170 protein-coding genes and 1 riboswitch are annotated in these 175,819 nt (G+C 48.7%); of the genes, 92 read left to right on the top strand and 78 right to left on the bottom strand.

The window, feature by feature from the left end:
• Positions 1–581 precede the first annotated feature (581 nt).
• Positions 582–983: a DUF6746 family protein gene (locus MHN31_RS08955; RefSeq protein WP_021032861.1), complete on the top strand. Its 402-nt coding sequence runs from the start codon at positions 582–584 to the stop codon at positions 981–983.
• Between the two features lie 268 nt (positions 984–1,251).
• A complete protein-coding gene (locus MHN31_RS08960; RefSeq protein WP_239444103.1) occupies positions 1,252–1,680 on the top strand; it encodes a BLUF domain-containing protein in 429 nt (142 codons plus the stop codon).
• 83 nt (positions 1,681–1,763) lie between these two features.
• Here MHN31_RS08960 and MHN31_RS08965 read toward each other — a convergent pair whose 3' ends face one another.
• The 5 genes from MHN31_RS08965 to MHN31_RS08985 form a co-directional block, all read right to left on the bottom strand.
• Positions 1,764–1,967, bottom strand: coding sequence for a hypothetical protein (locus tag MHN31_RS08965; protein WP_010383114.1), 204 nt, complete (start codon positions 1,965–1,967; stop codon positions 1,764–1,766).
• A 195-nt stretch (positions 1,968–2,162) separates the two neighbouring features.
• Positions 2,163–2,375, bottom strand: coding sequence for a cold-shock protein (locus MHN31_RS08970; RefSeq protein WP_125558174.1), 213 nt, complete (start codon positions 2,373–2,375; stop codon positions 2,163–2,165).
• A 268-nt stretch (positions 2,376–2,643) separates the two neighbouring features.
• Positions 2,644–3,888, bottom strand: a complete 1,245-nt coding sequence (locus MHN31_RS08975; RefSeq protein ID WP_239444104.1) for a uracil-xanthine permease family protein — start codon at positions 3,886–3,888, stop codon at positions 2,644–2,646.
• Between the two features lie 10 nt (positions 3,889–3,898).
• On the bottom strand, positions 3,899–4,528 hold the full coding sequence (upp, locus tag MHN31_RS08980; protein ID WP_010383109.1) for a uracil phosphoribosyltransferase: 630 nt from the start codon (positions 4,526–4,528) through the stop codon (positions 3,899–3,901).
• Between the two features lie 133 nt (positions 4,529–4,661).
• A complete protein-coding gene (locus MHN31_RS08985) occupies positions 4,662–5,522 on the bottom strand; it encodes a hypothetical protein (protein WP_239444105.1) in 861 nt (286 codons plus the stop codon).
• Between the two features lie 141 nt (positions 5,523–5,663).
• Here MHN31_RS08985 and MHN31_RS08990 point away from each other — a divergent pair, with 141 nt between their 5' ends.
• From MHN31_RS08990 to MHN31_RS09010, 5 genes are all read left to right on the top strand, one after another.
• Positions 5,664–6,056 (top strand): hypothetical protein, encoded by a 393-nt coding sequence (locus MHN31_RS08990; protein WP_239444106.1) that lies wholly within the window; start codon positions 5,664–5,666, stop codon positions 6,054–6,056.
• 154 nt (positions 6,057–6,210) lie between these two features.
• Complete coding sequence (locus MHN31_RS08995; protein WP_343224689.1) at positions 6,211–6,699, top strand: DUF411 domain-containing protein; 489 nt, start codon at positions 6,211–6,213, stop codon at positions 6,697–6,699.
• Positions 6,699–8,033 carry a TolC family protein gene (locus MHN31_RS09000; RefSeq protein WP_239444107.1) on the top strand — a complete coding sequence of 445 codons (1,335 nt, stop codon included), beginning with the start codon at positions 6,699–6,701 and terminating at the stop codon, positions 8,031–8,033. The genes MHN31_RS08995 and MHN31_RS09000 overlap by 1 nt, the downstream gene beginning before the upstream one ends.
• Positions 8,026–9,729, top strand: a complete 1,704-nt coding sequence (locus MHN31_RS09005) for an efflux RND transporter periplasmic adaptor subunit (protein WP_239444108.1) — start codon at positions 8,026–8,028, stop codon at positions 9,727–9,729. The genes MHN31_RS09000 and MHN31_RS09005 overlap by 8 nt, the downstream gene beginning before the upstream one ends.
• A 15-nt stretch (positions 9,730–9,744) precedes the next feature.
• Complete coding sequence (locus MHN31_RS09010; RefSeq protein WP_239444109.1) at positions 9,745–12,894, top strand: CusA/CzcA family heavy metal efflux RND transporter; 3,150 nt, start codon at positions 9,745–9,747, stop codon at positions 12,892–12,894.
• A 5-nt stretch (positions 12,895–12,899) separates the two neighbouring features.
• Here MHN31_RS09010 and MHN31_RS09015 read toward each other — a convergent pair whose 3' ends face one another.
• Positions 12,900–14,012: a TRAP transporter substrate-binding protein DctP gene (locus MHN31_RS09015; protein ID WP_239444110.1), complete on the bottom strand. Its 1,113-nt coding sequence runs from the start codon at positions 14,010–14,012 to the stop codon at positions 12,900–12,902.
• 249 nt (positions 14,013–14,261) lie between these two features.
• On the opposite strand from MHN31_RS09015, the gene MHN31_RS09020 reads away from it, so the two are divergent.
• Positions 14,262–16,073 (top strand): HAMP domain-containing sensor histidine kinase, encoded by a 1,812-nt coding sequence (locus tag MHN31_RS09020; RefSeq protein WP_239444111.1) that lies wholly within the window; start codon positions 14,262–14,264, stop codon positions 16,071–16,073.
• A gap of 17 nt (positions 16,074–16,090) precedes the next feature.
• Here MHN31_RS09020 and MHN31_RS09025 read toward each other — a convergent pair whose 3' ends face one another.
• The 7 genes from MHN31_RS09025 to MHN31_RS09055 all read right to left on the bottom strand — a co-directional run bounded on the left by MHN31_RS09025 (position 16,091) and on the right by MHN31_RS09055 (position 22,318).
• Positions 16,091–17,929 carry a DUF885 domain-containing protein gene (locus tag MHN31_RS09025; RefSeq protein ID WP_239444112.1) on the bottom strand — a complete coding sequence of 613 codons (1,839 nt, stop codon included), beginning with the start codon at positions 17,927–17,929 and terminating at the stop codon, positions 16,091–16,093.
• Positions 17,930–18,060: 131 nt separating this feature from the next.
• A complete protein-coding gene (gene hemW, locus MHN31_RS09030; protein ID WP_239444113.1) occupies positions 18,061–19,197 on the bottom strand; it encodes a radical SAM family heme chaperone HemW in 1,137 nt (378 codons plus the stop codon).
• The gene (gene rdgB / locus MHN31_RS09035; RefSeq protein WP_239444114.1) at positions 19,194–19,787 is read right to left on the bottom strand and encodes an RdgB/HAM1 family non-canonical purine NTP pyrophosphatase; all 594 of its coding nucleotides are present in this window, start codon (positions 19,785–19,787) and stop codon (positions 19,194–19,196) included. Before rdgB ends, hemW begins: the two co-directional genes overlap by 4 nt.
• A gap of 1 nt (position 19,788) precedes the next feature.
• Entirely contained in the window at positions 19,789–20,235 is a 447-nt protein-coding gene (locus tag MHN31_RS09040; protein WP_125558147.1) for a DUF4426 domain-containing protein, read from the bottom strand.
• A gap of 18 nt (positions 20,236–20,253) precedes the next feature.
• Positions 20,254–20,787: a YggT family protein gene (locus MHN31_RS09045; RefSeq protein WP_125558145.1), complete on the bottom strand. Its 534-nt coding sequence runs from the start codon at positions 20,785–20,787 to the stop codon at positions 20,254–20,256.
• A gap of 10 nt (positions 20,788–20,797) precedes the next feature.
• Complete coding sequence (gene proC / locus MHN31_RS09050) at positions 20,798–21,619, bottom strand: pyrroline-5-carboxylate reductase (protein ID WP_239444115.1); 822 nt, start codon at positions 21,617–21,619, stop codon at positions 20,798–20,800.
• A gap of 15 nt (positions 21,620–21,634) precedes the next feature.
• Positions 21,635–22,318: a YggS family pyridoxal phosphate-dependent enzyme gene (locus tag MHN31_RS09055; RefSeq protein ID WP_239444116.1), complete on the bottom strand. Its 684-nt coding sequence runs from the start codon at positions 22,316–22,318 to the stop codon at positions 21,635–21,637.
• Positions 22,319–22,347: 29 nt separating this feature from the next.
• Here MHN31_RS09055 and MHN31_RS09060 point away from each other — a divergent pair, with 29 nt between their 5' ends.
• Genes MHN31_RS09060 through MHN31_RS09070 form a run of 3 tightly spaced genes read left to right on the top strand, consistent with a single transcriptional unit; the run spans position 22,348 to position 25,450 of the window.
• Positions 22,348–23,394, top strand: a complete 1,047-nt coding sequence (locus MHN31_RS09060) for a type IV pilus twitching motility protein PilT (protein WP_010383085.1) — start codon at positions 22,348–22,350, stop codon at positions 23,392–23,394.
• Positions 23,395–23,409: 15 nt separating this feature from the next.
• Complete coding sequence (locus MHN31_RS09065; protein ID WP_239444117.1) at positions 23,410–24,534, top strand: PilT/PilU family type 4a pilus ATPase; 1,125 nt, start codon at positions 23,410–23,412, stop codon at positions 24,532–24,534.
• Positions 24,506–25,450, top strand: a complete 945-nt coding sequence (locus MHN31_RS09070; protein ID WP_239444118.1) for a hypothetical protein — start codon at positions 24,506–24,508, stop codon at positions 25,448–25,450. Before MHN31_RS09065 ends, MHN31_RS09070 begins: the two co-directional genes overlap by 29 nt.
• On the opposite strand, the gene ruvX is transcribed toward MHN31_RS09070, so the two are convergent.
• The 6 genes from ruvX to MHN31_RS09100 all read right to left on the bottom strand — a co-directional run bounded on the left by ruvX (position 25,413) and on the right by MHN31_RS09100 (position 29,732).
• On the bottom strand, positions 25,413–25,859 hold the full coding sequence (gene ruvX / locus MHN31_RS09075) for a Holliday junction resolvase RuvX (protein WP_010383082.1): 447 nt from the start codon (positions 25,857–25,859) through the stop codon (positions 25,413–25,415). The two genes, MHN31_RS09070 and ruvX, sit on opposite strands and share 38 nt — an antisense overlap.
• A gap of 75 nt (positions 25,860–25,934) precedes the next feature.
• Positions 25,935–26,492: a YqgE/AlgH family protein gene (locus tag MHN31_RS09080; protein WP_010383081.1), complete on the bottom strand. Its 558-nt coding sequence runs from the start codon at positions 26,490–26,492 to the stop codon at positions 25,935–25,937.
• A gap of 18 nt (positions 26,493–26,510) precedes the next feature.
• A complete protein-coding gene (gshB, locus tag MHN31_RS09085) occupies positions 26,511–27,470 on the bottom strand; it encodes a glutathione synthase (protein ID WP_239444119.1) in 960 nt (319 codons plus the stop codon).
• Positions 27,471–27,545: 75 nt separating this feature from the next.
• Positions 27,546–28,280, bottom strand: a complete 735-nt coding sequence (rsmE, locus tag MHN31_RS09090) for a 16S rRNA (uracil(1498)-N(3))-methyltransferase (protein WP_194866546.1) — start codon at positions 28,278–28,280, stop codon at positions 27,546–27,548.
• A 63-nt stretch (positions 28,281–28,343) separates the two neighbouring features.
• Positions 28,344–28,826 (bottom strand): hypothetical protein, encoded by a 483-nt coding sequence (locus MHN31_RS09095; protein ID WP_164517480.1) that lies wholly within the window; start codon positions 28,824–28,826, stop codon positions 28,344–28,346.
• 12 nt (positions 28,827–28,838) lie between these two features.
• Complete coding sequence (locus MHN31_RS09100) at positions 28,839–29,732, bottom strand: hypothetical protein (protein ID WP_010383075.1); 894 nt, start codon at positions 29,730–29,732, stop codon at positions 28,839–28,841.
• 71 nt (positions 29,733–29,803) lie between these two features.
• Here MHN31_RS09100 and glnE point away from each other — a divergent pair, with 71 nt between their 5' ends.
• Positions 29,804–32,599: a bifunctional [glutamate--ammonia ligase]-adenylyl-L-tyrosine phosphorylase/[glutamate--ammonia-ligase] adenylyltransferase gene (glnE, locus tag MHN31_RS09105; RefSeq protein ID WP_239444120.1), complete on the top strand. Its 2,796-nt coding sequence runs from the start codon at positions 29,804–29,806 to the stop codon at positions 32,597–32,599.
• Positions 32,600–32,637: 38 nt separating this feature from the next.
• On the opposite strand, the gene MHN31_RS09110 is transcribed toward glnE, so the two are convergent.
• The 3 genes from MHN31_RS09110 to tolC all read right to left on the bottom strand — a co-directional run bounded on the left by MHN31_RS09110 (position 32,638) and on the right by tolC (position 35,712).
• A complete protein-coding gene (locus tag MHN31_RS09110; protein ID WP_239444121.1) occupies positions 32,638–33,246 on the bottom strand; it encodes a TcpQ domain-containing protein in 609 nt (202 codons plus the stop codon).
• Between the two features lie 28 nt (positions 33,247–33,274).
• Positions 33,275–34,201: an LpxL/LpxP family Kdo(2)-lipid IV(A) lauroyl/palmitoleoyl acyltransferase gene (gene lpxL, locus MHN31_RS09115; protein ID WP_239444122.1), complete on the bottom strand. Its 927-nt coding sequence runs from the start codon at positions 34,199–34,201 to the stop codon at positions 33,275–33,277.
• 164 nt (positions 34,202–34,365) lie between these two features.
• Complete coding sequence (gene tolC / locus MHN31_RS09120) at positions 34,366–35,712, bottom strand: outer membrane channel protein TolC (protein WP_125558125.1); 1,347 nt, start codon at positions 35,710–35,712, stop codon at positions 34,366–34,368.
• A gap of 235 nt (positions 35,713–35,947) precedes the next feature.
• Here tolC and MHN31_RS09125 point away from each other — a divergent pair, with 235 nt between their 5' ends.
• From MHN31_RS09125 to MHN31_RS09155, 7 genes are all read left to right on the top strand, one after another.
• Positions 35,948–36,577 (top strand): NUDIX domain-containing protein, encoded by a 630-nt coding sequence (locus MHN31_RS09125; RefSeq protein ID WP_125558123.1) that lies wholly within the window; start codon positions 35,948–35,950, stop codon positions 36,575–36,577.
• A 24-nt stretch (positions 36,578–36,601) separates the two neighbouring features.
• Positions 36,602–37,042, top strand: a complete 441-nt coding sequence (locus MHN31_RS09130) for a DUF1249 domain-containing protein (RefSeq protein ID WP_138536176.1) — start codon at positions 36,602–36,604, stop codon at positions 37,040–37,042.
• The gene (locus tag MHN31_RS09135; RefSeq protein WP_239444123.1) at positions 37,029–37,802 is read left to right on the top strand and encodes a metallophosphoesterase; all 774 of its coding nucleotides are present in this window, start codon (positions 37,029–37,031) and stop codon (positions 37,800–37,802) included. The genes MHN31_RS09130 and MHN31_RS09135 overlap by 14 nt, the downstream gene beginning before the upstream one ends.
• A complete protein-coding gene (locus MHN31_RS09140) occupies positions 37,787–38,383 on the top strand; it encodes a YqiA/YcfP family alpha/beta fold hydrolase (RefSeq protein WP_239444124.1) in 597 nt (198 codons plus the stop codon). Before MHN31_RS09135 ends, MHN31_RS09140 begins: the two co-directional genes overlap by 16 nt.
• A complete protein-coding gene (parE, locus tag MHN31_RS09145; protein WP_010383065.1) occupies positions 38,380–40,269 on the top strand; it encodes a DNA topoisomerase IV subunit B in 1,890 nt (629 codons plus the stop codon). The genes MHN31_RS09140 and parE overlap by 4 nt, the downstream gene beginning before the upstream one ends.
• An 80-nt stretch (positions 40,270–40,349) precedes the next feature.
• Entirely contained in the window at positions 40,350–42,656 is a 2,307-nt protein-coding gene (parC, locus tag MHN31_RS09150) for a DNA topoisomerase IV subunit A (protein WP_239444125.1), read from the top strand.
• Positions 42,657–42,879: 223 nt separating this feature from the next.
• Complete coding sequence (locus tag MHN31_RS09155) at positions 42,880–43,455, top strand: hypothetical protein (RefSeq protein WP_239444126.1); 576 nt, start codon at positions 42,880–42,882, stop codon at positions 43,453–43,455.
• On the opposite strand, the gene MHN31_RS09160 is transcribed toward MHN31_RS09155, so the two are convergent.
• From MHN31_RS09160 to MHN31_RS09175, 4 genes are all read right to left on the bottom strand, one after another.
• Positions 43,436–44,674 carry a hypothetical protein gene (locus tag MHN31_RS09160; protein ID WP_239444127.1) on the bottom strand — a complete coding sequence of 413 codons (1,239 nt, stop codon included), beginning with the start codon at positions 44,672–44,674 and terminating at the stop codon, positions 43,436–43,438. The genes MHN31_RS09155 and MHN31_RS09160 overlap by 20 nt on opposite strands.
• On the bottom strand, positions 44,664–45,371 hold the full coding sequence (locus tag MHN31_RS09165) for a response regulator transcription factor (RefSeq protein ID WP_239444128.1): 708 nt from the start codon (positions 45,369–45,371) through the stop codon (positions 44,664–44,666). The genes MHN31_RS09160 and MHN31_RS09165 overlap by 11 nt, the downstream gene beginning before the upstream one ends.
• Positions 45,372–45,383: 12 nt before the next feature.
• Positions 45,384–46,697 (bottom strand): serine hydrolase domain-containing protein, encoded by a 1,314-nt coding sequence (locus MHN31_RS09170; protein ID WP_239444129.1) that lies wholly within the window; start codon positions 46,695–46,697, stop codon positions 45,384–45,386.
• A gap of 361 nt (positions 46,698–47,058) precedes the next feature.
• Positions 47,059–47,961: a LysR family transcriptional regulator gene (locus MHN31_RS09175; protein ID WP_239444130.1), complete on the bottom strand. Its 903-nt coding sequence runs from the start codon at positions 47,959–47,961 to the stop codon at positions 47,059–47,061.
• Between the two features lie 100 nt (positions 47,962–48,061).
• Between MHN31_RS09175 and MHN31_RS09180 the strand changes: the two genes are divergently transcribed.
• Entirely contained in the window at positions 48,062–49,174 is a 1,113-nt protein-coding gene (locus MHN31_RS09180; RefSeq protein ID WP_239444131.1) for an FAD-dependent monooxygenase, read from the top strand.
• A gap of 56 nt (positions 49,175–49,230) precedes the next feature.
• On the opposite strand, the gene MHN31_RS09185 is transcribed toward MHN31_RS09180, so the two are convergent.
• On the bottom strand, positions 49,231–49,488 hold the full coding sequence (locus MHN31_RS09185; protein WP_239444132.1) for a hypothetical protein: 258 nt from the start codon (positions 49,486–49,488) through the stop codon (positions 49,231–49,233).
• A 314-nt stretch (positions 49,489–49,802) separates the two neighbouring features.
• Between MHN31_RS09185 and MHN31_RS09190 the strand changes: the two genes are divergently transcribed.
• On the top strand, positions 49,803–51,299 hold the full coding sequence (locus MHN31_RS09190) for a Calx-beta domain-containing protein (RefSeq protein WP_239444133.1): 1,497 nt from the start codon (positions 49,803–49,805) through the stop codon (positions 51,297–51,299).
• A gap of 46 nt (positions 51,300–51,345) precedes the next feature.
• On the opposite strand, the gene MHN31_RS09195 is transcribed toward MHN31_RS09190, so the two are convergent.
• The 3 genes from MHN31_RS09195 to MHN31_RS09205 form a co-directional block, all read right to left on the bottom strand.
• On the bottom strand, positions 51,346–52,938 hold the full coding sequence (locus tag MHN31_RS09195; RefSeq protein ID WP_239444134.1) for a hypothetical protein: 1,593 nt from the start codon (positions 52,936–52,938) through the stop codon (positions 51,346–51,348).
• 49 nt (positions 52,939–52,987) lie between these two features.
• Positions 52,988–54,133, bottom strand: a complete 1,146-nt coding sequence (locus MHN31_RS09200; RefSeq protein ID WP_125558097.1) for a hypothetical protein — start codon at positions 54,131–54,133, stop codon at positions 52,988–52,990.
• Between the two features lie 260 nt (positions 54,134–54,393).
• A complete protein-coding gene (locus MHN31_RS09205; RefSeq protein WP_239444135.1) occupies positions 54,394–54,933 on the bottom strand; it encodes a DinB family protein in 540 nt (179 codons plus the stop codon).
• Positions 54,934–55,172: 239 nt separating this feature from the next.
• On the opposite strand from MHN31_RS09205, the gene MHN31_RS09210 reads away from it, so the two are divergent.
• Entirely contained in the window at positions 55,173–55,736 is a 564-nt protein-coding gene (locus MHN31_RS09210; protein WP_046003029.1) for a phosphoribosyltransferase family protein, read from the top strand.
• Positions 55,737–55,852: 116 nt separating this feature from the next.
• Complete coding sequence (gene glsB, locus MHN31_RS09215) at positions 55,853–56,782, top strand: glutaminase B (protein ID WP_239444136.1); 930 nt, start codon at positions 55,853–55,855, stop codon at positions 56,780–56,782.
• Between the two features lie 46 nt (positions 56,783–56,828).
• Here glsB and MHN31_RS09220 read toward each other — a convergent pair whose 3' ends face one another.
• A complete protein-coding gene (locus MHN31_RS09220) occupies positions 56,829–58,133 on the bottom strand; it encodes an inosine/guanosine kinase (protein WP_010383041.1) in 1,305 nt (434 codons plus the stop codon).
• Between the two features lie 170 nt (positions 58,134–58,303).
• Between MHN31_RS09220 and tadA the strand changes: the two genes are divergently transcribed.
• Positions 58,304–58,825 carry a tRNA adenosine(34) deaminase TadA gene (gene tadA / locus MHN31_RS09225; protein WP_125558092.1) on the top strand — a complete coding sequence of 174 codons (522 nt, stop codon included), beginning with the start codon at positions 58,304–58,306 and terminating at the stop codon, positions 58,823–58,825.
• Here the strand turns inward: tadA and MHN31_RS09230 are convergent.
• Both MHN31_RS09230 and mltF read right to left on the bottom strand, forming a co-directional pair.
• Positions 58,816–58,980 carry a hypothetical protein gene (locus tag MHN31_RS09230; protein WP_010383038.1) on the bottom strand — a complete coding sequence of 55 codons (165 nt, stop codon included), beginning with the start codon at positions 58,978–58,980 and terminating at the stop codon, positions 58,816–58,818. The two genes, tadA and MHN31_RS09230, sit on opposite strands and share 10 nt — an antisense overlap.
• A 118-nt stretch (positions 58,981–59,098) precedes the next feature.
• Positions 59,099–60,487: a membrane-bound lytic murein transglycosylase MltF gene (gene mltF / locus MHN31_RS09235; protein WP_239444137.1), complete on the bottom strand. Its 1,389-nt coding sequence runs from the start codon at positions 60,485–60,487 to the stop codon at positions 59,099–59,101.
• Between the two features lie 183 nt (positions 60,488–60,670).
• On the opposite strand from mltF, the gene purL reads away from it, so the two are divergent.
• From purL to MHN31_RS09260, 5 genes are all read left to right on the top strand, one after another.
• Positions 60,671–64,555, top strand: coding sequence for a phosphoribosylformylglycinamidine synthase (gene purL, locus MHN31_RS09240; protein WP_239444138.1), 3,885 nt, complete (start codon positions 60,671–60,673; stop codon positions 64,553–64,555).
• A 560-nt stretch (positions 64,556–65,115) separates the two neighbouring features.
• The gene (locus MHN31_RS09245) at positions 65,116–65,658 is read left to right on the top strand and encodes a hypothetical protein (RefSeq protein WP_239444139.1); all 543 of its coding nucleotides are present in this window, start codon (positions 65,116–65,118) and stop codon (positions 65,656–65,658) included.
• Between the two features lie 135 nt (positions 65,659–65,793).
• The gene (locus MHN31_RS09250) at positions 65,794–68,385 is read left to right on the top strand and encodes a YdbH domain-containing protein (protein ID WP_239444140.1); all 2,592 of its coding nucleotides are present in this window, start codon (positions 65,794–65,796) and stop codon (positions 68,383–68,385) included.
• 12 nt (positions 68,386–68,397) lie between these two features.
• Entirely contained in the window at positions 68,398–68,577 is a 180-nt protein-coding gene (locus tag MHN31_RS09255; protein ID WP_010383032.1) for a YnbE family lipoprotein, read from the top strand.
• An 11-nt stretch (positions 68,578–68,588) separates the two neighbouring features.
• Positions 68,589–68,909, top strand: coding sequence for a YdbL family protein (locus MHN31_RS09260; protein ID WP_010383031.1), 321 nt, complete (start codon positions 68,589–68,591; stop codon positions 68,907–68,909).
• Between the two features lie 30 nt (positions 68,910–68,939).
• Here MHN31_RS09260 and MHN31_RS09265 read toward each other — a convergent pair whose 3' ends face one another.
• The gene (locus tag MHN31_RS09265; protein WP_239444141.1) at positions 68,940–69,485 is read right to left on the bottom strand and encodes a DUF1415 domain-containing protein; all 546 of its coding nucleotides are present in this window, start codon (positions 69,483–69,485) and stop codon (positions 68,940–68,942) included.
• Positions 69,486–70,757 carry a lipid IV(A) 3-deoxy-D-manno-octulosonic acid transferase gene (waaA, locus tag MHN31_RS09270; protein WP_239444142.1) on the bottom strand — a complete coding sequence of 424 codons (1,272 nt, stop codon included), beginning with the start codon at positions 70,755–70,757 and terminating at the stop codon, positions 69,486–69,488.
• A 147-nt stretch (positions 70,758–70,904) separates the two neighbouring features.
• Here waaA and MHN31_RS09275 point away from each other — a divergent pair, with 147 nt between their 5' ends.
• From MHN31_RS09275 to hldE, 3 genes are all read left to right on the top strand, one after another.
• The gene (locus MHN31_RS09275; protein WP_239444143.1) at positions 70,905–72,353 is read left to right on the top strand and encodes a capsule assembly Wzi family protein; all 1,449 of its coding nucleotides are present in this window, start codon (positions 70,905–70,907) and stop codon (positions 72,351–72,353) included.
• An 89-nt stretch (positions 72,354–72,442) separates the two neighbouring features.
• Positions 72,443–73,036: an SIS domain-containing protein gene (locus tag MHN31_RS09280; RefSeq protein WP_125558078.1), complete on the top strand. Its 594-nt coding sequence runs from the start codon at positions 72,443–72,445 to the stop codon at positions 73,034–73,036.
• Complete coding sequence (gene hldE / locus MHN31_RS09285) at positions 73,033–74,475, top strand: bifunctional D-glycero-beta-D-manno-heptose-7-phosphate kinase/D-glycero-beta-D-manno-heptose 1-phosphate adenylyltransferase HldE (RefSeq protein WP_239444144.1); 1,443 nt, start codon at positions 73,033–73,035, stop codon at positions 74,473–74,475. Before MHN31_RS09280 ends, hldE begins: the two co-directional genes overlap by 4 nt.
• Before the next feature lie 30 nt (positions 74,476–74,505).
• On the opposite strand, the gene MHN31_RS09290 is transcribed toward hldE, so the two are convergent.
• Entirely contained in the window at positions 74,506–75,240 is a 735-nt protein-coding gene (locus MHN31_RS09290) for a 3-deoxy-D-manno-octulosonic acid kinase (protein ID WP_194866523.1), read from the bottom strand.
• Positions 75,241–75,374: 134 nt separating this feature from the next.
• On the opposite strand from MHN31_RS09290, the gene MHN31_RS09295 reads away from it, so the two are divergent.
• From MHN31_RS09295 to glpG, 6 genes are all read left to right on the top strand, one after another.
• Positions 75,375–76,418, top strand: coding sequence for a glycosyltransferase family 9 protein (locus MHN31_RS09295; RefSeq protein ID WP_239444145.1), 1,044 nt, complete (start codon positions 75,375–75,377; stop codon positions 76,416–76,418).
• Positions 76,415–76,972 carry a D-glycero-beta-D-manno-heptose 1,7-bisphosphate 7-phosphatase gene (gmhB, locus tag MHN31_RS09300; protein WP_239444146.1) on the top strand — a complete coding sequence of 186 codons (558 nt, stop codon included), beginning with the start codon at positions 76,415–76,417 and terminating at the stop codon, positions 76,970–76,972. The genes MHN31_RS09295 and gmhB overlap by 4 nt, the downstream gene beginning before the upstream one ends.
• 172 nt (positions 76,973–77,144) lie before the next feature.
• Positions 77,145–78,341 (top strand): glycine C-acetyltransferase, encoded by a 1,197-nt coding sequence (locus tag MHN31_RS09305; RefSeq protein ID WP_010383020.1) that lies wholly within the window; start codon positions 77,145–77,147, stop codon positions 78,339–78,341.
• A gap of 78 nt (positions 78,342–78,419) precedes the next feature.
• Positions 78,420–79,445 carry an L-threonine 3-dehydrogenase gene (gene tdh, locus MHN31_RS09310; protein ID WP_125558066.1) on the top strand — a complete coding sequence of 342 codons (1,026 nt, stop codon included), beginning with the start codon at positions 78,420–78,422 and terminating at the stop codon, positions 79,443–79,445.
• An 87-nt stretch (positions 79,446–79,532) separates the two neighbouring features.
• Complete coding sequence (gene glpE / locus MHN31_RS09315; RefSeq protein ID WP_010383018.1) at positions 79,533–79,850, top strand: thiosulfate sulfurtransferase GlpE; 318 nt, start codon at positions 79,533–79,535, stop codon at positions 79,848–79,850.
• The gene (gene glpG / locus MHN31_RS09320; RefSeq protein ID WP_194866522.1) at positions 79,847–80,668 is read left to right on the top strand and encodes a rhomboid family intramembrane serine protease GlpG; all 822 of its coding nucleotides are present in this window, start codon (positions 79,847–79,849) and stop codon (positions 80,666–80,668) included. The genes glpE and glpG overlap by 4 nt, the downstream gene beginning before the upstream one ends.
• Before the next feature lie 24 nt (positions 80,669–80,692).
• Here glpG and MHN31_RS09325 read toward each other — a convergent pair whose 3' ends face one another.
• Positions 80,693–81,088, bottom strand: a complete 396-nt coding sequence (locus MHN31_RS09325; protein ID WP_049863946.1) for a flagellar basal body-associated protein FliL — start codon at positions 81,086–81,088, stop codon at positions 80,693–80,695.
• A 155-nt stretch (positions 81,089–81,243) separates the two neighbouring features.
• Between MHN31_RS09325 and MHN31_RS09330 the strand changes: the two genes are divergently transcribed.
• Positions 81,244–81,771: a chorismate lyase gene (locus MHN31_RS09330; protein WP_239444147.1), complete on the top strand. Its 528-nt coding sequence runs from the start codon at positions 81,244–81,246 to the stop codon at positions 81,769–81,771.
• Positions 81,768–82,634 carry a 4-hydroxybenzoate octaprenyltransferase gene (gene ubiA / locus MHN31_RS09335; RefSeq protein WP_239444148.1) on the top strand — a complete coding sequence of 289 codons (867 nt, stop codon included), beginning with the start codon at positions 81,768–81,770 and terminating at the stop codon, positions 82,632–82,634. Before MHN31_RS09330 ends, ubiA begins: the two co-directional genes overlap by 4 nt.
• Positions 82,635–82,818: 184 nt before the next feature.
• Here the strand turns inward: ubiA and MHN31_RS09340 are convergent, their stop codons facing one another.
• From MHN31_RS09340 to MHN31_RS09350, 3 genes are all read right to left on the bottom strand, one after another.
• On the bottom strand, positions 82,819–83,724 hold the full coding sequence (locus MHN31_RS09340) for a LysR family transcriptional regulator (RefSeq protein ID WP_010383012.1): 906 nt from the start codon (positions 83,722–83,724) through the stop codon (positions 82,819–82,821).
• A gap of 109 nt (positions 83,725–83,833) precedes the next feature.
• Complete coding sequence (locus MHN31_RS09345) at positions 83,834–85,360, bottom strand: DUF3369 domain-containing protein (RefSeq protein ID WP_125558059.1); 1,527 nt, start codon at positions 85,358–85,360, stop codon at positions 83,834–83,836.
• A gap of 59 nt (positions 85,361–85,419) precedes the next feature.
• Positions 85,420–85,818 carry a DUF2721 domain-containing protein gene (locus tag MHN31_RS09350; RefSeq protein WP_010383007.1) on the bottom strand — a complete coding sequence of 133 codons (399 nt, stop codon included), beginning with the start codon at positions 85,816–85,818 and terminating at the stop codon, positions 85,420–85,422.
• A 63-nt stretch (positions 85,819–85,881) separates the two neighbouring features.
• On the opposite strand from MHN31_RS09350, the gene MHN31_RS09355 reads away from it, so the two are divergent.
• The 3 genes from MHN31_RS09355 to tsaD are packed head-to-tail and all read left to right on the top strand — an operon-like array spanning position 85,882 to position 87,845.
• A complete protein-coding gene (locus MHN31_RS09355) occupies positions 85,882–86,214 on the top strand; it encodes a DUF2007 domain-containing protein (RefSeq protein WP_125558057.1) in 333 nt (110 codons plus the stop codon).
• On the top strand, positions 86,198–86,794 hold the full coding sequence (locus MHN31_RS09360; protein ID WP_125558055.1) for a YjaG family protein: 597 nt from the start codon (positions 86,198–86,200) through the stop codon (positions 86,792–86,794). Before MHN31_RS09355 ends, MHN31_RS09360 begins: the two co-directional genes overlap by 17 nt.
• 37 nt (positions 86,795–86,831) lie before the next feature.
• The gene (tsaD, locus tag MHN31_RS09365) at positions 86,832–87,845 is read left to right on the top strand and encodes a tRNA (adenosine(37)-N6)-threonylcarbamoyltransferase complex transferase subunit TsaD (protein WP_010383001.1); all 1,014 of its coding nucleotides are present in this window, start codon (positions 86,832–86,834) and stop codon (positions 87,843–87,845) included.
• Between the two features lie 10 nt (positions 87,846–87,855).
• On the opposite strand, the gene plsY is transcribed toward tsaD, so the two are convergent.
• Positions 87,856–88,446 carry a glycerol-3-phosphate 1-O-acyltransferase PlsY gene (gene plsY / locus MHN31_RS09370; RefSeq protein WP_138536234.1) on the bottom strand — a complete coding sequence of 197 codons (591 nt, stop codon included), beginning with the start codon at positions 88,444–88,446 and terminating at the stop codon, positions 87,856–87,858.
• Between the two features lie 109 nt (positions 88,447–88,555).
• Here plsY and folB point away from each other — a divergent pair, with 109 nt between their 5' ends.
• From folB to MHN31_RS09385, 3 genes are read left to right on the top strand one after another with little or no spacing between them, the layout of a single operon-like run.
• Complete coding sequence (gene folB / locus MHN31_RS09375) at positions 88,556–88,906, top strand: dihydroneopterin aldolase (protein ID WP_010382997.1); 351 nt, start codon at positions 88,556–88,558, stop codon at positions 88,904–88,906.
• 1 nt (position 88,907) lies between these two features.
• Positions 88,908–89,396, top strand: a complete 489-nt coding sequence (gene folK, locus MHN31_RS09380; RefSeq protein WP_125558053.1) for a 2-amino-4-hydroxy-6-hydroxymethyldihydropteridine diphosphokinase — start codon at positions 88,908–88,910, stop codon at positions 89,394–89,396.
• Positions 89,393–90,196: an undecaprenyl-diphosphate phosphatase gene (locus tag MHN31_RS09385; RefSeq protein ID WP_239444149.1), complete on the top strand. Its 804-nt coding sequence runs from the start codon at positions 89,393–89,395 to the stop codon at positions 90,194–90,196. The genes folK and MHN31_RS09385 overlap by 4 nt, the downstream gene beginning before the upstream one ends.
• A 36-nt stretch (positions 90,197–90,232) precedes the next feature.
• Here the strand turns inward: MHN31_RS09385 and MHN31_RS09390 are convergent, their stop codons facing one another.
• A complete protein-coding gene (locus MHN31_RS09390) occupies positions 90,233–90,769 on the bottom strand; it encodes a GNAT family N-acetyltransferase (protein WP_239444150.1) in 537 nt (178 codons plus the stop codon).
• An 11-nt stretch (positions 90,770–90,780) separates the two neighbouring features.
• Positions 90,781–91,134 carry a hypothetical protein gene (locus MHN31_RS09395; RefSeq protein WP_239444151.1) on the bottom strand — a complete coding sequence of 118 codons (354 nt, stop codon included), beginning with the start codon at positions 91,132–91,134 and terminating at the stop codon, positions 90,781–90,783.
• 148 nt (positions 91,135–91,282) lie between these two features.
• Between MHN31_RS09395 and MHN31_RS09400 the strand changes: the two genes are divergently transcribed.
• The 5 genes from MHN31_RS09400 (at position 91,283) to MHN31_RS09420 (ending at position 97,584) form a co-directional block, all read left to right on the top strand.
• On the top strand, positions 91,283–91,951 hold the full coding sequence (locus MHN31_RS09400; protein WP_125558045.1) for a tRNA-uridine aminocarboxypropyltransferase: 669 nt from the start codon (positions 91,283–91,285) through the stop codon (positions 91,949–91,951).
• A 720-nt stretch (positions 91,952–92,671) separates the two neighbouring features.
• On the top strand, positions 92,672–93,676 hold the full coding sequence (locus MHN31_RS09405; protein ID WP_125558043.1) for a Fe(3+) ABC transporter substrate-binding protein: 1,005 nt from the start codon (positions 92,672–92,674) through the stop codon (positions 93,674–93,676).
• Positions 93,677–95,308 (top strand): iron ABC transporter permease, encoded by a 1,632-nt coding sequence (locus MHN31_RS09410; RefSeq protein ID WP_239444152.1) that lies wholly within the window; start codon positions 93,677–93,679, stop codon positions 95,306–95,308.
• Positions 95,308–96,339, top strand: a complete 1,032-nt coding sequence (locus MHN31_RS09415; protein ID WP_125558039.1) for an ABC transporter ATP-binding protein — start codon at positions 95,308–95,310, stop codon at positions 96,337–96,339. The genes MHN31_RS09410 and MHN31_RS09415 overlap by 1 nt, the downstream gene beginning before the upstream one ends.
• Positions 96,340–96,669: 330 nt before the next feature.
• A complete protein-coding gene (locus MHN31_RS09420) occupies positions 96,670–97,584 on the top strand; it encodes a Dyp-type peroxidase (RefSeq protein ID WP_239444153.1) in 915 nt (304 codons plus the stop codon).
• Positions 97,585–97,590: 6 nt separating this feature from the next.
• Here MHN31_RS09420 and argR read toward each other — a convergent pair whose 3' ends face one another.
• Complete coding sequence (argR, locus tag MHN31_RS09425) at positions 97,591–98,058, bottom strand: transcriptional regulator ArgR (protein WP_125558035.1); 468 nt, start codon at positions 98,056–98,058, stop codon at positions 97,591–97,593.
• Between the two features lie 272 nt (positions 98,059–98,330).
• Here argR and mdh point away from each other — a divergent pair, with 272 nt between their 5' ends.
• On the top strand, positions 98,331–99,263 hold the full coding sequence (gene mdh / locus MHN31_RS09430; protein ID WP_125558033.1) for a malate dehydrogenase: 933 nt from the start codon (positions 98,331–98,333) through the stop codon (positions 99,261–99,263).
• Positions 99,264–99,358: 95 nt separating this feature from the next.
• Here mdh and serA read toward each other — a convergent pair whose 3' ends face one another.
• The 5 genes from serA to MHN31_RS09455 all read right to left on the bottom strand — a co-directional run bounded on the left by serA (position 99,359) and on the right by MHN31_RS09455 (position 104,299).
• Positions 99,359–100,588: a phosphoglycerate dehydrogenase gene (gene serA / locus MHN31_RS09435; RefSeq protein ID WP_010382981.1), complete on the bottom strand. Its 1,230-nt coding sequence runs from the start codon at positions 100,586–100,588 to the stop codon at positions 99,359–99,361.
• A 12-nt stretch (positions 100,589–100,600) separates the two neighbouring features.
• Positions 100,601–101,254, bottom strand: coding sequence for a ribose-5-phosphate isomerase RpiA (gene rpiA / locus MHN31_RS09440; protein ID WP_138536247.1), 654 nt, complete (start codon positions 101,252–101,254; stop codon positions 100,601–100,603).
• 133 nt (positions 101,255–101,387) lie between these two features.
• Positions 101,388–101,984, bottom strand: coding sequence for a 5-formyltetrahydrofolate cyclo-ligase (locus MHN31_RS09445; RefSeq protein ID WP_239444183.1), 597 nt, complete (start codon positions 101,982–101,984; stop codon positions 101,388–101,390).
• Between the two features lie 29 nt (positions 101,985–102,013).
• The gene (locus MHN31_RS09450; RefSeq protein ID WP_239444154.1) at positions 102,014–102,550 is read right to left on the bottom strand and encodes a hypothetical protein; all 537 of its coding nucleotides are present in this window, start codon (positions 102,548–102,550) and stop codon (positions 102,014–102,016) included.
• 222 nt (positions 102,551–102,772) lie between these two features.
• Positions 102,773–104,299 (bottom strand): carboxypeptidase, encoded by a 1,527-nt coding sequence (locus MHN31_RS09455; protein WP_125558025.1) that lies wholly within the window; start codon positions 104,297–104,299, stop codon positions 102,773–102,775.
• A gap of 335 nt (positions 104,300–104,634) precedes the next feature.
• Between MHN31_RS09455 and MHN31_RS09460 the strand changes: the two genes are divergently transcribed.
• The 4 genes from MHN31_RS09460 to mrcB all read left to right on the top strand — a co-directional run bounded on the left by MHN31_RS09460 (position 104,635) and on the right by mrcB (position 110,091).
• Positions 104,635–105,870 carry a diguanylate cyclase gene (locus MHN31_RS09460; protein WP_125558023.1) on the top strand — a complete coding sequence of 412 codons (1,236 nt, stop codon included), beginning with the start codon at positions 104,635–104,637 and terminating at the stop codon, positions 105,868–105,870.
• A gap of 192 nt (positions 105,871–106,062) precedes the next feature.
• Positions 106,063–106,401, top strand: coding sequence for a P-II family nitrogen regulator (locus MHN31_RS09465; protein ID WP_010382970.1), 339 nt, complete (start codon positions 106,063–106,065; stop codon positions 106,399–106,401).
• 11 nt (positions 106,402–106,412) lie between these two features.
• Entirely contained in the window at positions 106,413–107,642 is a 1,230-nt protein-coding gene (locus MHN31_RS09470) for an ammonium transporter (protein ID WP_049863929.1), read from the top strand.
• Between the two features lie 106 nt (positions 107,643–107,748).
• Positions 107,749–110,091: a penicillin-binding protein 1B gene (gene mrcB / locus MHN31_RS09475; protein WP_138536255.1), complete on the top strand. Its 2,343-nt coding sequence runs from the start codon at positions 107,749–107,751 to the stop codon at positions 110,089–110,091.
• Between the two features lie 23 nt (positions 110,092–110,114).
• Here mrcB and MHN31_RS09480 read toward each other — a convergent pair whose 3' ends face one another.
• The 5 genes from MHN31_RS09480 to MHN31_RS09500 all read right to left on the bottom strand — a co-directional run bounded on the left by MHN31_RS09480 (position 110,115) and on the right by MHN31_RS09500 (position 116,789).
• Complete coding sequence (locus tag MHN31_RS09480) at positions 110,115–111,953, bottom strand: methyl-accepting chemotaxis protein (protein WP_125558018.1); 1,839 nt, start codon at positions 111,951–111,953, stop codon at positions 110,115–110,117.
• 139 nt (positions 111,954–112,092) lie between these two features.
• Positions 112,093–113,379: a glutamate-1-semialdehyde 2,1-aminomutase gene (gene hemL / locus MHN31_RS09485; protein ID WP_239444155.1), complete on the bottom strand. Its 1,287-nt coding sequence runs from the start codon at positions 113,377–113,379 to the stop codon at positions 112,093–112,095.
• A 76-nt stretch (positions 113,380–113,455) separates the two neighbouring features.
• On the bottom strand, positions 113,456–114,472 hold the full coding sequence (locus MHN31_RS09490; protein WP_138536259.1) for an aspartate carbamoyltransferase: 1,017 nt from the start codon (positions 114,470–114,472) through the stop codon (positions 113,456–113,458).
• Between the two features lie 171 nt (positions 114,473–114,643).
• Complete coding sequence (locus tag MHN31_RS09495; RefSeq protein WP_010382958.1) at positions 114,644–115,078, bottom strand: CopD family protein; 435 nt, start codon at positions 115,076–115,078, stop codon at positions 114,644–114,646.
• Positions 115,079–115,106: 28 nt separating this feature from the next.
• On the bottom strand, positions 115,107–116,789 hold the full coding sequence (locus MHN31_RS09500) for a chloride channel protein (RefSeq protein ID WP_125558014.1): 1,683 nt from the start codon (positions 116,787–116,789) through the stop codon (positions 115,107–115,109).
• 339 nt (positions 116,790–117,128) lie between these two features.
• Here MHN31_RS09500 and erpA point away from each other — a divergent pair, with 339 nt between their 5' ends.
• Positions 117,129–117,467, top strand: a complete 339-nt coding sequence (erpA, locus tag MHN31_RS09505; RefSeq protein WP_010382953.1) for an iron-sulfur cluster insertion protein ErpA — start codon at positions 117,129–117,131, stop codon at positions 117,465–117,467.
• A gap of 159 nt (positions 117,468–117,626) precedes the next feature.
• Here the strand turns inward: erpA and MHN31_RS09510 are convergent, their stop codons facing one another.
• Positions 117,627–117,803 carry a hypothetical protein gene (locus MHN31_RS09510; RefSeq protein ID WP_010382951.1) on the bottom strand — a complete coding sequence of 59 codons (177 nt, stop codon included), beginning with the start codon at positions 117,801–117,803 and terminating at the stop codon, positions 117,627–117,629.
• Positions 117,804–118,142: 339 nt separating this feature from the next.
• Between MHN31_RS09510 and MHN31_RS09515 the strand changes: the two genes are divergently transcribed.
• On the top strand, positions 118,143–118,388 hold the full coding sequence (locus MHN31_RS09515; protein ID WP_010382949.1) for a helix-turn-helix transcriptional regulator: 246 nt from the start codon (positions 118,143–118,145) through the stop codon (positions 118,386–118,388).
• A 91-nt stretch (positions 118,389–118,479) separates the two neighbouring features.
• Here the strand turns inward: MHN31_RS09515 and MHN31_RS09520 are convergent, their stop codons facing one another.
• From MHN31_RS09520 to MHN31_RS09535, 4 genes are read right to left on the bottom strand one after another with little or no spacing between them, the layout of a single operon-like run.
• Complete coding sequence (locus tag MHN31_RS09520) at positions 118,480–119,862, bottom strand: MFS transporter (protein WP_194866510.1); 1,383 nt, start codon at positions 119,860–119,862, stop codon at positions 118,480–118,482.
• 56 nt (positions 119,863–119,918) lie between these two features.
• Positions 119,919–120,545: a peptidylprolyl isomerase gene (locus tag MHN31_RS09525; protein WP_125558010.1), complete on the bottom strand. Its 627-nt coding sequence runs from the start codon at positions 120,543–120,545 to the stop codon at positions 119,919–119,921.
• Positions 120,546–120,556: 11 nt separating this feature from the next.
• Positions 120,557–121,120 (bottom strand): YajG family lipoprotein, encoded by a 564-nt coding sequence (locus MHN31_RS09530; protein WP_125558008.1) that lies wholly within the window; start codon positions 121,118–121,120, stop codon positions 120,557–120,559.
• Positions 121,121–121,122: 2 nt separating this feature from the next.
• Entirely contained in the window at positions 121,123–122,286 is a 1,164-nt protein-coding gene (locus MHN31_RS09535; RefSeq protein ID WP_239444184.1) for a methyltransferase, read from the bottom strand.
• A gap of 85 nt (positions 122,287–122,371) precedes the next feature.
• Between MHN31_RS09535 and MHN31_RS09540 the strand changes: the two genes are divergently transcribed.
• The 21 genes from MHN31_RS09540 (at position 122,372) to ung (ending at position 141,133) form a co-directional block, all read left to right on the top strand.
• Positions 122,372–122,974, top strand: coding sequence for an alpha-ketoglutarate-dependent dioxygenase AlkB (locus MHN31_RS09540; RefSeq protein ID WP_239444156.1), 603 nt, complete (start codon positions 122,372–122,374; stop codon positions 122,972–122,974).
• Positions 122,975–123,029: 55 nt separating this feature from the next.
• Positions 123,030–123,347, top strand: a complete 318-nt coding sequence (locus MHN31_RS09545) for a BolA/IbaG family iron-sulfur metabolism protein (protein WP_010382937.1) — start codon at positions 123,030–123,032, stop codon at positions 123,345–123,347.
• Between the two features lie 72 nt (positions 123,348–123,419).
• Entirely contained in the window at positions 123,420–124,610 is a 1,191-nt protein-coding gene (gene fabV, locus MHN31_RS09550; RefSeq protein WP_194866507.1) for an enoyl-ACP reductase FabV, read from the top strand.
• 381 nt (positions 124,611–124,991) lie between these two features.
• Positions 124,992–126,335: a Na(+)-translocating NADH-quinone reductase subunit A gene (locus MHN31_RS09555; protein ID WP_010382933.1), complete on the top strand. Its 1,344-nt coding sequence runs from the start codon at positions 124,992–124,994 to the stop codon at positions 126,333–126,335.
• Position 126,336: 1 nt separating this feature from the next.
• Complete coding sequence (locus MHN31_RS09560; protein ID WP_010382931.1) at positions 126,337–127,536, top strand: NADH:ubiquinone reductase (Na(+)-transporting) subunit B; 1,200 nt, start codon at positions 126,337–126,339, stop codon at positions 127,534–127,536.
• Positions 127,529–128,275, top strand: coding sequence for a Na(+)-translocating NADH-quinone reductase subunit C (locus MHN31_RS09565; RefSeq protein ID WP_010382929.1), 747 nt, complete (start codon positions 127,529–127,531; stop codon positions 128,273–128,275). The genes MHN31_RS09560 and MHN31_RS09565 overlap by 8 nt, the downstream gene beginning before the upstream one ends.
• The gene (locus MHN31_RS09570; protein ID WP_235411014.1) at positions 128,275–128,907 is read left to right on the top strand and encodes an NADH:ubiquinone reductase (Na(+)-transporting) subunit D; all 633 of its coding nucleotides are present in this window, start codon (positions 128,275–128,277) and stop codon (positions 128,905–128,907) included. The genes MHN31_RS09565 and MHN31_RS09570 overlap by 1 nt, the downstream gene beginning before the upstream one ends.
• 10 nt (positions 128,908–128,917) lie before the next feature.
• Entirely contained in the window at positions 128,918–129,526 is a 609-nt protein-coding gene (gene nqrE, locus MHN31_RS09575; RefSeq protein ID WP_010382927.1) for an NADH:ubiquinone reductase (Na(+)-transporting) subunit E, read from the top strand.
• 20 nt (positions 129,527–129,546) lie between these two features.
• Complete coding sequence (nqrF, locus tag MHN31_RS09580; RefSeq protein ID WP_125558002.1) at positions 129,547–130,773, top strand: NADH:ubiquinone reductase (Na(+)-transporting) subunit F; 1,227 nt, start codon at positions 129,547–129,549, stop codon at positions 130,771–130,773.
• Between the two features lie 305 nt (positions 130,774–131,078).
• The gene (locus MHN31_RS09585; protein WP_239444157.1) at positions 131,079–132,107 is read left to right on the top strand and encodes an FAD:protein FMN transferase; all 1,029 of its coding nucleotides are present in this window, start codon (positions 131,079–131,081) and stop codon (positions 132,105–132,107) included.
• Between the two features lie 109 nt (positions 132,108–132,216).
• Positions 132,217–132,429, top strand: coding sequence for a (Na+)-NQR maturation NqrM (gene nqrM, locus MHN31_RS09590; protein ID WP_010382924.1), 213 nt, complete (start codon positions 132,217–132,219; stop codon positions 132,427–132,429).
• 78 nt (positions 132,430–132,507) lie between these two features.
• Complete coding sequence (locus MHN31_RS09595) at positions 132,508–133,107, top strand: histidine phosphatase family protein (RefSeq protein ID WP_275446780.1); 600 nt, start codon at positions 132,508–132,510, stop codon at positions 133,105–133,107.
• Between the two features lie 29 nt (positions 133,108–133,136).
• Positions 133,137–133,256: riboswitch (cobalamin riboswitch) on the top strand.
• Positions 133,257–133,337: 81 nt separating this feature from the next.
• Positions 133,338–134,135, top strand: coding sequence for an ABC transporter ATP-binding protein (locus tag MHN31_RS09600; protein ID WP_239444159.1), 798 nt, complete (start codon positions 133,338–133,340; stop codon positions 134,133–134,135).
• Positions 134,132–135,124, top strand: a complete 993-nt coding sequence (locus MHN31_RS09605; RefSeq protein ID WP_239444160.1) for an iron ABC transporter permease — start codon at positions 134,132–134,134, stop codon at positions 135,122–135,124. Before MHN31_RS09600 ends, MHN31_RS09605 begins: the two co-directional genes overlap by 4 nt.
• A 16-nt stretch (positions 135,125–135,140) precedes the next feature.
• Positions 135,141–136,208: a nicotinate-nucleotide--dimethylbenzimidazole phosphoribosyltransferase gene (cobT, locus tag MHN31_RS09610; RefSeq protein ID WP_239444161.1), complete on the top strand. Its 1,068-nt coding sequence runs from the start codon at positions 135,141–135,143 to the stop codon at positions 136,206–136,208.
• On the top strand, positions 136,201–136,977 hold the full coding sequence (locus MHN31_RS09615; protein ID WP_239444162.1) for an adenosylcobinamide-GDP ribazoletransferase: 777 nt from the start codon (positions 136,201–136,203) through the stop codon (positions 136,975–136,977). The genes cobT and MHN31_RS09615 overlap by 8 nt, the downstream gene beginning before the upstream one ends.
• Positions 136,974–137,513: a bifunctional adenosylcobinamide kinase/adenosylcobinamide-phosphate guanylyltransferase gene (cobU, locus tag MHN31_RS09620; RefSeq protein ID WP_239444163.1), complete on the top strand. Its 540-nt coding sequence runs from the start codon at positions 136,974–136,976 to the stop codon at positions 137,511–137,513. Before MHN31_RS09615 ends, cobU begins: the two co-directional genes overlap by 4 nt.
• A 2-nt stretch (positions 137,514–137,515) precedes the next feature.
• Positions 137,516–138,997: a cobyric acid synthase gene (locus MHN31_RS09625; RefSeq protein WP_239444164.1), complete on the top strand. Its 1,482-nt coding sequence runs from the start codon at positions 137,516–137,518 to the stop codon at positions 138,995–138,997.
• Complete coding sequence (cobO, locus tag MHN31_RS09630) at positions 138,994–139,593, top strand: cob(I)yrinic acid a,c-diamide adenosyltransferase (RefSeq protein ID WP_239444165.1); 600 nt, start codon at positions 138,994–138,996, stop codon at positions 139,591–139,593. The genes MHN31_RS09625 and cobO overlap by 4 nt, the downstream gene beginning before the upstream one ends.
• Positions 139,593–140,471 carry a cobalamin-binding protein gene (locus MHN31_RS09635; RefSeq protein WP_239444166.1) on the top strand — a complete coding sequence of 293 codons (879 nt, stop codon included), beginning with the start codon at positions 139,593–139,595 and terminating at the stop codon, positions 140,469–140,471. The genes cobO and MHN31_RS09635 overlap by 1 nt, the downstream gene beginning before the upstream one ends.
• A gap of 2 nt (positions 140,472–140,473) precedes the next feature.
• Entirely contained in the window at positions 140,474–141,133 is a 660-nt protein-coding gene (gene ung / locus MHN31_RS09640) for a uracil-DNA glycosylase (RefSeq protein ID WP_239444167.1), read from the top strand.
• A 45-nt stretch (positions 141,134–141,178) separates the two neighbouring features.
• On the opposite strand, the gene MHN31_RS09645 is transcribed toward ung, so the two are convergent.
• Positions 141,179–141,370: a DUF3545 family protein gene (locus MHN31_RS09645; RefSeq protein ID WP_010382909.1), complete on the bottom strand. Its 192-nt coding sequence runs from the start codon at positions 141,368–141,370 to the stop codon at positions 141,179–141,181.
• A gap of 308 nt (positions 141,371–141,678) precedes the next feature.
• Complete coding sequence (tal, locus tag MHN31_RS09650; protein ID WP_239444168.1) at positions 141,679–142,629, bottom strand: transaldolase; 951 nt, start codon at positions 142,627–142,629, stop codon at positions 141,679–141,681.
• Between the two features lie 301 nt (positions 142,630–142,930).
• Here tal and yaaA point away from each other — a divergent pair, with 301 nt between their 5' ends.
• From yaaA to MHN31_RS09665, 3 genes are read left to right on the top strand one after another with little or no spacing between them, the layout of a single operon-like run.
• Positions 142,931–143,710, top strand: a complete 780-nt coding sequence (yaaA, locus tag MHN31_RS09655) for a peroxide stress protein YaaA (protein WP_138536289.1) — start codon at positions 142,931–142,933, stop codon at positions 143,708–143,710.
• A gap of 49 nt (positions 143,711–143,759) precedes the next feature.
• A complete protein-coding gene (locus MHN31_RS09660) occupies positions 143,760–143,996 on the top strand; it encodes a hypothetical protein (RefSeq protein WP_239444169.1) in 237 nt (78 codons plus the stop codon).
• 55 nt (positions 143,997–144,051) lie between these two features.
• Positions 144,052–145,227, top strand: coding sequence for an MFS transporter (locus MHN31_RS09665; protein WP_239444170.1), 1,176 nt, complete (start codon positions 144,052–144,054; stop codon positions 145,225–145,227).
• Positions 145,228–145,319: 92 nt separating this feature from the next.
• On the opposite strand, the gene MHN31_RS09670 is transcribed toward MHN31_RS09665, so the two are convergent.
• Both MHN31_RS09670 and srmB read right to left on the bottom strand, forming a co-directional pair.
• On the bottom strand, positions 145,320–146,114 hold the full coding sequence (locus tag MHN31_RS09670; protein ID WP_239444171.1) for a hypothetical protein: 795 nt from the start codon (positions 146,112–146,114) through the stop codon (positions 145,320–145,322).
• Between the two features lie 135 nt (positions 146,115–146,249).
• The gene (srmB, locus tag MHN31_RS09675) at positions 146,250–147,482 is read right to left on the bottom strand and encodes an ATP-dependent RNA helicase SrmB (RefSeq protein ID WP_010382902.1); all 1,233 of its coding nucleotides are present in this window, start codon (positions 147,480–147,482) and stop codon (positions 146,250–146,252) included.
• Between the two features lie 67 nt (positions 147,483–147,549).
• Between srmB and MHN31_RS09680 the strand changes: the two genes are divergently transcribed.
• Together MHN31_RS09680 and MHN31_RS09685 are read left to right on the top strand one after the other, a co-directional pair.
• Positions 147,550–148,248, top strand: coding sequence for a methyltransferase (locus tag MHN31_RS09680; protein ID WP_194866494.1), 699 nt, complete (start codon positions 147,550–147,552; stop codon positions 148,246–148,248).
• A 134-nt stretch (positions 148,249–148,382) separates the two neighbouring features.
• Positions 148,383–148,916 (top strand): hypothetical protein, encoded by a 534-nt coding sequence (locus tag MHN31_RS09685; RefSeq protein ID WP_239444172.1) that lies wholly within the window; start codon positions 148,383–148,385, stop codon positions 148,914–148,916.
• A 65-nt stretch (positions 148,917–148,981) separates the two neighbouring features.
• Here the strand turns inward: MHN31_RS09685 and MHN31_RS09690 are convergent, their stop codons facing one another.
• Entirely contained in the window at positions 148,982–149,215 is a 234-nt protein-coding gene (locus tag MHN31_RS09690) for a helix-turn-helix transcriptional regulator (RefSeq protein WP_010382895.1), read from the bottom strand.
• 198 nt (positions 149,216–149,413) lie between these two features.
• On the opposite strand from MHN31_RS09690, the gene MHN31_RS24220 reads away from it, so the two are divergent.
• On the top strand, positions 149,414–149,539 hold the full coding sequence (locus MHN31_RS24220; RefSeq protein ID WP_275446781.1) for a hypothetical protein: 126 nt from the start codon (positions 149,414–149,416) through the stop codon (positions 149,537–149,539).
• Between the two features lie 133 nt (positions 149,540–149,672).
• On the opposite strand, the gene MHN31_RS24225 is transcribed toward MHN31_RS24220, so the two are convergent.
• The 11 genes from MHN31_RS24225 to xseB form a co-directional block, all read right to left on the bottom strand.
• Positions 149,673–152,288 (bottom strand): fibrinogen-like YCDxxxxGGGW domain-containing protein, encoded by a 2,616-nt coding sequence (locus MHN31_RS24225; RefSeq protein ID WP_275446782.1) that lies wholly within the window; start codon positions 152,286–152,288, stop codon positions 149,673–149,675.
• A 252-nt stretch (positions 152,289–152,540) separates the two neighbouring features.
• Positions 152,541–153,125, bottom strand: coding sequence for a tail fiber protein (locus MHN31_RS09705; RefSeq protein WP_239444173.1), 585 nt, complete (start codon positions 153,123–153,125; stop codon positions 152,541–152,543).
• Between the two features lie 239 nt (positions 153,126–153,364).
• The gene (locus MHN31_RS09710) at positions 153,365–153,982 is read right to left on the bottom strand and encodes a tail fiber protein (protein ID WP_239444174.1); all 618 of its coding nucleotides are present in this window, start codon (positions 153,980–153,982) and stop codon (positions 153,365–153,367) included.
• 170 nt (positions 153,983–154,152) lie between these two features.
• The gene (locus tag MHN31_RS09715; RefSeq protein ID WP_239444175.1) at positions 154,153–154,773 is read right to left on the bottom strand and encodes a tail fiber protein; all 621 of its coding nucleotides are present in this window, start codon (positions 154,771–154,773) and stop codon (positions 154,153–154,155) included.
• A 120-nt stretch (positions 154,774–154,893) separates the two neighbouring features.
• Entirely contained in the window at positions 154,894–155,394 is a 501-nt protein-coding gene (locus MHN31_RS09720; protein ID WP_125557943.1) for a hypothetical protein, read from the bottom strand.
• Positions 155,395–155,614: 220 nt separating this feature from the next.
• Positions 155,615–155,869 carry a hypothetical protein gene (locus tag MHN31_RS09725; RefSeq protein ID WP_239444176.1) on the bottom strand — a complete coding sequence of 85 codons (255 nt, stop codon included), beginning with the start codon at positions 155,867–155,869 and terminating at the stop codon, positions 155,615–155,617.
• Positions 155,870–156,147: 278 nt separating this feature from the next.
• Positions 156,148–156,876, bottom strand: a complete 729-nt coding sequence (gene deoD, locus MHN31_RS09730; RefSeq protein ID WP_239444177.1) for a purine-nucleoside phosphorylase — start codon at positions 156,874–156,876, stop codon at positions 156,148–156,150.
• Positions 156,876–157,640 carry a deoxyribose-phosphate aldolase gene (gene deoC, locus MHN31_RS09735; protein WP_239444178.1) on the bottom strand — a complete coding sequence of 255 codons (765 nt, stop codon included), beginning with the start codon at positions 157,638–157,640 and terminating at the stop codon, positions 156,876–156,878. The genes deoD and deoC overlap by 1 nt, the downstream gene beginning before the upstream one ends.
• A gap of 326 nt (positions 157,641–157,966) precedes the next feature.
• Positions 157,967–159,826, bottom strand: coding sequence for a 1-deoxy-D-xylulose-5-phosphate synthase (gene dxs / locus MHN31_RS09740; protein ID WP_239444186.1), 1,860 nt, complete (start codon positions 159,824–159,826; stop codon positions 157,967–157,969).
• A gap of 180 nt (positions 159,827–160,006) precedes the next feature.
• On the bottom strand, positions 160,007–160,894 hold the full coding sequence (ispA, locus tag MHN31_RS09745) for a (2E,6E)-farnesyl diphosphate synthase (RefSeq protein WP_275446783.1): 888 nt from the start codon (positions 160,892–160,894) through the stop codon (positions 160,007–160,009).
• 3 nt (positions 160,895–160,897) lie between these two features.
• Positions 160,898–161,140, bottom strand: a complete 243-nt coding sequence (gene xseB, locus MHN31_RS09750; protein WP_125557933.1) for an exodeoxyribonuclease VII small subunit — start codon at positions 161,138–161,140, stop codon at positions 160,898–160,900.
• A 241-nt stretch (positions 161,141–161,381) separates the two neighbouring features.
• Between xseB and pomA the strand changes: the two genes are divergently transcribed.
• The 3 genes from pomA to MHN31_RS09765 all read left to right on the top strand — a co-directional run bounded on the left by pomA (position 161,382) and on the right by MHN31_RS09765 (position 163,781).
• Positions 161,382–162,149: a flagellar motor protein PomA gene (gene pomA, locus MHN31_RS09755; protein WP_049865534.1), complete on the top strand. Its 768-nt coding sequence runs from the start codon at positions 161,382–161,384 to the stop codon at positions 162,147–162,149.
• Positions 162,150–162,151: 2 nt separating this feature from the next.
• Positions 162,152–163,084: a flagellar motor protein MotB gene (locus MHN31_RS09760; RefSeq protein WP_125557931.1), complete on the top strand. Its 933-nt coding sequence runs from the start codon at positions 162,152–162,154 to the stop codon at positions 163,082–163,084.
• A gap of 169 nt (positions 163,085–163,253) precedes the next feature.
• Positions 163,254–163,781 carry a hypothetical protein gene (locus MHN31_RS09765; protein WP_323744707.1) on the top strand — a complete coding sequence of 176 codons (528 nt, stop codon included), beginning with the start codon at positions 163,254–163,256 and terminating at the stop codon, positions 163,779–163,781.
• A 36-nt stretch (positions 163,782–163,817) separates the two neighbouring features.
• Here MHN31_RS09765 and MHN31_RS09770 read toward each other — a convergent pair whose 3' ends face one another.
• The 3 genes from MHN31_RS09770 to putA form a co-directional block, all read right to left on the bottom strand.
• Positions 163,818–164,702 (bottom strand): hypothetical protein, encoded by an 885-nt coding sequence (locus tag MHN31_RS09770; protein ID WP_239444179.1) that lies wholly within the window; start codon positions 164,700–164,702, stop codon positions 163,818–163,820.
• A gap of 91 nt (positions 164,703–164,793) precedes the next feature.
• Complete coding sequence (locus MHN31_RS09775) at positions 164,794–165,993, bottom strand: aromatic amino acid transport family protein (protein ID WP_125557927.1); 1,200 nt, start codon at positions 165,991–165,993, stop codon at positions 164,794–164,796.
• A 188-nt stretch (positions 165,994–166,181) separates the two neighbouring features.
• Complete coding sequence (gene putA / locus MHN31_RS09780; protein ID WP_239444180.1) at positions 166,182–169,985, bottom strand: bifunctional proline dehydrogenase/L-glutamate gamma-semialdehyde dehydrogenase PutA; 3,804 nt, start codon at positions 169,983–169,985, stop codon at positions 166,182–166,184.
• A 368-nt stretch (positions 169,986–170,353) separates the two neighbouring features.
• Here putA and MHN31_RS09785 point away from each other — a divergent pair, with 368 nt between their 5' ends.
• The 4 genes from MHN31_RS09785 (at position 170,354) to MHN31_RS09800 (ending at position 175,497) form a co-directional block, all read left to right on the top strand.
• Positions 170,354–170,842, top strand: a complete 489-nt coding sequence (locus MHN31_RS09785) for a winged helix-turn-helix transcriptional regulator (protein WP_010382851.1) — start codon at positions 170,354–170,356, stop codon at positions 170,840–170,842.
• A gap of 132 nt (positions 170,843–170,974) precedes the next feature.
• Positions 170,975–174,199: a S41 family peptidase gene (locus MHN31_RS09790; RefSeq protein ID WP_206074176.1), complete on the top strand. Its 3,225-nt coding sequence runs from the start codon at positions 170,975–170,977 to the stop codon at positions 174,197–174,199.
• Between the two features lie 95 nt (positions 174,200–174,294).
• Positions 174,295–175,041 carry an SDR family oxidoreductase gene (locus MHN31_RS09795; RefSeq protein ID WP_239444181.1) on the top strand — a complete coding sequence of 249 codons (747 nt, stop codon included), beginning with the start codon at positions 174,295–174,297 and terminating at the stop codon, positions 175,039–175,041.
• 63 nt (positions 175,042–175,104) lie between these two features.
• The gene (locus MHN31_RS09800) at positions 175,105–175,497 is read left to right on the top strand and encodes a hypothetical protein (protein WP_125557919.1); all 393 of its coding nucleotides are present in this window, start codon (positions 175,105–175,107) and stop codon (positions 175,495–175,497) included.
• Positions 175,498–175,819 lie beyond the last annotated feature (322 nt).

Here is a 175,819-nt window from a genome sequence, read left to right on the forward strand (position 1 = left end):
GGTTTTTTTATGCCTGAATTTTAATGTTTAGCCGAGTGTGGTGTCGGACTTGAGCCCCACGCCGGGCGTGGCACTGATGCAAGTTAAGAGTCCGCCCACGGGACCCACTTTTTATAACCCAGCTTTTTAGCTGGGTTTTTTATAGCTGAGATTCAAAGAACCATGCTGAAGTTAGAAGCAGTGTTTGGACTTGAGCGCATGGTGGGTTAATTCAATCTCCTCTTTGCTCGCTGAACGTGTACCTTAGCCAGCAGTTACCAATGCTGTTTTCACTCAGATCATTATGTCAGTAAGGTGAGCTCAAACCTTTATCTGAGGCGGGCTCAAATCCAATAATCGGCGATTTTTGAGAAAATGATAAATTTTTTCCAGTATTGAACGTCTAGTAAGATCAGAGCAAAGCGGTTTTTGGCCTGTGACGTTTTAATATCGCAACGCGCGCTGGCTATCAGGTGCAATCCCGACAACTTTTAAAGAGGTTCAGGGATTGTTAAAATACACCTCCAGTTGCCGGTTTTATCAGTACCCAACAATTAAAAACCGCCCTATTGACCCTTATACTTCAACAATAGAGAGATAAAATGAGAACTTTAATTGTATTACTTATGGCTGCTGTTTTTTCAACAACGGTACAAGCGAGTGATGAATCGGGCGAAAAATCTATTCAACACCTTAAAGTGGCAGACGTGACTTCCATCGAAGATGCAAGAAAGATTTTCATTGAGAAAACCTCAGAAATTAGAAGCAAACGAGATCTGGACGAAGCTGAGTTACAGCAGATCCACGTGATCACGTATACGCTTGAGAAAAGCGTTGAATTTTTCACATTTAACCTTATCGGCGACAACAAAAAGCTCGCAGATGATCTTGCGGTTGTGGTAGAAAACATCCACCTGAATTCAGAAAGAAACCGTAAAGAGCAGACTAAAAAGCACCTTAATCAGTATTTTGTGTTAGCAGACAGACTGATTGCGAGTTTTTAATTTAGCACGCTGAGCACGCCTTTCTATACTGACGAGGCCGGGTGAACCTGGCCCCGTTGTCCTCCCCACAGCTCCATAACGTATATTTATCGCAAGCGCAAATTAAGCGATTGGGCCTATAGCGTCCTGGCAGCCGTGTCCGGCCAATTAGCGTTTACATTATTGATACGTATAAGGTGTTCAGGCCGGCCCTTTTGTTCCATTGATTGGTTTTGCGCAATAACTGTGTTCGACTATGCTTATCTTCAGGGTGAACAAGGGGGTTTCCATGGCCTTGATAGAGCTTATTTATGTCAGCACTGTAACTGCACCTCTGTCTGATGAGCAGTTGGTTGAGTTAAATCGTTTTTGCAAATCGACTAATCAGCTCAATGGCATTTCCGGCATGTTACTTTATGATGGACATCACTTCATGCAAGTGATTGAAGGTGAAAGAGATCATGTTGAGCGTTTGTATAAGAATATTCAACAAGATCCAAGGCATACCGAAGTGGTCGCGTTGATCATTAACGACCTGCCAAAGCGTAACTTTTCGCGTTGGTCCATGGGGGTGATTGATCTCTCCAAACATCCGAGTTATCGCAATGTAAAAACGACACGGCCACACCGGCGGCTACCGCTCAGTTATAAGTTGCTTAAGTCATTTCGTGATCAAGAAATGGAGTTTGAAGAGCGGGTCAGAAAATCCTTTGGCTAGTCAGTGGCAGGCTCAGAATGCTCTCCATTTTCATCTAAGCTCAAACTTCAGTGCGTAGTAAAGCCTAATCAAGAGCAAGTAAGTTAGCGATTTCGGCCAACAAAGCGCTCTACATTGGCAAAAAGCCGATTACACTTCTCAAGCTGACTTTGATATTCAGATGTCTCTGTACTTAATAATTCAAGGCTCTCTTTTTCCTGGCGGTATTCATTCACCATTCTTTCAAGTTTTTCTTCAAAACTTACTTTTCGTCCTTTACTCGCTGTCTTTTTTGATGATTTTCGCATGCTACTCTCAATTTGATAGATGGGGTTTATGAGAAATACGGGCCTGTCAAATTGATAATGCTGTAATAACGATTAACTTTGTATGCCGGTTTTCTATATGGGAGGTTCAGAAATAGGTAAAAACTTTTTGACTTATTTTTCTGGGGGTCAATAAAGAGATATGCGTTTTACACACCATATCTCTTTATTATTAGATTAAGCTGCGGTGACGTTGGCAGCTTGTGGGCCTTTGGCGCCCTGTTCTGAATTGAAAGCAACTTTTTGTCCTTCAACCAGAGTTTTAAAACCATCACCTTCAATTGCGCGGAAGTGTACAAAAACATCTGTGCCGCCATTGTCTGGTGTGATAAAGCCAAAGCCTTTAGATTCGTTAAACCATTTTACTGAACCAGTTGTTTTATTAGACATATATACCTCGATATAATCGAAAAAATTTAAATTGAAGCTACTAAATCTGTAATGAAGGAAAAGATATCGCAGGGTAAATATGACGAAGTAAATCGAAAAGAAACTGGGAAAGCTTGTACTAAATATTCATTAATAGCTCAGCTGTTTGAGCTGTCAATTACTATACAGCATATTGGGTGAATAGATAGCTATTTATTTTATTTCTCTATTTAAAAATGCTCAGCACTGTAGACTATTACAATATGCTGAGCATTTTTATCAACTTAAGTTAGGCTTCTTGTTTAGGGTTGGGTAGTAGCAAATTAAGCACAATGCCCAAAATGGCGCAAAGGCTCACCCCTTGCAGGCTAAATTCCGTGCTGCCCAGTTGCATTCCACCAATACCAAATACCAATATCAGTGCAATAATGCTGAGATTGCGGGGGGCACTGAGATCGGTTTCTGATTTCACTAAAGTGTTTAAACCGACGACCGCGATTGAGCCAAACAACAGGGTCATGATCCCACCCATTACAGGTGTTGGAATGGTTTGCAAGCCAGCGCCCATCTTACCGACAAATGCCAGCACGATGGCAATCACCGCTGTCCAGGTCATGACCTGAGGGTTGAAGTTGCGTGTCAGCATAACGGCGCCGGTTACTTCTGAGTAGGTGGTATTGGGTGGGCCACCAAACAAAGAAGCCGTTGAGGTTGCCAAGCCATCTCCCAGCAAAGTGCGGTGCAGGCCGGGTTTTTCGAGGTAATCTTTACCTGTGACGTTACTGATCGCCATCATATCGCCGATATGTTCAATGGCCGGGGCAATGGCCACAGGCACCATGAACAGAATGGCCGGCCAGTAAAACTCTGGCCAGACAAAGGCTGGGACGGCCAGCCAGCTGGCATTGTGCACCGCATCAAATTGTACGATGCCAAATGCCAGAGATAAGCCGTAACCTGTGATGATACCCGCCAGAATCGGGATAAGGCGGAAAATTCCTTTGGCTGTCACTGCCACGATTAAGGTGACTATCAGTGAGGACAATGAAATGAGCAATGCCTGATCGTAGGCAACCAGCTGAGCACTGCCGTCACCACTTTTACCCATGGCCATGTTCACCGCAACAGGCGCAAGGGCCAGTCCGATGACCATAATGACCGGGCCAACCACCACGGGGGGTAAGATCTTATGCAGAATATCGGCACCTTTAAAGCGTACCAGCAAGCTTAGCAGGATGTAAGCAAAGCCGGCTGTCATGAGCCCACCCATAGTGGCGGGGATCCCCCACACCTGCACGCTGGCAATGATCGGGGCGATAAACGCAAAGGAAGACGCCAGAAAGACCGGCACTTGTCCGCGGGTGACAAACTGAAACACCAAAGTACCAAGGCCTGCGGTAAACAGCGCGACATTGGGGTCCAAGCCGGTCAGTAGTGGCACCAGCACGAGTGCTCCAAAGGCAACAAACAGCATCTGAGCACCGCTCAGTATGGTCTTGAGCGATGTCAGAGAATTAAGGGGAGTGTTGGACATTCAGGGCGTCCTACACAGTGCCAAAAATTTTGTCACCGGCGTCGCCCAGTCCAGGCACTATGTAACCTTTCTCATTCAGGTGACTGTCCAACGAGGCGGTGAAGATCTCGACATCTGGGTGCGCTGCCAGGGTTTTTTCCACCCCTTCAGGCGCGGCGACCAGCACAATCACTTTGATCTCTTTACAGCCCGCTTTCTTCAGCATGTCGATTGTGGCAATCATTGAGCCACCGGTGGCCAACATAGGGTCAATCACCAGGCCCATGCGCTCTTCAATGTTACCAACGAGCTTTTCAAAGTAAGGCACAGGCTCAAGTGTTTCTTCGTTGCGTTGCAGCCCGACCACACTGACCTTAGCGCTTGGGATCAACTGCATCACGCCTTCCATCATACCCAATCCTGCGCGCAGGATAGGCACAACGGTGATTTTCTTGCCCTTGATGTGCTGTACGGTGAGGTCATCACCCTGCCAGCCTTTGATGGTAATATCTTCTAATGGGATGTCTTTGGTTGCCTCATAAGTCAGCAAAGTGCCCACTTCCTGACATAACTCGCGAAAGCTTTTTGTGCTGATCCCGTGCTCGCGCATCAGGCCAAGTTTATGCTGTACAAGTGGGTGTTTGATTACATGAATACTCATTGAAAAGATACTCCAAATAAAATTTAACGCTATTTTAGCTTAGCTATTCGAGAATTACCCTGAGATAACGCAAATAATTTATTCAATGAGTTAGGTGTAGTTTACAGCACTCAATCTTGGCGAGTTTAAAAGTTTAGTGTGCTGTCAGGGGCGGCTGTACGGCCTGATCAGCGGCGGGGAGTGCGAGGTGAATAATGCGTCGTTCCGACAACCGGTGGCGTTGTTGTAAGTAACCAAAATGTTTGCGCATCAGACGGGTTTGCAAACCATTCCTTTGCGCACGTTCCAGTGCTCGGGTGAGAATGGAAATGTGGGCTTTGTTTTGCGGGTGCAGATAAAAATGAAAATCCAGCGGGTAGCTGAGTACCAGATTGGGCTCGATGATCAAACCATTACTCAATGGGTAATCATCTATTTCATTGATGCCCCGTGAGAAGTAATCAAACCCCCGATTACCGCCTGTGAGCATACGCACTATCGTGCCGTGGTCGCTGGCACTTTCGATGTAAGGCAGCTGATTGGCCTGCCAGATCTGCGTGTCGTACCAGCCGGGCGCAAAGACCCCGACTAATTTACTGTCCCGAAAGGAGTCCAGTGATCGCACGGCATCAAAGCGTGACTGGGTACGCTGATGGATCAATAGCAGCCTTTTGCCAATCAAGCTTTGTGTCAGTGGCACATTAATTTTATGAAATGTGGCGTCGCGTTGCGGTGTTGCCAGCCGCATTATCATGGTGATTTGGCCACTGTTTAGCAATCGGGATTCACGTTTATACAAAGGGTTAGGGGTCATGGTGAGAGTCAGGTTATAACCAAGGTCTGCCAGCGAGACATGCAGCAGCTCACTGATGTACTTTTGCAGCTTAACCTGGCGGACAGGGAGGGTGATATGAAGCTCCGGGGGCGTCGCGTCTTTGCTGATTTGCTGTGCCCTGACGGGCGAGAAAAGCTGCGCAACGACAAGTAAAAAAAGAAGGCTTTGTATTATCCACACAAATTGACTACCCAACCACACAAACTGACTACCCAAAAACCACTGTCACAATTAGTATAGGCAATTTATCGCTATTATTATGCGATGCTTTTCTTTTTTTATTGTTTATGTGAGAATCTGGCCCGTTACCCTGAGGGCCTTATGAATAAATTCACCGCAACATTACTGATGATACTCGCTTTGTTTGCCTTTGTTGTGCAAGGCATGGCGAATGCTGTGGTGGCGTGTGAAGCACATATGCAGGGCCACGACATGCCTGGGACCATGATGACACATCAGCATGCGTCAATGGATAATCACCCTATGTCGCACAGTGAGTCAAATATGATGAGCCATTCGCAGCACGCAATGGATTGCTGCGACGATGACAGTGAGTGTGTATGTCTGACTCATGCTTGCGGTAGCGCCCAACTGTTGCCTGTGGCTGAATTCTCTTTGGCAGCAGACCTTAGCTATACGGCTGCTTTATGGCAGGAAAACCAACCCCCGGTTGCTGTCGCTCGATCTCTTTATCGTCCCCCCATTTTTGCCTGACCCAGGTGAAGTGCGTCTGAAATTCGGCATCTGAGCCTGTTTATCCACCTTCTTTTGATGATTTCACTGCATTTTGCAGTGTGATGTTTACATTGATTCTGACCCGGATATGCCATATTGAGCTGCTGTGGGCCAGAAGGAGACGGAGGCAAGTGTGTCTTTTATTACCAAAAAATATTTCCTATTTCTGAGTGCCTGTTTGTTTTGGTTGCTGAGCCCGAGTAGTGACGCTCAGATCAGCCCGAAGCAGGCTTTAACTGTGTATAAAACGCCAACCTGTGGCTGTTGTAAAAAATGGCTGTCGCACCTGCTTGAACAAGGTGTAAACGCACAAGGGCGGGAACTGACATCGCTCAGTGCAATTAAGTCACGGTATGGGATAGCTGCGCGTTATCGTTCATGCCACACCGCAGTCAGTCACGATGGCTGGGTATTTGAAGGGCATGTCCCGGCCAGGTTTATTCAACAATTTTTAGCCAATCCCCAGAAGGACGCTATCGGTCTTGCTGTGCCAGCGATGCCGCTGGGATCGCCGGGTATGGAGGTGGGCGGCCGCTTCATGCCCTATCAGGTTCTGCTTTTGATGAAAGACGGCAGTCACCAGATCTATGCGCAGGTGAATACCTATAAGGAGCAGTTTTGATGCAACCTCTTATTATCCAGGTAGCCAGTTTGGCACTGTTGAGTGCACTGACATTGAGTGTCACTGCCGTACAGGCGTCAGAACGACTGTCATTGCAAAAAGCAATTGAGCTGGCAACGAAACAGGATCCGATATTACAAAAGCAGCATTACCAGCAGCGCGCAACACAAGCGCAAAGCGTTGCTGCCGGTACCTTGCCGGACCCCAAAGTGGCTTTATCTATGATGAATCTGCCTGTAGATGGCTGGCAGCATGACCGTGAAGCAATGACGCAGCTCAAAGTGGGCGTGAGTCAGCAGTTTGGCCGGGGTGACGAGTTGGCACTGAAACGTCAGCAGCTGACGATTGCCAGTAGCGAATATGCCTTGCTGCGCGCCGACCGCACTGCGCAGATCCGCGCTCAGGTAAGTCAATTATGGCTCGATACGTACCTCGCAGAACGCACCATTGCTTTGATTGAGCAGGATAAAGCACTTTTTGAGCAACTGGTTGATGTGAGCAAGGCCAGCTATGCCAATGCCGTGGGGCGTACCCGTCAACAGGATGTGATCCGCGCTCAGCTGGAGCTGGTGCAGCTGGATGATCGTCTCAATGTCGAGTATCAAAAACGCGACGCAGCGCGTGCTCAGCTGATGTCCTGGCTACAAAGCGGCCAGACACAAACGGCCTGGTCGGATACCCGGTTAGCAGAGGGGCTTCCATCACTTCAGGTTGCGGTTCCAACGCTGTTTGTGCAAGGCAAACCGGATCCGCAGCGGTTGCTGAACCGGCTAACCAGTCACCCTGTGGTGTTGGCGCAGGACGTGCGTATTGAGGTCGCCGCTAAAGGTGTCGCGATTGCCCGTCAGCAATATAAACCGCAGTGGGGCGTGAACGCCAGTTATGGTCATCGCAGTGATATGCCCGATGGCAGCAGTCGGGCAGATTTCTTTTCAGTGGGGGTAAGCGTCGATGTGCCTTTGTTTACCGCTAATCGTCAGGATCAGTGGCTGAGTGCCTCACAGGCTGATCAGGAAGCGATCAAAACGGACAAGCTGTTGTTGCTCAGAGACTTGTCAGGTCAGGTTGAAAAAGAAGCAAGCCAGCTGAGGCGCCTGTCTGAGCGTCAGGTTTTGTATCGGGAGCAATTGTTACAGCAAACCTATGAACAGGCCGAAGCTGCACTGACTGCTTACACCAATGACAGCGGCGACTTTGCTGAAGTGGTACGTGCTCGGATCGCTCAGTTGAATGCCAGAGTGGCCGCAAAACAAATTGACGTAGATGCGCTGAAAGCCGTTGCTCGATTGAATTATTACCTCACGACTTACCAGCCAGGAGCTGCACATGAATAACACACTTAAACTCTTGCTGGCTGGACTATCTGGGGGCGCACTGAGCTATGTTGTGATGACGATGAGCACAGCTCCGTCTGACACGCCGCAAGGCGAAGATAACAGTAAGCAGCCACTCTACTGGGTCGCACCAATGGACAGTAATTACCGCCGTGATAAGCCCGGTAAATCGCCGATGGGCATGGATTTGGTGCCTGTCTATGCAGAGGGTGAGAAGCAAGAGGCCGGGGCGGTCACTATCTCACCTGAAGTGGTGAATAACCTGGGGGTGAGAACGGCTCTCGTGGAGACAGGTCCGCTGCATAGCATGATCTCGACAGTCGGTTACATACAATATGATGAAGATAAGCTGGTGCACATTCATCCACGCGTTGATGGTTGGGTAGAAACCTTATACATCAAAGCCGCCGGAGAGCCGGTGGAGCAGGGGCAGCCTCTGTACTCGCTCTATTCACCGCAGCTGGTAAATGCTCAGGAAGAGTTTCTGATCGCCCTGAAGCGCAACAATGCCGCGCTGATCAAAGCAGCACGGGAGCGTTTAATGGCATTGCAATTGTCGGCTGATTTTATTCGCCGTTTAGAAGCGCAGCGTCAGGTACGCCAGACCATTACTTTTTATGCCCGCCAGAGCGGTGTAGTCGCCGATCTGAAGATCCGTGAAGGTTTTTACGTCAATCCGGGCAATACCCTGATGAGCATTGCTCAGCTGGATCAGGTTTGGGTGGAAGCCGAAGTGTTCGAGCGGGATACTGCGCTGGTTAAGGCTGGCCAGCCGGTTGTGATGACACTGGATTATTTACCCGGTAAGCGTTGGCAGGGCAGCGTAGATTATGTTTACCCGACGTTGAATGAAACGACCCGGACGCTGCGGGTTCGGCTCAAGTTCGACAATGCTGCACGGGAGCTGAAACCCAATATGTTTGCTCAGGTGCAGATCCAGGCGGGCAGCAAAGCAGACACCATGCTGGTGCCGAGCGAGGCGGTGATCCGCACCGGTAAGCAGGACAGAGTGGTTGTTGCGCTGGGCGAGGGACGCTTTAAGTCGGTCGCAGTGACTTTAGGCCGGGTCGGCCTAGAACAGACTGAGATCCTGGAGGGGCTGCAACAGGATGATCGGGTCGTTACATCGGCTCAGTTTCTGATTGATTCAGAGTCCAGCAAAAGCTCCGACTTTAAGCGCATGAGTGCTGATGCAAAACCGACTCAGGTCTGGATGGCCGGTACGGTGAATCACTATGAGGCGCAGTCAAACTTGATCAATATTACCCATGATGCCGTGCCCGAGTGGGAATGGCCAGAAATGACCATGGACTTTCAGCTGGCTGATAAGCTCGATAGCAGTGCGCTTAAAACCGGACAGTCGCTTCATTTTGAGGTCACGAAAACGGATGCCGGGTATGAAATCACTACCATTCATATAATGGCTGAACAGACCCTACCAACGGCGACCGTGGGGGGCCACATCAAGGCAATAGACGCCGAGTCTCGCATCGCCACTATCCATCGCGGCGCCATTGAAAAATGGGGGCGTGACCCGGCCACGATGGACTTCGTCATAGCCGAGGATATCGACTTGAAGGCGTTTAACGTTGGTGATCAGATAATCTTTACCTTTGAGGTGGGGGATGACTTTGTTGTAACCGAGATGCAGCACGGTGAGCAAGCCCCGGCTATGTCTGATCATGCACACCATTAAGCCAGGAGGACAATCATGATAGCAGCAGTCATAACCTGGTCTTTGCACAATCGTGTGCTGGTCCTGCTGAGCACTTTGATGCTGGTGGCAGGCGGTTTATTTGCCGTTAAGCAAACGCCGGTTGATGCCATTCCGGATCTGTCGGATGTGCAGGTGATCGTAAAAACCAGTTATCCGGGTCAATCGCCACAGGTGGTCCAGGATCAGGTGACTTTCCCGCTCACCACCGCCATGTTGTCGGTGCCCGGCGCAACCACAGTGCGGGGTTACTCCTTTTATGGTGATTCCTATGTGTATGTGATTTTCGATGACGACACCGATCTCTACTGGGCGCGCAGCCGGGTACTGGAATACCTTAGTCAGGCAGCCAACTTATTGCCATCAACTGCCAAGCCACAACTTGGGCCGGACGCGACCGGCGTAGGCTGGGTGTATATTTATGCCCTGACCGACCGCTCGGGTCAGCATGACATCAGTCAGCTGCGCAGCCTCCAGGACTGGTTTTTGAAATACGAGTTACAAACGGTACCGGGGGTATCCGAAGTCGCGTCGGTGGGCGGCATGGTAAAGCAATATCAGGTACAAGTTGACCCGGATAAACTGCGTGCCTATGGGTTGCCTTTGAGCCATATTCAGCAGGCACTGCAACGGGGCAACCAGGAAACCGGGGCGTCTGTGATTGAAATGGCGGAAGCCGAATATATGGTCACGGCTACCGGATACATTCGCTCCGTGACTGATATTGCTCAGATCCCTCTTGGCCTCAATGCACAAGGGACCGCACTGACCATGGGAGATGTGGCACAGATCACGCTCGGCCCGCAAATGCGCCGGGGCATTGCCGAACTCAATGGCGAAGGCGAAGTAGTCGGTGGCGTCGTGGTGATGCGCTTTGGCGAAAATGCTCAGCAAACCATTGCTGGCGTGAAGGCCCGGCTCGCTGAGTTGCAAGCGTCCTTACCTGAGGGGGTTGAGGTCGTTACTGTGTATGATCGCAGTCAGCTGATTGAGCGGGCAGTGGATAATTTATGGCAGAAACTGCTTGAAGAGTTGCTGGTCGTAGCTGTGATTTGTGTGGCCTTCCTGTTCCATTTACGCTCTTCGCTGGTGGCCGTGATCACCTTACCGCTGGGGATATTGGTGGCCTTTATCGTGATGTACTTTCAGGGGATTAACGCCAACATCATGTCGCTTGGCGGCATTGCCATTGCCATTGGTGCGATGACGGATGGCGCCATTGTGATGATAGAAAACCTCCACAAGCACATGGAAAAGACCCCGTTAACCGATGACAATCGCTGGCAAATAGTGGCAAAAGCGGCGACTGAAGTCGGGCCTGCCTTGTTCTTCAGCTTGCTTATCATTACCGTATCGTTCTTACCGGTGTTTATTCTTGAGGCGCAGGAGGGGCGCATGTTTGCACCTTTGGCGTATACCAAAACCTATGCCATGGCAGCTGCGGCCGGACTGGCCATTACCTTGGTGCCGGTGCTGATGGGATATTTTATTCGGGGAAAAGTCACGCCTGAGCGCAAAAATCCGCTTAACCGTTTGCTGATTGCTGCGTATATGCCGTTGCTTCGTCAGGTCATGCGTTTTCCTAAAACCACGTTGTTAGCGGCAGTGACGCTGACCGTGGTAGGGTTTTACCCGCTGAATAAAATTGGCAGCGAGTTTATTCCGCCCCTGGATGAGGGCGACCTCATGTATATGCCAACCACGTATCCGGGGATTTCTATCGGTAAAGCGCGTGAGCTGTTACAGCAAACAGATAAGCTTATTGCCACGGTGCCGGAAGTGGAGAATGTATTTGGTAAAGTCGGGCGTGCTGAGTCGGCCACCGATCCGGCGCCATTGACTATGATTGAGACCTTTATTCAGCTTAAGCCACGTAGCGAATGGCGAGAGGGGATGACGACCGACAAGCTTAAAGCAGAGCTGGACCGCCTGGTAAAACTGCCAGGAGTTAGTAATGCCTGGGTGATGCCAATCAAAACCCGTATCGACATGCTGGCAACGGGGATCAAAACGCCGGTGGGGGTCAAGATTGCAGGTCCGGATCTGGCCGTGATTGAATCTCTGGGCCAGCGTCTTGAAAGCATTCTTAAAACAGTGCCTGGCACCGCTTCGGTGTATTCAGAGCGCGTTGCTGGTGGGCGCTATATCAAAGTGGATATTCGTCGCGAGCAGGCTAGCCGCTTTGGACTTAATATTGCTGACGTACAGCAGGTTGTGGCCACCGCAATTGGCGGCATGAATGTCACACAAATTGTGGAAGGACAGGAGCGATATCCGGTTAATCTGCGCTATCCACAGGATTACCGCAGCTCGCCTGAACAGCTGGCTCGTTTGCCTATCGTGACGCCCACAGGGCAGCGGATCGCCCTTGGTGATGTCGCGGATGTCTACGTAGAAAGCGGTGCGCCGGGGATCAAAAGTGAAAATGCCAGGATTAATGGCTGGACCTTTGTTGATATCGATGGGGTTGATTTGGGCAGTTATGTTGAACAGGCACGTAGTGTGGTCACCGAGGAACTGGATTTACCTGCCGGATACTCACTGAACTGGGCTGGCCAGTATGAGTATATGATCCGCGCACAGGAAAAGCTCAGCTACGTACTGCCGCTGACATTAGCGATCATCATGTTGCTCTTATATCTCAATTTCCGTCGATTTGGAGAGGTAGCGTTGATCCTGCTGACTTTGCCCATGGCTACCATCGGGGGCTTGTGGTTAATGTACTTGCAAGGCTTTAACTTCTCCGTTGCCGTTGGTGTCGGCTTTATTGCACTGGCCGGTGTCGCGGTTGAAATAGGGGTGATCATGCTGGTATATCTGGAACAAGCTTTTAAAGACTTACAAAGTGAGGCGCAATCACGCCAGGCGCCTGTCAGTGAGTCGCAGTATATCGAGGCTTTGTTGCACGGCGCTGCGCTGCGAGTTCGACCTGTGATGATGACAGTATCGACGATCATTATCGGCTTACTGCCCATCTTATATGGTACGGGCACGGGGTCTGAAATTATGAGCCGGATTGCCGCGCCTATGGTGGGTGGCATGTTGAGTGCGTTGGTGTTAGCGTTATTGGTATTGCCTGTGTGCTATAGCCTGATGAAAAAGCCGGCGTTGCGACAGTTCAACGCGCACATGCAACAGCATAATTAACTGCATTAAGTTGGGAAAGTCAGCCCATTGTTGACCTGAGTGGCTGCCACAAAGGCATCAAAGGCGCTGAGTTTCCCTAACAATGCCACCTTAGTCGCGTGCCATTCTCTGCGCTGATAACCGCCAATCTCTTGCCAGCTGGCCATCTCATCGGCGCTTGGATAATAAATCGTGGCACTATTTCTGAGCAGGCCGCGCTGGCAGTACAGTGCAGCCTGACGGGCCATAGGTAAATGCTGCACAAAGGTTTTTTCTGCCCCTTCCCAGACGGCAATACGCAGCTTGCGCGGTAAGGATTTAAGCCACCTTTGATTGATCACTGACACCCAGCCATCCTGAACTGAATTGATTAAAGAGACGGCCCCGATATGTTGATTCAGGCCATTGGGTCCATTGTATAACCCAGTCACAGATGGGTCGAGGGCATCAAAGCGTTTGTTGGCGGCCAGCATCGCCGCTTTGTGCCAGGCGACCTGGACGGGGGTGGTACCGCACAGCTGATAAAATTGTCTCAGCACCTGGCTGACGGGCACGCGAAAAACCACATCAATGATATCACTGGGTGTTTTCAGCAGTTTGCCATACTGACGGGTGGAGGTCAGTGTTCTGGCGCCTGGTAAATGATACAGCAGGATCGCGACATCGCCCTGGGCGCGGATCTGCTCGGTCACCTGCTGCTGCCACAAATCGGAAGTGATCAGATTCAGGTAAGCCTGAGATTCAGCGGCCCAAAATGGAATGTTCAAGATATCCAGTTTAGGCACTATGGGAGAGAGATTAGACACACTCAGCAGCGCCCCCTGGATCACGCCTCGTGAAACTTGTACCGCCAGGTCATGACCGACCCCCAGGCTGCCTTTATCGCGGATTTCGACACAAATCTTACCGTTAGAAAAGTCTTCAATGTTGTGTTTGAGTTGCTGATGCATATGAGGTGATGAGAGCCAGAGTTCGCTGTTATAGGGCGAAGCAAATATCAGTTTGTAGCGAGCGCCAGGACAGGTTTGAGGTTGTGCTATTACTGTTTGTGGCCACGCACTGACTAGCGGTAGTAGTGCGGTGCTTTGGCGTATAAAGGTACGTCGACCTGGGGATGGTGGACTTTCGGATTTACTCAAGTTGCTCATACCTTCACTTATGGTAACGACAGCCCAGACAACATCAGATTTGCATAAGCCACAGTCTTAAAGTCTAGACGGCATTGCAATAAATGGAAAACCGGGCTGTGGACAATAAGTTTGAGGTGTATATTAAGTGGGTACATATGAAACCAAAAAGGGGAATGAGGCAAAGTCGCTGGCTGGGCTCGCCGAACCCGCCGATGTTGTCTAAGCTTAGGAAGAACGGGGCAAGTCGGGAACTTATTTGTGCAGCTAAAACAGTCACTTTTGTTATTTAAAGTGGCCGCAGTTGGTGCGGCGGTGATCATTGCGACGGTGAGTTGGTTTCTTTATCGGGAGCTGGACCACAGCAAGCAGCTCAATGATCATCTGTTCAAATTACAAACCCAGATCCAGCGCTTGTTGGATCAGGAAGAGCGGTTTGTGATTGAAAGACAAAAAGCCTCACTGCTGTCCATTGATGATTATCGCTATGCATACCGCGATAGCTTTAACGAGTTAGTTGTGTTACTGGTCACCGATCATCAGCATCTTGAGCTGATGTTTAAACTGGATGAGCAGGTTAACCGATTTGCTGAGTTGTATGAACAGTTGGCCTCCATGCAGGCATTATTGGGTTACGACAAAGACGATGGCGTTTATGGTGAGTTTCGCAGTAAAGCGCATGCCCTGCAGGCACTGGCCAAAGAAGCACAAGATCCGCAATTAGAAATTCTGTTGCTGGAGTTGAGGCGGCGGGAAAAAGACTTTTTGCTGAGACTGGACAGAAGCTACCTCAATCAGCATGGTGATTTGATCCAGCAAGCCAAGAACCGCATCCGGGCGCAATTTCCGGCGCGTGCTGATGCCTATTTAATGACGCTTGAGCAATATCAGAACGGCTTCATCGTTTATACCAATGTGTTGCAAAAGCAGGGGCTGGACCACAATCAGGGAGTGCGTGGTGAGCTGGGCGAGTTGAAGTTGGCTATTCGCGGCCACTTTACCATAGTGGCCAAGCAACTCTTCAGCGCTTATCAGGAAGAGCAGCAACAGCTGATCCTGATCAGCTTATTGTCGATCGTGTTGAGCAGTGGTTTTAGCTTGTTACTGCTGTACTATCTCAATAGCCGGGTGTCTGAGCAGGTAATGGCGATCGGTCGGGTGCTGGTCAGAGTGGCTAAGCATGAAGACTTTTCTTTGCGGGTTAACCTGAACAGCGAAGACGAAATTGCCCAGATTGGTCACCACCTGGACGAGCTGCTGGACTTTATTGAGACACTGATGGCACGACTCAGCGCGGCTCAGCAGCGGCTGATCGAAGAGGCTAAAATGGCCAGTCTGAGTAACATGGTGAGTGGCTTTGCCCATGAGCTGAATACACCGCTGGGTATTGCCATTACCAGCCAGTCGCATCTCAAAGAACAGGTGGAGAGCATGCGCCGTGATCTGGACAGTGGGCAGCTGAAGAAACAGACCCTGACCAATCTGATCGGAGAAGCTGAATCGGCGTTGTTTTTGCTCGAAAATAACTTACATCGCACGGCATCTCTGATTGATGACTTCAAAAAAGTATCGGCGCAGCAGCATTATGATACGGAAATGGAGTTTGATCTGAAAACCCTGGTAGAAGGCGTGTTTGATTGCTATCGCAGTGATTTATCGGAGGATGAATACAAAATTGAGGTCGAAATACCGGATAACCTGATCCTCAGTAGTTACCCCAATGTGTTCAATCAGATTATCAGTTACAGTCTGAATAACAGTATTTTGCACGGCAAACACCCGGACAGACCGTTGACCATCATTGTGTCGGCGCACATAGTGAATGACTATGTGCATTTTTATTTTAAAGACGACGGGCAGGGCATAGACAAAGAACTGCTGCCTGTGATCTTTGAGCCCTTTGTGACGTCGAAACGACATTCGGGCGGGACCGGACTGGGTCTCAGTATTATTTATAACCTGGTGACGCAAAAGCTGGGCGGGGAGATTAAAATACAAAGCCCCGCACATGGCGGGGCTTGTTTACACATCATTCTGGCGAACACACAATTTAAGCTGGTGTCGCCAGAGTAACGGGTCATCAGGGCTGGTTACGCTTTTTTGCTGGCAACCCAATCGTTGACGAACTGCTCCAGTACATTCAGTGGTACCGGGCCGTTTTTCAGTACTACGTCGTGGAACTGACGGATATCGAACTTATCGCCCAGTTCTTTTCTGGCCGCTTCACGAAGTTCAACAATTTTCAGCATACCAATCTTATAGGCTGTTGCCTGAGATGGGATCACGATGTGACGTTCTACCATTTTAACTGCGTCTGATTTCGCGTTTGGCGTGTTGTTCACGTAGTAATCAATCCCTTCCTGGCGAGTCCACTTCATTGCGTGGATACCTGTGTCTACCACCAGGCGGCAGGCACGCCACAGTTCCATGGCCAGTCGACCGAAGTCAGAATACGGGTCTTCATACAGGCCCATTTCTTTTGGTACCAGCTCAGAGTATAGTCCCCAGCCTTCAGTGTAAGCGGTGTAGCGACCGAACTTACGGAACTTAGGCATGTTTTCCAGTTCCATCGCAATGGCGATTTGCATGTGGTGACCAGGTACACCTTCGTGGTAAGCCAGCGCTTCCATCTGATAGGTTGGCATGGCTTCCATGTCATACAAGTTTGCGTAGTAGATACCCGGGCGTGAACCGTCCGGAGAAGGCTGTTGATAGAAAGCTTTACCCGCTGATTTTTCACGGAAGGCTTCAACGCGCTTAACGATCATGTCGGCCTTAGGCTTCACGATGAACAGCTCGTCCAGGCGATCTTTCATGTTGTCGATCATCGCCGTGGCATCAGCCAGGTATTTGGCTTTCCCTTCTTCACTATTTGGCAGGTAGAACTGCTTGTCGGTGCGCATGAATTCCATAAAGGCTTTCAGATCGCCCTTGAAGCCAACTTTTTCTTTGATTTCACGCATTTCATCATGGATACGTGCAACCTCAGACAAGCCGATTTTGTGGATCTCTGCGGCAGTTAAGTCTGTGGTCGTAGTACGTGCCAGTGCGTTGTTGAAGTATTTCTCACCATCAGGGAACTTCCAGGCACCGTCACGGGTGTCAGCGCGCTTTTCAAGTTGTTGCAGGTAACTGATCAGTTTGCTGTAAGCTGGCTTCACGGCTGCTTTTAATGCGTCAGTTGCTTCAGCGATCAGCGCTTGCTTTTCGTTGTCTGCAATTTCCAGCTTTTCTACTTTGCGTTTAAAGTCAGCCAGTAAGGTTGAATCTTCACCGTCAACAAACGGGGCACCCTTAATGATGTTTTTGCTTGAATCAATGACATGTGGGAAAACAAACTTAGGCGCGATGATCCCTTTGTCAGCGCGAACTTCAAGGTTTACGATCAACTGCTCAAAGACAGCAGGAATGCCGTTCAGGCGTGAAATATACGCTTTGGCGTCTTTTACGTCTGTGATCTGATGTTGGTTGATCAAAAATGCCGGTAGCATTGAGTGCGTACCATACATCTGGTTAACCGGGTAGTTATGGAAGCGCCATTGGAAGTCGGCGATTTCATTTTCAAGGTTTTGCTTGAACAGGTCGTAGCTGACCTGAGTTTGGCCATCCAGTTTGCTGCGATCAATGGCTTGCAGGGCAACCAGGTCTTTCTTCGTTAGCTCCAGATCTTCGAGCCGACGCGCTTCTGAGTCATCGTCCCATTTGTCATAGTCTTGTTTGATGCCCAGGTAAGTTTGATAAACCGGGCTGCGCATTACGCCGCGCATGAAGACTTCATCGAAAAAGGCATTGGCCTTCTCGACTTCACTCTGGACTACTTGTTGTGTTGTTTCCGCTTTAGCGGAGTTGGTTGGTTGCTCTGCTGTTTGCTGACAACCAGATAGAAGCGCTGCTGCCACGGCTGCGGCAAGGAGTGTCATTTTACGCATGGGTTACCTTTTTTATTTTATTCCATTGGATTCGGGTGTTGGTGCAATGTTACCAACAAAACTGTATCGCGAAAGATGTCTTTCATCTATTGGGCGAATTCACCTGTTCAATCTTATCCTATGAACAGGTATCAGACGAACAATTCTAGCAGGTCATTCAAATATCTGTGGCCCTTAATTGTTACCAACCATGAATCTCCCTGGTCAATCAACAACCCTTGTTCAAGTGCCCGGTTAATCGCGGGCTCAATATCGCTGAGTGTTAAGCCGGTATAATCGCAAAAATCCTGTTTAGCACAAGGCGCATGTAAGCGGAAACAATTCATAAAGAACTCAAATGGCCGATCGGCTGGCTCTACCTGCCAGCTGTCGTATAAATACGACTTGCTAAGATCCATGTAGCCACGGGGGTGCTTAACTTTTACGGTACGCAGTATCTGGCTGCTATCGGGTTGAGTGATTTTGCCATGTGCACCACAGCCAATGCCCAGGTAGTCGCCGAATTGCCAGTAATTCAGGTTATGCTTACACTGATAACCCGCTTTAGCATAGCCTGAGATCTCGTATTGATGGTAGCCATGTTTGGCCAACAAAGCTTGCCCTTGCTCCTGAATATCCCACAAAATTTCGTCCTGGGGCAGCTTAGGTGGCTTAGACGCAAACTGTGTGTTTGGCTCAATTGTGAGCTGATACCAGGATAAATGCGGGGGGTTGAGGTCAATGACTTGCTGCAGGTCGCTCAAGGCATCTGCAACGGATTGGTTTGGTAAGCCGTGCATCAAGTCCATATTAAAGCTATTAAGACCCGCGTCGTGCGCTTCTAACGCGGCGTGGCGGGCTTCCTGCTCGCCATGAATGCGCCCCAGTGCTTTGAGCTTATCCGCCTGCAGACTTTGTACACCGATGGAGATACGGTTGATACCGGCTGCAACATAATGTTTAAAGCGGTCGGTTTCTACCGTCCCAGGATTCGCTTCAAGTGTGATCTCTATGTCATCACTAAAGCCAATCAGTGCTTCGATTTCGCCCAACAGGTGGGTGTATGCTTCGCCACTGAGCAGGCTGGGCGTGCCCCCGCCAATAAAAATGCTATGCAGTGTGCGCCCCTGTACAAGGTGCAGGTCGGCACGTAAATCTGCGAGCAGGTGCTGAATATATTCCTGTTCAGGGATCTCGCCTTTCTGGCCATGACTGTTAAAGTCGCAATATGGGCATTTTTGCACGCACCAGGGGACGTGAATGTATAAACTTAACGGAGGGAGATTCACAGCTGGCCTTCAAAGTGTGCCAGCAGCTGCTGCAATGCCTGGCCGCGATGGCTAAGGGCATTTTTCTGCGCTTTGCTCAATTGTGCTGAAGTGCACTGAGCTGCTTCAACCCAGAATACGGGGTCGTAGCCAAAGCCTTGTAAACCTTGCTGATCTTCAGTGATACGGCCTTCCCAGCTAGCCTGACAAATGACCGGGGTAGGATCATCGGCATGACGCATATAGACGAGTACGCACCAGAAGCGTGCTGTGCGCAGTGTTTCGCCGCTCATCGCTGCAAGCAATTTTTCGATGTTATCCTGATCGCTGGCATCCGCACCGGCATAACGGGCTGAGTACACACCTGGTGCCCCTTGCAGGGCATCGACTTCCAAACCAGAATCATCCGCAATGGCGGGTAATCCTGTGACTTTAGCGGCGTGACGCGCTTTGATGATGGCATTTTCTACAAAAGTAGTGCCCGTTTCTGCCACTTCGCTCACGTTGAACTGGCTTTGTGGCAGGATTTCGATATTCAGGTCTTTAAGCATGCTGCCAAGCTCGGCTACTTTACCCTGATTGCCGGTGGCAAGAACAATTTGTCTGGTCATATTAATCTACATAAAACTTTTGCTGAAATTTAAGCACGTGTCGGGTATTCCCCTGACGGATTGTGACTTCAAAGCGATAGGTGTCTTCGTGGTCAACATCCATCTGCGCCAGGTAATAAACGGCGTCACCTTCCACCACTTCTTTAAAAGTCAAAGTGGTTTTATTGCCTATCAGGTTGCGCGCCTGGCCTGTTAAGGTGGCGCGTTGTGCGGTGTTGTTGGCATCATCAGCCAGCACTGAAATGTTGATAATGGCCTTGCTGTTGCTACGGGTTAAACCATAAGCACTGGCAATGTTAGGCTGAATAAAGGTCGACGGAAAGGCGATGTAATGGACCTGCCAGTCACCCAGTTGTTTATATTGCCCACCTTGTTCATTGGTGGCATGCGCTGGTTGTGCTAATAGTAGCACGGCCAGTATTGAAATCAGTGTAAATAAGGTTTTCATTGTGACGACTCCGAGTGCTTAACGTAGCAGATCCATCATTAAAATTTGTAAGAACTGCATACCAATCAGAACGACCAGGATCGATAAATCCAGACCACCCAGTGGCGGAATTATTTTACGAATTGGACGTAGCATAGGTTCAGTGAGCTGATCAAAGACCGCAGCGATTGGGTTGTAGCCCTGAGCCACCCAGCTGAGAATAGCGCGGATAACTAACACCCAGAATACTAATGAAAAGGCTTCTTTGGCCACGGTTAACGCACCATCAATAGCAGCACCCATTGGGTCCCAGTATCCGCCCAGCATGAGCATCAATACGGACACCTTGGCAAAACCAACCAACAGCGCCACAACCAAAGACGCCAGATCTAAACCGCCCAGTCCGGGAATAAGCTTACGGAGCGGGTTCACGGCAAACGATGTTGCTTTAATTACGGCCTGGCTCAGCGGGTTATAAAAATCTGCTTTGACCAATTGCAGCCAAAAACGCAACAGTACGACCATCAAAAACAGGTCAAAAATAATCCCTACCAAAAAATGCATGGCGTTCATTGTATGTCCTCTAGATTTGTTGTTCCATTTCCTCGGCCCGCGCAATGCAGGCGTCCATGGCATCGGCCACGGTTTGCGGTAACTGGTTTGCTTTCAAATGTTCAACGGCTTCGTGGGTCGTGCCGCCTTTTGAGGTGACGTTAGCACGCAATTGCGCAATGCTGATGTCTTGCTGAGACAGGGCCATTTCTGCGGCACCCAGTGCGGTTTGCTGCACTAGTGCGCGTGCCTGCTCTGGTGAAAAGCCCAGTGCAATGGCTTTTTCTTCAATGGCTTCCATAAACAGGAAGAAATAGGCGGGTGAGGAGCCCGTAACGGCAATGACATCGTTGATTTGTGATTCTTGCTCCAGCCAGATGGCAATGCCCGTTGATGAAAAGACCTGTTCGATATAGGCTTTTTCCTCATCATTGATATCTGCGGCAAACAGACCTGAAACACCACGTCCCAGTAAGGACGGAGTATTGGGCATACAACGCACCAGTTTGACATTTTCTGCCAACATTTCGCGCAGGCGTTTAACTGTTATCCCTGCAGCGACAGAAACAAATAGTTTGTTGCTGAGATCCAGTCCACCATCCACAAACGTCTGACATAGTTCGGCCATCATTTGCGGCTTCACAGACAGCACCACGACATCGGCTTGCTCAACCGCTTTGAGATTATCCTGTTCGGTACGCACCCCGAAATCGGCGTGAGCCTTAGCCAGCTTGTCAGCGTTGCGGTTGGTTGCAATGATACTGTGTGGGGCAAATCCGTTTTTGATCATGCCACCAATGATGGCATAGCTCATATTACCAGTGCCGATAAATGCGATCGTTTTATTAGCCATTAGGAGTGTGTCACCTTATTGTCGTTTACCAAAAATATCCGTGCCGATACGCACCATGGTCGCGCCACCTTGAATGGCCATTTCCAGATCGCCACTCATACCCATCGACAAGGTATCCAGCTGTTGATATTGAGCCTTTAGTTTATCAAAGCAAGCCTTCATTTGGCTAAAATATTGCAATTGCTGTTGTACGTCCTCAGTTTGCGCTGTAATTGTCATCAACCCACGCAGTTCAAGCTGACGCGCGCTATCAATGTATGCGGCCAATTCGTCCAGTTCATCCAGCGCGCATCCGGATTTTTGTTCGTCGTTACTGATATTCACCTGAATTAACACTTTGATCGGCATCAGGTTAGTAGGTCTTTGTTCATTCAAGCGACGTGCAATTTTCAGGCGGTCGACACTTTGCACCCAGGAGAAATGTTCGGCGATCTGGCGCGACTTATTAGATTGGATGGGACCGATGAAATGCCATTCAATGTCTTTTTGCTGTTGAAAGTGGCGGACTTTATCGACGGCTTCCTGGACATAGGATTCACCAAATAAGCGCTGACCTGCCGCATAGGCTTGTTCAATGAGTTCGACAGGTTTGGTTTTCGATACGGCCAGTAATGCGACCTCGTGGTCTGTGGCACACTTTTGCTGTGCTTTTGCTATGCGATCATAGGCGTTGTTCAGCCGTTCTGCTATTGTAACCATATTATTATTTGCTCGTTGTGGAGTCTGAAATGGATATTACTGAATTATTGGCCTTTAGTGTGCAACACAAAGCATCGGATTTACACCTTTCATCGGGAGTTTCACCGATGATCCGGGTTGATGGCGATGTGCGCCGGGTAAACATTCCTGCACTGGAAGCGAAGGACGTTAACAGCCTCGTTTACGATATTATGAATGATAACCAGCGTAAGGACTATGAGCAAAATCTTGAGGTAGATTTCTCATTTGAAGTGCCTAATCTGGCTCGTTTTCGTGTTAATGCTTTTAACGCCAGCCGTGGTCCGGCGGCGGTGTTCAGGACCATCCCCAGCTCAGTGCTGACTCTGGAAGACCTGGGCGCACCGGAGATTTTCCGGAAGATTTCTGATTGCCCGCGTGGTTTAGTACTGGTTACGGGCCCAACCGGGTCGGGTAAATCGACGACGCTGGCTGCCATGGTGGATTATATCAACAGTAACAAGCATCATCACATTCTGACGATTGAAGACCCCATTGAATTTGTTCACGATAACAAATTAAGCCTGATCAATCAGCGTGAAGTGCATCGTGACACACACAGTTTTAACGCCGCGTTACGCAGTGCGTTGCGTGAAGACCCGGATGTCATTCTGGTCGGTGAATTGCGTGATTTGGAAACCATCCGATTGGCCATGACTGCGGCTGAAACAGGTCACCTGGTGTTTGGTACTTTGCACACCACCTCGGCGCCTAAAACCATTGACCGTATCATTGACGTTTTCCCGGGAGAGGAAAAAGACATGGTGCGTTCTATGTTATCTGAGTCCCTGCAAGCTGTTATTTCACAAACGCTGGTGAAAAAAGTGGGCGGTGGTCGGGTCGCTGCACATGAGATCATGATGGGGATCCCGGCTATTCGTAACCTCATTCGCGAAGATAAAATTGCGCAAATGTACTCGTCTATACAAACCGGTGCGATGCACGGTATGCAGACCATGGACCAGTGTCTGACTAACCTGGTTAACCGCGGCCTGATCACCAATCAGGATGCCCAGGCGAAAGCCCATGATAAGAGCCAGTTTGGCACCACCTATTAATCCCGGGAGGCTATGATGGAGCTTGTACATTATCTGCAAACGATGAAAGACAAAGGGGCATCGGATCTGTTTGTATCTGCCGGTCTGCCCGTGAGCGCCAAAATCGATGGTGAGCTGCGTGCACTGGATGATGACCAATTGGATGCTGAGGCGGCATTGGTCATGGTCGAATCAGCCATGAGCGAGAAACAAAAACAGCAGTTTCATGGTGAGAAAGAGTGCAATTTTGCGGTGGCCAATGAAATAGGTCGTTTCCGGGTTTCTGCTTTTTGGCAACGCGATTGCGCGGGTATGGTGATCCGGCGTATTGTCACGGATATCCCTGAGGTGACTGACTTAGGCCTGCCTTCGGTGCTCACTGATGTGATCATGTCTAAGCGTGGTCTGGTGCTATTTGTCGGCGGTACCGGCACTGGTAAGTCGACGTCTCTGGCAGCCTTACTGGGCTATCGCAATCGTAATCAACGCGGTCATATACTGACTATCGAAGATCCCATTGAATTTGTGCATCAGCACCGCAAGAGCATTATTACTCAGCGTGAAGTCGGGCTGGATACGGAGAGCTTTGAGTCGGCACTGAAAAGCTCGCTGCGTCAGGCGCCGGATGTGATTCTGATTGGTGAGATACGCTCTCGTGAGACCATGGAATATGCTTTAAGTTTTGCTGAAACCGGCCACCTGTGTGTTGCAACGTTACACGCCAATAATGCCAACCAGGCCATCGACCGTATTATGCACCTGGTACCAAAAGAGAAGCACGATAAGCTAAAGTACGACTTGGCGCTTAACCTCAGGGCCATTGTCGCGCAACAACTGGTTCCATCAGCTAAAGGGGAAGGGCGTGTAGCGGCCATTGAGGTGTTGCTCAATTCACCTATGGTGGCTGAGCTGATTAAGAAAGGTGACATTGGCTCAATTAAAGAAACTATGTCTAAGTCGAAGGAAATGGGGATGCAAACCTTTGACCAGGCGCTGTTCGATTTGTATAAGCAGCAAAGGATCAACTACGCGGATGCCCTGCATCATGCTGATTCACCAAATGACCTGCGCCTGATGATTAAACTGCAAAACAATGAGCAAAAAGGAGCGGGCTTCTTGCAAGGGGTGACCGTTGACGGCCTGGACGATAAAAAGCGCTGATTGGGCCAGGCACGGGGCCATATTGGCCCTGTGTTGCTTAGCCGCTTTATTTCCGGCAACGGCGAGTGAACGTGTTGCTGAGCAATCTGCCGCTCACAATGTGGTGGATATGTATATCCGCGATGACGTGTATGCCGATTATCTGCGCTTTTTGAATGGCCGCGCCCCGCTCGAAGTTTCCCAGTTTTCGGGCAATTATGTGCGCAGAGACGTTGTTGATATGGTGCTGGTGCAACAGGCGCTGGCACTGGGCGGATTTAAAAAATCATTCACCTATCGGCCGGGCAATGTGAGCTTTCGCCATTCTAATTTGCTGGAGCAGGGTAAGTTGCTGCTCAGCTTTGACAGTTATTGGTTGGATGATGCGAAGGCAAAAGTGGATAAGCTATTTATTAGCGATGCAGTGATCCGCCGGGGAGAGTATTTTGCCGGGATTTTTTATGCCCCCGAGAATCTGGCAGTGGCACGGATCACTCAGTTAAATGAATTGCGCGAGTTGAGTGCCGTGTCTACCAGTCGCTGGCGAACAGACTGGCAAACCTTGAACAGCCTGGGCCTTAAGCATTTGATGAATGAGCCTGTCTGGGCGTCACAAGCACAAATGGTTAATCGCCAGTGGGTGGATTTTATGTTGATGCCGTTAATGCCAAGCCTGAATAATGAGTTCAGGCTGGATGATATTCTTTTAGTGGCCCATCCCAATTTAGTGGTGCAGTTTGATGGTAGCCGCCATTTTGTGGTGTCGCGGCTTCACCCTGACGGAGAGCGTGCATTTAAGGCGCTGCAAAGTGGCTTAAAGCAACTCAGGTCACAAGGTCGGATCCGTCAGGCCTATCAGCAGGCCGGATTTATCCCTGATCTGCAACGCTATCGGGTACTTAACCCCATTGCGCCTCAAAAAAACTCTCCAGAATGATTATGGCCGACATGCCATCAATCTTGTCTTTTGCCAACGAGCGATAACCCCCTTGTTCAAACAGCCGGGCTTTGGCATCTGCCGTGGTCAGGCGCTCATCCTGAGTCTCGACAGGTAAGCGAAACTGGTTGTGCAGCCGGTTGGCAAACTTTTTAGCGCGGAAGGTCAGATCCTGATTCGTGCCATCCATATTTAATGGCAAACCAACAACCAGCAGATCGGGTTTCCACTGTTCGATATACGGGGCGATATCCTGCCAGTCGGGAATTCCGTCACGGGCTTTGACTGCCCCCAGACTGCTGGCGGTGCCCGTTATTTCCTGACCGACTGCCAGGCCGATGCTTCGGGTACCAAAATCAAAGCCTATGACCGTACGCTGGCCGGGTGCTGTTTTATCGTTATTACTCATGGTGTATTCTCAAGTGCATACAGACTGTCGCCAACAAATGTAAGGGCGACAGGCTATTAACTGGGGTGGTCTGTTTTAGGCGTGTCCCGCCTCGGTGCTCAGTTGCCCGGCATCGATACCGAGCATTTCGACTGCTTTTTCCCAGCGTTTTTCTGGGGGCGTATTAAAAATAATGGCCGGATCGGCTTCAATGATCAACCAGGAGTTTTCCAGGATCTCTTTTTCCAGCTGTCCCTGTTCCCACCCTGAATAACCCAGGGTAATGATAAAGGCATCCGGACAGTTATGTGAGGTCAGTGAGGCCAGCACATCTTTGGAAGTGGTGATCATCATGTCTGAACTGAGTTCCCGGCTAGACGCGTAACCGGGTTTGGGTGTGTGTAATACAAAGCCGCGGTCAGTATGTACTGGTCCACCGGCAAACACAGACTGGCTTGCCGCGTTACTGGATTTATCGTTATCAATTTCTATCTGATCAAGCAGTTCACCCACAGTCACGTTAATGGGGTGATTGACGACCAGGCCCATTGCGCCTTCTTCGTTGTGCTCACAAATATAGGTGACTGTGTGCTTAAAGAAGGGATCTTGCAAATTTGGCATAGCGACCAAAAAATGATTTGCGAGTGATTGCATAGCGAGACCCCCTTTTAATTACCCTTTAGTATGGTCGAGTTTTGCTGCAATGGCATCAAAAAACTTATCCATAATCGAAATATCATACGCCGCCTCAATTTCTTTAACACAGGTTGGCGCTGTGACATTAATCTCGGTGAGCTTGTCACCAATGATGTCCAGACCGACAAAAATCAGCCCTTTTTCTTTCAGGACAGGGGCAACCGCTTCTGCAATTTTTCGGTCGCTATCGCTGATAGGGCGCGCTTCGCCACGACCGCCTGCGGCGAGGTTGCCACGTGTTTCGCCCCCTTGTGGGATGCGGGCAAGACAGTAGGGCATGACTTCTCCGTCGACCACCAGGACGCGTTTGTCGCCGTCTTTAATGGCTGGCACGTAATTTTGCGCCATCGCAAAGCGACTGCCATGTTCGGTGAGGGTTTCACAGATCACGCCTATGTTCGGGTCATCCTGACGTACCCGGAAAATTGAGGCGCCACCCATGCCATCCAGCGGCTTAAGAATGATATCTCCGTGCTTGGTCAAAAACTCACGGATCTGAGACGCAGAGCGTGTCACTAAGGTATCTGGCGTATGCTCGCTGAACCAGGCGGTAAACAGCTTTTCATTGGCGTCGCGCAGACTTTGCGGTTTGTTGATCACCAATGTACCGGCTTGTTCAGCGCGCTCCAGCATGTAGGTCGCGTAAATGTATTCGGTATCAAACGGGGGATCTTTGCGCATTAAAATTACGTCCAGATCGCTCAGTGCGATATCATCTTTGTCTGCCAGTTCATACCAGTGCTGTTCATCGTCAAACACGGTAGCCTTCGCGGCGGTTGCCCGGGCTTCACCCTGATACAAATACAGATCCTGCATTTCCATGTAGTAAAGCTCATAACCACGTGCCTGTGCTGCCAGCATCATGGCGAAGCCAGTATCTTTTTTGATATTAAAGCCACTGATTGGATCTGAGATGATCCCGAGTTTCGCTGCCATTGGGGTTACCTTATGTAAAGTTAATCAATTCAACTGCTAAGTGTCTGATTAGGATATAAGGGCGAAACTGACTTTTTAAAGGGCCAGGTCGCCGAACTCAAGCTGTAATGCGCTGAGTACGGTCAGCGCTGCGGTTTCTGTGCGCAATACGCGCGGGCCGAGGCGAATATCGATGAAGCCTTGCTGGGCTGTGGCAGCCATTTCTTCGTCGGTAAAGCCGCCTTCAGGACCAACTAGGAAACGGATACCATGCTCAGGGGCAGGCAGGGTTTTAATGGAGTGTTCGGCTCTGGGGTGCAGTGTCAGCTTTAAAGCGTCACTCGCCTGTGCCAGCCAGTCATCAATTGAAATCGGCGGATGAATGGTGGTTATGGTATTTCGTCCAGACTGTTCCGCGGCTGCGATGGCGATTTTCTGCCATTGCTGATGTTTCTTTGCCAACCGTTCGCCACTGAGTTTAACACCGCAGCGGGTAGTGAATAAGGGGGTGATCTCAGTGATCCCCAACTCCACTGATTTCTGAATGGTAAAGTCCATTTTGTCGCCGCGAGAAATGCCCTGACCGAGATGAATGGACAGTGGTGACTCAACGTGCTTATCAATGAATTGCTCAGGCATTACCCGAACTTTCTTTTTACTGACTTCGCTGATGGTTGCCAGATACTCGCCGCCCTGGCCATTGAACAAGCTGAGTTTGTCACCTTCACCCATACGCAGTACACGGGCAACGTGCCCGGCGGCATCATCGCCAAGGTCAATTGCTTCGCCAATAACAAGGTCGGAAGGCTGGTAAATATGAGGTATGCGCATGGTGGACTATTCCGCTGTTAAATAGCCGTAATGGTAAGGGGTTATGTACAGTGAGTCCAGCACCTATTCGGCTTTGTCCGTGTGATGTTGGCTGAAGTCGAGCACGGAATCCTGGGTCGTCGCAGAGACGGTTGAGTGGCAGGTCAGGTGGTTGTTGTTAAAGGGATCACGAAGTGGATGATAGACGTATCCCCGGTCGCTTTGTTCAACCGTAATACGCTGACGGTGGAGCGAGTTAAAGATAAAACGCTGAGTCTCGTCTGCCAGATGATAGTCGAGTGCATAAATTAACACCCCTTTCACTTTGTGATGCTCATGCAGATAGGACGCCAGTTCCGAAACGCTGATTTCATTCGCAAAGTCACAGTAGCAATAGTCTTTGACTTGCTCCTGAAACATCATTTTCAGCATTTGCTTGGTATTGTCACCGGCAATCAGCAGCTCACTGGGCGCATCAGGATGTTGCGCCTTGAGGTGTGCCGCAAACTCTCTGCTGAATTCCCAGTTGCTGTCGACCAGCAAGAAGTTTTCTAGGTTTAAACGCACTAACAAGCCTGGTTACATTGAGAACATGTTAATAAGTAAATAGCCTATTGCGCAGAAAACAGCAAACTCCAGACAGGCAATACCGATATTATCCTGATGGTCGACTTCCAGCCCAATGTCCACTCTGGGCAACGCCAGCTGCAATAACAAATGGCTGATACCGTATAGTAACAGCCACATTACGCCACAGTGCATGACAATTACAAAGAGGTTTTCGACCACTTTGGCACCATGATAAGGGGCACTGTGCAGACCCGCATAAATGGCCAATGCCAGGCCAATGCTCTTACCCGCGTAGCGGATCCCAATCGAGGTGTTAGCCAGATTGAAATTTTGCTGTAAGGATGCGCCCTGATTGTAGCGGGCAAAGCGCCATTCACGGATTTTACTGTCCAACGCGCACATTAACTGCACCACCAAAAAGCTGAGGGTGACCACCAGTAAGTTACCAAAGCCCTGAGGGTGGATCCAATGATACAGTCCGAGCACCAAAATGGTGTTGCCGACCAGCATGCCGGAGTCGACTACCGCAGCACAGACGTTCTGTTTTAGGATTGCCTGTTCCTCGTTGAAGCGATGGAGGATCCACTTGCGATGAATGTGCTGGCCAAAATAAATAAACACCAGGATCAGCAGCAGAATAATGCCGCTGCGCAATGATTCGGCCTGCAACACCATCATGCCGGTGTCATTGAAAACGTAAGCACAGCAGATCACCAGTACGGCCAGGTGTGTGGCATAGCTGATCCCCAATGCAAAGTTGTCTCGCTTGGCCAGTTCATCTTCCAGCATTTGTCTGGCGCTGAACTGCACGTACAAACGCAGCGCAATGGTGAACAGGCAAATAACAATAAAACTGACTAAGATGGCGAAAAAGTTGATATTGGCTAAAGACAAATAACTCATGCTAAGTGTATGGTGATGGCAATTAAGTTTACTATAACACCGCTTTTTGCAATTGCACTGGAGATTTTTCTATGGATTTCGGTGGCTTGCCCCAGGCTCTTGGGGAGCTGGCAGAGGAACGCTGTCAGGCACTGTTTGCCCAACACACAAGCAACCCAGCCGTGCTCAGGCTACTTGGATTGAGTGATTTTGCGTATCGTATATTGCAGCGTCATCCAGACTGGATTGAGTGGTTGCTGGATCACGAACAAATGCAACAAAGAGCTTGCCCGGCACCACTCACGGAACCGCTCGCGGAACTGGATGAAGCCAGCTGCTTCAGGCAACTGCGTGAATACCGTCAGCGCTACTGGCTTAAGCTGATGTGGCTTGACCTGGTGGAGGGGAATTCAATCGCTGACAGTATTGCCTACCAGTCACGGCTCAGTGAAACGCTGATCGATTGGGCAAACCGTTGGGCACAAGCCAGTGTTGCCAAAAGCAATGGTCAGGTGTGCGATGAACATCAAACGCCTGTGCCTATGCTGGTGTTGGGGATGGGTAAGTTGGGTGGTGGTGAACTGAATTTTTCTTCGGATATTGATCTGATTTTTACCTATCCGCTTGCCAAATCGACTGAAGGTGGACGCCGCAGTATTGAGGCACAGGTGTTTTATACAAAAGTGGCGCAAAAACTCATTGCTGCGCTCGATCAATGTACCGCCGATGGGCAGGTGTTTCGTGTTGATATGCGCCTGCGGCCTTTTGGCGACAGTGGCCCTTTGGTTATGAGCTTTGCTGCCATGGAAGATTACTATCAGGATCAGGGTAGGGAGTGGGAGCGCTATGCGATGCTCAAGGCGCGTCTGCTTGGTGAAGAAAACCCGTACTGGGATGAATTTAAAACCCTGATCCGCCCCTTTGTGTTTCGTCGTTATATTGACTTCTCGGTGATTGAGTCCTTGCGCAAGATGAAGCACATGATTGCTCAGGAGGTTCGGCGCAAAGGGCTGACGAATAACATTAAGCTCGGCGCGGGCGGGATCCGCGAAGTGGAGTTTATTGTTCAGGCGTTGCAAATGATCCGCGGAGGCCGTGAACCGGAGTTGCAAACCCCATCATTATTGTCGGCGTTAGATCAACTTCAGCAGTTGTCTTTGATCCCCCCGGAAGTCGGTAAAGTGTTGTCCCAGCAATATTTGTTACTGCGGCGCACAGAACAATATTTACAGGCGTTTGATGACTGTCAGACACAGACTCTGCCGGATGATGAGCTAGGTCAGCAGCGTTTGGCGGTACTGATGGAGTGCACTCAGTATAGCGACGTATTGGCTATGCTCGAGCAGGCCCAGGTTGCGGTACGGGCTGAGTTTACTCAGGTTATAGGGGAAGAGCCTGAGCTTGGCGAGGCGCTGGCACCGGAATATGTCTCTGCCTGGGAGCAACGCGATATCAGCTATCTGGAATCGCCGTTACCAGAGGCTGTCAGTGCAGCCTGGCAGCAGTCCCTGGAGCAATTTCACCTCGGATTGAGTAAAACGCAAATGGGCACGCGCGGCAGAGATGTGCTGGATAAACTGATGCCGGCTTTGCTCAGCGAAATAACCCGAGCCCCGGTGGCTGAAATACTCGACAGGGTGTTGCAGGTGATCCTGAAAATCGCTTCGCGCACGGCTTACCTGGAATTACTGTTTGAAAATCGTGGGGCATTACAGCAATTGATTAAGCTATGTGCGCACAGTGTCTGGATAGCTGAGCAGGTAGCACGCTATCCTATCTTGCTCGATGAGTTGATCGATCCGGCGGTATTGTACCGGCCGCTGCCGCTGAGCGCCTATTATAGTGAAGTTCAGCAGTACTTTTTACGTATCGACAGTGAAGATCTTGAATTACAAATGGAAGCGCTGCGTCAGTTTAAGCAAACTCAGGCATTACGGATTGCCGCTGCAGATGCCACTGGGGTGCTGGATATCATGAAAGTCAGCGATCACCTGACTGCACTGTCCGAAGCCATTATCGCCAAAGCGGTGGATATCGCCTGGCAACAAATGGTGAGTCGTTATGGGGTACCCGAAGGGGCTGATGCAGAGCACAAAGGTTTTGCCGTGGTGGCCTATGGTAAAGCGGGTGGGCTGGAGCTGGGATACAACTCAGATCTCGATCTGGTGTTTGTGCATAATCGCGATGGTAACAGTGTCACCACCGGGGACAAATCGATTTCATCACGTCAGTTTTATTTGAAACTGGCGCAGCGCTTAATGCACCTGTTCAATACCCGTACTAATTCCGGCATTTTGTATGAACTTGACACCCGCTTGAGACCGGAAGGGAACTCGGGCCTGCTGGCGATTAACATTGAGAGTTTTTATCAATATCAGCAGGAGCAAGCCTGGACCTGGGAGCATCAAGCGCTGGTACGCTCGCGTATGGTGCTGGGCGAGCCCGAACTGGTCACGTGGTTTAATGAGATCCGCCATGAGATACTGTGTCAGCATCGCGATACCAGCACACTGAGCAAAGACATTGTTGAGATGCGCGAAAAGATGCGCGGGCATCTGGACAAGAGCACTGAGGTGGAGTTTGATTTAAAGCAAGGGGTTGGCGGGATGACGGACATCGAGTTTATTGCGCAGTACCTGGTGCTCAACTACGCGCATGCCCATCCGGAACTGGCACGATTCCCCGATAATATTCGGATCTTTGAAATGGCCTATCATGCCGGAGTGATTGACAATGCCACCCAGTCGGCCCTGACTGAGGCATATTGTGAGTTCCGCGATCGTTATCACCTGCATAGCCTTAACGCAGGCGGTCGCAGTGTGGCCATGCATGAGGTGGCTGAGTGGGTCGATACAGTGAAGGTCGCCTGGCAGCGCCTGTTGGGTTAATCGTAGCCGGAGAAGAGACTTTTCTCCGGCCAGAAAGCTTATTTGGTTAACCGACGGCAGTTTTCACGCACAAAGCGAGAGGGCTTTTGGGTGATGATGGCGGCGCGCTGGCGGTGACAAAAGAAAGTGAATACTTCAAACTCAAAATCATCGTTAATGGCGGTGCCGACCTGGTACAGGGTCGAAACAAAGTTGGTATCGACACGGAAATTGTGTTTCACCACATAATCTTTGTCCAGGTACCAGAACAGCTCGATGTCTTCTTGTTTGGCATAGTTGGTCAGCACGCTACGCAGGGTATCGCCACTATCAAAGCGACGCGGTTGGATCTCTCCGGTCCAACGCTGTGGTGCTGGTTTGACTACCAGGCCACGCTGCGCAATTGCATCATCCAATGGGTAAGTCGGTTTGCCCAAGTCCAGTACGTATTTTTCACGCTCTGTATTGCGCTCATTAAAATTGCGTTTAAACCCTTCGTAAAACTGGGTAAATCCGCGTGCGGCGGCATTGGTAGTGTCACGAAATTCCATTGACGGGACATTGCCATACAAAAAGTAAAAGGCGGCCCACACCAACAACACGCCTAACGATAGGTGTTTGGCCCAGAACCACAGATTTGATAAGCGTTTTGAACGTTTTTTAGCCATACTGTCACGACACACTTTATGCTAACGGTTACTCATAATACGATGGCGCATTTTCATTCGGACGTGTTTTAAAGCGTCGGTGTAGCCACATGTATTGTTCCGGGGCCTCACTAATGGCCTGCTCCATACGCTGATTGACTCGAGTGACGTCGGTAAGCGGGTCGTCACTTGGGAAGTCAGTTAGCGCAGGTTGGATTTCTATGTGGTATTTACCCTGCTCATCACGAACGCCATGTAAGCTTAATGTCTCACAATTTTTGCTTCCTGCAAAGAGCAGTGTTCCTGTTGTAGAGGCAGCGTCGGGCACGGCAAAGAAAGGCGCAAATTCGCAGCGATTGCGACCATAGTCTTGATCAGGCAGGTAGTAGCACATTTTTTTGTTTTTCAGCGCCTGTAATAAACCTTTGACATCGCGCTTGCCAATCAGGTACTCATTGGAGCGCAAGCGACCTTTGGTCATAAAGTACTCCATCAGTGGATTGTTGTGTGGGCGGTAAAAACCGATCCCCGGCTGTGCAATACCCAGCACTCTGCCCAGCATTTCCAGGTGTAGCATATGTGGGACTAGCAACAGAACACCTTTGCCATTGGCTTGTGCTTGCTCAACGTGTTCTATTCCCTTTATTGAGCCGACGACCCGATTTAGTCGCCATTGGGGCCACCACCAGGCCATGGAGGTTTCGAAGGTAGCGATACCCGTGTTTTCCATATTTTTCAGTACCATATCAGCACGCTGTTGCGCATCCATAGTAGGAAAACATAAGCGTAAATTGACATCCGCAATACGGCGACGCTTTTTTAACAGGCGGTGCACCAGGCGACCGAGCATTTTTCCCAGCCACAACTGAATACCTTGCGGTAGCCAGGACAGAGCATACAGAAAAAACACACTCAGCCAGGTTGGCCAGAATTTTGGGGCTAAAAATGCCAGCTTAAAGGTGGGGTTGTTAACCAAAGGTGCACTCTCTTTCAAACTTCAAACGGTTAGTTTAGCGATATCGGCTGAACAGCTCAAGAGAGTGATGATGAGCGCGGACCTGATGCGACCTATTTGGCAGGGTAAATCGCAGACAGAAAAAAACCGGCTTGCACCGGTTTTTTGCTCGAGCGAAATTTGGGTTAGCCTGCGACTAAGCCTTTGTTGATGGCCTCTAAATCGCTGCGATTCAGTGTACCAGCCGCTTGTTTCAGCTTCAGTGTTGATAACACATACTGATAACGCAAGTTAGCCAGATTACGCTTAGCGCTATATAGGTTACGGGTGCTTACCAGTACATCAACAATAGTACGAGTACCTACTTCAAAGCCCGCTTCTGTCGCCTGCAATGCACTTTCTGCTGAGACAACCGCTTGCTCTAGTGCGCGATAGGTTGCTACGTCAGACATCACCTGGTTATATGAGGTGATCACCGAGCGTGTAACGTTACGCATAGAGGCTTCCAGATCTTCACTGGCTGCTACGTACAGGGCGCGTGCCTGATCGGTTGCTGCGACTGTTTTGCCACCCGAATAGATGGGCACATTGAAACTCAGGCCGATGCTGGTGCCATCAGTACGAGGTGACAGTTCAGCGCCTTCCGTGTTACCCAAAGAGTCAGAATACGACGCTTGTAAACTCAGCGTTGGATAGTGGCCTGCTTGCGCCAGGTCGATTTGATCCTGTGCAATATCTAGCGCCGATTTAGCGACCTGTAATGACAGGTTTTGTTCTTTAGCTAAGGTAATGAAGTCGTTGGACTGTCTGTTTGGCTTCACGGTAGAAAAGCTGTCAGTATTTAGCTTATCCAGTTTGGCATGGTACTTACCTGTGATGGTACGCAGGGTTTCGCGAGCCGTTTCAACGGTGTTTTGAGCAACAATTTCGTTGGCCACAGATTGGTCGAACTGAGCCTGAGCTTCATGTACGTCTGTGATGGCGGTCAGACCTACTTCATAGCGTTGCTTGGTTTGCTCTAGCTGACGCTCGATGGCGCGTTTTTCAGCCTGTACAAATTCCAGGTTGTCCAGTGCACTCAGTACATCAAAGTAGCCTTGCGCAACACGCACAATCAGGTCTTGTTGCTGCTGCTCGTAGCTGGTCAGCGCCTGCATCGCCTGTTTCTCGGCAATGGTCAGATTCTGCCAAGTGGCCATACTAAAAATAGTCTGGTTCAGAGTGATACTACGCGTGATTGAATCACTCCAAGTATCCACTACGGTGTAGCCTGATGCATCGTTTTGACCGGGTAATGTAGACTCACCATCGTTATCGGTGTAGCTCATTGAAAAACCCAATGAAGGCAACAGATCGCCTAACGCGGAATCTTGGGCATATTTTTGTGCGTCGGCTTGGGCCTTAGCTTTTAATACCGTTGGATCGTTAGCGGTGGCAATTTCGTACACTTGCAACAGATCTTCTGCCTGTGAAGCTGTGCTGGACAGGGCGCAGGCAACACCGATAAACAGAGATAGAATGCTTTTTTTCATTGTTTGCTCAGTCCTTAGACAATTTTTCGTTGTCGGCATGTTACCTTGTTTTAGTCAATTCCCATATAAGGAAAATAGTAAATCGGTCAGAACAAGTGTAACAGAATATAATACTGTGCCACCTGAGACTTCTGGCAGGTAACGAGCAGTAAAATAAGATAAAATTCGAGAATACCTATGATGGGGGTTCAGGGTTAAAAATTAAACCCCGATCAAGAAAAAAATGAGATGAAACATGAAACCAATTGCACAATTTAATCATCAGGACGTCGCATTAGAAGCGCCTAAGCGGTGTTATGACGAATTCTTTAAAATTGACCTGTATAGCTTTAAACATGCGTTATTTGCCGGTGGTCAGTCCCAGACTATCCACCGTGAGATACTAGAGCGCGGTCATGCCGTGGCGGTGTTGCCTTATGACCCTGTGACGGATCAGGTATTACTTATCGAGCAGATCCGCATTGGAGCACTGGCAACCAAAGACTCTCCATGGCTACTCGAATGCATTGCAGGTATGGCTGAGGGCAGTCTGGATTATGAAGGGGTGGTGCGCAAAGAAGCGATGGAAGAAGCTGGACTTGAGTTAGATGAGCTGCATTACATGACATCTTACCTGTCCAGTCCGGGCGGCACGACGGAGCGTTTGTATTTGTACCTAGCTAAGGCTGATCTGAGCCAGGCGGGGGGCATTTATGGTTTACCAGAAGAAGGGGAAGACATCAAAGTGCATGTGATACCCTTTAGCGATGCCATGGCGAGACTGGAAAGTGAGGAAATTGATAACGCTGCCACTGTGATTAGTCTACAATGGTTGGCGTTACACAAACCCAAGATGTTGGCGCAGTGGCAATCTCAGCCGGTATAAAGTGAGGTCGTTTGATCAGCGGTTATGCAAAAAGAATACATCCAGTCTTTACCGAAATACATTACCCTGTGTGAGCGCAATTATTTGCGGGCACTGAAACTGCTGCCTGAAGAAACCGTCGGAAATAGTCGGGAGTTGCACCTTGGGGCCGCAAGTTATCAGATCCGCATTGATGGTATTGCTCGCTATACCACGGATATTGCGGTGGTTCAGAAACAACAGATCAGCGCCCATCTGGATGATTTTGTGTTGTCTGTGCGCCTTTACCACGATGCCAAAGTGGCAGAGGTGATCCATCACGATTTTCACCAGCGCATTAAGCCATCTTATCGCTACCCTAATCCGGACATGCATCATAAAGATGAAAAATACCAGCTCAATGCGTTTTTAGCGGACTGGCTGATGGCGTGTCTCGAAAGTGGCCGGATACCACTCAACTGGGATGTCAATAATGGCTTGGTTTGAACAACGTCATCAGTTTTATGGGGCAGAGTTACGTCTGGCACATATCACAGACAGCCACCTGTTTGGCAGCCGCGATGGATGCTATTTTGAAGTCAATACGGCGAAACATTTCATCAGGGTGCTCAATGCTTTGGCGCAGGAGCAACTGGATGGAGTGGTATTTGGCGGTGACTTAACTCAGGACCACAGTGCGGCCTCGTATGCATTATTCGCTGAGTTGGTGGCGCAATCGGCGCTTGAATGTCCGTTGTTTTGGGTACCGGGGAATCACGATGATCTGACTTTGCTGACACAGATCAGTGAAGGGCAGATCAGTGCTGCCAAGCTTTTACAATGCGAACTGGGTGATATTATGTTGCTCAATAGCAAGGGGCCAACGCCTGCAGGCTGGTGTGAGGCTGAACACCTGACGGAGTTGCAGCGACAATTAAGTGACGGTGATCACGCTGTTTTGACCTTTTGTCATCATCACCCACTGCCGATTGACGGTTATCTTGACAAGCACATGCTGGAAAATGGGCCTCAACTGCTGAATACGTTGGTCAACAGCCAACGCGTTGAGGCGCTTATTCATGGTCATGTACATAATGCGTATAGCCAGTCGTTTCGTTCTTTACCTGTCTACGCCACGCCGGCGACTTCTATCCAGTTCGCTAAGCATACAAGTGACTGGCAGCAGCACAACACTGGCCCTGCTTACCGCCTAGTTCACTGGACAGCACAGGGGTTGCATACTGAGGTCAAATGGCTCACAAACTAATTTATATTCATGGCTTTAATAGCTCAGAGCAGTCCTTCAAAGCGCAGCAGTTAAGGCTGTGGCTTGCGCAGCAAGCGTTTCCCTGTCGCTATCTGACGCCGCGTTTGCACTACGATCCGGCGGTTGCTATTGTGCAGCTTGAGCAATTAATAGATGCAGACACCGCGCTGATCGGTAGCTCCCTGGGCGGGTATTACGCCACCTATCTGGCGCAGCAGCACGGTTTGCGCGCTGTGGTTGTGAACCCGGCGGTAAGACCATTTGAATTGTTGCATGATTATCTCGGTCCTCAGTATAATCCTTACCAACAACAGCATTACACGCTGACGCACCAGCATGTTGAAACTTTGCGTCAGCTCTACGTTGAGTCTCTGCACTCACCAGAAAATATTTTATTGCTACAACAAAGCGGCGATGAAGTGTTACCCTATCAAGAGGCGGTGAACTACTTCAGCGCCAGCCCCGGCCACATTGAATTTGGCGGGGACCATAGTTTTATGGGTTTTGAGCGTTACTTTGAGACCCTAGTCAGGTTTCTTAACATCACCAATACAAGCGAAGAAAATCAGATCCAATTATGAGTCAGCAGAATTATAATGCCGAAGCCATTGAGGTGTTGAATGGCCTGGAGCCGGTGAAACGCCGACCTGGCATGTATACCGACACCACACGACCGAACCACCTGGGTCAGGAAGTGATAGACAACAGTGTCGATGAAGCCCTGGCCGGTCATGCCAGTAAGATCGATGTGATCTTGCATGAAGATAACTCGCTGCAGGTGATCGACGATGGCCGCGGCATGCCCGTGGATATCCACCCTGAAGAAGGGATCCCGGGGGTCGAGCTGATCCTGACCAAACTGCACGCTGGTGGTAAATTCTCTAATAAAAACTATCAATTTTCCGGGGGTCTGCACGGGGTAGGTATCTCGGTAGTGAATGCCTTATCGACCCGGGTTGAGATCACGGTTAAGCGCGATGCTCAGGTGTATCAGATGGCCTTTGAGCACGGCGATAAAGTCGAAGACTTAGAAGTCACAGGCACGGTTGGTAAACGCAATACCGGCACCTCAGTCCAGTTTTGGCCTGACGCCAGCTATTTTGATTCTGCTAACTTTTCGCTCAGCAAGCTCAATTATCTGCTGAAAGCCAAAGCGGTATTGTGTCCTGGCCTGCGTATTCGCTTTATCAATAAACAAACCAAAGAAACGCAGGAGTGGTGCTACGAGTCGGGTCTGGAAGATTACTTAAAAGACAGTGCGAAAGGGTATGAGACCTTGCCGCAAAGCCCGTTTGTGGGCAGTTTCAGCGGTTCAACCGAAGGGGTTGACTGGGCATTACACTGGTTGCCTGAGGGCGGCGAGTCCATTACCGAAAGCTATGTGAACCTGATCCCAACTGCGCAAGGTGGGACACACGTCAACGGCCTGCGTCAGGGCCTGCTGGAAGCCATGCGTGAGTTTTGTGAATTCCGCAACCTGTTACCACGCGGCGTGAAATTGACTCCAGACGATGTGTGGGACAAGTGCAGCTATGTATTATCGGTGAAAATGCAGGATCCGCAATTTGCCGGTCAAACCAAAGAAAAACTATCATCACGCTCTTGCGCTACGTTTGTTTCGGGCATTGTAAAAGATGCCTTCAGTCTGTGGCTAAATGAGCACACAGACACCGCCGAAGCCCTGGCGGAGTTGTGTATCAGCAATGCGCAGAAACGTATGCGAGCAGCTAAAAAAGTGGTGCGTAAAAAGGTCACCAGTGGCCCGGCATTACCCGGTAAATTGACCGACTGTTCTGGCTCAGAAACCGAGCGCTCTGAGCTGTTTCTGGTGGAAGGGGACTCGGCGGGCGGTTCAGCCAAACAAGCGCGCGATCGTGAGTTTCAGGCCATCATGCCGTTGCGGGGGAAAATCCTGAATACCTGGGAAGTCGATTCCGGGCAGATCTTGGCCTCGCAGGAAGTTCATGACATCTCAGTGGCCTTGGGTATTGACCCGGACTCTGAAGACCTGTCAGCGCTGCGCTATGGCAAAGTCTGTATTCTGGCCGATGCTGACTCCGACGGACTCCATATTGCTACTTTGCTGTGTGCCTTGTTTGTTAAGCACTTTCCGGAGCTGGTACGTCGTGGTCATGTGTATGTGGCCATGCCACCGCTGTTCCGTATCGATGTCGGTAAAGAGGTGTTCTATGCGCTGGACGAAGATGAAAAGCGCGGCATATTAGACCGCATTGAGGCAGAGAAGAAGCGCGGTAAAGTCAATGTACAGCGCTTTAAAGGATTGGGTGAAATGAACCCGATGCAGCTGCGTGAAACCACTATGGATCCAAATACCCGCCGTCTGGTGCAACTGACCCTGGATGAGCCAGAAGAAACGCTCGAAGTGATGGACATGCTACTGGCGAAGAAGCGTGCCGGCGACAGAAAGAGCTGGCTGGAACAACATGGTGATAAAGCAGAAGTTTAAGCTTGCTGCCAAGAATTGAATTCGGATGATTACGCCAACGCGATAACTCGTGTGCGGTACAACAAACAATAAGGTGTATCATGACAGATCCGCAAACCCTGTCCTTGCAGGGGATTGAACAACTGGCGATGGGCCGCTTCACAGAAGACGCCTATCTCAATTACTCCATGTATGTGATCATGGACCGGGCTTTGCCGCATATTGGCGACGGTCTGAAGCCAGTACAAAGGCGTATTGTGTATGCCATGAGTGAGCTGGGCCTGTCGGCCGCGGCTAAGTATAAAAAATCAGCCCGTACTGTGGGTGATGTGTTGGGTAAATACCACCCACACGGTGACAGCGCCTGTTACGAAGCCATGGTGTTGATGGCGCAGCCGTTTTCTTACCGTTACCCGCTGATCGATGGCCAGGGTAACTGGGGTGCTGCTGACGACCCTAAGTCATTTGCAGCAATGCGTTACACCGAAGCGCGTTTGTCAAAATTCTCAGAAGTCTTATTGAAAGAACTGGGTCAGGGCACCGTTGACTGGATCCCTAACTTTGACGGCACGATGAATGAGCCTATGGTGCTGCCAGCTCGGCTGCCACATATTCTGCTCAATGGCGTTACCGGCATTGCAGTAGGCATGGCTACCGACATTCCACCGCATAACGTACGCGAGCTGGCTGAAGCCTGCTGTACTTTGCTGGATAAGCCAAAAACGACTCTGGAAGAAGTACTGGAGATGGTCCAGGCGCCAGATTATCCGACCGAAGCTGAAATCATCACACCGAAAGCGGAGATCCAGAAGATTTACACCACCGGACGTGGTTCCATCAAAATGCGTGCGGTGTATGAAGAAGATCAGGGCGAAGTGGTGATCACTGCGCTACCGCATCAGGTGTCTGGTGGCAAAGTGCTGGAGCAGATTGCTGCACAGATGACTGCCAAAAAGCTGCCTATGGTCGCCGATCTGCGCGATGAATCAGACCATGAAAACCCCACCCGTATTGTGGTGGTACCGCGTTCAAATCGCGTCAAAGTTGAGCCGCTGATGGCGCACCTGTTTGCCACCACAGATCTGGAAAAGAACTACCGGGTTAACCTCAACATGATTGGCCTGGATGGTCGTCCTCAGGTCAAAGATTTGCGCACTATCCTGGCCGAGTGGCTGGTGTTCCGTCGTGATACGGTGCGTCGTCGCTTGCAGCATCGCCTCGATAAGGTGCTGGCACGCTTGCATATTCTTGAAGGTTTAATGATTGCCTTTTTGAATATCGACGAAGTGATTGAGATCATTCGTACTGAAGACAAGCCAAAAGAAGAGTTAATGAACCGCTTTGGGCTGTCGGACAAACAGGCTGAAGCCATTTTAGACTTAAAGCTGCGTCACTTGGCGAAGCTTGAAGAAATGAAGATCCGCGGCGAGCAGGATGAACTGAGTGCTGAACGTGACAAGCTGGAGCAGACACTGGGCTCAGAGCGCAGAATGTCGACGTTGCTGAAAAAAGAAATTCGTGAAGCCGCCGAGTTGTACGGCGATGAGCGTCGTTCACCAGTTGTTGAGCGCCTTGAAGCTAAAGCTCTAAGTGAGAAAGATCTGATCCCGTCGGAATCAGTCACTGTGGTGCTGTCTGAAAAAGGCTGGGCCCGGGTTGCTAAAGGTCACGACATTGATGCTGAAGGGCTTAATTATCGCGCCGGGGACAGCTATAAAGCGTCTGCGAAAGGCCGTAGTAATCAGCCTGCGGTATTCCTCGACAGCTCCGGCCGGGCATTTGCTACCGATGCACATAGCCTACCATCCGCTCGTAGCCAGGGGGAGCCGATGACAGGTCGCTTTAATCTGGCTGCGGGGACTAATTTTGAACATGTAGTGATGGGAGAAGAGCAGTCGCTCTACCTGATGGCGACTGATGGGGGTTATGGTTTTATTGCTGAGTTTAACGACCTGGTCAGTAAAAACAAAAACGGTAAGGCCCTGGTCAGCATCCCTAAAGGGGCAGAGCTGATGGCACCCATCACCGTAGGCGATGTGGCTACCGATCGTTGTATGGCGATCTCTAACGAAGGCCGGATGTTGATCTTCCCATTGCGCGACCTGCCCAAGTTGGCCAAAGGTAAAGGCAATAAGATCATCTCTATCCCGAGCGCCAAAGTGCAGGCCCGTGAGGAGTTTGTGAAAGTGCTGGCAGCAATACCTGATGGCTGTGCCGTGACCTTACATGCTGGTAAGCGAAAACTTACGCTTAAACCTGGCGATCTGGAGCACTACTATGGTGAACGAGGTCGTCGCGGTAATAAGTTGCCCAGAGGCTTGCAACGGGTCGATGGGTTTGAAATTGAATTCAATGGCCAGGATGCCACAGACTCGCAAGACAACGAGCTGTCATCAGACGAATCTTAATCTATTAGCAGGCATAATGCTTATTATGCCTGCTTGCTCCCTCCTTACTCACACTCGCTGACATTTACCTCATCACCCGATTTAGGTTCTATCTTCACATACCTAGGTATTTCAAAGTCGTTGTCTTTTATTATTTTTTGTTCGAAAGACTCAATTTAAGTGTTTGATTAAAATAGCTGTATGTTCAAAAATATTGCTGTGAACAGGACACAGTAAGGCGATTATGCAGAGGTTAAAGGCTCCACTAAAATTGGTATGTCTGACCATGGCGGGCACTGTTTTGGCTGGGTGTAGCTACTTTTGGGATCATGATATCGAGCTAAAGGGCTGTTTTCCTGCGCTTGAATACCGTATCTCAGCCGCAGATGAGCCCATTTACCGAGCATCATTCATTGATAGTCACAATTCACTGATTGCTGCAGGTTACGATTTCTATGTGGTCAATTATTATATGCCGTCATCTTATGCCGGAGAAAATGGGGAGTCACTGCGGCAAAAGGTGATACAGATGTCAGGCAACTACAACATGAATGGTGACATGGTTATATCTGTACCTAGCTGGGGTGAGAGGTATCTGGGTGGGAGTGCAATTGCCTTGAATTTCTCCATTGTCTATCAAGGAGAAAATGGCGTGTTTGATGCCTACACAATGGGAGGCAAGGGTATCGCATTACCGCAAGGGCTCAGTGCGCACTGCAAGGAGAGGATTGCCGATGCATGCGAAGGGCGGCTCTGCCGGTTTTTAAAATATCTGGATATAGAGCCGTCGCGCCAAACGTTCAGGGGCCAGGTTTCTTAATACTCAGTGAAACGCTAAATACCTGGTTGTTGTGTTGGGCATCAAAGCCCACATTAAATTTATCCATCAACGCGGTTACTAACTGCAGTCCCAGACCAAAGTTTTCATGAGTCGATGTTTCATCCGGCGTTTGCACCGTGGGATTGCAGAAACGGATCTGGGATGGGCTGATGCTAATCTGCCAGTATTTATCGGCCTCTGATGTTTGGCAATGATGGATCACATTGGTTAATAGATTCAATATAACCAGTTCTAAAACGGTCTCAGGGACTGGCAATTTGAGTGCATTGAGCGGATCCGGCTCATTAATTCGCATATTAATTTGATGCAGGGCTATCAGTGCCTGAGACTCCGATAGAACGGTGTCGAGTATATGGCGGACCTGTGTGGTATGTTGCTCTTCTGCATCTGATGTAAGCCACAGCAATGCACTACTGATCCGGTGCATTCTCGCAATGGCCTTGTCGAGACGATGATATGACTTTAGTGAGGCTATTTCGGGTGTTGAGGCACTGATCAGCTCCATCGAGTGCGACATCACTTGCAAGGGCGTTCTTATCTCATGGGCCATACCTTGATTAAAGGCAATTTGCTGCTGCAACAGGTGTGTTTTTTGTTCCAGTGCAGTCACTAATTTTTTTGCAATGATTTGAATATCTTGTTCTTCAATGTCGCACAGTGCGGCTTTGAACTCATTGATGTGCAAGTGCTCAGAAGCAATGGCATGGTGGATTTTGCTAAATGGCTGCAGTGCTTTTTCAGAGAGCTTATTAGAAAACCAGTAGGTCAGAAGTAATGTGGGCAGCAACATCAACAATAAAATTACCAAAATATCATCGATGGCGCGGGATATGATCCCCAACTCTGAGCTATTGAGGAGCAGGACGCCAAGATCGGTTTTCATAAAATGAAAATGCTGATTACCCTGGTTAAATTCTCCAAAGTGCGCGTCAAACTCAAAGTATTTAAGCTGCTCACTGTCAGACAGAGTGAAGGTATCGGTCTGTGTGACTAAGGTCATGTTAGCGGGTAATGATCCACCTTGCTGGATCACGTGATAGGTCTGCTTAAGTTGATCTTTAAAAACGGCATCTTCCAAAGCAAAGACAATAAACAGGGTCATACCTGAAAAGAGCAAGAACAGCGTTAATGCGAGCCATAAGCTGTGTTGCCTGACACGTGAGAGTAAGGTGGGTTGACTTGATGAATTAAACAACATGATTCCTGGCCAGGGTAAATTTGTATCCGACTCCTTTGATCGTCTCGATAAAATCTTGATCGAAGTGGGCTTTGAGTTGTTTTCTCAGTTTGTATATGTGTGCTCTGAGTGGGTCGCTGTCTGGCGTTTCATCTGGCCATAAATGGGCATGGAGCGTTTGTGTTTTTACCACGCCTGGAGCCTGAGAAATAAGCAATTTTAATATCTCATAACCGATATTATGTAGCTGCAGGCTTGTGTTCTGATAGGTGAGCAGTAATGTCTCCGGGTCGAGTGTCACATCGTCAAAGGTAATGACATCGGTTGGCGTTGTTGGTGGCATTGATTTCATTAATCCAACGTCGATCCGGGCAGTCAGCTCGGCAAAAGAGAAGGGTTTTTTTAAGTAATCCCAGGCACCACTGGCAAAGCCTTGCAGGATGTCTTGCTCGTGGCTACGAGAAGACATCATGATCACCGGGATTTTAGCTAAATGCTGGCCCAGTGCGTTGTCTGACAACTGACGGCAGACTTCGTAACCATTCACAAATGGTAAGTTGATATCTAACAAAACGAGTTGATAACGGTTTTGCTCCAGTAAAACGAGGGCTTGTTTACCTGTGTAGGCAAAGTCGAGTTCATGTCCTTTGGGTTCCAAGAACTCAGCAATGCCTTGTGCAATATCCATATCATCTTCAACTACCAGAATATGCGCCATGTTTAATTCACTTTATAACTCGGTATTAGCGTTTTGAGCACGCAAATGAGGTGCGTCAATAAGGGTATAAATGTGGGGGATTAACCACTTTTCGAGTGCCACCCAGCCATCTTCTACCTGCATCATCGCGACCACTTCAAGCTGAGATTTTGGGTCGCTCCAGAATATTGTACCGCCCATACCACCCCAAAAGAAGGTGCCTTCCTGACGAAGATCGTCGGTAGCTTCTTTAACTCCCACACCGTAACCAAAACCCACGCCTTTGTATACCCGTGGCATAAAGTGCGTGTCCAGCCCCTGCGTTTTCGAACTGAGCATAGTGTCAACCAAGTGCTCTGATAACAGGGTCTGGCCATTAAATTTCCCCTGATTCGAAAGCATAGAAACGAAGTTACTGTAATCTTGTGCAGTTGAGATAAGCCCGCCACCACCCGAAAGTAACACCGGTTTGTTTAAATAGTCGCTATCTGCACCTTCTTCGCTAAAGAGAATTTTGTCTTTGTTGAATACGTAGGCTTCTTCAAAGGTCGTCGCGTCATACTCATACATATCAACCAGCCGGTGCTCGCTGCCCTTTGGTACCGAGAAATGGGTGTCTTGCATGTTGAGTGGCTCAAAAAGATGACGTGTTAGATAGGTATCTAAAGGCAGGCCTGACACTTTTTCGATAATGGCACCTTGAATATCGCTGGCAATCGAATACTCAAAGCGTTCCCCCGGCGTAAACTTAAGGTCTATGCCAGACAGGTCATCAATCATCTCGTCCAGGGTATTGCCGCGGCTCAGTGGGTTAGCCAATAAGTAGCGAATATCAACCCAGCTTTTTAGCCCACCGCCATAACCAAATCCGGCGGTATGCGAGAGCAAGTGATGGATGGTGACCGTATGTGGTTGTCCATCAACTTCGAGCACATTCAGCTCAGGTAAAAATTTGCGAATATCATCCGTTAAAGCGATCTGACCTCTGTCTACTAACTGCAATAAAGCCACTGAAGTGATGGGTTTACTCATTGAAAAAATACGGAACAGCGCATCTTTTGTCATTGGTTTGGATTTCTTGACGTTTACTTTGCCGTACGCATTGTAATGTACCAGTTTATTTTGGTGTTTCACCATCAGCACTAAACCCGGTAAGTGGTGCTCTGCGAGTAAGTGCTCTATGTGTGTATCGAGCGTGTGTGAGGCCGTGTGCGCTGCGATTGGCGCCGTGGTTTTGGTAACTGTTACGTCAGACGCTGTCACCGTATGTGATGCCAGGCTGAATAGGGCCGCGGAGATCAATGTTGTCAGTGCGCCTTGTTTTGGCTTGATAGTCTTTGTACGCATGGTGTTTCCTTGAATTGGGTGGTTGTTAGCTGTTGAGTCACAGACTAAATCAACCCAGGTAAACTCAATGTAAAACGGCTAACGTCACTGCGAGAAAATCATACATTTGATTTGAGAGCCGCGTATGGGAAGGTAAGCCAGCGTTTGTTAAAGCTTATATGTTGATGAAAAACAAAGTATACAACTGAGTGGGGGCTTGAGAGATAAGGAGCTTTCTGGGTATATCCAGGCAACGCGCGGTAGTTATGGGTGGCACTGGCTTTTTCTTCGCGGATCAGGGCTATCAGGTTCAGTCCCTCGTGCATGCTCCTTGAAAGATGTGTATTTGAGCCCCGTCTGACCGTTGTTGATTTGAATATGTTTACTTTGCCGGTGTATCCATTAGCTCACTTAACCCTGTTTTAAGGTGTGATAGGAGCGCAGTGACTTTTTTCTGCGGGTATTTACGACCTGAGTAAAATGCATATAACACCAGATCTTCCGGCTCATGGTCTAACGTGAGCTCCACTAAAGTGCCTGCCTCCAGCTCTGCCTGGCACATATGTCGCGGTAAAATGGCAAAGCCCAGTCCCTGGACTGCGGCAGCTTTGGCCATGTGGCCACTATTCACTTTATAACTGGATTGCACATGCAATGTTCTATTGTGTTTGAATCGCCACGGGGTGCCCTGTAGCGCGGTCAGGCTGGTAATACAGGGCACTTTACTGAGTGTATCCAGCGAGTGCACATGTGCATGACGGTGCAGCAGCTCAGGTGCACCCACAACACAGCTAGGCAGATGCAGAAGGGCTTGCGCTACCCAGCCCGAGTCTTCCAGTGTGCCCCGGCCAAAGCGCACCACCAAATCTAATCCCTCCAGCATGCCTTCAGTGGGGTTTAATTGTGTATCACAACTGAGTTGTATATCGGGGTGTTGGTGGCAGAAATTGGCAATAAGCGTTGCCAGTACAGGCAAGTCTGGCATGACCAGATTGAGGTGGCCAGACAACGCGTCATGGTGCTGAGACACCTCTGTCAGTGCATCATCCATTGTGTGAATGAGCGGCTTAAGTGTCAGATAAAGTTGTTTGCCTGCCGCTGTCGGGCGCATTTTTCGCGTTGTTCGCTCCAGCAGCCGGGTGTTTAAGTGTTGCTCCAGCTGGGCCACATGGCGGCTGATATTGGATGTGGGCAGCTGGCGATGTTGTGCAGCCTGCTTAAAGCTTAACTTTTCATAGACTGCCGCAAAGCTCAATAGCCACTGAATATCAGTCCTTTCGATCATTTACTATCTCATAAAATGGGATTTATAAAGCCATTTTATCATATTTATCCCATTTAGCTGCTTTGTCACACTGCACTCAAGATATTGAATGGAGTGAATAATGCAGAAAAAGCGAATTGCGATTATAGGGGCTGGCGTTGCTGGTATGGCACTGGCTCTGCTGGCAAGCAAACAAGGGCATGAAGTGCAGGTGTACGAGCGTGCAGCCGCGCACAGGGTGATGGGAGCTGGTGTCACGTTGTGGCCCAACGCGATGTTTGTGTTAGAGCAAATGGAGTTAGCATCGGACATCATTCGAGCCGGTGGAACACCCGAGTTTGTGTGTCAGTATGACCGCAGAGGCAACCGGCAAAATGCGCTGGATATTGATGAGCTAAATCGGCTCAGTGGTCACGCGACCGTGACCATATTGCGCCGTGATTTGATCCGCGTACTGGGTGACGCACTAAGCGCGCAGGGGGTATCTATTGCATTTACAACCACAGTGACTGAGCAGGATATAGATAAGCTCAGGCAGACATATGATTTAGTCGTTGGTGCTGATGGGAGAATGCATTCGGTGGCGCGTGAGGCGCTATTTACTTCGCCAGTGTCACCGTGCTATCAGGGATTTATCAATGTGATAGGGATCAGTCGGCTTGAACCTGGCTCCTTACCAAACAGTATTGGCGACTTCCGTTATCCTGGTGAACGTTTCGGCATTGTGCCCGTAAAGCCTCAAACGTGTTATTGGGCAGGGGCGTGGCGCACACCGCTCGATAAAAGTTGTAGTCAGCGCGACTGGCTGTGCGAGTTAAAGCAGCGATTTGGCGGATGGACTGAAGCGGTTCAATCTGTTTTGAGGCATGCTGAGCCGGGATCTGTCAGGGCTATTTTTGTGCATGATTTAGATCCACTTCCATACTGGCATAAAGACAATGTCGTTGTAATAGGTGATGCGGCGCACGCTGCATTACCGACTTCAGGGCAAGGGGCGTGTCAGGCACTGGAAGATGCCTGGTTGTTGAGCTGCCTGATGTCACAGCAGCACGATCTCAGCGTGGTACTCGGCAGGTTTTATCAGCTGCGGATTGAAAAAGTGACAATGGCCCAGAACGCTGGTCGGCAATTAGCGCAGCAGCTGTTTTCCGGACACCGTGAGGAATCGACTGCGCCGTCAGGCGTATCTCTTGCCCAGCTGAGCCAGTTATGGATGCAGGGGCTGAATGCATAGCATGGGGAATTGAATAGGCCTGCTGGTGTTGTAAGAGGGGGCTATCTTAAAGATGGTTATTCTGGCGGGTCACCGGGCACTTCTTTACGCTTACGCTGCTCTTGTTTCGCCTTTGCCACATTTTTAAATACGGGCGGTGGAATAGGAAACAAAGACAGCAATGGAAAGATTGCCATCACCAGATAAGCGGCTTTGGGCATCCCTTTGGCCCATTTCACTATCCTGATCAGACACCAGAGGCTGAGCACACTCATTGTGAGAATCAGCCCTGCTTTTAGTATTATCTGTATCAGGGTCAGGTTGTCGTTGTTCATCAGCGTTATTCCTTTTGCTTAATTAATCTTCTTAATAGGTACGCGCTGACTAAAAATCAAGCGGCTTGTATTGTACTGAGATTGTTCAGAAAATCTGATTATGGTGTTTTTATGGCACTAAATTAATCCATTGTTCTTATTTTTTTGTTGATTTTTTGTGTTTTGACGCGCATCATGGCCTCAGATTGCAAAGATAATAATGGAAGCACTCACTCCTAATGGAATAGGAAATCGCATCATACAGCGGAGGTAGATGTGTCATTACTTTGTGTTGTATTAGCCTGAATTTGGATGAACCGAACGAGTTTATTACCATGCTAAAAACATCACTTTCTTTGATTGCCCTGGTGGCGTCTTCTGTTTCTTACGCGAACACTTGTAGTGGCCAGCTATATGGCATTAATGCGGGTCGTGGCGATGTGGGGATTTTATTTGGTCTGAACGAACAAGATAACAGTGCCTATGCACAAACGCTGGCGGAATTTAGTGCCTCAGCATTGGCTTATGACCCGGCCAGCAAACGCATGTATTATGTGTCAGCGCCCAGACCGTTTGAATATCAGGTTGACGTGAGTCACCTTAACCTCAGTGCAGAGCAGTTAACGCACCTTCCAATAGAGGGCAAGCGCTTTAAATATTTGCGCCTGGCATACTATGATTTTGCTACCGATACGCACACGCTGGTGGGCAGAACCTCTCAGGTGCTGAGTATGGTGTATGATCCCGAGCGCGATGCGCTGCTGGGCACCGATTTTAAAAAGCTCTATGAAATAAATAAAAACACGGGTGAAGCGACAGAGCTGGGTGCACTGGGCTCGCTCAAAGGCAAGTTTCGTGGCGACTTAGTGATCCAAAATGGCAACTGGTATTTGATCACCAGTCGCAGTGTTTATCAGATAGATAAAACCACCTTCGCGGCCACTAAACTGGCGAACCATAGCCTGACCGCAGCCACAGGGGCTGCGTTAAATCAGGCCGGTGAAGTGGTTGTCAGCCGTACCTTGATCAACGATTATGGGCATGTGAATCGCTCCAAGCTATACAAACTCAACCCTCAGTCGGGTAACACCTGTTTACTGGCTACGGTGCCCGTGCGGCTCAACGATTTGGCAGTCAATACCGATCAGGCTGTGGCCTGTTACACCACACCCAGTTGTGAAACTGATCCTGAACCGACCTTCACGGTCGAAGCAATCACGGATACGGTATCGGAAGGGGGGCAGCTCGAATATCAAGTAGCTTTAAGTAATGCCTATTATCAGGATGTGACGCTCGACGTCAGTGTGCTGGATGACACTACCTCTGCCGGCGATTACACCTCGCCATCTGCCAGCGTCACGATTGCTGCGGGCGAAACCAGTGCGACCATTAATATTGCCACCCTGGATGATGCCAACCATGAAGACAGCGAGGCGCTGACCTTAGTGGTTGAGGGGGCAACATACACCAGTGGTTCCGCGTCTGTGTCGGGCACCATAGAAGACAACGACCCGGCTTGTACGCCGGATAACTACACCCGTATTCATTATCAGTTTGTCAGCGAAAGCGCAGGCTACAATAATGACTGGGGTATCCGGGTGAATGGTAGCTATGTGAAATTGCTGGACGAATACGGTGGCGCAGGCAGTTATGATGTCATTGAAGGGGCCAGTTATGACTATGTGTTATCCATTAATGGCAATTCTAACCAGCTGACCACCAATTATCGTGTTTATGGAGATAAGCAGTACTGGGAAGATCAAAACGACCGCGACTATAACGACTTTATAGTGAAGGTTTGGACATCCAGTATTCAAAAAGGCTGTGACTGATAAGCTCAGGACTGCTTAGGGCAGTCCTGACAATCTTGAAAGGGGGTTATTCTCCTTGTATAAAAGCCCTATACTCCGAGCCCAGGTGCCGTAGCAATTGCTCACGTCGCACCTCGGTGTCATTGCCTTTCAAATAGCCTTTGATGGCATATCTTAGCGTCATAGGCTCTTTATCTTCCGGCCCGAGTATGTAATTTGCTAATGTTTCGTCACTTTGCGTGTAGCCCAGTGCAGCCAGGTTTGCAATACCATCCATAGCCGCGGCGCGAATACTCAATTCACGAGATTCGTAGGAAGGACCATGACTGTGATCAGAAGAGATTTTTGGTGCAAATGTGTAGTCTGGTTTGGAGATCGCAATCTCATATAGTTTGTCATTAGCCAGTGGGCTGTTCAGTTCACTTAATATATGCACCGCAGACCAGCGCCGCATCTGACCTTCAACTGTAAGTGCAGTATCATCATAGATTTTGAACAGTTCAGGCACAACGAGATGGGCGTTTTTGCGCAGGGTCTCCAGAGATTTAGCATACTGTTGATTTGCGTCTTCTCCCATACCAAATAAGTTGTTGAAGTGGGCCTCAATCATTTGCTCTAGTTGAACGCTGCTGTAATTTATTGCACTGAGTTGAGACTGAGGATTCAAGTCTTCTGCTTCAGTAACAAGCTCGGCAGGGATCAGGCTGAACAGATCGAACGGGTAATGTTGAATATGTACCCCTGCTTCTACCTGGATGCTTTTGGCTCTGAACTGACCGACCTGTAGCTTATTATCAGGCAAGGTTGTCAGAGTGAGGTTGGCATCTGGTGAAAACCACACGCCGTCAAAGGTGTGAGAGAGCTTGATGTCAGTTGAACCCAGATAAATGACTGCCAGTGCGCCATGCGTGCGATTATCGATAACTGGCAGAGTCTCCAGGTCGCCATGAACGTAAAGTACGGTGTTGTTTGTGTTTTCAGGGTTGCTTTCTATTACAATTTTAGAGTTTTCACCTGCGTTGAGTGACATCAGGTGAAAAGCTCCGGGCGTTATATGCCAGCTGGAATTCGGCTTAATAGTCACATTTTGATAGCTGCCGGGTTTGCTGACCGGTTTCGCATTTTGCTTAGCGCCCGTTGCTGTCACATGGACATTGCTTTTCGGTGTGTTAATTTGCCAGTTTAATTCTTCAATGCTCATGTCCAGTGCTGCAAGTTGTCGCAGGTTTTCAGGGGAAGTCGGCAGCGGACTATTATAGTGCCTGGCATAGAACTGGGTGTTGCTCGGTGGTTTATGTGAAAAGCGCATTTCTTTAAATGCCAGTGCATGTTGCATGGCATGGCCTTCACCCGTTATATCGAGAGTTTCAAAGCTAACGACGGATCCCGGAACTTGGCGAATATTGCCCGATACCAGGTGTTCAATTGCACTCAACTGCAATGTGTTGGACAGTTCGATAGATCTTGATGCAGTCAGCGGGACATGCTTTAACGCCATGGCATTTAATTTGAACAGCGCCACCGAGCAAGTAATATTCGCCTCTGTTACTTCGCACGTTAAAGGTTTAAGTAAATCTTCAGCGGCGGTTTTACTGCTAGCGGTTGCGCAAAATGGCAGGCCTAATGCTGTGACCACAAACAGAAAATAGGAGTACTTCATACGATACCTTTTAAAGCCCCTTTGCAGGGGCTGAATGTTAAAACGAGCGTTATTTAGGGCCTGTCGCGACACAGATCCATGGAGGAGGTCCCATATTATGTGGATTGTGACGGCATTCAACTTTAGTTGGTTGTTTACCATATTTATTCACAAAGCCAGATGTTGCTTGTGAGCGCACCGTTGATTCTACCCCGCCTGCTGCGGTGAAGGTTACTGTGTTTGATGGCTCTATAGGACGACTTAAACCAGATGCCGTTGATTTATTGATGATTTCAGCATCTTTGTCTGCATGATACGATGGCGGTGTAACGAAGCGGCGATTGATTGTGTAGTTTGCCTGTTGCTCAGCACTGGCCCGCATTGCCGGGGTTGCATCGTTAGCATTGACCGCAAACCACCATAACCATAAAGCTTCATAAGTATTTGAGCCGTTATAGCTCCAGTTGGGGTCACAGCTTGAGCCGCTGCACGCACCGCCGGCGCTACCATGTGATTTGTCCATATGCCTGGCTTCGTGTACAAGTGTTGCAGCTCGTCCAATCACATCCTGATCGTACAGGCCTGGGCGGCTGATGCTCATTTCTGAACGTTTTACCCATTCCCAGCTGTAGAACTTTTTCTTCCACTTAAATCTGGCAAAGACACTCTCGTCACAAATTGAATGGGTGTTGTGAACGTCTTTTTGTGATTCGTGATAGGCCCAGCCTAAAATTGAGTTGTCACCTGATTTATCAGCGTTGTCCAGTAACCAGATACTGTTGAACAATCGCCCTTTCGGTGACGTGTAATCACACGCACTGCCGGCAAAGCTACTTTCATTGACTGCAAAATTTGAGCGATAAGTTGATTGCTTGTTGCTGTCACAAAATTTTCGACCAATTGCGGCTTCGAACCGGGCGTCCGTATCGCTTTTACTGTGTGAGCGGCCACACATTTCATAGCTGTCACTGCCAAAAGAGAGCGTTGCAACTTGTGCGGTAGCAGTACAATACCAGGGGAGTGGATAATTAGTTGAGCGGCAACTGGTGCGCACGTTGGACAGTGGGTTACCATTTGCTTGTCGCTCAAGTGCAGAAATTGCAGCGATTTTGCCTTGTTCTTGAGTGTGGCCATAGGAGCCGGAAGAAATTGTTTTAGCAGCGTTTGCGGCAAATGGGGCCACCGTAATTGCCGCTACCAGTAGGGTATGTTTCATTCATTTTCCTTATTGATTTTGTAGTGTCACAGAGAACCTGATTAGGGTACATTGTGTGGAATTTAAACACAATGTATTAATTCCAAAATTACATTAGTTTTATTCATGTATCTAAATGTAATAACTTGACGGCAATGCCATAAAGAAGTCGTGGTCTTGCCGTTCAGTCTGGATAGCACCGATTTGGCAGGTGGACACCCAAAATAGCGAATCAAACAGGGTAAAGTGGTTTGAAGTTGTCAGGACAAGGTCTGGTATACCTAGATGTCGACATCGTCAATGAGCAGTAATAGGTCTGTATCACCTATGTCTTCGTCCAGTTGAGAAAACAGAGTTGTAACTTGTCCTCTGTGATGAGTCTGGTGGTTAAAAAAGTGCATCAGCAGGCTACTTAGAGGTTTGCTGAAGCCGATACCTTTAGTATTGCGGTAAGTCAGGATGGTACCCAAATCGGACTCCTGCAGCTCATCAATAAAACACAAAATTTGTTTGTCGAGCCATTGACGATGTCTAGTCAGGTGCGAGAGGTCTTGAAAAAGGCACTGGGCCAGGCTGGTGGGATTGGGCTGTTCCAATATGGATTGCAGAGCGCTAGAGCCCGCCTGGTTTGAAGCAAACCGTTTTAGCCAGATAATGTCTGCCACTACAAGGTGGTTTAATGTGCCAAATATTGAGCCGAAAAAAGCGCCTCGCTCTTGTTTTAATGCCTCTTCGCTCAGGCGCGTAGCTGCCTGATAAATTTTTTGATTCATCCATTGGTTATAGTCGGCCAGCAGTCTGAACTGGGTTAGTTGGCTCATGAGTGTTTCCTTCAGTATATTTGCATAGAGTTATAAACCCGGTAAGTGGGGAAAACAAGCCTTTCTCAGATTCATCATCCTGTAAAAAAACTGCGCTAGCGCAAGCAATTTTTTTTCGACTCAGCTAAAATACTCGGTTATACGTTATTCTCAGCCGTGCTGATTGCTGTGGTGTCTGTAGCGGCACTTTAAAAACACAGGTTTGCGCGGTGTTCTTTGCTCAATGACACGGGGTTTGTATGTCTGACAAGTGCTATATCACGGCGCAACAATTACTTGAAGATTCATTTCGACTGGCCGCTCAGGTTTATGAAGATGGATTTCGTCCTGACTTTATTATCGGCATTTGGCGCGGTGGCGCGCCTATCGGGATTGCTGTTCAGGAATATTATGATTACAAAGGCATAGAAACCGATCATATCGCCGTGCGTACCTCGTCTTACTATGGCATTGGCAAGCAGTCGAAAGAGATCAAGGTACACGGCTTACACTATATTGTTGAAAACGCTAATGCGGGTGACTCGTTGCTGATTGTGGATGATGTATTTGACTCGGGCCGCAGTATTTATGCGCTACGTGAAAAGCTCGAAGAGCTGATGCGTCTGAACCTGCCAAAAGACATTCGTGTCGCCTGTCCATATTACAAGCCGACCAATAAAAAAGTTCCTATGACGCCGGATTACTTTATTCACGAGTCGGACGAATGGCTGGTGTTCCCGCACGAATTATCAGGTTTAACGCCGGATGAGCTGATCGCTGGTAAATCAGATTTGGCCAATATCAAAGAGCTGTTTACCAAGTAAGCCGGGCCAACTGGTATCAAGAAAAAGCCGCACAGACACTGCTCTGTGCGGCTTTTTTGTGGCCACAGATCTGTTACACTCGCGCTATTGTGCTTTTTGAGATGATGACCGTTTTTATGACAACAGCCTCGCCCGATTATCAGGCTATTTTGCAACACGTTGCACAGCAGGTTCAGCCCTTGTCCCACCAGGGAAAGGTCGCTGATTATATTCCTGCGCTGGCTGAGCAGCCACTGGGGCAATTTGCCATTGCACTGCACACTGCCGACGGACAGACCTTCAGTGCCGGCCACTGTGATAGCCGTTTTACCATTCAATCTGTCTCTAAGGTCATGACCTTGACGCTGGCGTTACAGCGTTATGGAGATGAGTTGTGGCAGCGGGTGGGTAAAGAGCCGTCGGGCACCGCATTTAACTCCCTCACTCAGCTTGAGTTTGAAAATGGCACTCCCCGTAATCCCTTTATTAATGCCGGAGCCATTGTTACCTGTGATGCCTTGTTCAGCCGCCTGAGTGCGCCTATCCACACTATGCTGGAAAGTTACCGTAGTCATACAGCGAATCCAAAAGTGGCTATTAATAAGTTGGTAGCGCAATCCGAGTATGATCATCGTTATCGCAATGCCGCCATGGCCTATCTGATGAAGTCATTTGGTAACTTTGATAACCAGGTTGAAGAGGTACTGTGGTCGTACTTTAATTTTTGCGCCATTGAACTCAATGTATGCGAACTAGCACGGGCACTTTCTTATCTTTCAACGGGTGGGGTATGTCAGCAAAGTGGTCAGCAGGTGCTAAGTGCACGTCAAACCCAGCAGCTTAATTCTTTGCTGTTTACCAGTGGTTTGTATGATGCTGCCGGGGACTTTGCCTATCGGGTGGGGATGCCGGGTAAGTCCGGGGTGTCAGGCACCATCATTGCCGTCGCTCCGGGTCGATTTACCGTGGCGGTATGGTCGCCGGGGCTGGATAAAGTAGGTAACTCTGTTGCGGGTATTGCGGCGCTTGAGTTACTGGCTGAAAAGCTTGGCACCGCTTTATTTTAGGTGACAGTGAGATACAAAAAACGGGAGCCATGGCTCCCGTTTTTGCTTACTGATCCCAGTAAGTTTGTTCGAGCGAGTCTTCGCGCTCTGGCAGGCCACGCGACAGGCGTGGTGAGTGCTGTACTAATACCTCATAGCTGGCACGGTTAGCATACTTACTGATCTGTGCCAGTGAAGAATAGGTAATGGCATGCTGTTCGTGTTTGGCTGAGTTTGGCACGTTGAGTTTGTGGTATACGTTCGCTGACAGGTCGTGTAAGACTGCCGCCAATGCACAGTCTCCGGCTCCATTGGTATTTTTAATGGTATCCGGGCCACCCATGTAAGGAGCGGTGTGGCTGTATGCCTTGATTGGCTGTTTACACGCGCTACGACGCATTGCCCGTGAGAATTCATACTGGTTGAATTCTGGAATAGCGCCAGGCAGCAGCGGGTACTCGGTTTCGCGCTTTTTCTCATCATCCACATAACCGGCCATAAACAGGCCCTTAGGCCCGGCTGTACAGATCACTAAGTCAACCCAGTCCAGCGCTTTGTCAGCGGCCAGCAACGGATCGTCAAAACCGGTGATGGCTTCGCCTTCTTCCTCATTCATGGCCAGAATATCGACGTGTTTCTCTACGAATTCAGCCCACCAGGTCGGGTCTTGCTCAATCAGGAATTTAGTACCCAGCGTTAATACCACGGGCACACCGGCATCGTTGGCATATTTCACTGCCTGCATGGTGGCCTGGGTCATGGTTTCTTCGCCTGAAGTACGCATCAGATAAGCGCTGATCACCAATGCTGAGGCGTGTTCAATCAATGACTTGTCAATGGACTCAGGTTTTAGGTGGTTCATCATGCCGGCACTGATGGCGAAGGTCCGCTCACCACTGTCGTCAATCAGTGTAAAGCAACGGCCGATGGGACCCGGGACGGGTTGCAGGTAATCGAGATCGACCCGGCTGGAGGTGTTGCACAAAAACTTATACGCATAACTGCCGATTTGAATGTTTTCGCTCATGACACCCAGTAACACCGAGCGGCTATCAGCCAGCACCGAGTAGTTGTGCATGGTATTGCCAATGGTGCCGCCAGCAAATTCATAGTCAATCATGTCATCACGTTTCAGGCGATCGTAAAGCGCATTGGTGACATCATTGTCTATCACTTGAGACATACCGCGTTGCAACCCAAACTCATCTAGAAAGGCCTGATCGACCTTAGCTTCGATGTCTACTACGATTTGGTCTATACCACAAATGTAGTTGCGTTTAAGTCGATCAACGACATGTAACTGGTTAATTATAGGGTCTTTATCTTCGACTGGAAAATAATGTTTATGTCTTCTGCGGCCCGGAAATTTCATGTTTTACCCGTGTGTGTTGAGCTCGTCAAATAAAAAAAGCGGCGAATTATAGCTTAAATTGATGTCATTGAGCCATGGCAATTTGCTAATTTTAGCAATATAACTGTCACAGTGCGCAGTTCGCGACAATACGCTAGAATATCCCCCATTTTGTACCCAGGAGCATTTAGGTGGACGAACAACAGCAAGATCTGTATTGGATGCAGCGTGCATTGGAGTATGCTGACAAGGCCGAACAGGAAGATGAGATCCCGGTTGGCGCCGTTGTGGTAAGAGATGGTGAGCTGGTTGGCGCGGGCTGGAACCGCTCCATTTGTTGCCATGATCCTTCGGCCCATGCGGAAATGCTGGCGATCCGGGATGCCGGTCAGCGCATCGAAAATTATCGCCTGGTAGATTGCACTCTATATGTCACGCTGGAGCCGTGTCCTATGTGTGCTGGTTTGCTGGTACATAGCCGGATTAAACGGGTGGTGTTTGGTGCGTCGGATGCGAAAACAGGGGCCGCAGGGTCAATCATGAATTTGTTGCAGGAACCAAAACTGAATCACCAGGTCGAGGTGAGCGGCGGGGTATTAGCCGAGCAATGTGGCGAGAAGTTATCAGCATTTTTTCGGCGTCGGCGCAAAGAGATCAAGGCGCAGAAAAAAGCCAGGCAAGCGGGGTCAAACGACCAAGCAGCTCAGGATTGAGCCGCTCTTTCGTCTGCCGCTATCTGGATCAGTGCATAGATGCGGCGGCGTAATAATATCTTACGGTTGATGTTGCGTAACATAATACGGCGACGATTTGGATTCGTGTTGCGCGTGTTACGTTTAAACTGATGAGTTCGACGTCTTCTTAGCATCGTAACCTCCATTTTTAGTGAGAGAACAACTACGCGCGACAGCTATAGCGTATTCGTGTGTCAACTTGATGACATACTCTGAATAGCGTACCGGATACTTACCAGAGCGCCTAGTCGATCATTGGGCTGGTTGCTCTGAGTCTGTATTGACTTGAAGGGCCCCATTTTCGTCCAACCAGATCAGGGCGTCGTAGTACCGGCGAATATTATCTACATAGGTCACTGCCACATCGCCGCGCGCATATCCATATTTTGTCTCTCGATAGTAGCGCTTTTTAGTCAGCAGTGGTAGTCGTTTTTTCACCTCTGCCCAGCTAGTTGGATTGCCCCCCTGACGCATCGTGAGTTTGCGTGCATCATTCACGTGACCCCACCCAACGTTATACGCTGCAAGCGCAAACCAGGTTCTGTCTGGTGCACCGATCTGTTTGGGGATGCGATTAATGAGTTTACGTAAGTAGCGGGCGCCACCGCGAATATTTTGTTCTGGTTTGAGTCTGTGCGTTACGCCAACTTGTTTGGCTGTGCGCTGTGTGAGCATCATGATCCCGCGTACACCGGTGGGCGATTTGGCTCTGGGATTCCACATCGATTCCTGATAGCTCAGTGCGGCGAGTAAGCGCCAGTCCAGCTGGTGCTGCTCAGCGTATTGCATAAACCAGTCCTGATATTTAGGCAGCGTGGTTTTACTCGCTTCAACAAAAGCCAGAGTGTTGACGTAATTAAAGCGCCTGACATGGCCAAAGTACTTCTCCTCGAGCGCGGCCAGTTGCTGAGATTGTTGCATCTTGGCAAAAAATGGCGGCAGCAGTGCGTATAAAGAGTCGTCTTTTTCGTTGCGCAGCACCCAGGAAACCGGATCGGCCTGAGTGACGGAAAATGCAATGCTGACATTGGGGTGGTAACGTCGGAACAGGGCTAGCGAGTGCGAGTCGACAACTGTGTATTGTATGTCACCGTCGATGATCCCCTGCAATAGCTCTTCCTGATCCCGGTCATCGACTTCATGCCAGCTAAGCTCAGGGTACTGCTTTTGTGCCGCTTGCAAAGAGATCACATGATGGCTGTCCGCTAAAACGGTGACAGGCCCAGTTAACTGGGCAAAGTTGCGTGGTCGGGTATTGCCTTGTTTAAAGACCAATTTTTGGCTTATCTCCCGATAGCTGGGGCCAAAACGAAAATGGACAGCACGCTGAGGGTGGTAGCTAAGTCCCGCCGCAGCCATATCCAGATCGCCACTTTGCAGGCGTTCGAACAGTTTTTTCAGGCTGAAAAAAGGCACCATTTGCAACTCAACGCCGAGCTCATTGGCAAACTGCTCAGCCAGTTCGTACTCAAACCCCTGTTCACCACCAATGCCTTGATAAAAGGTCGCGGGTCCCACCAGGGTGCCAATGCGGATCACTTCCTGCGCTTTGATCTGTTGTAATTGAGTGGCGGGCATTTTTTCACAGCTGCTCATTAGCAATAAACAGCACAGTACCAGCACAAAGGAAAGCAAACGCATAAGTGACTTTTGGCTCCTTGGTCAAATGAGAGTGACAGACCGCTCCATGCTCGCAATTAACGGCGCTTTTGTGAAGGGGCTTTTTTTCGATAATTGCTAAATTTGAGTTAAATAAGGAGGGCAAATCGACTATAATAGCGGCCCAAAATATCGTTCAATCCTTAACCCCGGATGAAAATACCTATGTTGATCCTACGTGGTGCACCTGCACTTTCTGATTTCAAAGTTCAAAAAATCCTTAAAAGCTGTAACGATGCGCAATTACCAGTGACTGGTGTGTATGCTGAGTTCATGCATTTTGCTGATCTGACAGCGGAACTTTCTGAGTCTGAACTGGACAAGCTGAGCAAGCTTTTAAAGTACGGCCCGACCATTGCCGAACATGCGCCTGAAGGAACCCTGATTTTAGTCACACCGCGAATTGGTACGATTTCGCCTTGGGCATCGAAAGCCACTGACATCGCCAATAATTGTGGCTTGGATAAAGTACACCGCGTTGAGCGTGGTATTGCTTACTATGTCGAGGGCGCACTGAGTGCAGAGCAGATCGATGAGGTAGCGAAACTTTTACATGATCGCATGACAGAGTCAGTACACAGTTCACTGGAAGATGCCGGTCAGTTATTCCGCGTTGAAGAGCCTCGCCCAATGTCTTCAGTTGACATTCTTGGCGGTGGCCGTGAAGCACTTGCTACTGCAAACGTTGAACAAGGCTTTGCTCTGGCGGATGACGAAATTGATTACCTGGTAGAGAATTTCCAAAAACTAGGGCGTAACCCGAACGACATCGAGCTGTTCATGTTCGCACAGGCGAACTCTGAGCACTGTCGTCATAAAATTTTCAACGCCGATTGGACAATCGACGGTGAACAGCAGCCTAAGTCGCTGTTCAAAATGATCAAAAATACATACGAAACGCACCCTGAAAATGTACTGTCTGCGTATAAAGATAACGCTGCGGTAATGAAAGGATCAAAAGCGGGTCGTTTCTTCCCAAATAAAGACGGTGAGTACAGCTACAATCAGGAAAACATTGAAATCCTGATGAAGGTTGAAACCCACAACCACCCAACCGCGATTGCCCCTTTCTCTGGTGCATCAACGGGCTCTGGTGGTGAAATTCGCGACGAAGGTGCGACAGGCCGTGGTTCTAAGCCAAAAGCGGGCCTGGTCGGTTTTACGGTATCTAACTTGCGAATCCCTGGCTTCGAGCAGCCGTGGGAAAGCAACTTCGGCAAACCTGGTCGCATTGTTAATGCACTCGATATCATGATCGATGGTCCTCTGGGTGGCGCGGCGTTCAATAACGAATTTGGTCGCCCTAATCTGCTTGGTTACTTCCGTACTTACGAAGAAAAAGTGAACAGCCACAACGGTGAAGAAGTGCGTGGTTACCACAAGCCAATCATGCTGGCAGGGGGTCTGGGTAACATCCGTACTGAGCACGTACAAAAAGGTGAAATCCCTGTCGGTGCTAAGCTAGTTGCACTGGGCGGCCCTGCGATGAACATCGGTCTGGGTGGTGGTGCTGCATCATCAATGGCATCTGGCCAGTCAAATGAAGACCTGGATTTTGCGTCTGTACAGCGTGAAAACCCAGAAATGGAACGTCGTTGTCAGGAAGTGATCGACAAATGTTGGCAGCTGGGTGACGAAAACCCTATCGCGTTTATCCACGATGTGGGCGCAGGTGGTCTTTCTAATGCATTCCCTGAGCTGGTAGATGACGGTGGTCGTGGTGGTAAATTCCAGCTACGTAACATCCCGAACGATGAGCCAGGCATGGCACCACACGAGATCTGGTGTAACGAATCTCAAGAACGTTATGTACTGGCCGTAGCTGCTGAAGACTTTGACCGCTTTGAAGCCATCTGTCAGCGTGAACGTGCACAATACGCAGTTATCGGTGAGGCAACGGAAGAGCGTCACTTAACTGTTGCGGATAGTCATTTCGACAATAATCCAGTAGACCTGCCGCTTGAAGTACTACTTGGCAAAGCACCTAAGATGCACCGTGACGTAGAGTCGAAAAAAGTCGAAGGTGAAGCCCTTAACACTGACAGCATCGATGTAGAAGAAGCGGCTAAGCGTTTACTTCGTCTACCTACTATCGCTGAGAAAACATTCCTTATCACGATTGGTGACCGTACGGTGACAGGTCTGGTAGCACGTGACCAAATGGTTGGCCCCTGGCAGGTACCAGTAGCAAACTGTGCTGTGACAGCAGCTGCGTTTGACACTTACCACGGTGAAGCAATGTCAATGGGTGAACGCACACCTGCGGCACTTCTGAACTACGGTGCTTCTGCACGTTTGGCAGTAGCTGAAGCGCTCACAAATATTGCTGGCGCAAACATTGGTGGCCTTGAGAATATTAAGCTATCTGCAAACTGGATGGCAGCAGCAGGTCACCCAGGTGAAGACGCAGGTCTTTACGAAGCGGTTAAAGCCGTAGGTGAAGAGCTATGTCCGGCGCTGGGTCTAACTATTCCGGTTGGTAAAGACTCAATGTCGATGAAAACCACCTGGCAAGATGAGGGTGAAGACAAAGCGGTAACAGCACCACTTTCTCTGATCATCACTGCGTTTGGCCGTGTTGAAGACATTCGTAAAACGGTAACGCCTCAGCTTCGTACTGATAAAGGCGAATCAAGCCTGATCTTAGTTGATTTAGGTGCAGGTCAAAACCGACTGGGTGCATCAAGCCTTGCACAGGTTTACAAGCAGCTTGGTGATAAGACGCCTGACGTAGATAGCCCTGAGCTATTAAAAGGCTTCTACAACGCGATGCAAGCTCTTGTAGCGGATGAGAAGCTACTGGCTTACCACGACCGTTCAGACGGTGGTCTATTCACAACCGTTGCTGAAATGGCATTCGCAGGTCGCACCGGTGTCACGGTAAACCTTGATAGCTTAGTTGGTTCTGACATCGAAGTACTTTACAACGAAGAGCTGGGTGCCGTTATTCAGGTTCGTAACGATGACCTGGCTGCGGTTGAAGCAATTCTTGCTGACAATGGCCTTGCAACAATCAGCCACACTATCGGTGCACTAAACACGGAAGACAAAGTAATCTTCAACCGTGGCGGTGAAGCAGTACTGGCAAATACACGTACTGAACTACGTACTATTTGGGCTGAAACCACATATAAGATGCAGGCACTTCGTGACAACCCAGAGTGCGCTAAACAAGAGTTCGATGCCAAGTTTGACGAAAAAGACCCAGGTCTGAACGTGAAACTAAGCTTTGATTTAAATGAAGACGTTGCTGCACCTTACATTGCAACAGGTGCTAAGCCTAAGATGGCTATCTTGCGTGAGCAAGGCGTTAACTCACACGTTGAAATGGCCGCCGCATTTAACCGTGCAGGTTTTGCAGCAGTAGACGTACACATGAGTGACATCCTTGAAGGTCGCTTAACACTAGAAGAGTTTAAAGGCCTTGTAGCATGTGGTGGTTTCTCTTACGGTGACGTACTGGGTGCGGGTGAAGGCTGGGCTAAGTCAATTCTATTCAATGACATGGCACGCGATCAGTTCCAAACCTTCTTTGAACGTCAAGACACGTTCAGTTTAGGTGTGTGTAACGGTTGTCAGATGTTATCAACTCTGAAAGAGCTTATCCCAGGTACTGAGCACTGGCCACGTTTTGTAACCAACAAGTCAGAGCGTTTTGAAGCACGTTTCAGCCTTGTAGAAGTTCAAGAAAGCCCGTCGGTATTCTTCCAGGGCATGGCTGGTTCTCGTATGCCAATCGCAGTCTCACACGGTGAAGGCCATGCTGAGTTTGCCAACGACGCAGCAGTAAAAGCGGCGCTTGAGTCTGGCACAGTAGCCGTTCAGTACGTGGATAACTTTGGTAAGCCGACTACGCAATACCCGAACAACCCGAATGGTTCACCAGAGGGTATTACCGGTATTACATCAACAGATGGTCGTGCAACAGTTATGATGCCACACCCAGAGCGTGTATTCCGTGCCGTAGCGAACTCTTGGCACCCGGATGAGTGGAAAGAGGACAGCCCTTGGATGCGCATGTTCCGTAACGCACGTAAGAACGTTGGGTAAAACACGACCGAAACAACGTTTCGCAGCGTGTTTTACGCGAGTCATGGATGACGAGCCGGGCCGTAGCTTCAGGACGAATTAATCTGCAGTGCTCTCGTGACCGAAACAACGTTTCGCAGCGTGTTTTACGCGAGTCATGGATGGCGAGCCGGGCCGCCGCTTCAGGACGAATTAGTCTGCACTGCTTCAACTAGCTTAAAAGAAAAGGGTCACTTCGGTGGCCTTTTTTATTGCTTGAAGAAAGCGAACTCTTGGCAGCGATACCCACGACCGAAACAACGTTTCGCAGCGTGTTTTACGTGAGTCATGGATGGCGAGCCGGGCCGCAGCTTCAGGACGAATTAGTCTGCAGTGCTTCAACTAACTTAAAAGAAAAAGGTCACTTCGGTGGCCTTTTTTGTTGTCTGTTACATCACCATGTTCATGGTTTGGTATTATTCATCCCGTATACTTTCTCTCCTCAAGTTTTCTATGTAAATACCGATACAATGGTTGAATTAGAGGTACTTCCAGGCGCAGAACGGTGCCTGCAGACCAATAATGACAATCAAGGAGTGAGTATGGACATACAAGTACATCCAAGTAGCGCTTCGCCAGGCAAGTCGATATCGCATGCGCAAGTGCGTAATAACAGCGGCAAAGTGGCTGATGTTAAGGTAAATGTGGATACACAAAACCGCGACGAGGTTGATACCGTTCCCCCCTTGCTGTCACAAGAGCTGGATGACGAGGCGGGTCAGTACAAAGAAGACAATCCGGTATTTAAAGAGGATTATGAGGAGCTGGAGAAAGCCATGGCGCAGATCCAGGCATTTATCCGTAAGCTACAGGTTCAGCTCAACAAGCTAATGCAATCTGTGCAGCAGCGCCACCTTCAGGTGCAGGAACATGCAGAAGCAGAAGCCTCATCGGATGGGGCGATTGTTGAGCATATTGGCTTAAAACAATATCGTGACAGTACTAAAGTGGATGAAATTGCACTGCTGGAGCAGCAGCTTTCAGAGTATAAACAACTCGAAGCTGATATTCGCGTTAATATGATTAAAATGATCCTTGCAGAGCGTGAACGACTCGAAGAGCTCAAGCGCAAAGGTAAGCTGTAAAGCCGTTAGAGGACGAAGTAATGACCTATTTGTAAGAGATTTTTGCGAACTTAACATCTTCTTACCTGGGCAAACATTACATCGTTAGCAAGATCCCTTACACTTAAGCCAGTTTTCACTGAATACCAGGTACCGATGCGGCGCTTTTTTCTTATTCTGTTATTTGCCCTGTTTACAATTGGGATCACTGTTTATTATTTTCGCGTGCCACTGACGCTCACGATTGGTAAACAGATACTGACCGAGGAGCAGGGGTTGCTTGAGTGTCTGGACTGGTCAGTAGACAGTTGGGACAGGCTTGCAGTAGAGCGCATGTGCTGGCGCAGTGAAGCCGTATCTGTTGAACTCAGTAACGCCACCTTTGATGGCGACCATTTTCTGGTGGGGAACATGAGGGTGATTCATCAGCAAACCCAGACTGATGACAACACCCAGGTGACTTATTCTCCTACCCCGTTACAGCTTGATTTACCTGAAGGTATGCCCACAGTTGAGGTTGAGAAGCTCACCGTATCCAGTCCATTATTATCTGAGTCACTGAATTTAAGCGTAAAGCAAACAGATGATTTCGCCTTTACCATTGACGGGGATATGCAAGCCGACCTTGCCCTGAGTGATACAAAGCTACATGCGGCACTGAGGTTATCCAGTCCCGCTGTACAGAGGTTTTTGCGTGACGCGAAACTCCCTGTGAGCGTGTCGGCACTGACTGGCAAAATTGAAGCCGAGTTCAACGGTCAAGTTATCAACGCTGATCTCCAGTTACAGAGCACATTGAACTATGCCCTACCTCAATGCCAGCCCGAGATTCAGGTCAATGGGGTGGCTACCGGGCAATGGGACTTTACAGACGAGCGCGCAACGCTGGATTTGCGTCAGCTGCCTGTTGATTTGGCCGTCGCTGAGTGCCAGGCGTTGCTGGCTGAGCTGCCACAAGACTGGAAAAACAGCATTTGGTCCGGACGTTGGCAAGCGCGTATATCAGAGCCAGTGATAATCAACGCACAGACTCTTACACTACCTGCTTTGAGCGTACAGGATGTTGCGCACGTTAGCACAGTCACCTTGAGTGAGTTTGTCTATCAGCTGCCTGAGCAGCAGATGCAGGGCAAACTGATGGTGTCGCATCACAGTGAGGCATTTCAGTTGCTGGATGCGCAAGTCGACTTTCTGCTCGCAGGGACACAACTGGAAAGTCAGGGCATCGTGACTTTTGAGCTTGCGCAGGCACCTGAGGAGCTCCCCATCAACTGGCAGGCATTGAGCATGCGCAGTGATTTCTCATTGCAGGGCAAAGTGAACGAACAACTGATGCTCAACATCACAGCAAAACCACAGGCTCAGTCTGTCGTGACGGAAGTAATGATGCTAGACAAGTTAACTACCTCTGTGTCGGCCCAAGCCCTATTCGCGATGAGCGAGCGTCATATTAAAACGCAACAGACACCGTTTGAACAATTGCAATGGCAGCTTGACGCTGAGGCAGAGCGATATCAGATTGATGGGGTTCAGGGACGCAATCTGAGCGTGTCTGGCCATGGTGATATTGATGCCTCGCTGGCGGCTAACGTAAACGCGGATATTCGGGTTGGCTCGTTCAAGCGCGAGAATGTACGGGGCAAAGAGTTACATCAACAGCTTGGCTTTAGCGGTACGCTTCGACCTGAGGGACTTGTTGGTAAACTCAAGGGTAACTCGACCATTGAGCTGGTGGCACATCCTCAGCTGGTGCTTAGAGATGTAGTGCTAAACAGCGAAGGCGACATCAAAGGTGTAGAGCAGTTGGCGCTTACTCATAAGCTGACGCACGACAGTCTAGAACTACAACTGACACATCGTCTTGAAGCCGGGTTAATGCCGTTTACCCTGACACTGGGTGAGCATGGCCTGGGGGCGATTCAGTCTGTGGCCAGCCAGTTTGTGCCTAAACTTAAAATAGAAGAGGGCCTGATCAGTGCCAGTGTTTCAGGTGAATTGTCGCGTCAGGTTTTTGATTTCGAAATAGGTGTCGGTGATGCCTCGTTTTTGTATGATCATCACTACGTATCTGGACTTGAATTGCCTTTGAAGGGCAAGTGGCATGCGGGGGAGCTTATGATAGAGCCCGCACCACTGAGTATTACTGAAGTACGGTCAGGACCTGTGTTGACAGACGTGCGAGGTCAGATAACTTCAGACAACAACTTGCTTGTGTTGCGTCAATTTAGCGCCAATATTTTCAGTGGCCAGCTCGCGGCTGAGCAGGTTTTACTCGACAAGCAGGATCAGGAAGTTTTAGTGACGGCCAGCGATCTGGATTTGATGCTGATCTCTGAAGCTGGCCGTGAGGCCGGAGTTGAGCTTTATGGCCAGGTTTCAGGCAGACTACCTGTGTTTATTCACAATGGGCAGGCAGAGATCCGCGATGGGTACCTGAGTAACATAGTAGATAGTATGTTGAAAGTAGAGGACAATGCTTCATTTAATGCGTTAAAGTCTCAGCGTCCGGAGTTGCAGCCTGTATTCGATATGTTGGACGAGTTAAGTATTGAAACATTAAGTGCCGATGTGAATATGTCACAAGATGGCCAATTGGAGTTGGCTGTAAAAATTGCTGGCGAAAACAAACAGAAACAACAACCTGTGAATTTTAATTATACGCACAGTGAGAATATTTATACCCTGTTCAGGGCGTTGCGTCTGAGTGATGAAATTACTCAGGCAGTGGAAAAAGCGTTAAACCAATAGGAGCAACTCAGCATGAAATGGATGCTAACTTTGGTGTTTGCTTGTTTGGTGTCGGCTTGTACGCATAAAGTGCAGGTAGAGACCAAAGAGCCTATCACCATCAACTTAAACGTCAAAGTTGACCACGAGATCCGTGTTAAAGTCGACAAAGAGCTGGACGATCTGTTCAGCGATGACAGTGAATTATTCTAAGGAGCCAGATCATGAACGCATCTAAGTTACTGACCACGATTGCCGCCGCTTGTATGAGCTTTTCGGTATTTGCCATTACTCTGGACGATGCTAAGTCACAGGGCTTAGTGGGGGAGACCGCAGCGGGTTATTTGGGCGTGATCAAGGGCAGTAGTGAAGTGAAAAAGCTGGTGAAAGAAGTAAACAGTAAACGCAAGGCGAAGTACCAGCAACTTGCTAAGAAAAATGGCATCAGCCTGAGTCAGGTTGAAGCCATGGCTGCCAAGAAAACATTTGCGAAAACGGCGCCGGGCCACTTCGTAAAAGTCGATGGAAAGTGGGTTAAAAAATAGCATTCAGGGCGGAATTCTCCGCCCTGACTGTTAATCTGTTTGCTGGCATTGACGTAACAGTTGTTGCCAGAAAGCCGCACCTTTTCGGCGTGCAAGCCTGATGTTGTTATCCGGAATAGACTCTGGATCATCATAACTTTCCAGTGCCTCAGCCATACTGGCCTCGCGGATCACATGTAAAGCTGGGTAAGGGGCTCGGTTTGTGTAGTTTGCCGGATCATCTTGCTCTGACTCTGCAAAAACATAATCCGGGTGGAAGTTGGCGAGCTGGAAGGTGCCTTCATAGCCCTGGGCAACTAACAGTGCGTTTGCCAGGTCTACCAAATCTAAAAATGCATCAAAATCGGTAAAACCCTCAGTAAAAATGAGCAAGCTGGTTTCCCGCGCCGGGTTCTCAGTCAGTGCCTGACATTCATCTAGCATATCCATCACGGCATCTTCGGGTTTTTGTGACGCGCAAACTCGGTAGTGGATTGCGTTTTGTTCCACTTCTTTGCGGGCAAACGGGCAGAAGTTGTATTTTACAATGACTGAGCTGACCCAGTTTTGCATCGCTTTGACGGCAATATGGTGCATTTATTTTCCCAAAAGAGAGTTGATCATAGTAATACTGCGTGCAATGGCGCCCTGATTGCGTGTCAGACACGCTTTTGCATGTGTGCCTAATTCCATTGCACTTTGCTGTGAGCGCAAGTAAACCAGCAAAGTATCGGCCAGCGCTTGCTGATCCGCTACTTCAATAGCACCTTTCAGCGCAAACAGTTCAGGATAAATATGGGCAAAGTTATAGGTGTGTGGTCCAGTCAGTACACCGACCGAACAGGCCGCCGCTTCAAGTGGGTTATGGCCGCCTCGTTCGATCAGACTGCCGCCAATGTAGGCAACTTGACCACACCCGTATAACAACTTTAGTTCGCCCAGTGTGTCTGCCAGCAAGACTTGTGATGACGGCGTGTAATTCTGGCTGCGACGACTGTAGCTGAGTGCTCGTGTTTCAATTAAAGTGGCAACTTTATCGAACTGCTCAGGATGTCTGGGCGCTATGATCAACAGAGCATCGCTCTGGTGGGCCAATAGTTGCTGGTGGGCTGTTAAAACCTGTTCATGCTCCGCGGGGTGGGTAGAGCCTGCAACCCACACTGGTCGTGCGCCGAGCTGTGTTTTTATGGCCTCAATCTTGTCCTGCTGAGCGTTATCCAGGGCGATATCAAATTTAATTGAGCCCGTTACTGTGACTTTGTCTGGCGTCAGTCCCAGCTTAATAAAACGCTCGGCATCTTCCTGATTATGGCTCGCCAGCATACTGATTTGAGCCATCAAAAAACGGCTCAGAGACGCCACTTTTTGATATCCCATCAAAGATTTTTCAGACAGGCGGGCATTGATGACGGCGACCGGGCAATGTGCCTTGTTGGCGTAATAAAATAGGTTCGGCCACAGCTCAGTTTCCAGTACTAATAAAATTCTGGGCTTAATTCGTCTGACGAAGCGCCGGGCTGCAAAGGCAAAATCGACAGGTAAGTAGCAAATCGTGATGTCATGTGCACTGTTGCCAAACAGCTGATTAAGCTGTTCGCGACCTGTGGGGGTGTTACAGGTAAGTACAAAAGGTGCTTCAGGGTGTTCTTCTAACAGCGCTTTTATAAGGGGTGCTGCGGCCAGTACTTCCCCGACGGAAGCGCAGTGAATGACCACGGCATGCTTTGTGCGGATTGAGGGAGTAAAGCCAAATCGTTCGCAAAAATGCGCTTTATACAGCGGGTTCTTTTTTCCTCTGATAACGTACAGATACAGCACGATGAATGGACATAAAATCAGTAGCACCAGGGAATATAAATGTCTAATCATGACAGCCAACAGTATAAAAAACGCCTATTTTAACTTGTCAGCCTGAAAAAGCGATAACACGCATACAAATTATCACAGTTGTTGAGGTGCTCAGCGGACGGGAATTTGCTAGGATCTGGCAAAATTTCCAATTTTAAAGGTTTTAAGTTGTCCTTTCGTAATATCACGTTTTCTACTTTGTGTCTGCTGGGCGCAGCGCAGGCCGTCGCTATGCCAACCGCTTTTTTACCTTTGGGTAAAGACAACATCCTGGAATACCAGATTGATCAGATGTTTGCTTTGATCGGTACGACGCCAATGTCTAAGCCCTATCGTATCACTGAAGTTAATAAGACTTTATCTGAACTTGAGCGTGTTGATCCAGCATTACATCAAAGCATCAAAACACGATTGGCACCCTACCTGGAAAGAGACGCAATCACACGTCGCGGAATTAAGTTACGGGTTGACTCCGGCGACGTGCAGCAGCTTGCGAATGACCGTGGAAATTCTAGTAGCGAATATGCTGAATTGTCATTTGATGGGATATGGCGTGGTAGTGACACAAGCCTGGTTCAGCTTGGTGCTGAATATCGCGTCGATGCGGGCAAAGTGGTGCCTTATAATACGTTCTACGCCTTGGGTGGAGATAACTTACAACTTACTTTGGGCTATAAAGAGCATTGGTTTTCGCCGTTCAAACATGGTGCTCAGGTCTATTCAAATAATGCACAAGCGCCACTATCTGCATCAGTGGGTTTGAATCTGCCATTGGAAAACTGGTGGAACTTTGACTTTGAGCTTTTCTATTCTGAGTTGGAACATGTAGAAGAAGGTATTCTTTATCAAGACACACTGCATGACGGTACTCCTAAGCTGGCGGGTACGCATATTAGCTTCGAGCCGTTGGATAATTGGAAGATTGGTATTAACCGAATCATGCAGTTTGGTGGAGGCCCACGAGAGGTTGGAATCAAAGACGTGGTAAAAGCCTATTTTGACCCGGCCGGTAACGATAACGTAGGCCTGGTTGGTAGTTCCGACGAAGAGCTTGGAGATCAGTGGGCAAGTATCACATCGGTGTTCAAAACGAATTGGTTGATGCCGATTGAATGGTACCTTGAATACGGTGGAGAAGATACAAAAGAGCACAAGAACTATCAGTTTGGTAATATTGCGTCCAATTTTGGATTCTACCTGCCTGCACTTACTCGCAGCCTGACATTCAGGTATGAATACTCCAATATGCACAGCTTATGGTACAAGAACTACATTTTTCCGAAGAATGGCAACACGAGAGATGGGTTTGTAGTGGGGCATGCTGTTGCGAATCAGCGTATATTTCAAGATGGCGTTCCCAGCCAGGGTCACCTTGTCGAGCTAACTTATCGAGAAAATCTGGACTCAATGTGGCGTTTGGAGCTATCCACGGTTAAAAATAGCAATCACTTTGTGACGTTCGATGTAGTGAATACTCGAAACTATGAGCAAGCCCGACAGCTTCAGCTAGCTAATACCCGACGTATTTATAACAAGCAAGTAGAGACATCGCTGACCTATGGCAAAGATGTCTTTGGCGAAAGCTACACTTGGTTGTCTGTCAATGTATACTGGTAGTCTGGCGCACAGCGTCACCAATTAATTTAACACGGGTTAGTTTTGACTTTGTATCGATTACAGAGTCGCATTATTTATTAAGGATCACTATGTCAATCAATGATCACATCAAACAAAGCTATCAGGCCAGCTTAGAGCGACATATGGCGTTGTTCGCAAAAATGGCTGATTATCATACCCAGTCTGTGGAATTACTGGCTGCCTGCAAAGCGACCCTGGATGCGGGTGGCAAGGTGATTTGGTTTGGTAATGGTGGCAGTGCGGCCGATGCTCAGCATTTGGCAGCTGAGTTTGTGGTTCGCTACAAGCTCGAACGTGGTCCACTGGCGTCGATTGCTTTGACGACTGATACATCGATTTTAACGGCACACAGCAATGACTACCATTTCAATTCGGTTTTCGAACGTCAGGTGCAAGCGTTATGTAAACCGGAAGACTTGGTGATTGGCCTGACCACGTCAGGAACCAGTGAGAATATTAACCTGGCATTACAGGCTGCTAATGAGATTGGTGCATTCACCGTGGCTTTGACTGGGCGTACGGGTGGTACAGTGAAAGACATCGCTAAGTTGCCAATTATCATCGACTTTGATGAGACCGCACGGATCCAGGAAGCCCATATGTTTATCGGGCACTGGTTATGTGAGGCGGTAGACATGGTCATTGCGGAGCAGTCGGCATGAACCTGAGCGCGCTGAGAAACTTGAATCAGGCGAAGGTCCTGGTGGTTGGTGATGTCATGCTGGATCGCTACTGGCATGGTGATACAGGTCGTATTTCACCAGAAGCGCCTGTTCCCGTCGTCAAGGTAAGCAGCCTTGAAGATAAAGCGGGTGGTGCGGCAAACGTAGCGAAGAACATAGCGCATCTGGATGGTCAGGTCGGGTTACTGGGTCTGATTGGCGAAGATGACAATGGCCGTCAGCTAGAGTCTATTCTGGCAAAAGAACAAATCGCTTCACAACTTGTCAGCGTTGCTGAGTTGCCGACGATTGCAAAAATGCGCGTTATCAGTCGTCACCAGCAAGTCGTGCGACTAGACCTGGAAGAGCCCTTTGTGCAGTCTCACAGCAAATTGTTGTTAACCCGATTGGAACAAGTCGTCAATGACTATGATTTTGTTCTGTTTTCAGACTATAACAAAGGCGCTTTAAGTTGCATCGAAGAGATGATTAGTGTGGCAAAGAGCGCGGGCAAAACGGTCCTGATTGACCCGAAGTCGTCTGATTTGACCCATTATCGGGGCGCCGATTATATTACGCCAAACCTCAATGAATTCCGCCTGGCCGGCGGTGATTCCAGCAGTGAAGAAGCATTGACGATGAGTGCCCGTGCATTGATAAAGCAGGCTGGCATTGGTGCTATGCTGCTGACTCGCTCTGAGCAGGGCATGTCACTGATCACCCAAGACGAGAAACATGACTTCGCTGCGCAGGTCCGGGAAGTCAGTGATGTTACCGGTGCGGGTGATACCGTTATTGCGACATTAACCACTATGTTGGGCGCAGGGTTATCGCCAAGTGAAGCGGTGGAGCTGGCAAACCTGGCTGCGGGAATTGCGGTGGCTAAATTGGGCGCGGCTACCGTGACACCAGAAGAGCTGAGCCGGAAACTGGGGCAATATTTGCGTCAGACTGGTGAACACTACCAAACCCCGTATGAAGAAGTACTAAAACACATTGAGTTTGCCAAACAAAATGGTGAAACCATTGTGTTCACCAATGGCTGCTTTGACATTCTGCATGCAGGTCATGTTCGCTATCTGGCACAAGCCAAAGCCAGAGGAGACCGGTTAGTAGTCGGGTTGAATAACGATGACTCCATTTCTCGTTTGAAAGGTCCTGAGCGTCCAATTAATCCACTGAACGAGCGGGCCATGGTCTTGTCTGCACTGGCTTCTGTTGACTGGGTGATCCCATTTGGTAAAGAGAGTGAGGGTGACACACCGGCTAAACTGATAGAACAGATCAGTCCACATATACTGGTCAAAGGTGGTGATTACCAGGTATCAGAGATAGCAGGAGCAGATCATGTCCTTGCTATGGGTGGCCAGGTAGAAGTGTTAGCGTTTCTGGATGGTTGCTCAACCTCTAATATCATTGCGAAAGCAAGAGAGACATAATAGCGACGTCTGACGATTAAGAAGCCGGTTTCACACCGGCTTTTTTTTCATTTCACTTTGATAGACATCGATAAAACTCTGCCAGTCTTGTGGCGAACAAAAGAACTGCGCAGAGCGGCTGGCTTCTTTTTTAAGTGAACGCGCGAGTCGGTCAATATTCGCCATTTGCCATTCTTTTGCAGGCGTTTTGAGCGCGCCTTTATCGAAATCAATGAGGTACACTTCTCCGCAATCATCGAACAGAATATTGTTGCAGTTCAAATCATCATGATAGGCGCCAGCGTGATGAAAGCGTGCCAGCGTGGAGGCAACCTGCTGCCAGCCTTGTGCACTGAGTGGCGCCGACTGCAGTCGTTCACACAGGCTTTGTGCGCCAGAGATGGCATGCGTCAGGATATCAGCGCGATAAATCCCCGCTGATACGGTTACTTTGGCGCCTAAAGGAGTGGGGACTGGTAAGTCCAAGTCGGCGAGTTGGTTTAGCAGGTGCAGCTCAAGGTATACCCGGGTGTGCTTAAGACCTGTAAACACGTATTGATCTTTGAGTAACTTACCAATTAACCCGCCACGCCAGTAGTGCTTTAGAACGGCAACATCCTGGTCGGTATAGCGTACGAACCAGGCTGCTGCGCGACCTTGTTTCGAGGTCACAACGGCATTTTTCTGCTGCCAGAATGCCATGTCGAACCAGTCCAGAGATAAAGTATCTGGGGTATGGTTAGTTCGCAACAAGTAGTGATTGTGATGTTGTTCTATTTTTAGCATGGCCGATTAATAGCAGGACTGAATTGATAAACGCTCAGTGTAACGGCTTTTGTTGTCTGGGAGAATCTCATAGGTTGCAAAATAGTGGGTTTTATTTAAGATCGGGTGCTTATTTTCAGTTACAGGCGAAATGTGTGTCTCAGGCAATTTCTTCCATTTGTATTCTCCGGCTTTCGGCCATCGGTGACGTGTGTCATGCCGTAGCGGCCGTACAAGCGATCCAGCGTGCGCACCCACAGGCGAAAATCACCTGGGTTATAGGCAAGGTTGAAGCCATGCTGTTAGCCGGCATGCCTGGGGTTGAGTTTGTTATCTTTGACAAGAAACAAGGAAAAGCGGCATTTAAGCAGCTTAAAGCACACTTTAAAGGGCACAAGTTTGATGTGCTTTTGCATATGCAAGTGGCGTTTCGCGCTAACCTCGCAGCACGTTGTATCCCGGCTAAAGTCAAAGTTGGGTTTGACAAAGGGCGTTCTAAGGAACTTCACTCGCTGGTTATTAATCAACGCATTGGTCCACAGCAGGAGCCGCATGTGCTGGAAGGGTTCCAGAACTTTGCCCGAGCGATAGGCGCTGAGTGTGACACGCCGAGTTGGGACATGCCCGTTAGCGATGAAGATAAACGTGAAGCGGAAGTTTTACTTGCCGGACTGACACGTATCTTTGTGATTTCTCCCGCTGCCAGCAAGGCGGAGCGAAACTGGCTACCTGAGCGCTATGCTGCGCTGGCTGAACATGCTGCGGGACAAGGCTTTAGTGTGGTCCTGACAGGAGGCCCAACCGAATTGGAGCGCAATCTGAGTGAAGCCATCATTGCGCATGCGCAGTGTGATATTACTAACCTGGTTGGTAAAACCAAATTAAAAACCTTGCTGTGTGTGCTAGCGCAGGCACAGTTGGTTCTGGCACCGGATACTGGGCCAGCCCATATGGCGGTGACCGTTGGCACCCCGGTTATAGGTTTGTATGCGCATTCTAACCCCAAGCGCACGGGTCCGTATTTGTATCAGGAATATGTGGTAGACGTCTATCATGACAACCTGATGGCGCAAAAGGGCAAAAGTGCTCAGCAACTTAAGTGGGGAACACGCGTGAAGGGCAGTGATTTGATGAGTCAAATTTCGATTGAGCGAGTAGCACAGATGTTTGACCAGGTAGTAAAGCAGGAACAAATATGACACATAAAGCCGTATTTCTGGACAGAGATGGGGTGATCAATCAGGATCATGCCTATGTGCATAAAATTGAAGACTTTGAGTTTATCGATGGCGTGTTTGAGGCCTGCCATCAGTTCCAGATGTTGGGCTATAAACTGATCGTGGTGACAAACCAGTCCGGTATTGGCCGGGGGTACTATGACGAAGCTCAGTTTGCGCGACTGACAGAGTGGATGTGTCAGCAGTTCAAGGCTCATGGTATCACCATTGATGGCGTCTATTTTTGCCCCCACCACCCGCATAAAGCGCAGCCGCCTTATCAGCGTGAGTGTGCGTGCCGTAAACCGAACCCCGGTATGCTTTTAGAAGCCATTGCGGAGCATAACATTGACCCGAAACAAAGTATTATGGTGGGTGATAAGGGGTCGGATATTCAGGCGGCATTGGCTGCGGGAGTTAGTACTAAAATACTGGTTGAGTCGGGGCAGACTTTCAGTGAACAAGTGCGTGATTCAGCAGACTATGTGTGTGGATCATTATATCAGGCACTTGATCTGCCTCCGTTTATCTCATAAGCGTTTACAAAGCGTCTGCGAACAAGATAATCACAATCCGTGCATTTAAGGTGCGAACCTTTTAAAATATAAGCAACGAATTTTATGACACAGCCGATATTGAGCATAAAGGATATCGGCATTTTAGTGTGTGCCAGGGGCACACACCCCGTGCAACTAATGGAGACTCCCGATGAGAGCAGCGGCATTTTTCAGCCAGCTTCAGCAACAGATTGAAGAAGTAAAAGCTGAGGGTTTATACAAGAAAGAACGTGTGATCACTTCTCAGCAGCAAGCAGAAATTGCAGTATCAACTGGCGAAAGTGTTATTAACTTCTGTGCCAATAACTATCTTGGCCTGGCTAATCACCCGGATTTGATAGCGGCTGCTCAGGGGGGTCTGGATGAGCATGGGTTTGGTGTTGCGTCTGTACGCTTTATCTGTGGTACTCAGGATATCCATAAAACACTGGAAGCTAAAGTCAGTGAGTTCCTGCAAACTGAAGATACCATCTTGTACTCTTCTTGTTTTGATGCCAATGCAGGTCTGTTTGAAACCATTTTAGGCCCTGAAGATGCCATTATTTCGGATTCACTGAATCATGCCTCTATCATTGATGGTGTGCGCCTGTGTAAAGCGAAACGTTTCCGTTATGCCAATAATGACATGGCAGATCTTGAGAAGCAGCTGATTGCCGCTGATGAAGCAGGCGTGAAAACTAAATTGATTGCGACCGATGGTGTGTTCTCAATGGACGGGGTGATTTGTAACCTGTCTGAGCTGTGCGACCTGGCAGACAAATACGATGCGTTGGTTATGGTTGATGATTCGCACGCAGTTGGTTTTGTGGGCGAAAATGGCCGTGGTACGCCAGAGTACTGTGGCGTGATGGATCGCGTTGACATCATTACGGGTACTTTAGGTAAAGCGCTGGGTGGTGCATCAGGCGGTTATACCTCAGGTAAAAAAGAAATTGTTGAGTGGCTGCGTCAGCGCTCGCGCCCTTATTTGTTCTCAAACTCACTGGCCCCGTCTATTGTGACTGCGTCAATCAAAGTGCTGGACATGATGAAAGAAGGTGAGGCACTGCGTAACAAGCTATGGGAAAATGCTGCACACTTCCGCAGTAAAATGGAAGCGGCAGGCTTTACCTGTGCTGGTAAAGATCATGCGATTATTCCTGTCATGCTGGGCGATGCGAAAGTGGCCTCTGATATGGCGGATCGCTTATTAGCCGAAGGCATTTACGTGATTGGCTTCTCATACCCGGTTGTGCCTAAAGGTCAGGCACGTATCCGTACTCAGATCTCTGCGGCGCACACCACAGAGCAGCTGGACAAGGCGATTGACGCCTTCATTCGCATTGGTAAAGAACTGGGCGTGATTTAATCACTGCCCCACAGCCTGGGCTGTGAGCGATTTTTAACGCAAGCTGATGGCTTGCGTGTTTCTAATGAGTGAAAACACATGAAAGCACTATCCAAGTTAAAAGCAGAAGAAGGGATTTGGATGACGGATGCGCCCAAACCGGAAGTTGGGCATAACGATCTGCTGATCAAAATCCGTAAAACCGCCATTTGCGGTACTGATGTACACATTTATAAATGGGATGAATGGGCGCAAAACACCATTCCAACCCCTATGGTTGTTGGACATGAATACGTAGGTGAAGTCGTAGACATGGGCCAGGAAGTACGTGGCTTTGAGATTGGCGACCGTGTATCAGGTGAAGGTCACATTACTTGTGGTCATTGTCGAAACTGTCGTGCCGGTCGTGTACATTTGTGCCGTAACACCATAGGTGTGGGCGTCAATCGTGAGGGGTCGTTTGCTGAATACCTGGTTATCCCTGCATACAATGCGTTTAAGATCCCTGATAACATCTCCGATGAACTGGCATCTATCTTTGACCCATTCGGTAATGCTGTACACACTGCCTTGTCTTTTGACTTGGTGGGTGAAGATGTGCTGATCACCGGTGCAGGTCCAATCGGAATTATGGCCGCCGCTGTTGCAAAACATGTGGGTGCACGCCATGTTGTGATCACGGACGTAAATGAATATCGTCTGGAGCTGGCTCGTAAAATGGGTGCAACCCGGGCTGTAAATGTGGCCGAAGAGCAACTTGAAGACGTGATGGCAGAGTTAGGCATGACAGAAGGGTTTGATATCGGCCTGGAAATGTCGGGTGTGCCTGTGGCGTTCAATAGCATGCTGAACAACATGAACCATGGTGGTAAAATTGCCATGCTGGGTATTCCACCAAGCGATATGGCTGTTGACTGGAACCAGGTGATTTTCAAAGGGTTGGTGATCAAAGGTATTTATGGTCGCGAGATGTTTGAAACTTGGTATAAAATGGCGAGTCTGATCCAGTCCGGTCTGAATTTAGACCCGATCATCACTCATCAGTTTCACGTTGATGAGTTCCAGCAAGGCTTTGATACGATGATCTCTGGTCAATCGGGTAAAGTGATCTTAAACTGGGACTAAGGTCTACATGAGCCTGTTTTAAAACACCTCGGGTCCGTGACCGCTAACGAGGTGTTTTTTGTGTCTGCTTATTAATTAGAGAGTACTATGAGTTTTAAACATATTTCAGTCGCCCAAACCAAAGAAATGTTGGCGCAATCTGAGCTGGTTATTGCTGATATCCGTGATGCTAACTCGTTTGCACAAGGACACATTCCGGGGGCGGAACATTTGTCGAATGATAACCTGGGACATTTTTTACAGGAAAAAGAGTTCGAGCACCCAATTATCGTGGTGTGCTATCACGGGATCAGCTCTCAAGGTGCTGCAAATTACCTGGTTGAACAAGGGTTTGAAGAGGTATACAGCATGGATGGCGGTTTCACACAGTGGGCGCAAGAACTTCCGGATAGTGTAGCAAAATGAAACTGTTAGGCTCCCACAATAACCCACGCGCGGTTCAGGGAGTTGCGGACTATCTGAAAACGCATCATATCGAGTGCCGGGTGACCAGTGAAGATGGGCAGCAGGCTTCTGTGTGGGTTGCTGAGCAACACTGGTCTCAGGCCAGTGAGATCTGGCAGGAATTTGTCGCAGATCCCTATCAGGATAAATACCTGGCTGCGTCCTGGCAACTTGCACCAAAAGAATCTCCGCTTGTATATCAGGGCACCAAACTGAACTTGTGGCAGCGTTTTACCCAGCTAAGCTGGATGCTCAAAGCCGTTTTTATCCTCTCTTTGGGGATATTCATGAGCTTCTTTGTGTATGGCGTTGAGCCGGTGTTTGACACTTTGCAGTTTGACCCTCATAGCCCCTGGCGCTGGATCACCCCAGCTTTTTTGCATTTTGGCCTGCTACATTTGGTTTTTAATCTGTCCTGGTGGATTTATCTGGGTAATATGATTGAGCGTCGCCTGGGTAATTGGGTGCTCTGGACTGTCTTTGTGGCTGGTGCATTGCTGAGCAACTGGATGCAGTATTTGTTAGCCGATGCAAACTTTGGCGGTCTCAGTGGTGTGGTTTATGCCTTGTTGGGCTTTTGCTGGATCCATTCTGTTAAACATCCACAGTCTCCTCCTTTGATAGGAACCCCTGTCGTTGGCTTTATGTTAATTTGGATGGTGTTGGGCTTTATGGACGTATTATTTGTCAATATGGCGAACTGGGCACACTTGTTTGGCTTATTGGCTGGTATGGGGGTCGCAACGCTGTTGCGTGTTCGCGATTCTGGCCAGGTTTAACGCGAGGCGAATAACCTCGCGACTTTAGTGGTACAAATACTTGGTGAACAGCACTTCGCGGATGATTTCTTGTCCGGTTTCTTCTTTGAGGAGTGTTTTCAGCTTTTCTGCACAACGTTGGCGTATTTCTTCACGCCCTGTCAGTGACTTGATGGTTTCTTCTGGTTCCTTACTCAGGATTTGCACTATGGCATCCCTTAGTAGGGGAGTGTGATGCTCAACAACGGCAATATTGCTGACATCATCAAGCATTAAATCTACCGTCACCCGGACGTAGCCGAGTTTTTTATTGGATTGCCCGATATAGTTGGTAATGATGTCAGGCTCAAATCCAAAGTAGCCAACGGTTGATTCAGCGCGTGAGTTTGTACTCACACAAACTAGCAAAAATGCCATCAACGCGATACAGATCCGATTCATAATAGCCTGAAAATACTTAACTAAATACCAACAATAGGATTAGTTTATACGTAAAATCAGATTATGAACAGCAGTGAGTAAGGGAAAGGTAAACTTTTTTGCCGGAGTAAGCTTTGCTATTATGGCGCGGTTATTTCCTGAATTGAATTACTGACTTGTTTAATCTGCCAAATTTATTGCAATCAAGCTGGGAACCGCTTACCCGGCATAAGGACATCCCGGACGCCCTGCGCGCATTGTTATGCGAAACTGGCTCTCTGACAGCCTTACTGCGCTCACAGTGTCGAATACTGCACGTTGAGGTACTCAGTGAGCAGGTGCGCCAGCTTGATGGGGAAGTACAAGCGATTCTGAACTGCGACAGCGCCTTGTGTCGCGAAGTGGTGCTATATTGTGATGATATTCCTGTGGTTTACGGCCAGAGCTGGATACCTGATAGTGCCAATGCACTGGGGTTAGATAACATTGGCACTACCCCGTTAGGTGAACGCTTGTTTGACCAACAGGCGTGGCAAAGAGGCGACATTGAGGTTGCGACACTGGAGCAAAAGCTGCTCCCCTCATTTTTCCCGGCCAAAGAGAAACTATACAGTGATCCTTGCTTTGCAAGACGGAGCGTTTTTACGCGTCAAACTTGCAAGGTACTGGTGTGCGAAATCTTCCTGAATGGAGTTAAGGTATGAAGCTATCGCGGCTGCGAGCAGACCACGTAAACGAATACAAGCAGCTAATGCGTGTTGAAAAGCCCATTGGTACTTTACTACTGATGTGGCCAACGCTTTGGAGTTTGTGGATAGCGTCTGGTGGTGTTCCTCAGTGGCATTTGTTACTCATTTTTGCTTTCGGCACGTTTATGATGCGTAGTGCAGGTTGTGTGATTAATGACTTTGCAGATCGTAAGGTCGATGGTGCAGTCAAAAGAACGGCTCAACGGCCACTTGCCAGAGGCGCAGTCAGTGAAGGTGAAGCGCTTTCTTTGTTTTTATTATTGATCGGTGCCTCTTTTGCGCTGGTATTGATGCTGAACTGGCAAACCATCTTATTGTCATTTGGCGCGCTCGTGCTGGCCAGTGTTTACCCTTTCATGAAGCGCTATACCAATCTACCTCAGGTTGTTCTTGGCGCCGCGTTTAGCTGGGGAATACCCATGGCGTTTATGGCTGTTCAGGAAACGGTTCCTGCTATTGCCTGGGTGTTATTTATTGCTAACTTGCTCTGGACGGTTGCTTACGACACTAAATATGCCATGGTGGATAAGGACGATGACCTTGTCGTCGGTATTAAATCAACCGCCATCTTGTTCGGTCGTTGGGACAGACACGTTATTGCTGCCCTTAATCTGGCATTTTTGGGCTGTATGGCTTGGGTTGCAACCCAGGTCACTTTGTCTGTGTGGTTCTGGTGTGGCTTTGTGGTTGCCGGGGGGTGGCTGGTTAGGCTGCAATGGCAGATCAATGACAGAAGCAGAGAAAAGTGTTTTCAGGCATTTTTGAGCAATAATTACGTTGGTCTGGCGATGTTTGTCGGAGTGGTTGTTGGTATTTGAGGGGATCCCCAGTCAATAGCCCAGAGGCTCGTGAGGGGTTATTTTTGAAAGGAAGCGAGTGAGGGTGAGCGAATTTTTTGACTCCATTACCGCGGGTTTATACTAAACACCCGAATAGAATACCTAAAACTCGCTCTAAACTCCCATTTAACCAAACAGTATAAGAAACCTAGTTAGCTAATCGTTAACTATTCACCGCTGTAGCAACGGCGTTTTTCTGTGCTGTTTGTTCAATTAATGACAACAAGTTACTGACGTGTGAACCACTGCCAAGTTGGTGACTGGTCTGCACGACAATTTGCTCATGACTAGCGTCCTTGTTAGTCTTCAGTAAGATCAGTTCCGGGTCTTGCGCGATGACCTTAGAATGTTCAATGCTTGCAATGGCAAAGCTCTGGCTATTCTTCAGTCCGTCAATCACCTGGCTGATATTACCAATTTTGACATTGGTTGATTTGTTAAGCCCTTCAACCGCCTCATTTAGCATGTTCTGCACCTGTTTAGACTGAGAGAAACAGCCGTACATTGGGTACTGAGCAAGCTCACTGCGACGAATACTGTCTTGTGTCGCGAGTGGATGTTGTTTAGCAACAAACAAAACAAGTTGGTCAGGCAGATGGATATCACTCACTAAGCTGGTTGCAGACTCTAGGTAAACACTGATGTCAATTTCACCAAGCTGTAGCTTGCGAAGTAGATCGTGTTCATTCAAAAGTTGCATCTCAACTTTGACGTTAGGGAAATCCGCCAAAAACTGTCCACATGACGTTGGCACTATGCTACTGGCCTGCGCGGTGTAACCAACAACAACACGTTGTTGATCACGACCAAACAAGCTCTGTTTGATAGTGTTTCTGGTTATGTCTAATTCCGATAAGGTCGACTTACAATAATTCAGAAAAAGTTCGCCCTGTTCGGTCAGTTTGACGGAGCGGGTAGATCGTTTGACAAGTTCACAGCCAATTTCATCTTCCAGTGTCTGAATGCTTCTGGTGAGTGCGGAAGTACTGATATTGGTTTGTTCTGCGGCTTGCCTAAAGTGGCGTAAATTGCCTAAAGCAACGAATTGCTCGAGTTGTTCAAATCTCATGTGAAATTCCTTTTATTTCAACAAAAATGCAATGACAACGTTGATTCCCTAATACTAATACAGTTTAGAGAAACATCCAAGTGAATTTTTTACATTTCGCTTACAAAATTTAGTCTGGGTACTGATCGCGTATTGCGATGAATTGTTCCAGATTTTCTACAAACAGATCAACCAGTTTGGGATCAAATTGTTGGCCTCGCTGGGATTTTATCTCTGTTAGAATTTTTTCAAGTGTCCAAACCGGCTTGTAACAGCGAACACTGCCCAATGCATCGAACACATCAGCGAGTGCTGTAATTCTTCCGGCAATGTCTATTTGTTCACCTCTGAGCCCTTGCGGGTACCCACTACCGTCCCACTTTTCATGGTGTTGGTGTGCGATAATTGCGCCGCATTGCAAAATATCATTTGTTGAGTTTTTTAGTATTTCATAACCCTGCTGGGCATGAGTCTTCATTATTGCCCATTCATCGTCATTCAGTTTTCCTGGTTTATTGAGAATGACATCTGGGATGCTAATTTTGCCAATGTCGTGCAACGGTGACGCTAGTTTAATAATTTCGGCTCTATAATCGTTCAATCCGACTAATTTAGCCAGTAATAAACTGTAATGTGCCACGCGCTTAACATGTGACCCTGTTTCTTTAGAGCGTTTCTCTACAGCTTCTCCGAGTATATAAGACAACTCTTTTTGTGATTCTTTTACCGTTTCTCTGAGGTTCAGATTGTCGTATGCTAGCGCAATGTTGTTAGCAAAGAAGGCCAGCAACTGACAATCTGTAGGTTGTAACAGGCCTTTTTTACTTACGTATAACATGGTCTCGAGGCCTGCCTGGCTGGTAAAATAACCGACATACTCGTGGTCGGACTTACTGGACGTTTTACGATTGTGTGTTTCTATAAAGCGACTTTTTACTTTATCCGGCAATGCGGTTTGTTCCGGCTCGATCCCTGCGCCAGACGCGGCCAGTAGCTGAAATTCAGCTCCTGCGCCATTTTGTTTATTCACCGCAGCTGCACAATAAATATCGGAATCAGTGAGACCCATCACATCGGCAACATGGGACAGAATAGTCGAGGCAAAGTCCTGAACATTATTACATTTTAGAAAGCTCGAAGAGGCATCAATAATTCGCTCCAGTCCCCGCTTGTGGCGCTCTATAGTCTGAATATCGCGGTGGGAACGCAGTGCAGAGTAGAGCAAGGTCTTTAACTTTACTGCGGTGAGCTCGGTTTTATTTTTGTAATCATTGATATCATAATCACGAATAACTGATTCTTCTGGCGCTTCTCCGGGCTGACCGGTGCGCAAAATCAGGCGAATGTCATGATTGGCCATGTCGTTGCGAATGAACTTAATGAGATCGAGCCCTGCGTGGTTGCTTTCCATAACAACGTCGATCAGCCCAACAGATATGGACTCTTCGGAATTTAGGATATCCATTGCCTGCTTTGCAGAGTAGGCATGGTGAAAACGCAAGGGTTTTTGTTCAAACCTAAAATCAGATAACACCAATTTGGTTACCTGATGGATATCCTCTTCATCATCAACCACCAGGATATCCCAGTGGGCATTATCCACTGTAATTTGCTCCTCATCCTTAAGCGGCTCATTTGTAAAGAGAAAGCTGCTCACATAGAACCTCTGCTTAGTGCCTGTTCCCTGTTAGTATAGCCAGCAAAAAAGTGAGTTGCTTAATCTTGTATTGGCTTTTTTTCAATATTGTTGAGTTCAATCTCTATGGCATCACAAGAAATGTGTATCTCATAGAGTGAAAGTAGCAAAGAAAGTGCCAGGCAGCAGAGGCTAGCGCCAAACAAAATGACCCCTAAAAGTGCTACTTCAATGAACAGGGCAAACATGGACATAGTACAGAGTAAAAAGGCGATGACGCCCCATACCTGCATCAGGCGGATAAGCTTGATACGCTTTTTGAGGTTGTCGATTTGGGCGACAACCAATGGTCTGAGTTGGTCACCTTCTCTGGCGTTTAATTCTCTGATCAGTTGCGCCAAAACTAAGAATCGATTGGTGTAGGCAAGTAATAACAAAGAGATTGCAGGGAACAACAATCCTGGTGTGGTGAGCGTCATTTTTGTACTCCGTCTAAGCACGCTACAATAGTGATTATCATAGCAAAATTTTGGAGTCCAGTGATGAGTAATACAATGTTTGACTGGACGTGCGTATATCGCACGGATAACCCATTGGAAGCCCACATTGTACTGGGGTTGCTGGCACAGGCCCGACTTAAAACCCACGTCGAAGGAGAGGCACTGGCAGCTGCTCTGGGAGAAATGCCCTTTGCGCAAAATACAATAAAAATATTTGTCTGTGCGATAAAAGTACCCGAGGCAGAAGAAATCTTGGTAAACTATCAGCAAACTAATTTATCGGAAGATTGGCAGTGCAGCAGCTGTTCTGAACACAATGGTTCGGGGTTTCAATATTGCTGGCACTGTGGAAAAAGCTATGACGAAGGCAAATAACTTTCAGCGCATCAGAGAGCTAAATTATTTACAAAAAGCGGTGCTTGCGGCTGCGATATTAGAACGTATGCTGCCAAATTATGGTTTGTTCAGTGAAGCGACCGGGTTTGGGGATGAGACGACCCTGCGCAGTGCACTGAATGTTTGCTGGGAAAAAGTGTTGCTGCCGAAAAGTAAAATCAGCTTAGAAAAACAAATTGAAAAAATTGAGCCTAATGTTCCGGAGCTAAAAGACTTCGACATGTTCGGCACCTATGCCGCAATCGACGTGGCTACGGCGTTACTCGGCTTTATTCAGGGTGTAATGAGTAAAGATGAAAGTGAGTTTGTCAATGTGGCTAAAATATCTCAAGCAACCGTGGCCAGATACATTGAATTCTTACTGATGGCAGAAGACATTGAGCCGAATAATCAACATGTGAGAGAGCATCCATTGATGCAATACGAAATCGACGTGCTTGGTGAACTCATCGATTGTGTTGCACAAATGCCGAGGATTGATAATCAGTCGGTTAAAACGCTTAAGGCATTGGCATTGAGCGACGGCCAGACAAACATTGGTTTGGCAATCGACGCTTGAATCATTTGTCCAAATTTTTAGTAGTGGAGAATCAACATTGCGAATTCTAGGTATCGAATCTTCTTGCGATGAGACGGGGATTGCCATCTATGATGATGAGCAGGGACTTTTGGCGCATCAGTTGTACAGTCAGGTAAAAGTTCACGCGGATTATGGTGGCGTAGTACCGGAACTGGCATCGAGAGATCACGTTCGCAAAACCATTCCTTTAATTGAAGCCGCTTTTAAACAGGCCGGCTGTGGCCCTGAGTCGCTCGATGGCATTGCTTACACAGCAGGACCTGGCTTGGTGGGGGCTTTGCTTGTGGGCACTTCCATTGGCCGCTCACTGGCGTTTGGTTGGAATATTCCCGCCGTTGCTGTGCATCACATGGAAGGGCATTTGCTAGCGCCTATGCTGGAAGATGACATGCCAGAGTTTCCATTTGTTGCTTTACTGGTATCTGGTGGCCACACTATGATGGTGAAAGTGGCAGGCATCGGTGAATACGAAGTACTCGGTGAGTCGGTGGATGATGCCGCTGGTGAGGCCTTTGATAAAACGGCGAAACTCTTAGGGTTAGACTATCCGGGTGGTCCCATGCTGGCTAAGTTAGCAACACAGGGCGTGGCTGGCCGGTTTGTGTTCCCAAGGCCTATGACAGACCGCCCTGGCCTGGACTTTAGCTTTAGTGGTCTGAAAACCGCAGCGGCGAATACCATTAAGTCGGCAGGGGATGACGAGCAAACCAAAGCTGATATTGCCCATGCATTTCAGACGGCCGTAGTTGATACATTGGCGATTAAGTGTAAACGCGCCCTGAAAGAAACTGGCATTAATCGCTTAATCATTGCTGGCGGTGTAAGTGCGAATACTGAGCTGCGCACTAAGCTTGAGCGTATGATGCAGGGGATGAAAGGCAAAGTGTATTACCCTCGTACTGAGTTTTGTACTGATAATGGTGCGATGATCGCTTATGCAGGCATGCAGCGTCTTAAAGCGGGGCAAACTGCTGAGTTAAGTATGAAAACTCAGCCACGTTGGCCACTGGATAGCTTACCGCCACTGTAATGGTCTGACGTTAGTCGACGTTTTTCTTACCGAGCTTAGGCTCGGTCCCACTCAGGAGCCGACGAATGTTGGCTCTGTGGCGAAATATTATCAGTAAAGTCAAAAAGCACACGGGCAATGTGTACATAGGTTTTATGAGCCAGGTGTATGCCGGCGCGGCTAATACGGTTACAATCGCTGCGAGTGACGAGTAACGTGTTAGTGCCAACACGAGCAGCCAGGTACCGATCAGCATCCCCCCAAGTGATAGTCCGATTGGCAGTAGTGCCCCAAACGCTGTCGCAACCGCTTTACCACCGTTAAAATGGAAAAATACCGGGTAAATATGGCCCAGACAGGCACACACTGCGACAATGCCCAGCCAGATGGGTTCAATGCCCAGAAAATAGGCTCCCCACACTGGGATAGTCCCTTTGAGAATATCAAATACCAGGACCAGAGCGGCAGGAAGTTTACCGCCAAGCCGTAGCACATTGGTTGCGCCAGGGTTATTTGAACCAGAAAAGCGGGGATCGGGCAATGAAAACAGCCTGGAAATCAAAATCGCGGAAGAGATTGAACCAAATAAATAAGCACAAATACATATTAAACTGACTATCACAAGCTTCCTTATTTTTTCTTGCCGTTATTTGGGCTATCATCGTCGCTTTATTTTAAGGCGGCTGAGTACGTGAAAAAGCCGATCCGAATCAGTCATGTCAGGAGTTTACATGGACACGGTCTATATCTCGCAATTACACGTCGAGACCATAATAGGAGTTTACGACTTTGAAAAAGAAAGTAAACAAAGCCTTTTCTTTGATATAGCGATGAAGACTGATATCTCTGCGGCTGCGCGACAGGATGACATTACGTTGGCCGTAGATTATGCCAAAGTCAGTGAGCGGGTGATTGCTCATACTGAGGCGAGTCGGGTTGAACTTCTTGAGACGCTGGTCGAGCAATTGGCAGCCATTATCCTACAAGAGTTTGCTATTGAGGCTATCACTATTCGGGTCAGCAAGCCGGCAGCTGTTCCTCAGGCACAAACTGTTGGCCTGGAAATCACGCGGAACCGATAGTATGGCGCATGTGTTTATCAGTATAGGGTCCAATGTTGATCGCGACCGTCATTTCCGTCAGGGTCTGACAACGCTCATTAAGCATTTTCCGGATTATGTCCATTCGGATGTGTATGAAAGTGAGCCTGTGGGGTTTAACGGTAAAAACTTCTATAACTCTGTGTTTGCGACGCATACCGACATGTCGCTGCCAGACTTATGCATTTTGTTAAAACAAATAGAGCGCGATAACGGCAGAACGCCTCAGGACAAGAAATTCAGCCCCAGAACTCTGGATCTGGATATCCTGTTCTACGACGATGTGATTTGTGATTCTCCTGCTCAGCTACCACGTGATGAGGTCACTAAGAACGCCTTTGTGCTCCGGCCTCTGGCTGAAATAGCCCCAGATTTTATTCATCCCGCGCTGGGCTGCCGCATGGTCGAAATCTGGCAAGCTTATGACAATCAAGCGCAAAAACTATGGAAAGTGGAGTTTTCTTTACCATGAGTATCATCGAAATTATTGTACTGGCATTGATCCAGGGATTAACCGAATTTCTGCCGATTTCCAGCTCAGCACATTTGATATTGCCGTCTCAGATATTCGGCTGGCAAGATCAGGGGTTGGCATTTGATGTCGCCGTGCACGTTGGCTCATTGGCTGCTGTACTCATTTACTTTCGCAAAGAAGTTGCCGACATACTGGGCGCCTGGTTTAAATCCTTCGGCAAGCAAGGTTCGACGGATGATAGTCGCCTTGGTTGGTGGATTATCGTGGCAACGATCCCGGGCCTTGTTATTGGGTTTTTGGCCAAAGATCTGGTCGAAGACTTTTCCCGAAGCGCCTGGGTTATCGCGGCAACGACGGTCATTTTTGGCTTGTTACTTTGGTATGCTGATGCCACTGCAAAACAGACCAAAACCATTTATCAACTGAACTGGCGCAGCGCCTTGATCATTGGCTTTGCCCAGGTCGTAGCAGCTTTGCTACCGGGCACGTCGCGTTCAGGGATCACCATGACGGCAGGCATGATGTTGGGGCTGAATAAGCAAAGTGCGGCCCGCTTCTCTTTTTTAATGTCTATTCCAATCATTGCTGCAGCGGGTGGGTATTACACATTGAAATTGGCCACGGGAGATGAGTTGATCGACTGGAGCGCCATAATTACTGGAGCTGTGTTGTCCTTTATCGCAGCTTATACGTGTATTCACTTCTTCTTGAAAGTGATAGAACGGATGGGGATGCTGCCATTTGTGATCTATCGCTTACTGTTAGGTTTGTTCCTGGTGATTTTCCTGATGGTTTAATCGGATATAAAGCGGGTATATTTACCCGCTTTATCGTTATACCGATTTTCGATAATACACCACATCCATAGGTCCTTCAGGACCTTCATGAATGCCTTCTCGTAAGAAGGTCATGGATAGTTTTTTCATGATGTTAATTGAACCCAGGTTCCCTTTGAGTGCCTCAGCGCTCAGATAATCCATTTTATCTTGTTCAGCAAGGTGCTTGGCGATGTGTCTGGCAGCTTCGGTTGCATAGCCTTTCCCCCAGGCAATTTGTTTGAAGCGCCAGCCTATTTCGAGATCTCGCTCGTCCATTTCACCGTTAAAGAAATACATGGGCCGAATCAATACCCAGCCCAGAAAAGTTTCATCGTCTATTAAGCTACAATGCCATAGGCCCCAACCCTGCTCTGGATTAGTAAATTTGGCCAAACGTGGCAGATAGAATTGCTCAATTTGTTCACGGGAAGTTGGTTTACCATTGGTTAAGTAGCGCATTACCGCCGGGTCACTGTCCAGGTCGATGAGTAGATCACCATCATCCTGAGTCATGAGGCGGTATTTCAAACGTGCTGAAGGGGAAATGATCATGTTGTTTCTCTTTATTGACACCACATGGTATCGCACATATAAACCTGCGTAACTCTCGGGTACTTGCTGCTTGCATTCTGAGTGAAGCAACCGCTCAGTTCCATGAACAGTTTTTGCTTCGCGAATTTAGCTGCCAGTAAAGAGGAATAAATATGCTGGCTGCCTTCCTTACTTAGATCTAAGTGATACCATTTGGCGCTGGTGGGAGAAGATGAGCATTCAGAAAGTTCGTTCATTACAGATAACTTAACACGCACTGTGTTGTGACTAACGGTCATATCTTTAATTGTTGCAACTTGTGTGTAAGCTGTCGCATTTGCGAATAAAGGTAAGCACAAAAGCGCGGGCAAAATTAGTTTTTTCATATTATTTCGATTCCATTTCGAGATTATTGAAGCGCGCAATTATAGTTAAGTCTGTTACTAAAAAATAGACTAAGGCTACGAGCAGTTCTATTGAGACGTGCTTTTTGCTAATATTGGCATTTTTATGCAAAACGGGAGCTGCGTGGGCGTGGAAAACTCGGTACTGGCATTACGAGCCCAACAAATCGCATCCGCACGGCGGGAATTCAAGGCTCGGGGGTCAAAACTACCTCGTTGTGAACGGTGTTTACTGGCTGAATCTCTGTGTATTTGTGCGGGTGTTCAGGTCGCCGAGTGTGATAGCGCAGTGTGCCTGCTTATGTACCATAATGAGAGCTTTAAGCCGTCTAATACAGGCCGACTTATCGCGGATATTGTACCGGATAATCATGCATTTCGCTGGGACCGCACTGATCCTGAGCCAGGCTTGCTGACTTTACTAGAGGATCCGGCTTATCAGCCAGTCGTGGTCTTTCCTGCCGAAAATGTGGAACCGGAACGCGTAGTGCACAGTGTAACTCGGCAAAGTGGTAAAAAACCGCTCTTTATTTTCCTGGATGGTACCTGGCGTGAAGCGAAAAAGATGTTTCGTAAAAGCCCTTATCTGGATCAATTTCCGGTGTTGTCGGTAACGCCTGAAAGCTTATCGGATTACAAACTGAGAGTGGCTCCGCACGCTCATCAACTCGGCACCGCAGAAGTCGCTTGTGTGGTGTTGGCTGAAAATGGCGAGGCGCAGGCCGCAGAGTACCTGACTCAGCATTTTGTGGATTTTCGAGATGCCTATCTGAAAGGGAAAAAAAGTAAGCTTTCTTGAGTCAATAAAGCACGCGAAGTGACAGTCAGTCAAAATAAGAAGAGCGCGACCCTTGCGGGCCGCGCTTGACGGAATCTTCTAAATAGCATCCTGCTATGTTGATGAGATCAACTCCTTACATGCTCGTCCATGTCTCGCCTTGCGTTGTCATTCTGCGAGATGTACATCCTGTACTGTCCTTTAAGCAATCAGCAGTCCCAGTTGCTGATTTAGTCCATGCTAACCATCCTTTGTGTCGTCATCCTGACTTGTTCCTATCTCCCTGTATTCCAATGCACCATCCACCTGTGCATCAACGTCCTTACTTAATCGGCATTTCCTGTTGTCCGAAGCCTAATCCTAGTTCCTGACACTCCTACCGCACAAACTCCCTGATAAGCAACTCAATCCGTTTCCATGTTGCTTTGTGCTCTCCCCTTGAGATGACTAAAGTATATGGGAGTCTGGGTGAGATGACAGCACGAAAAAACGCTTTGAATTTCGGGTAAAGGCATTGGCTGTAAAAAAACTTGTTATCTAACAAAGACCTTTTTATATTTTGCTGATAAAGTCAGCGGTATCTTCATAGATTGCGACATGCTTAGTGAGAGATCTCTCACAACTAAATGTCCGGATGTCGCTATTTAATAAAATTGCAATATGTTGAACTATCGGCTGTATTTTGTCGGGATCCGGGTTACCATAGCCTGAGAATAGTTATTGTTATTATTTGGAGCTTATATGAAAAGTGCAATCGCAACACTGCTTGCTGCTGTAACCAGTTTATCTGCTGTCGCTGCGGATGAAGTGAACATCTATTCCTATCGTCAGCCTTTCTTGATCCAGCCGATCCTGGATGACTTTACTAAACAGACCGGCATTAAGACCAATGTTGTATTCGCGAAAAAAGGTTTGATAGAGCGGGTTAAACGCGAAGGCAAACACGGTCGCGCCGATCTGGTTCTGACATCAAACTTTAGCGCCATGATCCAGTTAGAGGAAATGGGACTGACCAATGCCATTGAAAGCGACAAAATTGATAAAAATATCCCGGCCAGCTTTCGCGATCCGGATGGTCACTGGGTCGCGCTGACCAAACGCGTACGTAATGTCTATTCTTCTAAAGACAGAGCGGGCAAGTTGACGAGCCTGAGCTACGAAGAGCTGGCTAACCCTAAATACAAAGGTAAGATTTGTACACGTTCGGGCAAACACCCATACAACTTGGGTCTGGTCGCTTCTATGATTGCACACCATGGCGAGGCTGAAACCAAAACCTGGCTGCAAGGGGTTAAAGCAAACCTGGCACGTAAGCCACAAGGTAATGATCGCGCTCAGGTAAAAGCCGTAAAAGAAGGTTTGTGTGATCTGGCGCTGGGCAACAGCTATTACTTCGGCAAAATGCTTGAAGACAATAAGCAAAGAGCCTGGGCAGATGCCGTCTACATTAACTTTCCAAACCAGAGTGATCGGGGTTCACATCTGAATGTTTCGGGTGTCGTGATGACCAAGTACTCGAAAAACAAAGAAAATGCCTTGAAACTGATCGAGTTTATGACCGACAATAAAGCACAGAACATGTACGCCTCGATGAATATGGAATATCCGGTTAAACCGGGCGTCGAATTGTCGAAATTAGTGGCATCCTGGGGCACTTTTAAGGAAGACAGCCTACCTTTGTCCGAGATCAGTAAATACCGTCCGATGGCGCTTAAGCTCATCGATGAGGTAAAATTTGACCTGTAAATGCAATTAAAACAAAGTCTGTCCTCGTGGCAGAGCATGGCGTGGTTGATAGGCATTGCACTGTCAATCCCGCTGGCATTTTTGATTTTCGAGGCGCTGCAAGGCGAATCGGAAGTATTCAGCCATCTATGGCAGAGTGTGTTATGGGACTACACCCGTAACACCCTGGTGCTGATCGCCGGCGTTGTGGCGCTCAGCGCCTTAATAGCCCTGCCTTTGGGGTGGTTAACAGCCTATTGTCGTTTTCCCGGTAAGCGGGTGTTTGAATGGGCGTTGATGTTACCTCTTGCACTGCCTGCTTATATTATCGCATACGTTTATACCGACCTGTTGGATTATGCGGGCCCGGTTCAAATTTGGCTACGGCAGCAATTTGGCTGGCAGGGACCGGATGATTACTGGTTTATCGACCTGCGAACTTTGCCCGGTGCGATTGTAATGATAGCACTGGTGCTCTACCCCTATCTCTATTTGATTTTTAAAACTGCATTGCGAGAACAGTCTTTTAAACTGGTTCAGGCAAGCCAGCTGATGGGCATGAGTCCGGCGCAAAGTTTCTTTAAAGTCAGCCTGCCTCTGTCTCGTGGTGCGATTGTCGCAGCACTTGCGCTGATCAGTATGGAAACTATGGCAGACTTTGCCACAGTCCATTATTTTGCGGTCAGTACCCTGACAACGGCAGTGTATGACACCTGGCTGGGGTATTATTCCCTGACAGCGGCGGCCAAAATTTCGGGTATTATGCTGCTGTTTTTATTTGTTGCCTTGTTACTTGAACGCATGAGCCGTAAAACTCAGGTGGTGCATGAGCGTCAGTCTGGTGTTAACGACACTCACTTATATGACCTGACGGGTTACCAAGGATGGCTGGCCTGGGGGTTTTGCATGCTTATCCTTGGCATCGCGTTTTTTGTTCCGGTCGGAATACTACTCAATTATGCTTTTCATTATTTCGAACAGGCTTGGAATGCTGAGTTCTTTACCTATGCGCTGCAAAGCTTACAGATCAGTTTGTATGTAAGTGTAATTGCCATGTTTATCAGTTTACTGGTGGTGTACTATCAGCGCATTGAGCCGGGTAAGTTCACCAACCTGCCAGGACGTTTTGCCAGTACAGGTTATGCCCTGCCAGGTACTGTATTGGCCATTGCGGTCTTGCTACCGTTGACACTGATGGATACCAAACTCAATGATTGGCTGGATGGCAGTGGTTTTGAGCCAGGACTGTTACTGAGTGGTACCTTGTTCGCGATGATTTTTGCTTATGTGGTGCGCTTCTATGCCATTGCACATGGCGCGGTTGAATCCAGCTTTGTACGGATCAGCCCAAGTATCGACATGGCCAGTTTGTCACTCGGGAAGGGGCGCTTTCAGACCCTGACTCAGGTTCATATGCCCCTGCTCAAGCGAGGCTTGCTGACGGCTGGCTTACTGGTCTTTATCGAATGTATGAAAGAACTGCCTGCGGCGCTGTTATTGCGTCCCTTTAATTTTGAGACCCTGGCCACCCATGTTTATCAGTATGTCAGTGATGAGCAGTTGGAGCTGGCTTCGATTTCAGCGCTGTTTATCGTCCTGGTCGGGCTTATCCCGTTATATTGGGTCAACCGCTCAATGGAGCAACATAACTAATGCCAAGTTTAGAAATTCAATCGTTAAACTATCACTATGACGGCCATCCTGTAATCCAGCAGCTTGATTTAACTGTGGATGAGAATGAAATAGTGTGTTTGCTTGGCGCCAGTGGCTGCGGCAAAACCACCACCCTGAAAGCGATTGCAGGCCTGTTGCACCCTCAACAGGGTGAAATCCGAATCAATGGTAAAAGTGTCAGCAGTGAGCGGCACTTTGTCGCTCCTCAGCACCGTAATATAGGCATGATGTTTCAGGACTATGCGTTATTTCCTCACCTGACGGTGGCACAGAATATTGCTTTTGGTTTGAATAAGCTGAGCAAGACAGAACGACAAAATCGCGTGGCGCACATGTTAGAGCTGGTCCACCTTGAAGGCTATGCTGAGCGCTTTCCTCATGAATTATCTGGTGGTCAGCAGCAGCGTGTGGCCATTGCCAGAGCGCTGGCATATCACCCGAACTTGTTATTGTTGGACGAACCCTTTTCGAATATTGATGCACAGGTGCGCTTTCAGCTGATCAAAGATATTCGCGATATTATTAAGGATCAGCAGGTATCCGCTATCTTCGTCAGTCATTCAAAAGATGAAGCGTTTGCCTTTGCCGATCGGCTCGCTATCATGCACCAGGGGCAGATCGCCCAGTTAGGCACACCCAAAGAACTCTTTCAGCATCCGAGCAGTCGCCAGGTTGCTGAGTTTTTGGGACAGGGTGCGTACGTTTCGGCACAGCGTCACAATGGTGCGCAGGTTGAAACCGCGTTTGGTTCGGTAGAGTCTCTGATTGATATTGAGAGCCCAGCACGGGAAGGGCAGATTTACCTTAGGCCCAGTCACATTGAGCTGTTTAATACCGAGCAGGGACAAGTTGATGTGGCACAACACCGCTTTGTTGGCACTGAGTATTTATATGCCATCGAGCTGGAAGGCCAAATGTTGGAGGTTGCTATGCCATCAGATAAACCACTGGATCTAAGTCGGCCGGTAAGTTTGAAAATTAAGCCCCATGCGATAAACTTCTTTTCTTAATGCATAACAATTCGTTACATTAGTTTAAAGCGTTTTGGATTAGTGCGATGAGCTGGGCGGCGGCAGGAAGTGTCTAATAACAAACTGGCACAACCGTACCGCTCAGGTGCAGTATTGTTGGCGCATATAGAAATCAGCACTTATGCACAACCACTGTGAGGGGTTAAATCAGCCGCTGACTGTGTAAAAAATTTCTCATTTAGAGCAGCTAAATGAGAAATTTTTGCCTGGTTATCACCGAGATTTTTCCGTCTCAAGACGAGCTACTTAATTATGCGGATTGATATTATGTCAGATTTTCGCGTGTTGATATAATGATAGGATGGGGTGATGGCGCAAGCACAATCAGGGGTATGTGCCGAGGCAAATCTGCATGGTTTGCACTTATTTTTTAATGTACTGGATGGTCAGGATGAGGCGGTGCGCTCGGCACTCAGTCAGTCTGGCAGACTACAGGACGAACTTAGCGACCGCTTTTCAGAGGCCATGCTCAGCAGCTTTGTGGCTGTTGGGGCGCAATATTGGCCCCATATTTATCCCGAGTTCATTCCCCCTCAGTTGAAAAGTTTTCCCCTGATTAAAAGCAGTGAGCATTTGTGTAACAGTCAGCCTTTTGATTTGCTTTATGTGATCCGCTCAGATCGGGAAGACGTGAATCACCTGTTTGCCCAGAGTGTGCTTCACATGTTGTCCGGGTGTGTTGAACTGGTTGCGCAGGTACGCGCTTTTCGTTTTCTCGATGGTCGAGATTTTAATGGGTTTGTTTATGGTGCCGATATACCTCACGGGCGGTTTAAACGTCAGGTAGCCTTAGTGAATAACCCTGGAGGCCTGGATGATCAGGGCAGTTATATCCATATTTTGCGGACTCAGTTCGATTTGGCCCGCTGGCAGGCGTTACCTTTGTCAGATCAGGAGCAACTGATGGGGCGCACCCGGCTGGACAACGAGTTGATTGATGATGCGCCACCATACAATCATGCTCGATTGAATGAAATAAAAGACAGTGAAGGCAGGCCATTGTTATTGAATCAGAGTATGCCCTATGGGGATGTTTATGAGCAAGGCAGCCTATGGCTCAGCTGCGCTGCAAAAGGCAACGCGTTTGAGCAGCTATTACATAGTCGCTTTGGATTGTCTGGTGATGGGGATTATGATCCGTTACTGGATTATTCACAAGGCGATATGGGGGCCGCATTTTTTGCGCCATCGTTACAGTTCTTGCAACAAATGGCGCAATCATAATCGTTATTAGACGTTGTCAAACAGTGTTTTGACACGCTCCAGCGTCGCGTCGATTTCAGACACTTTGGCGGGTGCGATAAAAATGGTGTCATCGCCAGCGATGGTCCCTAATACACCGTCGGCAGATCCCAAAGAATCCAATAAGCGTGCAATCAGCTGGGCGGCGCCTGGGCTGGTGCGTATGATGATCATCATCTCGTTGTGCACTATGTCAATGACCAGCTGGCGTAACGGGCTTTTTGCCGTTGGTACGCCCATCTCGGCGGGCAAACAATACACCATTTCCTGTTTGGCATTGCGGGTCCGGACGGCACCGAACTTACTTAGCATACGAGAGACTTTACTTTGGCTGATATTGTCAAATCCCTGCTCTTTGAGGGCATCAACAATTTCACCTTGAGAACCAAAATTTTCTTCTTTTAACAGGGCCTTAAAGGCTTTAACGAGGGCTTCTTGTTTTTCCTGCGGCTGCATACTTAATACTTCTTTGTGACTCGACTGTTAGGATTTTACACAAAACCAGTCTGTTACCCAAATTTCAGGACAAGAAGATTCTTCAAGCAGTGTAGATTATCGATATTAGAAACGCAGCGCATGCGTAAACCATTAGTAGCAGAATTTGTCGCGAACTTTACAACTATAGTCGAAAAAAAGACGAAAATTGCGCGTATAAATTTGTTTTTGGCGGCGCTTTTCATTATCTTTACAGCACATTTAATTCCACCTTCAAATTATGGAGAATTCCAATGAAAGTTGCTGTATTAGGTGCCGCTGGCGGTATCGGTCAAGCATTGTCTCTTTTGCTTAAAAACGGTTTGCCTGCTGGTTCTGAGCTTGCGCTATATGACGTAGCGCCAGTAGTACCTGGCGTAGCGGTTGATCTGTCTCACATCCCAACAGCGGTAACAGTCGCTGGTTTTGGTAAAGACGACCTGGATGCAGCGCTGGTTGATGCAGACATCGTATTGATCCCTGCAGGTATGCCACGTAAGCCAGGTATGGATCGTGCTGATCTGTTCAATGTAAACGCGGGCATCATCAAGACTCTGTCTGAAGGCATCGTTAAAAACTGTCCTAAAGCTCTGGTTGGTGTGATCACTAACCCTGTGAATGGCACTGTGCCAATCGTTGCTGAAGTATTCAAAAAAGCGGGTACTTACGATCCAGCTCGCGTTTTCGGTGTAACAACACTGGACGTGATCCGTGCAGAGACTTTCATCGCTGAGCTGAAAGGTCTGAACGTAAACGACGTTAAAGTACCTGTGATCGGTGGTCACTCAGGTACAACTATCCTGCCTCTGCTTTCTCAGGTTGAGGGCGTTGAGTTCTCTGACGAAGAAGTAGCTGCATTGACTAAACGTATCCAGAATGCGGGTACTGAAGTGGTTGAAGCGAAGGCGGGTGGCGGTTCTGCAACTCTGTCTATGGGCGCAGCGGCAGCGCGTTTCTGCTTCTCACTGGTTAAAGGTCTGCAAGGTGAAAACGTGGTTGAGTACGCTTACGTTGAAGGCAACACTGGTGATGCAACTTTCTTCGCACAACCAGTTCGTCTTGGCAAAAACGGCGTAGAAGAGCTGCTACCTTACGGCGAGCTGAGCGCGTTTGAGCAACAAGCAAAAGACGACATGCTTGCGACTCTTGAAAAAGACATCAAAGAAGGTGTTGATTTCATGGCATAATTGCCACATTGCAGTGCAATAAATTGCACTGCAATTGAAACTAAAAAAGCCTGTCTTGTGACAGGCTTTTTTGTGTCTGCGGCATATGCGGTTTATTAGTGCAGGATCCGGGCGCGGATAGTACCTTCTACTGCGCTTAGCTCTTTTAATGCAACTTCAGAGTGGTCGCTGTCAACATCGATGACCACGTAGCCAATGCTGTCATCCGTTTGCAGATACTGCGCGGCAATGTTGATGCCATGTTGTGCAAACGCCTGGTTAATTTGTGTCAGGACGCCTGGGCGGTTCTCGTGCACATGGAGCAGACGACTGCGGTTTGATAGCTCAGGCAGTGACACTTCCGGGAAGTTGACTGCGGTGACGGTGGAGCCATTGTCTGAGTACTTAGTGAGTTTACCCGCGACTTCAATGCCAATGTTTTCCTGTGCTTCCTGCGTAGAACCGCCGACATGTGGCGTCAAGATCACATTGTCGAATTGACGCAGTGGGGAGACAAACTCTTCATCATTAGACTTAGGCTCGACCGGGAATACGTCGATAGCAGCACCAGACAGTTTTCCGGCGCTAAGTGCCTCGGCTAGTGCATCAATGTCTACCACTGTACCGCGAGATGCATTGATCAGAATCGCGCCTTGCTTCATCACTTCCAGCTCGGCCATACCGATTAGGTTTTTAGTTTGTGGCGTTTCTGGGACATGCAGGCTAACTACATCGGCACGTTGAAGCAGCTGCGTTAAGCTCTGGACCTGTTGTGCATTACCCAGGGTCAGTTTGTCTTCAATGTCGTAAAACTCGACTTTCATGCCGATGTTTTCAGCCATGATCCCCAGCTGAGTGCCTATGTGACCATATCCGATGATCCCCAGCGTTTTACCGCGGGCTTCAAAAGAGCCGATGGCCGATTTAAACCATTCACCTCGATGTGCCATGGCGTTGCGTTTTGGAATGCCACGCAACAATAGCAGGATTTCACCCAAAACCAGTTCCGCCACTGAGCGAGTATTAGAAAACGGGGCATTAAAGACGGCAATGCCGCGCTTTTTAGCTGCACTGAGATCGACTTGATTAGTACCAATACAGAAACAGCCAATCGCGACCAGCTTTTCAGCCGCTTCTAACACCGTTTCATTAAGGTGAGTGCGCGAGCGGATCCCCACAAAGTGGACATTCTTGATCCGCTCAATCAGTTCATTTTCAGGCAGCGATGTCTTCACGTACTCGATATTGCTATAACCGTTGCGTTTGAGCGTTTCAACTGCGCTCTGATGTACGCCTTCCAACAATAAAATGCGAATTTTGTCCTTAGACAAGGATACCTTACTCATGACTCATTCCTGTTACTTAATTTGTGGCCCCTCTGGGGTACCAGTGATGACGATGTCGGCACCGCGCTGAGCAAACAGGCCATTGGTAACAACACCGACGATTTGATTAATTTTCTCTTCCAGTTCAGTTGCTTGTGTGATGGACAGCCCATGCACATCCAAAATCACATTGCCGTTATCCGTTACCACACCCTGACGATAGACGGGATCGCCACCGAGCTTAAGTAATTCGCGGGCAACATAGCTGCGTGCCATTGGGATCACTTCAACGGGTAACGGGAATTGTCCCAATACGTCTACATGTTTGGTGTTGTCGACGATACAGATAAACTTGCGGGCAACAGCAGCGACAATCTTTTCGCGTGTCAGAGCTGCGCCACCGCCTTTGATCATCTGATTGTGAGCATTAATTTCATCTGCGCCATCTACATATATATCCAGTTCAGAGACGTCGTTGAGTTCGAATACGTCGATGCCCAGTGCTTTGAGCTTTTCCGTAGAAGCCTCTGAACTTGAAACTGCTCCTTTTATGGTGTCTTTGACACTTCCTAGTGCGTCTATAAAGTGATTGACGGTGGAACCTGTACCTACACCAACGACTGTACCGGCTTCTACATATTGTAATGCCGCCCAGGCAGCTGCTTTTTTCATTTCATCTTGAGTCATAACGCGATCACTGTTTTAGTTGATTATTGGTTCGCAATTATACGCTCAAAGCACAAAAAAAATATGTCATATGCCATCAATGACTGAAATTATGATCAGGTGCTCAAGGCTTGTTTACAGTGACAACGCGTTATTACACGTTTTGCCACTGATAGCAGTGCTGTGGCGTGATTATGGTTGGTAAAGGCACATCCCAGGCTTCGGTTGGTAGTGCTGAAACTTTCTGACATTCATGAGCCAGACCAATCAATTTAGGCTGTTGCCAGTTCTCACGGTAATAACGCGCCAGCGTACGATCATAATAGCCACCGCCCATACCAAGGCGGTTCCCTGAATCGTCAAATGCCACCAAAGGGAGCAGCAAGTAGTCTAGCTGCGCCAGTGGACAAATTTGGCTACAATTCAATTCTGGCTCTAAGATAGCATAGCGATTCTGCTTCATGGGTGAGTTTTTTTCATACTTCTGAAAGAGCAAAGTAACGCCGCTGAAGGGGTGTATTACAGGCAAATAAAGGTCCACACCTTTGGACCAAAGTGATTGAATTAAAAGGTTAGTTCTTAGTTCGCCATCGTTCTCAAGGTAGACCCCTATGCGGGCGTTTTTAGCGGGCTTTGCATGTTGAAAAAAATTAATAGTTAGTTTTTTGCTTGCCTCTATTTGTTGTTGTTCAGTTAGGCTGTTACGCAATTTCCTAATGCTTTTCCTGATATCTTTCCTTGATGATGCAATTTTTTCATTTTCAAGTGAGACTGCTTTCATTACATAGGTACCAATTCAGGGAAAGCAAGACTGAGCCCCAACACAATCAGTAACAACACTAATAATGACAGGAGAATATACAGCAGCTTCTTAGAGCGTTTGGGGGGCTCATTGTCGAGTTCCAGTTCACTAAACAAAGCTTCATCTTCCCACTCATCTTCTTCATGCTGTTCATCCTGGACCTGCTTACCATCTATGCGTTGCTCCAGTTCATCGAGCTTTTCTTCGATACGGATGAGACTGCTGGTGATGTAATCCAGAGCATCAAATACACGTTCATTAGCTGCATTTTGAACGTTTTCTGCGGGGGCTGAGGCCTGTGATTGCAGCTTACTCTGGATCCCGTATACGGCGAGTAATTTGGCCTGCTTTAGACATTTTTGCTTATCACCTGGCCCAAATAAGGGTTTGCCGGCAGTGAAGTCGACGACCTTCTGCGTCGGTACTTTTAACTTGGCAGCGAGTTGCTCTGTGGCTGCCTGGCTGTCAGTGTCGGGCTTAAAGCCGGAAAACACGACGCGAAAATGTTCGCTCATGAGGTTTCCTCAAAATTGTTACTTCGGGTCCATTATATACACCGCGCCCCTGTGAATTGTCGTTAACTTATTGCTGGGTAAGCGGAATAAAGAATATGGACATCGTCAATTGTTGTTTTGAGTATACCTAACTTTTAAGCATAGTGTGTGAAGTAATCACACTGGTCATGACGAGACAAGAAACGGCGCTGCATTGCAGCGCCATGCAAGGCGTTTGGGAGATTAGTATTTAGCAGGTTGATTGTACTTTAATGCGTCAGTAATGAATGCCCGCAGATCCTGATTAGCCTGGGTGAGGTCAGGGCGACGCAGATACATCATGTGGCCAGAGCGATAGCCTTTAAAACGCAATCGGTCCTGCATCTTACCACTTGGGTCGAGGTGCCAGAGGTTATACTTACCGTCAAAGTAGTTGGTGGCACCATCATAATAGCCTGATTGTACCATCACGTTCAGGTAAGGGTTTTTTGCCATCGACAAACGCAATTGCTCACCCACCTCGTTTTTGCTGCGATCCCAGGGGCGTACATCACCAAACATATTGTACTTAATATCAGTTTTATAATTCAGCTCATGGCGGAAGTAATGATTAATTGCCGGCGTAAAGGCATGCAGCCAGGCATCCAATTCAGGCCAATAGTCGGGGCCTTCACCGGCGTCTCGTTTATCAATACCCAGATAGCGGGAGTCGAGGCGGCCGATGGTATAGCCACGCTCGCGCAATAGCTCTTTCCAGAAAGCGTGGTTGGGTATGTCGAGGTTATTTTGTAGTACGAACTGTTCCGATAGTCCGCTGAAGTGTGCGACTTGCTTTGCTACTGTCAGGCGCTCTTGCTCACTTAACATAGCGCCTTTGGCCAATGCGGGCAGGTAATGATCTAAGGTATAAGCTTCCACCTGCTCCAGTACATTCAGTAGATCTTGATTTTGCAGGGCCTCAGGGAGGGCTTTGTGATACCAGGCGGTTGCTGCAAAATAGGGAAGACGGTTGGCACTTTTTACCGGTCCCTGACGCTTAATCCCAATATCCGTTGGAGAAACCAGCACCACGCCGTTTAAGAATAACCACTGCTTGTTTTGCAGTTCATGGGCCAGGCCAGAAACGCGAGTTGTGCCGTAGCTCTCACCAATCAAAAATTTCGGTGACAGTGCACGGCCATGTCGATTGATAAAGGTATTGAGCCACCCAGCCAGATATTTGATATCAGCATTGACACCGAAAAAGCGCGATTGCAGAGTTTGCTTGTCAGCCATTGAGCCATCTTGCTCTGGCAGAACGCGAGAGTAACCAGTGTTGACTGGATTGACGAACAGAATATCAGCAACATCCAGCACAGAATCAGGATTATCTTTTAAGCCATAGGGCTGCATTGGGTAACCTTCGTCGTCAATCTTCAGCACCCGAGGCCCTGTGTACGCAATGTGCATCCATACAGACGCTGAGCCCGGACCACCGTTAAATGAGATCAGCAGTGGACGGGTGGCGGGATCTTTGACTTTGTTCTTTTTATAGTAGGTATAGTGGAGTGTCGCTATCGGGTGGCCTGCTTTATCCCATACTGGCTGAGTACCTGTGGTGGCTGTGTAGGCGATCCGCTCCCCGTTAAAGGTTCCTTTGTGTTCGGTGATGACCTGAGCATCAATTTGCTGGGTTAATTGACCCTGAGTATCGGCTTGTGCCGATGCCGTGTGAGGGAGTGTGGTAATAAAAGTCGCAGAAAGAGCGAACAGTAATGGCTTCAACAACATGTTTTTATTTTTTGGGTGAAATCGATCTGCTTATTTAAGACGCATCCAGGACAGAATTCAAAAAACTTGAGACTAATAGCCAAAAAATAGGCTATGCGCAAAGTGTGTTAATTTTTATGGTGTTTTTGGTTTTTTTTTTGTGTTTTAAATGGCCCGGTGAGGCCGAGTTTTGGCGGGCTTTTGTTGCGGTCTGTTTACAATTTTATTGGCCGGTGAGTTTTTTTTGTCACAGAAATCGCGTATATTTAATCCTTATGTCTGTAGTATGAAAGTATTTAGCGCTGTTAAATTCTTGTATCTCTTCCCTTTTCTCGTAGTTTTAGTAGAGCATCGTAATGCAAAGAGTATTAGTCGTCGAAGACAGTAAGGTAGTGCAACAAATCCTTCGCCACCTTGCATCACAACACCTGGATGTGGAAATTGATTATGCCTGGTCTCTGAAAGAGACCCAGGCATTACTCGAGAGCCAACATTACACTCTGGCTTTGGTCGATCTGACCTTACCAGACGCCCCTGATGGAGAGGTCGTGCAGCTTACGCTAAGCCGCAACGTACCCACTGTGGTATTGACGTCTAAAATTGATGAATATAGCCGTCAGCAAATGCTTGAGATGGGCGTCGTTGATTATGTGATTAAGGACAATCGGGATTCTTATCTCTATGCCATTAAACTCGTATCACGTTTATTGCGCAACGAAGGGTGTCAGGCACTGATCGCTGATGATTCAATGATCAGTCGGGCTGTGATGAGACAGATGCTGGAAAAGCAGCTGTTTACGGTGTTTGAGGCGCAAGATGGTGAGCAAGCTTTGAATATGCTCAATGCCAAGTCGGACATTAAATTATTGCTGACAGATTATGCGATGCCCACCATGGATGGCTTTGAACTGGTTAAAGCTGTGCGCAACAGCCGCGGGCGTGATGATTTGGCTATTATTGGCCTGTCAGGTGCTGGCAGTCACGGTTTGTCTGCTAAGTTCATCAAATATGGCGCCAATGACTTTTTGACGAAACCCTTTATGAATGAAGAATTTCATTGTCGGGTGATGCAAACCATGGATCAGTTGAACCTGATTGCAGACATTAAAGAGTACGCACACAGAGATTTTCTGACTGGTCTTTATAATCGTCGATATTTTTGCCAGCATATGGATAAAGTGCTCAAGAATAAGCCGGATCAGTTCACACTGGCGTTACTGGATCTGGACCACTTTAAGGCAATCAATGATCAGTACGGTCACCTTGGAGGGGACAAAGTCCTGTCTCAGGTTGCTGAGCTGCTCAATAGCTCTTTCAATCATTGTCTGGTGGCACGTGTCGGAGGGGAGGAATTTGCCGTGTTAATGCCCGGTAATGACCTGACTGTGGCTAAAAATAGTTGCCAGGACTTCAAAGAACGCTTTGCTAACACCCAATTTATGATCCAGGAGCAGGCATTACACTGCACACTTAGTGTGGGCATTGCCCGGTGCGATAAAGCGACCCTCAGTGACGTCATGCGTGCGGCAGACAGCGCTTTGTATCGTGCTAAAGAAGCTCAGCGCAATTGCGTAATGGTCAGTGAAAGCTAATCTTCAGATTACCCCACCCGATATTGCACCATTTCAAGTCAGACAATAAACAGGCGCACCAGCACGGTGCGTTTGGTATTCATTCTATATCTCTGAATCAACCTAACGCATTGTAAAATAATTACTTTTATTATTGGCACAAAGGTTGGATTACCTCCCCCGACAGGATCATCTGCCCTGGGGGGGCAAATAATGAAAATGATAAGCGCAATAATTAAACCGTTTAAGCTGGATGAAGTCCGCGAAGCCCTGGCTGAGCTGGGTATCGAGGGCATGACTGTGGTCGATGTGAAGGGTTTTGGTCGTCAGAGGGGTCATACCGAGCTATATCGTGGAGCTGAATATCAGGTCGACTTTATTCCCAAAATAAAGCTTGAAATAGCGACCCGCAGTGAAAATACCCAGCGTGTCGTGGAGGCAATTACTGAGATTGCCAGTACTGGCAAAATTGGCGACGGCAAAATATTTGTCTATGACCTTGAGCAAATTGTCCGGATCCGTACCGGTGAACTCGACGAAGAAGCGATTTAAGGGGTGAACTAATGGAAAATACGGTAATTGAATTACAATTCTCTCTGAACACCTTTTACTTTCTGGTGTCTGGTATTCTGGTGATGTGGATGGCCGCTGGCTTCGCGATGCTTGAAGCGGGGCTGGTACGCTCAAAGAACACCACCGAAATTCTCACTAAAAATGTCGCCCTGTATGCCATCGCCTGTACGATGTTTCTATTGGTTGGATATAACATCATGTACGTGGATAACGTTGAAGGTGGGGTAGTGCCTAACTTTGGTGCGCTTATTGGCAGTGCTGCCGACGATGCTGACCATGCACTGGAATCAGATTTCTTTTTTCAGGTTGTGTTTGTGGCAACCGCCATGTCTATTGTCTCCGGAGCGGTTGCAGAGCGAATGAAGCTCTGGGCATTCTTGTTGTTTACTGTGGTCCTGACTGGGTTGATTTATCCTATTGAAGGCTATTGGACCTGGGGCGCTGGATTCTTGTCTGAGTTGGGCTTCGTCGACTTTGCAGGCTCTGCGATAGTGCATGGTGCAGGTGCCGCTGCCGCCCTGGCTGGCGTTTTGTTACTCGGTGCACGTAAGGGCAAGTATGGAAGAAACGGTGAAATCTATCCTATCCCTGGTTCAAACCTGCCTCTGGCGACACTGGGAACCTTTATTTTATGGATGGGATGGTTTGGATTTAACGGTGGATCTCAGCTATTTCTTGCAGACAAAAGCAATGCCATCGCTGTCAGTCAGATCATGGTAAATACCAATGCCGCGGCAGCAGCGGGTGCGATTGCAGCACTGGTGGTGTGTAAGCTGATGTGGAAAAAAGCGGACCTGACCATGATCCTGAACGGTGCACTGGCTGGTCTGGTGACCATTACCGCAGAGCCTGCGTCACCCACGCCAATGCTGGCTTGTATTCTGGGGATGCTGGGTGGTTCTTTGGTGGTATTCAGCATAGTCGCACTGGATAAACTGCGTATTGATGATCCGGTTGGTGCTATTTCCGTGCATGGTGTGTGTGGGGCGTTGGGCATTATGATGGTGCCTTTCTCGAACAGTGATGCCAGCTTTATGACTCAGGCCATCGGGCTGGTGACCATACTGGGTTTTGTGTTTATTGCGTCTTACATCGTCTGGGGGATCATCAAAACCTTGATGGGGATCCGGGTAGGTGAAGAAGAAGAACTCAGTGGTATGGACCAGCACGATTGCGGCATAGATGCGTATCCTGAATTTGTGACCATTCGCAATAAGTAAGCAAGAATTCACCAAAAAGCGCGGCTTATCGCGCTTTTTGGTTTAAGCGGCAGTTAATCTGAGATAATCTAGCATCTATTCACTCTCAGTAAGCATTCCACGGTCAATGGCAGACAACAAAAAAGCAGCAGGCAAACCTCGCAAGTCCACCCGTAAATCACCGGCCAAATCAGGCAAGAAAAAGACCGCTAACTCCACTTCCTCATTTAAGCAACGCTTACGGGCATTACGTAACCGGACACTGAGCACGCTGTGGTCGTTGTGCTGGAAGCTAAGTCTGGCCATGGTATTTGCGGTTGCAGGGTATGTGGTTTATCTCGATGCCAAAGTCAGCCGACAGTTTGAGGGGAACAAGTGGCAGTTACCTGTGCAGGTGTATGCCCGCGCTATGGCGTTTTATCCGGATCAATATCTGGCTGAGCAGGAAGTGATCTGGGAACTGGAGCGGCTCAATTACTCTCGGGTAAACCGCATTAAACATACGGGCCAGTTTGTAGTGCAGGGTCGTACGATTACCGTGTATCGCCGCTCCTTTGAGTTTTATGACGGGGTTGAGCAGGCGCGTATCTTTACCCTCAATTTTGCTGGCAAAAAGCTGGCCAGCATTGTGAATGATCAGGGGCGGCGAGTTGAGAGTGCCAGGCTTGAGCCGGTACAAATTGCTCGAATAGGCAATGAAAGTCGTCAGGATCGGGAATTTGTGCCACTGGACAAAATACCGGATATTCTTAAAAACACCTTGCTGGTGGTTGAAGATCGGGCTTTTTATGAACATCACGGGGTGTCTGTGTGGTCCATTATGCGTGCTTTGTACCACAATATTCGTGCGGGACGCACAGTGCAGGGGGGGAGCACCCTGACCCAGCAGCTGGCAAAGAACTTTTATTTAACCCGGGAACGCTCTTTGCTGCGCAAGATCAATGAAGCTTTTATCGCCCTCATTCTTGATTTCCGTTACAGCAAAGATGAAATTCTTGAGGCTTATCTCAACGAAGTCTACCTCGGCCAGGCTTACAACCAGGGCGTCCATGGCATGGGTCTGGCAGCGGAGTTCTACTTTGCTAAACCCGTTGATGAGCTGGAGTTTGATCAGATAGCCATGCTGGTTGCTATGGTGAAAGGCCCGTCTTATTACAACCCGCGTCGATATCCGGAGCGAACCATGGAGCGACGCGACCTGGTGCTCAGGTTGATGGCGGAAAATGGTCTTATCACCACCAATGAGTACCGTCAGGCGTTAGAGCGACCTGTTGCCATTCAGCCTCTGAAAGAAAGTCTGATGCAAACTTACCCGGGTTATCTGGAGTTGGTGAATCGTGAACTTCAGCAATTGTTGCCAGATGAAAATGTCGTGAATGCGGGGATTAGGATATTTACGTATTTTGACTTGCAGAAGCAATCCGCCATGGAAGAGGCGGTCAGTGAAGGTTTGCCTTACCTGGAACGACGCTTTTCGACCGCTCAGTTGGAAGTGGGGATGATTTCTGTGAACACCGAAAAAAGCGGCGTATCGGCTCTGGTGGCGGGGCGTCAGCTTCGTTATTCCGGGTTTAATCGGGTGCTGGACACACGTCGTAATGTGGGCTCTCTGGTAAAGCCTGCGATATACTTGTCAGCACTTGAGCAGCCAGGCTATAACCTGGGCACTTTGCTGGAGGATGCCCCATTACAGGTGACCAATGCGGCGGGGAAAACCTGGCAACCGGAAAACTTTGACCATCGATTCCGGGGATCGGTACCTTTGTATCGTGCGTTCAGTGAGAGCATCAATATTCCAGCGGTTAACCTGGGTCTGGATGTTGGTGTCGACTCTGTTGCTCAAACCATAGGACAGCTAGGTGTCGACAGTGATATTCCTTTGTATCCCTCTATGTTGTTAGGGGCTGTGGAGTTATCGAGTTTTGATGTGGCTCAGATGTACACCACATTGGCTGCCAATGGCCAATATGCGCCACTGACGAGCATTTCGGCTATTACCAATACCACAGGTAAGCGTTTGTATCAGCATCGTGTTGCTAAGCAACCTCGGTTTTCTCCGGAAGCCATGTACATGACGCGTTATGGGCTGAAGCGAGTCACCAAGAGCGGCACCGCTAAGCGACTAACTCAGCATTTTCCCTCTATTCAGTTGGCGGGAAAAACGGGCACAAGTAATGAATTGAGAGACAGCTGGTTTGCCGGGTTTGATCATAATACAGTGACGGTCACCTGGATTGGCCGGGACGACAATAAGCCTGCAAAATTGACAGGCGGGCGCGGCGCGCTGGAGCTCTATATCCGTTATTTAAAACCTTTGAATCCACAGGCGATTGCAGATCAGCGACCCGCGGGCGTCCGCTGGGCATTTGTGAACGAACAAACGGGTGAGCAGGCTGCGCCGCATTGTGGGCCAACGATTCAGCTGCCTATTCGCATTGAGGAGTTTAACCCCCGGCCGGGATGTGGCTGAGCCACAGGCCGGCGCGCAGTCAGTTAAGTTCTGAATTTAGCGATGAGTTGCTTTAAGGTTGCTGCCATATCGCTGAGTTGTTGAGCATCGCCCCGAGTGGCTTCTGCTGAGCTTAGGGTGTGATCGGCCAGGTGACTTATTTCACTCGACTCCACCAGCGCCTGTTGCGTGGCAACTGCCTGACGTTTTACTTGATCGCTGATCACATGACCTTGTTGGTCGATGTCAGCCATACTTTGCTCAGCGGCGCTGAGTACCTGGTTAGTCTCAGTGGCTGCGCTGACGCCTTGCTCCATCTTTTCAACACTACTGAGCATTTTCTTCTGGGTGTCGTTAGAAGCTTGTTGTAGTGAGTGGATAATAGAGTGGATCTCTTCGGTCTGTTGCTGCGTTCTTTGCGCGAGCGTACGCACTTCATCCGCAACAACCGCGAAACCCCGACCCTGTTCACCGGCCCGGGCAGCCTCAATAGCCGCATTGAGCGCCAGCAAATTGGTTTGTTCAGCAATTTCACTGATCCCCAGACTGACTTTACTGATGTCCTGGCTGTCTTGCGCAAGCTTATCCAGTGCAATGCGGCTCTCTTCGAACTCACGTTGTAACACTGTCATATGCTCTGCCAGTCGGGTGGTATTTTCACTCCCTTGTTTGACTTGTTGTGCTGCGGTGGCAGCCAGTTCTGTGGCATGGTGTGCGGAGGTTTCAACAGCATCGGCGGCATTGGCCATTTCACTGAGTGCCTGATGCACGGTCTGGATTTTAGCTTGCTGCTGTGCCACATCTTCTCGGGTGTCCTGGCTTATCTGGCGCAGTTTGTCTGTGGCGCCATATAAATCGGTTGAAGTGGTTCTTACATTGCCCAATAAATGGACAAAGGCATCCAGCACAGCGTTATACTGGCGCAAGATGTCGCTGAGCTCATCTTTGCCACGCGGTTGGGCGCGTGCTGTTAAATCACCACCTGATGCCTGTTGTGCTGAGGTTGAAAATTCCGCTATGGTGTCGACAACTGCAAAATAGAAACCCAACATCAGATACAAAGCGAGCAGCAAGCTGAGTATGGATGCCAGAGCGACCAGATTTCGGATCCGCCGTTCATTGGTGAGCTTTTCATCGAGCAAGGTTTTCAGAGTGGGTGTGGCTGCATTAATCAGGCCAGTCAGCTGGGTAAGTACATCGCGATGCACGCTGCTGAAGGCCCCACTGGTCAGTTCGATGTCGTCGGGCTCAAGCAGTTTATCGTTGATGGTGCGGTGATAGTTATCCAGTGCGCGGTTTAATGCTGTAATTTTATCCTGAAGTCGCTTGGTAACTTGTTTGTTGTTGGCCGTTGCAACTTCCAGCTTGTTGTTCAGTTGCATTTTTACCAGCGGAAGTACTTTATTCAGATTTGACAACGCGATGAAGGTATCGGGGGTGAAACGGCCGCTGCTGATGATCTTATTTGCCTGCTCAGCGATGCCATTCACCTGAGTGATCACATTAGGCAGTGATTCCACTAAAGAGCGGTTGAGATAAGAGCGGCTTAAATCATTGTCTATCGCGAGCTTCGAAGCAATGGACAAATGCTCCAGCTCGTCACCTGGCTTAACGCCTTTAGCAAATGGACTGCGTGCCAAAACCTGAGCATTGCGCTGGGCTTGTTGGTTTAACAGGTTTTCTAAAATGGGTGGATAAAATTGTAAGCCTGCGCGCTGTTGCTGACTCACCTGAATTGACTGAGTCAGGGTTGAGTTAAGAAAAAATAAGCTCAGGCTGAGGGGGACTAAAAGAATACCAAATACCAGGCTGATTTTGGTTTTATATTTTAGCTGTGCCATAAAGGCAATCGCGGGGCTAGCGGCTGATCTGAGTCCTGTCATAATTTTATCTTTGTTTATAAGTCATTAGTAAGAGACCGGGTATAAACAAAGAATAGTTCAAAGCCCTGAAAGTTTTTACTGCCAAAAACAAAAAAAGCCCCGCAGGGCTTTTTCATATCACTGAACTGAGCGAGTTTGTTTAAGCTACCAGCTTAGCAAATGCGCGCTCAGCCGCTTTGATTGTTTCAGCAATGTCTGCATCACTGTGCATGGTGCTGACAAATCCGGCTTCGAATGCGGATGGTGCCAGATACACGCCTTCTTCCAGCATCAGGTGGAAAAAGCGTTTGAAGCGTTCCAGGTCGCACTCTGTTGCTTGCTGATAGGTATCAACACGCTCGGCATCGGTGAAGAAGAAACCGAACATGCCACCGGCATAGTTGGTAGTCAGGGCAATGCCAGCGGCATCTGCAGCACGCTGGAATCCATCACACAGTTGCTTACTCTTACTTTCAAGTGCATCGTGCAGACCAGGCTCTGACAATAGCTCAAGTGCCTTGAGGCCAGCCGCCATGGCGATAGGGTTACCAGACAGGGTGCCTGCCTGATAAACCGGGCCTACCGGTGCAATGTAGTCCATAATGGCACGTTTACCACCAAAGGCACCCACAGGCATACCGCCACCAATAACCTTACCCAGGCAGGTTAGGTCTGGCTCGATATTGTAATAGGCCTGAGCGCCACCCAATGCCACTCGGAAGCCTGTCATGACTTCATCGAAAATAAGCACAGACTGATGTGTATCACAGATCTCGCGCAGACCTTCCAGGAAGCCGTCAACTGGTGGGATACAGTTCATGTTACCAGCTACGGGCTCAACGATAATACAGGCAATCTGGTCCGGGTATTGGGCAAAAATGGCTTTCACTTCGTCCAGGTTATTGAATGACACGGTGAGTGTGTGTTTCGCAAAATCTGCCGGGATGCCCGGTGAGTTTGGTACACCCATAGTCAGCGCACCAGAGCCTGCTTTAACCAGCAATGAATCGGCATGACCATGGTAGCAGCCTTCAAACTTCAGGATTTTATCTCTGCCTGTGTAGCCACGTGCCAGGCGGATCGCACTCATGGTGGCTTCGGTCCCTGAGCTGACCATACGCACTTTGTCGATAGAAGGAACCAATGCTTTGACTTTTTCAGCCATCAGAATTTCGCTTTCAGTCGGCGCACCATAGCTCAGACCATTTTCTACCGCATCCAGCACAGCCTGCTTAATTTGAGGATGGTTATGGCCGAGGATCATCGGACCCCAGGAGCCAACATAATCGATATAGCGTTTACCATCGGCATCAAACGTGTGTGGGCCTTCTGCTTTGTTAATGAACAGCGGCGTGCCACCGACGCCGTTAAACGCGCGGACCGGTGAGTTGACGCCACCCGGGATAGATTCCTGGGCACGAGAGAAGAGGTCTTGACTGATTGTCATAATGTGTCCTTTGTTATGTACATAAGGTATCGGTAATGAAACTCGATACCTCAGGTCATGAAACGAATTTAGTAGATTAGGCTTCGCGTTTGCGACTGAACCAGGGCACGTCTACTTCGTATTGCTCAACCTTGTCGGCAACGCCCAGTGTCAGTGCAAACAACGCCATACGGATCAACACGCCGTTTTGAACCTGACGGAAGATGGCCAGGTTGTCATTATTATTTAAGTCGTTATCCAGTTCATTGGCATCGCCACGGCTATCACGGGGCAGCGGGTGCATCAATACGGACTCTGGCTTACAGTGTGCATCGTAAATGGCCTGGCTGATACGAAAACCACCGCGATATTTATTGGCTTCTTCCTGTGACGGGAAGCGTTCTTCCTGAATGCGGGTTTGATAGACGATGTCTGCTGCCAGGTTGCCTTCCATTTTTGAGACCAGTTCAATGTGGTGACCTGCGTTGCTGACGGCATCCAGAATATAGTCCGGCATTTGCAAACCGTCCGGGGCGACCATAGAAAAGCGCACATTTTTATAGTGGCATAGCAGCTTAGACAGTGAGTGAACGGTACGGCCATATTTCAGGTCGCCAACCAGGGCGATGTGCATCCCGTCAATGCCGCGTTCGAAACGACCTAGTTCTCGCTCAATGGTTAACAGATCCAGCAAAGCCTGGGTTGGGTGTTCATTTGGACCATCTCCGCCGTTGATCACCGGGACGTCTGAGCCTGTGGCAAATTCCGCAACGGAGCCAGCATCCGGATGGCGCATTGCGACGGCATCGGCATAAGCGGAGATCACGCGGGCGGTGTCATACAGGGATTCCCCTTTTGCTAAAGCGGAACTTTGCATACCTGTGGTCTCACGGACCGTACCACCCAGCAGATTAAAAGCGGTTCCGAAACTGACACGCGTTCGGGTACTGGGTTCAAAAAACAGATTGGCTAAGACAGCACCTTCGAGCACATTGGTGCGTTTGTACTTTTTAGCGTAGGGTTCCATTTTCTTAGCAACATTGAAAATCAGCTCAATGGCTTCTCTGTCGAGTTCGTTGACGGAGAGGATGTTTTCACCTTGGAAACTTAACATGCGGCGATTCCTAATCACAGATTGACAACAGGAGGCGGGGAGCACTCCTAACCGAGCTCGCAAAACAGGGCGCATCAGGCACGCTGCGTTGAGTAACTGGAGCGACATAATAGCACAATTCTGTTTTTTAGGCGTGGAAAATGACGGCTAAGTCGCCGTCACAGACTGATATCAGAAAACTGGTTTCAAGATGGCGAGCAGGATGATGATCAGCAGTAATATCACCGGAAACTCGTTAAAGATGCGATAGAATCGGTCACTGCGTTGATTGCGGTCATGTTTAAAATCTGCCAGCAGCTTGAAGCAATAAGCGTGATACAAATAGAGCATAATGACCGGTATTAATTTGTAGTGCAGCCACAAGTTGGCACGAAACCACTCTCGACCATAACTGGTGATGAGTAATACGCCAAATACTGCGGTGAGTATCGCAAAAGGTGTGACAAAATAGAGCAGGCGTCGCTCCATGATTTTAAGCATCGCGGAGCAGGGCTTTTCGTCAGTCATCGCATGATAAACAAACAGTCTTGGCAGATAGAATATCCCGGCAAACCAGGCAACCATAAAAAAGATGTGTAGCGCTTTGTACACAAGTATCGTCGTCATAAAACCTCTGGGTTGTCTAAAATCACAATTACAGCAAGCTGTTTCTCATAGTAAGAATATGGCGGATCTGATCCCACCGGAGCAGGCCCATAATTTGTTCGTTATTTTTTTGATTATACACATAGACGGCGCCAGAGCGCTTGTCTTTGAGGATATCAAATGCGTCAGCCAGCGTAGCTTGTGTGCTCAGCCCTTGCAGTTCGATATAAGTGATGGTCATGCTCTGCTCTGAAATCAGGCTGAGATCATATTCTGCCAGTCGATAACCATGCTCCTCGTCGTACACTATTAGTGGCGTCTGACTGTCGATGGCCGACAAGGTTTCTTTTATTTGGTCTTTGTCATCCGAATAGAGGAGTTTAAAGCCCTCGTCCATTTCCTCCATAATCCCGACCTTTTGCAGTGCTTCTTTGGCTGGAGAAACCTGATAGGGGAGCTCCTGGAAATCCAGTTGTTGTAAGAAAATTGAACGATTCCCAAAGACTTGTAATGCAGTGACATAAGCGCAGGAAATTACAATCATGGCGGGCACGACAATCTGAGGGCTGGAGGTCAGCTCCATGACTGCGGTGAGGGCCGCCAGGGGAGCATGCAGTGTTGCTGCCAGCAACCCGGCCATGCCCAGAACGCCGTAGGTCCCAGCGACACTGACGTCAGGAGAAATATACTGAGCAAAATACGCCATCAAGGTACCAATTAAGACTCCCAGTCCGATGACCGGGCCAATGATCCCGCCGGGGATCCCCAGGCCAATGGCAAAGATGGTTGCCAGTAGCTTGGCTATCAAAATGGTGGTCAGTAGTTGTAACTCGCCGGGTGTTTCAACAGCTATTTTGATGGCGCTCATTCCCGAGCCCATGGCTTCCGGCACCAGGTAGCCTATCAGTCCGGCCAACAACCCGGCCAGCATCAGGCGAGGAAACATGCTAATGGGCTTAAAGGTTTTAATGATCATCATCAGGTTCTGATTAAATGCAAAAGCAATGGCACCCAGCACAAAACCACACAGAATCAAAAATGGATAATGCCAGAATGACAATGCCGAGACGCTGATGAGTGATAACTCCAGATCGTGACCAAACACGTATTGCGTTGCCAAGGCACCGGTCACTGCTGCGAGCATAATTGGCACGAAGATGTGAATTTTGTATTCCCGCAGTACCACTTCCATAACAAAGATGACGGCGGCCAGAGGGGTATTAAACGAAGCTGCAATGCCCGCTGCAACACCGCATCCGGCCAATGTCCGGGCGGCGTTCATTGGCAAATGCAGGCGCTCGGCCAGAATACTGGCACCCGTCGCACCCATGTGTACGGACGGACCTTCGCGTCCGACTGAAAAGCCACTGATGAGTGCCACAGCACCCCCGAAAAATTGATTGACGGAGTTCCAGATGGGCATTTGTCCATAATGCTGTTTGATACGATAGATCACAAACGGGATGCCGAGGCGATAGTGTTTAAACCCGGTCAGGCTGGCAAACAGGGCGATCAGTAACGCGGCACCAACCGGCAGCAGCACGCGCTGATGTTCAGGCAAGGTGGTGAAGTCATCGGGACTGTCTAAAAAAGTGCTTTGCACCAGCATGATGGTGAGACGAAACAAGATGATCAATATTGCTGCAATTAAGCCGGCACCAATTCCCAGTAAGCAAAGCTGGATGGAAGTTTTGGGTTTCGCTAAGCGACGGCGTACATTATCGAACGACATACAATATTGGCCTGTTGAGAATCTGATTTGTTGCGAGTGCAGTTGTCCTGCCTAGCTGCCTGTACTAGCTCAATCCTGAGGTTTTTCATAATGCCCGAACACTCGCCAAAGTCAGCGCTGTGGTGCTTGATTTCCGGGAAGACAGCAGAAGTAGCATAGTACACTTGGTGGATAAGTGTATCAAATAATCTAAGTCCTTGTAATTAAGTAAATCAAACGACTAGTTAACGCAGGATAGAGAAGGTGGATCTCGTTGCCGGATGAGTGCCAGTCTATACTTGATTAAAATAGTCAGGTATTAGATAATTCCGCTATTAAATGTACAGGGGTCGAATACACATGTCTGATCAGATACCAATTAAATTTTCCGACGCGGCAGCAAGTCGTGTGAAAGAACTTATCTCAGAAGAAGAAAACCCTAACCTTAAGCTGCGAGTGTATGTGACCGGCGGTGGGTGTTCTGGGTTTCAGTACGGATTTACCTTTGACGAAAAAACCAATCCGGGTGACCTGGAAATTGAGAAAAACGGGGTGTCCATGGTCGTTGATCCAATGAGCATTCAGTATCTGGTTGATGGTGAGGTTGATTACACTGAGGGTCTGGAAGGAGCACGCTTTTTTGTCAGTAATCCTAACGCAACCACTACGTGCGGTTGTGGTGCGAGCTTCAGCGTATAAAGTCATCCTGATGTATCACTTCTATTCTCAAAGGCCATGCACAAGCATGGCCTTTTTGTATCTAAAATTAGACCAAAAGCGACCATCTTTTTTCTGCACAGTTTGATAAAGTACCCGTGTGAGAGCAAAATGCTGGTGTTTAAGCCTGCACGGCGCTGGCTATCCTGGGTTGGTAAGGTGGATCATCAGAACAAAAAATCCCAGTACCAGAGTGGAAAAAGCGAGAATATAGATGAATCCGCGTTTGCCTTGTTTGAGTGGCACGCCATTTACACGTAAAAAGTAATACCAACCCAAACAGAGCAAAATGGGTAGCAAAAATATGAGCCGGATCATCAAAAATTCTCCCAAAATTTGTTACTTTATGACAGATTAGCGCTAAACCACTATTTTTTAAAGAAAAAATAAATTATTTCGTATACTGGTACAAGATATAAAATTTTTGTTAAAGTGTCACAGTAATCTTACCTCTCTATTTTAGGTAAGAAAGTTGCAAATTTAATTAGGTGTTAGAGAAAAGATCGTCTATACCTAATTTGGTACATAGGAACAGGGCAGGCAAATTGGGTGTTTTATGCCCAGATTATGTGTCCTGTTATAAAACAAGCTGCCGGTCGAGACGGGCAAATTTCGTACGGCAGCATTAATTAATCATCGAGTAGGAGATGTTTTATTATGATGGGGAAAACGGTTTCTTCTGAGGAAAACAGTAAGTTGACTAAGTGGCTTAAATCAAAGCGTCACGAGAAAGGTCATACAATGCGCAGTCTGGCCCAGGTGTTAGGTACACCACATTCTTTCATTGGCAAAATTGAGAATCAGGAACGTCGTTTAGATGTGATTGAATTTCTGCGTTACTGTGAAGCGCTGGAAGTCGACCCATATGAAGGTCTGGCTCTGATCAAAGAAGAGCAGATGTAACCCGCTGGCATTGCCGGTATAAGTGAAGGTGCAAGGAACAGCACCTCTATCTTTTAGCATGGACCAGATATACCACGCTTTTTTCTTACCATTATTTTCCCTGATTGTGATAATTCTGCTCAATTTGATAAAGCTTATGACGGATTACGTATAAGAATATCAATGAAGGCACTACCATCAATGCTGTTAGCGCGAAAAATACCGCCCAGTTACCCCCTAACCAGTCATCAATTACGACTCCACTGTAGCTGGAGAGCACCGTACGACCTAGGCTACCGAGTGAGGCGAGCAATGCATAATGGGTTGCACTAAAAGCACGATCACATAACATCGAAATGAAGGCCACCATAGCGACCAGCGACCAGGCCTGGGTAAATCCATCTATGACAATAGCGAGGGCATACAGGTGCTCCTTGGGGCCTGCAACGGCTATCCAGGAAAACATCAAATTAGATGCTGCCATGGCAACACCACTGATAAACAGGCCTTTTACGATGCCGTATTTGTGATTGAAGATGCTGCCCAGAAACGCAAAGATAATTGTGATAAGGCCGGTTCCCAGTTTTGAATACTGAGCTATCTGGCTGTTGCTAAAGCCAATCTCTTTGTAGAACACGATAGACATGCGTGCCAAAAAGGCCTCACCAATTTTAAACAGAAAAATAAAGGCCAACAGGGCCAGGGCCGTTTTGACTCCATTGCGGCTAAAGAAGCTGCGAAACGGCTCAACCAGGGTGACAGCCAACCAGGCCAGAATACGCTGCAGTCGATTGTGTTCCAGCCCGCCAAGTCGTGACTGATATTGCGCTTGTAGTTGTTGCTGTGTGTGCTCCCGGTGAGACTGAGGTTCATGGGCACTGAGCGTGACCACAAATAGTGCCAGCATGATGGCTGCGAGCAATGTATATATCTCTGGCCAGCTGACACCCGGTAAATCTGCCGCAAAAAACGGGATGGCTCCAAGCAGGGCATAGCCACTCCACCATCCTGATGTTGCCATTGCAGCGGCCGCGGTGGACTTTTCACTTTCTTCTGGTGGCAGGATGTCAATCCGGTAGGCGTCTATTGCAATATCATGGGTAGCCGCGCTCAGAGCAATAATGAAACACAATAATGCGGCTTGATAAAGATCGGTTTTGAGGTCAACCTGACTTAAAGCCAGTGCTGACAGTGCAACAATCAGTTGTCCAGCAGCGATCCAGCTGCGTCTCTGCCCCAGCCATTGGGTAAGTAATGGCAGACGAACCCGATCCAGTAGTGGGGACCATAAGAAGTTAATGGTGTAGGCACTGAATACAATGCCAAATAACCCTATCATACTGCGGCTAAGCCCTTCGTCTTTGAGCCAGGCGGACATCACTGAGCCAATTAAAACCCATGGGAAGCCCTGACTGACCCCAAAAGCAAAGACAGTGAGCAGACGTCTGTCGCGATAGTAACTTACATAATCACGCAGGCTGGATGAAATGATCATAGTGTTTTCCAATGCAGCATCGCCCCGTTATGAGGCGGGGCGATGCTGACAAGCGATTACTCGAAGGTCTCTTCCGGCAGCATTTCAATGCTGTGGATGATCACAGGTTTTTTGGGTATAAAGGTATAACCCAGTTTCTTGTTGTAGTCTGTTTCGACTTGCATGATTTTGTCCAGTGTATCGAAGCCATCCGCGACACTACCAAATACCGCAAAGCCCCAGCCACGCCCAGGGTTGAGGTGGTCATTGTCATCCATATTGAAAAAGAACTGACGGGTACCTGAGTGCGGTTTATTGTCCTGATAAGCCATGGCAATGGTGTACATATTGTTTTTCAGGCCGTTGCCGCTTTCGTTAAAGATTGCCGGGCGCTCGAACATGCCATCATAGTCTTTATCATAGCCACCACCCTGGATCACGAAATCACGCTCATTAGCCTCGTCCCGCTCTACCCGGTGAAAGACTGACCCTTTATAGTCACCATTGATCACATAAGTGAGAAAGTTATTGACCGTAATAGGCGCACGTGAGCGATCCAGTTCTACGATCACTTTGCCCATCGAGGTGTTAAGCTGAACTTTGGGAAACAGGTTATCTTTTTGGACAAAGCGTCCTTCTTTATTGTTTGCAAATGAGAAACTACTGGTCAGTAGCAATGTCAACAGGATCAGGATACGAAGCATAACTTAGCCTTTTATTGTTGCAAAAAGTTGATTAGTTCTTTGTCCGACAGCATGCGAGTGACTACCTGCTCAGCAAGGCGGTTTAACTGCCCCTCTACCTGAGATTGGTCATGTTTTAGAGGCTTACTGAATGTTGCTTCACCAGTGAAGGGCTTGGAAAATGTGCGTTGTCCTTTACTTATCTCTACAACAAATTCGGCATGTGCTGTACTTTCGTGGCGACTAAGCGTCTCATCGACTTTGGCAATAAAGGTGCGAATACGCAGGGTCAGCTGTGTATCGCTCTGTGGTGACAGTGTCACCCCGTTGGCCTCAAGCGCCTGTGTCAGTAATTTGTTTAAGGTGACTGGTAGATCTGCATTTGGCAGATAAACTGCTGGTTCCTGTTCCAGTACTTTAATGGTGAACTTGGTTGTCCGGTTATCGATCACCTTAATCGCCAGGGTTTGCGACAACTGACTGATATTACCACCCTGATAGCTGGGGTTGAGGATCACTGTTTTAGGTGCACTGCTGCACCCTGCGAGTAAACTGAGGGCTGCACCAAAGAGAGATGCAGAAAATGCTAAGCGCATGATTAGCTCCTTTTAATAGAACTTAATACGGTAAACTTTTTATTATTGCCTATCACCTTACAATTCCCGAACAGGCGCTGCAACTTATCAAGGTAATCAAGGTGGCGATTGCCAATGATCCGTAACTCCCCGCCATTTCTCAGGGTGTGCTTAGCTTGTAAGAACATTTGCCAGGCAATGTGATCGGTAATGGCCTGTGCCTGATGAAACGGCGGGTTGCATAATACCAGATCGGCGGAGTTGGGAGAAAAGTCGCTGAGACAATCATTTTGAATAAACTGGCAGTCATCTACTCTGTCAGAGAGGTTGTGAGTGACGTTTTCGCGAGCACTGGCAACGGCCATCGCTGATTCATCGACAAATGTTACCTGTGCATTTGGCATCCGCGCCAGTGTTTGCAAGCCAATTACACCGTTTCCGCAGCCTAGATCTATCACCCGCAATGGCTTTTTACCTGCCGGCAGATAGTTCATAAAGAATCGGGCGCCGATATCCAGAGAGTCTCTTGAGAATACATTGGCATGGTTATGTATTGTGAAAGGGGTGTTTTCCAGCGCCCAGCTGACCGGAAATTTATCTGCAACGGGTTTACCTGTGGTGGTACAAAAGATCAATCGGGACTTTTTAACTGCCAGGCTGGTGGTTGGCGGTTGCATAAAGTGGCTGAAACTCTTGAGTGTCGAGGTATGGATCTCTTTGGCTTTGCCCGCTGCTACAATAGGGATACCTGCAGCCAGGTGGCTGAGTTGGGATAATTGATGTTGCAGCAACCCGGCATTTTTGGGCACTTTTATGAGGATCAGATCGCACTGTTCCGGCAAGGTTGCGAGACTATCTAGCTGAGTGAGTTTAGTTTCATCCAGTACCCACTCCAGCTGGTTTTCTGCCAAATTGTGGCGGGTTGCCTGTTGCGCCACAAAAGAATCACTTACTTGGGTAATATGCCACTGCGCGTGATCTTTTAGCCGTGCAGCCAGCGTACAGCTTAATGCGCCAAAGGCATCATTCAAGATTAGGATATCGCGTGCATCCGGATAGGCTGTGGTAATATGATCCAGTAGATATTCGTCGGCCGCATCCCAGGCTTGCAGACTACGGTTTTTTTGCTCAAGGGGAAAACGATGCAGGGTCAGAGCCGTGCCAGCCAATACAGCGTCGGTGATCATGATGGGGTGAATCTCACTCAAGGTTGGTGCTATCACCTTGCACACTAGCAAAGCGCAGCAGAACTAACAGAACACGTAATATAGCATGTCGAGACTGAACAAAGAATGTTTGCCCGGGCAAACACCACAATTGCCGCCGGGTTTTGAATATCTGCCAGCTTGTCTGAGCTTTGAAAAAAGCCTTGCGTTTTATACCCACCTGGCATCCTCCTTGGATTGGCAACAGCCCACCATTACCTTGTTTGGTCGAACTACACCGATCCCCAGACTACAGTGTTTTATTGCTGATAAGTCTGTGTCATATGGTTATTCGGGCACTGTGCTTGAGAATGCCCCCTGGCCGGATGTACTCAGCGCCATGCGCGCACGCCTGAGTCGCCAGTTTGGTCACGACTTTAATGCACTGCTTGTTAACTGGTATCGGGATGGGCAGGACAGCATGGGCTGGCACAGTGACGATGAAGCCGAGCTTGGACTGAATCCGACGATTTTCTCTATGTCGCTGGGGGCGACGCGCAATTTCAAAATTCGCCATAAGCAGACTCAGGAAACCCTGACTCTGCCTTTGCCGACGGGAAGTGGGTTACTGATGACGGGGCGCAGTCAGCATGACTATCAGCATGCACTGCCGAAACAAGCGCGCGTCACTCAGGGACGGATCAACCTGACATTCAGAACAGTTGGTTAATGGTGCATAAGTGCGTATAGTATGCGCTAAATTTTCTCCGCATCGGGAGTGAGTTATGTCAATGCAACAACAAATCTACAGTAAGCTTGCAGACGCCATCGCGTGCAAACATCTCAATGTTATTAACGAAAGTCATATGCACAGCCGGGGTAGCGAGTCACATTTCAAAGTGATTGCTGTCAGCGAAAAATTCGCGGGACAGCGTTTATTACAACGCCATCGCTTGATTAATGAGGTATTAAAGGAGGAGTTGGCACATCATATTCATGCGCTAGCCATTCACACTTATACCCCGGAAGAATATGCCGAACAGCATGGCGAAGTCCCTGATTCACCGAGCTGTCTGGGCGGCTCGAAATTTGATAGTGAGTGATCAGACCTGTGTTTGCAGGATCTGCATTTAAACTAACGCAGTTTTCATAATACAGAATATGTAGGAATAGACATGGTCATCAAACCTAAGATCCGTGGTTTTATCTGTACCAATGCTCACCCGGTGGGCTGTGCTGAGCACGTAAAAGAACAAATTGCTTATGTTAAGGCTCAGGGCCCAATAAATAATGGTCCTAAAAATGTCCTGGTGATCGGTGCTTCCACCGGTTATGGCCTGGCTTCTCGTATCACCGCTGCTTTTGGCGCTGGTGCAAAAACACTGGGTATCTTCTTCGAAAAAGAAGGTACAGAGAAAAAGCCGGCGTCAGCGGGTTGGTATAATACCGCTGCATTTCAGCAGGCTGCCGATGAGGCTGGCCTGTGGTCAAAAAACATCAATGGTGATGCATTCTCGGATGAGCTTAAAGCCAAAGCGATTGAGACCATCAAGGCTGAAATGGGCAAAGTTGATTTGATCATCTACAGTCTGGCATCACCGCGTCGTACTGATCCTAAATCGGGCGAGACCTTTTCATCGGTGCTAAAGCCAATTGGTCAAACCATCACAACCAAGAATCTGAATACGTCTAAGCGGATCATTGATGAAGTGACCGTTGAAGCGGCCAATGAAGAAGAAATCGCCAATACAGTGAAAGTGATGGGCGGTGAAGATTGGGAGTTGTGGCTGGAGGCACTGAAAGAAGCGGATGTGCTTGCTGAAGGGTTCAAAACGACGGCATATACTTATATCGGTAAAGAGCTGACCTGGCCTATCTATGGTCATGCGACCATAGGCAAAGCCAAAGAAGACCTGGATCGCGCGACAGATGCAATTAAAGCGTCAACTGCGCACTTAAACGGTGAAGCCTATGTTGCTTCATTGAATGCGGTCGTGACTCAGGCAAGCTCTGCTATCCCAATTATGCCCCTGTATATCTCTACTTTGTTCAAAGTGACCAAAGAAGACGGTACCTATGAAGGGACAATTGAGCAGATCCAGGGGTTATTCAGTGAAAACCTATACGGAGATACCCCACGCTTTGATGACGGTGGTCACCTGTTCCAGAACTACAAAGAACTGGAAGACGGAGTTCAGGCGCGCATAAAAGTGATCTGGGATAAAGTCGACACAGACAGTATCGATGAGCTGACTGATTACGTCGGTTATCACAATGAATTCCTGAAGCTATTTGGTTTTGGCATCGAGTCAGTTGACTATGATGCAGACGTGAATACGGCGGTTGAGATTAACCACCTAATCTAGTCGTCAGACGGGCGAAATCGCTGATTTCGCCCGTTTCATTGCGTACCCTTCATTAAGAATATTCCCCCCAGCAGTACTGTCAATTTCTCATCAATACCACTTTGGTCTATATTTAGATTCTTGCAGTGACACCTGATGAACTAAATCCATTGTTAAGTCGTATTATTTTCATATTTCCACTCGCATAGTCAGTACGATTAATGTTAAAATTGCGGAAATATGTAAGGACTATATACCACGGTGCTCGTTTCCCGTTGCGGACAGGTTGGCCCGACTTTGTGTATGTTGTGCCAGCTCTTTGACTCCAATACAACTCAGAGAATAGTGCCGTGGTAAGTAAAGATTTATCAATTTCTTTCCGTTAATGTAATGCAAGTGCGTATGATCAACATAAAAAAAGGTCTGGACTTACCCATAGAGGGCGCACCACAGCAAGTTATTCATGATGGTTCTGCTGTCAAACGAGTAGCTGTGTTGGGTGAAGAGTTTATTGGTATGCGTCCAACCATGCGAGTTCGTGTGGATGACCAAGTCAAGAAAGGCCAAGTTCTTTTTGAAGACAAAAAGAATCCTGGCGTCAAGTTTACTGCGCCAGCCTCTGGTGTAGTAAAAGAAATCAACCGTGGAGCCAAGCGTGTTCTTCAGTCTGTTGTGATTGAAGTACAGGGCGATGAGCAAATCACTTTTGAAAAGTTCCCGGCTGCTGAACTCGGCAACCTGGATCGTGAAAAAGTGAAAGAAGTGCTGATCGAATCGGGTCAATGGCCAGCGTTGCGTGCACGTCCTTTCAGTCGTGTAGCCGTACCTAGCGCGTCGCCAAGCTCGATCTTTGTTACCGCAATCGACACTAACCCTCTAGCTGCGGATCCTGCCGTTGTGATCGCTGAAAACGTGGAAGCGTTTGAAGCTGGTCTGGCTGTGGTTTCGCGTCTGACTGACGGCAAAGTGTTTGTGTGTAAGCAATCTGGCAGTAAGGTGCCGAGCTCTTCGCTTTCTCAGGTAGAAGTACATGAGTTTGCGGGTGTTCACCCTGCTGGTCTGGTTGGTACACACATCCACAATCTCGATGCTGTCGGTCCAAACAAGCAAGTATGGCACCTGGGTTACCAGGACGTAATTGCTTTCGGTAAGCTATTCCTAAGTGGTGAAATCTACTCAGACCGTGTTGTTGCTTTAGCCGGTCCGAGTGTGAAGAACCCACGTCTTGTTAAAACTCAAGTTGGTGCGTCGTTAACCGATTTAGTTGCAGGTGAAACTGAAGATGGTGAAAACCGGGTCATTTCTGGCTCTGTGTTAGCTGGTAAAACAGCCGCTGGTCCTCATGCTTACCTGGGTCGTTATCATGTACAGGTTTCTGTGCTGTCTGAAGGTCGCGAGAAAGAGCTGTTTGGCTGGATCGCACCAGGTAGTACTAAGTTCTCTGTAACGCGTACTTTCATCTCTCACTTTGCGCCAAGTCGTCTGTTCAAGATGACCACCTCTACCGGTGGCTCAAAGCGTGCGATGGTGCCAATTGGTAACTATGAGCGTGTAATGCCGCTTGATATCCTGCCAACTCTGTTGTTGCGTGACCTGATCTCTGGTGATTTGGACAGCGCGATTTCACTGGGTGCGCTAGAGCTGGATGAAGAAGATCTGGCGTTGTGTACTTTCGTTTGTCCAGGCAAATACGACTATGGATTAATCTTGCGTGATTGCCTGACTACAATCGAGAAGGAAGGTTAAAATGGCCTTAAAGAAATTTTTAGAAGACATTGAACCTCACTTTGAACCTGGCGGTAAACACGAGAAGTGGTATGCCCTGTACGAAGCAGTAGCAACTGTTTTCTACACGCCAGGTTATGTCAACAAAGGCGGCACTCACGTACGTGATAATATCGACCTGAAACGTATCATGATCTTAGTTTGGATGGCGACATTCCCAGCTATGTTCTTCGGTATGTTCAACATTGGCCATCAGGCTGCTATTGCGATTGGCAATGGTTTTGAAATCGCAAACACTTGGCAGGCAGCATTATTCCAGCTGTTTGGCGGTGAGCTAACAGCCGATTCTGGCTGGGGCGCAAAGATGTTCTACGGGGCCTGTTTCTTCCTACCAATTTACGCGACAGTGTTTATTGTCGGTGGTTTCTGGGAAGTGTTATTTGCTTCTGTGCGTAAGCACGAAGTAAATGAAGGTTTCTTCGTAACATCAGTACTGTTTGCCCTGATCTTGCCTGCAACGATCCCGCTGTGGCAAGTTGCGCTGGGTATCACCTTCGGTGTTGTGGTAGCAAAAGAAGTCTTCGGTGGTACAGGCCGTAACTTCCTGAACCCGGCACTGGCTGGTCGTGCATTCCTGTTCTTCGCATACCCAGGTGACATCTCAGGTGACACAGTGTGGACAGCGGTAGACTCTTTCTCAGGTGCAACTTACCTGGGTCAGGCTGCAACAGGCGCGCTTGATTATGACAACATGGTACTGTGGTGGAACGCATTCTACGGCTTTATTCAAGGTTCAGTAGGTGAAACCTCTACACTGGCTATCATGATTGGTGGTTTGTTCCTGATTTATGTTCGTATCGCATCGTGGCGCATCGTCCTGGGTACTTTCCTGGGTATGGTAGTGATGTCTATGCTGCTGAACATGATCGGTTCAGAAACTAACACTGTATTCGCTATGCCTTGGCACTGGCACTTAGTACTGGGTGGTTTTGCATTCGGTATGTTCTTCATGGCAACTGACCCGGTATCTGCCTCTTTCACAGACAAAGGTAAGTGGGCATATGGTGCATTGATTGGTGTAATGGTTGTGCTTATCCGTGTTGTTAACCCGGCATATCCAGAAGGTATGATGTTAGCAATTCTATTCGCAAACCTGTTCGCACCACTTTTCGACCACATGGTTGTGCAGTCTAATGTGAAGAGGAGATTAGCACGTGTCTAGTAACAATGAATCTATCGGCAAAACGCTAGGCGTTGTTGTTGGCTTATGTTTAGTGTGTGCGGTTGTCGTATCTTTTGCGGCAGTACAGCTTCGCCCACTACAACAGGCAAACAAAATCGAAGACGTGCAGCGCAACATTTTGGCGGCTGCTGGCGTTGAGAACGTTGAGAACGTGTCAGAAACCTACAATCAAGTGATTGACGCACGCGTTGTAGATATGAAGACCGGTGAGTTTGTAGACACAGATCCTAACTCATTCGATTTCACTATGACTAAGTTCGATGCGGCGCGCAGTGTTGCTTTGCCAAAAGCAAAAGACGTTGCGGGCGTTCAGCGTATGACGACTGAGTCTCCGGTTTACCTTGCTAAGAACAGCAATGGTAAATTTGAGTCTGTGATCCTGCCAATTCAGGGTTACGGTCTTTGGGGTATCATGTACGGCTTCGTAGCATTGGACCTGGACGGTGAAACCATTCAGGCAATCAAATTCTACCAGCACACTGAAACTGCGGGTCTGGGTGGCGAAATCCAAAACCCAAGATGGACTGCAACCTGGCAAGGCAAAAAGCTACCAATCGACGTAGTAAAAGGCACTGCGGGTAGTGATGTACATAAAGTAGATGGTCTGTCTGGTGCAACGTTAACGTCTAACGGTGTTGAAAATACATTTACGTTCTGGACAGGCGACGATGCGTTTGGTCCATTCCTTGCGAAAGTACGTGAAGGGGCATTGAACTAATGGCTAACTCAAAAGAAATGAAGCAAGTCCTGTTTGGACCTGTCTTTGCAAATAACCCAATTGCACTGCAAGTACTGGGTATCTGTTCTGCGCTGGCAGTAACTTCAAGCCTGAAAAACGCATTGATCATGTCAATTGCATTGACTGTGGTAACTGCGTTCTCAAGCTTGTTCATCTCTATGATCCGTAACCACATTCCGTCAAGTGTACGGATCATTGTTCAGATGACCATCATCGCGTCTCTGGTTATCGTTGTAGACCAGGTGCTACAGGCATTTGTTTATGCCACGGCGAAAGAACTGACGGTATTCGTTGGTCTGATCATTACCAACTGTATCGTAATGGGTCGTGCCGAAGCATACGCAATGAAGTCGCCACCTCTGATGTCATTCCTGGATGGTATTGGTAACGGTCTTGGTTACTCAGTTGTCCTGATCGCGATTGGCTTTGTACGTGAGCTGTTCGGTGCTGGTGCACTGTTCGGTGTTGAAATACTGCCACTGATCTCTAACGGCGGTTGGTACCAGCCTATGGGTCTGTTGGTTATGCCATTTAGCTCGTTCTTCCTGGTAGGTGTATTCATCTGGGCACTACGTACCTGGAAGAAAGACCAAGTAGAAGCTAAGGCATAAGGGGAGAGAGATGGAACATTATCTGAGTTTATTTGTAAAAGCGGTTTTCGTTGAAAACTTAGCGCTATCTTTCTTCCTGGGGATGTGTACTTTCCTGGCTGTATCTAAGAAAGTCACTACCTCATTCGGTCTGGGTGTTGCGGTAATCTTCGTACTGGGCGTTGCTGTACCAGTAAACAACGTGGTTTATCACGCTATTTTGGCACCGGGCGCACTTGAGTGGTTAGGTTTCCCTGAAGCTGATTTAAGCTTCCTGAAGTTCCTGACATTTATCGGTGTAATCGCGGCACTTGTACAGATCCTTGAAATGACTCTGGACAAGTTCTTCCCGGCACTTTACAACGCTCTGGGTATCTTCCTGCCACTGATCACAGTTAACTGTGCAATCTTTGGTGCGGTATCCTTCATGGTTGAGCGTAACCTGAACTTCGGTGAGTCAGTGATCTTTGGCTTAGGTTCTGGTGTGGGCTGGGCACTTGCTATCGTATTGCTAGCAGGTCTTCGCGAGAAAATGAAGTACGCTGATATTCCTGATGGTCTGCGTGGTCTGGGTATTACCTTTATCACTGTAGGTCTGATGGGCTTCGGCTTCCTGTCATTCTCTGGTATTTCACTTTAAGGTAGCGAGGAAACTATACGATGGAAACTATTGTATTAGGTGTAAGTATGTTCATCGCTATCGTTGTGGTGTTGGTACTTATCATCATTGCAGCGAAATCTAAGCTGGTACCTAGCGGTGACATCATGATCGGCATTAATGGCGATCCTGAAAAAGCAATTAAATCTGCACCAGGCGGTAAGCTACTAAGCTCACTGGCTGATGCTGGCATCTTCATTTCATCTGCCTGTGGTGGTGGTGGTTCATGCGGCCAGTGTCGTGTCCACGTACACTCTGGTGGTGGTGACATTTTGCCAACTGAACTTGATCACATCACCAAAGGTGAAGCCCGTGAAGGCTGTCGTCTGGCGTGTCAGGTTGCAGTAAAAACAGATATGGAGATTGAAGTTGAAGACTCAATCTTCGGTGTGAAGAAGTGGGAATGTACGGTTATCTCTAACGATAACAAAGCAACCTTCATCAAGGAGCTTAAACTGGGTATCCCTGACGGTGAGGTTGTACCTTTCCGCGCGGGTGGTTACATTCAGATTGAAGCGCCTGCACACCATGTTAAGTACGCAGACTTTGATATTCCTGATGAATATCGTCCGGACTGGGAGCGCTTTGGCTTCTTTAACCTGGAATCTAAAGTTGACGACGAAACAATCCGTGCATACTCAATGGCGAACTACCCGGAAGAGTACGGCATCATCATGCTGAACGTACGTATTGCGACGCCGCCGCCTAATAACCTGAGCCTGCCTTGTGGTAAGATGTCATCGTACATCTGGTCTCTGAAAGAAGGCGACAAAGTCACAATTTCTGGTCCGTTCGGTGAGTTCTTCGCCAAAGACACAGATGCAGAAATGGTCTTCGTTGGTGGTGGTGCTGGTATGGCGCCTATGCGTTCACACATTTTCGACCAGCTTAAGCGTCTTAACTCTGATCGTAAGATGTCATTCTGGTACGGTGCACGTTCTAAGCGTGAAATGTTCTACGTGGAAGACTTTGACGGCCTGCAGGCTGAAAACGATAACTTCCAGTGGCATGTTGCACTTTCCGATCCTCAGCCAGAGGACAACTGGGAAGGCTACACAGGCTTCATCCACAACGTACTTTATGAAAACTACCTGAAAGATCATGAAGCACCAGAAGACTGTGAATTCTACATGTGTGGACCACCGATGATGAACGCGGCGGTTATCAACATGCTGAAAGACCTGGGTGTTGAAGATGAAAACATCCTGCTTGATGACTTCGGTGGTTAAGCTGAAATACATATGATCTTAAAGTGGTTTTTAAGATAAAATAGAAGCCCCTTAGCAGTCATGCTGAGGGGCTTTTTTTATGGGTAATGCTCCGTACAGAGCGGGGGTTACTGGCAAACGATACCAATTTGCTTAATTAAGTGCTCTATTTTGAGGCGAGAAAATATGTTCGATAACAAGGCAAAAATTTGCGAACTTATACCTTAGGTAAAGGTTCTAAATGAGAAATTTTTAACACAGTTAGCGTCATATTTGCTCCGTCAAATTGAACAGGTATTAAGTGAAATTGGTATGAAACACAAGGGATGACACTGATGCTAAGACAGAGCCAGTTCTGTTTCATTTTCTTATTAAGTATGCTGCTTGTGGCATGTGGCCAGGCAAACAAATCAGCTGAGCCTATTGTGTTACAGGGCAGTACGATGGGTACAACCTATAACATTAAGGCTTTTCCACAGCAAAGCATACTGACTAAAGAGCAGTTACATACTGAGGTTGAGGCCGCGCTTAAAGCGGTGAATCAATCTATGTCGACCTATATTCCGGATTCAGAGATCAACGAGTTCAATCGTCTGGCTGCCAACCAGGTCATGCCGATCAGTGATGATTTCAGGAAGGTGATTGCTGAGTCAATCCGACTGGGTTTGTCAACTCAGACACTGGATGTCACCATGGGACCTTTAATCGATTTGTGGGGGTTTGGCCCTGACAAGCGTCCGACCAAGCGACCTTCTGAGCAGCAGCTGGCGCAAATGCGTGAGCAAATTGGCCTCGATAAACTGACTCTGACAGAAGCAGGTTTGGCCAAAACGTTGGATCATCTGGAATTGTCTTTCTCTGCCACGGCAAAAGGTTATGGCATAGATAAAGTGGCGGAACTGATTGAGTCGCACGGTATCAGCAACTATATGGTTGAAATTGGTGGTGAGCTGAGATTGTCGGGCACTAAACCTGATGATGAGCCCTGGCGTATTGCCATTGAAAAACCGGATGCACCGGTTGGGCAACGACAAATCCATAAAGTGATTGAGCCAGGTAAGAACAGTGTTGCAACTTCAGGCGACTATCGTATTTTCTATGAAATGGATGGCGAGACCTTCACCCATCTGATTGACCCGGGCACGGGTAAGCCTGTTAAACACGACCTGGTGTCTGTAACTGTATTGCACCCATCTGCGATGACCGCCGATGGCCTCGCTACGGCCCTAACTGTGATGGGGACTGAACGGGCGAGAGCATACGCGGAGTTACATAACCTGCCAGTCTATTTGATCAGCAAAAGTGATGAAGGCCTGGAGGTTTACCCCAGCAGTGCGTTCATACCTTATTTATAATGAGATCTGCATCGCGAACGTTTTAACTTAGGTGCGTTTAGTTATATAATGAGCACAATTAACCGTCACCAGTCCGCGATAGCGGATGGATATGCAAAAGAGGCCTGAAATGTCACTATTTTTACTTACCTTTGGGTTGTTGTTATTGATCGCCGTTGCGATGGCAGTCGGGGTCATAGTACAAAAGAAATCAATGGCCAGCAGTTGTGGCGGTCTGGGCTCTATGGGTATCGACAAGATCTGTGATTGTGATGACCCGTGCGACAAACGTAAGAAGCGTCTCGCAAAAGAGCAAATGTGGAAAGAAAATCAAATTCTCTAATCCACTGACATCATCGAAAACGCAAGCCCTGGCTTGCGTTTTTACGTTTCGGACCCCGAATAACAGTGCCCTAGCTTAATGCAACGAACCCTGTATTTTATTCGCCACGGCGAACCCCGGGAAACCGGCCGTTTGCTCGGAAGTACTGATATGTCTGCAAGCGCGTCGGGCAATGAACAAGTGCATGCCCAACTCGAGGCGTGTGATGGGATTGCACAGGTGATTGCCTCTCCATTGCAGCGATGCCAGGCGGTCGCTCGTACGTTTTGTGAAACCACCGGTTTGCCACTGCAGATAGAGCCTCGACTCAGTGAAATGCAATTTGGTGACTGGGATGGTGAACGCTACGACGTGCTCTGGCAGTCAGCACGCGCACCTGGCATCGGCGACTTTTGGCAAAGCCCCTGGCAGCACACCCCGCCAAATGGGGAGTCCATGTCGGCATTCCATCTACGTTTATATGATTGGTGGCAGCAGTTCACCGCAAGCCCCTCATGTGAGCCTGTGGCGATTGTCACTCATGCGGGCGTTATTAAGCAATTACTGGCCATCTGGCTGGGCTTACCTGTTGAGTTTGATGGTCACTTGTCTCGTGCAGAGATCGGATACGCCAAAATGGTTAAAGTCTCGGTCTTCTTTGATGAGACCGGTCAAGCCTGGCCGAAAGTTGTGTTTTAGACGTCTGGACTTCATAATAAGGCCTAAATTTAGCATCGTATTGTATTGGCAGTCATTGGGAATGAGGTGTAAATCCTCAGCTGTCCCCGCAACTGTAATAGACTGAGAGTCTGAAGCCAGATACCAAGGCCAATACCTACACTTAAGCGGGCGCACTTAAGTCAGTTCAGAACGTCAGTCGTGACAACGCGAATGGCTGGCTCTGCGCTGCTGCCTGCATTTGAGGCGGTATGACTTCACCACAAATCTCCGTGCATAACCTGAATCTGACATTGGGTGACAAACCTATTCTGACAGCACTTAATTTTGCCATTCAACGTGGCCAGTTTATTGGTCTGATTGGGCCGAATGGGGCAGGAAAGTCCAGTTTATTACGTTGCCTTTATCGCTACTGGCATCCCAGCGAGGGGGAGATACGCTATGCCGGCAAACCTTTATCCGATTATCCTCGCCGTGCCTATGCGCGCCAGGTGGCGGTGGTATTGCAGGAGATCCCCAGCCAGTTCAACCTGGCGCTGTTCGAGGTAGTTGCCATGGGCGTGACGCCGCATAAAACGCTGTTTTCAGCTGTTAATACAAGGGATAAGCAACTGATCCTGGAAGCCCTTGAGCGGGTCGGCCTGAGCCACAAAGCACAACAGCAATTTGATGCTCTGTCGGGCGGCGAAAAGCAACGGGCGATGATCGCCAGAGCCATGGTACAGCAGCCTGAACTGCTGATCATGGATGAGCCCACCAGTCATCTGGATGTGAAGTATCAGATCCAGATCATGGAGCTGGCTAAGGCCATGGGGGTGACCGTGATTGCTTCATTTCATGATCTCAATCTTGCAGCGGCACTCAGCGATGAGTTGCTGGTACTGGAGCAAGGTCACTTGCTTGCTCAGGGAACCCCGTTAGAGGTGATAACGCCGGGCTTACTGAGTGATGTTTTTGGCGTCTGTGCTGACGTTGAGACAGTCCCCGGGCCAGATCGCAATGCGTCGGGTGTGCCACACATTCGTTATCACTATGGGTATCAACAATGAAGGCCTTGCTTATACCCGGGTTGCTCTGTGCCTGTTTGGCCAGCATGCTCACTGCACTGTCTGTCGGGGCGGTGTCACTTAGCTGGAGTGAGGTCTGGCAGGCTTTAAGCAGTTATGACAACAGTGTGCTGAATCAAAAGATTGTGGTTGAACTGCGATTACCACGTACCTTGCTGGCTTTTTTTGCGGGGGCCGGGCTGGCCATTGCCGGGCTTATTTTGCAAACCGTGACCCGCAACCCGCTCGCCGATCCGTATTTATTTGGCATTTCCTCCGGGGCGTCATTTGGTGTGGTGTTGTTGGTTGCATTATTTGGTGTACAAAGCGCACTGGCCTTATCCGGTGCGGCGTTTGCTGGCAGCGCAGTGGCCATGAGCCTGTTGTTGCTCATTGCGTTTCACAAAGGCACAGCACTGGTCGAGAACATGTTGTTGTCAGGTGTCGCGCTGACCTTTTTATTTTCTGCCTTTACCAGCTTACTGCTCTATTGGAGCGACCCGCAGGCCATAAGTGCCATTATATTCTGGAGTCTGGGCAGTTTCAGCCGTGCAGACTGGCAATGGCTGTGGTTACCCGCTCTGGTCGTGTCGATAGGCTGTACAGTGATGTTACTGATGCGCCGAAGCCTGAATGCGTTGTTAGTTGGTGATGAGAGCGCAGTAACCTTAGGTGTGAATGTACACAAGCTACGACTGGGCATGTTGCTCCTGGCATCTATGCTGACCGCCGTGATTGTCGCTGCCTGCGGTGGAGTTGGGTTTGTTGGCTTGATGATCCCCCATATTGTGCGCTTTTTTATTTCGCAGGTTCGTACACTGGGTATGTTGGCAACCGCTTTATCAGGTGGGCTCATGATGCTGTGGGTTGATGTGCTGGCCCGTACCCTGATAGACAATCAGGAGCTTCCGATTGGGGTGATCACCTCCGCCATCGGCAGTGTGTTTTTCTTATCGCTGCTAATCGCCAAAAAGCGCGCTGCCAGCATCTGACCTAACAGGAGACTTTATGATCCCACCACTCAATCGCCAGCATGACGCTTATATTCAGCACACCATAGATATGAAGACCAAACCTCAGGGCGCGCTGGGTAAGCTTGAGACATTGGCACATCAGCTAGTGAGCATTTTGAGTCAGGGCATGAGTCGCGCCCAACTTGAAGCCGAAAAACCCGCCATCGTGCGGCCGCAGATGTTGATATTTGCCGGCGATCATGGCATTGCTGCCGAAGGTGTTTCCATTGCACCCAGCGAGGTGACCGGTCAGATGGTAGCCAATTTTGCCACGGGTGGCGCAGCCATTAATGTCTTGTGTACTCAGCTTGGCTGGCAACTGAGTGTGATTGACTGTGGTATTTTGATACCGCCAGCTCCGGAGTTGGGTGTTGTATCACAGCGCCTTGGCCAGATTACCCGGCCATTACATATTGAGCCCGCTCTGAGCAAAGCACAGCTTGATCAAGGCTTATTGTACGGTCAGGAAGCTGTACAGGCGGCACTGGACTCGGGGTCAAACGCATTTGCGCTGGGCGAAATGGGGATCGGCAACACCACGGCCGCTGCGGCCATTTTCTCGGCTCTGAGTGGGTTGACTGGCGCTGAAACGGTTGGGCGTGGCACCGGCGTTAGTGCAGAAGTGGTGGAGAAAAAACAACAACTGATTGATCAGGCTCTGCTGTTACATGGTGACGCCCTTCATGATCCACGAGAGGTGTTGCGTCGCCTGGGCGGGTTTGAGATCTGTCAAATGGTTGGTGCTATGCTGGAAATTGCCCGTGCACAAAAGGTCATTCTGGTTGACGGCTTTATTGCAACAGCCGCGGCTATGCTGGCGTGTCGCATTGAACCTGCCAGTCAGGATTATATGGTGTTTGCCCATTGCTCAGGTGAGCAGGGACACCGGCGCATGCTGAATGAGCTAAATGCCGAGCCATTGTTGGATCTGAACATGCGCCTGGGTGAGGGATCCGGTGCGGCGATGGCATTGCCCCTGTGCCAAAGTGCGCTGGCATTTTACTATCAGATGGCCAGCTTTGAGTCGGCGGCTGTCACTCAGGTGGTAGACACCCATGAGTGAGCTAAGGCAATTCAAGCTGGCGGTGATCTTTCTGACCCGTATTCCCGTTAAAGTGTCGGGCGAGGTCAGCGAGCAGGATATCAACCAGGCCAGCGGCTACTTTGCCTGGGTTGGTGTGCTCTTGGGTGCCCTGTTAGCCTTTCTCTATGGTGTGTTAGCCTTTATGTTGCCAGCTGGCATTGCGGTAATAATAACGCTGAGCGCCGGGCTGATCATAACGGGTGCATTTCATGAGGATGGCTTTGCGGATGTCTGGGATGGCTTTGGCGGTGGCTGGAGTGTGGCCGATAAGCTCACCATTATGAAAGACAGCCGACTAGGCACCTATGGTGCGGCGGCATTGGTTCTGCTACTGCTTACCAAGTTTCAGGCATTACTCTCCTTAAGTGAGCAACTTGCTTATGTATGTGCAGCTATCCTGCTTGGCCATGGTCTGAGCCGGGTTATGGCCACCAGTATCATTGGTAAACTGGACTATGTTCAGGCAGATGCGCAAAGTAAAGTTAAGCCTGTTGCCCAGTTTCTTTCTACAAAAAGTAAGCAGTTACTTTATAGCTGTGGCTTAGTTTTATTAATAGTGAGCTGGTTTGCCGGACTGTTTACCCTATGGCAGAGCGTTGCGCTGGTTGTTGCACTGTGGTTATGCCGTACAGGCTGCGCTTACTGGTTTAAACGCCAGCTCGGCGGTTATACGGGAGACTGTCTGGGGGCGGCACAGCAACTGGCGGAAGTCACGGTGTATTTATTTTGTCTGGTGGTCTGGTTATGACGGGTCGGGTCGAATTTATTCTGGGTGGTGCGCGCTCTGGAAAGAGTCGGTTAGGTGAGCAAAGAGCCGAGCGCTGGCTCAGCGACGGTAAAGTGGCCCGGTTAATTTATCTCGCGACTGCACGACCCGGGGATGAGGAGATGGTTTCGCGGATCGCCCATCATCAGGCATCGCGCCCGGCATACTGGCAGCTTATAGAAGAGGCCTGGGCGCTGGATCAAGTGTTAGCCAGCCTTGCGTCCGATGATTGTGTGGTGATTGATTGTCTCACCTTGTGGTTAACCACGGCATTATGTGACTACTCCGACTCAGCATTTCAACACAAGCGCGCGGCGCTGCTGAGTGCTCTGCGTGCCACTCGTGCTCGGGTGATCCTGATCAGTAATGAGGTGGGCCACGGCATAGTGCCGCTTGGTGAACTCAGTCGCCGCTTTGTTGACGAATCCGGCTGGTTGCACCAGGACATCGCCGCTTTAGCAGACAGAGTCGATTTTGTGATGGCGGGTTTGCCACTGACGCTAAAAGGAGACAATTGAGTATGAACACGTTAATGGTGCAGGGCACAACGTCAGATGCCGGAAAAAGCACGTTAGTAGCGGGCTTGTGTCGGGCATTGCAGCGCCGTGGTATCGAGGTCGTACCGTTCAAACCGCAGAATATGGCGCTCAATAGTGCGGTTACTCCAGATGGCGGAGAAATAGGCCGTGCCCAGGCATTACAGGCCATGGCTGCAAAAGTACCCTTGAGCACAGATCTAAACCCGATTTTACTCAAGCCGAATTCAGATACGGGTGCCCAGGTCATTGTGCATGGCCGTGCGCTCAGTAATATGGAAGCCGCAGGGTATCATGACTACAAAAAAGTCGCGATGCAGGCGGTACTGACCTCACATTACAGGCTCAGTGAACAGTATAACCTTTGCGTGGTCGAAGGGGCGGGCAGCCCGGCGGAAATTAATCTGCGAGAGAACGACATTGCTAACATGGGGTTTGCCTGTGAGGTTGATTGCCCGGTGATCATCATTGCCGACATCGACAAAGGCGGTGTGTTTGCTCACCTGGTTGGGACCCTGGCGCTGCTGAGCGACTACGAGCAATCTTTAGTGAAAGGCTTCGTGATCAACCGGTTTCGGGGTGATATCGCGTTGTTACAGAGCGGGCTGGACTGGCTGGAGCAGCATACCGGCAAACCTGTGCTGGGTGTCTTACCTTACTTGCACGACCTGGCATTGGATGCGGAAGATGCCGTGACGATAGCAAATCGCATGAATAACCCCGAAATTAAAGTGGCCGTATTGCTGCTGCCACATATTAGCAATCACACCGATTTTGATACTTTGCGGTTAGATCCCAAAGTTGATCTGCGTTATGTGCGCCACACCGAAACCATAGGTGCAGCCGACTTAGTGATCATCCCGGGCAGTAAGAATGTGCTTAATGACCTGGCTTTTTTACGCGCAGAAGGGTGGGACAGTGAGTTGCGACGCCATCTACGTTACGGCGGCAAAGTACTGGGGATCTGTGGAGGATATCAGATGTTGGGGAATACCATTTGTGACCCTCAGCAGGTTGAGTCAACACAGGGTAGTATCCCAGGCCTGGCGATGGCAGATTTTGAGACCCAACTGACAACAAATAAAACCCTGACTCAGGTGCAGGCAAGCTGTTTGTTGAACGGTCAGCAGACCCATTTGAGCGGTTATGAGATCCATTGTGGGATCACTCAGGGGGCGGCCTTAGCGCGACCTTTTTTACAGTTTGACGCGCACCCATCAGGGTGGCAAGTTGATGGTTTTATCAGTGAGGATAACCAGCTGGCTGGCACCTATCTGCACGGACTGTTTGATAGTCCCGAGGGACTGACCAGTGTGTTGAGCTGGGCCAGCGATGGCCGCTACAGTGGCAGTGGATTCAACCTGGCAGAACACCGTGAGCAGCAACTGGAACGGCTGGCAGATATGTGCGAAACCCATTTAGACATAGATAAAATTCTGGCAATCAGTGAACAGAGGACAGCATGAGCGAACACAATCAGGATAAACATAAGGCAAGACAGCAAAAAGTGAAAGAGCAGGTCGATGCCAAAATCGAGCAGGCACAGGAAGAAAAAGGCATCTTGCAGGTGATCACTGGCAATGGCAAAGGCAAGTCTACCTCAGGCTTTGGCACGGTTGCACGGTGTGTGGGCCATGGCATGAATGCCGCTGTAGTACAGTTTATTAAAGGCATGTGGGAATGCGGTGAGCGTAATTTGCTGGAACGTGCGGGTGTGCCGTTTGCTGTGATGAAAACGGGCTTCACCTGGGAGACACAAAACCGCGAGACAGATACCCAGGCGGCGCAGGCCACCTGGCAACAGGCAAAGCAGTGGTTGCAGGATGACAGTATCGATCTGGTCCTACTGGATGAACTCACTTATATGGTCAGCTACGACTATCTTGATCTGGATGAAGTGATTACGGTGTTGGAAAATCGCCCAGCGATGCAGTCGGTGATCATTACGGGTCGTGGGGCACATCGTCGTCTGACAGAGTTGGCCGATACGGTCAGTGAAGTACGTAACGTGAAACACGCGTTTGAAGCGGGGATCAAAGCACAAAAAGGGTTCGATTTCTGATGAAAGCAGTCCTGAATATCTGGCTGGGTATGCTGGTTTGTCTGACTGCAAGTCAGGTCTGTGCAGCTCAGGCTTCTGAACAGCCGGCTAAACGGATCGTGGCTCTGGCACCGCATATTGTCGAGAACTTATATGCTATAGGGGCTGGCGAGCGGATTGTTGGGACCGTCGAGTATGCGGACTTCCCAGCTGAGGCCAACCAAATTCCCCGTATTGGGGGTTATCATGGTATTGCGCTGGAAAAGTTACTGGCCTTGTCGCCCGATCTGGTGATTGCCTGGCAGGGTGGCAATCAACAAACAGAGCTGGATAAGCTTGAGCAGCTAGGTGTGAATGTGGTGTACAGCGAAACCAAAGCCTTGCAACAGATCCCGCATTCTCTGCGCTGGCTGGGCCAGTTAACCGGGCTGGAAGAGAAGGCTGAGCAAGTAGCCCGGCAGTTTGAGCAAGGTATGGCTGAACTGCACAAGGAGTATCGTTCTGCAGCGCCTTTGTCCGTGTTTTATCAGCTATGGCCAGCTCCGATGATGACGGTCAATGGCACCACCTGGATCCATCAGACGCTTGAGGTGTGTGGGGCCAGTAATGTGTTTGCCGATGCAACGACATCCTATCCGCAGATCAGTATCGAAAATGTGCTCCTGAAACACCCGCAGGTAATAGTGATCCCGCAGGAAAAATCTAAACAAGTCCAGCCCACCATAGACTGGCATAAGTGGCCAGAAATCCCGGCAGCCAAACATGAACAATACATTGAGGTGAATGCGGATCTGCTACACCGTTATACGACCCGTGTGCTTGAAGGGTTAACTCAGTTATGTGATAAACTGGATGCTTCGCGAACTTACTATCAGCAACTTAAACTAGCCGGGAAATAAATATGACAACCTGGAATGACGTGCTCGGGCACGAAAAACAACAAACGTATTTTCAGGACACCCTGAACTATGTCGCCGAGCGTCGGGCGCAGGACGTTACCGTCTATCCTCCTGAGGATTTGGTGTTTGAGGCATTCAAGGCCACGCCGTTCGATCAGGTCAAGGTTGTGATCCTGGGACAGGATCCCTACCATGGACCAAACCAGGCACACGGGTTGTGCTTCTCTGTACTGCCAGGTGTTAAGGTGCCCCCGTCATTGGCCAACATGTATAAAGAATTGGCACAGGACATCGCGGGTTTCCAGATCCCCAATCATGGCTATCTGCTACCCTGGGCTGAGCAAGGCGTACTGCTACTCAATACTGTGTTAACAGTCGAGCAGGGACAAGCACACTCCCACAAACACCTCGGTTGGGAACGCTTTACCGATGCCGTTATAGAGCAGCTCAATCAGCGCACTGAGGGCGTGATCTTCCTGCTTTGGGGTGCACATGCACAAAAGAAGGGCAAAGCGATCGACACACAACGTCATCACGTATTGCACGCACCACACCCTTCTCCGCTTTCAGCACACCGCGGCTTTTTCGGTTGTCAGCACTTTTCGCAAACCAACACGCTATTGCAAAGCATGGACAAAACGCCCATCAACTGGCAAGTCTGAGTTTAGATTTAAAAAACAAAAAAGGCGCTCAATGCGCCTTTTCAGTTAAATAAAGTCAAGCTCGTCCAGATCGATGCTGTCTGCGAATATGTCCAGTTCTTCCAATTCCTTACGCAGGCGTTGTTTGTCCTTCAGCGCTTCAATTTCGCGCCACTTTCTTTTTTTGCCTTTAGATGAGGTTCTTTTCTTTGGTGCAGGACTTTCTAGTGTTGAAATAAAATCGTCTAGGCTATCCATGAATTTCTCCTATTGATGTACTAACCTCAAAGATTTGTGTTTACGCATTACTCAATTTGAATGAAAAACACACTTCAAGTAATGCTGGTATACCACAGACAGGAGAAAAGTAAAATAAAAATGTGTCCGTTAGGTTAAAAGCAGGTGACAGTTTGATGAAGCTCAAATTTGCTTCAAGTTTTGCCGAGGCCAGAAGAACAGAGTGCTGCGAGCGGGGAGGTGGATGCATTGGGTCATCAATTTCAGGGCACAAAAAAACGCCACATCAGGTGGCGTTTTTTAATCAATATGCTTAGTGCAGTGTCTGCTTACAGCGCCTTAAAGCGAGTTTCCAGCGTTTCCTGGGCAGCTGCAAATGCACGAATACCTTCAGCCAGCTTTTCGGTGGCCATGGCATCCTGGTTGTGTAACCAGCGGAATTCGCTTTCGCTCAGCGGAGCAGGTTTAGCCACAACTTCGTAGTTGTTGTCTAGCAGGTACGCTTCAGTGGCTGGCAATTCACCCAGTTCCTCTAGCAAAGCAGGGCTGATAGTCAGTTTGTCACACCCTGTCAGGGCTACGATTTCGCCTGTGTTACGGAAGCTGGCACCCATTACAACGGTGTTATAACCGTGGCGTTTGTAGAATTCGTAAATGCTGCGTACTGACTGTACACCCGGGTCTTGCAGTGGATCAGTCGGCTTTTCCAGACCATTGGCCACGTGCCAGTCAAGGATCCGACCTACAAAGGGTGAGATCAGGAATACATTTGCGTCAGCACATGCGCGTGCCTGAGCCTGGCTGAATAGCAAAGTCAGGTTACATTTAACGCCTTGCTTTTCCAGAGCTTCTGCGGCTTTAATGCCTTCCCAGGTAGACGCGATTTTGATTAAAATTTTGTCTTTGCTGACACCCAGTTGCTCATACAGCGCCAGTAACTGCTGCGCTTTAGCAATGGTCGCTTCGGTATCGAACGATAAGCGTGCATCGACTTCGGTTGAGATATAACCCGGTACAATGTTAGCAATCTCTTTACCAAGCAGAACGGCAAAGTAATCACAAGCCAGTTCCAGTTGTTGTGCCGCATCGTCATGCTGGCTCTTAGCGTAGTTCCAGGCTGCTTTCAGGTAATCCTGATAAGCAGGCATCTCGGCTGCTTTTAATAGCAGAGACGGGTTAGTGGTGGCATCTTCCGGTTGGTGTTTACGGATTGCCTCGATATCTCCGGTGTCGGCGACGATAGATGAATGCTGTTTTAGCCTATCTAATGCTGAAGTCATGCTGTCCTCATTCCAATTCATTGCAGCGTGTCAAAAAGTCTACTGTCCCTATGTTGCATTACCGTGACCTGTGTGAATAGGTCATATGTCCTTATCTGCGAGGTCGTGCCACGAGAAAGTCCGAATGCGTGATGCGGGGGCGCACTTCGTCAGTCGGGGGTCTGCGTGACGAACTGCAAACAGGCTGGTCTGCCAGCAACTGGGCAAGCAGTGTCGAGCCCCCGAAAAATATTGCGCTTGCGCTCACCGGGGGATAGTGTTGAAATTGACATTTATCAATAGTTAAGTCAATAGGCAGGCCATGATCACTCTCGTTTCCCCGGCAAAAAATCTCGATTATGATACCCCGGCGCACACCGCGCGTTTTACCCAGCCCGAGTTGCTCACGCACAGTGAAGAATTGATTAGCGTGTGTCGTGACTTGTCGCCGCAACAGATTGGCACCTTAATGAAGATCAGTGACAAGCTGGCGGGCCTCAATGCCGCGCGCTTCGCCGAGTGGTCACAACCTTTCACCTCTGATAATGCTAAACAGGCTGTGCTGGCCTTTAATGGTGATGTGTACACTGGTCTGGATGCATCGAGTATGGACGACGCCACATTGGATTATGCGCAGCAACATTTGCGTATTCTGTCTGGCCTTTATGGGGTACTGAAGCCATTGGACCTGATGCAGGCGTATCGTCTGGAAATGGGCACTAAGCTGGATAATCCGCGCGGTAAAAACCTCTATGAATTCTGGGGCAGGATCATTGCCGATAAGCTTAATGAAGCGCTGGAAGCGGCCGATAGTCAGGTACTGATTAATCTGGCATCCAATGAATATTTCAAAGCGGTAGATAAAAAGGCACTCAAAGCTGAGATTATTTCGCCTGTGTTCAAAGACTGCAAAAATGGTCAGTTCAAGGTCATTAGTTTCTATGCCAAAAAAGCCCGCGGCATGATGGCTCGGTATATTCTGGACAATCAGGTGGAATCACCGGAGGCACTGAAGGCGTTTGATGTTGCAGGCTATTACTACAGCGAAGAAGCAACGCAAAAAGCCAGTGAGCCGGTATTTTTGCGCGCAGAGCAAAACTAGTTCGGAGTCTGAGACGATGAGCAGGATAAGGATAATCAGAGGCTTAGGTATGCTTGCTGCAATAGGGGTGGTGGCAGGGTGTCAGGGCCAGCTCAATACGCGTGTTGGCGGTGTGCAGGTAGAGTGTGAGCACAATGAACGCGCCTGCTTACAACATTGCCAGGAAGATTATATCAGCGCAGATCCACTGCAAACGCAGTGTATCCAACGCTGTTATGAGCAGGCGAATCAATGTCGTTTGAGTAAGCCTGCTGAACCCAGAACAAACTCGCCTGAGTGGGAGTGATCCCCTCTGCTTTGGTGTATAAACACCGTGTCTCTCATCTTTGGAGTATGTCTCATTGAATAAAAATGTCTTGCTGCTGGCCTGTTGTCAGGGCCTGATCACAACAGGGAACATCCTGCTTGTGACCATTTCCGCATTGGTGGGTCAGTTGTTGAGCCCGTCGGCGGCGCTGACCACTTTGCCGGTGGCAATGCAGATGGCTGGGCTATTAATGGCGACCATTCCGGCGTCGCTGATTATGGCGAAAACCGGACGCAAACTGGGGTTCTCATTAGGCAATCTGATTGGTATTAGTGGTACTTTGCTGGGGGTCTGGGCGCTCAGAGAAAGCGACTTTGCACTTTTTTGTGTGGCGACCACTTTAATAGGGATAGGGATCGGCTTTGCCACCTTGTATCGATTTGCGGCCATAGAAGCCAGTGATAAGCCCGCCACGGCCATTTCGATCATCATGGCCAGTGGTGTTGTCGCAGCGGTTTTAGGGCCGAACCTGGCCGTCTGGGTGAACGAGGTGTATCCGGCATTGAATTATGCCAATTCCTTTGTGGCACTCAGTGGGTTGTACATTCTGGCTTTGCTATTGTTGCAGGGCGTGCGCTTTACTGAGGTCGACACACACTCCTCCCAGGCACCGGCCCGGACATTGAAAGAAATTATGACACAGAAGCAGTTTCAGCTGGCGGTGCTGGTGGCCATGATCAGTTATTCCGTCATGAACTTTTTGATGACTGCGACGCCATTGGCCATGCATCGTCATGGATTTGATCTCGCAGACTCTGCGCTGGTCATTGAATGGCATGTACTGGGGATGTTTTTGCCGTCTTTCTTTACCGGCAAGCTCATTGAGCGCTTTGGCGCGCGAGTCATGATCCTTGCCGGCTGTGTGCTGTATCTGATCTGCGCCGGGATTAACCTGCTGGGGTTGACGCACTGGCACTTTTTGTTGGCTTTATTTGCGCTTGGTGTGGGCTGGAATTTTATGTTTATCAGCGCCACACAACTGGTGAGTCAGACTTATGCGCCGCAGGAGCGTGCCAAAACACAAGCCTGCAACGAGTTTTTGGTCTTCAGCATGGTGGTGGCATCGTCACTCAGCGCTGGGTTTTTGGAAGCCACCGCAGGCTGGCAGGCGTTAAATGTGTGGAGTATGCCAGTGGTGTTAGTTGCGCTGATTGCGACTGTTTTATTGTCCAGAGGAGCTGCCCCACTAACACGTTCAGCGGCTGGCTGAGGTTGTGTGGCTGGCGCTAAATGTGTGGTGCATGTCGGTGATTTTGGTCGCTCTGATTGCGACCGTTTTATTGTCCAGAGGAGCTTCGCTACTCACACGTTTACCGGCAGACTGAGATAAGCAAGCACCACTTCATCGCGAAAGCCGATGTCCTGATGTTTACCTTCGTTGCGATAGTGCCGGCACATGGCCACTGCATCCCGTGTTTGTGCTTTCAATAACGGGCTGGGCATATCAACGCGAAGTGCGGCGCGGTGCCATTTCTCAGTTAATTCGTCAGGAGGGGAGGGCAAAGAGGGCAGCACTTGCTCTACCAGCTCAAAGGCACTGTCCTGAGCAACAAGTATCATATCGTCGTTGGCGGCGGCAAACCAGCTAACACCGGCTTTGTTCACACATACTAAAGGGATAAAAGGGGCCAGAGCCGGGAAAATATCATTGCGATATATATCGACCTCCCAGTAGCTGCGAGCGATTTTAACGAACTGCTCAAAGCTGGTGATGGCACCAAACCCAGATTCTGCGAGTAAGCGGATCTCCGCCCGCGGTTTATTGGGATTGACGGTATCATTGGCTGCATCTATGTACCAGGGCCCAACCACCAGCGCATTCTGAAAGTATTCATCGCGCAAAGATCCCCATACCGGTTCGAGCGTCAGGCCACTGTCCAGCAGCGCTTTAAGCGGTTGTAGTGCCACGTCGACCTGCGGTTTGGCCAGAGCCAATTTGAGTGCATCATGAATGGCATTACGGACTTCTTTGCACCGTCCCAGTGGGTAGGGTTTACCTGCAAAGGTCGGGTATTTCTGCGCTAATGTGGGATCGATATTAAGACGCAAATGGGCCAGGTAGACTTCCAGGGCGGTAACTTGGTCGGGTGTGAGCATTGGGCTTCCTGCGATAGAGCATGTTTATACGCAAGTGTAACTGCTTGCTCCATGTGAGAAAAGGGGCCTGAATATAAAGGGTGATGGTCTGAGCAAAAAGAAAAAGGACGTCTCAGACGCCCTTTCGCTTATGGGTTACTTTTTCTTTTTTGTTTTGGCCTTAGCGGCTTTTTTCTTCGCTTTGATTTTGACCGGATCTTTTTTCTTTTTCGGTAACTTGGCTTCTTTGTGTTTCGGCTCCAGCCCTTCAACCACACGGCGTTTCAACTTTTGCTCCGTGTAGCGCTCAACTTTACCCAGGATCTCGGCATCATGGGCTTCAACCAGTGATATGGCGGTGCCTTTTTTACCGGCACGACCGGTACGGCCAATACGGTGTACATAAATGTCGGCAGTACGCGGCATATCAAAGTTAATCACATGGCTGATATCCGCGACGTCGATACCACGCGCCGCCACATCGGTGGCGATCAGGATGCGGGTGCGACCACTGTGGAAGCTGGCCATGGCGGCCATGCGCTTGTCCTGGGGCATTTCTCCGCGCAACCAGGTGGTCTTAATGTCCTGGGTATACAGCTCGCCAACCAATTTTTCCAAACGCTCACGGGTCTTCACAAACACGATGGCCTTGGTCACTTCTTCGCTTTGTAGCAGGTTAGCGAGAATGGCCAGCTTGTGCTGATAGTCATCTGCCAGGTGGATCCACTGGTGGATTTTGCCCTTTTCTTTACGTGATGACTCGGCCTCAAGTAGTGCCGGATCTTTTAAGATACGCTCGGCAAACAGCTCGACGCTGTCACCTTCCAGCGTGGCAGAAAACAGGAAACACTGACGGCGGTTCTTTGCTTCGTTGCAGATCTTAAGCATTTCTTTTTTAAAGCCCAGGTCTAGCATGCGGTCGGCTTCATCGAGGATCAGCAGCTCAACATTGTCGGCATGGAAGTTTTCGGTCTCAAGATATTCCATCAGTCGGCCTGGTGTGGCTATCAGAATGTCGTTGTTCTTTTCGAAGATTTCTTTGTGACTACCATAGTTAATACCACCGGTTACCACACCGATTTTCAGGTGCGTGCCTGCTGCCAGTGCTTCGCATTGCTCAAACACCTGATAGGCTAGCTCACGGGTGGGCGTCATGATAAGTACACGGGCAAAGCCGGGATCGCGACGCGGAAAATCCATCAAATACTGAATTGCCGGGATCAGGAAGGCTGCTGTTTTACCTGTGCCCGTTGGCGCAGACGCCAGTATATCACGGCCCATCAGAGCCTCCGGAATGGCCAGCTGTTGAATGCTGGTGGCCTGCTCAAAGCCCATTTTTTTTATGGCAGTCAGTAGCGTGCCGTCGAGATCGAATTCAGTAAATTGCATAGTGCATCACAAATAAAGGACAATAGCGGAATTATACTTGGCAATCCGGGTTTCTCAAAGGAGCAAAATGGCAGGCTTTGCATTTAAGCAATTTACGGTGGCACAATCGCGTAGTGCAATGAAGGTATCGACCGATGGGGTGTTATTCGGCGCCTGGGTTTGCGTGACGGGCACACAACGCATGCTGGACATCGGTGCTGGTACCGGGTTACTGAGCCTGATGTGCAAGCAGCGCGCTCCATCACTGATGATCGATGCGGTTGAGATTGATGCGCAGGCCTGTCTGGATGCCCGAGACAACGTCCATGCCAGCCCCTGGCAGGGTATTCGGGTGCACCAGACTCCCATTCAGACATTTACTGCAGATCAGCCCTATGATTTGGTGATCAGCAATCCACCGTATTTTAATCACAGCTTAAAAGGGCCGAATGTTGCCCGAAATACCGCCCGCCATACTGACAGTCTGAGTTTTTTGCACTTGATTGAGGCGTTTAAGCTGCACAGTCACGCACAAGGTCGGCTTGCGGTCATTTTACCGGCTAAGGAAGGACTTGCGTTTATCGCACTGGCACAGCAGCATGGCTTGTACCTTGCTCGTCGCTGTGATGTCACGATGACGCCTGGCAAGCCCGTTAGCAGGCTGATGCTGGAATGGCAACGAGCACAGACTGGTCTGGTTCAGGAAGCCTTGTGTGTGAGAACGCAGGATGGCGCATACAGCGCAACGTTTATTGATCTGTGTCGTGATTTTTATCTAAAAATGTGACCCTCAATGGCGGCGTAATGGGCACTCATGCAGTAAGCTTATGTAATATCTAAGCAGTGTGAAAAACGCTAGACTCGCAAATATCGATAAAAGACTGAACTGGATCATTCCGGACTCAGTGCAAGGAGCCGATCATGGATCAAGATACTCAAATCATTTGTAACTTTCTGAGCGATATTAACTTGCCCCATGCGCTTTGCCCCGTGGAAGGTAAGATGTTCCTGCCGGGCCTGCAAATTGTGCATGGCGTGCTCCACATAGACATAGATAAGCTGGTTTGTCCCGGAGACATATTACATGAAGCAGGACACATTGCGGTATGTGAACCGATTTTTAGGCCTCAGCTGCATGAAGACGTTTATAAAAACGGGCTTAAAAATGGGCGCGAAAAACAAGCGATGGAAGGCGAAGAAATGGCCGCAACTGCCTGGTCCGTCGCCGCGATTTGGCACCTTGGGCTGCACATAGATCTGGTGTTTCCGGAAAACAGTTATCAGGGAATGAATCAGGCACTGAAAGAAAACTTCGAAAAGGGTGGAATATTTGGCGATCCGCTGCTGACGGCCTGGGATATGACCTGTCCGGATAAGGGCTTTCCTACCATGACAAGTTGGATCAGGGAAGTGCGCTGGTTGAATGAGTTACCAGAGCCGCTGGCACAGGCTTAATGAGAGGATGAGTACAATTAAAAGTCCTCAGAGCTACTCGCGCGGAGTGCTCTGAGGGCAGAATATCAGGCCTGGCCGTGCTGACGTATCTTAGTCAGAAAATCTGAAACATCGACAGAGCAGAAAGTGACCATGGCAAAAAATTGGTTGAGTTTTGGTTGACCCACATCGCGCTCCCAATTTTCATATGTTTTACGACACACGCCAAGCTGAGTCGCCATTGCTTGTGTTGTCACACCTTTATTTTTTCTCAACTTCCTGAGGTCATCACCAGTGATGTAGCGGGAAAAAAATTCCATATTGTTAGTTCCTTTGATTATTGTTTTAAAGGTAAAGCCGGGTGGGGTTGATGCTATTTTACGTATGATCTAAAAGACACCAGCCCGGACGCCTATTGCTATTTCCTGCAATGGGTAATTTGTAACTCAGATTGCAATGAAAAAAATAATAATGTGCAACTTTTTTCAGGTTATGAAATGATTCATCAGGCTTCTCTGATGCGGCGACAAACAGTTAAGTACTTATCTATCGGCAGACCCGATGTATTCTATGCAGCCATGGTGGCGGATGTACAGGGTGATGAGGGCAATCAAGTGGCTGAGTGCATTGCATCATTCAATTGATGACAAAGGTTTGGAAGGCGACTGGGTTTGACCAGCCGTTATTACGTTGTGTGTTTTCCTGCATGGTTCTGAAGATTAGTTAAGAGGTTAACGGTGCTGTCTAATGTGTTTATTAAACAGCACCTGTTGTGTGTTATTTAATATAGTACTTCAGCACATCTTGTTCTGTGTGAGAATACAGTGTTGAGTACGGCCAGATGGTAAATTGTCGCTCCGGATTGCCATTAAAAATAGCCGCACCGGCAATATCCCATTGATAGTATCCAGTATTATCGGCAAGCTGCGCCATGGTGAAAGTGCCGCTATCGACATAACTACAGGGCACGCCGGTGGGCTCAGATCTGAAAATATTCAGACCCTCTATATGAGGGGTGTTGTCGAAAGTTGCCGTTAAGTCTGCCGCGGTGTCGTCCAGTAGTCCCTGACATCCTACGCCAGTTGGGTTGGTGACATTGAACGCCGAAATCATCGATACTTTGCTATGCTCATCAACAAACATCAGTCCTTCCGTCATCGCAGCGCGCAGTGCCTGCCATCTTGAAGACTCAACCACACCATATTGATCGACTCTGACAGGCTCACGGATCAGCTTTCGCTCAATACCATCGGCATGGTTGGCAAACAGTGTCCAGCCACCGCCCAGGGTTTCCATATCACAATACGCCACAAACGGGGCAACACTGCCCGCGCCATCCGGGTCTATGGTGTAGTAGCCTGACTGGCTGGTCGGGTTGGTTTGTTGAATATCATGGCAGGTTTTACCCTGTGCCTGCGGGCTGTTATCGGCAAATTCGTCGATAAAAAAGCCGTAATATTCCATTTCATCGATTTGAGTATAGTCGCCAGAACCATGGGTGCTCAGCACCAGTAACCGGAAGCTGCTCCCCAACGCCGCTTTAGAGAGCTTAACCTGACTGGTTCCTTTTTCCATCGTAATGGTTTCATGATCGGTGAACGTGATGCCATCGTCTGATACCTGAAAAATCACCTCTTTGGGTGTCCGGGGCGAAAACTCTGCGTGCTTCATCGACACCTGAGTGCTGAACCCGGTGATCACGGCTTTTCTGGCAAAAGAAACCTGCAACCACTCGTTGCTGTTGGTTGGGCCAAGCCAGATCCCGTGCGTCAGCAGTTCACCTGCCTGAGGGTTAATTTTCGGATTTGGATCCGTGTAATACAGGTGGCCGTCAAATGCACCAGCCGGACTGAACTGGTTAACGGTGCCACTGGCGGTGTAATTACCCGGTGAGAGTGAATTCGTGTAGACCAGGGCAATGTTATTATTGGCGCCAGTGGTATCACCATCGGTGACAACCGGGCGGGAGAGTGTCAAGTCTTCAAAGTGACAGAAGTACTGGATAGCAGGTGCACCACCGGGGCCGTCCGCATCAATCAGATATAAGTTGGATGTTGCAGTTGGGTCACTGAGAGTAATGCTTTCACAGCTGATCCCATCACTGGGATACACTTCCTGATTGAGGACGTTGACCATGTCGAGTAACCGGGCGTATTTGGCTTCCAGAGACTGACTGGCATTGTCGACATACCGTTTGGTAACCAGATGGTTTGGTGCGATAGGATCGTTGGCGATGGCATTACCAATGACTTCCAGCGCTGCACTGGGTGACTGGGTGCCCACACCGACTGAAACGGTGGTTGATACGGTTGTTGCACCATCACGCCAGTGTGTGGTGCCAGGCAGACCCTGATCTCCTTTGGGTCCTTGCAGGCCTTGTTCACCTTGTGGCCCCTGTATGCCTGGTTCTCCTTGTTGTCCACGCTCACCTTGTGGCCCTTGCAAACCTTGTTCACCTTGTGGCCCCTGAAGCCCTTGCTCACCCTGTAAACCCTGTTCACCTTGTAACTCGCGCCAGAGTGCGCCATCACAGCTAAAAATTTGCTTATCTACACTGCTGTAGTATATCGAGCCTGTGTGCTCTGGGTTGCAAGGGACTGGTGCACTGGCATTGGGCGTTAATCTCAGGGCGCCGGGTATTTCCAGGTTGGCCTGCGCCAGTGGCTCAAATAATGCCGGGTAACTGTTGGGATCAGTGGGGTCAGTATTGGCCAGAAACTCAGCTAAGTTACTGGCGCTATCCTGATCTACATCTGCACCGGCATCACTTGCATCTGCCGGATTGAGTCCATAGCGAATTTCCCAGTCATTGGTCATGCCATCGCCGTCATCATCCAGTGGTTTAGCCAGGCTAACTACGGAGACGGCGTCTACATCAATAGTATTGGCATCAATGCTGGTATTGTGTATTTCCAGTGCCATCGTATCTGTTAACTCAGCAAGCGCACGATGCGCCTCGGTCGGCTCAAAGGTCACATTGAGCTGGACAAATGCCCCTTCGACTAACGTGAGGTCAGGAGTGACATCAACAAAGTGCTCTGCAATGCGAAAGCCAACTCTAAAGTTGGCCGGGTTAACACTGGCGCGCACGCCCAATTTAGCCTGGATCATGTAGTTGTTGGTTAAACTCAATGGCACAGGCAGGGCCTGGCTCAGGGATGCACCCTGACCAATGAAGGCGACGTTATTTACGGCCTGATGATCGGCATAATGAGTTGCGGAGAGGTTAATGATCCCCGCCTGACTATCGGAAAATGTCCAGACATCAGAGGTGTGGCTTAACTGTGCTTCAGCCAGTGTTTGTTGCTCGAACTGGCCATCCTGTACCAGTTCAGTTCCCGATGCGTGCCAGCATAATGTGGCGAGCATGGCAGGTAACACTCGTTTTTTCATGTTTTTTCCTGTGTAAGAGTAGAGTTGGATTAATGTGCGATGAATATTGTACAGGATTACGAATTAATGGTTGCTATATTTTTTTTTGCCATTCTTTAGTATGGTTTTTGTTGCGCGGTTGGAGTCATTGTCGTGTGAGCGTGAAGCAACAGAGAGGGTCTGCGAATCGATGAGTTTGTTGAAGGTGATTGGGAACGTCGAGTAAGAAGAGTGACAGGCCAATCCGGGTGCATTGCACCCGGTTAGTATTGATTAAGCGCGCCTAGGGTAGGCACCCAGAATACAGATCTGCCAGCCAATAGCTAAATAGGGGCTGAGAACACTAAATGGTTGACTTCCACCGGCATTTTTAAGTTGTATCTGTGTTTCGACACTTTTACTGGCCGTCAAAAGTTCTGGACTCTCAAAACCAGAAGGAACAAAAAACTGTTCGTCACTATCGAGATTTGAGGGCGCAAAATAACTTGGGTCCTCTTTAATAGGTTCAAAAGTGTTGCCATAGTTCGCTGCTAAGTGAAGCTTGGTATCAGCTTCGGCAACATGTGTGTGACTAGGCATGTTCATATAAGAGAGCAGGGCTTGCTCTATGCCTCCTATTTGCCCCAGCTTGTATTCCGATAACCCGGGTCCTTGTCCAAATCGTATCGGGCTTCTGCCACGCAAATCCGGAGTTGCAAATGTGCTGCGCCCATCTCCACCGTATTTGTTGCCTAATATAGTAAACAGTGCCTGATTCTGGTTGACTGACATAAGGCTACCATCGCATGGTGCGTAACCTTCTACAGTAAAGTCACCGCCATACGGCATCATATCACCCTGGTATGCTTCAACTTGCATGATTCTACCTCTCTGTAATGTTGTTTAAATTGCGATAATAAGTACATCAGATGGATGCAATGAATGGTTGTGCCCGAAGGAGTATGGGAGGCACCAGCAGATGAAATCCAATGCACTGCCTGTTGCCGACAATGAAGTCACCACCTGGCTCTCTGTCAAGGCAATACGATATCGCTTTATAACCTTAATAATTCACATCAGGAGGATCGCCTCCCGATGCGAAGTGGTCTAATTAGCCATTATGCGCGGGATGGAAACAGTCCATTCAAGCACATTTGCCAGTTAACCGTGGTAAACGGGCTTAGCAAGCTAACTTCCTGTCCTAAACCTGTGTTGTTTACCGTGACTGTTGCGTTGTCTACGACCGATTGTACCTGCACTTCTGGTCCCTGGATCTCTACCAGTTGCTCTGCTTCAAATGCACTGGGCACAAAGAAGCTCGAATCCTGCGGTCTACCAAGGTAAGCAGCTGCAGTTGGTGCTGGGTTATTGGCATTGTTGGAGGCCACAGATAGGGTGGCCGTGGCGGCACTGGATACACCAACAGTGGCGGTTGCTGTATGAGAGTGTGCGGGGAGCTGTGCGGTTGTCAGTTGGACTGATTCGCTGCCGCCTTTGCTACCTAACGGATAGTAGGATAAGCCCGGTGCTTGTCCTTTACTGACAGGGCTTCTGCCACGCAGGTCTGGCATCGCAAAGGTGCTTCTACCATCGCCACCATAGAAGGTACCCAGGATGGCATACGTTGCTGAGTATTGTGAGATTGAAATGAGTTGCCCACCACACTCTGCGAATTGGCGTACTGCAAAGTTACCTGTAAACGGCATCATTTCACCGATAAATGCGTCGGCAGCCATAACACGCTCTCCCTAAATCATTGTTGTTAAAAACGTTATAGTCAAAATCAACCATACCTCATCCTTTTTCAGAAGTATATTACTTTGTATTACAGCACATACCAACAACGTCATTGGCAAGTTTTAACGGATGCGAGCCGATAAACGCTGTTGATTGAGCTTAGTTCTGATCAGGGGCGTGGCGGATAGATGTTGTCTGCACAAATGAGCCAGTTTACAGCCTGAACCGGATTGCGGATATCAACAGACTCGTTCTGACCTGTATCATGCAACTCAACGTTGGCCCAGGCCGAAGACTGAACGTCTACATTCATTCCTTTGACCTTAACCGGTTGAACAGCCTCAAATGCACTTGGCACAAAGAAGCTTTGATCCTGTGGTTTGCCGAGGAAAGCGCTGATATTGGGGGCTGGTGTGTTTGCATTATTGTTCGCAACAGACATGGATGACGTCGCCCCGCTATTGAGGGTCGGTGCCTGAGCCGATGCGGTGTGATTGTGTGTCGGTAAGTGATATTCAGTGAGTGTTTTTTCTTCAATGCCACCGATCATACCGATTTGATAGTCATACATTAAGTCGGGTGCCTTTCCGTGGCCAACAAGGCTGCGGCCGCGCAGATCTGGCATGGCAAAGGAGACCCGGCCGTCACCACCATAAAAGGTACTCATTAATGAGTAAAGGGCCGTAAACTGCCCTATGCTGATTAGCTGGCCGTCACATGCCAGATACTCTCTTACGACAAAATTACCGGCAAAGGGCATGAGTTCGCCCGTAAATGATTCTGTTGACATAAAACAATCCCTAGCGCTTTGATATTAGATACTTACATCAATCTTTATCCTACATGCTCGAATGCCGCAAGTATATTACTTTGTATTACAGGGGGTGCAAGAAGCGCGTTGGGATTAGGCTTAAAGCTGATGTGCTTCTATGTCAATAGCCGCTATTCTGTAGGCTGCTTTGAGCATCACAATGAGTGCAACCACATTAAATACCAGGCTAAAAATGGCTTCAAATGCCATAATATCAATATTGAATGTGCTCAAATACCTTGTGATTTGATCAACAATCTCGATGGCAATGCCTATCACAATCAGCATAAAACCATAGTATTCAGAGGTCGCATTCAGCGCACTGTGTTGCTCAAGCGTTGGGTCGTTTTTACTTTCCAGCATGCGTTTTGAAAAAATTTTCCGGCCATCCATGATAGCACCAAAGCCAATCAGCAAAATGGTAATGGTCGACTCGTTTTCAATGACTTTCTGATAGCCATGCTGATCCATATGGCCCAGCAGATAGCGTATGTCTTCTGCGGTGATACTACCAACCAGCAGGCTGATCAGCACCAGTGGAAACAGTAAAAATCCCCGGTTGAGTACAACCGCATAAATGATCTGTCGGGTTTTGGTCATAATTTTAAAAGTGTGTAATTAAAGAAAAAACGGGCTCTTAGGCTTTATGCTAGCGTGGTGCATTTTAGATATCAGCGATAAAGTCCCGGCTCAGGGAGGAGAGTATAAAACAGGTCGGGGTAAAAAAGTATCATGATTTGGCTATCAGACACGCCGTGACTCGCTGTTTTTGGTCAAAGAAGCTTGCGTTAGCAGGCTTCATGAAGTGTATCGTAACTGATTAGTCAGAATACACGGCGGCAACTTTTACCCAGGCTCCGCCCGCTGTGCATCCCGATATCGACAGTGTGACTTTCGTTTTTGATGCATGTGCTGCAAGCAAGGTGGACTTAAGAATTGGATCTGCCGATACATTACCTGCCCAACCATTAAACCCAGGGCACGCCTGTTTAGCAGAGTCATTGTAATTTTTGTCTAGTCTTACGGCAATACTACCCGTTTCACTGGCAAAAAGTTTGATGATTTTGCCGCTCATTTCGAAACTAGCAAGTGCTGAGCCAGAGAAGAGTAAAGCGGCAATGGGTAAAAGTGTTCTTATAGTAATACTCCCAAATTGTGGTTGTGTATGTTCCTTTCTCGGGGATGGTAACAGCGCCAGTAGCAGTTCGCAATGGATGGTGTCTGGGTCGCAGATTTGGGTATTATCTTTAGTGAAGGAAACAGCCGTTGAATTGTTTCGTGTTTGGCAAAAAGTTATGGCAACGAACAGGCTATTAGGGTGTGCCTGCTGGCACACCAGGTAATGGACTGTGATTATATTTCTTTTGCTGTCAGAAGTGCCAGTTGGATCATCTCTTCGAAGGAAGATTGCCTGGCGTCACTGCTCAGGTGTGTATCCAGGGTAATGTGGTCTGCAACCGTTAAAATGGTCAGTGCCCTGGCACCATATTGCGCGGCGACACCATATAATCCGGCCGCTTCCATTTCTACGCCCAGGATCCCCATGTTATCCATCAGCTCAAACATGTCTGGCTGTGGCGTATAAAACAGGTCGGATGAAAAAACATTGCCAACCTGTACTTTTAGCGTCAGTGCTGAGGCGCTGTGGACACAGGCGTTGAGCAGGCCGAAGTCGGCAATGGCTGCAAAGTCATGATCCTTAAAGCGCATTCGGTTCACCTTTGAGTCGGTACAGGCACCCATGGCAATAATAATGTCGCGCAGTTGCACGTGCCTGGAAACGGCCCCGCAGCTGCCTACGCGGATCAGGTTTTTCACCTTGTATTCGGTGATTAACTCTTTGGCATAAATGGAGCAGCTGGGGATCCCCATGCCTGTGCCCATCACCGAGAGTTTGCGACCCTGAAAAAAGCCCGTGTAACCAAGCATATTACGCACGGTGTTGACGACTTTAACATCATCCAGAAAGTGCTCTGCAATGAATCTGGCGCGCAGAGGATCGCCCGGCAGCAATACTGTGTCAGCAAATGCATCGTCAGGCGCATTAATGTGAACCGTACCATGCGGGTTAGTGTGCATCATCAGTAACCTCCCTTGTCTTCGCAGGGCGCACCTGTCAGGGTTGAGCGTACATCATTGAGCAAGCCAGAAGCGCCAAATCGGAAGTGCTGCTTGTTCACCCAGTCCGGGCCCATAATTTGCCTGGCTTGAATCAGATAAGCTTGAGCATCGGAAACTGTGCGTACGCCCCCAGCGGCTTTAAAGCCTACTTCTTTGCCACTATTCTTGATGGCATTGAGCATCACCTGCGCAGCCTCTAAGGTGGCATTTACGGCAACTTTGCCGGTACTGGTTTTAATAAAGTCAGCCCCGGCATTGATTGCGATGCGCGATGCTTGTTCAATCAAGTGTGACGTTGGCAGCATACCGGACTCAATAATGACTTTGAGTTGCACGTGTGTACCACAAGCCTGCTTGCACTGCTCGATAAGCTGATGGCCGATGTCAGCGTTACCAGCCATCAGAGCTGTGTAAGGAAAGACCACATCGATCTCATCGGCACCAAGTGCAACAGCTGTGCGAGTTTCTTCAACTGCTTTGACTATGTTGTCGCTACCGTGCGGAAAATTCGTGACAGTGGCGATGCGGACCCCTGTGGCCAAGTGTTGTCTGGCCAGTGCGATATGTTGAGGGTAAATACAAACCGCAGCCACATTGCCTAATGCTGAGCTGGCCTGCTGGCAAAGCTGGATGATATCTTGGTCGCATTCTGTGCCAGTCAGGCTGGTCAAATCCATACAATCCAGTGCCAGTTGTGCGGCTTCTTTGCGTGTTATTGAAGACATAGGAAACTCCTGATGTGCTGCCAGGATAACCGGCAGCAAAGAACCACTAACCCGAAAGGCGAGGGGAGGACATTCGTTGGGTCTTGCTCACTCGCACTTTGGGTACTCGAGTGGACTTGGTTCCGTGAAGACGCATCCCGGCGGACACGTTAATTCCATTTAATCACCGCTGTATTGTCAGCGAGTTGGCTTATATTTACTAGTCTAAAGGCTCCTTTTCATGACTTGGCGCAAGGATTGACATGTTCGGAGCAGTCTGTGTTTGGCAGGCAGGAAATAAAAAAGCCACTGCGATGACAGTGGCTCAATTTAAGGTGGTGAAGCGGTTACAGGACGGCTTCTATCCGTTTTTGGATCCCGTCTGCATCCAGGCCCATTTCGGTGTGCATCTGGTCTTGTGTACCATGTTTGATGAACTCATCAGGAATGCCCAGATGCAAAATTGGTTTGAGGATCTGCGCAGCGGCCAGATGCTCGCTGACCGCACTGCCTGCACCGCCTGCAATGGCATTGTCTTCCAATGTCACCAGCAGATCATGCTCAGCTGCCAGCTTAGTGACCATGTCGCCATCAAGTGGCTTCACAAAGCGCATATCAACTAAAGTTGCATCCAGCGCCTCTGCGACTGGTTTTGCGTTGTGTAACAAGGTGCCAAAGTTAAGAATGGCGACCTTTTTACCTGAGCGCAGCAGGTTGGCTTTACCCACTTCCAGCTCAGTCATCTGTGCTTCGATTTCAGCCTCACCTGCGGACCCTCGCGGATAGCGCACGGCGGCAGGTTGTTGCAGGCGATGGCCGGTATAGAGCATCTGACGGCATTCGTTCAGGTCGCTGGGAGCCATAATGACCATGTTGGGAATACAACGCATAAAGCTCAGATCGTAGGCTCCCTGGTGTGTTTCGCCATCTGCGCCAACAATCCCGGCGCGGTCAATGGCAAACAACACAGGCAGGTTTTGCAGTGCCACATCGTGGATCAGCTGATCATAACCCCGTTGTAAAAAGCTGGAGTAGATGGCCACGACCGGGTTAAGGCCTTCACAGGCAAACCCTGCCCCTAAGGTGACGGCATGTTGCTCTGCAATGGCCACATCAAAGTATTGGTCTGGGTGCTCTTTAGAGAAACGCACCATGCCTGAACCTTCGCGCATGGCTGGCGTGATGGCCATTAGCTTATTGTCTTGCTCTGCCATGTCACACAGCCAGTCACCAAATACTTTAGAAAATGTTGGTGCGGCAGGTTTTGATTTGGGCAGGCTATGCACGCTAGGATCGAACTTTGGCACGCCATGATAGCCAATTGGATCGGCTTCAGCTGGTTGGTAACCTTTACCTTTTTGGGTTTTTACGTGCAGCAACTGCGGACCTTTAAGGTTGCGCATGTTTCTGAGTGTGTCCACCAGCATATTGACGTCGTGGCCGTCTATTGGGCCAATGTAGTTAAAGCCGAGTTCTTCAAAGAAGGTGCCCGGAATGACCATGCCCTTGAGATGCTCTTCAACTTTGCTGGCCAGTTCTTTCACCGGTGGTACACCGGAAAGTAGCTTTTTACCGCCTTCGCGGATATTGGTATAAAAGCTACCCGATAAGATCCGTGCAAAGTGGTTGTTCAATGCGCCGACATTCTCAGAAATAGACATTTCGTTGTCGTTAAGGATCACTAGCATGTCTGATTTCACATCACCGGCATGATTCATGGCTTCAAAAGCCATACCTGCGGTCATTGCACCGTCACCAATCACAGCGACGACTTTACGCCCCTGCTGTTCTTTTTCAGCGGCAATAGCCATGGCCAGCGCGGCAGAGATAGAGGTGCTGGAGTGACCAACGCTGAATGTATCGTACTCGCTTTCTTCACGAAACGGGAAAGGATGCAGGCCATCTTTTTGTCGTATGGTATGCATTTGATCGCGGCGACCCGTGAGAATTTTATGTGGATAAGCCTGGTGGCCTACATCCCATACCAGGCGGTCAGCGGGCGTATTGTAAACGTAATGCAGCGCCACTGTCAGTTCAACCGTGCCTAGACCGGAGGCAAGGTGACCACTACTTTGCGAGACCGAGTTGAGCAGATAGTCACGTAGCTCATCGCTGAACTCGGTCAGTTTATGTTGCGGCAAAGTGCGCAGCTGCTCAGGCTGCTCAATCAATGCCAAAAGGGGATACTTGCTGTTATCAAGACTCATATTGATTACGTTATCCTGGGCAGAGTTCGCTGACTTGGTTGTCATTGTTATCCGCCATTAAATTTATAAATTCTGTGCTGGGTGCTTTGTTCGGCGTGCAGTATGCAATGCACCACAGTATAACTTAACTAGTTATTAATTTAGCGACTTATCAGTTGATTGCTAGTCGGTTTATGGTCATTAATGGTCTCTGGCAATAATATAGTCTGCCAGCAAAGCCAAGGTTTGTGTGTCTGCATCAATGTTGTGCAGCGCCTGCTTTGCCTCTTCTACGAGTGCTTGTGCTTTTTGTTTGGCACCCGATAATCCTAATAGAGCAGGATACGTAGACTTATTGTGTTCCAGATCAGACCCCTGAGGTTTGCCCAGCACTTCAGTGTTACCTTCTATATCAAGAATGTCATCCTGAACCTGAAATGCCAGACCAATATTCTGGCCATAGTCACGCAGTCGGGCAAGGGTATGTGGCGACACATCTGGGGCACACAGCGCGCCAAGTTCAATAGCACAAGTTAGCAGCGCGCCCGTTTTTAAGCGATGGATCCGCTCCAGTTCTGCCAAGCTGACAGACTTGTCCGTTGCTGCCAAATCCAGCGCCTGACCACCGACCATGCCTTGCAACCCGGATGCCTTTGCGAGGGTTTTGATCATCGCAATCTGATTTGCCGCCGGGACAGAGAATGTGTGCGCTGTTAACAGCTCAAAAGCCAGGGTTTGCAAAGCATCACCTGCCAGGATTGCTTGTGCTTCATCAAATGCAATATGGCAAGTCGGTTTACCACGGCGCAGGTCATCATCGTCCATGGCCGGGAGGTCATCATGAACCAATGAATAACTGTGAATACATTCGACGGCAGCTGCGGCGATATCGAGATCGCGAGGTGTGGCGCCAAAGATTTGCCCGGTTGTGTAAACCAGAAATGGGCGCAACCGTTTACCACCATTACTAATGCTGTAGCGCGCTGCAGCAATGGCGGTGTCGTCACTGTCCAATTCCTGAGCGAAATACGCGGCTATAGTTTCTTCGACTTGCGCTCTGGCATGAGCAAGTTGTGCTTGTAAATCCAATGTTTATTCCAGCTCGTCCGTAAATTCACTTAGCGGGCTTTGCTCGTCATTGCCGAGCAAAATCGCCACTTTCTGTTCTGCCTGTTGCAGCTTTTGCGAGGAAGCGTTGGCCAGCTTTATCCCGCGTTCAAATTGCTTGAGCGACTGTTCCAGGGTGAGTTCGCCCCGTTCCATGCCCTGTACAATGCTTTCAAGCTCGTCAACAGCTTCTTCAAAGCTCATGTTTTCCGGTTTTTTTGTCGCCATGTGCAGTATTCACTTTGAGCTAAATTAAAAAACGCCTAATTTTATGAGTATTACAGATTGAGGTCAAAGATCTCTCAGAATTTTTGCGTTATACAGTCAGGATGACTAGCCATTGGTTTATGGATTCGCAATTTCAAGGCAATTTAATATAATTGAGTTAAGTTATTGCAAAACTGGCCGATAACTCTGTCGATAATAATAACTGCGTGATAGATAACGGGTAATTTCCTTTGGAGGGTGTGTGGATTTAGCAACCGTGATTGGTATCTTAGGGGCCATAGGCTTGATTGTGATGTCCATGGTACTTAGTAGTGATGGCCAGATTGCCATGTTTTACAACACTCCATCAGTGGTTATTGTATTTGGTGGCTCGATTTTTATCGTGCTGTCGAACTTTACCATGAGCCAGTTTTTTGGCATCGGTAAAGTGGCCGGTAAGGCCTTTATGTTTAAGCTGGAGACCCCGGAAGAACTGATTGAGAAAGCGGTTGAGCTGGCGGATTCTGCGCGTAAAGGCGGCTTTCTGGCATTGGAAGAGGCCGAAATTCCCAATTCCTTTATGCGTAAAGGTGTTGACATGCTGGTGGATGGTCACGATGCGGATGTGGTCAGGGCAACCCTGCAAAAAGACATTGCGCTCACTTCGACGCGTCATGAAATGGGTGCTGGATTGTTTAAATCTTTGGCGGACATTGCTCCTGCAATGGGGATGATTGGTACCTTAATCGGCCTGGTAGCCATGCTATCGAACATGGATGACCCGAAAGCGATTGGACCCGCGATGGCCGTTGCACTATTGACGACATTGTATGGTGCGTTCTTGGCTAACGTGGTGGCTATTCCAATTCAGGTAAAACTGGAGCTGCGTAAAGACGAGGAAGAACGAAATCAACGCTTAATCCTGGATGCTATTTTGGGGATCCAGGACGGCCAGAATCCGAAAGTGATAGAAGGTATCTTGAAAAACTACCTACCTGAGTCCAAACGGGGTGCTGAGGCCGAGGAGTAATTATGTCTGACGAGAACGAATGCAAATGCCCCCCCCCAGGCTTACCAGCCTGGATGGGGACTTTTGCCGATCTGATGTCTCTGCTGATGTGTTTCTTCGTACTGCTACTGGCGTTTTCAGAAATGGATGTACTCAAATTTAAGCAGATCGCGGGCTCCATGAAATTTGCATTTGGCGTGCAAAACAAGATTGAGGTAAAGGACATTCCAAAAGGGACCAGTGTGATTGCCATGGAGTTCACGCCGGGCAAGCCTGAACCCACTCCTATCGAAACGATACAGCAACAGACAGTTGAAATGACGCAGCAGATGTTGGAGTTTCAGGCTGGTGATGAAAGCTCTGCGGGTGGACGACAAGAGCAGCGTGGTAACAAGCGCGGAGGTGAGTCTTCCAGTACCGCACAAGAGCAGTCGATGACACAGGCAATTGCGGCTGCGGAGCAGGAGCAGGTCAATGAGCTGGTGAAAAAAATCGCCCAGCAGCTGGAAAAGCAAATCATGGATGGTGCAATTGAACTGGAATCATTGGGGCAGCAAATCATTATACGGATCCAGGAGAATGGCTCTTTTCCTTCTGGCAGCGCATTCTTACAACCTAAGTTTAAACCCGTGATCCAGGATATTGCCCAACTACTCAAAGATGTGCCTGGCGAAATAACGGTGTCCGGGCATACGGATGACTTCCAGTTTTCGAATGAGCTATATAGTAATAACTGGGATCTGTCTGCGACTCGGGCGGTTGCGGTTGCGACAGAAATGCAGACCGTCACTGGATTCGACAAAAACCGTATGGTCGTCGTCGGGCATGCAGATACTCGGCCGCTGGTGCCCAATGAAACTGATGAAGACCGTCGTCGCAACCGGCGTGTCGAAATCTCTATCATGCAAGGTAAGGCTAAGGAATCTGACCCAATTAATGTACGTGGAAACAACTAGAAGTATTGCGTGGTACCGATTCTTGGGCTAGGCTATTCAGCGGAATTTAATCTGATAATGTTAATGGAGAAAACAATGCTTAATAAATATGCTTATATGCCGGGTTCAAATGGTGGCGGTGACGATGGAAGCGAAGATCCGAAATAAGTTCTAACGGTTTCTGATAGCCATGTTGGCGAATATCGATATCAACGGTGACACGATAAGAGCACTTCTGAATACTATTTTTGATAGTCAGATGGTCCTTGTTTCAGTTGCCGTTGTTTTGTTTTATTTCCTGAAAGACAGGCAAGCATTACGGTACTCGCTATTGTGTTTTGCGTTTTTCGTTAACGGCTATTTGACTCACGATTTGGTCCTGGAGCTTGATAGCAACAAAGTCTACCGTTACATTTACTGGGCTGCGGCCGACATTCTTTTTATTGCCATTGTTGCTTATTGGGCCCTGAAAGACAAAATGTATATGTGGCAGAGCATCATCTGCCAACTGGTTGTTATTCCTGCGCCTTTACTACAGCTGTTCAGGCTGGTTGACCGGCATCTTATGGAACTTAGTTATTCAGGTTACCTGTATAAAACTATCCTGCCTTTAGTGAACTACGCAACCGTTTTCTTGTGTTTTGTTCCGCTGATATATCTGTTGGACAGAAATGCAAAAGCGAATTCATCGACCCGCCCACAGCAAGATGCCGGGTAATGCGTGCCCAACCAGGCACGGCATTAGAGGGTCTTACTACTTTACATCAATCTGAGTAATCTTTAGTTCAGCGTCCCCTGTAACAATATTCAGCTCACCGGCGACTTTGACGGATGTTTTGTTGCCAGTGGCGTCTGGTAAAGCCACACTGGTTGCGCCAAATGTACATGACTCCAGTTTATCCGTGGTGGTAAGTGCAACACTCAGGCATTGAGTCACTGCGTTTTCTCCGTTGCCTTGGGTTTCACAGAAACTGGGATTGAGTGTATCTATTTGACTTTGAGCAACCTGCGACAAAGAGTAAGACAATGCAAATCCGTCTTGATCACAACTCAGTATGACTGGATTTTGGTTACTTTGTGTCGTTCCCAAAGTAAAGCGGTTTTCATCCCGGTTGCGATACCAAATAGTGATCTCGCTGTCTGGGGTTGTGACTGGGGTTTGTGTCGGCGCACCCTGGCTGCGCCAGTCATCCAGTGACGTGAAAGACGGTAAAGCCCCTGTAAAGGTCATCGCGGGGCTGTAATAGTACAGTTCCCCCGGTTTTACCGAGCCATTGTCATTCCCTTGCCAGGTCTGAGCACTACTGGAACCAAAGATATTTGCGGCCAGCAGACACAAGGTGTCATCTGAGCTAAGTTCGTGAGATGCAGAAAGAGAAAACTTGTCGGCTAATAGGGTGAGTTGGGGTTTGGATTGTAACCTGGCTCCTTCAATTTGCCAAAACACCGAGGTGCTTTCAAACTTGTTCAGCGACCGTTGCGCGCTGAAATCACTGCCGCAGCTTTGTGTGAGGTTGCTGGTATCCTGGGTATTGTTATCTGTGGAAGAGTCCGGGTTAGCCTTTAATGGCTCACTATTCTCTCCGCCACAGGCGATAAGTAAAGTGGCTGGCAGAATGAGGGGGATCAGATGCTTCATACGGTCCTTCTTAACTACGGCTGATAATGTCTTTATACGGGCATTATATCGCCAGCCGCAGTTAAATCGAGGCAAAAAGTGTGGTGATTTGTTAAAGTGGAGGGATAACCCCGAGCATTTGCAAACATTGTGCTGAGATGATCAATACGCCGCAAAGTCCCGCGCACACCAGACCCAAGTTTCCACCAACAACCTGGTAGCCGTCCATTTGCTGGGTTTTGCGTTGCTGCCAAACCATAGTAACCGGCAGGAAAATGGCCAGCACCACTAACGCAATGGCCGCATAACCCAGTGCCATAATAAATCCTTGCGGATAAAACAGTGCAAAACCAAGTGGCGGTAAGAAGGTGATGAGTGCCGTGATCACCCGCTCGGACACGGTATTACGCTTTTTAAAGGCATCAGCAAAAAAGTCAAATAGACCCAGGCTTACTCCTAAAAATGAGGTCGCCAGAGCCAGGTCTGCAAACAGTGTCACAAAGGTGCTTACCTGTGGGCTATGCGCGATACTGGAGATACTAGCTACAAACCCAGGCAGCCCTTCGCTATCTAGTAAAGCACTTTGTGCCATCACACCCTGACTGAGCAATTGCCAGCCTATATAGATCACTAAAGGCAGTGAAGCGCCCACTATCATCACTTTTCTCAGTGTGCGGATATCAAGGCCAACATACTTAACGATAGAGGGAATGGAGCCATGAAAGCCAAATGACGTGAAGATGACTGGTAACGCAGAGATGATAAGCCCTTGTTCGACGGGCATATCTAGCAAGTGTTGACCGCGTACATAGGGCGTAAGAACAAAAAACAAACTGGCCAGCACCAGGATTTTGATCGTGAATAAGACGCGATTGAGCTTATCTACGGTGCTGGTACCCAAAGTAACAATTGTTGCGACCATGATGGCCAGCAGTACTGAGCCTGCCTGAGGTGCAATATCCATACTGGTTAATGCAGTCAGCTTCTCCTGAAGCTGAGCACCGCCGCCTGCAATGTAGGCAGCACACAGTGCATAAAACAAAAATACCATGGAGAAGTTTGCCACATACTGGCCTTTTTTACCCAAAATGCGTTTAGCGAGTGTGTTGAGTGTGGCTTCTTTGTTGGCGTATTGATGCAGTTCCAGCATCAGTAAGGCGGTGTAGGTCATCAAGGCCCAGGTTGCCAGTATTAAGAGTAACGCGGTGGTGAATCCTAGTCCCGCAGAAGCGATCGGCAGCGCCAGCATGCCTGCTCCGATGGTGGTGCCGGCAACGATTAACATGCTGCCGATAGTTTTGTTCTTTTGCACACATAGCCCCTAACTTTGTGAGAGAAGCAGGCACAATATAACGGTTCAATAAAAAATGAAATAGTTTTGCTACAAATCAAGGTACAGGCTTGTAATTTGTGCATTACAGCGCCGTTTAAGGTGATTGAAATTGCATAAAAAAAGCCGGCGAATGCCGGCTTAGATTGAATGAGGTTTAACGCATTCGGTTATTCGTCATCTTCTACCAGAGTCATCAGTGAAGTATTACCGCCCGATGCGGTGGTATCAATACTGATTGTTTTCTCCGTAACCAGACGGCTGATCAGTGTGTCGTAGTATTCAGCACTGATCACTGGCAGGATAGCGCCTTTACGTGCAGCCAGCTGCTGACTGAAGTAGCCCAGGCGTGATGAACGTGCAGCAACCACTGCGCCTGACAGGTGCGGGTGTGCCAGAATAGCTTGCAACTGGTTTGGTTTAGCTACCTGGAATACACCTTCGGCAACCCCGGTGGCGATAAACTTGTCACGGAATGCCTGTGCTTCCTCGTAGAATAGCTCAGATGCTACCGTGATCACGGTATTACCTGCTGCCAATGCAGTGATGACAGACAGCGCCCAGAAGTTAAACGAGGTACTCTTATCGGCATAACACACAACACAGCCACGTGGTTCGAGGTGTAAGGTGTTAGATTCACCCGTTGGCCCAGGTAACACAATGTGTGAACGCATGCGCTTTTCCAGGCGGTTAAGCTGGGCACGGGCATCTGCCAGTGTCAGGGCTAAATCGTCCGCCAGGTCATCGATGATCTCAACCGTTGCCACTTTAGCAAGTAGCTGACGTACCGCAGACACACGGTCATTAAGCGGGGTTGCACGCCAGATTTTTTCATCGCGAAGCGAGTTTTGCATTAGGGCTTCAACTTGCTCAACCGCACCTGGGAAGTGGTGTGTTTCTAGCTCATCAGGTGTCAGGTTAGTCATCTGAACGTTGTCCGGAGACGCTTTCTCTTTCACCAGGCGCAACAAGTAGTTTGGACCACCAGCTTTAGGGCCTGTGCCTGATAAACCACGACCACCAAATGGCTGCACACCTACGATGGCACCGATCATGTTACGGTTGACATAGACATTACCCGCGCGAGACATTTTTGCCAGGTATTCACAACGCGCTTCGATACGAGAGTGGACACCCATAGTCAGGCCGTATCCCGTGCCATTGATTTGGTCAATGACGTTGTCCAGGTCTTCGCCTTTGAAGCGGATGATGTGAACAACCGGGCCAAACACTTCACGTTTCAATACTGACAAGTCAGAGATCTCATACAAGCGCGGCGCAAAGAAGTAAGCACCATTTTCGCTGTTGTCCGGGATCTTAGCTTCAAACAACAACTTGCCGTTGCCTTTCATAAACTCAACGTGTTTAGTCAGGGCATTTAGTGCTTTTTCGTCGATCACCGGGCCTACATCTGTAGACAGCAGCGCCGGGTCACCAACATGCAGCTCTTGTAGTGCACCTTGCAGCATCTTGATAATGCCATCCGCGACGTCTTCTTGCAGGAACAATACCCGCAGGGCTGAACAGCGCTGACCGGCACTTTGGAAACCAGAAGAAATAACGTCATCCACAACTTGCTCAGGCAACGCCGTTGAGTCGACTACCATACAGTTTTGACCACCAGTCTCTGCGATAAGAGGGACCTGGATGTCATTACGCTCGGCCAGGATTTGTGAAATCAATGTACCGGTTTCAGTTGAACCGGTGAACATCACGGCCTGAATACGCTCATCTGGAACAATGTGTTTACCTACTTCGCTACCGCGAGCAATAACTGGTTGAACAACATGCTCAGGCAGACCAACTGTACGCATCAGCTCGATACAGCGAACAGCAATCATACTTGTTTGCTCGGCAGGCTTAGCAATAACAGTATTACCCGTCACGATGGCTGCGGCAACCTGACCCAGGAAGATTGCCAGTGGGAAGTTCCAAGGGCTGATACACAAAATCACACCACGGGCTTCAAAACGCTCGTCTTTAGATAGCTCTTCGGCGCGTGCTGCATAGTAACGACAGAAGTCTACGGCTTCGCGTACTTCATCAATACCATCTTGTGTGATTTTACCGGCTTCTTTAATACAGATTGCGACCAGCTCGTCATGGTGACGCTCAAGAATATCACCCACACGGCGCAACAGGTCCGCTCGCTCTTTCACAGGCGTTTGCGACCACTCTGCAAAGGCGTTTTCTGCATTGCCCAGGATACCTTGCATGTATGTTTCATCATGCACAGGCACATGGCCGACAATCTCTGTGTGATTAGCTGGGTTGCGTACTGCCATGCGACCCTCTGGCACATCGCTTTCTTCAATGCGATGTTCGTTGAACCAGTTGTCCAGGTTCTCTTTGAACGGGGTGAGTACATTAATGTCAGTCAGGTCCATTCCTTTTGAGTTCGGACGCTCATCGCCGTACAACTCGATAGGCAGGCTGATCTGCTTGTTATATTTGTTGCGCAGGCCTTGCAAGGTTTCAACCGGATCAGGCAGCAAAGATTCTACCGGCTTGGTGGTATCGACAATGGCATTAACGAACGAAGAGTTGGCACCGTTTTCGAGTAGACGACGTACCAGGTAAGCAAGTAAGTCTTCGTGATGGCCAACTGGCGCGTATACACGACACTGGATCCCTTCGCTTTCTACGATTTGGTCAAACAGGGATTCACCCATACCGTGCAGACGCTGGAATTCGAATCCTGTGTTGTCGCCTTTGGCTACTTCAAGAATAGTGGCTGCGGTATAGGCATTGTGTGTCGCAAACTGCGGAAACAGCACATCACGGGCTTCCAGTAGTTTGATTGCACAGGCTTTGTAAGAGACATCAGTGGTCGCTTTACGAGTAAATACCGGGAAGTGATCTAAACCGTCTTGCTGTGTGGTTTTGATTTCGGTATCCCAGTAAGCGCCTTTTACCAGGCGGACCATCAGTTTACGACCTACGCGACGAGCCAGATCAGCAACCCATTCCACTACAAAAATAGCGCGTTTTTGATACGCTTGTACCGCCAAACCAAAGCCATTCCAGCCATCCAGCTCCGGTGCAGAGAATACGGCTTCAATCACATCTAAAGAGATATCCAGGCGATCCGCTTCTTCAGCATCCACGGTAAAGCCAATATCATACTGCTTTGCTGCTACTGCCAGCTCTTTCAGTTTAGGGACTAGCTCTTCCATCACGCGGTCGCTGTGAGAAAACTCATAACGAGGGTGGATAGCAGAAAGCTTAACTGAAATGCCCGGGCTCTTAACTGGACCACGACCGGCAGCTGCTTTACCGATGGCGTGGATTGCATTCATGTAGCTTTGGTAGTAGCGCTCGGCATCCGCCATGGTACGCGCACCTTCGCCCAGCATATCGTATGAGTATACGTAGCCTTTTTGTTCTTTTTCTGCGGCGCGGGTAATCGCATCCTGAATGGTTTCACCCATGACGAACTGTTTACCCATGATCTTCATAGCGAAGTTAACAGACTTACGGATCACAGGCTCGCCTAAGCGACCAATGGTGCGCTTCAGGACACCAAATTGTTCTTCTTGTTGTTTGTCACTGTAGTTGACCATTTTACCGGTGACCAGCAAACCCCAGCTCGACGCGTTTACAAACAGAGAATCGCTGCTACCTAAGTGAGAGCTCCAGTCACCTTTAGCGAGTTTATCGCGGATCAGCTGGTCCTGAGTCTCTTTATCTGGCACACGCAGTAAGGCTTCTGCAAGACACATCAATACAACGCCTTCTTCTGATGACAGAGAGAACTCGTTAAGCAGAGCATCTACCCCATTTTGACCATCCTGATCGCGACGGATGTTCAGGACCATCTGGCGGGCTCTTTCCCAGGCACGGCTTCGCGCTGTTACGCCAACTTCTGCCAGAGGCAAAATATGGTCGATAACTTCGTTTTCATCGATGCGGTAAAAATCGCGGATCTTCTGTCTGATAGGACAGGTGGTTGTCAAATCGCCGTTATAAAGCATAACTCAGCCTCATAAAATAAGAGTCAAAAATGATTGTAAATTGAACAGCTTAAAGCAGATGTAGCAAATTGTATGTAAGTACTTGCTATGTGGTTGGCCTTTTAATATAAGCAGGCCTTTGCATAAAGCGTCAATTACGACAATATGATGCGGTCATAGTGCTAACCTTAACACACCTTTAGAGGTGTTCAACTTTTAGCCAGTCTCGCGTTCTAATAAATGGTTTGCCACGAATAAGTCTCTGGTGTGGCGATTACGTCAAATTTCGGGGACATTCTATCGAAAAGACAGCAGAATATGCTGTCTTATTTTTTTTGATTACGGTAAATTTGCGGGTAATTGCCAAGCTGTGCAGAATTTTATGCTGAATGACCACTTCAATTAAAACCCGGGTGCTCGACAGGATTGATTTAGCTATCCTGGATATCCTGCAAAAGAATGCCCGTATTTCCAATGTAAACCTGGCCAAAGCGGTTAATTTGAGCCCCAGCCCGTGTCTGGATAGGGTGAAAAAGCTCGAAGCGGAGGGCTATATTGAAGGCTATGTTGCCAGATTAAATGCCGCTAAGCTGGGTCAGCACCTGGTGGCCCATGTCGAGATCACCCTGAAAAGCTCGACCGAATCAGTGTTTGAAACGTTTAAGGAACATGTACTGGAGCTTCCCAACGTGGTCGCCTGTGACATGGTGGCGGGTGGGTTCGACTACCTATTAAAGATACGGGTACAGGACATGCGCCAGTATCGTGAAGTATTGGGGCAGATAGTTGAGATCCCCGGTGTTGGCACCAATCACACTTATATGGTGATTGAACATGTTAAAGAGGACATGGGAGTTGAGGTGTTGAACTTTCAGTGATAGGCGTTGAGTTGGGCAATATCATTGGGGTTTCATATTTTGTAACAAGCTTTTGACCGCAAGTTAGCTGTAATTAGGAACAGAGTTGTTATTATAAATGAGATAAAATAACAAAACTAACTTGTGAGGCTTATGAAACTCAAGCACCTAGTTGCCGCCATTGCGGCTGTGGCAGCACCGCTGGCCGCTGCATACCAAACAGAGGACACGCGTTTACTGCGCTTTCCTGATATTCATCAGAACAAGGTTACCTTCGTATATGGTGGCGATATCTACATTGCCGACACTAAATCGGGTAACAGCACTCGCCTGACTGACCATGTTGGCTTTGAGACGTTTCCCAAATTCTCTCCCGATGGCAAACGCATCGCCTTTGCTGCCGAATACAATGGTAGCCGGCAAATTTATGTGATTGACGCGGATGGCTCTAACCTGAAGCAGCTGACGTATTACAATGATGTGGGCCCAATGCCACCGCGCGGCGGTTTTGACTATCGGGTTTTTGACTGGACGCCGGACGGCAAGCATATCGTATTCCGTGCCAATCGTACTCCTTGGGGGAAACGCATGGGTCGCCCTTATATGATCCCCGCGGATGGTGGCCTGGAGCAGCCTCTTGCAATCCCTGAAAGTGGTGGTGGTATGCTGTCACCCGATGGCAAAAAGTTTGTATATACACCGATAGATCGTGAATTCAGAACCTGGAAACGCAGCCGGGGCGGTCGTGCACAGGATGTCTGGGTGTATGATTTAGAAAACAACACCTCTGAGCAGCTTACAGATCATAGAGCAACCGATCAGCAGCCAACCTGGGTGAATGACAGTATTTACTTTGTTTCTGATCGCGATTATACGCTGAACTTATACAAGCACCGGAAAGGGAAAGCGCCAGTTAAAATGACTAACCACAGTGACTATGATGTGCTGTGGCCCTCAGCTGGACCTGATGCCATCGTGTATGAAAATGGCGGTTACCTGTATCGTTTTGATGAGGCAACCAAAGCCACTGAAAAGCTGACTATTAATGTGCCAGGGGTGCGTAAGTACGCCATGCCTTATACCAAAAATGTCAGCAAATTCATTGATTCAATGGATGTGTCTCATGACGGTAAGCGTGCCTTATTTACTGCACGTGGTGAAGTTTTTTCAGTGCCAGTAGAGCAGGGCACGACTCGTAACTTGAGTATGACGGACAAGGGTCGTGAAATTTCAGCCAGCTGGTCACCGAATGGCCGTTATATCGCTTACATGAGTGATGTTTCGGGCGAATATGAGATCTATCTAAAAGATCGCGCCAACAATAACGAAGTCACACAACTCACCAGCAACGGCACTATCTGGCGATTTGACCCTATCTGGTCTGCTGATAGTTCAAAGCTATTGTTTGCTGACAAGAACCACACTATGTGGTGGCTGGACGCTAAATCGGGTGAGCTGCATAAAATTGATACCGGTAAATTTGATGACGATGGCATCACACAATATACCTGGTCTCCCAACAGCGAAGATCTGATCTTTGTGAAGAACAATGCCAACCGGTATGCATCGCTGTGGCATTACAACACGCAGAGTAAAAAGCTCAGTCGTCTTACAGATGACATGACTAATGAGCAGAACCCCGCATTCTCACCGGATGGCCAATACCTGTATTTCACGTCAGAGCGCGATTTCAATCTGACTTTCAGCTCGTATGAGTTTGCTTATTTGTATAACAACGCAACCCGTTTGTATGCCGTTGCGGTGAATGACCAGGTTACTTCACTAAGTGCGTTCAGCAGCGATGAAGCGGCAATCGTAAGTGAAGAGAAAGGCAAAAAGGCCGACGACAGCAAAGCAGATAACCAGCTACAGGTTGAGGGCTTTATGTCACGGGTTGTCGCATTACCAGCGAAAGCGGGTAGTTATGGTGACCTGAGTGGTGTGAAGGGCGGTGTACTGACATTGTCTGAAGGCTCACTAAAGCTGATCCCCAACAAACAAGATGGCAAAGTACAAACAGTTGCTAAGGGCGTACAGGCCTACAAGCTGGCTGCTGGTGGTGAACATCTGATTGTCAGGGCTGGCGGAAAATATAGTGTGATTAAGCCCGAAGCCAAGCAAGATCTGAAAGCGACACAACTTGACCTGAGTAACATGGTGCTCAAGATCGATCCGAAAGTTGAATGGCAACAAATGTATGTCGAAGGCTGGCGGACGCTCAGAGACTGGTTTTACGATGAAAATCACCATGGTCAGGATTGGGATGCCATTTTGAAGCGCTATCAGCCTTTGGCCGATGCGGTGGCACATCGCAACGATCTGGATTATGTTCTGAGTGAAATTGCTGGTGAAATCAATGCGGGTCATATTTATGTTCAGTCTGGTGACGAGCCGAAAGCCAAGCGCAAAAAGCACGGTTTATTAGGGGCTCAGATCAGTGCCCACAATTCAGGTTTTGTGCGCATTGAAAAAATCTATCAGGGTGAGAACTGGCATGAAGAGTTCCGCTCGCCGCTAGATGAGCCGGGTGTGAACGCCAGTGTGGGCGATTACATTGTATCGGTGAATGGTCGCGCGGTTAACTCCGTGAGTAATTTCTACGAGCTGCTTGAAAATACTCAGGGGACTCAGGTTGAACTGCGTCTTAATAACACACCAAGCCTGGATGGAGCCTGGCAGGTAACAGTGAAGCCAAGTGCCAGTGAAGGCGGCCTGCGTTACCTTGAGTGGGTTCATTCTCGCATGGCATATGTCGATAAACTGTCAGGCGGCCGTATCGGTTACGTTCATCTACCAAATACTTTGTTTGAAGGTAACCGTGCGATGTTTAAGCACTTTATGCCGCAGACAACCAAAGATGCCCTGATCATTGACGACCGTTACAATGGCGGTGGCTTTATACCTGAGCACATGATTACCTGGCTGGCTCGCAAACCATTGAACTATTGGAAACGCCGTGGTGTTGAGCCAACTAAAACACCGCAATTTGCCCATGATGGACCGAAAGCCATGTTGATCAATGGCTATTCAAGTTCGGGCGGGGACGCGTTACCTTACTACTTCCGTCAGGCGGGATTAGGTAAACTCATTGGTACTCGTACCTGGGGTGGTCTGATCGGTATTTCGGGTAATCCTCGTTTGGTTGACGGTGGTCAGGTAATTGCTGCGACTTTCCGTATTCTGGACAATGAGGGTAATTGGATCATCGAAGATGTGGGTGTGAGCCCGGATATCGAAGTCATTGATCGCCCAGAGCTGATCCACGCCGGTAAAGATCCGTCAGTAGAGCGCGCTGTTGAGGAGCTGCTAAAAGAAATGAAAGCAAATCCGAAGACGCCACTTACTGTGCCGCCAGCACCAACTGAATTTGGCCGGTAACGGCTGCATTAGCTGAGTCTGGACAGTTGTCCAGACCGTTAAAAATGAATCTAAAGGGGTGCAGAGCACCCCTTTTTATATGGGAAATAACAACAATGAAAAAAGTCGTTTTAATCACGGGAGGCAGCCGAGGAATCGGTGCGGCTAGCGCCAAGTTGCTTGCCGGACAGGGTTATCAGGTAGCCGTTAATTATAAATCTAACCATGCGGCTGCTGAACAGGTGGTTGCGCAGATCCGCGCACAAGGGGGCATTGCGGATAGCTTTGCCGCTGATATCTGCGAAGAGGCGCAGGTGGTTCAGCTGTGCGAAGACATCAAATCACAATTGGGGCCTATCTCACATCTGGTCAATAATGCCGGAGGGCTGGCTACTCAAATGCGCGTGGAAGACATGACAGCTGAACGCATTAATCAGATGTTGTGCACCAATGTAACGCCCTACTTTATCTGCGCCAGAGAGGTGCTTAAGCAGATCCGTGCATATCATCAGGCGGACATGTGTGCCATCGTGAATGTGTCATCGGCGGCTTCCTATCTTGGAGCCGCAAATGAGTATGTAGACTATGCGGCAGCCAAAGGCGCCATTGACAGCTTCACGCGCGGCTTATCTCTGGAGCTCGCGTCAGACGGGATCCGTGTGAATTGTGTCCGTCCGGGATGTATCTATACCGATATTCATGCCGATGGTGGTGAACCAGGCAGAGTCGACAGGCTGGCTTCATACTTGCCACTGCAACGAGGTGGTAAACCCGAAGAGGTGGCCAGTGCCATCGCCTGGTTGCTCAGTGATCAGGCAAGCTATGCGACAGGTACCTTTATTGATTTAGCTGGTGGGAAATAGCTTAAAGAGATAGCCGATGGAAGCGAGCAACATAATAAATGAGATAATAACGGGATAAAATGAATGCGTACAGTGTGCTTCTGGTGTTGCTTGATGTGTCTGGCTCTGTTGATTCTAAGCTTTTCGTTGTTGTTCAATTATTGGAAGCAAGAAGCACTTCATGACAAACGCATCATCGCCTTGTGCCAACTGATCAATGTCGCTGATGTATTAAAGCAACGTACCGACAAACTGGAGTTATTAAAAAGGCCAGACTGGCAAAGTGATATATACCCGCAAATTAAGCAGGGCGAATGCCGAGAGCGAGTCGTGCTTTTGAATGGTGCCATGATCGATATCTTTGGGAACAGTTACCTGATAGCCAAAGACGGAGAAAAGCTGATGGTACTATCTGATTTGAGCGCGTACAGCGATGAAATATTGATGAAACATTTTGTTGTGGCGCTCAAGCTATAGGTTGCCAGTGGGAAGGTTTTTGTGGTGCGGAACTGCTTCAGTCATTCTGTAACTAACATGGCTTCTGTGAGGGCTGAACAGGTCCTGGCGCGAGTAACGATTGCCTGGTGAATAGGCTGTTTTGTTACCGACACGTTTGTCCGTTGGGCAAAGTAAATATTTATATTGTTCATTTGTTATCTGTCATGTCTTTCTGTTCGTGAAATTTAATTCATTATTAATTATTTGTTCATTTTCCTGCTTTAGGTATAATCATCGTCTGAATTTTGTTCAGAGAGATTGCCTTCTGTTGCGCTAAGGTAAGTGATATCAGTCAGGGATT

The sequence above is a fragment of the Pseudoalteromonas sp. McH1-42 genome (assembly GCF_022347845.1).
Classification (GTDB): Bacteria; Pseudomonadota; Gammaproteobacteria; order Enterobacterales; family Alteromonadaceae; genus Pseudoalteromonas; species Pseudoalteromonas rubra_D.

Bases quoted from the DNA above. Each gene is read 5' to 3' on its own strand.
- MHN31_RS09415 (WP_125558039.1), top strand. From the start codon at position 95,308: ATGCCAAGTTTAGAAATTCAATCGTTAAACTATCACTATGACGGCCAT.
- purL (WP_239444138.1), top strand. From the start codon at position 60,671: ATGTTGATCCTACGTGGTGCACCTGCACTTTCTGATTTCAAAGTTCAA.
- MHN31_RS09545 (WP_010382937.1), top strand. From the start codon at position 123,030: ATGTCAATGCAACAACAAATCTACAGTAAGCTTGCAGACGCCATCGCG.
- MHN31_RS08970 (WP_125558174.1), bottom strand. From the start codon at position 2,375: ATGTCTAATAAAACAACTGGTTCAGTAAAATGGTTTAACGAATCTAAA.
- MHN31_RS09130 (WP_138536176.1), top strand. From the start codon at position 36,602: ATGCAAAAAGAATACATCCAGTCTTTACCGAAATACATTACCCTGTGT.
- rdgB (WP_239444114.1), bottom strand. From the start codon at position 19,787: ATGACCAGACAAATTGTTCTTGCCACCGGCAATCAGGGTAAAGTAGCC.
- MHN31_RS09450 (WP_239444154.1), bottom strand. From the start codon at position 102,550: ATGAGCGAACATTTTCGCGTCGTGTTTTCCGGCTTTAAGCCCGACACT.
- nqrM (WP_010382924.1), top strand. From the start codon at position 132,217: ATGTCACTATTTTTACTTACCTTTGGGTTGTTGTTATTGATCGCCGTT.
- MHN31_RS09595 (WP_275446780.1), top strand. From the start codon at position 132,508: ATGCAACGAACCCTGTATTTTATTCGCCACGGCGAACCCCGGGAAACC.
- hldE (WP_239444144.1), top strand. From the start codon at position 73,033: ATGAACCTGAGCGCGCTGAGAAACTTGAATCAGGCGAAGGTCCTGGTG.
- MHN31_RS09560 (WP_010382931.1), top strand. From the start codon at position 126,337: ATGGCCTTAAAGAAATTTTTAGAAGACATTGAACCTCACTTTGAACCT.
- MHN31_RS09705 (WP_239444173.1), bottom strand. From the start codon at position 153,125: ATGCAAGTTGAAGCATACCAGGGTGATATGATGCCGTATGGCGGTGAC.
- gmhB (WP_239444146.1), top strand. From the start codon at position 76,415: ATGACACATAAAGCCGTATTTCTGGACAGAGATGGGGTGATCAATCAG.
- MHN31_RS09040 (WP_125558147.1), bottom strand. From the start codon at position 20,235: ATGAAAACCTTATTTACACTGATTTCAATACTGGCCGTGCTACTATTA.
- MHN31_RS09500 (WP_125558014.1), bottom strand. From the start codon at position 116,789: ATGTCGTTCGATAATGTACGCCGTCGCTTAGCGAAACCCAAAACTTCC.
- parE (WP_010383065.1), top strand. From the start codon at position 38,380: ATGAGTCAGCAGAATTATAATGCCGAAGCCATTGAGGTGTTGAATGGC.
- MHN31_RS09715 (WP_239444175.1), bottom strand. From the start codon at position 154,773: ATGTCAACAGAATCATTTACGGGCGAACTCATGCCCTTTGCCGGTAAT.
- MHN31_RS09535 (WP_239444184.1), bottom strand. From the start codon at position 122,286: ATGATCACCGACGCTGTATTGGCTGGCACGGCTCTGACCCTGCATCGT.
- tdh (WP_125558066.1), top strand. From the start codon at position 78,420: ATGAAAGCACTATCCAAGTTAAAAGCAGAAGAAGGGATTTGGATGACG.
- MHN31_RS09305 (WP_010383020.1), top strand. From the start codon at position 77,145: ATGAGAGCAGCGGCATTTTTCAGCCAGCTTCAGCAACAGATTGAAGAA.
- ubiA (WP_239444148.1), top strand. From the start codon at position 81,768: ATGAAGCTATCGCGGCTGCGAGCAGACCACGTAAACGAATACAAGCAG.
- erpA (WP_010382953.1), top strand. From the start codon at position 117,129: ATGTCTGATCAGATACCAATTAAATTTTCCGACGCGGCAGCAAGTCGT.
- MHN31_RS09025 (WP_239444112.1), bottom strand. From the start codon at position 17,929: ATGCGTAAAATGACACTCCTTGCCGCAGCCGTGGCAGCAGCGCTTCTA.
- MHN31_RS09000 (WP_239444107.1), top strand. From the start codon at position 6,699: ATGCAACCTCTTATTATCCAGGTAGCCAGTTTGGCACTGTTGAGTGCA.
- MHN31_RS09720 (WP_125557943.1), bottom strand. From the start codon at position 155,394: ATGACCAAAACCCGACAGATCATTTATGCGGTTGTACTCAACCGGGGA.
- MHN31_RS09260 (WP_010383031.1), top strand. From the start codon at position 68,589: ATGAACGCATCTAAGTTACTGACCACGATTGCCGCCGCTTGTATGAGC.
- MHN31_RS09660 (WP_239444169.1), top strand. From the start codon at position 143,760: ATGCTTGCTGCAATAGGGGTGGTGGCAGGGTGTCAGGGCCAGCTCAAT.
- MHN31_RS09465 (WP_010382970.1), top strand. From the start codon at position 106,063: ATGAAAATGATAAGCGCAATAATTAAACCGTTTAAGCTGGATGAAGTC.
- MHN31_RS09420 (WP_239444153.1), top strand. From the start codon at position 96,670: ATGGCGCAAGCACAATCAGGGGTATGTGCCGAGGCAAATCTGCATGGT.
- MHN31_RS09410 (WP_239444152.1), top strand. From the start codon at position 93,677: ATGCAATTAAAACAAAGTCTGTCCTCGTGGCAGAGCATGGCGTGGTTG.
- MHN31_RS09795 (WP_239444181.1), top strand. From the start codon at position 174,295: ATGAAAAAAGTCGTTTTAATCACGGGAGGCAGCCGAGGAATCGGTGCG.
- MHN31_RS09790 (WP_206074176.1), top strand. From the start codon at position 170,975: ATGAAACTCAAGCACCTAGTTGCCGCCATTGCGGCTGTGGCAGCACCG.
- MHN31_RS09760 (WP_125557931.1), top strand. From the start codon at position 162,152: ATGTCTGACGAGAACGAATGCAAATGCCCCCCCCCAGGCTTACCAGCC.
- MHN31_RS09255 (WP_010383032.1), top strand. From the start codon at position 68,398: ATGAAATGGATGCTAACTTTGGTGTTTGCTTGTTTGGTGTCGGCTTGT.
- MHN31_RS09615 (WP_239444162.1), top strand. From the start codon at position 136,201: ATGAGTGAGCTAAGGCAATTCAAGCTGGCGGTGATCTTTCTGACCCGT.
- MHN31_RS09325 (WP_049863946.1), bottom strand. From the start codon at position 81,088: ATGAATCGGATCTGTATCGCGTTGATGGCATTTTTGCTAGTTTGTGTG.
- fabV (WP_194866507.1), top strand. From the start codon at position 123,420: ATGGTCATCAAACCTAAGATCCGTGGTTTTATCTGTACCAATGCTCAC.
- MHN31_RS09765 (WP_323744707.1), top strand. From the start codon at position 163,254: ATGTTGGCGAATATCGATATCAACGGTGACACGATAAGAGCACTTCTG.
- folK (WP_125558053.1), top strand. From the start codon at position 88,908: ATGGCGCATGTGTTTATCAGTATAGGGTCCAATGTTGATCGCGACCGT.
- MHN31_RS09205 (WP_239444135.1), bottom strand. From the start codon at position 54,933: ATGAGCCAACTAACCCAGTTCAGACTGCTGGCCGACTATAACCAATGG.
- MHN31_RS09460 (WP_125558023.1), top strand. From the start codon at position 104,635: ATGCAAAGAGTATTAGTCGTCGAAGACAGTAAGGTAGTGCAACAAATC.
- tolC (WP_125558125.1), bottom strand. From the start codon at position 35,712: ATGAAAAAAAGCATTCTATCTCTGTTTATCGGTGTTGCCTGCGCCCTG.
- MHN31_RS09165 (WP_239444128.1), bottom strand. From the start codon at position 45,371: ATGGCGCATATTCTGGTAGTTGAAGATGATATGGATATTGCACAAGGC.
- MHN31_RS09360 (WP_125558055.1), top strand. From the start codon at position 86,198: ATGACGAAGGCAAATAACTTTCAGCGCATCAGAGAGCTAAATTATTTA.
- folB (WP_010382997.1), top strand. From the start codon at position 88,556: ATGGACACGGTCTATATCTCGCAATTACACGTCGAGACCATAATAGGA.
- MHN31_RS09480 (WP_125558018.1), bottom strand. From the start codon at position 111,953: ATGACAGGACTCAGATCAGCCGCTAGCCCCGCGATTGCCTTTATGGCA.
- upp (WP_010383109.1), bottom strand. From the start codon at position 4,528: ATGAGTATTCATGTAATCAAACACCCACTTGTACAGCATAAACTTGGC.
- MHN31_RS09600 (WP_239444159.1), top strand. From the start codon at position 133,338: ATGACTTCACCACAAATCTCCGTGCATAACCTGAATCTGACATTGGGT.
- MHN31_RS08975 (WP_239444104.1), bottom strand. From the start codon at position 3,888: ATGTCCAACACTCCCCTTAATTCTCTGACATCGCTCAAGACCATACTG.
- MHN31_RS09185 (WP_239444132.1), bottom strand. From the start codon at position 49,488: ATGAACAACGACAACCTGACCCTGATACAGATAATACTAAAAGCAGGG.
- MHN31_RS09245 (WP_239444139.1), top strand. From the start codon at position 65,116: ATGGACATACAAGTACATCCAAGTAGCGCTTCGCCAGGCAAGTCGATA.
- serA (WP_010382981.1), bottom strand. From the start codon at position 100,588: ATGAGTAAGGTATCCTTGTCTAAGGACAAAATTCGCATTTTATTGTTG.
- MHN31_RS09210 (WP_046003029.1), top strand. From the start codon at position 55,173: ATGTCTGACAAGTGCTATATCACGGCGCAACAATTACTTGAAGATTCA.
- MHN31_RS09470 (WP_049863929.1), top strand. From the start codon at position 106,413: ATGGAAAATACGGTAATTGAATTACAATTCTCTCTGAACACCTTTTAC.
- MHN31_RS09515 (WP_010382949.1), top strand. From the start codon at position 118,143: ATGATGGGGAAAACGGTTTCTTCTGAGGAAAACAGTAAGTTGACTAAG.
- mltF (WP_239444137.1), bottom strand. From the start codon at position 60,487: ATGCGTTTGCTTTCCTTTGTGCTGGTACTGTGCTGTTTATTGCTAATG.
- MHN31_RS09170 (WP_239444129.1), bottom strand. From the start codon at position 46,697: ATGCGTACAAAGACTATCAAGCCAAAACAAGGCGCACTGACAACATTG.
- MHN31_RS09645 (WP_010382909.1), bottom strand. From the start codon at position 141,370: ATGGATAGCCTAGACGATTTTATTTCAACACTAGAAAGTCCTGCACCA.
- MHN31_RS09625 (WP_239444164.1), top strand. From the start codon at position 137,516: ATGAACACGTTAATGGTGCAGGGCACAACGTCAGATGCCGGAAAAAGC.
- glpG (WP_194866522.1), top strand. From the start codon at position 79,847: ATGAAACTGTTAGGCTCCCACAATAACCCACGCGCGGTTCAGGGAGTT.
- deoD (WP_239444177.1), bottom strand. From the start codon at position 156,876: ATGATGCACACTAACCCGCATGGTACGGTTCACATTAATGCGCCTGAC.
- srmB (WP_010382902.1), bottom strand. From the start codon at position 147,482: ATGCAATTTACTGAATTCGATCTCGACGGCACGCTACTGACTGCCATA.
- MHN31_RS09160 (WP_239444127.1), bottom strand. From the start codon at position 44,674: ATGTTGTTTAATTCATCAAGTCAACCCACCTTACTCTCACGTGTCAGG.
- MHN31_RS09770 (WP_239444179.1), bottom strand. From the start codon at position 164,702: ATGAAGCATCTGATCCCCCTCATTCTGCCAGCCACTTTACTTATCGCC.
- MHN31_RS09385 (WP_239444149.1), top strand. From the start codon at position 89,393: ATGAGTATCATCGAAATTATTGTACTGGCATTGATCCAGGGATTAACC.
- MHN31_RS09455 (WP_125558025.1), bottom strand. From the start codon at position 104,299: ATGTTGTTGAAGCCATTACTGTTCGCTCTTTCTGCGACTTTTATTACC.
- MHN31_RS09390 (WP_239444150.1), bottom strand. From the start codon at position 90,769: ATGATCATTTCCCCTTCAGCACGTTTGAAATACCGCCTCATGACTCAG.
- rpiA (WP_138536247.1), bottom strand. From the start codon at position 101,254: ATGACTCAAGATGAAATGAAAAAAGCAGCTGCCTGGGCGGCATTACAA.
- MHN31_RS09355 (WP_125558057.1), top strand. From the start codon at position 85,882: ATGAGTAATACAATGTTTGACTGGACGTGCGTATATCGCACGGATAAC.
- deoC (WP_239444178.1), bottom strand. From the start codon at position 157,640: ATGTCTTCAATAACACGCAAAGAAGCCGCACAACTGGCACTGGATTGT.
- MHN31_RS09230 (WP_010383038.1), bottom strand. From the start codon at position 58,980: ATGCTAAGAAGACGTCGAACTCATCAGTTTAAACGTAACACGCGCAAC.
- MHN31_RS08965 (WP_010383114.1), bottom strand. From the start codon at position 1,967: ATGCGAAAATCATCAAAAAAGACAGCGAGTAAAGGACGAAAAGTAAGT.
- MHN31_RS09155 (WP_239444126.1), top strand. From the start codon at position 42,880: ATGCAGAGGTTAAAGGCTCCACTAAAATTGGTATGTCTGACCATGGCG.
- proC (WP_239444115.1), bottom strand. From the start codon at position 21,619: ATGGCTAATAAAACGATCGCATTTATCGGCACTGGTAATATGAGCTAT.
- MHN31_RS09005 (WP_239444108.1), top strand. From the start codon at position 8,026: ATGAATAACACACTTAAACTCTTGCTGGCTGGACTATCTGGGGGCGCA.
- MHN31_RS09135 (WP_239444123.1), top strand. From the start codon at position 37,029: ATGGCTTGGTTTGAACAACGTCATCAGTTTTATGGGGCAGAGTTACGT.
- MHN31_RS09100 (WP_010383075.1), bottom strand. From the start codon at position 29,732: ATGAGTTATTTGTCTTTAGCCAATATCAACTTTTTCGCCATCTTAGTC.
- MHN31_RS09585 (WP_239444157.1), top strand. From the start codon at position 131,079: ATGACACTGATGCTAAGACAGAGCCAGTTCTGTTTCATTTTCTTATTA.
- MHN31_RS24220 (WP_275446781.1), top strand. From the start codon at position 149,414: ATGCGGCGACAAACAGTTAAGTACTTATCTATCGGCAGACCCGATGTA.
- xseB (WP_125557933.1), bottom strand. From the start codon at position 161,140: ATGGCGACAAAAAAACCGGAAAACATGAGCTTTGAAGAAGCTGTTGAC.
- glpE (WP_010383018.1), top strand. From the start codon at position 79,533: ATGAGTTTTAAACATATTTCAGTCGCCCAAACCAAAGAAATGTTGGCG.
- MHN31_RS09125 (WP_125558123.1), top strand. From the start codon at position 35,948: ATGAAACCAATTGCACAATTTAATCATCAGGACGTCGCATTAGAAGCG.
- MHN31_RS24225 (WP_275446782.1), bottom strand. From the start codon at position 152,288: ATGAAAAAACGAGTGTTACCTGCCATGCTCGCCACATTATGCTGGCAC.
- mrcB (WP_138536255.1), top strand. From the start codon at position 107,749: ATGGCAGACAACAAAAAAGCAGCAGGCAAACCTCGCAAGTCCACCCGT.
- MHN31_RS09190 (WP_239444133.1), top strand. From the start codon at position 49,803: ATGCTAAAAACATCACTTTCTTTGATTGCCCTGGTGGCGTCTTCTGTT.
- nqrF (WP_125558002.1), top strand. From the start codon at position 129,547: ATGGAAACTATTGTATTAGGTGTAAGTATGTTCATCGCTATCGTTGTG.
- glnE (WP_239444120.1), top strand. From the start codon at position 29,804: ATGGATTTCGGTGGCTTGCCCCAGGCTCTTGGGGAGCTGGCAGAGGAA.
- MHN31_RS09200 (WP_125558097.1), bottom strand. From the start codon at position 54,133: ATGAAACATACCCTACTGGTAGCGGCAATTACGGTGGCCCCATTTGCC.
- MHN31_RS08960 (WP_239444103.1), top strand. From the start codon at position 1,252: ATGGCCTTGATAGAGCTTATTTATGTCAGCACTGTAACTGCACCTCTG.
- MHN31_RS09290 (WP_194866523.1), bottom strand. From the start codon at position 75,240: ATGCTAAAAATAGAACAACATCACAATCACTACTTGTTGCGAACTAAC.
- mdh (WP_125558033.1), top strand. From the start codon at position 98,331: ATGAAAGTTGCTGTATTAGGTGCCGCTGGCGGTATCGGTCAAGCATTG.
- nqrE (WP_010382927.1), top strand. From the start codon at position 128,918: ATGGAACATTATCTGAGTTTATTTGTAAAAGCGGTTTTCGTTGAAAAC.
- cobU (WP_239444163.1), top strand. From the start codon at position 136,974: ATGACGGGTCGGGTCGAATTTATTCTGGGTGGTGCGCGCTCTGGAAAG.
- cobO (WP_239444165.1), top strand. From the start codon at position 138,994: ATGAGCGAACACAATCAGGATAAACATAAGGCAAGACAGCAAAAAGTG.
- MHN31_RS09180 (WP_239444131.1), top strand. From the start codon at position 48,062: ATGCAGAAAAAGCGAATTGCGATTATAGGGGCTGGCGTTGCTGGTATG.
- MHN31_RS09010 (WP_239444109.1), top strand. From the start codon at position 9,745: ATGATAGCAGCAGTCATAACCTGGTCTTTGCACAATCGTGTGCTGGTC.
- MHN31_RS09510 (WP_010382951.1), bottom strand. From the start codon at position 117,803: ATGATCCGGCTCATATTTTTGCTACCCATTTTGCTCTGTTTGGGTTGG.
- ruvX (WP_010383082.1), bottom strand. From the start codon at position 25,859: ATGAGTAATAACGATAAAACAGCACCCGGCCAGCGTACGGTCATAGGC.
- MHN31_RS09340 (WP_010383012.1), bottom strand. From the start codon at position 83,724: ATGAGATTTGAACAACTCGAGCAATTCGTTGCTTTAGGCAATTTACGC.
- MHN31_RS09680 (WP_194866494.1), top strand. From the start codon at position 147,550: ATGGCAGGCTTTGCATTTAAGCAATTTACGGTGGCACAATCGCGTAGT.
- MHN31_RS09350 (WP_010383007.1), bottom strand. From the start codon at position 85,818: ATGACGCTCACCACACCAGGATTGTTGTTCCCTGCAATCTCTTTGTTA.
- MHN31_RS09555 (WP_010382933.1), top strand. From the start codon at position 124,992: ATGATCAACATAAAAAAAGGTCTGGACTTACCCATAGAGGGCGCACCA.
- parC (WP_239444125.1), top strand. From the start codon at position 40,350: ATGACAGATCCGCAAACCCTGTCCTTGCAGGGGATTGAACAACTGGCG.
- waaA (WP_239444142.1), bottom strand. From the start codon at position 70,757: ATGATTAGACATTTATATTCCCTGGTGCTACTGATTTTATGTCCATTC.
- MHN31_RS09395 (WP_239444151.1), bottom strand. From the start codon at position 91,134: ATGAAAAAACTAATTTTGCCCGCGCTTTTGTGCTTACCTTTATTCGCA.
- MHN31_RS09685 (WP_239444172.1), top strand. From the start codon at position 148,383: ATGGATCAAGATACTCAAATCATTTGTAACTTTCTGAGCGATATTAAC.
- MHN31_RS09490 (WP_138536259.1), bottom strand. From the start codon at position 114,472: ATGTTAAGTTTCCAAGGTGAAAACATCCTCTCCGTCAACGAACTCGAC.
- cobT (WP_239444161.1), top strand. From the start codon at position 135,141: ATGATCCCACCACTCAATCGCCAGCATGACGCTTATATTCAGCACACC.
- MHN31_RS09570 (WP_235411014.1), top strand. From the start codon at position 128,275: ATGGCTAACTCAAAAGAAATGAAGCAAGTCCTGTTTGGACCTGTCTTT.
- MHN31_RS09405 (WP_125558043.1), top strand. From the start codon at position 92,672: ATGAAAAGTGCAATCGCAACACTGCTTGCTGCTGTAACCAGTTTATCT.
- MHN31_RS09690 (WP_010382895.1), bottom strand. From the start codon at position 149,215: ATGGAATTTTTTTCCCGCTACATCACTGGTGATGACCTCAGGAAGTTG.
- MHN31_RS09670 (WP_239444171.1), bottom strand. From the start codon at position 146,114: ATGCTCACACCCGACCAAGTTACCGCCCTGGAAGTCTACCTGGCCCAT.
- MHN31_RS09495 (WP_010382958.1), bottom strand. From the start codon at position 115,078: ATGACGACGATACTTGTGTACAAAGCGCTACACATCTTTTTTATGGTT.
- MHN31_RS09080 (WP_010383081.1), bottom strand. From the start codon at position 26,492: ATGCAATCACTCGCAAATCATTTTTTGGTCGCTATGCCAAATTTGCAA.
- glsB (WP_239444136.1), top strand. From the start codon at position 55,853: ATGACAACAGCCTCGCCCGATTATCAGGCTATTTTGCAACACGTTGCA.
- MHN31_RS08955 (WP_021032861.1), top strand. From the start codon at position 582: ATGAGAACTTTAATTGTATTACTTATGGCTGCTGTTTTTTCAACAACG.
- MHN31_RS09635 (WP_239444166.1), top strand. From the start codon at position 139,593: ATGAAAGCAGTCCTGAATATCTGGCTGGGTATGCTGGTTTGTCTGACT.
- ung (WP_239444167.1), top strand. From the start codon at position 140,474: ATGACAACCTGGAATGACGTGCTCGGGCACGAAAAACAACAAACGTAT.
- yaaA (WP_138536289.1), top strand. From the start codon at position 142,931: ATGATCACTCTCGTTTCCCCGGCAAAAAATCTCGATTATGATACCCCG.
- MHN31_RS09055 (WP_239444116.1), bottom strand. From the start codon at position 22,318: ATGGTTACAATAGCAGAACGGCTGAACAACGCCTATGATCGCATAGCA.
- MHN31_RS09110 (WP_239444121.1), bottom strand. From the start codon at position 33,246: ATGGCTAAAAAACGTTCAAAACGCTTATCAAATCTGTGGTTCTGGGCC.
- MHN31_RS09140 (WP_239444124.1), top strand. From the start codon at position 37,787: ATGGCTCACAAACTAATTTATATTCATGGCTTTAATAGCTCAGAGCAG.
- MHN31_RS09785 (WP_010382851.1), top strand. From the start codon at position 170,354: ATGACCACTTCAATTAAAACCCGGGTGCTCGACAGGATTGATTTAGCT.
- tal (WP_239444168.1), bottom strand. From the start codon at position 142,629: ATGACTTCAGCATTAGATAGGCTAAAACAGCATTCATCTATCGTCGCC.
- MHN31_RS09520 (WP_194866510.1), bottom strand. From the start codon at position 119,862: ATGATCATTTCATCCAGCCTGCGTGATTATGTAAGTTACTATCGCGAC.
- MHN31_RS09045 (WP_125558145.1), bottom strand. From the start codon at position 20,787: ATGAACGCCATGCATTTTTTGGTAGGGATTATTTTTGACCTGTTTTTG.
- MHN31_RS09195 (WP_239444134.1), bottom strand. From the start codon at position 52,938: ATGAAGTACTCCTATTTTCTGTTTGTGGTCACAGCATTAGGCCTGCCA.
- hemL (WP_239444155.1), bottom strand. From the start codon at position 113,379: ATGACAATCAGTCAAGACCTCTTCTCTCGTGCCCAGGAATCTATCCCG.
- MHN31_RS09710 (WP_239444174.1), bottom strand. From the start codon at position 153,982: ATGGCTGCCGACGCATTTATCGGTGAAATGATGCCGTTTACAGGTAAC.
- MHN31_RS09540 (WP_239444156.1), top strand. From the start codon at position 122,372: ATGTCGAGACTGAACAAAGAATGTTTGCCCGGGCAAACACCACAATTG.
- putA (WP_239444180.1), bottom strand. From the start codon at position 169,985: ATGCTTTATAACGGCGATTTGACAACCACCTGTCCTATCAGACAGAAG.
- MHN31_RS09800 (WP_125557919.1), top strand. From the start codon at position 175,105: ATGCGTACAGTGTGCTTCTGGTGTTGCTTGATGTGTCTGGCTCTGTTG.
- dxs (WP_239444186.1), bottom strand. From the start codon at position 159,826: ATGAGTCTTGATAACAGCAAGTATCCCCTTTTGGCATTGATTGAGCAG.
- rsmE (WP_194866546.1), bottom strand. From the start codon at position 28,280: ATGCGCATACCTCATATTTACCAGCCTTCCGACCTTGTTATTGGCGAA.
- MHN31_RS09265 (WP_239444141.1), bottom strand. From the start codon at position 69,485: ATGCACCATATTGCCGTCAAAGCGATGCAAAACTGGGTCAGCTCAGTC.
- argR (WP_125558035.1), bottom strand. From the start codon at position 98,058: ATGCAGCCGCAGGAAAAACAAGAAGCCCTCGTTAAAGCCTTTAAGGCC.
- gshB (WP_239444119.1), bottom strand. From the start codon at position 27,470: ATGGCAGCGAAACTCGGGATCATCTCAGATCCAATCAGTGGCTTTAAT.
- MHN31_RS09250 (WP_239444140.1), top strand. From the start codon at position 65,794: ATGCGGCGCTTTTTTCTTATTCTGTTATTTGCCCTGTTTACAATTGGG.
- MHN31_RS09530 (WP_125558008.1), bottom strand. From the start codon at position 121,120: ATGCGCTTAGCATTTTCTGCATCTCTCTTTGGTGCAGCCCTCAGTTTA.
- MHN31_RS09065 (WP_239444117.1), top strand. From the start codon at position 23,410: ATGGAGCTTGTACATTATCTGCAAACGATGAAAGACAAAGGGGCATCG.
- MHN31_RS09220 (WP_010383041.1), bottom strand. From the start codon at position 58,133: ATGAAATTTCCGGGCCGCAGAAGACATAAACATTATTTTCCAGTCGAA.
- MHN31_RS09060 (WP_010383085.1), top strand. From the start codon at position 22,348: ATGGATATTACTGAATTATTGGCCTTTAGTGTGCAACACAAAGCATCG.
- MHN31_RS09280 (WP_125558078.1), top strand. From the start codon at position 72,443: ATGTCAATCAATGATCACATCAAACAAAGCTATCAGGCCAGCTTAGAG.
- MHN31_RS09175 (WP_239444130.1), bottom strand. From the start codon at position 47,961: ATGATCGAAAGGACTGATATTCAGTGGCTATTGAGCTTTGCGGCAGTC.
- MHN31_RS09605 (WP_239444160.1), top strand. From the start codon at position 134,132: ATGAAGGCCTTGCTTATACCCGGGTTGCTCTGTGCCTGTTTGGCCAGC.
- MHN31_RS08990 (WP_239444106.1), top strand. From the start codon at position 5,664: ATGAATAAATTCACCGCAACATTACTGATGATACTCGCTTTGTTTGCC.
- MHN31_RS09725 (WP_239444176.1), bottom strand. From the start codon at position 155,869: ATGAGCGGCAAAATCATCAAACTTTTTGCCAGTGAAACGGGTAGTATT.
- MHN31_RS09525 (WP_125558010.1), bottom strand. From the start codon at position 120,545: ATGCTTCGTATCCTGATCCTGTTGACATTGCTACTGACCAGTAGTTTC.